Source organism: Carnobacterium sp. GW821-FHT04C06 (assembly GCF_059420345.1).
In genome coordinates, this window is record NZ_JBWKTN010000005.1 from 56,346 (window position 1) to 287,031 (window position 230,686).

Annotated in this window: 215 protein-coding genes, 1 tRNA gene, 1 pseudogene, 1 riboswitch and 1 other annotated feature (2 of these 219 only partly in view); of the genes and pseudogenes, 46 read left to right on the plus strand and 171 right to left on the minus strand. The window is 34.7% G+C overall.

Going from position 1 to position 230,686, the window contains the following annotated elements; genetic code table 11:
* The 13 genes from rnpM to rpsB all read right to left on the minus strand — a co-directional run.
* Positions 1-280, minus strand: the 5' portion of a protein-coding gene (gene rnpM / locus AC07SW_RS09735) for an RNase P modulator RnpM (protein ID WP_034569995.1). The gene continues 5 nt to the left of window position 1, outside the view; 280 of the gene's 285 nt are visible here — the first part of the coding sequence; the start codon lies at positions 278-280; its stop codon lies off the left edge, out of view.
* Positions 281-294: 14 nt separating this feature from the next.
* The gene (gene nusA, locus AC07SW_RS09740; RefSeq protein WP_034569997.1) at positions 295-1,572 is read right to left on the minus strand and encodes a transcription termination factor NusA; all 1,278 of its coding nucleotides are present in this window, start codon (positions 1,570-1,572) and stop codon (positions 295-297) included.
* A 39-nt stretch (positions 1,573-1,611) separates the two neighbouring features.
* Complete coding sequence (gene rimP, locus AC07SW_RS09745) at positions 1,612-2,085, minus strand: ribosome maturation factor RimP (protein ID WP_034570000.1); 474 nt, start codon at positions 2,083-2,085, stop codon at positions 1,612-1,614.
* Between the two features lie 181 nt (positions 2,086-2,266).
* Positions 2,267-6,610 (minus strand): PolC-type DNA polymerase III, encoded by a 4,344-nt coding sequence (locus AC07SW_RS09750; RefSeq protein ID WP_494632786.1) that lies wholly within the window; start codon positions 6,608-6,610, stop codon positions 2,267-2,269.
* Positions 6,611-6,778: 168 nt separating this feature from the next.
* Entirely contained in the window at positions 6,779-8,485 is a 1,707-nt protein-coding gene (locus AC07SW_RS09755) for a proline--tRNA ligase (protein ID WP_135023195.1), read from the minus strand.
* Positions 8,486-8,549: 64 nt separating this feature from the next.
* Entirely contained in the window at positions 8,550-9,827 is a 1,278-nt protein-coding gene (gene rseP, locus AC07SW_RS09760; RefSeq protein ID WP_119907962.1) for an RIP metalloprotease RseP, read from the minus strand.
* Between the two features lie 14 nt (positions 9,828-9,841).
* Positions 9,842-10,987 (minus strand): 1-deoxy-D-xylulose-5-phosphate reductoisomerase, encoded by a 1,146-nt coding sequence (locus AC07SW_RS09765; protein ID WP_135023403.1) that lies wholly within the window; start codon positions 10,985-10,987, stop codon positions 9,842-9,844.
* A 55-nt stretch (positions 10,988-11,042) separates the two neighbouring features.
* The gene (locus AC07SW_RS09770) at positions 11,043-11,828 is read right to left on the minus strand and encodes a phosphatidate cytidylyltransferase (protein WP_034570015.1); all 786 of its coding nucleotides are present in this window, start codon (positions 11,826-11,828) and stop codon (positions 11,043-11,045) included.
* 18 nt (positions 11,829-11,846) lie between these two features.
* Positions 11,847-12,548 carry an undecaprenyl pyrophosphate synthase gene (gene uppS / locus AC07SW_RS09775; protein ID WP_236707211.1) on the minus strand — a complete coding sequence of 234 codons (702 nt, stop codon included), beginning with the start codon at positions 12,546-12,548 and terminating at the stop codon, positions 11,847-11,849.
* Positions 12,549-12,887: 339 nt separating this feature from the next.
* On the minus strand, positions 12,888-13,445 hold the full coding sequence (gene frr / locus AC07SW_RS09780) for a ribosome recycling factor (protein ID WP_034570018.1): 558 nt from the start codon (positions 13,443-13,445) through the stop codon (positions 12,888-12,890).
* Between the two features lie 3 nt (positions 13,446-13,448).
* On the minus strand, positions 13,449-14,171 hold the full coding sequence (gene pyrH / locus AC07SW_RS09785) for a UMP kinase (protein WP_034570020.1): 723 nt from the start codon (positions 14,169-14,171) through the stop codon (positions 13,449-13,451).
* A 113-nt stretch (positions 14,172-14,284) separates the two neighbouring features.
* Complete coding sequence (gene tsf, locus AC07SW_RS09790; RefSeq protein ID WP_034570022.1) at positions 14,285-15,166, minus strand: translation elongation factor Ts; 882 nt, start codon at positions 15,164-15,166, stop codon at positions 14,285-14,287.
* 169 nt (positions 15,167-15,335) lie between these two features.
* The gene (gene rpsB, locus AC07SW_RS09795) at positions 15,336-16,127 is read right to left on the minus strand and encodes a 30S ribosomal protein S2 (RefSeq protein ID WP_034570024.1); all 792 of its coding nucleotides are present in this window, start codon (positions 16,125-16,127) and stop codon (positions 15,336-15,338) included.
* A 356-nt stretch (positions 16,128-16,483) separates the two neighbouring features.
* Between rpsB and AC07SW_RS09800 the strand changes: the two genes are divergently transcribed.
* Positions 16,484-17,200, plus strand: coding sequence for an HAD family hydrolase (locus AC07SW_RS09800; protein WP_119907960.1), 717 nt, complete (start codon positions 16,484-16,486; stop codon positions 17,198-17,200).
* 89 nt (positions 17,201-17,289) lie between these two features.
* On the opposite strand, the gene AC07SW_RS09805 is transcribed toward AC07SW_RS09800, so the two are convergent.
* From AC07SW_RS09805 to AC07SW_RS09840, 8 genes are all read right to left on the minus strand, one after another.
* Complete coding sequence (locus tag AC07SW_RS09805) at positions 17,290-20,523, minus strand: DEAD/DEAH box helicase (RefSeq protein WP_135023197.1); 3,234 nt, start codon at positions 20,521-20,523, stop codon at positions 17,290-17,292.
* A gap of 210 nt (positions 20,524-20,733) precedes the next feature.
* Positions 20,734-21,456: a class B sortase gene (gene srtB / locus AC07SW_RS09810; protein ID WP_494632791.1), complete on the minus strand. Its 723-nt coding sequence runs from the start codon at positions 21,454-21,456 to the stop codon at positions 20,734-20,736.
* Between the two features lie 14 nt (positions 21,457-21,470).
* Entirely contained in the window at positions 21,471-22,232 is a 762-nt protein-coding gene (locus AC07SW_RS09815) for an ABC transporter ATP-binding protein (RefSeq protein WP_494632793.1), read from the minus strand.
* Complete coding sequence (locus AC07SW_RS09820; protein ID WP_135018463.1) at positions 22,219-23,193, minus strand: FecCD family ABC transporter permease; 975 nt, start codon at positions 23,191-23,193, stop codon at positions 22,219-22,221. Before AC07SW_RS09820 ends, AC07SW_RS09815 begins: the two co-directional genes overlap by 14 nt.
* Positions 23,183-24,061 carry a heme ABC transporter substrate-binding protein IsdE gene (isdE, locus tag AC07SW_RS09825; protein WP_494632795.1) on the minus strand — a complete coding sequence of 293 codons (879 nt, stop codon included), beginning with the start codon at positions 24,059-24,061 and terminating at the stop codon, positions 23,183-23,185. Before isdE ends, AC07SW_RS09820 begins: the two co-directional genes overlap by 11 nt.
* A gap of 58 nt (positions 24,062-24,119) precedes the next feature.
* Positions 24,120-26,270, minus strand: coding sequence for an NEAT domain-containing protein (locus tag AC07SW_RS09830; protein WP_494632796.1), 2,151 nt, complete (start codon positions 26,268-26,270; stop codon positions 24,120-24,122).
* 10 nt (positions 26,271-26,280) lie between these two features.
* Positions 26,281-26,946 (minus strand): heme uptake protein IsdC, encoded by a 666-nt coding sequence (gene isdC, locus AC07SW_RS09835; protein WP_119907954.1) that lies wholly within the window; start codon positions 26,944-26,946, stop codon positions 26,281-26,283.
* Positions 26,947-27,183: 237 nt separating this feature from the next.
* Positions 27,184-27,999, minus strand: coding sequence for a hypothetical protein (locus AC07SW_RS09840; RefSeq protein WP_135018460.1), 816 nt, complete (start codon positions 27,997-27,999; stop codon positions 27,184-27,186).
* Positions 28,000-28,339: 340 nt separating this feature from the next.
* Between AC07SW_RS09840 and AC07SW_RS09845 the strand changes: the two genes are divergently transcribed.
* The gene (locus tag AC07SW_RS09845; protein WP_494632798.1) at positions 28,340-29,959 is read left to right on the plus strand and encodes a leucine-rich repeat domain-containing protein; all 1,620 of its coding nucleotides are present in this window, start codon (positions 28,340-28,342) and stop codon (positions 29,957-29,959) included.
* A 58-nt stretch (positions 29,960-30,017) separates the two neighbouring features.
* Here AC07SW_RS09845 and AC07SW_RS09850 read toward each other — a convergent pair whose 3' ends face one another.
* Both AC07SW_RS09850 and AC07SW_RS09855 read right to left on the minus strand, forming a co-directional pair.
* Complete coding sequence (locus tag AC07SW_RS09850; protein WP_494632799.1) at positions 30,018-33,152, minus strand: AAA family ATPase; 3,135 nt, start codon at positions 33,150-33,152, stop codon at positions 30,018-30,020.
* Complete coding sequence (locus AC07SW_RS09855; protein ID WP_311907300.1) at positions 33,149-34,300, minus strand: exonuclease SbcCD subunit D; 1,152 nt, start codon at positions 34,298-34,300, stop codon at positions 33,149-33,151. The genes AC07SW_RS09850 and AC07SW_RS09855 overlap by 4 nt, the downstream gene beginning before the upstream one ends.
* 222 nt (positions 34,301-34,522) lie before the next feature.
* Here AC07SW_RS09855 and AC07SW_RS09860 point away from each other — a divergent pair, with 222 nt between their 5' ends.
* Positions 34,523-35,143: a lysophospholipid acyltransferase family protein gene (locus AC07SW_RS09860; RefSeq protein WP_494632801.1), complete on the plus strand. Its 621-nt coding sequence runs from the start codon at positions 34,523-34,525 to the stop codon at positions 35,141-35,143.
* Positions 35,144-35,193: 50 nt separating this feature from the next.
* Here AC07SW_RS09860 and AC07SW_RS09865 read toward each other — a convergent pair whose 3' ends face one another.
* Positions 35,194-35,982: a YdcF family protein gene (locus AC07SW_RS09865; protein WP_034570060.1), complete on the minus strand. Its 789-nt coding sequence runs from the start codon at positions 35,980-35,982 to the stop codon at positions 35,194-35,196.
* A 247-nt stretch (positions 35,983-36,229) separates the two neighbouring features.
* Between AC07SW_RS09865 and AC07SW_RS09870 the strand changes: the two genes are divergently transcribed.
* Entirely contained in the window at positions 36,230-37,057 is an 828-nt protein-coding gene (locus AC07SW_RS09870; RefSeq protein WP_119907947.1) for a hypothetical protein, read from the plus strand.
* Positions 37,058-37,224: 167 nt separating this feature from the next.
* Here AC07SW_RS09870 and AC07SW_RS09875 read toward each other — a convergent pair whose 3' ends face one another.
* The 6 genes from AC07SW_RS09875 to AC07SW_RS09900 form a co-directional block, all read right to left on the minus strand.
* On the minus strand, positions 37,225-39,003 hold the full coding sequence (locus AC07SW_RS09875) for an ABC transporter ATP-binding protein (RefSeq protein ID WP_135023207.1): 1,779 nt from the start codon (positions 39,001-39,003) through the stop codon (positions 37,225-37,227).
* Entirely contained in the window at positions 39,003-40,754 is a 1,752-nt protein-coding gene (locus AC07SW_RS09880) for an ABC transporter ATP-binding protein (RefSeq protein WP_119907946.1), read from the minus strand. Before AC07SW_RS09880 ends, AC07SW_RS09875 begins: the two co-directional genes overlap by 1 nt.
* A gap of 184 nt (positions 40,755-40,938) precedes the next feature.
* Positions 40,939-41,175 (minus strand): YneF family protein, encoded by a 237-nt coding sequence (locus AC07SW_RS09885; protein ID WP_034570069.1) that lies wholly within the window; start codon positions 41,173-41,175, stop codon positions 40,939-40,941.
* A gap of 168 nt (positions 41,176-41,343) precedes the next feature.
* Positions 41,344-41,703 (minus strand): hypothetical protein, encoded by a 360-nt coding sequence (locus AC07SW_RS09890; RefSeq protein ID WP_202874186.1) that lies wholly within the window; start codon positions 41,701-41,703, stop codon positions 41,344-41,346.
* Positions 41,704-42,005: 302 nt separating this feature from the next.
* Positions 42,006-43,997, minus strand: a complete 1,992-nt coding sequence (gene tkt / locus AC07SW_RS09895; RefSeq protein WP_135023208.1) for a transketolase — start codon at positions 43,995-43,997, stop codon at positions 42,006-42,008.
* A gap of 159 nt (positions 43,998-44,156) precedes the next feature.
* Complete coding sequence (locus AC07SW_RS09900; protein ID WP_034570081.1) at positions 44,157-44,396, minus strand: DUF896 family protein; 240 nt, start codon at positions 44,394-44,396, stop codon at positions 44,157-44,159.
* A gap of 216 nt (positions 44,397-44,612) precedes the next feature.
* Between AC07SW_RS09900 and lexA the strand changes: the two genes are divergently transcribed.
* Both lexA and AC07SW_RS09910 read left to right on the plus strand, forming a co-directional pair.
* Entirely contained in the window at positions 44,613-45,236 is a 624-nt protein-coding gene (gene lexA, locus AC07SW_RS09905) for a transcriptional repressor LexA (RefSeq protein ID WP_034570084.1), read from the plus strand.
* A gap of 123 nt (positions 45,237-45,359) precedes the next feature.
* Entirely contained in the window at positions 45,360-45,659 is a 300-nt protein-coding gene (locus tag AC07SW_RS09910) for a hypothetical protein (protein ID WP_034570087.1), read from the plus strand.
* A gap of 51 nt (positions 45,660-45,710) precedes the next feature.
* On the opposite strand, the gene AC07SW_RS09915 is transcribed toward AC07SW_RS09910, so the two are convergent.
* The gene (locus tag AC07SW_RS09915) at positions 45,711-46,223 is read right to left on the minus strand and encodes an adenine phosphoribosyltransferase (protein WP_034570089.1); all 513 of its coding nucleotides are present in this window, start codon (positions 46,221-46,223) and stop codon (positions 45,711-45,713) included.
* A gap of 22 nt (positions 46,224-46,245) precedes the next feature.
* Positions 46,246-48,579 carry a single-stranded-DNA-specific exonuclease RecJ gene (recJ, locus tag AC07SW_RS09920; RefSeq protein ID WP_135023209.1) on the minus strand — a complete coding sequence of 778 codons (2,334 nt, stop codon included), beginning with the start codon at positions 48,577-48,579 and terminating at the stop codon, positions 46,246-46,248.
* A gap of 168 nt (positions 48,580-48,747) precedes the next feature.
* On the opposite strand from recJ, the gene AC07SW_RS09925 reads away from it, so the two are divergent.
* Complete coding sequence (locus AC07SW_RS09925; RefSeq protein WP_494632804.1) at positions 48,748-49,182, plus strand: GNAT family N-acetyltransferase; 435 nt, start codon at positions 48,748-48,750, stop codon at positions 49,180-49,182.
* Positions 49,183-49,236: 54 nt separating this feature from the next.
* On the opposite strand, the gene AC07SW_RS09930 is transcribed toward AC07SW_RS09925, so the two are convergent.
* The 10 genes from AC07SW_RS09930 to AC07SW_RS09975 form a co-directional block, all read right to left on the minus strand.
* Complete coding sequence (locus tag AC07SW_RS09930) at positions 49,237-49,851, minus strand: acetate uptake transporter (protein ID WP_074402887.1); 615 nt, start codon at positions 49,849-49,851, stop codon at positions 49,237-49,239.
* A 166-nt stretch (positions 49,852-50,017) separates the two neighbouring features.
* Complete coding sequence (locus AC07SW_RS09935) at positions 50,018-50,329, minus strand: hypothetical protein (protein WP_135023211.1); 312 nt, start codon at positions 50,327-50,329, stop codon at positions 50,018-50,020.
* Between the two features lie 20 nt (positions 50,330-50,349).
* The gene (locus AC07SW_RS09940) at positions 50,350-50,754 is read right to left on the minus strand and encodes a LapA family protein (protein ID WP_034570102.1); all 405 of its coding nucleotides are present in this window, start codon (positions 50,752-50,754) and stop codon (positions 50,350-50,352) included.
* A gap of 85 nt (positions 50,755-50,839) precedes the next feature.
* Positions 50,840-51,508 (minus strand): GyrI-like domain-containing protein, encoded by a 669-nt coding sequence (locus AC07SW_RS09945; protein WP_135023212.1) that lies wholly within the window; start codon positions 51,506-51,508, stop codon positions 50,840-50,842.
* A gap of 112 nt (positions 51,509-51,620) precedes the next feature.
* Positions 51,621-52,424, minus strand: a complete 804-nt coding sequence (locus AC07SW_RS09950; RefSeq protein WP_034570109.1) for an SDR family NAD(P)-dependent oxidoreductase — start codon at positions 52,422-52,424, stop codon at positions 51,621-51,623.
* Positions 52,425-52,443: 19 nt separating this feature from the next.
* Positions 52,444-53,382: a ribonuclease Z gene (gene rnz / locus AC07SW_RS09955; protein ID WP_135018446.1), complete on the minus strand. Its 939-nt coding sequence runs from the start codon at positions 53,380-53,382 to the stop codon at positions 52,444-52,446.
* Positions 53,383-53,423: 41 nt separating this feature from the next.
* Positions 53,424-55,301: an acyltransferase family protein gene (locus AC07SW_RS09960; RefSeq protein WP_494632807.1), complete on the minus strand. Its 1,878-nt coding sequence runs from the start codon at positions 55,299-55,301 to the stop codon at positions 53,424-53,426.
* 253 nt (positions 55,302-55,554) lie between these two features.
* Positions 55,555-55,983: a GNAT family N-acetyltransferase gene (locus AC07SW_RS09965; protein ID WP_034570118.1), complete on the minus strand. Its 429-nt coding sequence runs from the start codon at positions 55,981-55,983 to the stop codon at positions 55,555-55,557.
* A gap of 71 nt (positions 55,984-56,054) precedes the next feature.
* Positions 56,055-57,368, minus strand: coding sequence for a GTPase ObgE (gene obgE, locus AC07SW_RS09970; RefSeq protein ID WP_034570120.1), 1,314 nt, complete (start codon positions 57,366-57,368; stop codon positions 56,055-56,057).
* A gap of 320 nt (positions 57,369-57,688) precedes the next feature.
* A complete protein-coding gene (locus AC07SW_RS09975; protein WP_034570122.1) occupies positions 57,689-58,780 on the minus strand; it encodes a DUF871 domain-containing protein in 1,092 nt (363 codons plus the stop codon).
* A gap of 329 nt (positions 58,781-59,109) precedes the next feature.
* Here AC07SW_RS09975 and AC07SW_RS09980 point away from each other — a divergent pair, with 329 nt between their 5' ends.
* On the plus strand, positions 59,110-59,889 hold the full coding sequence (locus tag AC07SW_RS09980) for a peptidylprolyl isomerase (protein ID WP_311907292.1): 780 nt from the start codon (positions 59,110-59,112) through the stop codon (positions 59,887-59,889).
* 69 nt (positions 59,890-59,958) lie between these two features.
* On the opposite strand, the gene AC07SW_RS09985 is transcribed toward AC07SW_RS09980, so the two are convergent.
* From AC07SW_RS09985 to AC07SW_RS10005, 5 genes are read right to left on the minus strand one after another with little or no spacing between them, the layout of a single operon-like run.
* Positions 59,959-60,723 carry an ABC transporter permease gene (locus AC07SW_RS09985; protein ID WP_494632808.1) on the minus strand — a complete coding sequence of 255 codons (765 nt, stop codon included), beginning with the start codon at positions 60,721-60,723 and terminating at the stop codon, positions 59,959-59,961.
* On the minus strand, positions 60,720-61,649 hold the full coding sequence (locus AC07SW_RS09990) for an ABC transporter ATP-binding protein (RefSeq protein ID WP_135018441.1): 930 nt from the start codon (positions 61,647-61,649) through the stop codon (positions 60,720-60,722). Before AC07SW_RS09990 ends, AC07SW_RS09985 begins: the two co-directional genes overlap by 4 nt.
* Positions 61,646-61,840: a PLDc N-terminal domain-containing protein gene (locus tag AC07SW_RS09995; RefSeq protein WP_135018440.1), complete on the minus strand. Its 195-nt coding sequence runs from the start codon at positions 61,838-61,840 to the stop codon at positions 61,646-61,648. Before AC07SW_RS09995 ends, AC07SW_RS09990 begins: the two co-directional genes overlap by 4 nt.
* Positions 61,841-61,866: 26 nt before the next feature.
* Positions 61,867-62,997 carry a DUF1648 domain-containing protein gene (locus tag AC07SW_RS10000; protein WP_494632810.1) on the minus strand — a complete coding sequence of 377 codons (1,131 nt, stop codon included), beginning with the start codon at positions 62,995-62,997 and terminating at the stop codon, positions 61,867-61,869.
* The gene (locus AC07SW_RS10005; RefSeq protein ID WP_034570131.1) at positions 62,978-63,376 is read right to left on the minus strand and encodes a GntR family transcriptional regulator; all 399 of its coding nucleotides are present in this window, start codon (positions 63,374-63,376) and stop codon (positions 62,978-62,980) included. The genes AC07SW_RS10000 and AC07SW_RS10005 overlap by 20 nt, the downstream gene beginning before the upstream one ends.
* Positions 63,377-63,547: 171 nt before the next feature.
* Between AC07SW_RS10005 and AC07SW_RS10010 the strand changes: the two genes are divergently transcribed.
* From AC07SW_RS10010 to AC07SW_RS10025, 4 genes are all read left to right on the plus strand, one after another.
* Positions 63,548-64,060: an Rrf2 family transcriptional regulator gene (locus AC07SW_RS10010; RefSeq protein ID WP_119907934.1), complete on the plus strand. Its 513-nt coding sequence runs from the start codon at positions 63,548-63,550 to the stop codon at positions 64,058-64,060.
* 136 nt (positions 64,061-64,196) lie between these two features.
* A complete protein-coding gene (locus AC07SW_RS10015) occupies positions 64,197-64,949 on the plus strand; it encodes a DeoR/GlpR family DNA-binding transcription regulator (protein WP_074402900.1) in 753 nt (250 codons plus the stop codon).
* Positions 64,946-65,860, plus strand: a complete 915-nt coding sequence (gene pfkB, locus AC07SW_RS10020; RefSeq protein ID WP_119907933.1) for a 1-phosphofructokinase — start codon at positions 64,946-64,948, stop codon at positions 65,858-65,860. Before AC07SW_RS10015 ends, pfkB begins: the two co-directional genes overlap by 4 nt.
* Before the next feature lie 23 nt (positions 65,861-65,883).
* On the plus strand, positions 65,884-67,770 hold the full coding sequence (locus AC07SW_RS10025) for a PTS fructose transporter subunit IIABC (RefSeq protein ID WP_311780318.1): 1,887 nt from the start codon (positions 65,884-65,886) through the stop codon (positions 67,768-67,770).
* Between the two features lie 41 nt (positions 67,771-67,811).
* Here AC07SW_RS10025 and AC07SW_RS10030 read toward each other — a convergent pair whose 3' ends face one another.
* Together AC07SW_RS10030 and AC07SW_RS10035 are read right to left on the minus strand one after the other, a co-directional pair.
* The gene (locus tag AC07SW_RS10030) at positions 67,812-68,627 is read right to left on the minus strand and encodes a DUF2705 family protein (RefSeq protein ID WP_119907931.1); all 816 of its coding nucleotides are present in this window, start codon (positions 68,625-68,627) and stop codon (positions 67,812-67,814) included.
* On the minus strand, positions 68,624-69,511 hold the full coding sequence (locus tag AC07SW_RS10035) for an ABC transporter ATP-binding protein (RefSeq protein ID WP_119907930.1): 888 nt from the start codon (positions 69,509-69,511) through the stop codon (positions 68,624-68,626). Before AC07SW_RS10035 ends, AC07SW_RS10030 begins: the two co-directional genes overlap by 4 nt.
* A gap of 147 nt (positions 69,512-69,658) precedes the next feature.
* Here AC07SW_RS10035 and AC07SW_RS10040 point away from each other — a divergent pair, with 147 nt between their 5' ends.
* The 3 genes from AC07SW_RS10040 to AC07SW_RS10050 all read left to right on the plus strand — a co-directional run bounded on the left by AC07SW_RS10040 (position 69,659) and on the right by AC07SW_RS10050 (position 72,324).
* On the plus strand, positions 69,659-69,985 hold the full coding sequence (locus AC07SW_RS10040; protein WP_034570149.1) for a hypothetical protein: 327 nt from the start codon (positions 69,659-69,661) through the stop codon (positions 69,983-69,985).
* A 79-nt stretch (positions 69,986-70,064) separates the two neighbouring features.
* On the plus strand, positions 70,065-71,183 hold the full coding sequence (locus AC07SW_RS10045; protein ID WP_494632811.1) for an aminotransferase: 1,119 nt from the start codon (positions 70,065-70,067) through the stop codon (positions 71,181-71,183).
* Between the two features lie 253 nt (positions 71,184-71,436).
* Entirely contained in the window at positions 71,437-72,324 is an 888-nt protein-coding gene (locus AC07SW_RS10050) for a cation diffusion facilitator family transporter (protein WP_119908680.1), read from the plus strand.
* A gap of 48 nt (positions 72,325-72,372) precedes the next feature.
* Here AC07SW_RS10050 and AC07SW_RS10055 read toward each other — a convergent pair whose 3' ends face one another.
* From AC07SW_RS10055 to AC07SW_RS10070, 4 genes are all read right to left on the minus strand, one after another.
* Positions 72,373-73,098, minus strand: coding sequence for an amino acid ABC transporter ATP-binding protein (locus AC07SW_RS10055; protein WP_119907928.1), 726 nt, complete (start codon positions 73,096-73,098; stop codon positions 72,373-72,375).
* Positions 73,091-74,566, minus strand: coding sequence for an ABC transporter substrate-binding protein/permease (locus tag AC07SW_RS10060; protein WP_135023221.1), 1,476 nt, complete (start codon positions 74,564-74,566; stop codon positions 73,091-73,093). Before AC07SW_RS10060 ends, AC07SW_RS10055 begins: the two co-directional genes overlap by 8 nt.
* A 191-nt stretch (positions 74,567-74,757) precedes the next feature.
* The gene (locus AC07SW_RS10065) at positions 74,758-74,973 is read right to left on the minus strand and encodes a cation transporter (protein ID WP_463684974.1); all 216 of its coding nucleotides are present in this window, start codon (positions 74,971-74,973) and stop codon (positions 74,758-74,760) included.
* Positions 74,974-74,993: 20 nt separating this feature from the next.
* Positions 74,994-75,434 carry a CopY/TcrY family copper transport repressor gene (locus AC07SW_RS10070; RefSeq protein WP_034570161.1) on the minus strand — a complete coding sequence of 147 codons (441 nt, stop codon included), beginning with the start codon at positions 75,432-75,434 and terminating at the stop codon, positions 74,994-74,996.
* Positions 75,435-75,591: 157 nt separating this feature from the next.
* Here AC07SW_RS10070 and AC07SW_RS10075 point away from each other — a divergent pair, with 157 nt between their 5' ends.
* Positions 75,592-75,726, plus strand: coding sequence for an SPJ_0845 family protein (locus tag AC07SW_RS10075; protein ID WP_252850148.1), 135 nt, complete (start codon positions 75,592-75,594; stop codon positions 75,724-75,726).
* Positions 75,727-75,778: 52 nt separating this feature from the next.
* On the opposite strand, the gene AC07SW_RS10080 is transcribed toward AC07SW_RS10075, so the two are convergent.
* From AC07SW_RS10080 to AC07SW_RS10165, 18 genes are all read right to left on the minus strand, one after another.
* The gene (locus tag AC07SW_RS10080) at positions 75,779-76,099 is read right to left on the minus strand and encodes a nucleoside triphosphate pyrophosphohydrolase family protein (protein WP_034570164.1); all 321 of its coding nucleotides are present in this window, start codon (positions 76,097-76,099) and stop codon (positions 75,779-75,781) included.
* 24 nt (positions 76,100-76,123) lie between these two features.
* Positions 76,124-77,419 (minus strand): glutamate-1-semialdehyde 2,1-aminomutase, encoded by a 1,296-nt coding sequence (hemL, locus tag AC07SW_RS10085; protein WP_494632812.1) that lies wholly within the window; start codon positions 77,417-77,419, stop codon positions 76,124-76,126.
* Positions 77,416-78,801 carry a glutamyl-tRNA reductase gene (gene hemA / locus AC07SW_RS10090; RefSeq protein WP_487527879.1) on the minus strand — a complete coding sequence of 462 codons (1,386 nt, stop codon included), beginning with the start codon at positions 78,799-78,801 and terminating at the stop codon, positions 77,416-77,418. The genes hemL and hemA overlap by 4 nt, the downstream gene beginning before the upstream one ends.
* A gap of 110 nt (positions 78,802-78,911) precedes the next feature.
* Positions 78,912-79,499 carry a ribosome biogenesis GTP-binding protein YihA/YsxC gene (gene yihA / locus AC07SW_RS10095; protein WP_034570168.1) on the minus strand — a complete coding sequence of 196 codons (588 nt, stop codon included), beginning with the start codon at positions 79,497-79,499 and terminating at the stop codon, positions 78,912-78,914.
* A 156-nt stretch (positions 79,500-79,655) separates the two neighbouring features.
* Positions 79,656-80,441, minus strand: a complete 786-nt coding sequence (locus AC07SW_RS10100; RefSeq protein WP_167736706.1) for a glucosaminidase domain-containing protein — start codon at positions 80,439-80,441, stop codon at positions 79,656-79,658.
* Positions 80,434-80,835, minus strand: coding sequence for a phage holin family protein (locus tag AC07SW_RS10105; RefSeq protein WP_135023225.1), 402 nt, complete (start codon positions 80,833-80,835; stop codon positions 80,434-80,436). Before AC07SW_RS10105 ends, AC07SW_RS10100 begins: the two co-directional genes overlap by 8 nt.
* A 54-nt stretch (positions 80,836-80,889) precedes the next feature.
* Positions 80,890-81,906 carry a hypothetical protein gene (locus tag AC07SW_RS10110; RefSeq protein WP_494632814.1) on the minus strand — a complete coding sequence of 339 codons (1,017 nt, stop codon included), beginning with the start codon at positions 81,904-81,906 and terminating at the stop codon, positions 80,890-80,892.
* A gap of 8 nt (positions 81,907-81,914) precedes the next feature.
* Positions 81,915-83,018 (minus strand): siphovirus ReqiPepy6 Gp37-like family protein, encoded by a 1,104-nt coding sequence (locus AC07SW_RS10115; RefSeq protein WP_494632816.1) that lies wholly within the window; start codon positions 83,016-83,018, stop codon positions 81,915-81,917.
* Positions 83,019-83,023: 5 nt separating this feature from the next.
* Positions 83,024-83,968 (minus strand): phage tail domain-containing protein, encoded by a 945-nt coding sequence (locus tag AC07SW_RS10120; RefSeq protein ID WP_119907923.1) that lies wholly within the window; start codon positions 83,966-83,968, stop codon positions 83,024-83,026.
* Complete coding sequence (locus AC07SW_RS10125; RefSeq protein ID WP_311780704.1) at positions 83,968-85,557, minus strand: phage tail protein; 1,590 nt, start codon at positions 85,555-85,557, stop codon at positions 83,968-83,970. Before AC07SW_RS10125 ends, AC07SW_RS10120 begins: the two co-directional genes overlap by 1 nt.
* A 14-nt stretch (positions 85,558-85,571) precedes the next feature.
* Positions 85,572-85,859: a hypothetical protein gene (locus tag AC07SW_RS10130; RefSeq protein WP_236707189.1), complete on the minus strand. Its 288-nt coding sequence runs from the start codon at positions 85,857-85,859 to the stop codon at positions 85,572-85,574.
* A 38-nt stretch (positions 85,860-85,897) separates the two neighbouring features.
* Entirely contained in the window at positions 85,898-86,332 is a 435-nt protein-coding gene (locus tag AC07SW_RS10135) for a tail assembly chaperone (RefSeq protein ID WP_034570182.1), read from the minus strand.
* A gap of 77 nt (positions 86,333-86,409) precedes the next feature.
* Positions 86,410-86,931 (minus strand): phage major tail protein, TP901-1 family, encoded by a 522-nt coding sequence (locus AC07SW_RS10140; protein ID WP_135023231.1) that lies wholly within the window; start codon positions 86,929-86,931, stop codon positions 86,410-86,412.
* Positions 86,932-87,182: 251 nt separating this feature from the next.
* The gene (locus AC07SW_RS10145) at positions 87,183-87,527 is read right to left on the minus strand and encodes an ArpU family phage packaging/lysis transcriptional regulator (RefSeq protein WP_119907919.1); all 345 of its coding nucleotides are present in this window, start codon (positions 87,525-87,527) and stop codon (positions 87,183-87,185) included.
* Between the two features lie 203 nt (positions 87,528-87,730).
* On the minus strand, positions 87,731-88,978 hold the full coding sequence (gene clpX, locus AC07SW_RS10150) for an ATP-dependent Clp protease ATP-binding subunit ClpX (RefSeq protein ID WP_034570191.1): 1,248 nt from the start codon (positions 88,976-88,978) through the stop codon (positions 87,731-87,733).
* Positions 88,979-89,327: 349 nt separating this feature from the next.
* Positions 89,328-90,446 (minus strand): RNA polymerase sigma factor RpoD, encoded by a 1,119-nt coding sequence (gene rpoD, locus AC07SW_RS10155; protein WP_051915646.1) that lies wholly within the window; start codon positions 90,444-90,446, stop codon positions 89,328-89,330.
* 201 nt (positions 90,447-90,647) lie between these two features.
* Positions 90,648-91,928 (minus strand): trigger factor, encoded by a 1,281-nt coding sequence (gene tig / locus AC07SW_RS10160; protein ID WP_074402926.1) that lies wholly within the window; start codon positions 91,926-91,928, stop codon positions 90,648-90,650.
* Between the two features lie 204 nt (positions 91,929-92,132).
* Entirely contained in the window at positions 92,133-93,089 is a 957-nt protein-coding gene (locus AC07SW_RS10165) for a tetratricopeptide repeat protein (RefSeq protein WP_135023233.1), read from the minus strand.
* Positions 93,090-93,293: 204 nt separating this feature from the next.
* Between AC07SW_RS10165 and AC07SW_RS10170 the strand changes: the two genes are divergently transcribed.
* The 4 genes from AC07SW_RS10170 to AC07SW_RS10185 all read left to right on the plus strand — a co-directional run bounded on the left by AC07SW_RS10170 (position 93,294) and on the right by AC07SW_RS10185 (position 96,110).
* On the plus strand, positions 93,294-93,524 hold the full coding sequence (locus tag AC07SW_RS10170) for a FeoA family protein (protein WP_135023234.1): 231 nt from the start codon (positions 93,294-93,296) through the stop codon (positions 93,522-93,524).
* A complete protein-coding gene (feoB, locus tag AC07SW_RS10175; protein WP_494632818.1) occupies positions 93,521-95,506 on the plus strand; it encodes a ferrous iron transport protein B in 1,986 nt (661 codons plus the stop codon). The genes AC07SW_RS10170 and feoB overlap by 4 nt, the downstream gene beginning before the upstream one ends.
* Before the next feature lie 17 nt (positions 95,507-95,523).
* A complete protein-coding gene (locus AC07SW_RS10180; protein ID WP_119907916.1) occupies positions 95,524-95,697 on the plus strand; it encodes a FeoB-associated Cys-rich membrane protein in 174 nt (57 codons plus the stop codon).
* Positions 95,698-95,822: 125 nt separating this feature from the next.
* Positions 95,823-96,110 (plus strand): hypothetical protein, encoded by a 288-nt coding sequence (locus tag AC07SW_RS10185; protein ID WP_034570205.1) that lies wholly within the window; start codon positions 95,823-95,825, stop codon positions 96,108-96,110.
* A gap of 34 nt (positions 96,111-96,144) precedes the next feature.
* Here the strand turns inward: AC07SW_RS10185 and AC07SW_RS10190 are convergent, their stop codons facing one another.
* The 13 genes from AC07SW_RS10190 to AC07SW_RS10250 form a co-directional block, all read right to left on the minus strand.
* Entirely contained in the window at positions 96,145-96,927 is a 783-nt protein-coding gene (locus AC07SW_RS10190; protein WP_115588668.1) for an acetyl-CoA carboxylase carboxyl transferase subunit alpha, read from the minus strand.
* Positions 96,924-97,802: an acetyl-CoA carboxylase, carboxyltransferase subunit beta gene (accD, locus tag AC07SW_RS10195; RefSeq protein ID WP_494632820.1), complete on the minus strand. Its 879-nt coding sequence runs from the start codon at positions 97,800-97,802 to the stop codon at positions 96,924-96,926. The genes AC07SW_RS10190 and accD overlap by 4 nt, the downstream gene beginning before the upstream one ends.
* Positions 97,803-97,834: 32 nt before the next feature.
* Positions 97,835-99,205: an acetyl-CoA carboxylase biotin carboxylase subunit gene (locus AC07SW_RS10200; protein ID WP_034570215.1), complete on the minus strand. Its 1,371-nt coding sequence runs from the start codon at positions 99,203-99,205 to the stop codon at positions 97,835-97,837.
* Positions 99,206-99,209: 4 nt separating this feature from the next.
* Positions 99,210-99,641 carry a 3-hydroxyacyl-ACP dehydratase FabZ gene (gene fabZ / locus AC07SW_RS10205; protein ID WP_034570218.1) on the minus strand — a complete coding sequence of 144 codons (432 nt, stop codon included), beginning with the start codon at positions 99,639-99,641 and terminating at the stop codon, positions 99,210-99,212.
* A gap of 22 nt (positions 99,642-99,663) precedes the next feature.
* Positions 99,664-100,140: an acetyl-CoA carboxylase biotin carboxyl carrier protein gene (accB, locus tag AC07SW_RS10210; RefSeq protein ID WP_034570221.1), complete on the minus strand. Its 477-nt coding sequence runs from the start codon at positions 100,138-100,140 to the stop codon at positions 99,664-99,666.
* On the minus strand, positions 100,141-101,382 hold the full coding sequence (gene fabF, locus AC07SW_RS10215) for a beta-ketoacyl-ACP synthase II (RefSeq protein ID WP_034570223.1): 1,242 nt from the start codon (positions 101,380-101,382) through the stop codon (positions 100,141-100,143).
* Between the two features lie 19 nt (positions 101,383-101,401).
* Positions 101,402-102,139 carry a 3-oxoacyl-[acyl-carrier-protein] reductase gene (gene fabG / locus AC07SW_RS10220; RefSeq protein WP_119907913.1) on the minus strand — a complete coding sequence of 246 codons (738 nt, stop codon included), beginning with the start codon at positions 102,137-102,139 and terminating at the stop codon, positions 101,402-101,404.
* Positions 102,136-103,074: an ACP S-malonyltransferase gene (fabD, locus tag AC07SW_RS10225; protein ID WP_034570228.1), complete on the minus strand. Its 939-nt coding sequence runs from the start codon at positions 103,072-103,074 to the stop codon at positions 102,136-102,138. The genes fabG and fabD overlap by 4 nt, the downstream gene beginning before the upstream one ends.
* A gap of 116 nt (positions 103,075-103,190) precedes the next feature.
* Complete coding sequence (fabK, locus tag AC07SW_RS10230; RefSeq protein ID WP_034570230.1) at positions 103,191-104,147, minus strand: enoyl-[acyl-carrier-protein] reductase FabK; 957 nt, start codon at positions 104,145-104,147, stop codon at positions 103,191-103,193.
* 28 nt (positions 104,148-104,175) lie between these two features.
* Positions 104,176-104,406 (minus strand): acyl carrier protein, encoded by a 231-nt coding sequence (locus AC07SW_RS10235; RefSeq protein ID WP_034570233.1) that lies wholly within the window; start codon positions 104,404-104,406, stop codon positions 104,176-104,178.
* A gap of 54 nt (positions 104,407-104,460) precedes the next feature.
* On the minus strand, positions 104,461-105,444 hold the full coding sequence (locus tag AC07SW_RS10240) for a beta-ketoacyl-ACP synthase III (RefSeq protein WP_034570236.1): 984 nt from the start codon (positions 105,442-105,444) through the stop codon (positions 104,461-104,463).
* 5 nt (positions 105,445-105,449) lie between these two features.
* The gene (gene fabT / locus AC07SW_RS10245; protein ID WP_034570239.1) at positions 105,450-105,911 is read right to left on the minus strand and encodes a fatty acid biosynthesis transcriptional regulator FabT; all 462 of its coding nucleotides are present in this window, start codon (positions 105,909-105,911) and stop codon (positions 105,450-105,452) included.
* 307 nt (positions 105,912-106,218) lie between these two features.
* Positions 106,219-106,566 (minus strand): hypothetical protein, encoded by a 348-nt coding sequence (locus AC07SW_RS10250; RefSeq protein WP_034570242.1) that lies wholly within the window; start codon positions 106,564-106,566, stop codon positions 106,219-106,221.
* A 253-nt stretch (positions 106,567-106,819) separates the two neighbouring features.
* On the opposite strand from AC07SW_RS10250, the gene AC07SW_RS10255 reads away from it, so the two are divergent.
* Together AC07SW_RS10255 and AC07SW_RS10260 are read left to right on the plus strand one after the other, a co-directional pair.
* Positions 106,820-107,491: a response regulator transcription factor gene (locus AC07SW_RS10255; protein WP_034570244.1), complete on the plus strand. Its 672-nt coding sequence runs from the start codon at positions 106,820-106,822 to the stop codon at positions 107,489-107,491.
* Positions 107,488-108,864, plus strand: coding sequence for a sensor histidine kinase (locus tag AC07SW_RS10260; protein ID WP_135018304.1), 1,377 nt, complete (start codon positions 107,488-107,490; stop codon positions 108,862-108,864). The genes AC07SW_RS10255 and AC07SW_RS10260 overlap by 4 nt, the downstream gene beginning before the upstream one ends.
* Positions 108,865-108,953: 89 nt before the next feature.
* Here the strand turns inward: AC07SW_RS10260 and AC07SW_RS10265 are convergent, their stop codons facing one another.
* Both AC07SW_RS10265 and AC07SW_RS10270 read right to left on the minus strand, forming a co-directional pair.
* On the minus strand, positions 108,954-110,273 hold the full coding sequence (locus tag AC07SW_RS10265; protein ID WP_494632822.1) for a glycoside hydrolase family protein: 1,320 nt from the start codon (positions 110,271-110,273) through the stop codon (positions 108,954-108,956).
* Positions 110,274-110,391: 118 nt separating this feature from the next.
* Positions 110,392-111,669 carry a CHAP domain-containing protein gene (locus AC07SW_RS10270; RefSeq protein WP_494632823.1) on the minus strand — a complete coding sequence of 426 codons (1,278 nt, stop codon included), beginning with the start codon at positions 111,667-111,669 and terminating at the stop codon, positions 110,392-110,394.
* A 256-nt stretch (positions 111,670-111,925) separates the two neighbouring features.
* Here AC07SW_RS10270 and AC07SW_RS10275 point away from each other — a divergent pair, with 256 nt between their 5' ends.
* Together AC07SW_RS10275 and AC07SW_RS10280 are read left to right on the plus strand one after the other, a co-directional pair.
* The gene (locus AC07SW_RS10275) at positions 111,926-113,014 is read left to right on the plus strand and encodes an ABC transporter permease (protein ID WP_152876917.1); all 1,089 of its coding nucleotides are present in this window, start codon (positions 111,926-111,928) and stop codon (positions 113,012-113,014) included.
* Positions 113,014-113,688 carry an ABC transporter ATP-binding protein gene (locus tag AC07SW_RS10280; RefSeq protein WP_119907908.1) on the plus strand — a complete coding sequence of 225 codons (675 nt, stop codon included), beginning with the start codon at positions 113,014-113,016 and terminating at the stop codon, positions 113,686-113,688. The genes AC07SW_RS10275 and AC07SW_RS10280 overlap by 1 nt, the downstream gene beginning before the upstream one ends.
* A 48-nt stretch (positions 113,689-113,736) precedes the next feature.
* On the opposite strand, the gene AC07SW_RS10285 is transcribed toward AC07SW_RS10280, so the two are convergent.
* Together AC07SW_RS10285 and AC07SW_RS10290 are read right to left on the minus strand one after the other, a co-directional pair.
* Complete coding sequence (locus AC07SW_RS10285; protein ID WP_311907268.1) at positions 113,737-114,600, minus strand: aldo/keto reductase; 864 nt, start codon at positions 114,598-114,600, stop codon at positions 113,737-113,739.
* Positions 114,601-114,621: 21 nt separating this feature from the next.
* Positions 114,622-115,416 carry an SDR family NAD(P)-dependent oxidoreductase gene (locus AC07SW_RS10290; RefSeq protein ID WP_494632825.1) on the minus strand — a complete coding sequence of 265 codons (795 nt, stop codon included), beginning with the start codon at positions 115,414-115,416 and terminating at the stop codon, positions 114,622-114,624.
* A 151-nt stretch (positions 115,417-115,567) separates the two neighbouring features.
* Here AC07SW_RS10290 and AC07SW_RS10295 point away from each other — a divergent pair, with 151 nt between their 5' ends.
* Positions 115,568-115,945: a winged helix-turn-helix transcriptional regulator gene (locus AC07SW_RS10295; RefSeq protein WP_034570262.1), complete on the plus strand. Its 378-nt coding sequence runs from the start codon at positions 115,568-115,570 to the stop codon at positions 115,943-115,945.
* Between the two features lie 48 nt (positions 115,946-115,993).
* Here AC07SW_RS10295 and AC07SW_RS10300 read toward each other — a convergent pair whose 3' ends face one another.
* On the minus strand, positions 115,994-117,895 hold the full coding sequence (locus AC07SW_RS10300) for an endonuclease MutS2 (RefSeq protein WP_494632826.1): 1,902 nt from the start codon (positions 117,893-117,895) through the stop codon (positions 115,994-115,996).
* 460 nt (positions 117,896-118,355) lie between these two features.
* A riboswitch (Lysine riboswitch) is annotated at positions 118,356-118,528 on the plus strand.
* Between the two features lie 75 nt (positions 118,529-118,603).
* On the opposite strand from AC07SW_RS10300, the gene AC07SW_RS10305 reads away from it, so the two are divergent.
* Entirely contained in the window at positions 118,604-120,079 is a 1,476-nt protein-coding gene (locus AC07SW_RS10305; protein ID WP_051915647.1) for an amino acid permease, read from the plus strand.
* Positions 120,080-120,199: 120 nt separating this feature from the next.
* Positions 120,200-121,315 (plus strand): low temperature requirement protein A, encoded by a 1,116-nt coding sequence (locus AC07SW_RS10310; RefSeq protein WP_463684958.1) that lies wholly within the window; start codon positions 120,200-120,202, stop codon positions 121,313-121,315.
* A 74-nt stretch (positions 121,316-121,389) separates the two neighbouring features.
* Here AC07SW_RS10310 and AC07SW_RS10315 read toward each other — a convergent pair.
* The 7 genes from AC07SW_RS10315 to AC07SW_RS10345 form a co-directional block, all read right to left on the minus strand.
* Positions 121,390-121,463 (minus strand) — tRNA-Arg (locus tag AC07SW_RS10315).
* Positions 121,464-121,599: 136 nt separating this feature from the next.
* On the minus strand, positions 121,600-122,934 hold the full coding sequence (gene glnA / locus AC07SW_RS10320) for a type I glutamate--ammonia ligase (protein WP_119907903.1): 1,335 nt from the start codon (positions 122,932-122,934) through the stop codon (positions 121,600-121,602).
* A gap of 88 nt (positions 122,935-123,022) precedes the next feature.
* Positions 123,023-123,415 (minus strand): MerR family transcriptional regulator, encoded by a 393-nt coding sequence (locus AC07SW_RS10325; protein WP_034570273.1) that lies wholly within the window; start codon positions 123,413-123,415, stop codon positions 123,023-123,025.
* A 205-nt stretch (positions 123,416-123,620) separates the two neighbouring features.
* Positions 123,621-124,871, minus strand: a complete 1,251-nt coding sequence (locus tag AC07SW_RS10330; RefSeq protein ID WP_119907902.1) for a methionine gamma-lyase family protein — start codon at positions 124,869-124,871, stop codon at positions 123,621-123,623.
* The gene (hflX, locus tag AC07SW_RS10335; protein ID WP_494632828.1) at positions 124,868-126,115 is read right to left on the minus strand and encodes a GTPase HflX; all 1,248 of its coding nucleotides are present in this window, start codon (positions 126,113-126,115) and stop codon (positions 124,868-124,870) included. The genes AC07SW_RS10330 and hflX overlap by 4 nt, the downstream gene beginning before the upstream one ends.
* A 27-nt stretch (positions 126,116-126,142) precedes the next feature.
* Complete coding sequence (gene miaA, locus AC07SW_RS10340; RefSeq protein WP_240308995.1) at positions 126,143-127,063, minus strand: tRNA (adenosine(37)-N6)-dimethylallyltransferase MiaA; 921 nt, start codon at positions 127,061-127,063, stop codon at positions 126,143-126,145.
* Between the two features lie 32 nt (positions 127,064-127,095).
* The gene (locus AC07SW_RS10345) at positions 127,096-127,827 is read right to left on the minus strand and encodes a glycerophosphodiester phosphodiesterase (RefSeq protein ID WP_119907900.1); all 732 of its coding nucleotides are present in this window, start codon (positions 127,825-127,827) and stop codon (positions 127,096-127,098) included.
* 153 nt (positions 127,828-127,980) lie between these two features.
* Here AC07SW_RS10345 and AC07SW_RS10350 point away from each other — a divergent pair, with 153 nt between their 5' ends.
* Positions 127,981-128,211 carry a helix-turn-helix domain-containing protein gene (locus tag AC07SW_RS10350; RefSeq protein ID WP_034570286.1) on the plus strand — a complete coding sequence of 77 codons (231 nt, stop codon included), beginning with the start codon at positions 127,981-127,983 and terminating at the stop codon, positions 128,209-128,211.
* A gap of 41 nt (positions 128,212-128,252) precedes the next feature.
* On the opposite strand, the gene AC07SW_RS10355 is transcribed toward AC07SW_RS10350, so the two are convergent.
* From AC07SW_RS10355 to AC07SW_RS10375, 5 genes are all read right to left on the minus strand, one after another.
* On the minus strand, positions 128,253-128,813 hold the full coding sequence (locus AC07SW_RS10355) for a hypothetical protein (protein ID WP_494632830.1): 561 nt from the start codon (positions 128,811-128,813) through the stop codon (positions 128,253-128,255).
* Positions 128,814-128,906: 93 nt separating this feature from the next.
* Positions 128,907-129,428 carry a transcription repressor NadR gene (locus AC07SW_RS10360; RefSeq protein WP_119907897.1) on the minus strand — a complete coding sequence of 174 codons (522 nt, stop codon included), beginning with the start codon at positions 129,426-129,428 and terminating at the stop codon, positions 128,907-128,909.
* 77 nt (positions 129,429-129,505) lie between these two features.
* Positions 129,506-130,696 carry an aspartate kinase gene (dapG, locus tag AC07SW_RS10365; protein WP_119907896.1) on the minus strand — a complete coding sequence of 397 codons (1,191 nt, stop codon included), beginning with the start codon at positions 130,694-130,696 and terminating at the stop codon, positions 129,506-129,508.
* Positions 130,697-130,798: 102 nt separating this feature from the next.
* The gene (gene asnB, locus AC07SW_RS10370) at positions 130,799-132,676 is read right to left on the minus strand and encodes an asparagine synthase (glutamine-hydrolyzing) (RefSeq protein WP_494632833.1); all 1,878 of its coding nucleotides are present in this window, start codon (positions 132,674-132,676) and stop codon (positions 130,799-130,801) included.
* Positions 132,677-132,819: 143 nt separating this feature from the next.
* The gene (locus tag AC07SW_RS10375) at positions 132,820-133,395 is read right to left on the minus strand and encodes a DUF3267 domain-containing protein (protein ID WP_494632834.1); all 576 of its coding nucleotides are present in this window, start codon (positions 133,393-133,395) and stop codon (positions 132,820-132,822) included.
* Between the two features lie 139 nt (positions 133,396-133,534).
* Here AC07SW_RS10375 and AC07SW_RS10380 point away from each other — a divergent pair, with 139 nt between their 5' ends.
* Complete coding sequence (locus AC07SW_RS10380) at positions 133,535-134,176, plus strand: copper homeostasis protein CutC (protein ID WP_494632835.1); 642 nt, start codon at positions 133,535-133,537, stop codon at positions 134,174-134,176.
* 53 nt (positions 134,177-134,229) lie between these two features.
* Here AC07SW_RS10380 and AC07SW_RS10385 read toward each other — a convergent pair whose 3' ends face one another.
* The 5 genes from AC07SW_RS10385 to AC07SW_RS10405 all read right to left on the minus strand — a co-directional run bounded on the left by AC07SW_RS10385 (position 134,230) and on the right by AC07SW_RS10405 (position 140,115).
* Positions 134,230-136,296: an LTA synthase family protein gene (locus tag AC07SW_RS10385; protein ID WP_494632836.1), complete on the minus strand. Its 2,067-nt coding sequence runs from the start codon at positions 136,294-136,296 to the stop codon at positions 134,230-134,232.
* A 175-nt stretch (positions 136,297-136,471) separates the two neighbouring features.
* Positions 136,472-137,338 carry a homoserine kinase gene (thrB, locus tag AC07SW_RS10390; protein WP_494632893.1) on the minus strand — a complete coding sequence of 289 codons (867 nt, stop codon included), beginning with the start codon at positions 137,336-137,338 and terminating at the stop codon, positions 136,472-136,474.
* On the minus strand, positions 137,338-138,396 hold the full coding sequence (gene thrC, locus AC07SW_RS10395) for a threonine synthase (RefSeq protein WP_034570309.1): 1,059 nt from the start codon (positions 138,394-138,396) through the stop codon (positions 137,338-137,340). The genes thrB and thrC overlap by 1 nt, the downstream gene beginning before the upstream one ends.
* A 4-nt stretch (positions 138,397-138,400) precedes the next feature.
* A complete protein-coding gene (locus tag AC07SW_RS10400) occupies positions 138,401-139,687 on the minus strand; it encodes a homoserine dehydrogenase (protein WP_494632838.1) in 1,287 nt (428 codons plus the stop codon).
* A gap of 194 nt (positions 139,688-139,881) precedes the next feature.
* Entirely contained in the window at positions 139,882-140,115 is a 234-nt protein-coding gene (locus tag AC07SW_RS10405) for a YkuJ family protein (RefSeq protein WP_034570313.1), read from the minus strand.
* A 334-nt stretch (positions 140,116-140,449) separates the two neighbouring features.
* Between AC07SW_RS10405 and AC07SW_RS10410 the strand changes: the two genes are divergently transcribed.
* On the plus strand, positions 140,450-141,628 hold the full coding sequence (locus tag AC07SW_RS10410) for a pyridoxal phosphate-dependent aminotransferase (RefSeq protein ID WP_119907890.1): 1,179 nt from the start codon (positions 140,450-140,452) through the stop codon (positions 141,626-141,628).
* Between the two features lie 34 nt (positions 141,629-141,662).
* On the opposite strand, the gene AC07SW_RS10415 is transcribed toward AC07SW_RS10410, so the two are convergent.
* The 8 genes from AC07SW_RS10415 to AC07SW_RS10450 all read right to left on the minus strand — a co-directional run bounded on the left by AC07SW_RS10415 (position 141,663) and on the right by AC07SW_RS10450 (position 149,234).
* Positions 141,663-142,553 (minus strand): NAD(P)-dependent oxidoreductase, encoded by an 891-nt coding sequence (locus AC07SW_RS10415; protein ID WP_193553693.1) that lies wholly within the window; start codon positions 142,551-142,553, stop codon positions 141,663-141,665.
* A 17-nt stretch (positions 142,554-142,570) separates the two neighbouring features.
* Positions 142,571-143,596 carry a lysylphosphatidylglycerol synthase transmembrane domain-containing protein gene (locus tag AC07SW_RS10420; protein ID WP_119907889.1) on the minus strand — a complete coding sequence of 342 codons (1,026 nt, stop codon included), beginning with the start codon at positions 143,594-143,596 and terminating at the stop codon, positions 142,571-142,573.
* Positions 143,569-144,621, minus strand: coding sequence for a glycosyltransferase family 4 protein (locus AC07SW_RS10425; protein ID WP_494632840.1), 1,053 nt, complete (start codon positions 144,619-144,621; stop codon positions 143,569-143,571). The genes AC07SW_RS10420 and AC07SW_RS10425 overlap by 28 nt, the downstream gene beginning before the upstream one ends.
* A 24-nt stretch (positions 144,622-144,645) precedes the next feature.
* The gene (locus tag AC07SW_RS10430; protein ID WP_135081607.1) at positions 144,646-145,815 is read right to left on the minus strand and encodes a glycosyltransferase family 4 protein; all 1,170 of its coding nucleotides are present in this window, start codon (positions 145,813-145,815) and stop codon (positions 144,646-144,648) included.
* A gap of 269 nt (positions 145,816-146,084) precedes the next feature.
* Positions 146,085-147,806 (minus strand): phosphoenolpyruvate--protein phosphotransferase, encoded by a 1,722-nt coding sequence (gene ptsP, locus AC07SW_RS10435; RefSeq protein ID WP_119907887.1) that lies wholly within the window; start codon positions 147,804-147,806, stop codon positions 146,085-146,087.
* Complete coding sequence (locus AC07SW_RS10440) at positions 147,806-148,072, minus strand: phosphocarrier protein HPr (protein WP_034570333.1); 267 nt, start codon at positions 148,070-148,072, stop codon at positions 147,806-147,808. The genes ptsP and AC07SW_RS10440 overlap by 1 nt, the downstream gene beginning before the upstream one ends.
* A gap of 155 nt (positions 148,073-148,227) precedes the next feature.
* The gene (gene ykzS, locus AC07SW_RS10445; RefSeq protein ID WP_034570336.1) at positions 148,228-148,410 is read right to left on the minus strand and encodes a protein YkzS; all 183 of its coding nucleotides are present in this window, start codon (positions 148,408-148,410) and stop codon (positions 148,228-148,230) included.
* 26 nt (positions 148,411-148,436) lie between these two features.
* The gene (locus AC07SW_RS10450) at positions 148,437-149,234 is read right to left on the minus strand and encodes a carotenoid biosynthesis protein (RefSeq protein WP_135025283.1); all 798 of its coding nucleotides are present in this window, start codon (positions 149,232-149,234) and stop codon (positions 148,437-148,439) included.
* A gap of 188 nt (positions 149,235-149,422) precedes the next feature.
* Between AC07SW_RS10450 and AC07SW_RS10455 the strand changes: the two genes are divergently transcribed.
* Entirely contained in the window at positions 149,423-151,654 is a 2,232-nt protein-coding gene (locus AC07SW_RS10455; RefSeq protein WP_463684950.1) for an ATP-dependent Clp protease ATP-binding subunit, read from the plus strand.
* Between the two features lie 42 nt (positions 151,655-151,696).
* Here the strand turns inward: AC07SW_RS10455 and AC07SW_RS10460 are convergent, their stop codons facing one another.
* A complete protein-coding gene (locus AC07SW_RS10460; protein WP_119907884.1) occupies positions 151,697-153,067 on the minus strand; it encodes a TrkH family potassium uptake protein in 1,371 nt (456 codons plus the stop codon).
* 205 nt (positions 153,068-153,272) lie between these two features.
* On the opposite strand from AC07SW_RS10460, the gene AC07SW_RS10465 reads away from it, so the two are divergent.
* Positions 153,273-153,551, plus strand: a complete 279-nt coding sequence (locus tag AC07SW_RS10465; RefSeq protein WP_034570346.1) for a DUF1827 family protein — start codon at positions 153,273-153,275, stop codon at positions 153,549-153,551.
* A gap of 158 nt (positions 153,552-153,709) precedes the next feature.
* Positions 153,710-153,985: a hypothetical protein gene (locus tag AC07SW_RS10470; RefSeq protein ID WP_494632842.1), complete on the plus strand. Its 276-nt coding sequence runs from the start codon at positions 153,710-153,712 to the stop codon at positions 153,983-153,985.
* A 192-nt stretch (positions 153,986-154,177) separates the two neighbouring features.
* Here AC07SW_RS10470 and AC07SW_RS10475 read toward each other — a convergent pair whose 3' ends face one another.
* The gene (locus AC07SW_RS10475; protein WP_034570351.1) at positions 154,178-155,755 is read right to left on the minus strand and encodes a peptide chain release factor 3; all 1,578 of its coding nucleotides are present in this window, start codon (positions 155,753-155,755) and stop codon (positions 154,178-154,180) included.
* A 339-nt stretch (positions 155,756-156,094) separates the two neighbouring features.
* Between AC07SW_RS10475 and AC07SW_RS10480 the strand changes: the two genes are divergently transcribed.
* The gene (locus AC07SW_RS10480; protein ID WP_034570353.1) at positions 156,095-156,565 is read left to right on the plus strand and encodes a hypothetical protein; all 471 of its coding nucleotides are present in this window, start codon (positions 156,095-156,097) and stop codon (positions 156,563-156,565) included.
* A gap of 50 nt (positions 156,566-156,615) precedes the next feature.
* Here AC07SW_RS10480 and AC07SW_RS10485 read toward each other — a convergent pair whose 3' ends face one another.
* The 5 genes from AC07SW_RS10485 to AC07SW_RS10505 all read right to left on the minus strand — a co-directional run bounded on the left by AC07SW_RS10485 (position 156,616) and on the right by AC07SW_RS10505 (position 162,500).
* The gene (locus AC07SW_RS10485; RefSeq protein ID WP_119907882.1) at positions 156,616-157,926 is read right to left on the minus strand and encodes a hemolysin family protein; all 1,311 of its coding nucleotides are present in this window, start codon (positions 157,924-157,926) and stop codon (positions 156,616-156,618) included.
* Positions 157,927-158,016: 90 nt separating this feature from the next.
* Positions 158,017-158,592 carry a thermonuclease family protein gene (locus AC07SW_RS10490; RefSeq protein ID WP_494632844.1) on the minus strand — a complete coding sequence of 192 codons (576 nt, stop codon included), beginning with the start codon at positions 158,590-158,592 and terminating at the stop codon, positions 158,017-158,019.
* Positions 158,593-158,724: 132 nt separating this feature from the next.
* Positions 158,725-160,080, minus strand: coding sequence for an FAD-dependent oxidoreductase (locus tag AC07SW_RS10495; protein WP_119907880.1), 1,356 nt, complete (start codon positions 160,078-160,080; stop codon positions 158,725-158,727).
* A 253-nt stretch (positions 160,081-160,333) separates the two neighbouring features.
* On the minus strand, positions 160,334-161,446 hold the full coding sequence (locus tag AC07SW_RS10500; protein ID WP_119907879.1) for an AI-2E family transporter: 1,113 nt from the start codon (positions 161,444-161,446) through the stop codon (positions 160,334-160,336).
* A gap of 19 nt (positions 161,447-161,465) precedes the next feature.
* The gene (locus tag AC07SW_RS10505) at positions 161,466-162,500 is read right to left on the minus strand and encodes a M42 family metallopeptidase (protein WP_485442055.1); all 1,035 of its coding nucleotides are present in this window, start codon (positions 162,498-162,500) and stop codon (positions 161,466-161,468) included.
* Between the two features lie 199 nt (positions 162,501-162,699).
* Between AC07SW_RS10505 and AC07SW_RS10510 the strand changes: the two genes are divergently transcribed.
* Both AC07SW_RS10510 and AC07SW_RS10515 read left to right on the plus strand, forming a co-directional pair.
* Positions 162,700-163,134, plus strand: a complete 435-nt coding sequence (locus AC07SW_RS10510) for a GNAT family N-acetyltransferase (RefSeq protein ID WP_494632846.1) — start codon at positions 162,700-162,702, stop codon at positions 163,132-163,134.
* Between the two features lie 75 nt (positions 163,135-163,209).
* Positions 163,210-164,612, plus strand: a pseudogene (locus tag AC07SW_RS10515) (IS3 family transposase).
* 75 nt (positions 164,613-164,687) lie between these two features.
* On the opposite strand, the gene AC07SW_RS10520 reads toward AC07SW_RS10515, so the two are convergent.
* The 6 genes from AC07SW_RS10520 to yjbM form a co-directional block, all read right to left on the minus strand.
* A complete protein-coding gene (locus tag AC07SW_RS10520; RefSeq protein ID WP_119907878.1) occupies positions 164,688-164,939 on the minus strand; it encodes a DUF3006 family protein in 252 nt (83 codons plus the stop codon).
* Positions 164,940-164,963: 24 nt separating this feature from the next.
* A complete protein-coding gene (locus AC07SW_RS10525) occupies positions 164,964-165,986 on the minus strand; it encodes a ComEC/Rec2 family competence protein (RefSeq protein ID WP_238328678.1) in 1,023 nt (340 codons plus the stop codon).
* A gap of 73 nt (positions 165,987-166,059) precedes the next feature.
* Entirely contained in the window at positions 166,060-167,430 is a 1,371-nt protein-coding gene (gene mgtE, locus AC07SW_RS10530) for a magnesium transporter (protein ID WP_034570375.1), read from the minus strand.
* 15 nt (positions 167,431-167,445) lie between these two features.
* Positions 167,446-168,354: an RluA family pseudouridine synthase gene (locus AC07SW_RS10535; protein WP_034570376.1), complete on the minus strand. Its 909-nt coding sequence runs from the start codon at positions 168,352-168,354 to the stop codon at positions 167,446-167,448.
* A complete protein-coding gene (locus AC07SW_RS10540) occupies positions 168,344-169,156 on the minus strand; it encodes an NAD kinase (protein WP_034570378.1) in 813 nt (270 codons plus the stop codon). The genes AC07SW_RS10535 and AC07SW_RS10540 overlap by 11 nt, the downstream gene beginning before the upstream one ends.
* Positions 169,157-169,174: 18 nt before the next feature.
* On the minus strand, positions 169,175-169,819 hold the full coding sequence (yjbM, locus tag AC07SW_RS10545) for a GTP diphosphokinase (RefSeq protein WP_135018332.1): 645 nt from the start codon (positions 169,817-169,819) through the stop codon (positions 169,175-169,177).
* A gap of 167 nt (positions 169,820-169,986) precedes the next feature.
* On the opposite strand from yjbM, the gene AC07SW_RS10550 reads away from it, so the two are divergent.
* Together AC07SW_RS10550 and AC07SW_RS10555 are read left to right on the plus strand one after the other, a co-directional pair.
* Positions 169,987-170,568 carry a CYTH domain-containing protein gene (locus tag AC07SW_RS10550; protein ID WP_034570383.1) on the plus strand — a complete coding sequence of 194 codons (582 nt, stop codon included), beginning with the start codon at positions 169,987-169,989 and terminating at the stop codon, positions 170,566-170,568.
* Between the two features lie 183 nt (positions 170,569-170,751).
* Entirely contained in the window at positions 170,752-171,459 is a 708-nt protein-coding gene (locus AC07SW_RS10555) for a DsbA family protein (RefSeq protein ID WP_034570385.1), read from the plus strand.
* A 38-nt stretch (positions 171,460-171,497) separates the two neighbouring features.
* Here AC07SW_RS10555 and pepF read toward each other — a convergent pair whose 3' ends face one another.
* The 8 genes from pepF to opp3b all read right to left on the minus strand — a co-directional run bounded on the left by pepF (position 171,498) and on the right by opp3b (position 180,299).
* The gene (gene pepF, locus AC07SW_RS10560; protein WP_034570388.1) at positions 171,498-173,312 is read right to left on the minus strand and encodes an oligoendopeptidase F; all 1,815 of its coding nucleotides are present in this window, start codon (positions 173,310-173,312) and stop codon (positions 171,498-171,500) included.
* Between the two features lie 85 nt (positions 173,313-173,397).
* Complete coding sequence (locus tag AC07SW_RS10565) at positions 173,398-174,552, minus strand: competence protein CoiA (protein ID WP_119907876.1); 1,155 nt, start codon at positions 174,550-174,552, stop codon at positions 173,398-173,400.
* Positions 174,553-174,650: 98 nt separating this feature from the next.
* Complete coding sequence (locus AC07SW_RS10570) at positions 174,651-175,319, minus strand: adaptor protein MecA (RefSeq protein WP_034570390.1); 669 nt, start codon at positions 175,317-175,319, stop codon at positions 174,651-174,653.
* A 189-nt stretch (positions 175,320-175,508) separates the two neighbouring features.
* Positions 175,509-175,907, minus strand: a complete 399-nt coding sequence (gene spxA, locus AC07SW_RS10575) for a transcriptional regulator SpxA (RefSeq protein ID WP_034570394.1) — start codon at positions 175,905-175,907, stop codon at positions 175,509-175,511.
* A 325-nt stretch (positions 175,908-176,232) separates the two neighbouring features.
* On the minus strand, positions 176,233-177,174 hold the full coding sequence (locus tag AC07SW_RS10580) for an ABC transporter ATP-binding protein (protein WP_034570396.1): 942 nt from the start codon (positions 177,172-177,174) through the stop codon (positions 176,233-176,235).
* Entirely contained in the window at positions 177,167-178,294 is a 1,128-nt protein-coding gene (locus AC07SW_RS10585) for an ABC transporter ATP-binding protein (RefSeq protein ID WP_119907875.1), read from the minus strand. The genes AC07SW_RS10580 and AC07SW_RS10585 overlap by 8 nt, the downstream gene beginning before the upstream one ends.
* Before the next feature lie 14 nt (positions 178,295-178,308).
* A complete protein-coding gene (opp3C, locus tag AC07SW_RS10590; RefSeq protein ID WP_034570402.1) occupies positions 178,309-179,355 on the minus strand; it encodes an oligopeptide ABC transporter permease in 1,047 nt (348 codons plus the stop codon).
* On the minus strand, positions 179,355-180,299 hold the full coding sequence (gene opp3b, locus AC07SW_RS10595) for an oligopeptide ABC transporter permease (protein WP_034570404.1): 945 nt from the start codon (positions 180,297-180,299) through the stop codon (positions 179,355-179,357). The genes opp3C and opp3b overlap by 1 nt, the downstream gene beginning before the upstream one ends.
* Positions 180,300-180,567: 268 nt before the next feature.
* Between opp3b and AC07SW_RS10600 the strand changes: the two genes are divergently transcribed.
* The gene (locus AC07SW_RS10600) at positions 180,568-180,921 is read left to right on the plus strand and encodes a DUF3899 domain-containing protein (RefSeq protein ID WP_236707190.1); all 354 of its coding nucleotides are present in this window, start codon (positions 180,568-180,570) and stop codon (positions 180,919-180,921) included.
* A 96-nt stretch (positions 180,922-181,017) separates the two neighbouring features.
* A complete protein-coding gene (trpS, locus tag AC07SW_RS10605; protein WP_034570407.1) occupies positions 181,018-182,022 on the plus strand; it encodes a tryptophan--tRNA ligase in 1,005 nt (334 codons plus the stop codon).
* Between the two features lie 28 nt (positions 182,023-182,050).
* On the opposite strand, the gene lplA is transcribed toward trpS, so the two are convergent.
* From lplA to hemG, 3 genes are all read right to left on the minus strand, one after another.
* A complete protein-coding gene (gene lplA, locus AC07SW_RS10610; RefSeq protein ID WP_119907874.1) occupies positions 182,051-183,058 on the minus strand; it encodes a lipoate--protein ligase in 1,008 nt (335 codons plus the stop codon).
* Between the two features lie 20 nt (positions 183,059-183,078).
* Complete coding sequence (locus AC07SW_RS10615; RefSeq protein WP_119907873.1) at positions 183,079-183,825, minus strand: MBL fold metallo-hydrolase; 747 nt, start codon at positions 183,823-183,825, stop codon at positions 183,079-183,081.
* Between the two features lie 126 nt (positions 183,826-183,951).
* Entirely contained in the window at positions 183,952-185,355 is a 1,404-nt protein-coding gene (hemG, locus tag AC07SW_RS10620) for a protoporphyrinogen oxidase (RefSeq protein ID WP_494632849.1), read from the minus strand.
* A 226-nt stretch (positions 185,356-185,581) separates the two neighbouring features.
* On the opposite strand from hemG, the gene AC07SW_RS10625 reads away from it, so the two are divergent.
* Positions 185,582-186,079 carry a hypothetical protein gene (locus AC07SW_RS10625; RefSeq protein WP_034570416.1) on the plus strand — a complete coding sequence of 166 codons (498 nt, stop codon included), beginning with the start codon at positions 185,582-185,584 and terminating at the stop codon, positions 186,077-186,079.
* 73 nt (positions 186,080-186,152) lie between these two features.
* On the opposite strand, the gene AC07SW_RS10630 is transcribed toward AC07SW_RS10625, so the two are convergent.
* The 6 genes from AC07SW_RS10630 to AC07SW_RS10655 all read right to left on the minus strand — a co-directional run bounded on the left by AC07SW_RS10630 (position 186,153) and on the right by AC07SW_RS10655 (position 194,919).
* Positions 186,153-186,914 (minus strand): DUF975 family protein, encoded by a 762-nt coding sequence (locus AC07SW_RS10630; RefSeq protein ID WP_034570419.1) that lies wholly within the window; start codon positions 186,912-186,914, stop codon positions 186,153-186,155.
* Between the two features lie 18 nt (positions 186,915-186,932).
* Positions 186,933-188,018, minus strand: coding sequence for a M42 family metallopeptidase (locus tag AC07SW_RS10635; RefSeq protein WP_119907870.1), 1,086 nt, complete (start codon positions 188,016-188,018; stop codon positions 186,933-186,935).
* A gap of 141 nt (positions 188,019-188,159) precedes the next feature.
* The gene (locus AC07SW_RS10640) at positions 188,160-189,839 is read right to left on the minus strand and encodes a peptide ABC transporter substrate-binding protein (RefSeq protein WP_034570424.1); all 1,680 of its coding nucleotides are present in this window, start codon (positions 189,837-189,839) and stop codon (positions 188,160-188,162) included.
* Positions 189,840-190,058: 219 nt separating this feature from the next.
* The gene (locus AC07SW_RS10645) at positions 190,059-191,747 is read right to left on the minus strand and encodes a peptide ABC transporter substrate-binding protein (RefSeq protein WP_119907868.1); all 1,689 of its coding nucleotides are present in this window, start codon (positions 191,745-191,747) and stop codon (positions 190,059-190,061) included.
* Between the two features lie 411 nt (positions 191,748-192,158).
* Positions 192,159-194,165: an FtsX-like permease family protein gene (locus tag AC07SW_RS10650; protein WP_311907242.1), complete on the minus strand. Its 2,007-nt coding sequence runs from the start codon at positions 194,163-194,165 to the stop codon at positions 192,159-192,161.
* Positions 194,152-194,919 (minus strand): ABC transporter ATP-binding protein, encoded by a 768-nt coding sequence (locus AC07SW_RS10655; protein WP_034570432.1) that lies wholly within the window; start codon positions 194,917-194,919, stop codon positions 194,152-194,154. Before AC07SW_RS10655 ends, AC07SW_RS10650 begins: the two co-directional genes overlap by 14 nt.
* A gap of 216 nt (positions 194,920-195,135) precedes the next feature.
* On the opposite strand from AC07SW_RS10655, the gene AC07SW_RS10660 reads away from it, so the two are divergent.
* Together AC07SW_RS10660 and AC07SW_RS10665 are read left to right on the plus strand one after the other, a co-directional pair.
* On the plus strand, positions 195,136-195,810 hold the full coding sequence (locus tag AC07SW_RS10660; protein ID WP_034570435.1) for a response regulator transcription factor: 675 nt from the start codon (positions 195,136-195,138) through the stop codon (positions 195,808-195,810).
* Positions 195,811-195,822: 12 nt separating this feature from the next.
* Positions 195,823-196,872 (plus strand): sensor histidine kinase, encoded by a 1,050-nt coding sequence (locus AC07SW_RS10665; RefSeq protein WP_135023266.1) that lies wholly within the window; start codon positions 195,823-195,825, stop codon positions 196,870-196,872.
* A gap of 55 nt (positions 196,873-196,927) precedes the next feature.
* Here AC07SW_RS10665 and nrdG read toward each other — a convergent pair whose 3' ends face one another.
* The 4 genes from nrdG to AC07SW_RS10685 form a co-directional block, all read right to left on the minus strand.
* On the minus strand, positions 196,928-197,491 hold the full coding sequence (gene nrdG / locus AC07SW_RS10670; protein WP_494632851.1) for an anaerobic ribonucleoside-triphosphate reductase activating protein: 564 nt from the start codon (positions 197,489-197,491) through the stop codon (positions 196,928-196,930).
* Positions 197,492-197,551: 60 nt separating this feature from the next.
* On the minus strand, positions 197,552-199,744 hold the full coding sequence (nrdD, locus tag AC07SW_RS10675) for an anaerobic ribonucleoside-triphosphate reductase (RefSeq protein WP_135023269.1): 2,193 nt from the start codon (positions 199,742-199,744) through the stop codon (positions 197,552-197,554).
* A 329-nt stretch (positions 199,745-200,073) separates the two neighbouring features.
* Positions 200,074-201,852 (minus strand): ABC transporter ATP-binding protein, encoded by a 1,779-nt coding sequence (locus AC07SW_RS10680; RefSeq protein WP_463684938.1) that lies wholly within the window; start codon positions 201,850-201,852, stop codon positions 200,074-200,076.
* Positions 201,842-203,584, minus strand: coding sequence for an ABC transporter ATP-binding protein (locus AC07SW_RS10685; protein WP_135023271.1), 1,743 nt, complete (start codon positions 203,582-203,584; stop codon positions 201,842-201,844). The genes AC07SW_RS10680 and AC07SW_RS10685 overlap by 11 nt, the downstream gene beginning before the upstream one ends.
* A gap of 103 nt (positions 203,585-203,687) precedes the next feature.
* On the opposite strand from AC07SW_RS10685, the gene AC07SW_RS10690 reads away from it, so the two are divergent.
* Positions 203,688-204,431 carry a MerR family transcriptional regulator gene (locus tag AC07SW_RS10690; RefSeq protein ID WP_494632852.1) on the plus strand — a complete coding sequence of 248 codons (744 nt, stop codon included), beginning with the start codon at positions 203,688-203,690 and terminating at the stop codon, positions 204,429-204,431.
* Here the strand turns inward: AC07SW_RS10690 and AC07SW_RS10695 are convergent.
* The 21 genes from AC07SW_RS10695 to pepA form a co-directional block, all read right to left on the minus strand.
* On the minus strand, positions 204,333-205,568 hold the full coding sequence (locus AC07SW_RS10695; protein WP_167736708.1) for an alpha/beta hydrolase family protein: 1,236 nt from the start codon (positions 205,566-205,568) through the stop codon (positions 204,333-204,335). The two genes, AC07SW_RS10690 and AC07SW_RS10695, sit on opposite strands and share 99 nt — an antisense overlap.
* A 65-nt stretch (positions 205,569-205,633) precedes the next feature.
* Positions 205,634-206,203, minus strand: coding sequence for a GNAT family N-acetyltransferase (locus AC07SW_RS10700; RefSeq protein WP_494632853.1), 570 nt, complete (start codon positions 206,201-206,203; stop codon positions 205,634-205,636).
* Positions 206,200-206,922: a MerR family transcriptional regulator gene (locus AC07SW_RS10705; RefSeq protein WP_494632854.1), complete on the minus strand. Its 723-nt coding sequence runs from the start codon at positions 206,920-206,922 to the stop codon at positions 206,200-206,202. Before AC07SW_RS10705 ends, AC07SW_RS10700 begins: the two co-directional genes overlap by 4 nt.
* Before the next feature lie 265 nt (positions 206,923-207,187).
* A complete protein-coding gene (gene rplT, locus AC07SW_RS10710) occupies positions 207,188-207,547 on the minus strand; it encodes a 50S ribosomal protein L20 (RefSeq protein WP_034570489.1) in 360 nt (119 codons plus the stop codon).
* A 118-nt stretch (positions 207,548-207,665) separates the two neighbouring features.
* The gene (gene rpmI, locus AC07SW_RS10715) at positions 207,666-207,866 is read right to left on the minus strand and encodes a 50S ribosomal protein L35 (RefSeq protein WP_034570492.1); all 201 of its coding nucleotides are present in this window, start codon (positions 207,864-207,866) and stop codon (positions 207,666-207,668) included.
* Positions 207,867-207,896: 30 nt separating this feature from the next.
* Complete coding sequence (infC, locus tag AC07SW_RS10720) at positions 207,897-208,418, minus strand: translation initiation factor IF-3 (protein ID WP_034570495.1); 522 nt, start codon at positions 208,416-208,418, stop codon at positions 207,897-207,899.
* A 28-nt stretch (positions 208,419-208,446) separates the two neighbouring features.
* Positions 208,447-208,583 (minus strand) — a sequence feature (ribosomal protein L20 leader region).
* A 54-nt stretch (positions 208,584-208,637) separates the two neighbouring features.
* Complete coding sequence (locus tag AC07SW_RS10725; protein WP_494632855.1) at positions 208,638-209,990, minus strand: polysaccharide deacetylase family protein; 1,353 nt, start codon at positions 209,988-209,990, stop codon at positions 208,638-208,640.
* A gap of 115 nt (positions 209,991-210,105) precedes the next feature.
* Positions 210,106-212,043 carry a threonine--tRNA ligase gene (thrS, locus tag AC07SW_RS10730; RefSeq protein ID WP_494632856.1) on the minus strand — a complete coding sequence of 646 codons (1,938 nt, stop codon included), beginning with the start codon at positions 212,041-212,043 and terminating at the stop codon, positions 210,106-210,108.
* 383 nt (positions 212,044-212,426) lie between these two features.
* Positions 212,427-213,353, minus strand: coding sequence for a primosomal protein DnaI (gene dnaI, locus AC07SW_RS10735; RefSeq protein WP_034570503.1), 927 nt, complete (start codon positions 213,351-213,353; stop codon positions 212,427-212,429).
* A gap of 18 nt (positions 213,354-213,371) precedes the next feature.
* Positions 213,372-214,808: a replication initiation and membrane attachment family protein gene (locus AC07SW_RS10740; protein WP_494632857.1), complete on the minus strand. Its 1,437-nt coding sequence runs from the start codon at positions 214,806-214,808 to the stop codon at positions 213,372-213,374.
* Positions 214,809-214,832: 24 nt separating this feature from the next.
* Positions 214,833-215,291 (minus strand): transcriptional regulator NrdR, encoded by a 459-nt coding sequence (gene nrdR, locus AC07SW_RS10745; protein WP_034570509.1) that lies wholly within the window; start codon positions 215,289-215,291, stop codon positions 214,833-214,835.
* A 146-nt stretch (positions 215,292-215,437) separates the two neighbouring features.
* The gene (coaE, locus tag AC07SW_RS10750; RefSeq protein WP_034570512.1) at positions 215,438-216,049 is read right to left on the minus strand and encodes a dephospho-CoA kinase; all 612 of its coding nucleotides are present in this window, start codon (positions 216,047-216,049) and stop codon (positions 215,438-215,440) included.
* A 15-nt stretch (positions 216,050-216,064) separates the two neighbouring features.
* The gene (gene mutM, locus AC07SW_RS10755) at positions 216,065-216,925 is read right to left on the minus strand and encodes a DNA-formamidopyrimidine glycosylase (RefSeq protein ID WP_494632858.1); all 861 of its coding nucleotides are present in this window, start codon (positions 216,923-216,925) and stop codon (positions 216,065-216,067) included.
* Between the two features lie 71 nt (positions 216,926-216,996).
* Positions 216,997-219,657 (minus strand): DNA polymerase I, encoded by a 2,661-nt coding sequence (polA, locus tag AC07SW_RS10760; protein WP_119907843.1) that lies wholly within the window; start codon positions 219,655-219,657, stop codon positions 216,997-216,999.
* Positions 219,658-219,815: 158 nt separating this feature from the next.
* Positions 219,816-220,277: a MaoC/PaaZ C-terminal domain-containing protein gene (locus AC07SW_RS10765; protein WP_074403021.1), complete on the minus strand. Its 462-nt coding sequence runs from the start codon at positions 220,275-220,277 to the stop codon at positions 219,816-219,818.
* Positions 220,278-220,415: 138 nt separating this feature from the next.
* Positions 220,416-221,747, minus strand: coding sequence for a UDP-N-acetylmuramate--L-alanine ligase (gene murC / locus AC07SW_RS10770; protein ID WP_135023289.1), 1,332 nt, complete (start codon positions 221,745-221,747; stop codon positions 220,416-220,418).
* Positions 221,748-221,979: 232 nt separating this feature from the next.
* Positions 221,980-224,718, minus strand: coding sequence for a DNA translocase FtsK (locus AC07SW_RS10775; protein WP_494632860.1), 2,739 nt, complete (start codon positions 224,716-224,718; stop codon positions 221,980-221,982).
* 166 nt (positions 224,719-224,884) lie between these two features.
* Entirely contained in the window at positions 224,885-225,499 is a 615-nt protein-coding gene (ytpR, locus tag AC07SW_RS10780; protein ID WP_119908671.1) for a YtpR family tRNA-binding protein, read from the minus strand.
* Between the two features lie 19 nt (positions 225,500-225,518).
* Positions 225,519-225,983 carry a universal stress protein gene (locus tag AC07SW_RS10785; protein WP_034570530.1) on the minus strand — a complete coding sequence of 155 codons (465 nt, stop codon included), beginning with the start codon at positions 225,981-225,983 and terminating at the stop codon, positions 225,519-225,521.
* A gap of 99 nt (positions 225,984-226,082) precedes the next feature.
* Complete coding sequence (locus AC07SW_RS10790; protein ID WP_119907839.1) at positions 226,083-226,394, minus strand: thioredoxin family protein; 312 nt, start codon at positions 226,392-226,394, stop codon at positions 226,083-226,085.
* Between the two features lie 22 nt (positions 226,395-226,416).
* Positions 226,417-227,496 (minus strand): glutamyl aminopeptidase, encoded by a 1,080-nt coding sequence (pepA, locus tag AC07SW_RS10795; protein ID WP_119907838.1) that lies wholly within the window; start codon positions 227,494-227,496, stop codon positions 226,417-226,419.
* Between the two features lie 237 nt (positions 227,497-227,733).
* Between pepA and AC07SW_RS10800 the strand changes: the two genes are divergently transcribed.
* Positions 227,734-228,069 carry a PepSY domain-containing protein gene (locus AC07SW_RS10800; protein WP_034570539.1) on the plus strand — a complete coding sequence of 112 codons (336 nt, stop codon included), beginning with the start codon at positions 227,734-227,736 and terminating at the stop codon, positions 228,067-228,069.
* A gap of 48 nt (positions 228,070-228,117) precedes the next feature.
* Here the strand turns inward: AC07SW_RS10800 and AC07SW_RS10805 are convergent, their stop codons facing one another.
* On the minus strand, positions 228,118-229,416 hold the full coding sequence (locus tag AC07SW_RS10805) for a sensor histidine kinase (RefSeq protein ID WP_494632861.1): 1,299 nt from the start codon (positions 229,414-229,416) through the stop codon (positions 228,118-228,120).
* Entirely contained in the window at positions 229,409-230,128 is a 720-nt protein-coding gene (locus AC07SW_RS10810; RefSeq protein ID WP_135081619.1) for a LytR/AlgR family response regulator transcription factor, read from the minus strand. The genes AC07SW_RS10805 and AC07SW_RS10810 overlap by 8 nt, the downstream gene beginning before the upstream one ends.
* A gap of 135 nt (positions 230,129-230,263) precedes the next feature.
* Between AC07SW_RS10810 and rodA the strand changes: the two genes are divergently transcribed.
* Positions 230,264-230,686, plus strand: partial view of a rod shape-determining protein RodA gene (gene rodA / locus AC07SW_RS10815; RefSeq protein WP_494632863.1) — the 5' portion only. 735 nt of this gene lie beyond the right edge of the window; the window shows 423 of its 1,158 coding nt (coding positions 1-423); it begins with the start codon at positions 230,264-230,266; the stop codon falls past the right edge of the window.

Consider the following 230,686-nt stretch of genomic DNA (forward strand, 5'->3'; position numbering starts at 1 on the left):
GGCTCATCCGTGCTTTCTGATGAGTAACATAATCAAGTAATTCTTGATAGAACTCATCTGTAATCGTTGCATTGATTTGTCGATCTAACACTCGTTTATCCCAAGCCTTTTGAACAACAGTTGGCTCAATAGAAACATAAGCACCACGGCCAGGCAGTTTCCCAGTTGGATCAATGGAAACTAGTCCTTCTTTGTTTCTAACAATCCGAATCATTTCTTTCTTAGGTTTCATTTCGTTTGTTACAACACATTTGCGCATTGGAATTTTTCGCTTTTGCATCTAATCACCTCTTTTTATTCTTCGTGTCCAGCTCGCTCTTCACCCAATTCAATCATGCTTTCAGCATCTTCTGGATTTAAAATATTTTCTTCCACTTCTGAATCTAATTCAGAGATTTCTTCGATTCCATCTAAATCTTCGATATTTTCAATCACTTCTTCAACATCCACAGCTTCCATATCTTGGTCAACTGCTTCAACTGCTTCTGCATAATCTGCGGCTTCTTCTAATCCAGCTTCTTCTTTTGCAAGTTCTAAAGCTTTCATATCTGATTCTGATTTGATATCAATTTTAAAGCCTGTCAATTTAGCTGCTAAACGAGCATTTTGCCCACGCTTACCAATAGCTAACGACAATTGATAGTCAGGAACTACAACAACGCAACTACCTGCTGCTTCATTGAAAGTTACACTAACGACTTGTGCTGGGTTCAACGCATTCGCGATATAAACCGCTGGATCTTCATTGTATTCAACGATATCCATATTTTCGCCTTTTAATTCATTTACGATTGCTTGGACACGTTGTCCTTTAGGACCTACACAGGTACCTACTGGGTCAATGTTTTCTTCACGAGACATCACGGCAACTTTTGCACGGTCGCCAGCTTCTCTTGCAATTGAAACAATTTCAACAGTTCCATCGTAAATTTCAGGTACTTCTTGTTCAAACAAGCGTTTTAATAAATCTGGGTGGCTACGACTTACAAAAATTTGAGGTCCTTTTGAAGTATTTTCTACTTTGGTCACATAAACTTTAATGCGATCATGCGGTTTGTAAACTTCATTTGGGATTTGCTCTTGTTTTGAAAGAACCGCTTCGATTTTGCCAAGATTCACGTAAATGTAACGATTATCTTGACGTTCTACGATTCCTTGCATAATATCATTTTCGTAAGCAACAAATTCATTATAGATAATGCTTCTTTCTGCTTCTCGAACGCGTTGCATAATTACTTGCTTCGCAGTTTGAGCTGCAATACGACCGAAGTCTTTAGGGGTTACTTCAAAGCGAATATGGTCGCCAACTTCATAAGCCGCATTTACTTCCATTGCGTCTTGAATACTCACTTCTAAGCGAGAGTCAAAAACGACATCAACTACTTCTTTTACAGCATATACGTGAATGTTTCCTTTTTTCATATCAAATTCAACTTCCACATTTTGGGCTTGACCATAATTACGTTTATATGCAGAAACTAAAGCAGCTTCTAGTGCGTCAATGACGATTTCTTTAGCAATTCCTTTTTCGGTCTCTAAAGCATCAAGAGCATTTAACATTTCTTTGCTCATTTGTGATTTCTCTCCTATCTTCTCTCATTATCAATAAGTTTAGAACTTAATTGCTAATCGAGCTTTTGCAATTTTTTTACGATCAAATTCTATTTCTTTTTCTCTTGTTTTGATACGAATGGTCAATGTTAATGTTCCTTCTGTTAAGTCTTTTAACGTGCCTTCATATACTTTTTGACCTTCAACTGGTTCATATAATGAAATATTGATATAAGAGCCAATTGCATTTTGATAGTCTGCTTCTTTCTTTAATGGTCGTTCCGCTCCAGGACTTGATACTTCAAGGAAGTATGCTTGTGGGATTGGATCTGGATCAATTTGATCCATTCGTTCACTAATTTTTTCGCTAACTAATGCACATTCTTCGATATCAATGCCACCTGGCTTATCGATATAGGTTCTTAAAAACCAATTTTTACCTTCTTTTACAAACTCTACGTCAACTAATTCAAACTGAAATTCGTCAACGATTGGTTGAACAATATTCTTAACCGTATCAACCACATTACTCAAATCCATCGCCTCCTTTAGACACTTTTCACCTGACTGCCGAAAAAGAGTGAGCGTCGCCGCTCACTCTCAACAGGATATCTAAATACAGTACTATAGTAACATGAATTCGCGTCAAATGCAACTATAGGACTAGTTAAAACCGCTTTTTTATAACGTAATTTTTCAAATTGGACTATCTATTTTAAAGCATGTCAAACAATGATAATTGATTTTCATCTGGTAAATCTTTTAAAACTTTATTCTCAGTCATATATTCAATCAGAGTTTTTGAAACTTTTCCTCTTGTTGCTAAGTCTTCTTTAGAAAGAAATTTCTTTTCTTCTCTTGCAATACAAATTTGTTTCGCCACATTAGCTCCCAAACTCGGAACGGCTCTAAACGGTGCTATTAAAGAGTTTCCATCAATAACAAAATCATTTGCATCAGACTTATACAAATCAATCATTTTAAATTCAAAACCTCGTTCAACCATCTCATTACATAATTCTAAAACCGTTAACAGGTTTTTTTCTTTTGTTGATGCATCTAATCCTTTATCCATAATTTCTTTCATTTTTGCTTTGATTGCATCTTTTCCTTGGCTCATTGCCACTAAATCAAAATCATCTGCTCGGACAGAAAAGTATGCTGCATAGTAAAGAATTGGAAAATGGACTTTATAATAAGCTACGCGCAGTGCCATTAAAACATAGGCCGCAGCATGGGCTTTAGGGAACATATACTTGATTTTCAAACAGGAATCAATATACCATTCAGGTATTTTTTCATCACGCATTGATTTTTGCCAATCATCTGGGATACCTTTTCCTTTACGAACGCTTTCCATAATTTTAAAGGCCAATCCATCATCTAATCCATTGTGAATAAGGTAAACCATGATATCATCCCGACAACCAATTACTTGTGAAAGCGGAATATTTTGGGTTCGAATCAACTCTTCAGCATTTCCTAACCACACATCGGTTCCATGAGATAAACCTGAAATTTGTAATAACTCTGTAAACGTTGTTGGTTTGGTTTGTTCCAACATTCCTCGGACAAAGCGTGTTCCAAATTCTGGAATTCCTAGCGTTCCTGTATTGGATTCAATTTGTTCACTAGTCACGCCAAGTATTTCAGGTCCGCCAAATATTTTCATTACTTCAGGGTCATCTGTCGGGATGGTCTTTGGATCAATTCCAGATAAATCTTGCAGCATTCTAATGACGGTAGGATCATCATGCCCTAGTATATCTAATTTTAAAACATTATCATGAATAGAATGGAAATCAAAGTGTGTCGTTTTCCATTCAGAATCTTGGGCATCCGCTGGAAATTGAATTGGAGTAAAGTCATAAACATCCATATAATCTGGAATAACGATAATTCCTCCCGGATGTTGTCCAGTTGTTCTTTTCACTCCAGTAGACCCTTTGGCTAATCGGTCAATTTCTGCTGCTCTAAAATTCAAATTCATATCCCGTTCGTAGCCTTTTACAAAACCATAGGCGGTACGATCTGCTACCGTACCAATTGTTCCTGCTCGAAAAACATATTCATCTCCAAAAAGAACTTTAGTATAGTTATGTGCTTGAGGTTGGTAATCTCCAGAAAAGTTCAAATCAATATCAGGTACTTTATCCCCATGAAATCCTAAGAAGGTTTCAAATGGAATATCATGTCCGTCTTTAAACAATCTTGCCCCACATTTTGGGCAAGGTTTTTCTGGTAAGTCAAAACCAGAACCGACTGAACCATCATCAAAGAATTCAGAATATTGACAATCTGGGCAACGATAGTGTGGAGGCATCGGGTTAACCTCGGTAATTCCTGTCATGGTTGCAACAAAACTTGAACCAACAGAGCCACGTGAACCAACTAAATAACCGTCGTTTAAACTTTTATGCACTAGTTTTTGAGAAATTAAATAGATAACCGAGAAACCATTCCCAATAATACTATTTAATTCTTTTTCAATTCTTTTTTCAACAATTTCAGGAAGAGGATCTCCGTAAAGTCTTTTCGCTTCATCATAACTCAGTTTTCGAATTTCTTCTTCTGACCCTTCAATCTTAGGAGTATATAAGTCGGTTTTAACTGGTGTCATTTCTTCTACCATGCCTGCTATTTTTTGAGTATTTTCCACAACGATTCGATGAGCAGTTTCTTTTCCTAAAAAGCTAAATTCATGAAGCATCTCATTCGTTGTTCTAAAATGAACTTCTGGTAAAATACTGCGATTTAAAGGATTGGCCCCGCCTTGAGAATGAATCAAAATTTTACGGTAAATTGCGTCCTCTTCATTCAGATAGTGAACATTTCCAGTTGCAACAACGGGTTTATCTAGCTCCTCTCCCATTTGCACCATATTACGCAAAATCTCTTCTAAATCAGATTCACTTTTAACTAATTCTTGCGCTAATAAATGCGCATAAACTGGTTTTGGCATCACTTCAAGGTAATCATAAAATTTGGCTTTATTTTTGGCTTCGTCATAGCCTTTTTGCATCATGGCTTCAAAAACTTCGCCTTGACTACATGCCGATCCGATGATTAAACCTTCTCGTAACTCATTTAATTTTGACCTTGGAATTCGTGGCACACGGTAAAAATAATCCACCATTGACATAGAAACCAGTTTAAATAAATTCTTCAACCCTGCTTGGGTGGTCGCGATAATTGTCGCGTGGAAAGGTCTTGCTCGTTTATAAGAATCCCCTTCACCAATATGCAGATTTAATTCATCGTGATAGTGCATATTATGTTCTTCTTTTGCTTCTTTTAGAAAAATCCAACATAGCTGCCCAGTTGACTCAGAATCATAAATAGCGCGATGGTGGTGTTCCAAATTAACACCATATTTTTTTGATAAAGTATTCAAACGATGGCTCTTTAATTGTGGATGTAAAAATCGGGATAATTCCAATGTATCAATCACTGGATTAGTAGCTTCTGGAATATCATACTTCCCATAACTTGTATTTAAGAAACCCATATCAAAACTGGCATTATGGGCCACTAAAATATGATTTTCAGAAAATTCTTTAAAGAGTTTTAACACGTCTTCTTCCGACTTAGAGCCTTTCACCATATCATCGGTAATCCCCGTCAAGTTAATGGTTGTTTGAGATAGTGGATGACCTGGATCGATAAATTGCTCAAACGTTTCTATCACGTTTCCTTTATACATTTTAACTGCAGCTAATTCAATAATGGTATCGTAAACGGCTGACAATCCAGTTGTTTCCACATCGAAAACGACATAGGTTGCATCGGCTAACTCAATGTGATCTGGATTATAGGCAATCGGAACACCGTCATCAACGATGTTGGCTTCAATTCCATATAAAATTTTCACACCGTGTTTTTGACCTGCATGAAAAGCATCTGGGAAAGATTGTGCGCCTCCATGATCGGTAATTGCTATAGCAGGTTGCCCCCATTTAGCAGCTTGTGCAACTAAATCAGTAATGTTGTTTGTTGCATCCATTTGACTCATATTGGAGTGTAGATGTAATTCAACCCGTTTATCGCCTTCAGCAGCTGTATCCTTACGAGCCTCATGCTTCCATTCCGTTACATCACGAGCACTCATCACTAAATCGCGCATAAAGCTATCTTCCTGAACGCTTCCTCTTGCTCGGACCCACATGCCTTTTTGCAATGCAGCAAAAGCTGCTTCATCCTCTGGTGAATTGGAAAACATTTTAACTGAAAAAGAAGAAGTATAATCTGTAATTTTTAAAATCATAATTTGTCGTTCAGAACGTAGTACACGAATTTCTTTATCAAATACATACCCTTCAATCGTTACTCGACGTTCTTCTTCAATAATTTCACTCATTTGTTTGACTTCTTCTTTAGCATTAATTTGGCGCCCTAAAACGATCGGTCCTTTTGGCAAATTCACCAGTTTTTGATCTTTATTGCGTTTCTTCTCTTCTTCAGCTTTTTGCAAATTTTCAGAAGCACGCATTGCTAATAATGCATCTGCTTCTTCTTTTTTTGCTTGGAATTGAGCTAATTTTTCAGCATTGGCAACTTCATCAATAATCGGTTCAATTTTGAAGCGAGGAAACCCTAGTCTTTGGTATTCTGCTTCTACTGGAGGCAAATACTCATTTAGTAGATGACTTTTAACGACTTCATTTTCAACAAAAAGTTGAACTTTTTTTAAATTCATGATAGGTAATTGTTGCGCAAATAAGTTATTGATTAGAGGTGAAGATACGCCACTTTTTTTAACAGCTTCTGGCCAATAATGTTCTAATTTTTCAATCGTTAACTGTGGATTTTCTGCCTCTATTGAAAATGTAACATCTGCAATAGTTCGAAATGAAATTTGCAAGCGCTCTGATAAATTTTGATACACTTCAAATGGCAATATGTCTTTAAATAAAAAGTCAAAATGCCATATTTTAGATTGCTTATGGACAGTCACTTTCTTGATACTTCCATTTTCAAAATAAGGGCGGTAGCCTGCTTCATGATGTAGGTCTACTTGTTCCAGTAATTTTTGAAACAATTCTTGTTGATTTAAACTCATGGGATACCCCTTCCTATATATATACATGCAAACACTGACTTGTATCTGTTTGCCATCTTTGATAGCTACGTTTATCATTGTACCAAATTTCGAGGCGAAACGATATTTCATTTTAATAAAATTAAAAATAAAAGCAAAATGAAGAGTCTTCATTTTGCTTTTATTTGTTTAAATGGTGTTTAAAAGAATATTCAATGTATCGGTTAATTCTTCTTTTTTAACTTCAATTGTTTCGCCTGTTTTACGTAATTTAATTTCTACGATGCCTTCGCTCGCTTTTTTACCCACTGTGATTCGAACTGGAATTCCAATTAAATCAGAATCAGCAAATTTCACACCGACGCGTTCATTACGATCATCCATTAAAACAGATAAACCAGCATTTTCTAGACTTGTGTAAAGTTCTGCACTTAAGTTAACTTGTTCTTCTGCCTTCATATTAACAGGAACCAAATGAACTTCGTATGGCGCAATATTACGTGGCCAATTGATTCCTTTTTCATCTGCTTGTTGTTCAACAATAGCTGAAAGTAGACGGCTCACTCCAATTCCGTAACAACCCATGATTACTGGAACTGAACGTCCATTTTCATCTAAAATAGTTGCATTCATTGATTCACTATAACGAGTGCCTAGTTTAAAGATATGGCCAATTTCAATTCCTTTTGTAAACTGAATAACACCTTGTCCGTCTGGCGAAAGTTCACCTTCCATAACGAAGCGCAAGTCCTCATAACTTTCAATTTTGAGATCACGTTCTGGATTTACATTTACAAAGTGGAAGCCTGTCTCGTTAGCACCACAAACTGCATTTGCTAAGTCTTGGACATAACGATCAGCAATCACACGAATCTCTTCATTGATATTAATTGGACCAACTGAACCAAAGTCTGCTCCAATCCATTTGATGGCTTCTTCATCCGTCGCTAAATCTAAGAAATCTGCTCCAAGAAAGTTTTTTAATTTCACGTCATTGACTTCGTGATCACCACGAATCACCACTAAAATAGGTTTTTCATCCGCAATAAACAATAGGCTCTTTATCACACGACTTGTTTCAACTTCTAATAATGTTGCTACTTCTTCGACAGAACCCGCATTTGGTGTTGCTACTTTTTCTAATTCTTTTTCGATTTCATGAGATTTTTTGCGCATATAGAAATTAGTGGCCATTTCTAAGTTCGCCGCATAATCACTAGCATCTGAATAACAAATCGTATCTTCACCAATATCAGAAATCGCCATGAATTCTTTTGAATCTTTTCCACCCATCGCGCCACCATCACCAATGATGCTACGGAACTCTAAACCACAGCGTTCAAATATACGGTTGTAGGCTTGTTCAAATTGACGGTACCCTGTGTCTAGGCTTTCGTCACTATCGTGGAATGAATAGGCATCATTCATGATAAATTCACGGCCTCTTAATAAACCAAAACGAGGACGTTTTTCATCTCTAAATTTTGTTTGAATTTGATATAGTGATAATGGCAAACGTTTATATGAATTAATTTCATCACGAATCAAGGCTGTAAAAGCTTCTTCATGAGTAGGACCTAATAAGAAATCACGCTGACTACGATCTTTTAATTTCATTAGATTTGGACCATAGGTTTCATAACGTCCGGACTCTTCCCAAAGTTCACGAGGTAATAGGGATGGCATTAGCATCTCTACCGCATCAATTTTTTCAAATTCTTCGCGAATGATGGTTTTTAATTTTTCTAACACTAGATTTGCTAGTGGTAAATAACTATACACCCCACTTGATACTTGTCTGATGTAACCAGCTCGCAATAGCATTTGATGGCTGATTACCTCAGCATCGTTTGGAACTTCTCTTAATGTAGGTACGAATAGTTTTGACTGTTTCATTATTTTTCTCCTTTTATAAAAATGAAAAATCAATGATTTTTCATTTGAAATTTACTTTGTCATTTTAATTAAAAAAGTAGCGCTGAATATCATTCCAAGTCACTAAGACCATTAATAACATTAATAAACCAAAGCCAACCATTGTAATAATTCCTTCTTTTTCAGGATCCAGTGGTTTACGTCTAATGCCTTCAATAATATTTAATAGTAATTTTCCACCATCTAACGCTGGAATTGGTAATAAGTTGACGATTCCTAAATTGACACTTAGGAAAGCTAACCAATTGAAAACACCGTAAAATCCTGTTTGGACAACTTGTTGCGTTGTTGCGTAAATTCCAACGGGACCAGAAAACATATTAATTGAAAATCCTTTAGTAAACATAGATCCTAAAATTGTTAAAATTTGGACAATTACAAACCATGTTTGCGTAAATCCGTAGCTAATTTTAGCTGTAAAAGAAGTATCCATCGCCGCTTTTATTCCAATCATGCCGACTTTTTTGCCGTCTTTTGTATCTTGCTTTTCTGGCGTTAAGGAAATGACTTTTGTTTCTCCTTTTTCAGATTCTACTTTTAAGTTAATTTTTTTTGCTGGATATTTTTGGATTTCTTGCGCTATTTCAACCCAAGTTGTCGTTTTCTTACCTGCAACCTCTAAAACTTTATCGCCTTCTTTTAACCCAGCTTTAGCTGCTATACTGTTTGGCATAATTTCTCCTAATTGATTTTCATGAGAAACAACCCCACCTTGCATAAAAGCCATAATCGTAAAGGCAATAATTGCTAGAATAAAATTATTCATTGGTCCGGCAAAATTTGTCATCATACGTTTTGGAAGACTCGCTGATTGAAATTGAACATCGATTGGTGCAATTTGTACTTCAGTACCATCTTCTTCAATCACTGTTGCTTCGCGTAATACTGAATAACGAACTAACTCGTCTTCATTCCCCGCTAAGTATCCTTCAATAAACAATTCTTTTTCTAAATCCAATGCAACAACTTCCATTGGGACAGCATTTAATAAGTGCGTTTTTTTAGATGTATTGATTGTTGTAACGATATTGTCAGAATTAATAACTAGTCCTACTGGCATTCCTGGCTTAATTTCAGTTTCTTCTTCTCCAAATCCTGCCATTCGAACATATCCACCTATTGGTAATATACGTAACGTATAGGTTGTTCCATTTTTTCGGTATGAAAAAATTTTAGGACCAAAACCAATCGCAAATTCTCGAACTAAAATCCCAGATTTCTTAGCAAAGTAGTAATGTCCAAATTCATGGACAACAACTAAAATACTGAAGACAATAATAAACGTGATAATGGTTGTAATCATTTGACACTCTCCTTCTATGTTAGCCAACTTGCGACTAGTTTTCTTGTTTCTTTATCCACTTCCATTAAAGTAGTTAAATCTGGCTGTTTGATATAATGCTTTTCTTGAATGGCTTTTTCAACAAGCTCTTCAATGGCTAAAAATGAAATTTTCTTTTCAAGAAAGGCAGCAACAGCAACTTCATTAGCTGCATTCATCATCGTCGGTGCTGTTCCTCCCATTTCTCCAACGTTATAAGCTAATTGCAATAACGGGAAACGTTTGAAATCCATTTTCTCAAAATGTAAAGCGCCAATTTCTGCTAAATGAAATGGCTTTGGTTTCTTCATTTCAATTCGATTCGGATAAGAAAGAGCATATTGAATTGGCTCTCGCATATCACTTGCTCCTAGTTGAGCCATCACTGCACCATCAACAAAGCTAACCATCGAATGAACGACACTTTCTTTGTGTAAAACAACTTTTATTTTATCATAATCTAGTCCAAATAACCAATGGGCTTCAATTACTTCTAAACCTTTGTTCATCATTGTTGCTGAATCAATTGTAATTTTTTGACCCATTGACCAATTGGGATGATTTAGCGCATCTTCTAGTGTTACACTGACTAGTTCTTGGCGTGTTTTATTTCTGAAACTGCCTCCTGATGCTGTGATTAACAAATGATCTACTTCAACTATTTTTTCACCATTTAAACATTGAAAAATCGCTGAATGTTCACTATCAACTGGAAGCAGCTGAACTCCATATTGTGTAGCTAAATCTGTTACGAGCTGGCCTGCCATTACTAGCGTTTCTTTATTGGCAATCGCAACCTGTTTTCTCTCCTTAATAGCAGTCAATGTCGGCAGTAAACCTACACTACCTGACACCGCGGTTAATACGAGATCAATTGCTTCTACTGCAACAATTTCAGAAAGTCCTTCTACTCCATAAGTAAAGGTTACAAAAGGAAATTCTATTTTTAATTGAGCTGCCATGTCCTTTGTTCCTACAGCAACCATTTTAGGTTTTAAAAGCTGAATCAACTGACGCCCTCGCTGGATATTATTAAAAAAAGAAAAAGTATGAATCGTAAATTTTTCAGGATGAGCCAAGACGACATTGACTGTATTTTCACCTACAGAGCCTGTTGCTCCAAGCAAACAAATATTTTTCATATAGAACAAAAGTAGTCATCACAATCGATAACTACTTGTACACTTCCCTTCAACATTAGATTAAAGTTACCAGATGAACGATTGGCAATACAAATAACAAACTGTCAAAGCGATCTAAAATACCACCATGTCCTGGTAAAATCGTTCCTGAGTCTTTCACGTCGTAATGACGTTTAAAAGCTGATTCTACTAAATCTCCTAACTGTCCAGCAATCGAGAATAAGACAGTTAAAGCTAACATTATACCCATTGAAAAAGCTTGTGGGAAAAAGTATAAATAAATTGCTGCTACAACGATGGCAGAAACCATTCCACCAATTGATCCTTCAATTGTTTTGTTTGGACTAATAGCTGGTGCTAACTTTGTTTTCCCAATTTTACGGCCAAACATATATGCTCCTATGTCCGTTGCCCAAACAACAAAAAGAACGAACATCAGCAATGGCAACCCTGCAGCTCTTGTTTCAATAAAGTAATGGAATCCTGTTCCAATATATAAGGCACCTAACGTAGCAACGCCTGCATCATCGATTGTAAATGAATTTTTCGAAAAAACTGTACAAACTAACAATAAAATACCACATATATAGAATAAAAAAAGTGTTGAAAGAGATAGGGGAATGAAAGATAAATACTGTTTTGGAACCAAGATTAACATCATCCCGATTGAAGCGATTATTCCCTCAATCGAAAAAATAGAAATGCCCTTCATTTTTAATAATTCATACATCCCAACTAATCCCATTAAAACGGCAACGATTTCTAATACCCAAGAACCAATATATAAAACTGGGATAAAGAAAATCAACGCCACAATTGCTGTAATTACACGTTGCTTCACAAAAATTTCCTCCTCAAATTACAAACCACCAAAACGTCGATTACGTTTTTGATAAATTCCAATCGCATTTTCTAAAACTTCTTCACTAAAATCAGGCCATAGTATTCTAGTAAAATAAAATTCACTATAAGCAATTTGCCATAGTAAAAAATTACTGATTCGCTCTTCCCCACTAGTTCGAACTAATAAATCGGGTTCTTGAAATTCACCTAAAGACGCGGTCATTAATTCTTTTTCAAATGTTTCTTCATCAATTTCTTCAAGAGTTAATTCGTTTTGTTGTACTTTTTTCGCCATTTTTTTTGTCGCTTCTAAAAGCTCACTACGGCTACCATAATTTAATGCAAAATTTAAAATCATACCTGTATTGTCTTTTGTATCTCGAATGGCATTTTCAACTGCTTTTTTTGTATGTGGTGGCAATTCATCAATAAAACCCATCACATTTACTTGCACATTTTCTTCGATTAAATCAGGAACAAATGTATCAAAAAAATCAACTGGAAGTTGCATTAAAAAATTCACTTCATCATTTGGTCTTTTCCAATTTTCAGTAGAAAAAGCATAAAGCGTTAATACTTTTACTCCTAATTTACTAGCATGTTTTGTTATTTTTTTTACAGTATTCATTCCTTCACGGTGTCCTGCAACTCGCGGTAAGAATTTTTTTTGAGCCCAACGTCCATTCCCATCCATAATAATTGCAATATGATTTGGGATTGCTTCATTTGGTTGAAAAGGAGCTTCATTTGTTGGAGAATCTTTTCTTCCTTTTCTATTAAATAAACTTCTCAAGCAGTTCCCTCCAATTTCTTTCTTTAGCTCTATCTATTGTAGCAAAAAGTTGGGAACTTTCCTATTAATTTTGCGAAAAATAAAGATTTTCTTTGCATATTTATGATAATAAATCGGTTTTTATCCCACTTATTCTTTAATTGCTACTTTTTTTAACAATAAAATCATGCCCAAAAAAAGTTATTTAGCAGCATAACTATTTATCTGTTTTTTAATAAAAAAAAACAGAAAGAAATGATTTCTCTCTGTTTTTTCTATATTTAATTAACCTTCTAAAATTTCTTTTTCTTTTTCAGCAGCGATTGCATCAATATTTTTAACGCTTTCGTCTGTTAATTTTTGTACTTTAGTTTCGTAATTACGTAAATCATCTTCAGTCATTTCTTTGTTTTTTTCAGCTTTTTTCAAGTCTTCAATTGCATCACGACGAATGTTACGAGTGATTACTTTTGCACCTTCAGCTTCTTTTTTAACGCGTTTTGCTAATTCTTTGCGACGTTCTTCTGTTAGCATTGGAATAACTAAACGAATCACATTTCCGTCATTTGCTGGGCTAATTCCAATATCGCTTTGCATCAACGATTTTTCAATATCTTGAATAATTGTTTTATCAAAAGGTGTAATCATTAATACACGAGCTTCTGGAATCGTGATAGAAGCCATTTGGTTTAATGGCGTTGGAGCACCATAATAATCAACTTGAATACGGTCTAAGATACTAGCATTCGCACGACCTGCACGAATAGTACCTAATTCACGTTGTAATGATTGTTCAGTTTTTGTCATTTTTTCTTTTGTCGCTTGTAAAATTGCTTCACTCATGTTTTACTTCCCCCTTACTGTAGTTCCAATGCATTCGCCTAGTGCAACACGTTTAATATTGCCTGCTTCATTTAAATTGAAGACAACTAAAGGAATGTCATTGTCCATGCTTAACGAACTTGCCGTTGTATCCATTACTTGCAAGCCTTTGTTGATAATTTCTAAATGTGTTAATTCTTCAAATTTGACAGCAGTTGTATCCAATTTTGGATCAGCAGAGTACACGCCGTCTACATTGTTTTTCGCCATTAAAATAACGTCTGCATCAATTTCAGCCGCTCGTAATGCTGCAGTTGTATCGGTAGAAAAATATGGATTCCCCGTTCCACCAGCAAAAATGACAACACGCCCTTTTTCTAAATGACGAACTGCCTTTCTTCTGATGTATGGTTCAGCAATTTGACGCATTTCAATAGATGTTTGAACTCTTGTCGGAACACCAACATTTTCAAGATTGTCTTGTAACGCTAATGCATTCATCACTGTGGCAAGCATACCCATGTAATCTGCTTGTGCACGTTCCATTCCCATTTGAGAACCAACTTGTCCACGCCAAATGTTTCCCCCACCTACAACGATTGCAATTTCAACACCTAAGTCATGTACTTCTTTGATTTCTTTTGCAATCTCTTTGATGGTTGGAGGTTTTATTCCAAAACCTTCTTCGCCAGCAAGTGCTTCTCCACTAACTTTTAATACTACGCGCTTATATTTTGGTTGATCCATATTTTAATTCCCTCCATTAACTTTACTACTCTAAACTCATTTTACCATAACTGCAAGAAAAAAGGGAGCGCTCATTAACTGATGCGTTCCCTTTTACATAATGTGTCTAAGGTTTATTTATTCACTTGACTCATAACTTCATCAACAAAGTTATCTTCACGTTTTTCAATACCTTCTCCAACTTCAAAACGTACAAATGATTTCACTGTAGCGCCTTTTGAAGCTACAAATTCACCAACAGTTTGATCTGGATTTTTAACAAATGATTGATCTACTAAGCTGATTTCAGCAAGATATTTGTTTAAACGACCTTGAATCATTTTTTCAACAATGTTAGCTGGTTTGCCTTCGTTAAGTGCTTGTTCAGTTAAAACTTTTGTTTCATGAGCAATTTCTTCTTGAGAAACTTGATCACGAGAAACATACTTAGGATTGATTGCAGCGATATGCATAGCAACGTCACGAGCAACTTCTTCGTCTGTTGTTCCATCTAAAAGAACTAAAACAGCAATACGTCCACCCATGTGTAAATAAGCGCCAAATGCAGCATTATCTTCTTTGGTTACACGTTCAAAACGACGGAAGCTGATTTTTTCACCGATAACAGTGTTTGCTTCCATGATTTCTGAACCAATTGTTCCGTTAGCAGTTTTGATTTCTAACGCTTCTTCCATGTTAGCTGGGTTTGCTTCAACTACTTGGCGAGTTACTTCTGCTACTAGTGTTTGGAATTGTTCATTTTTTGAAACGAAATCTGTTTCTGAGTTAATTTCAACGATTGCTGCATTGTTTCCTTCAACATAAACGCTAGCTAAACCTTCAGCTGCAACGCGGTCTGCTTTTTTAGCAGCTTTCGCCATTCCATTTTCTCTTAAGTGATCAACCGCTTTATCGATGTCACCTTCTACAGCTACTAAAGCTTTTTTAGCATCCATCATACCAACGCCGGTCATATCACGTAATTTTTTTACTAATTGTGCAGTTACTTGTGTCATTTTATTTTCCTCCTAGGTTTAGGTGTAGTTGTCTTTAGTTTTTCAGTAGGTTTTATCCTATACAGAAAAAATAGGCCGCCTCTTGAAAAGGAAATGACGCCGCTTCGTAAAAAGTCGCTACTCACTTCTCTTTTACTGGAGACAGCCTAAAGATTTTTATATTGGTTGATTATTCAGCGTTGTCGCCTTCAACTACTTCAACGATTTCTTCGATTGATGCAGTTTCAGTGCTAGCTTCTTTTGTTTCAGCAACAAAAGTTTCTTCAACGATTTCATCTTCACCTTGACGTCCTTCGATCATTGCGTCAGCCATTTTAGCTGTCAATAATTTAACGGCACGGATTGCGTCATCATTCGCTGGAATTACAACATCAATCTCATCAGGATCACAGTTTGTATCAACAATACCTACGATAGGAATGTTTAATTTGTGAGCTTCTTGAACAGCAATACGTTCTTTACGAGGATCAACAATAAACATTACATCTGGAATTCTTGGCATATCTTGGATACCGCCTAAGAATTTTTCTAAACGTTCCCGTTGTTTGTTTAAGATTCCAACTTCTTTTTTAGGAAGGACTTCAAAAGTTCCGTCTGCTTCCATTTTGTTGATTTCTTTCAAACGTTTGATACGTTTTTGGATTGTATCCCAGTTAGTTAATGTTCCACCTAACCAACGGTGGTTTACAAAGTATTGACCTGAACGAATTGCTTCGTCTTTAACAGCTTCTTGAGCTTGTTTTTTAGTTCCTACGAATAAAGCGATTCCGCCGTCTTCAGCAACATTTTTCATGTAGTTGTAAGCTTCGTCTACTAATTTAACAGTTTTTTGTAAATCAATAATGTAGATTCCGTTTCTTTCTGTGAAAATGTAGCGTTTCATTTTTGGGTTCCAACGACGTGTTTGGTGACCAAAATGTACACCGGCTTCAAGCAATTGTTTCATTGAGATTACTGCCATGATAAATTTCCTCCAATATGGTTTTTTATTTTCCTCCCTCAAATTCAACTGTAAGGAGACTTGAGATACTCAAGCACCATTCCTTTACATCCTTTAAGGTGTGAAATTAATTGGTGTTTTACACCGTCTATAATTGTACTATATCAATGGATTTGTTGCAAGAGTTTTTAATTTTTTTCTAACAAGTAACTTATTATTTTTATGAATAACTGAAAAACTAATACGTTTCTCAGTTAGTTTTAATTAAAATCGTTTCCAATTCCACTTTATACAAAATACCGTGTTTTTATACGATTTATTTTGCTATACTAATAATCGTGTGAAAAAAGTAACTTGATGGAAGGATTTGTCTAATTTTGATTAATGCAATTGTTTTTGATGTTGATGATACACTATATGATCAACAAGCCCCTTTTAATAACGCTTTAAAAATTTGTTTTCCGGAGTCTACCAAAAAAATCGATTTACACCATGCGTATATTCGCTTCCGTTTTTACAGCGATGAGACCTTCTGTAAGTATATTGCTGGAGAATGGACTTTATCTTTTATGCGTTTTAATCGGATTGCTCAAGTCTTAAAAGAAAATGGTTTTACCATTACAGAAGAAGAAGGTTTATCCTTTCAGGAAGTTTACGAGATCGAATTGGATCGCATTCAACTTTTACCAGAAGCTGAAGCTGTTTTAACTAGGCTAGCTGGAAATAAAGAAGTAGACTTAGGAATTATTACGAATGGTCCTACTGATCATCAATTACGAAAAATTAAACAGTTGCAACTTGAAAAATGGATTCCAATCGAAAATATGATTATTTCAGAAAGTTCTGGGTATGCTAAACCAGACCCACAGATTTTTCATCTTGCAACAAAAGAATTTCATTTTGATGCTGCAAAGACACTGTATGTTGGTGATAATTTTGACAATGACGTGAATGGTGCAAAAGCTGCTGGTTGGAATGCACTTTGGTTCAATCATCGGAAACGTCTAAAACCTATCAGTAGATGGGATTGTGATTATGAAATCACTTGCTTCACTGAACTTTCTAACCTAATTGATGAACTTATTGAATCTTAATCAACAAAAAAGATAGCAATTAATGTACTACTCCAAAAATCATTTTTTGAGAGTTCATACATAATTGCTATCTTTTTTTATTTTATCATCTAAAAATTTTCACCAATGCTTAAAATTTCTCGGATATCCGATTCTGTTAATTGGTTTAATTGTTGATCTGGTGATCCGTCTGCTGTAATGACTTGATCAAACAACGCTTTCTTTTCTTGTTGTAACGAATTGATTTTTTCTTCAATTGTACCTTCTGCAATCAAGCGCCAAACTTGAACAACCTTTTTTTGACCAAGGCGATGCGCTCGACCGGTAGCTTGTTCTTCGACAGCTGGATTCCACCATAAATCATATAAAATAACCGTATCCGCACCTGTTAGGTTAAGACCAGTTCCACCGGCTTTTAATGAAATCAAGAAGACTTCTTTTTCTCCTTCATTAAAACGATTCACCATTTCTAAGCGTTCTTTTGGTTTTGTTTGGCCATTTAAATAGAATGTTTCAAATCCTGACTCAGCTAGTTCTTTTTCAATAATTGAAAGCATGGACGTAAATTGTGAAAATAGTAGCACTCGTTGTCCATTTTCTTTTGCAGTTTGCAACATTTCTTTTAACTGCTCTAATTTTCCCGATTGACCTTCGTAATTATCAATAAATAAGCGGGGGTCACAGCAAATTTGTCGTAATCTAGTTAATCCTGCTAATATTTCAATACGGTTTCGCTTAAATTCATCTTGACTCATTCCTGAAATGCTATCTTGAATTCGCTGTAAATAAGCTAAATAAACGGTTTTTTGCTCTTTCGTCAAGGTACTGTATAAGTCCGTTTCAATTTTATCTGGTAAGTCTTTTAACACATCTTTTTTAATCCTTCTTAGCACAAATGGTTGGATCATTTTAGCAACTTGCGGGTACGGTAAGGTTTTAAATTGTTTGATCCCTGGGAAAAATCCAGGCATAATCAATTGAAAAATCCCCCAAAGCTCTTCAATTTTATTTTCAATTGGCGTTCCACTTAAAGCAAAGCGTTTTTTTGTAGTTAATTCTCTTAAAGCTTGGGCTGTTTTTGTGTGGTAATTTTTCACCATTTGAGATTCATCTAACACTAAGGTGCCAAAGGTTTGTTTTTTATAGTGCTCAACGTCTTGTCTAAAACTTGGATAAGAAGTAATCAAAACTTGATTGGGTTGTGCATTTCCAATCAGTTCTTTACGCTCTTCTGCTGACCCCACAACAACGACGCTTTCAATTGAAGGAGCAAATTTTTTAAGTTCGTGTTGCCAATTGTAACTTAATGAAGCTGGCGCAACGATTAAAAAGGGATCATTGGTTTTATTTTCTTCAATTTCTGAAAGGATAAAAGTGATTACTTGGATGGTTTTCCCCAACCCCATATCATCTGCTAGAATCCCACCAAATCCATATTTCGACAGCATTTTAAGCCATTTGAAACCTGTTATCTGATAAGGTCTTAAACTGGCATTCAAAGTCTTAGGTACGGCCACTTCAAATAAATCAGGATGGTTCAAATCTTCCACAAGGGTTCTGAATTTTCTTGACAACTTACGACGATTCGCATCTTCTAATCCTAGTTTTTCTTGAATTTCAAGACCTCTGTAACTTGGCAATTCGACTTTTCCTTGTTGGAAATTTTTAGTAATTCGTAATTCGTTTAAAATCTCACTCACTTGTTTAAATCCTTCTGTTTCTAAGGAAAGGATCATTCCGTTGTCTAACTTATGAAATGATTTTTTTTCAACTAAACTACGTAAAACTTGATCAATTTCAGTTGGAGTAATGCCTTTAATATCAAATTTAACATCAAGAAGTGAACCATCATTTTGTACATCAATGGATGTTTCTGGATCAATTTGATCTAGAAATAGTTGATCTAAGACATCATCAACAAAAACCTCTGCATCCATTTCAAGGGTTGGAATCTCTTTAGTAAATAATGTATAAAAGTCATCGTCCCTCACCAATCGTTTTGAATAGCTCGTTTCAAGCCGATGATAATCAAATTCCTTTAGCACATTTAAAATACGCATCTCCGTTTGACTGTCCCTAATTACTTGGGTGTTATCTTTTGCTAATCGATTATGGGAAGGATCTGTAGAAAGCGTTAAATGATCATAATTAAAATCAACAACCGCTTGAACATTGTCTTTTTGGTATGAAAAATAAATAGCTGTTTTTAACGGCTCTTGAATAAAGGATTCTTTTAAATCATCATCAATCGAAACCTCGCCAATTTTAGCTAGTAAGGGCATTACATAGCTTGTAAAGTCAGGCATATCGATTGAATCGATTTTAACTTCTTTTCCATCATAACGTTGTAGAAAATTTTGTAATGGCTGAAAAGCACGTAATTGTTCCTTAGAAGGTTGAAAAATAACCTGTTTTGCTACAAACCATTGGTAATTTTTTAGTTGAGCATCAATTTGGTTATCAATGTATAGTGTAATATTTTTTTCATGTTGGAATAATTCAAAAGAAAATGGCAATTGTCCTTCGACAAAAAGAACTTCTTTATATTTATGGTCATTTACATAAAATTGAAGTTTTCCAGCTTCTTGAATCAACCTAATCGTGTCTTCTGCCAAAACTGGGGATAGTACCAGATAACGATGATTTGTATAGATAGATTTTGGTTCTTTACTTCCCACCCCCATCATTTGGTTTGATACGGCTTGTTTGTATAAATACATTAATATTAATTGATCCCCACTTGTAAGATTTACTTGCTTAAAGTCAAGAGCCATACCACTTTTCAGCTCAATTCTCCCTTGATTAACAGCACTTTCTAAAAATTGATTGACGTCTTTTACAATATAAAGTTTATCAACACCTGCTCGGATACTTAATACTAAAACTTCTTCATTGTTACGAATAATTGTTGCCTGTTTAGACTTTATTTCAATTTTATATTCAATAGATAATTCTGATTTGACTGATTTTGCAGTCATGGTTTCTCGATTTTCATTTAAAAAAACTCGGGAAAACGATTCCGTTAGTTCATGGCCCGGCTCTGGCAACTCACTAGCAACAGCCTTTGCACTTTCTGCTGTTATAATGCGACTGACTCCTTGTTCTTTTAATGCCAATTCAACAGCAACCGTATGCTTGCAATACCCATGATCCTTCCAATAAGGACATTCACAAAAATCTTCTTCTCTAGTAGTTCCATCTAATTCCACATGATAGATTTCACTCCCCATCACATCTGCAGTCCACATCTTCTTTTCTAAAAAAGGAGTGATGGAAAGTATGCGTTTTTCATTTACATACACTCTGCCTTGTTCAATGATTCGTTCAGGTATGCTCCACTTCATTTGAAATTCTCCTACTTTCTTCTATCAATAGTCAGCTTTTTAAGTTCAACTTCGCTTTTTTCTATCTCTTCATTGTACGCTATTTAACTGGAAAAATACACAAGTTTCTTTGTTTTTTGTTGCGTTTGTATTATGTAATTATACTAAAAATCAAGTTTAATAAAAAATTCTCTTTGCTTAATCATTATTTTGATAGCAAAAAGAATTTGTTTACTTTTCAATTAACTTCCCTTGAATAACAAATCGCCCTTTTTCATAATCAAAACCTGTATCACAGGTGGACAAGGTTATTATCTGATCTTGATCCGTAACGGTGACATTGGTTTGAAATTTTGACTGTTGCTTGATTGTTGTTAAATAATTTGAATAAGCTTGAGGCTGACTAAAATCTGTCTCAATGTAATAAAAATCAGTTGTCGTTTCATAGGCAGCAAAAACCTCTACTTGATAGCTTTTGGTTTCCGTTTCGTAATCAAACGTTGGATGTTTATTGAAAAAATCTTCATCTAAATAGTTTTGTAAATCAGCAAACATCGAGCCATCCTTCATATTGTGACCATATAAAATCGTATTGAATTCAGACTCGGACTGATTGCGAAAATCTTTAAAAACGCTGCCCACTCTGGCTATTTCTTTTTGATAATTGTGCTTTAAATAAAAATCATTATCTGAAGATTGTAAAATAGGATAGTCAATGGCTGTATCAGGAATTGAAATCCAGCCTTTAATATCTGGATTGATTTTTTTTAATTCGACAAATGCTGGTTTTGTACTCGTTACTGACCTTGTTTGTTGAGCTTGTTTTTGATAAACCTTTTGAACATCTGCTAATATTCGCTGATTGTGCTGGTTTTCTGTTAAAATCGTAAGAATTTTCCAACCTGAAAAAAGCAATACAATCAGCATCACGCCACTGAGTAGTTTTCGTTTCATTTGTTTCACTCCTTCTAGTAAGGCAAAATATAAGGTCTTCCTGAAGGATGTTGAATAAGCTCCCCCGAAATACCATAAACATCTTGAAGCATCCTTGGCGTAATAACCTCATTGGGCGTTCCTTTAGCGCTAATTTCACCATGATGCATGATGATAATTTCGTCGCTATATTGACTGGCTTGGTTAAGATCGTGTAACACCATAATAATCGTTAGCTTTTGAGTTTGATTTAATGTTTGAATTAATTTAAGCAACTCAATTTGATAGGTTAAATCCAAATAGGTTGTTGGTTCATCTAAAATTAAATACTCTGTTTCTTGAGCGAGTGCCATCGCGAGCCATGCTCTTTGTCGTTCTCCTCCAGATAATTCAGCCAATAGACTCTCTTGTTTTTCTACTAATTTCATTTGTTGCAATGCCTGCTGAACAATTTTTTCATCTTTAGTAGTCTTTCTTAAAAAATGCTGGTGAGGCAGACGTCCATACATCACCAATTGTTTAACTGTATAGTCACCTGGTGCTATATTTTCTTGTTGTAAAGAGGCTAATTTCCTTGCAAAATCTTGCTTACTAAACTGATGTAGCTCTTGTTTATCAAGAATAACCGTTCCTTTTTTTGCTTGTAAATGACGCGTTAAAATACTCAGTAATGTTGATTTCCCACTACCATTTGGTCCGATAATTGTTGTGATTTTCCCTGCCTCAATAGTTAAATTAATCCGATTTAGAACAGGCGCTTGTTTTGGATATGCGTATCTCAAGTTATTGATTTCCATCCATCTTTCCTCCTTTCCAAAGTAAGAAAATTAGACAAGGTCCGCCAATCAGCATCATTACTGTTGCTGCTGGAATTTCCATCATTTGGAATATACTTCTTCCTAGCGTATCCGCAACTAGTAGTATTAAAGCACCAAGTAAACTAGAAAAAGGAATCAGCAAACGATAATCACTAGTTTTCAGCAGTCCTCTAGCAATGTGAGGCACAAGTAAACCGATAAATGCAATAACGCCGACAATCGCTGTCGTAATCGCTGTTAGTAATACTGCTATCCCAGCAATAATGATGCGCGTTTTATTTAAAGATAAACCTAAACTTGTTAGATTTTTATCCGATAAGGCTAGTAAATTGCACCATCTAGCCGAAAACAATGCCAATGCTAATCCAATTGCAACGTAAACAAATAAGAAACGAACATCTCCCCACGATTTCATGCCAAAGCCGATGGATTTACCCACTATTTGACTAGAAACTTGTGTGATTTGATTGGCGAAAATTTCATTTAATCCACTAAAAATAGCATTGATGGCTACTCCAGTAACAATCAATTGCAACGGTTTTAACCCCGATGAATAACTAAAACTGAATACTAGTAAACAGGCAATGCTCCCACCAATAAAGGCAAAAAGCGGAGTCCAAAAATAAAATTTTGGGAAAAATAATAAAATAGCTAATGAAAAAAATTGCGCACCCGCTGAGATTCCAATAATTCCTGCATCCGCCAATGGATTTCTTAAAACTGCTTGAAATAACAATCCAGCTACTGATAAGGCTGCACCTGCTAATATAGCTAACACAATTCGCGGTAAACGAAGATCTTTCACAATGGTTGCTTTTTCACTCGTTCCTTGAATCAATTCGCTAAACGAAAGTTGTAAGCTTCCAGACTGAATCGCCCAAAAACAAGTTCCAATAAGTAATAGGCTAAAAATAATAAAAAGAAGAAGTTTATTTTTCATATAGAATCTCCGCTAACTGAGCCAGTGCTTCTGGTGCATTTAATGACGCAGTCATACCAAATAAATTTTCATCTAAATCATAAACTCGTTTATTTTTTACTGCATTAAAATGTTGCCAAATATCATTTTTTTTAAATTCAGCATCAAACATTTCAACAACTTCCTTTGGCATTCCGTGAGCGGCACGAATGATAATATCAGGATTTGCTTGTTGTAAAAATTCAGTATTCGAAGCTAAATATTCTTGTTTTTGACCTTCTATGATATTTTTTCCTCCCGCTCTTTTAACTAAATCACCTAAATAAGCATTTTCAGTGACGACTAAATAACTTCCAGGAATACCCATTAAAATTAAAACGGTTGGTTGTTCTTTGCCCTCATATTTTTTTTGAACGTCTTTAATTTGTTTTTCTATCGATTGATTTAATGTTGTCGCTTGCTGTTTACGATCAAATTCATTCCCTAAAGCTGAAATTTCTTGTTCCATTTTAGCAATACTGCGAAAATCTAAGAATTTAGTTTTAAGATTTGCATTTGTCAGCCCTTCTGCTAAATCGGCTTCTAGCGTTTTCGTCGATAAAATTAAATCTGGCTGTAGCGTACGCATCAATTCTAAATCAGGTCCCATTGGCGAGCCAACAGCTTCAACTTTTTGATAACGACTTGGTAGTTTTTTAGTTGTTGTCGGAACACCAATAAGTGGTAAATCAAGCTGATCCATAATTTCGGTGCTAGCAACAGTCGTTGCTATAATTTTAGGTGTATGTGTTTTTTTTGCTGCATCATCAGGGGGTTCCGTTGCCGCATATCTACAACCTCCAACTAGTAACAACATAAGTATCAGAAACATTGTTGTTATTTTCTTCATTTTAATCCTCCCTTATTTATGAAAATTGAGCCTTAGCAATTGCTAAGGCTCGTTTTCTTTATTTTTTTGCTGCTTGGTAACGACGTAAAAAATAAAATGTCGCTATTGTAAACAATGTTCCGTATAAGCCGATTGATGCCGTATCCATTGTTTTTGGATTTTGTGTTTGATTTTCTTGTTTTTTAGCCAGCGTTTTCACTGTTCCATCTGTGCTAAAATCAGGTTTTCCTAATTTAGCTGCTGTTTGATTTGCAAGAGCTGAATCTACTAAGCTTGCATTAGGAATAGCTGGAGTTGGCGTTATTTGTGTCGGTATAATTTCTTGTCCCGTTACATCTTGTAAGGTACTTTGATCTAATTTTACAGAAACTAAATAGTCATGATCGTATTCAAAGCCTTGCACATTCTCTATTTTCACATGTGTTTTAACTTGCGTTTCTGCTGTTTCATCTGAAATTTTGTATTTAACTGTTCGTGTATTCGCTACACTATCTGTTTTTACTAGTTCAGCAGCTTGCCACACACCATTTTCTAAATGGTCAAATGTTTTGATCCAATCACTGTCTTTCATTGTTAAATAAAGGTACGGCTGGTTGTTTTCTACCTTGATGATTCCTGGTTTTAACAAATAGCCATCCATCATTGATTTTTCCGATGAATTTTCTTGATTCACTTGAAATTGAATGCTGTATTGGTGTCCATTTATTAATTTTTTTGTTTCCACTGGTTTTTCTGGTGTTGGGTCAGGGATTGGATCTGGAGTTGGCGTTGGATCTGGTTTTTCTATTGGTTTTTCAGCTGTTGGGTATTCTGTAGCTGATTTTGCCGCCGCGGTTTCAAAAATAAAACGAAAATCCGCTTTTCCTTGATAAATCGTTCCATTTCCCATTGGTGCTTGATACGTTACGTGAGATGCTAGCTCTTGATTTAAATCCGTTACTTCAAATTGTACGATGCGACTATTGGTTTTTTCATCCGTTGAAAGTACGGTAGCATTCGTTAAACCAGTGCCTAAAGTTGTTTGTAAGCTTGTCACCGTTTCTGATTTATTGATTCGAACAGCTACAAAATTGTGGCCGTTTTCAACTTTTAACCAAGCTGGATTATCAAAATAGCCCTGCATACTGCTAGCTTTATCTTGAGTAGCATGTTTAGCTGTGAACGGAATAGTATATAAGCCATCTGTCAGTTTCTTCGGAGTTGCTGTTGGATATTCCGAAGTTGGTATTGCTTTTGTTCCATCAAAGATAAAACGAAAGTCCGCTTTTCCTTGATAAATTGTCCCATTTCCCATCGGTGCTTGATACGTCACGTGAGATAATAATTCTTGATTTAAGTCGCTCACTTCAAACTGTACGATTCGACTGTTTGAACCTTCATCTGTTGATAGCACTGTAGCATCCGTTAAAGAAGACCCTAAAGTTGTTTGCAAACTTGTTACTGTTTCTGATTTATTGATTCGAAGGGCAACAAAGTTATGACCATTTTCAACTTTTAACCAAGCTGGATTATCAAAATAGCCTTGCATGCTACTCGCTTTATCTTGAGTTGCATGTTTAGCTGAGAATGGGATTGTATAAAGTCCATCTGCTAAAGGTGTTACTGTAACCGGATCAGTTGGTTCTGTTGGATTTGTCGGTTCTGTCGTCACTGGAGTTTCTGGTTCCACTGGTTTACTAGGCTCTGACACTACAGTTAATGAACTTGGATTCATTGTTAAGTCCACTTGGTACCAGTTATCATAGTCAAAACCTGGAATTCCTTCAACTTTAATATGCATATAGGAATAAACCACATTGTCTATAGAATTGATTTTGATTTTTGCAACTCGCTCTCCATTATTAGGCGTGCTGTATTCGACATCTTGATACGTACCTTGATAATTTTCTACAGGACTAGGCGCTACTGGATGTTCGCCACTTTTACTTGTTGCAAAATTTTTCCACCAATTGCTGTTCTTAAGCGTTACATATAGATAGGGTTGACCACTTTCAACTTTAATGGTCGCTTCTTGCTGAATATAACCATTGGCTGCAGAAGATTCTTTTGTACGATTGCCAGTATTGTCTTTAAAAAAGTTGACTTGAATTTTATATTCGCCACCATCTTTTAACACACTGTCGGCTTTGACAATCGTTGTTGGGAATAAATTAATAAATAGCAATCCAATCAATAAGAGACTGCTGATTTTTTTTATTTTAGTTGTCATTTGCTTCCTCCTAGTTCGCTTTTTTTGTTTTTTTAATCGTAAATAATCCGATTAATGCTATGATAAATAGTCCAATATATAATGTGATGGAAGCTGTATCACCTGATTTTGGATTCGCTACTTTAGCAGTCGTTGCTTGCTCATTTACAGGAGTCTTGCTTTTATTAGCATCAGCTGTTGCTTCTGATGTAGCTGAAGCATCCACTTTAGAGCCGCCAGATATCAAAGCCGCACTATCCATTGCAAATTGCAACGTAATTTTATACTCGTGATGATAGTTCAAACTTTCGTTATCAATATCGACTTTTATTTTTGCATTCACCGGTGAAGCTAAGTCATTCACAGCAAATCGGGCCTTTCTTGAATCACTTGCTGCATCTGTTTGAATCACTTGTTCGGTTTGCAATCCACTTCCTGAATTTACCCATAATCCAGTAATCCAAGTGCTATGATTGACGGTCAGCTCAATTGATTGTTTCCCTCCAGAAACGATCAATGTTGCTGGTTTATCGAAATAGTCATTGGCCATTGAAACGGAATCACTGTCTCCTTGTAGTACCGTATAGTTAACGGAATAAGTTCCGTCTGCTAAAGCTGCTTGAGCTTTTTTAGGTGCTGAAAATGAGATGAACGTGAAAAACATCACAGAAACCAATACTAAAAATCTCTTGTTCATTGTACTCCTCCTTTTTGTTGAGAATCATTCTCACTAGATAAGTAAAAAAAAATCTCTAACCTTTTATTTGCATCTTAATGATAGCCATTTCATTATATTGAGAATGATTCTCATTGTCAATTGTTTTCTAAGCTCTTTTTTGTTTTTTAATAACAACAATTAATGGATTAGTAAACATTACTTACTACACAAAACTAAAAAAGAACCACTGAATTAACAGCGGTTCTACTTTTTGTTCTATGCCTCAATCTTCGTCCATTCATCAATACTTTTTCCATCACTATCCAATAATTCAAGCCAACTATTTGTACCAGCAAAATACAATAATAACCCTACTTCATTCACACTTTTTAACACAATGTCTTTTGTTGTTACAAAATCCTTTATTTTATCTTGATAATCTAACCGTAGTTTTTCTCCCATTTTTGCAGAAAAACCCACTGATCCATCTTTATTTAGTGGCGCTATGGGCATTAATTTAGCACCTGCTTTTAAAAGCATTTCATTTCTTTTTTGCCACAAAACAGTCGCTTTGCTTTCTCTGGTATCGACAAAGAACTCGATTTGACTGATTTCTTTCGTCCATTTATGTCTCGTTTTTGCAGACTTTGTTTTAGCTGGTTTTTCTGAATCTGCACTTGGTTGTAAATTGTAGCCAAATCGCTCGAGTACTATTAATAGTTCATCTTTGTAGTTTGTTGTATTTTTTTTATGACTTGTAGGAATCGTAAGTTGTTCTGTTTCCGTATTTTCTAACTTCAAGCCATTTTTAATTGCTTCTGTAATCAAATTTTTTTCTAAATAGGCAAGCTCAATTTCCCAAGGAGGTGTTAATAAAATCAATTTGTTGATCGTACTATTTTCAATAGTAATGACTTGTTCTGCTTTTCCGATTGAAAGAACGGTTCTATCTTTCAATAAAAAATAGATAACAGGCTGAGCAACAGTTACTTCTTTCTCCTTGACGTCTTGGATCTCAATTACAGATTGGTTATTGCTGAATTGAATCGTAGTAGCGTTTTTTGTGATCGCAACATTTAGTTTAATCTCGATGGTCTTTTCCCCCTACTTTTCTATTGATTTATTTTTTTCTATTAATTTTCAATTTTTTCTATGACTGAAATTTATTATATCAAAAAAAGATTACAGAGCCTACACTAATATGAGAAATAATCTTAAAAATCGCTTAAACTCATTTTTTATATTAAATTATTTTTATTAATTTGAATGAAGATAAACAAATAATCTTTTATTATTTCACACAAGGCATTCCAAATGTTATAAAAACGAATAAGAAATTTTAATTGACGATTAAGATAAAACGGTTGAATAACAAAAATTATACTTGTAACCTTATGAACGTATTAAAAAATAAAATAAAGGTGGATGTAAAATGCAAACAAAAAAGCTAGTATTTATGGGAATTTGTTTATTTGGTAGTTTAGGACTTGGCGGGGAGTATCAAGCAGCAACTTCAACAGACAATGAAGGAACTTCTTCTATTACTGCACAACTAGATTCAACATTCCAAGAGGAACAAGTTGATTCTATCAAAAAAGCTAAATTGTTTACCAATGAGGGCGAAGAAACTGATATCACATTTAAAGACTCTACTTTAGAAAATGAAGTAAAAAAAGAATTGAATTTAACTGAAAATGAACATGTAACAACAGTTAATATTCTGAATTTACGAAAACTAGTTTCGAGTGGATCAGGAATTACCGACTTAACAGGATTAGAGTATGCAAAAAATTTAATGCTGATTACATTTAATGACAACCAAATTGACTCATTAAAACCTTTAGAAAAACTAGAATTATTATCCAGCGTGGGACTTGAAAACAATCCAAAATTGACGCTAGATGACGTTTTGGCGTTACCAAATTTAACTGAACTTAATCTATCGAACAATCCAAATATGAAAGATTTTTCAAAACTTTCTGTTTATTCTGAAATGAGAAATCTTTGGTTAAATAACTCTAATTTATCCAACATTGATTTTGTTGAAACGATGCATGTCTTAAAAGAAATTCATTTAGACAATAATCATTTGACAACTATTGACAAACTAGATAGTGATTTTTTAACTAAATTATTTGTAAACAATAATAAAATTACCTCTCTAGATCATGTTAAAAATATCTCTCAAATTCAAAGTATTCTCATTGACAATAACGAATTAACCTCAATCATCAATCGACCAACATTGAAAGGCTTGAGTGCAAATTCAAATAAAATCACTACCTTAAATGATTTAAACGCTCCATTATTACAGCAAGCTAATTTAGATAACAATCAAATCGATTCAGTTCATATCATCTCAGCTCCGTACTTATCTAACTTGTCGTTACGTTCTAATAAATTAATAACATTAGATGGTTTAGAAAAAGCAACAAATTTAACTCAACTTAACTTACTCTCTAATCAATTGAAAGATATTTCAGCAGTTAAATCCTTACCAAATTTATTACGTCTCGTGATACAAGAAAATCCAACTATTATAGATTTTTCTCCAATATCATCTGCTAACAAATTGATTCAATTATTGGCAACCGACACAAACGTAACTCCAGCTAAACTCGCGCAATTAGGAAGCTTGAACCAGTTACAACTACTAGCTGTTTCAAATATTAAAAACTTGGCTGATGATTCAAAAATATCTTCTTTAGATTTTTTAACTGATTTCCCTGCGCTAACGTTATTAGCAATAGATGGTCACTCCGTTTCTGATATTTCAAAAATTGGACAAACTAAAATTGAAACTTACAGTGCAAAAAATCAACAAATTAGACTTCCTCAAGTTGCTTTAGGGCAAAAAACGATTCTAAATCTTTTAGATAAAGATAATAATTTCCCTTCAACTATCAATTTTAATACACCTGGAGAAATTTCAACTAGTTATCCATTAAAGACAAACTATGTCCAATGGCATCAAGTTGGTGAAAATTCTTTAGAATTTTCAAGTTCTGACGATACTTTCTCGGGTTCAGTTAATCAACTCGTTATAAAATAACATCAAAAAGAGCCAAAATAAGTTTATTTTGGCTCTTTTTTTATCTAAAAATTATAAATTAATTTATATGAATATTCTTAATCTGACTTTTTCCTGTTCCAGACGAGATTACTTGTAACTGATCTGGTATACGATCTTTTAGTTCTTTGACATGACTGATAATCCCTACTAAACGGCCACTGCCTTCGATATTCATAAGTGCATCCATCGCTTCTTCTAAAGCATCTTCATCTAATGAACCAAATCCTTCATCGATAAACATCGTTTCGATTTGGATGCCTCCTGCGTGTTGTTGAACAACTTCTGATAAAGAAAGCGATAAGGATAGCGCCGCAATAAAACTTTCTCCACCAGATAACGTTCGAACATTTCGAATTCCGCCCGCATTATCATCATAGATATTAATTTCTAAACCGGTATCCGTTTTACGACTACCTTCTTCCCGATTCAAATCAAATAAATACCGATTATTCGTTAATTGCTGCAAACGTTCATTGGCTACTATCAAGACTTCTTCCAAGAAATAAGTCAGTACATAACGTTCAAATCCCATTTTACTCTGATCTCCATCACCACTGGCAACGGCTGAAAGGTTCGTGATTTCTGTCAATAACTGCCACTTTTCAGCAGTGCTTGCTATTATTTTTTGTGCGGATTCAATAATGGACTGATTGGCTTTTTTCATTTGTTCTTGCACTATTTTATGATGCTCTTGTTTTTCAAGTTGTTCTTCTAGTTCATCTAAAACTTTTTCAATTAACTCTAATTCAGGTTTTTCTTGGTTTTTTAATTGCTCTTGAACTTCTTGTAAGCTTTTTGAAATACGGTAATGTTCTTTTTCAAAATCTTGAATTTCTTTTTCTAATTGATCGCTATCAATTGACTCGCTTAAAAGCTCTTTGACGTCGTTTAACTGAATAAAAATAGATTCATTTAGTTGCTTTTGAATTTGTTCAGATAATTCATTAATACGAATTTCATTTTGTTTCACAGCTTCGTTAAGATGCTTTTCTTCATATGTTAATTTTTGGAACAATTGCTCCGTTTCGGCTTTTTGTCGCATTTTTTCTTGATAGGTCGTATCCCAATTTTTAACTTCTGTAGTGAGTTTTATAAGGGCTGTTTCGATATCTACAACCGTTTGATAATCTGTTGAAATTGATTTTCTTAAACTCTTTTCTTCACCGATTAATTGTTGAAGATTTAATTTCGAAGATTGGGTTGTTTGGAGCAATGTTTCTTTTTTTGTCTGAGTCGTTAGTAGGGTATCCGTAAGTGTTGTTAACTGTTTTTCTATTTGTTGATGCTCTTTTAAAACATCCTTTTTAGTTTCCAGTTTGTCGTTAATTGCTAATAATTGCTGTTGAATCAAAGCTAGTTCCCTGTTTATTTCCTGTGGTGGCTCAGCTGAAAAATAACTATCTGTTGCTTTCTGTGAGGCATCTTTTATTTTTATTATTTGACTGTTTTGTAATTTCAAAGTGGCCTCAATCGCTATTTTTTCTTCAGTTCGTTGGGCAACTTTTGCTTCAGCAATTTCTAGCTCTTGGGTTAATTCTTGACTTGATTTTTGAGGAAGCGTTCCTAAATTTTCGATAGGATGTTCCTTAGAACCACATACCGGGCAAGGTTCACCATCAATTAAACTTTCACTTAATTGTAAAATTTGTATTTTTGCCCAATCACTTTTAATTTGTTTTAGCTTTTCATTGTCTTGGAACAACCGTTCATTTAACTCTTTTAATTGGTTGATTCCTCTTTTTACAAGCAACTCGCTTTCAGCTTGTTGCTTTTCTAGTGATCTAAGCTCCAATAACTTGCTCATCTTTGCATCTAATTGATAGCGTATTTTTTCTAACTCATTAAATGATTGAAGCTTTTTTTCAAGGGCTGTTAGCTTTACACTCTTTTTATTTTTTTCTGTTTCAAATTCCATGATTTTTTGTTTAATTGAAGCAAGCTCTTTTTCTTCTGCTTCGATTTCTTTTGTTGTTTTATTTATTAACTGCATCAATTCATCGAGTTGTTCTATGGTAATTTTTTGCTGTTCTAATTGATTGATCTCGATTTTCTTAGTTGCTTGTTCCGGTTCCATTCGTTGAACATTTTCTAAGTCTAGCATTGCTATTTTTAACTGTTGTTCTTTTTCTAATTTTTCTGAGGTTATGGCTCCTAATTTTTTTTTCAACTCATCTTTTCCAACAATTAATTCTTCTTGTTTTAACAAGTTAAACTCTATTTTTTTTGCTTCTTTATATTCTAGCAATTGCTCTTTTTTTTGTTTTATTTCAGGTTCCTTATTTTTTAATTGTTCACCTTCATTTGTTAATCGTTCTTTTTCAGTAAATAATTGCACTATCCGTTGACTCATTTGCCATTTTTCAGTCACTCTCGCTTCTTCTTTTTTTAGCTGTTGAATGTCTTTTTCTGTAATTAAAATGGCTTGTTTCAATTGATTTTGCTGCTGAATCAACGCTTCATATTCTTTTTGGGTTTTAGCTTGTCCCGTTTCAAAATCGATTGTAGGCTTAACCAGCCACTGTGCTTGATTTAAAATTAACGTAAACTCTTTTTCTTGATCTTTGATTTCTAAGCTAATTTCCTTTTTTTGTTCTTTCAATTTTTCACTAAATAAACGATAAGGCTCTGTTCCAAAAAGTTTGCGAAGTATCTTCTCTTTCTCGTTGCTATTCGCATTTAAAAAACGTCTGAAATCACCTTGTGGCAACATAATGATTTGTCTAAATTGTTCATCTTCTAGTTGCACGACTTCTTGAATTACTTGGTTTACTTCTGTTGTTTTTGAAAAATGATTTAGCTCAACTCCCATTTCATCATATATGGTAATCGTCGCTTTTGCTTTCACTTCTCGTGTGCCTTCTCCACGTTTCTTTGCTAATGTTTGTTCTGGAACTCTTTCAATTTGATACGATTTATTTTGAGCTGTAAAAACAAACGTTACTTTTGTTTCTTGAGTAGGCTTTGCAAAGGTTGAACGCATTTCTTTTGGCTCACGGTTCAAACCATTTGTTCTTCCAAATAACGCATAACTCATACCATCAAAAATCGTCGTCTTTCCAGCACCCGTTTTCCCTGATATCAAGAAAATATGGTTTTGATAAAATGAAGTGAAATCGATGGTTTCATTTAAATAAGGACCAAAGGCTTCCAAGGTTAATTTAATTGGTTTCATTGCGTCTGATCCTCCTCTTCAATTTTTAATTGAGCAAAAATAGTCGTTAGTAAGTCTGTTTGTTGCTTACTTAAAGAATCTCCTGTTACTTCTTGGTAATATTTTTCAAACAGTGCCCTCGGGGAACTTTGCTGAATTTTCTCTTTATTCAACTGACCCATTTTGCTAAGTAACCCTGTTTTGTCTAACCGTTCCATTCCTAAGACATTTGGGTAAATTTCTCTTAACCGATTCATTGCATCAGGAATAATTTGAGTATCTTTTAGTTGAATAAATAAATAATCGTCTTTTTTTTGTGTTTCATAATAATCTCTTGCTGTCAGGTCATCAAAAAAACCTGTTAAAACTCGCAATGATTTTGTTGACTCAACGGGATAGAAAGTGTTTTTTAGGGTCCCCTCATCTGTCAACTCAATTAGTTTAAATCCTTTTGCTTGATTTGCTTCTGAGACTGAAAATTTTAATAATGTTCCTGAATATTGAATCCGTTCATGGCGGCTTGCATTTGGATTATGCAAATGCCCTAATGCAACATAGTCAAAATCTTTAAATACACTTGCTGAAACTTGATCCAATCCCCCAACGGTTACTTCTGTTTCAGAATCTGTTCTTAAACTCCCTGCAACAAATAAATGAGCAACTAGCACCTGATGATAATTTGGGTCAAAAGATTTTTTCATTTCTTCAACAACGCGTTTTGCTGCTAATTCATGTGTTGTAAGACTGGAGTCACCAAAATAAAGCCTCGCATCAATCGGTTCAAAATACGGCAGTAAAAAGAACTGCGTATTGCCGAGAACAATCGGTTTTAAACTATCTTCAATTTTTGTAACTAAGTGAAAATTCAGAAACTCATACCACGGTCCTCCTGTTGCTAAACGTGTACTGCTGTCATGATTTCCTGATACAACAAGCAAGGGGATTTTTTGAACAATATTTAATTCCATTAACATTTTATTTAATAGTAAAACTGCTTCTGCTGGGGGAACAGCACGGTCATATAAATCTCCAGCAATCACGATTGCATCTACTTTTTCTTTAACGGCAACTTCTACTAATTGTCGATAAACTTCTTCTTGTTCTTTTAACAATTGAAAGCCGTGGATTTTTTTTCCAATATGCCAATCAGCTGTGTGAATAAATTTCATCATTTTTAACTCCTGTCTTTATCCTATTTAGTATACCAAAATTCCCTTTAATCGGAGAGTTTATTTTCCTTTGAAAATGACTATCTTTCAAATTAAACACTTGCTATCTGTTTGATTTTCTTGCATACTATTAACTATAAAACGACTTTTTAAAAGGTCGCTTTTTTAAAATTACTATTGCTTAAATAATGATTTTATTTAATTATGAAAGGTTGAGTGCAATTGTTCTATCGTTTTGTTCGCCAAGTGGCTCGTTTTGTAGTATTTGTTTTAAATGGAAACTCTCGTTATCAACACAAAGAACGAATTCCAACTGAAGGTTCTTATATTTTAGTAGGGCCTCATCGAACCTGGTTTGACCCTATTTATTTTGCTCTGGCAGGTAGTCCAAAGTGTTTTTCATTTATGGCTAAAGAAGAGTTATTTAAAAATCCGATTCTACGTTGGATTATGGTTCATGCTAACGCCTTTCCAGTAAATCGTGAAAATCCAGGACCTAGCGTCATTAAAAAACCAGTGAAAATTTTAAAAGAAGGAAAGTTAAGTCTTATTATGTTCCCTAGTGGTACCAGACACTCTTCTGAATTAAAAGGAGGCGCTGCTACAATTGCTAAATTAAGTGGTGTTTCATTAGTTCCAGCAGTCTTCCAAGGTCCTTTAACCATTAAAGGGTTGCTTTCTCGCAAGCCAGTAACGGTTAATTTTGGAGAACCGATTTACATTGATCGCAAAATGAAGTTAGATAAAGAAAGCTTAAAATTGATTGAAGATCAAATGCAAGCTGCTTTTGATCAATTAGATTATGAAGTTGATCCATCATTTAAATACGAACCTAAAAAATAACATCTTAAAAACGTTAAATCTAGCTTAGTTAGCTAAATTTAACGCTTTTTTTATTTTCTTCCCAAAGATGGATATCGCTCTTTTATCCGTCTATAGGCAGTTTCAACAGAATCAGGTATCGTCACATAAGCATGAAAATTTTGTCCATTTGGACCATAGCCCTCTCGTGTATCTGCTAGTCTTGGAAATTCTCCCATAACCAATGATATAAATCTTGAAATATCCCATTGATTGCTTACTACATTTTTTTTAAAAACCAAATTTGCTCCTCTCATTTCTACTAGAGGAATAAATGGAGCATAATTGATGACTTTAGTCTTTGTTTTAGCAAAATGTTTTCTAAAACAGGCATCTGCTCTTCTTTGCATTGTAGGATCTTGAACTAAAAGAATTTCTTTTGGAACTTCCATAACATTTTTTATTAACCTCAGCGCTTCTATCGCATTTTCACCACCATTAGTTGATCTTGTTTCAATAAAAATATCATCAGCTGGAATTGATTCATAATGAATAAGCATTTCTTGAAATAATTCCGCTTCTGATTTATTTGCTGAGTCAATCCTTTGATAAGTGGGATGTTGTCCCATTAATTCTCGAAGTAAATCCGTTGTGTGACCTATTCCGCCTGTTAAAATTATGTTTTCTACTAATCCTTTATGATAACTATTAGCTACTACTTTACTTGTGTAAGGCAACCCATTCCCAGCTAAAACAAGTGTTTTAATTTGTTTTTTTCCACATTCTTTTTCTAGACTTTCTTTTGATAATTCATCAATGTTTCGATAAGCTAAAAAAAGTATTAGTTCATTCAAATCTGTCACTAATTGATTCATCGTCATTGTGCAAACTCCCTTAATTAATATGTATTACCCTTTTTTATCAGTATACACAACACGCCTATAAAATCATAGTGCTACTATCGTGATGTCTTATAAGACATAAAACTTTATTTATCCTTGAAACCTTGATATTATGAAATTCTTAAAATACTTTTAATTTTTCCAAACTAATAAAATACAGAAAAATACCTTTAGTGTTACAGTTTGTTAAATATATGCTATAATCAAATAAAAAAGGAGTATCGCGATGTTAAGTAAAGAACTGATTTCCACCATAAAAAAAGAATTATCAGACCTAGTTACAAACCTAGATGAATCGAATGTACATAGCACATGTAGATCATTGGGACACTATATAGGATTTTTAGAAAACGGCCACGCTCTCCACTTAGATGTTACTTTAGAAGCCGTTCAAACGATGCCTCATGAACAAATTATTGAACTGAAAAATACCCCATATGAGAAAGCAACTGACTTAAGTTTCTCTTGGTTAGCTAATAACGACGATGAAGTGAATTCCTTTTCTTCAAAACATTCAATTAATCCTAAAAGTATTATTCAAGAAAAAAATTCACCCCGAAAAAAACAAGGGCGTACTTATATAGGCAAACTTAATCGTCAACTAAAAGGTGGTTTTCTAGCTCCCCATAACAACGTCTATGTACCTGAATCCGTTATCCGCAGTCAAGGCTTAAATCACAACGACTCTATTGAAGCTACATTACTTTTTAAAACACCTGAAACTAAGCGGAATAAATATGATTACAGAGTGATTGAACGAGCAAATAATCATGATGGAGAGAAACGATTACAATTAAATCATTGTATTGTAAAATATGATCCTACCATCAATCGTTTTTATTTCGATTCAACTTTGGAGGACACTACAATTAGTCATCAAAATAAGACGATGAAATTTTTGCTAAATGATTGGGATACTGAACCTTTTTTCATTAAAGAAGGCGATATTATTGATTATGCTTTTTTTGAAAATGATTGTCAAAAAGGACGTATTTGTTGGAAACATGGTAACCCTGAAACAATAAAAGATGGCAACCATTCATTTATCCACTAATAAAAAAACTTTTTCAAACAGAAGGCATGGGAGTGCTCTTGTTTGAAGAAGTTTTTTTCTAATTCCCATGATTTGATATCACTAAAATAATGTAAATTTAATTAACTATTAAGCTTATAAAAAAAGAAAGCTATTAGCTAAAAAACCAATAACCTCCTTATTTTTTATTAACTTTCTTCACTATTTTGTAGACGATACATATCGTAATAAATACCACCAAGGTCAATCAATTCATCATGGCTCCCTCGCTCGACTATTTCACCATGATCTAATACCAGGATTAAGTTTGCATCTCGAATCGTTGAAAGACGATGTGCAATCGCAATCGTAGTACGACCCTTACGCATTTTTTTTAATCCCTCTTGAATCAAAGTTTCTGTTTCCGTGTCAATATTGGCAGTTGCTTCATCAAGCACTAGAATTTTAGGATCAGTCACGATTGTTCTAGCAAATGAAATTAGTTGCTTTTGTCCGCTAGAATAGCTTGCCCCTCGTTCAATAACTTTTGATTCGTAATCATTTGGCAGTTGATTAATAAATGTATCTGCTTGAACAAAACGAGCAGCATCTTCAATCGCCGCATCACTAATTAATGGATTCATTAAACGAATATTATTTTTAATGTTGCCATAAAATAAGAAAGAATCCTGTAGCACTAATCCCATTTTTTGACGAAGTTCTGTAATAGGATAATTTTTGATTGATTTTCCATCAATTAAAATATCTCCTTCATAAAATTCATAAAAACGCATCATTACATTGATAATTGAACTTTTCCCGCTTCCAGTATGTCCGACTAAAGCTACTGTCTCACCAGGATTTGCAGTAAAACTAATATGGTGCAATACATTGTGTTCTCCATCATAAGAAAAACTTACATCTTTAAATTCAATTTTAGCATCTTGAATGGTTTCAGCTGCCTGTTCGCTTTGAGTTGGACTCAATTCTTGATTGTCCATTATTCTTAAAACACGTCCACTAGAAACCATTCCGTCTTGAAAAATACTCAAATTATCCATCATATTTGTCATTGGGTTAAAGAAACTTTGAACATAAGAAATAAACGCGTAAATCACTCCGACACTAACGGGTTCTTTTAAGGCATCATAACCAAAAAATCCTAATACAACCGCTAACGAAAAAGTATACAATAAATTAATGATTGGACCTAATAACAGCGCATTTGTTTTAACCATTGCGACTCTTGATCTATAATACGATTCATTAGTTTCATTGAATTCTTTCTGCAATCGTTTTTCTTGTCTAAATTGTTGAATAATACTCATACCAGAAATCGATTCATTTAATTTAGTATTTAGTTGGCTCAATTTTTCTCGCATACCGCGATAAACTTTTGAACTGAAGCGTTGATAATACCATACGATAACTAGTAAAACTGGTAAAAACAATAAACACCATAACGCAATAGTCCGATTTAGTAAAAACATCGCTGTAAAAGCTGAAACAATTGCGAACAACCCTTGTAAGACAGTTAAATAGACACCCCAAAAGTCTTTAATTGTTTCGGTATCGTTCGTCACTCTTGAAACAATTGATCCTGCTGGTGTTTGGTCGAAGTAACGCATTCCTAGCGTATGCAATTTTTCAAACAATTGATTTCGGATGTTTTGAACAGTTTTTTCCGTCGCCATTTGGTAAAGGTACATTTGCAAGAACCAAACAACAATTTTAACTAGAGTAACTCCAAAATAAAGAGCTGCAAAGGTTAAAATCACTTGAGATGTCGCCGTTTTTGTAGTCAAGTAATCATCCATAAATACTTGTAAAATTTTAGGTAACATGACATTGATAACTGCTAAACAAGCACCCCAAAAAATCGCAATAAAAAATTGTTTTTTGTACGGCTTCGCATAATAAAACATTCGTTTAACAATTTGAAATTGTTCTTTAAGTGGAATGGATTTGGACCAATCTGATTTTTCCATTAGTTCGTCCCTCCTTCCAGTTTTGCTTCTAATTGTTGTTTTTCATACATTTCTTTGTACCAACCATTTAATTGTATCAATTCACTATGATTGCCTCGTTCGACAATCTCTCCATCATCAATTACAATCACTTCCTCTGCATGCATCACACTACTAATTCGGTGAGCTGCAATAATAGTCGTTTGATCGCTTCGTTCTTTTTTTAGAGCTGACAAAATCGCTTCTTCTGTTTTAGCATCTACTGCGGATAAAGCATCATCTAAAATTAAGAGTTCAGGATTTGTAATAAGCGCTCTTGCAATTGAAATACGTTGCTTTTGTCCACCAGATAATGAAACCCCACGTTCACCTACTAGAGTATCGTATCCTTCTGGCATTGCTAAAATATCTTCATGAATCGCTGTTAATTTCGCTGCCTTCACAACTTCCTCATCACTTAGCGTTGGATCAGCAAAACGAATATTTTCTTTTATTGTAGTTGAAAACAAAAATTGATCTTGTGGTACATAGCCAATCCCATGTAACAAAGCATTTAATGAATACTCACGAATATCGGCATTCCCAAACTGAATTCTACCATTATATCCATCGTATTCTCTTAACAACAACTTAAAAATTGTTGTTTTACCTGCACCAGTTTTCCCAACAAGTCCAAGAGTGTTGCCTTTATCAATTTCAAAATGGAGATGATTCAAAGCTACTGAATCGTCATCTGGATAGTTGAATTTATCCACTTGATACTCAATTTTCCCATTGACTGGTGTCGTGATTGCATCAGGATTTTCAATAATCTCAGAAGTTTCATTTAATAACTCCTGAACGCGGTCATAACTAGCGCTTCCTCGTTCTAAGATATTAAATAAGCGACCAATTGCAAACATCGGCCAAATCAGCATCGCAATGTAGCTGATGAAAGAAATTAATTGACCAATTGAGATCGTGCCACTCATTACAAAATTACCACCTAGAACAATGGTTAGTACATAAGATATGCCCATAATAAATGTAATTGCTGGGTCAAATAACGAGTCGACTAAATAAACTTTTTTATTCTTGCTAACTACATTATCTGTCTGCTTTTTAAAATCGGCAACATCTTCTTGTTCTTGACCAAATGTTTTAATCACTTTAATGCCACTAATACTTTCCTGCGTCTTATCATTCATACTAGAAAACGCCGCCTGAGCACTTCTAAAACGAACATGTAGCTTTTGTCCTAAGATACGTGAAGCTACGGCTAGGAGTGGTAAAGGAATCAATGCAATCAGTGTTAAGCGCCAATCAACAAATAATGCCATTGCAACAATTGTAGCGCCTCCTGTAATCATTGAATCGGCCAATGTTAAAATCCCACCACCAGCTACCATTTGAATCGCAGATAAGTCATTCGTCGCATGTGCCATTAAATCTCCAGTACGATATTTTTGAAAAAAAACATGATCCATCTGTGTAAAATGTTTAAACAAATTCGTTCGTAAGGTTCGTTCTAATTTTGCGGCAGTTCCCCAAATGTTCACTCGCCAAATATACCGGAAAATATATTGTGCAATTGCTGCTGCTACTAAAATAATCAACCATTTTGTTAATGATTGAGCTGTCATTTTTCCAGCTGCGATTTCGTCAACAACCACCCCAATAATCCGAGGGGGAACCAATTGAACGATTGCCACTAAAATTAAAAAGAAAATCCCAATCATATATGATTTCTTTTCTTGTTTAAAAAACCAACCTAACTTTTTAAAGATTCCCATTCGTTTCTTTCACCTACCTATTTCTTTTATTTCAAATTTAACTTAGAGAAGTGCTTACTCATTATAATACTATCTGCACTTTTTAGCTAAACACATTTAATTTGTGGTTTATTGCAATAAAAAAACGAACAGAAAACCTCTGCCCGTTTGAAAGAATCCATAGACTCCAAAAAAAATTTAGAGTTTATTTTTTCTTATTCGCTTTTTCTTGTTGAACTTGCATAGAGGCCATCATCTGCTTAATTTTCTTTTCAGACGGTTTTTGACCCATTTGCATCATCAACATACGTAGCATATCCTCATTAACGGGAGGATTCTTTTTAAAGTAATCCATCATATAGTTTCTTGCGATAAAATACCCACCAACTAAACCTGCAATTAAAGCAAGTACAATTAATAAAATAGCGATTCCGATTGACATTTCCATTCACTCCTTTCGAGACTTCTCATTTATCAATTGTACTAGATTATTTGGTAAAAATAAATAGATACTGACTATTATTTCAAAAAAATGTGATTTTATGCAACATTAAGGCTACGAAAACATTGATTGAGAACTTAAAACAGGATTTCATACATTAAATAATGTTTATTCAAAAAAGTAACTAATAATTGTAACTATTGGAAAAATCAATAAAATTATTGTCCATGTAGAATTTTTGATAAAGAAAAATTTACTATATGTATCAAGTTTATATTGAACACCTTCCTCATCTGTTACTATTTTTATCCCCTCATCTTTTAAAAATTTCTTTGAAAAAAAATAATTTATTAATGCAGGTAAAAACATAGTGATTAATCCTACAAAACCGATTATTCGTAACAGTAAATTTCCTCTTTCTATTTCCAAATCCATAGTGACTCCTGCTAATATAAGTATAGGCGAATAACCTAAAAAAATTGCTAATGGAACTAATAAACCTCTTCTTTTCCAAATAAATATCATCATATTCATCCTCTCTAAAATTTTATTCACTTTTTTAATAATATTATTACGCCTAAGTATTCCCCTACATGAGAACATTTTATTCAAAACTAATTGCTATTAAAGTTCATTTCCTTTCATCACATACAGAATAACTACCCAATAAAAACCGATCGTTCTTTAATAATTAAACCATAAAAGTCTAAAAAATAAAATAGTAAAAATAAGTATTTTAAATCTTCGAGTATAACTACCTAAATGCCTATGAAAAAACATCATCTATTGAACTCACTATCTACTCGAGTCCAATAAATGATGTTTTATGTTTATAACTGGTTAAATGTATTTACGACGTTTTCAACTGTAAATCCATATTGTTCGATAACTGTATTTCCAGGTGCACTTGCACCATATTTATCAATGCCCAGCATTACGCCATCAAGTCCAACGTAACGTTCCCAACCAAAGGTTGCGCCCATTTCAATTGACATACGTTTTCTAACTGCTTTTGGCAAGACACTCTCTTTGTATGCTGCATCTTGTTTTTCAAATAAATCAAAACTTGGTAACGATACTACTGAAACATCTTTGCCTTGTTTTTTCAATTCTTTTTGTGCTTCGATTGCTAAGGCAACTTCAGAACCTGTTGCTATTAGAATTCCAGTTGGTTGATCACCATCTTGTGGAGAAATTACGTAACCGCCTTTAGCAACGTTTTTACGTGCATTTTCTTTTGTTCCAGGCAAGACAGGTAAGTTTTGACGAGTCAAGACTAATACTGTTGGGTGGTCAGTTGAGGTAATTGCTTGTTCCCAAGCAGCAACCACTTCATTTCCATCAGCTGGACGAATTACAGACAAGTTTGGCATACCGCGTAAGCTAGATAGTTGCTCTACTGGTTCATGAGTCGGACCATCTTCTCCTACAGCGATTGAATCATGTGTAAACACATACGTTACAGGTGCTTTTGAAATAGCCGCTAAACGAATTGCTGCACGTAAATAATCTGTAAATACAAAGAATGTTCCGCCATAAGTTTTTGAACCACCGTGTAATGAAATTCCGTTCATTGCAGCTGACATTCCAAATTCACGAACACCGTACCAAATGTTGCGTCCTTCATATTGACCTGGTTCAAAATCTTTTTCACTAGCAACCATTGTATTGTTTGAAGCAGATAAATCTGCAGATCCACCCCAGAAAAATGGAATAGCTTTTGACAATGCTTGAATGGTTTCACTACCTGTCACACGAGAAGCAGCACTTTCGCCTTCTTCGTAAACTGGTAATTCTTTATCCCAATCAGTTGGTAAGTTCCCAGACATTGCTAATTCAAATTGAGCAGCTAATTCTGGATATTCAGCTTTATATGAAGCGAACAATTCATTCCATTCACTTTCTGATTTAGCTCCTTGATCAATCATTGTTTCTTTAAAACGTGTAGCTACTTCATTTGGAACAGTGAACGCTGGATAATCCCAACCGTAAGCTTTTTTAGTCGCTTCGATTCCATCCATTCCAAGTGGTGCACCGTGAACTTTAGATGTTCCTTCATTTGGAGCACCAAAGCCAATCACTGTTTTTACTTCAATTAAAGTTGGTTTTTTAGTTTCTGCTTTTGCTGCTTCAATCGCTTTTTCGATTTCAGCTAGATCATTTCCATCTTTAACTAAAATATGTTGCCAATTATACGCTTCAAAACGTTTGCCTACATTTTCAGTAAAAGCTTTTGAAGTAGGACCATCTAATGAAATATCATTTGAATCATATAATACCACAAGTTTGCCTAGCTCTAAATGACCTGCTAAACTTGCTGCTTCAGCTGATACGCCTTCCATTAAATCTCCATCACCACATAAAGCATAGGTATAATGATCAACGATTTGATGATTTTCTTTATTATACGTTGCCGCTAGATGGGCTTCTGCCATTGCCATTCCGACACTATTTGCAATTCCTTGTCCAAGAGGACCTGTTGTTGCTTCAACACCATCTGTATGATGTACTTCTGGATGACCAGGGGTTAAGCTATCCCATTGACGGAAATTTTTCAAATCCTCCATTGATAGTTTGTAACCTGATAAATGTAACAAACTATATAATAGCATTGAACCATGTCCTGCTGAAAGTACAAAGCGATCGCGATTTACCCATGATGAGTTGCTTGGGTTTACGTTTAAATGTTTTGTCCATAGCGTGTACGCCATTGGAGCAGCCCCCATTGGTAAACCTGGGTGTCCTGAGTTTGCTTTTTGAATCGCATCCATACTTAGTGTTCTAATCGTGTTTACTGCAAGTTGGTCAGTTGTATCGAACAATTAAATCATCCTTTCAGTTTTAATATCTCTATTTTACTGTTTTAAATCGTTTTACGCAACGCTTTCATAGAATTATTGTATTTATTTTAACGATTAAACGCCAAATTTTAACAATTGATAAAGCGTTTTCTACTTATATGTCTCATTTCCTTCTTATTTTTAGCGGTCGTGTAATCCTTTTTCTTTTTGAATTTGCTTTAACTTTTCAGGAGTAACGTCTGTCCCATCATTGTCGACAACTTTCATTCCTTCGATATGATTTCTCATTCCACCGCGGAAAGCTTGTAAATATTCTTCTCTTAATTCTTTTTGTTCTTGTTGCTCTGATAAGCTGAGGGTTTCGCTCTTAGACTTATTGGCTAGCTCGTTAATTCGGGCTATTTTTTCTTTAGATAGCATTTAATTCACTCCATCTCGTTTCATTTGACCTCTTAACTATATCAAAAATTAAGCTGAAAATATATCCATTTGCCTAAAAATTAGTTTATTCTTACAAAGCTTTCAAGACACTAGGAATAGAAATTTAATTTTCACCGAACATCTGTTTGAATTCTGTGATTATTTATGGTATTCTATAGTTAAGAAAATTGATAAAGAAACGAGGTGCATTTAATCATGCGTAAAACTCCAGAATCTAGACAAATTGAAGTATTACAGTACATACATGAACAAGTTCAACTAAAAGGGTATCCCCCAACTGTTCGTGAGATTGGTACTGCTGTATCTCTTTCTTCAACGTCAACGGTACATGGCCACTTATCACGTTTAGAAAAAAACGGCTTTATTCAACGAGATCCTAGTAAACCTCGTGCTATTGAGTTAACTGCACTTGGATTGTCTAAACTTGGTGTCCCAATGGATAAGATTCCCCTTCTAGGAACCGTTACAGCTGGTGAACCGATATTAGCAGTTGAAGAAGCCACTGATTATTTCCCACTACCTCCTCATCTGCAATATGCAAATGAAGCGTTGTTCATGCTAACTATTCGTGGTGAAAGTATGATCAATTGTGGAATTTTAGATGGCGATGCTGTAATTGTTCGCAAACAATCAAATGCTGATAATGGCGATATCGTGATTGCTATGACAAGTGAAGATGAAGCAACTTGTAAACGATTCTTCAAAGAAAAAGATCATTACCGCTTGCAACCTGAAAACGATGGAATGGATCCGATTATTCTTAGTGAAGTAACCATTCTTGGAAAAGTTGTTGGATTATACCGGAGTCACATTTTTTAAGACTTTCAGAGTTTCCTTTATTAGGAAGCTCTTTTTTAATGCTTTTTAGTTGTCTCTACAAATAATTGTGCTAAACTTTGTATATAAGGCTTTTTTTATTCTCACATAAGGAGGTTAAGTGAAATGGTTGCATTATTGTTTTATTGGTTTAGCTTATTGATTCAAGTTGCTTGGATTCTTTTAAGTGTTGGTCTTTCCGTTATGTACTTACGCAATAAAGAAAATGGAAATTTATGGGCATTTGCTGTTTTGAATATTCTTTCAATTATTTATAGTGGCATTGTCATCTGGATTTATAACACTTGGGATTTCGGCATTCAAACATCTAATTGGTTTGCAATTATCGTTGGTATTTTAGTTGTTTTAACGATTATCGAGTTTGTCCTAGGACGCTCTCCTAAAAATCCAAAATCAATCGCATAAAAAGAATCCCCTTCAGGTTAGAATCAATCTAACTTGAGGGGGATTTTTATTTTAGTAGTCCATTAAAGTGAAGATATCGTATCCTTCAATTTGAGCACGACCATTTAAATCTGTTAATTCGATTAAGAAAGCTGTTCCTACAACAATTCCACCTAATTTTTCGATTAATTGAATCGTCGCTGCAATGGTTCCACCGGTTGCTAGTAAATCATCACAAACCATCACTTTTTGACCTGGTTTGATAGCGTCTTTGTGAATTTGCAAAACATCTGATCCATACTCTAAACCATAGCTAACTTCAACTGTTTCTCTTGGCAGTTTGCCTTTTTTACGAGCAGGAGCAAAACCGATTCCTAATTCATAGGCCACTGGGCAACCTACAATAAATCCACGAGCTTCTGGTCCAACGATCATTTCAACGCCTTTGTCTTTTGCGTATTTTGCAATTTCGTTAGTTGCATAACGATAAGCTTCTCCGTCTGCCATTAAGGGTGAAATGTCACGGAAAATAATTCCTTTTTCAGGGAAGTCTTTTACATCTGCAATATATTGTTTTAAATCCATCTATAAATCCTCCATTCAAATTTTACGAGGCTTCATTAATTTGTTGTTTTAACCAGATTTCTAATTCTGCAAAATGGCTGTACAGCAAGATTTTTTCGGCTTCTATTTGATTTAGTCGTTTTTGGTAATTTTCTGCATCAGACAACTCTTTTTTTGGAGCATCTTTGACATAGTTCATTACGCCATTGTCTATTGTAACAAATCCTAGTTCAAAAAACACGTTAATCATGAAAATTAATAAGTTATCTTTGATTTTTAGATAATTTGCTAAAATAGACAGCTTATGTCGAATATCAACATCTTTGTGTGTGGCTACGAATTTAAATAATTCTCCAAATTGTGTTCGGCTTGGCATCCCATTTAGGTAACTTTCTGATTCACTAAAAAAGGCAGTAACTAACTTTTCTGGTGTATTTCCCCGAATCGTTGACGAAATCCATTCTAATTCGTTTGGACAATCGATAAATACAAAGGTTGAATGTTGCGTTTTAAAAGCTTCAGCATCTTCTTTGGACTCAATCAAAACACTTTCACTGCCCATTGGAACTTTATCATTATGAGTTTGGTAGCTTTTCTTATTATAAAATAGATAACAAGCTGCGCCTTGTACCCAAAGACCTGCTGCTAAATTGCTCCCTCTCAAATCAACAACTTGAAGTCCGTCCATTGCAATATCTTCAAGCATCAACTGAGGCTTACGGTTGCCATTCCATTCATTTATAGAAAGCTTCCCTACCAATGACACTTCCGAATGGTTATTAATTTCATCAGCAACTGTGCCTAATTGAAATCCAATCACGTCTAAATTCACATTGTTTTTTGTTGCTTTGAGTTTTAAATGGGCATTGTTGCCACCAATTTTACGTATATCTTCTGCCTGAACATGTTCAAGTAAGAAAACAGGCTTTGGATTGTCTGTACCAAATGGCGCTAAACTAGCCAATTCTTCAATCGTTGCAACGGTGATATCTGTTAATTCAATCGTTTCATCAATTACTAGTTCTTCATTCAAGTTTCCGACTAAATCATGCGTTAACGCATACTGATTTAGTTGTGTTTGTAAGGTCTCAATATGTTCAATTGGCAGTGTTAGACCTGCTGCCATATGATGTCCACCAAAATGGGTGGTTAAATCTCGGACTTCATTAATTGCATCATACAAGTTATACGCGCTAATGCTCCGTCCAGAACCTTTAGCGATTCCATTTTCAGTGTCAATATTCAACACAAGTGCGGGTTTTCCTGTGGCACCAACAATTTTACTTGCAACAATTCCAAGTACACCTTCGTGCCAATCGGACTTCGCTAATAAATACACAGGCGGTGTTTCTTTCATTTCTGCAATCATTTGGAAGGCTTCTTCTGTAATTTTTGCCACAAAGGCTTGACGCTCTTCATTTTTTGTATTAATAAAGGTTGCAAGCTCGATTGCTTCTTCTTCATCAAAGGTCGTTAATAAAGCAACTGCTGGCCCTGCTTCACCTAAACGACCGACAGCATTTAGACGAGGCGCGATGGTAAAGCCAATCGTTTCTTCTGTAATGGTCTCTTTTTCTATTCCTGCAACTTTTGCTAATGCTAAAAAACCTAATCGTTCAGAAACTTTTAACATTTCTAGCCCTAAAATCACTAACGCTCGGTTCTCATCCGTCAATGAAACTAGATCAGCAATAGTTCCAATCGCTACTAGATCTACTAGTTCAGTTGGAAATTCGCCTAATAATGCGGTTGCTAGTTTGAAGGCAACACCTACTCCAGCTAATTCACCAAAAGGATACGCTCCTTGTGGATGTTTTGGATGAACAATTGCATATGCCTCTGGCAAAATCTCTGGCATTTCATGGTGATCCGTTACAATCACATCAATTCCTAATTCCTTAGCTTTAGCAATTGCTTCGTGACCTGAAACCCCATTGTCACACGTCACAATCAATTCCGCTCCCTCTTCAATCAATCTTTCAAAAGCTTGGACATTCGGTCCATAACCATCTGTAAATCGATTTGGAATATAGAAATCTACTTCACCACCAAGCATTTCAATCGTTTCTTTTAAAACAGCCGTACTTGTTACGCCATCAGCATCATAATCGCCATAAACGACTATTTTTTGACCATGTTCAATTGCTTGCGTAATTCGTTCAACGGTTTTTTCCATATCATACATTAAAAATGGATCATGAATCCAAGTTTCATCTGGTTTCAAAAAATGCTGTGCTTTGTCTTTTGTGTCCAAACCACGATTAACTAGTAAAGTCGATACTAACGGAGAAGTCGAAAGTTCTTCGCTTAAAGCTGTAATCGCTGCTTCATTCGTTTGTGGTTGATTTAATTTCCAGTTCATTCGAGATTTTAACAATCTAATCACTCCCAACTTATTTAGTATACCAAATTTTTAGAAAATAAAGTAGTTGAACTCTTGATTTTTTCGCTTTTTAATTCTTAGCCGTTTATTTCTAATTGCAAATCATTTCGTTTAATTTTATACTATGATTAACTAATAAAATCAACTAAAGGGGCTAATGTGATGACGTGGAAAATAAAAAGATTTAATGAATTAACAACGACTGAACTTTTTCAAATCTATCAAGCTCGAGTGAACGTTTTTATTGTCGAGCAAGAATGTTTTTATCCAGATGTAGACGATAAGGATTTAATCAGCATCCATGTGTTTAATGAACAAAATGGCCAGATACAGGCTTATGGACGCATCATTCCAAGTCAAGAAAAATTAATGTTTGGCCGTATTTTAACAGTGAAAGAACAACGTGGGACTGGCTTAGGCAAAGAGTTATTAACGATTATTTTAAAAACAATTGATGATAAATTTCCAAATCAAGCCGTTGAAATTCAAGCACAAGCTTATTTACAAAAGTTCTATAGTCAATTTGGCTTTGAACCAATCAATGGCGAGATTTATTTAGAAGACGAGATTCCTCATATTGATATGATTAAAAAATAAAAAAACCTTCAGTTAAGCAATTTGTTCGTTGCTTAACTGAAGGTTTTACTTTAATTATTTTTTGATAATCCCAAAAGGCTTGCCGATTGGTAGGAACGTAAAGCCAAAGTGTCCATTCAAAACAGCTGCTGCTGCGCCATAGAATGATAAAATTGAAATTAAAAATTCCGCAACTGCTGCCATCATGTGGAAGAAGTCTGTTGCAATTCCAAAAGTTGACATAAACAATCCTAGGAATAAAAAGTCAATTAAAAAGAAAATAAAGAATAAGACCTTGTTTGTTTCTAAAGCTCCCACGGTCATAAAGACTGTGAAAATAAAGTAGCCAAGGAAAGCAAAACCTAATTCATTTGGATCGAAAGAAGATTGTAGTACTTCTCCAAACAAACCATTTTGAATCATCCAGCTCATTCCTGTTCCTAACCAAAATAATCCATAACCAGCAAAAGCTGTTGCGCCAAATACGTTATTATGTTTTGCATCATAGTTAGAAGCAATCAACTGAGCAATTCCGCCTAAGAAAATTGCCCATGGCAACACGCCACTTACGTTTTCTGTCCAGCCTAATTTTTGAGATGAGGCTACTAAAGTAACCATTGCTAAACCAAACAATCCAATCGCTGTCGGATCAATTATAACTTGTTTTACGTGATGTTGCTCGTTTTTCATTAATGATATTCCCCTTTATTTAAAATTGCCAACCTGTATAAAATACCATCTAAGCTACTAAGAGTCAATTCTTTTTTTTACCCTTCAAAACCCCGATGAAATAACTAATCTTTCCATCATTTTTAACTAAAAAAAGCAACTTACATTTAATGTAAGTTGCTTTTGTTTAAAAGGTTTTATTTAGAACTTCAAAAACTTCAACTGAAAGTTCTTTATGCTTATTAGTTGGATTAAACCAAATGTCATTCCATGCATCCAGACTGCGTTCATAGATAGTCCGCTCATCATAGTCACTAAGCGATTCATAATAAATATCAAGAACGACAACCGTTTGATCTCCTTTACTTCGTTTAAATTGATTGATTCCTAGATTATTCACAATTCCATTAAACTCAGAACTTGCAGATTGTTGAAACTTCTCCATTAATTCTGGTAAATCAGATGTTTTTGTTTGATACGTAAACACCACTTTAATCATAGTTGAATTCCTTCTTTCAATTAAAGCGTATTTTCAGTTGGCGGTGTTGTTAGTTTTGTAACTAATTCTTGCTCTAAACTATCAATTTTTTTCTTGTTTTCTGCTAATGCGATTTCTTTTTCTGCAAGCTTGTTTTCATACTCCGCTTTTAAACTTTCAGTACGCTCAGCTACTTTTTGATCAAATGTCGTCAATTCTTTTCCTTGTTGCTTCACTTGTTTTTTTAATTGTATACTTGATCCCGTTGAAACTAAAACTGCTGCAATCGCACCAACAAATAATGAACCTAAAATCACCATGATTAATGGCCACTCAACTTTTGTAAAGCCAAAATTCACAGGTACTTCTGAAACATTTAAAATAGCAAATAACGCAACGATTAGTACTAAAATAATACCAACAACTAGTCTCCATTGATTTTTCATCAGCTACACCTCTTTTACTAAATTTAAAGAAAAATTCTTCTATTTAAGAATAACTTTATTTGAGCAATTTGTCTAATAGTATTCATTAAGAACTTAAAAACCCATTTAAATAAACGGGATTTTCTATAATTATTATTTGATGGATTGGGAATCGCAAGACTGTTTTTAACTTTTCAGGTGCCACTCTTTTAGGGTCAGACACATAAATTTCTTTATGCTGATGACCGACTTTTTTTAAATTCATTTCTTTACAGTAGTCATCCATTTTATTAAAAGAATGAATCTCATCTGCGTAGCTACCAACATGCATCATTTGAAGATTTCGCCCTTCCTTTATCGTTTCAAATTGAATTCTGTCCACTAATTCAGTAGCTAGGGAAGCTAATCGTGTGCTTTTAATTTCAGAAACCAATTCAGTAGTTACAAAATCAGGCTGGCGAATCATTATCTTATAAATCAACTGATCCAAGTTTAATGGTTGCTCTGCTGTAACAGGGACTTTAGAATCCCAAAATCCTTCTAATGGAAAAACCGTATAATCATAGTATCCATCAGGAATTATCCCTTTTTTTGGCAACATTTTTATGGTATATGAAACCTTATAAAGAGCTGCTACTGCGTTGGAAAAAGAGGCCATATTTGGATTCCCTTCTCCTTTAATTGTTAAATAACTCAATTCAGGAACTTCCACTATCGTCGGGCTCTCTTTTGGTAAATAGAGACTTTTTTCTTTTTTTCGCCATTCATACTTCATAAATAGTCATCCTCTTTTCTTTATTTTATGTTAGTATAAACCTTCTCATTGTGGCAGAGTCAACCAAAAAAATCTCCTGATTCAATTGAATCCAGAAGATTTTTAGTCTTTTTTATTTATTGTTAAAAAGAGTCCCTGCTAGATAATCCCCTACATGTGGAAATAGGGTATACATTTTCCCAGCAAATTCCATTAATTTAGGCATATTCAATTCACGACGAGGTACATTTATAATCCCAACAATTCGTTTAGCTACAATCGTTGGATCTAAAACTAATAAATCAACTTTCTTTAAGTATTCGCCAGTTTCATCCGCAATATCAAAGAAATTCGTTTCAATAGGTCCTGGATTAACCGTCGTTACGTAGACACCCAGTGGTTTCAATTCTAAGCGCAATGCATTTGAATAACCTAAAACCGCAAATTTTGTTGCCGAATAAATTGAAGATTTTTGGGTAGCCATTTTAGCTGCTTGAGAGGCAATATTAATGATATGCCCTGCACCACGATCGGCCATTTCGATGGCAACTAATTGCGTCATGTACATTAAACCTAATACATTCACTCTAAACATTTTCTCAGCAAGATCCATATCAAAAGTCAGGGCTTCTTCAAAATGACCAAAACCTGCATTATTAACTAACACATCAATTGCTCCAACTTCATCGTGAATTCGTTCTACTACTTCTTTAATGTTTTCAGGATTCGCTACATCTAATTGAAAAGCAAAGGCCGGTGCACCGGATAAATCCTCACAATTATGGCGTACTTTACCTAATAAGTTAATTCTTCTAGCACAAACGACGACGGTTGCATTTTGTCTAGCAGCCGCATAAGCGATTTGCTCCCCTAAGCCACCCGATCCACCTGTAATGACAACAACTTTTCCTGTTAAATCGTTTCTATTTGTTCCCATGCTTCGTTCATCTCCTTTATTATTTATCCGTTCTTGTTAACGGAATGATAATTTCATCAAAATCTTTCACCACATAGCTGTTATCAAAAATCGTCTTCGCTTCTTTTTGAAGTTCTACTACGTCTTTTCCTAGATAGCGAGCGCTAATATGAGTTAGTAATAAACGTTTAGCATTCGCTTCTTTAGCAATTTCTGCAGCGTCAAAAGTTGTTGAATGAAAATAATTGCGTGCCATTTTTCTGTCTTCCCCATCAAAGGTACTTTCATGTACTAGCACATCGGCATCTTTTGCTAAAATAGCACTATTTGGATGTTTTCTAGTATCTCCTAAAATGGCAACAATTCTTCCTTTTTGATCTTTACCGACATACTTTTTCCCATCAATGACTTGACCGTTCTCTAAAGTAATTGTTTCCCCTTTTTTTAATCTACCATATAATGGTCCAAAAGGCACACCGATTGCTTTTAGTTCCTCTACTTGGAGCATTCCTTTGTGATCCGCTTCTTCAAAACGGTAACCAAATGATTGGATACCATGATCCAATTCTAAACAACTTACTTTAAATTGCTGGTCTTCAAAAAGAACCCCTTCTTCGTAGATTTCGTGAAAATTTAAAGTATATTTCAAATGAGTTCCTGAAATTTTTAAACTAGTCAAAATATAATCTTTGATTCCTTTTGGTCCATATACGGTTAATGGACTTTCGCCACCTTGAAACGAGCGACTGCTCAATAAACCTGGCAATCCAAAAATGTGATCGCCATGTAAATGAGTGATAAAAATTTTATCGATTTTTCGTGGTTTTAAAGTAGTATTTAATATTTGCTGTTGCGTGCCTTCGCCGCAATCAACTAACCAAACTTGATTGCGTTCTTCTAATAATTTTAAGGCAATGCTTGTAACATTGCGATGCTTTGCTGGTACACCTGCGCCAGTACCTAAAAATAATAATTCCATAGTCATTATCCTATCTGTTAATAAATCAACGTTTAATCTGTTTATTTTGTGGGTGCTTTTTTTACTTCTTCAGTTAAAACTGTTTTGGCAATCAATTGAGCATAATGTTTCGCGCCCTCTTCATTTGGATGGACGCCATCGTTATAAAACCAATCCGTTCTGTCTTTACTATATTGATTCCAGTCAATCAAATGAACATTTTTAAATCGTTTACTAGCTGAAACTAACCCAGCATTTACACTGTTTTTCCAATTTTTAGGAACTTGCGTATTAACCAAATAAATCGGCGTATTGTTATCGATTGTGTTTAATAGTTCGTCCATTTGGCTATCTGTAAAAGCACCATTTGTCCCTAATTCTAATATCACTGGACTTCCTAATTTTCTTTCTGCTTTTAACCGTTCGATAACTGGGGCTGTATTATACAATTGGCGCCCAACCTCTCCATCAATTGTTCCTTTTGGAAAAATCACTTGTAACGGCTCGACAACACTTAGCATGACAGAATCGCCAATAAATGTAGCATTCATTTGACTAGCTGTTTCCATTTCTGCTGGAGTTATCCCCTCTACAAGCGGAACAGTTTCTTTCGGTTTAGTTGCTGTTGATTTTTGTTCCTCAAGTTTCGCTTTATTGGTAGCTATTTTTTCTGCTAGCTGTGTGGATGATTTATTTTCACCTGTGGGCGCCATTATAAAGCCTACTGTAGAAATTAGTAACGTGAAACAAATAAATGCAACACTTCCTTTTTCAAGCCATTCCCTGAGACCTGATCCATTCAATAAAGAATGCCATTTTTCAACAATCACTTGCCAATTCAAAATGGTTTTGACATTTAATTTTTTAAAAGGCATTTCAATTAAACTATATGAAGCTTCTGTCATTAGCACAATCAAAAATAACTGAATTAGTAAATGCCTCATTGGATGGATACTTGTATCTCCAATCTTCACTTCGTACAAAACCATCACTGGATATTGCCATAAATACAACCCATAGCTCCTTTGACCAAGCCATTTGAAAGGTTGCATACCTAAAAAACGAGACAGATAGGTAGCAGGATGGGCAACAATTCCAATTAAAATACCACTGACTAAACTAAACAAAAACATCCCACCATAATAAGCAAATGTATTAGTTGCCATTACCGTCGTCATCATAAAAATCAATACTGCCAATGCTACAAGTCCAACAGATTCTAAAATCAGTTTCGCCTTCAATGGAACGTCCGCTTTTAATTTGGTACTTGGCCATACAAAAGAAATGGCTGACCCAATCAAAAGTGAAAAGGCTCTGGTATCTGTTCCATAATAAACTCGACTTGGGTCCCCATTTGGCACAAATAAAATAGCCATTAAAAGAGCAGAAATAATAGACAATCCCATAAACAAGTAAAATATATGACTATTCTTCTTAATCGTAATCGTTGCTAAAACAACAATTACTGGCCAAACTAAGTAAAATTGACCTTCCAAGGCAAGAGACCAAAGGTGAACAAAGGGGGAGGGTGTTGCAAAGCGATCAAAATAAGACTCTCCTTGAATAATTTGCCACCAATTGTTTAAATACAACAAGCTGCTAATAATGGCACCTCTAATATTTAACAGAAGCTCCCGTTGAAATAACGTAATCCAACCTGTCACTAAAATTAACATAGCTAACAACGCTGGATAAAGCCTATTCAACCGTCTCTTCCAAAACTGTTTTAAACTGATCTTTTTATTTTGTTGAAATTCTTGAATAAGTAAGTCTGTAATCAGGTAGCCCGATAACACAAAAAAAATGGGAACTCCTAAAAAACCTCCCGGCAAGATATGCGGCGTTAGGTGATAAAAGATGACACCCAAAACGGCGATTGCACGTAAGCCATCTAAGCCAGGCATGTATCGACTTTTTTTTAATCTTTTATGATTTTCCATTCGTATAATAAACTCCTTTAATACTTTGCACGATGGATTTTTATAAATAAAGTCATCCAACAACTTCCCTTATTTGTAAGTGTGCGTCATCTATTATTTTATCAAATATTCAAGCAATAAGCGACCTTCAAAAGGCTATGAATGAACGAAAATTTTAATAAGGATGGCAAATGCCTTATTTATCAGTAACTTCAGAGTTCTTAAATAAAAATTAAATTAATTAAAGTCTTTAGTTCACTTGCCCTTCCCCTATTTAAGCTAACTTTAAATGGAGAATTGGATAAGCTCTGCCTTCACTGTCAACAGCATCTCGGCCAACTTGAATAAACCCATTTTTTAAGTAGAATTTTTTTGCATTGTGATTTTGTTCATTGACGTCTACTTTTTTTATTGAAAAGTCTTTAATTAGTTGGTTTAAAATTTGTTTTCCATAGCCTTTACCGATAGAATGTCCATCTAAGAAAAGCATCTCTAAATAGTCTTCTTGAAGCGCTGAAAAACCAACAACTGCATGATTTACAAACCAAATTTGAATGGCTAAATGTGGGAAATAATTTGGGATTTCTAATTTAATCGCTTCGCGATCTTTAATTGATAAAAAAGGATGGGTCGCTATTACAGATTGCTCCCATATTTTTAAAATCAACGGATAATCTTCTTTTGTGGCTTTTCTATAGTCCATTTTTCAGTCCCCTTCTAAATAAAAAGCTGAACTCTATAAATTACATAGAGTTCAGCTTTTAGCATGCTATTTTATTCCACAAACTCAAATTCATATTTCATAATGCGGACAAGATCGCCATCTTTGGCGCCCATTTCACGCATTTCTTCATCGATTCCCATCGCACGTAATTGTCTTGCAAAACGCATCACACTTTCATCGGTTTCAAAGTTCGTCATCTTGAATAATTTCTCAAGTTTTTCGCCACTAAGAACCCAAGCTGCGTCACTATCACGAGAAATTTCATAGCCTTTTTCTTCTGGCGTATGTTTGTACATAACCGTTTCGTCCTCATCCACCAATTCATAAAGTGGAAACTCAGGCGTTACTTCAAGAACATCTGCTGTCGCACTTAGTAGGTTGTTTGTTCCTTTGTGACTAATTGCTGAAATTGGGAAAACAGGAATATCATCTTCAAACTCATCTTTTTTAAGAGCTTTTAGTTGTTCCTTGAATTTCTTCAAGTTTTCTTCAGATTCTGGCATGTCCATTTTATTGGCTACAATTAATTGTGGGCGTTCCATCAAACGTAAGTTGTACGTTTCTAATTCTTTATTGATGGCAACGTAATCTTCATACGGATCACGTCCCTCGCTCCCGCTCATATCGATAACATGTAAAATGACACGAGTACGTTCAATATGACGTAAGAATTGTGTTCCTAAACCAATTCCTTGCGAAGCTCCTTCAATCAATCCTGGTAAATCGGCCATAACAAAGCTACGTCCATCTTCTGCTTGCACCATTCCTAAGTTAGGAACTAATGTTGTAAAATGATACGCACCGATTTTTGGGCGCGCTTTTGAAACGATTGATAAAATAGTTGATTTTCCAACAGATGGGAATCCAACAAGTCCAACGTCAGCTAATACTTTTAATTCAAGCTCAATATGACGTTCTTGTCCTGGTTCACCATTTTCAGCGATTTCTGGAGCAGGGTTTCTAGCAGAAGCAAAACGAATATTGCCACGTCCACCACGTCCACCTTTTGCCACAACTAATTCTTGACCATCAAGAACTAAGTCACCTAGTACTAAACCAGAATCCATATCCTTCACTGTCGTACCTTGTGGAACTTTAATATACGTATCCCCAGCGCCACGACCGTGCATTCCTTTGCTCATTCCTTTTTCGCCATCTTCCGCTTTAAAACGACGTGTAAAACGGAAGTCCATTAACGTTCTCAAACCTTCATCGACTACAAAAATAATGTTTCCACCATTTCCGCCATCTCCACCGGCTGGTCCACCATCTGGTACATATTTTTCGCGACGGAAAGCAACCATCCCATTTCCACCTGCACCTGCTTTAACACTAATTGTCACTTGATCTAAAAACATTGACATCATTTATTTCCTCCTCATTTTATGAGTTTGTGAGATTTTCATCTAATTATATATAAATTCATGCTTATCATTGGACTTTTGTGAATAATCTAAGTGTTACATTTGTTCCAAGATGTAATTTAAGATGCGATTTTATCATCACGAATCCTCTAAAAATGAGATATTGTTCAGTATATCCCACATTCGTCCATGTTCTATTGTACTTGTGAATAGAAGCTTTGTCTATAAAGATTCCTTAGATTTATCATTTTTTTATAAAAACATTTGTTCATTTAAAAATATAAAGAGCTCATTCATCGCTTTGATGAATGAGCTACCTGTTATTTATTTTCGATTAATTTAAAGTTTGACCATGGTTTCAAGAAGTCTAATAAAAATAATTCATCCTCGCTAATTCGGCCTACAACGTTCACACGTCCAGTATTTTTCATTTCTTTCAAAGCGATTTGACACTCACCTTTGTATTGTCCAAAATCAACATTATCAACTAATAAGTCTCCTTTAATCATATCACGAGTATCATGTGGTGGAAAAGCTTCGTCTTTATATTTGATACGAGTCATTGTTGAACGTAAAATATATGCCGAACGATCGCCTCGATAACTATGAAGTTCATCAAGAATCACCTTACGTTCCACTTCACTGATGGTCGCATCTAAATCAACCTTAACAGATGGATAAGGGGCATTGAACGCTTCTGCCATTGCTTTTAATTCAGCTTCAGAAGCATAAGCATTTCCGATAATGATGTCATCAATCAAATCAGTTAATACATAATGTTTAACTTGTGTAGCAATCTCTAAATCACGATGATCTTCTAATGTACAAAGACCGTCTTGGGTTGGCCAAGGACCAAAAGTAGCCTCATGAGAATTTACAAAGGCTGCAGTGTTAAGATTGTGGTTTCGGTATTGATTTGAACAAAATACAAAATGATTGTATTCCAAACCAGAATAGCGATGTGGATAAAAATTATGGGACCCTAATAAGTTTTCTCGATTTGGCGAGTAACTCATAATGCTTTCAATATAATTGGTTCCAGAGCTCATGTTTACTTCAATTTTGATGCCATAAGGATTACGCGTCATACGTGCTTCTTCTTGACCAGTAAAACCTAGATCTAAACGAATGCCGTATGCTCCCATTTCATGAAAAAACGATAAATCATCGTAGGATATTTTTAATTGTTCAAAAAGAGCGGGATTAATATCCACCATAACTTCCATATCCAAACTGTTTGCGTAAGCTATCACTTTTTTAAAGCCATTTAAAACGGCATCGCCATCACCATCGACTTCTAATAAACTTGTAAAAACACGTTTGTAGCCATACTGATGTGCTAAATCTAAATATTTTTTATCTTGTTCAAAAGTTGAACGTTCTGGATAGATTGAAACTCCTAATTTTCCCATATGATTGAGACCCTCCATACTTCAAATAGATGATTTTTTAAAACCACCCTCATTCATTTACTCTTTTAGTATAGCAAAAGAAAACACTTTCATCTAGCGACTTTTTAAAAGTTTTTGCTTTTATGATAGCGCTTTTCAATTGGTATGATAGCCACTACAAGAAGTGCTTAAACTGAATTGTTTCGCTTTAAAAAAATTGGTATAGACCTAATCTTTTTTTTACCAAAAACAAAAAAATGAAAAAAACGGCCAGCTATTTCCAAATCAGACAAACTAATGTAAAATAGAGGTTGTTCTAAAAATAATCAAAGGATGTGTTTTTAACCAAAATGAAAAACAAAAAATTAATTTTAGGCGTGATTTTGTTAATTGTTGCTCTTGTTATGATTGTCTTTGGCATAAAATATATGAGCGATCAAAATAAAGATGAAACAGCCTCAACAAACGATGAAAGCTCATTAACTTCTGATAGTGCTGAGACCAGTGAAAGTAAAGAAGAAAAAGTTGATTTTTCAAAATTAACACTTCCTCAACTTTCAAATGAAGTAGCGGAGAATGAAACAGAGTTAGAAATCGTGACTTCAATGGGTTCAATTAAAGTGAAATTATTCCCAGAACTAGCACCAAAAGCCGTAGAAAACTTTGTGAAACACAGTAAAGACGGTTATTACAACGGCACTCCTTTCCACCGTGTCATCAATGAATTTATGATTCAAGGGGGCGATCCGCAAGGCAATGGAACTGGTGGGGAAAGTATTTGGGGCAAACCTTTTGGTGTTGAAAAAACTCCTGAACTTTACCATATTCGTGGCGCTTTAGCGATGGCTAAAACGAATGACCCAATTTCAATTGGAAGTCAATTTTACATTGTTCAAAACGACCAAGATCAAAGCAGCCAAGTCAGCGCTGACGATATGCCAGAAAAAATAGTAGAAGCCTACAAAAAAGGTGGTACGCCGTTCCTAGATGGTCAATATACTGTTTTTGGTCAAGTAATTGAGGGAATGGACATTGTTGATAAAATTGCTGCGCTTCCTGTTGGAGCAAATGATAAACCAAATGAAGAAGTAACTGTTCAACAAATCAATGTTATTAAAGAGGCAAACTAATTTTAGTAGTTAAAGAAACCCGCCAAACCCAAATAAATTATTTGGAAGTTTGGCGGGTTCTTTTTATTATTAAATACTCTTCTTATTGAAAAATATAATCGAAAAAACAATGGAACAAAAACTGTGCGCAACAGACAGTCCAATTAAAAAGGCATAATCTGAAACTACCTGCGTTCCCTCAAGTAATGCAGAGCTATTTGAGATTAACGCTAAAAAATTAAAATAACGTTGATTTGGTAGTATATTCATAATTAAACATACCCCAATAAATCCTCCCACAAATAATAATCCCCCGTAAGCCGATGACATTATGGTACTTCCTAAAATAACTACTCCAAGCAAAACTACTCCAAACAGCCAAAGTAAAAATAATGCTGCTCCAACTGTCAAAACAGCTTCTCCCTTCCATAAGGAGATAGTATATACATAGTTTACGCTAAAACTTCCCACCAAAGACAGTGTCCAAATTAAAATTAGCATCGACATTTTAGCTAAAATCACACTTTGGCGTGGTAAGCCTTTTGTTAAAAAGTTAACTAATGTCTTTTTTAAAACTTCATTAGAAACTGTTCCACAAAAAACAATTACCATCACTGATAAGCCTAATTGTGGAACATTTTTAAAAAATTCTCGCCAAGAATCAATCGCTTTTGAAACGGGTAATCTTAAAGACAAGTTATTTGGATAAAAAGACTCCAAAAGCTGAGGAGTCATCTTTGCCATTAGAGGACTCAGACATCCAATAAAAAGGAATACTATAAAAATAATTAACCACTTCTTCGTACGAAGAAGTTCTAAAAATTCTTTTCGTATAAACGCATTGTAATAATTCATGATACACCTTCTTTAACTTGTTTTTTAAACAATTGATCTAAAGTTTGACTTTTTTCTTCTATCTTTAATGGGAAAATTGTTGTCTCTAAGAACACACTAAATAAATATTGAAGTAACTCTTGATTTTTAGAGCTTTCAATTGTGAGATTTAAATGTTCAATATCTAATTTATAACTATTATCAAACTGCATCATCTTTCTTTTTACTTCCTCTAAATCTTCTATTTTACTAAAGGTAATACGAATAGGCTTTGGTGCTGTTTGTTTTTTAAATTCAGTAATTTCACTTGAAAATTGAATTTCACCATCACGAAGAAGAATAACTTGATCACAAATCGAATCTACATCAGATAAAATATGCGTGGAAAAAACAACAGATGTGTGGCTTTTTATTTTTATAAAAAGCTCAAGAATATCCTTTCTACCGATTGGATCAAGTGCAGATGTTGGTTCATCACAAATTAAAAGTTTAGGCTCATTGATTAATGCTTGAGCAACTCCTAATCGTTGCTTCATTCCTCGCGAAAAACCATTGATTTTTGTCTGATTTTTTTTTAATCCGACTAAAGTTAGCAATTCAGCCACTTTTCTTTGACAGTCTTGATTTGTTAAACCTGAAATCCTACCGCAAAACATTAAATACTCATAACTAGTCATATAACCATAAAACTCCGGTACATCTGGTAGATATCCAATTAAACGATTTGTGTCATTTTGTCCATAACAAACTGGTTCACCACAAACAAAAATTTTGCCAGAATCTACTTTTAAGAGACCTAAAATCAATTTCATCGTCGTTGTTTTCCCAGCCCCATTTTCTCCAATAAAGCCCAAAATTGTATTTTCTGGTACTTCAAAAGATACTTTGTTAAGAACTTGTTTGTTCCCTAATTTTTTTGATAACTGTTCAATTTTTAAAATAGTCATTCATTATCCTCCTTTCCAAGAACAAAATATACAATTGATCCAATCAACTGAAATAACAAAACGATCGTTAGCCAAATTCCTTTATTTCCAAAACGATATTGATCATGGGTCAGTACATGAATAAGAGCAGTCACTGTCACCCCTAATTCGATTACAATAAGTGGTAAAAATAGTATCCAATTATCTCCCATTTTTTTCTCCCCCTTAGACTAACAAATTATGAAAATAGAAAAATCACGGCAATTGGAAGCACGATCACTCCAACCATCATCCCCCATGCCTGCCATCTTGCAAAATTCATACTTGTTCCAATACCAAATCGTTTTTCAACCCAAATCGCTGAATCATTTGGATTAAAATAAAAAATACCCAATTTCCAATGACTGTCATCATCATAGTTAGAAACAACTTGATTTTCAGATTGAGAGGGCTCCAATTTACGGTATCGCTCTCCTCCTTGTCCATATTTTACAGTTAAGAAAAGACTGCCACCAATTAAAATCCCAACAAATCCAATCATGATGATTTGAAAATTCATTGTATCCATCAAATCAAAAATACTGATAAATTGAACCAACATTATGAAACATTGAATCATTATTGACACTAGCAACATATATACCGACCAGGCAAACCGAAAAGCTCGATTTTGGTTAATTGAAACACTCACTTTACTCGCGTCAATTTGTTGTTTTGCTTTTTGGAAGGAGTAATTACTAAGATACATCACTAACATTAAAATAACTTGGAGCGCAGGCAACGCCAATAAACTTTTAACCGATTTTTCAGCAAAGCCATCGGCTACATTTCCAATCGTCCAATGGGTCGTAATAATGGCTGGAATTTTATCAAAATTTGCAAATGTGATTCCTACGGTAATGATAATTAAGAAAAGATTCGTAATTAAAATAACTGAACCAGGAATAACTAAACGTTGGTTATGATAAGTCGTATCCACTACAATTTCTTCCTCAACTTCTGCTGTTTTTGGGATTCTTTTTTTATATTCTTTTATTTGGCCACGAATCCTTAAAAAAAGAAATCCGCTGATTAAAAAATAAATAAGCATACTTAGCATTAAATAAACAGCGCTCCATTTGGCCATCGTTTCACTTGAAGCAGAATTTCCTAACCATAGAAATGGTAGTGCTAAAATGACTACCGCCACAATATTTAAACTTAAAAATCGGAATTTTAGTGTTCTAATTTTCCCACTGTTTTGAAAACCATTTGGTAACGAGATACCAAATTGACTCGTTTTTCTTCCATAAAAAGGCGTCATTCCATTAATCACTCCAATTAAAACCAATAACCCTGCCATAAACCAACTAAACAACATCATCTTCATCACTCTCTTTCAATATTTTCATTATTTCTGTTTTCAAATCCATTAGCACTTCATCAGATACATTAAAAATCCTGGCATCAATTATTAGTTCTTCTAATTTTTCTCGAAATGCTTTGAATTGGTCTTCCTTCATCATTAAATTGACGGAAGGATTCACCATAAAGCCCTTCTTTTGTTGAACTAGAACTCCTTCTTCTACAAGTAATTTGTATGCTTTGTTTACTGTATGAAGATTAATACCTATGTCACTTGCTAAACTTCTAACACTTGGCAGCGACTCACCTGGCATCAGTTCTTTTTTTATAATCCCTTTTTTAATTTGATAAATCAGCTGTGTATAAATTGGAATTTCACTTGTTGGCTGAATTCTTAAATACATTTTACCCTCCCCCTCTCCAATTCGTTATACACATACTATAACGATAATCGTTATATGTCAACTATAACAAAAAAACACTCTCGCCTTTTAAATTGCTTATGGTATACTAAAAAGTAAGGAAATTTAGCGAGTGAAGTATACGAAATATATCATAGAAAGAAGCGAAAATAGATGAAATTAACCAAAAGCCTCGAACAAGCCATCTGTATTATTACACTATTGGCTACACAAAATAATCAAATCCCAGTCACTTCAACTGTAATCAATCATCGGTTAAATGGATCGCCAACATACATCAAAAAATTAATGCGAAAATTGGTGGTTCATCAGCTTGTCACTTCAGTTTCAGGCAATAACGGTGGATTCACTTTAGTGAAACCTCCAAACGAGATTTCAATTTTAGAAATTATTGAAGCCGTTGAAGGCGAAATTAATACGTATCCAAATTCTGGACTAATCGATGTTGTCTTTCAGGATATGCAAGTTGAAGCCCATCAAGGCGATCAAGTTTTAAGTGCTGTTTTTCATCAAGCAGATACGTTATGGAAAGATTATTTAGCAAAACAGACGGTGGCCGATTTATTATTCCAAACTCTCGGTCGTGAAGCAACACCAATTCTGAACTGGAATGATTTAAGCCAACCTCACGAACGTTTATTTAAAAAAATATTGAAATCAAAATAACACAACACTTAAAAAACAATGTAATGAAGTCCATTACGTTGTTTTTTTTATTCTTACTAAAAAAAAGAAAACGTTGACATTTAATGATTGATTTTGACCGTTTTTGATGTTAAACTACTTTTGAAGGAGGGATACAATGTTAACAGAAGAAAGACATGCTCTAATTTTAAAGCGCTTAGTTGATCATGGCGTCATCAAATCTCAAGATTTAATGACTGAACTAAACTGTTCGGAGTCAACGATTCGACGTGACTTAGCTTTATTAGAAGAAACTGGAGAACTCATTCGTATCCACGGTGGCGCTAAACGAAATTTTCATTTAGATGAAGAACAAGACATGAACGAAAAAACGTTCAAAAACGTTCAAGAGAAAAATTTAATTGCTCAATTAGCGGCGAGTCTTGTCAAAGAAAAAGACACCATCTACATTGATGCTGGTTCCACTACTTTAGCCATGATTCCCTTTTTAACACAAAAAGGAATTACTGTTGTTACAAATGGTGTTCAACATGCCTCCCTTCTTGCCGATCATAAAATCAACACTATTCTAATTGGCGGAAATCTAAAAAACTCCACTAAAGCGATTGTCGGTTCAACAAGCTTAGCAGAAATTGAACGCTATCAATTTAGTAAAACATTCTTAGGAATGAATGGAGTTCATCCAGATTTTGGCTTTACTACTCCTGATCCAGAGGAAGCTGCGTTGAAAGCAGCAGCATTAAAAAAAGGGTTTGATATTTATGTATTACTTGATGAAACCAAATTTGATAAAGTCAATTTTACAAAGGTTGCTGAGATTGATCAAGCAACTATCGTGACGCAAAAACTGGATCATCAGAAATACCCAACTTATTTTGAAAAAACAACTATTTTAGAGGTGAGAATATGATTTATACAGTAACACTTAATCCATCCATCGATTACATCGTTCACTTAAAAAATATTCAGTTAGGTGAACTGAACCGAATGGACAGTGATTTAAAATTACCCGGTGGAAAAGGTATCAATGTTAGTCGTGTTTTAAAACAGTTAGACTATCCTTCTACGACGCTAGGATTTTTAGGCGGTTTTACAGGAAATTTTATTAGCGAATGGTTAAACAAAGAAGGCGTTATGACTGATTTTACAAATGTAAATGATGATACTCGTATTAATATTAAATTAAAATCCGTTTCAGAAACTGAAGTAAATGGTTTAGGTCCAGCAATCACAACTTCAGAAGCAGAAGAATTATTAACAAAATTGCAGGCTTTAACATCTGATGATGTTGTTATTTTATCAGGAAGCAAACCACCAAGTTTGCCTCATGATTATTATCAAACAATGATTGATTTGATTACTAAATCAGGCGCCGAATTTGTTATTGACACGACTGGTTCTGATTTAATGGATGCACTTAAGCATCGTCCACTACTAGTCAAACCAAATCATCATGAATTAGCCGATTTATTCGATGTTTCCTTTGATTCAATCGAAGCAATGTTGCCTTACGGACAAAAATTATTAGACATGGGTGCAAAACATGCGTTAATTTCAATGGCTGGTGATGGTGCTCTTTTCTTTACTGGCGATCACATTTACACAAGTAATGTCCCTGTTGGAACGGTTAAAAATTCAGTTGGTGCTGGTGACTCCATGATTGCAGGCTTCATCGGAACCTACCAAGCAACAAAAGACCCTCTTTTAGCTTTCCAAATGGGTGTTGCTACTGGAAGTGCAACGGCGTTTTCAGATGACTTAGCAACCAAAGAAGCAATTCTTGCTTTAGTTGATGATGTTCACGTTAAACAAACAAAATAAAACATAAAAATGGAGGAAATAGTATGAAAATCAACGACTTATTAGTCAAAGATGTCATGATTATGGATTTAAAAGCAACAACAAAAGAAGCTGCAATTGATGAAATGATCCAAAGTTTAAGCGAACATGGGCGAATTAATGATTCTGTAGTCTTTAAAGAAGGCATTATGAAGCGTGAAGCGCAAACGTCCACTGGTCTTGGAGATGGCATCGCTATGCCACACGCAAAAAATAAAGCCGTAAATGAAGCAACGGTACTTTTTGCAAAAAGTACTACCGGAGTTGACTATGCCTCACTAGACGGACAACCGGCTTTCCTATTCTTTATGATCGCTGCTCCTGAAGGCGCAAATGATACTCACTTACAAGCACTTGCTGGTCTTTCACGTTTATTAATTAATCCTGATTTTGTCGCTTCTTTAAAACAAGCAACCACTCCAGAGGAAGTTCAACAACTCTTTGCTGCTGCTGAAAAAGAACATGAAGATGCTGAAGCTAAAGAGGAAGCTGCACGTAATGAAGCGCCTGTTCAAAGTGACAAGCCTTTCGTCGTAGCAGTAACTGCTTGTCCTACAGGTATTGCTCACACTTATATGGCAGAAGACGCATTAAAGAAAAAGGCAGCTGAAATGGGTGTTGACATTCGCGTTGAAACTAATGGCTCTGAAGGCGTTAAAAATCGCTTAACTGATGAAGAAATCGCACGTGCAAGTGGCGTTATTGTCGCTGCGGATAAAAATGTCGAAATGAATCGTTTTGATGGCAAGCATGTGTTGGAGCGTCCTGTTAGCGATGGAATTCGTAAAACAGAAGAATTGATTACGAAAGCCATTCACAGCGAAGCGCCAATTTTCCATGCAAGTGGTGAAAAATCTGATGCTTCAGAAAATGAAAAATCAGGTTCGGTTTGGAGCAAAATCTATAAAGACTTAATGAATGGTGTTTCTCACATGTTGCCATTCGTGGTTGGTGGCGGAATTCTAATGGCCATCTCCTTCTTAGTTGAAAATACAATGGGCGATAAAAGTGAAGCTTTCTTATTCTTAAATTCAATTGGTGGAAATGCTTTTAACTTCTTGATTCCAATCTTAGCCGGATTTATTGCTATGAGTATTGGGGATCGACCTGGATTAATGCCTGGTATGGTCGGTGGTTTAATGGCAGTCAATAGTGGCGCTGGTTTCCTAGGCGGTTTAGCAGCTGGTTTTATCGCAGGTTATATTATTGTTGGTTTGAAAAAATTATTCAGTAAATTGCCTAAAACGCTTGAAGGAATTAAACCCATTTTACTTTATCCAGTGATTGGTTTACTTTTAATCGGAATCGTAATGTACTTTATTATTGACCCAATTTTTGGTTCAATTAACAAAGCAATGCTTGATTTCTTAGAAAATTTAGGTACTGGTAACGCTGTTTTACTTGGTGCTTTACTTGGTGGTATGATGGCATTTGATATGGGTGGTCCCTTTAACAAAGCTGCCTATACCTTCTCAATCGGTGTCTTCACTGATACAGGAGATGGAAAATTAATGGCGGCTGTTATGGCTGGTGGGATGGTTCCTCCTCTTGCAATCGCTCTTGCTTCAACTATTTTCAAAAATAAATTTACTGCAGATGAAAGAAAATCTGGTTTAACCAATTATATTTTAGGGTTATCCTTTATCACAGAAGGTGCGATTCCATTTGCTGCTGCAGATCCATTACGTGTCATTGGTTCTTCTGTTGTCGGCGCTGTGATTGCCGGTGGATTAACGCAATTCTGGGGTATTAGCATTCCTGCTCCTCATGGTGGTATTTTCGTCATCACCTTAGCAAATCATGCTCTACTCTTCTTATTCGCTCTTGCAATAGGAACTGTCATTTCAGCAATGATTTTAGGGGTTTGGAGAAAACCTGTTATCGAAAAATAAAAAAAAGGGCCAACAAGAATTTAATCTTGTTGGCTCTTTTTTTATCCTTTAAAATCTTTTTTTTCATAAAAGAAATAACTTAAACCACTAAATGCAATAATCCCTATCACACAAATGAGCAGATGAATGCCCTTCATATTTTCATTTAAGGTTGTTGAGGGGACGGCATAGTGAAGTGGCGATACATCCTTCAGCCACTCTACTTTGCTATTAATTTCAGAAAGGACCCCTAAGATATAGGTACCAAAAACAAATCCTAAAGCCACTCCAGTTGTTTGTTTACTAGACTTTAAGATTGGTGAAAAACAGAAACCAATTGCTAATAAAAGAAGCAACACTAGGCCTTCATTTAAAAAAACGCGATTGATTTGTGAAAAAATCGTTGACCAATTGGATCCTTTTTCTTTAAAAACATAAATGATTCCAAATGAAAAAAGCCAGGTAAGCAGCCAAAATAATGCCAACAACAACGTATTTGCAAGTTGCTTATAAAAAACGATGTCTCTTCTCGAGAGAGGTTGTGCGTATAAAAAATCAATCGTGCCATCTGTTTCTTCTTTGACTAACGCAGTTGCCCCTAATAGAACTGCATATATTCCTGCTGCCAAAAAGAGATATTGGAAAACATAGGCAAAGTAACCTGTCACTTCTAATAAACTTGTTCCACCTTGTAAATTAAACATCTTCAAAAGTTCACTAGGCATCGCGTCTAACTTCGTATTGACAATATCCTTCATCCCAGAACTTTGCATAGTTGGAAAGACTGCCATAAATAGTCCTAAAATCACCATCACCGCAGCTGACCATAAGATTAAGCTCTTTATTCCATTACGCCATTCAATTTTAATTAAGGTCATTGCAATGCCCCCTTTTCGTACATTGTCATAAATTTATCTTCCAGTTCTTGATTTTTAATTAAAACATCTTTAATTTCAGAATTCATCAATAATGGCAAAAGTATTTGCATGTCGCCGTTGTAAAAGAATTTCAACTGTCTATCAGACTGCTGGATTAACTTCGCTCCAATTGCAATGAATTTTTCTTTTGGCAAATTATTCCCAACTAACTCCACCACTTTTCCAGCTATTCGATCAGCTGTAATGTCTTCAATCGATATGATTTTCCCCTCTTTAATAAATGCAGCCTTCGAACAATAACGCTGTACTTCAGTTAAATCATGACTAGATAAAAAAAGGGTCATTCCTTTTTGATTTTTTTCTTTTAGTACCTCAAATAAACGATGCTGCATTAAGGGATCAAGACCATTTGTTGGTTCATCCAAAATCATCATTCGAGGATTGGCGATTAATCCTGAAACAACCGCCACTTTCTTTTTATTTCCAAGAGACATCTCTCCTAACTTTTTCTTTGGATCAATTTCAAAATAATCAAAATAATGGTTAATAATGGGTTTAGCATTTTTCAGATTGTGAAAATCAGCGACATATTTCATAATTTGCATGGCATTCATTGCTGGGTAAAAGCGGACGTCACTGGATACATAACTCACTTGTTTCTTAATGGATTGTGACTCTTTGACGCAATCCAATCCTAAGATTGAAGCTGAACCACTTGTTGGATAAATAAAGTTCAATAGCGTTTTAATTGTTGTCGACTTCCCCGCTCCATTGGGGCCAATAAAACCATAAATCTCCCCTTCTTCAACAATTAAGTCAATGTGATCAACTGCTGCTTTTTTATGATACATTTTGGTTAATCCCAGTGCTTCAATCGCTTTCATAGTGATTCCCCCTTTTTCTTTAATCAAATGTAGCGTACTCTTTCAACTAATGAATTGTCAACTTTAATGAACCTAATTTTAAAGCTTGACCTGATACGCGTTTCATAAATTATACTAATTCTATCAAACTGTGAAAGGATGATTTTTATGTATGGCATCATCTCCGTAACTGATTTATTAGGCTTAGAATATCACTATGTTAAGGTTACCTTTAAAGAAAATCAATTGATTTTTGAAAGACATTTTTTACTAAATCAACCCACGCTCACTTCTATACCCGTTAACGAATTTAACAATCTTTCTTTTAAAAAAAATAAAGAAGGTTTAAAAATTTTGTTTAGCTATCAAAACCACCACTATCAAATCAAAGAAAATGCTTCTTTGAATATTAAAACTATTGCTGCCTTCATTCAAACAGCTACTTTTGCTTATTATGGAAACTATATTGAATTGCCAATTTTTTTTAACAATTAAGCCTAATTGTACTACCTTTAATGGGTTTTTTCAGTTAAACTAATAAGGGAGAATAAACCTTTAGAAGTGAGGGAATAAAATGAATATTGCGCCTTTTGGTGTAGAAGAATGGTTAAATGAATGGGAAAAAGAAGCGGTTTATGATATTGCGGGAAGTTCCATCGCCTCGCTTACCTTAGAAGAATTAATTGGTCTTGATGGATCTACAATCGAAACTTTTTTCCAAGAACAGTCAAAAACAACGTTAAATTATGGGTGGATTGAAGGGTCCCCTGAATTTAAAAAAGAAGTTAGTCAGCTATATACCACCGTATCACCCGAAGCTGTTCTTCAAACAAATGGTGCTACTGGGGCTAATCTATTAGCTTTGTATGCACTGGTTGAAGCTGGTGACCATGTAATTGCACTACACCCAAGCTACCAACAATTATACGATATCCCAAAATCATTAGGTGCCACTGTTGACTATTGGTCCATCTATGAATCAAATCAATGGTTGCCAAGAATAGAAGAATTAAAAGAACTTATCCAACCAAACACAAAGCTTATTTGTCTAAACAATGCGAACAATCCAACTGGAACCTTATTAGATGAATCTCTTTTAAATGAAATTGTAGCCTTAGCTAGGAAAGTAGACGCGTACATTCTCGTTGATGAGGTGTATCAATCCTTGGATCCTGCTCAAAAAATTCCTTCTATTGTTGCTTTATATGAAAAAGGGATTTCTACTAACAGTTTATCAAAAACATATTCTTTACCCGGTCTAAGAGTTGGATGGACAGCTTCATCAAATGAAATTGCTGCTTTGTTTAGAAAATATCGAGATTATACGATGATTTGTGCTGGAGTTCTTGACGATGCTTTAGCAGTTCATGCCTTGAAAAATAAAGCGTTGATTTTAGAACGCAATCGAACTATTGTTGCAACAAATTTGGCTATTTTAAACGATTGGGTTCAAAAAGAACCTCGTGTATCTCTTATTTTACCTAAATCCGTTTCAACCTCATTTATAAAACTAGATATCCCAATCGATGTAGAGGAATTTTGTTTGCGTTTATTGAAAGAAAAAGGGGTCTTACTTGTTCCCGGCAATCGTTTTGAAACACCTCTTCATGCGCGTTTAGGTTTTTGCGCACCAACAGATACTTTAGTTGCTGGCTTAAGAGAGTTGTCATTATTTTTAAAAAACTTTGATTGATATTGATTATGTAGCCTACTAAGTCTTTATTACTTAGTAGGTTCTTTATTTTACTCTAAGCTCAGCTGAAACAAAAATCGATATTTCTAGACTTAATTTTTAGGCATCCTTGATTCTTGTTTTAGCACTGATTTAACTATGAAATTCAGATAATTTTTTAAGCCAATTTGATTGAATTTGTTTGATTTTACTTCTAAAATTGAGTAAACTATTTCTATTGTTGTAAAAATTGGGAGTGGATAAAATGGGACTTATGATGGAGGAACGTTATCAAGAATTAAAGATTGCGGAACGTGGGGCAATCGTTAGTATTGTAGCTTATTTAGCTCTTTCAGTTGCTAAATTATTTATTGGAAACTTAGCCGGTTCTGCTGCGTTACGAGCAGATGGTTTAAATAATACGACAGATATCATTGCTTCAATTGCTGTTTTAATTGGACTTCGACTTGCTCGTCGCCCAGCTGATGATGACCACCCTTATGGTCATTGGAAAGCTGAAACTGTTGCAAGTATGGTTACTTCCTTTATTATGTTAGCAGTGGGGCTTGAAGTGCTGTATTCTGCTATTACGAAGTTAATCGAAGGCGAAAGTGTTGCTCCTGATCCCATTGCTGGTTATACTGCGATTGCCAGCACATTTGTTATGGTTGCTGTTTACATTTACAATCGAAATTTGGCTAAAAAAATAAAAAGTGGTGCGTTGATGGCTGCTGCTAAAGATAATTTAAGCGATGCTTGGACGAGTATCGGAGCGGCGATTGCAATTTTTGGTTCGGCTTTTGGAATGCCTTGGTTAGATGGCTTAACTGCTGTCATTGTTGCTCTTTTGATTTTAAAAACAGCAATTGAGATTTTTCGAGAAAGTGCTTTTTCTTTATCTGACGGATTTAATGAAGAGAAACTAGAGGAATACAAACAAGCGGTTCTAGCAATCAAAGGTATTGAAAGTGTTCGAACAATTAAAGCACGAAATTATGGTGCAAATACTTTTGTGGATGTGGTCATTTGGACTGCTCCTGAAATGACGGTTAAACACAGTCATGAAATTACAGAAGAAGTTGAAGAAATGTTGTTAGAAAATTTCAATGTTTTTGATACAAAAGTTCACGTTGAACCCAGTGATATTATTCTACCTGAATAAAATTAAAAATGGCTTAGTATTGGAGTAAACCGATACTAAGCCATTTTTTTATAATACTTTTGCTAAAAAATCTTGTGCACGTTCTGTTTGAGGATTTTCAAATAATTCTATCGGCGTTCCATCCTCTACGATATAGCCACCGTCCATAAATAAAACACGATCCGCGACTTCTTTGGCAAAGCCCATTTCATGGGTCACGACCACCATCGTCATCCCTGATTCAGCTAGGTCCTTCATTACCTTTAATACTTCCCCTACCATCTCAGGGTCAAGCGCAGACGTTGGTTCATCAAAGAGCATTACATCTGGATCCATCGCTAGCGCACGAGCAATCGCAACCCGTTGTTGTTGTCCTCCTGATAAACTAGCCGGATAAACAGCTGCTTTATCTTCTAAGCCAACTTTTTTTAATAAATCTAACCCTTTATCTGTCGCTTCTTTTTCAGATAATCCTTTGACTTTCATTGGAGCAATTTTTAAATTTTCAAGAACCGTCATATGTGGAAATAAATTGAAATTTTGAAAAACCATTCCCATTTTTTCTCGTAATTGGTTTAATTTTTTTTGATCTACCTTTGTAATCGTTGTTTCTTCAAAAATAATATCGCCTGCAGTTGGTTCTTCTAAGAGATTCAAACAGCGTAGAAATGTGCTTTTACCGGAACCCGATGGTCCAATAATCACGACTACCTCTCCTTTGCTTATTTCTTCATTGATATCTTTTAAAACGACATTCTCGCCGTATGTTTTTTTTAAGTGCTGAACATTAATCATGATTCATCTTCCCTTCATAGTAGTTTAGCAATTTAGTTAAACTATAAGTTAAAATAAAGTAAATCACCATTGTAATCGCTAATGGTGCTACAGCACGGTATGTTACAGCCGTTACAACGTTGGTTTGATAAATCAAATCGCCAACGCCAATAATGGATACAATTGAACTTTCCTTAATTACTGTAATAAATTCATTGCCTAACGCAGGCCAAATATTTTTCAAAGCTTGCGGGAAAATAATGTAACGCATCGCGTCTCTTTTGCCTAATCCTAAACTTCTTGCTGCTTCCATTTGGCCTTTTGAAACAGAGTTTAAACCCGAACGAATAATTTCACAAATATAAGCACCGCTGTTTAATGACACCGCAATAATTCCTGCTAATAATGCGGGTATATTTACAATGACGCCTAAAGCAAAGTAGATAAACATCACTTGAATCATCATCGGTGTACCCCGAACAAATTCGACATAAGCTGTTGCAATAATACGAATCAATTTATTTTGCGATAATCTCATTAAAGCTAATGAAGCGCCAATGATAATTCCTAAAATCACACTAATAAAGGCAATAAAAACAGTATAACCCGTTCCTTTGGCAAAATATTCCCAAAAAGAAAAAATAGATTTTTTCCCACCGTCTTCGTTTCCACCCTGTCCTTCAACAAGTTGTTTTCCAGCTATTTTAATGTATGAAGGAATTTTATCCTGTTCTTTGATTTCAGAAATCGACCCATTTACAGCATTTACTAAACTGGTTGAGCCTTTTTTAAAGGCAATTGCTGAGCCCTGTTGATTTTCCTCAAGTTCAAATTTGCCGTCGATATAAGCTAAACTATCATCATTTGAAACATATGCTAACGCACTTGGCTCTTCTAAAACAATTCCATCAATTTTTTTTGTTTTTAAATCTAAGATCAAGTTAGGGATCTTAGCTAAACCTGTTACTTTAACATTTTTAATTTGATTTTTGGTTACATCTTCTTGCATCGTGCCTTTTTGAACGCCTAATTTAGTCCCTTCAAAATCACTTCTTTGTTTGAATTTATCCTTATCCTCTTTACGAATAATAATAAATTGACCACCTTGATAGTAAATATCCGAAAAATCAACGCTTTGACGTCTTTCGTCAGTTGGGTTCATCCCCGCAATAATCATATCCGCTTTGCCAGCTTCTAAAGCTGAAAGCAATCCATCATAGTTTAAATCACGAATTTCAAGTTTAACGCCTAAATCTTTGGCAATTTTATCTGCAATTTGAATATCCATGCCTACTATTTGATCTTTTCCATCTAATTTTGCATGAAATTCATAGGGAGGGTAATCTGCACTTGTTCCAATCACCAATGTTCCTTTTTCTTTGATATCGGTTAACGAGGTATCTTCTGCTTGTGCAGTTGAACTGATAAGCAACGTGCTAGTAAGCATTGTCAGTAAAAATATTATTGGAATTAATTTCTTTTTAATCATCGCGTTTCTCCTCTTATCCTTTTTTATCTATCTTTTTTCATTTAGTAACTTGTTTTAAAGTGTAACAGAAAACGGATTTTTATACAATAAAAATTCGTTATTTCGTCTTTTTTTATTATTTATATACATAATTAACGTTTTCATACATTTAAAATTGCATAAAAAAAAAGCAAACCATTTGTCTGCTCTTTTTATTTAAGGACACTTGACTCATAACCTGCTAAAGTAACAATGTCCCTTAATTTTTCAGAAGTTTGCAATAAGTGATCAAAAATTACTTTAGCTTCGCCTTTTTTTAAATGAACTTTTACTTTTTCAACACCATCTTGTTCAGATAAACAATCTGTAACGGTTTTTACGCAATGCTCACAGGACATGCCCTTTATTTTTAAAATCGTTTTTGCCATAATGCTATTCCTCTTTTCATTTAATGTTCTTGACACTCGCATTGACCTGGAATGCAATTGCATTCAATTGATTCCACACCTTCTGCTTTCTTTTTTTGAATTAACGCTTCTAGCAGTGCGATATCGTCGAATGTTAAGGTTGCTTCTGAAATAAGCGTTCCAATTGTGCTCCCTATTTTTTTGCTACAAACATGCGCAAACAAATTCTCTGTTGCACTAATCATGCTATCTGCTTCACTGACACTTGGAAAATAAATATAACGATTTCCTTCTGCTTTCGTTAACAGCAATCCTTTTTTCACCAATCTTCCTATCAGCGTTTTGATTGTTGCTGGTTTCCAATCCATTTTATCTTTTAAAACAGCGACAATTTCTTGGCTGTTGACTTCTTTTTTTGACCATGCCACACGCATTACTTCCCATTCAGCATCGCTGATTTTTGGTTGCTCTACTTGCTTCACCCTAATCCCTCCATTCCATTTACAATTGTAATCAATATCTACATCTAGTTTACGACTGTAATCGTTAATTGTCAATTGAATTTATCCGGATAACTGGATTTTTTTATGTAAATCCGCTAAAATAAAGATACGAAGTTTAGTAAAGGAGGTCTTTTCTATGGGACTTACACATAAAACAGAAACAAGTTTAGATGATTTATTCAGCAAATTTGCCGTTGAACCTAAAGAAAAAAAACGTGAAGAAGATGATGATGAAAAAGAAAAAGACGACAAAGATAAAAAAGAAGAGTAATAAATAGAGTAAAAAGAAGCCCAGTTAACTGGACTTCTTTTTTTGTAGCGAATTAGGATTCTTCACGATTTAAACTAGCCTCTTTTGAAAAACCATCTGGATATCGACGTTGCAATTTTTCAATATTTTGTTTGGCAACCTCTTCAAAAGGAATATCGGCCCATTCAGCAATTTGAGAAAGATACCACAAAACATCTCCCATTTCTTTTACCAGCTCTTCTTTATTTAAATCATGACCGTGAAAGGTGTACTTTTTAATCGAGTCAATTAATTCCCCTGTTTCCCCTGCTAAACCTAAGGCACAATTTGTTAAAACTTGTTCGTTTCCATATAATGTACGATTTGCAAGCTTTTGGTAATCATTAAAATCCATTGAATTATCTCCTTTTAAGCACTCTTATGCTTCATTTTTTAACGCTTGAAAACTGGACTCCATTGCATCTAATGTTTGTTCAATATCTGCTAAAGAATGCGCTGTTGATAAAAAGATGCCTTCGAATTGAGATGGCGGTAAAAAAATACCACGATTTGCCATTTCTCGGTAATAATTAGAGAAAAAGACCGTATCACTCGCTTTACTTTGTTGGTAGTTTGTCACTGGACCTTCATTAAAAAACATTCCAATCATACTTCCTGCCCGATTAACAGTAATCGGAATATTATGTGATTTACTTAAAGAACGAATCCCTTTTTCTAATGTATCCCCTAACGATTCAAAATGAAGATAGGCTTCTTTTGTTAAGTTAGAGAGTGTGGCAAAACCTGCAGCCATTGCGATTGGATTACCTGATAACGTGCCTGCTTGATACACGCTACCACTTGGCGCCATCATTTCCATAATTTCTCGCTTCCCTCCGTATGCACCAACAGGGACGCCTCCACCAATTACTTTTCCAAGACAAGTTAAATCTGGAATAACATTATAATAGCCTTGCGCACTATGATAACCGACACGAAAACCTGACATAACTTCATCAAAAATTAATAAGGCGCCATCTTGTTGAGTCACTGCTCGTAGACCTTCTAAAAAGCCTTTTACTGGTGGAATAACACCCATATTTCCAGCTACCGGTTCAACAATTACGGCTGCAATTTCGCCAGCGTATTGGTTAAAAATTTCAATCACTGCATTTAAATCATTGTAGGGTGCGACCAATGTATTTTCTGTTGTCTTTTTAGGGACACCTGGTGAATCTGGTAACCCTAAAGTTGCAACACCTGATCCTACTTTTACTAATAACGCATCGTCATGACCATGGTAACTTCCTTCTAACTTTAAAATTTTATCCCGTTTTGTGTATCCTCTAGCAAGTCGTAACGCACTCATGGTCGCTTCGGTTCCTGAATTGACAAACCGTATCATTTCAATTGAAGGGACGCGTTCAATTACTAACTCGGCTAACTTATTTTCCATTAAAGTGGGTGTGCCAAAACTTGTACCAGAAACGGCTGCCTGTTGAATAGCCTCCACAACACGAGGTTCTGCATGTCCTAAAATAAGTGGCCCCCATGATAAAACATAATCAATGTACTCATTTCCATCAATATCAACAATATGACTTCCTTGCCCTTTTTTCATAAAAATTGGGGGAACATCAACTGATTTAAACGCACGAACCGGGCTGTTTACCCCTCCTGGCATTAAGTTAACTGCTTCTTTAAAAGCCTTTTCTGAAAGTTCTGTTTTTCTCATAAGTCTCCCTCACTTTCCATGATTTTTACGCCTTCAACTGGTACAACAATTTTTTCCTCTTCTTTTAACAGTCCCAAACTTCGCACAAAGCTTTCTAATCCATCATTCGCATCAATGTTGGGGTTGGTTTTGGCTAGCTCTTTCATCGACTGAATAGGCGCTTTAGATAATTGATTCATCACACTTTGAAAATGCTTGTCAATCATTCGTAATTCTCGTTCATTCAATTCAGGTAATTTTTGATGCAAGCTTTTCATCGTACGTTCTCTTAATTCAATTGTTTTAGTCCGTAATTGATACATATAAGGAACAGCACGTCTTTCTTGGTACCAGCTATTAAAGCGAAGCACGGCTTCATCTAATTGGAAATGAATATTTTTTATGATTTTTTCTCGCTCAATTTTAAAATCATCAATCTTCGTTCCTATTTGATCCATATCATAAACATGAATTCCTTCTACTAATTGAATTTCTGGATCAACGTTACGTGGTACGGCTAAATCAACTAATGTTAGCTCTTTTTTTCCTCGACGAATCTGTTGCATTTGTTGAATCACTAATGAGTGAATGATATATTCAGAAGACTTAGTTGCAACAATTACGCCATCCGTACTTGCTAGCGCCATTGCTAAATTGGCGTAATTTCCTGAATAAAAATAACGCTTCAACTGGTGGGGATGTTTCATGGATTGGACCCACTCGTTTAATTCATCGGCCAGTACTTCTGCCTTGTCATCATGGCGATTTAGGATGGTGATGTGAGTAGCACCATGTTGAATCAATGATTTCGCTGCTAATCGAATCATTTTTCCAGCCCCAACTAATAAAAATCGTTTTTCTTCTATTGTTGTCCATTCTTCTTTAAAAAACTTAACTGCAGCGGTACTTGGATTGAAAGATAGTTGATCCAGTAAGGTTTCTGTATGGGCTTTTTTAGAAAAGGAAACAGCTTTATTAAATAACGAACTCAAGATAGGACCTGCAGTATGAGCATCTTGTGCGATTTTTAAAGCCCCTTTTACTTGGCTTAAAATTTGTGTTTCTCCCACCATTAAAGAGTCCAAACCAGTTGCTACTGAAAAAAGATGAGTCGCTACGTCACTATTGGATTTTCCATAACTTGTTGAGATGACATCTGAAACGTCAAACCCTGTATGCTCTCCAATATAACGCAACATTTCGCCATGCATAAATTCGGTCTGATCAATGTACAAATAGTATTCAGTACGATTACAGGTCGTTAAAATAACAGCTTCTTCGACTCCAGTAAACTCTTTTATTTTTGATAAATGGTGAGGAACATCTGCTTCTTCGATTGTGTATCGCTCTCTTATCTCAATCGGCGTCGTCTGATGGCTAACACCGTATAATAGTATTTTCAACTAAATCCGTCCTTTTTTATACTAACTTAAATCATGTAGTCTATTTTAATTCATTTAAAAAAACAACTAAGAAAAATCTTAATTGTTTCAGGTTTTAAACTAACAAGTGCTTACAAATCTAAATATTTTTCAATGACGTTCCAGGCTTCTTCTTTGCCTTCTCCGGTTTCTGATGAGAACATAATAAATTCATCATTTTCGTCAAAATTCAATGTATCTTTTACAATTTTGATATGTTTGTTCCATTTGCCACGAGGGATTTTATCGGCTTTCGTTGCTACCACGATTACTGGCAATTCATAATATTTTAAAAACTCATACATTTGAACGTCTTCACTACTTGGTGCGTGACGCAAGTCAACAACTGACAAAACGGCTTTTAAAGTATCTCGTTGTGTCAAATAAGTTTCAAGCATTTGACCCCATTTAGCACGTTCTGTTTTTGAGACCTTTGCGTAACCATAGCCAGGTACATCAACAAAGTAAAATTGTTCTTCAATAATATAAAAGTTTAGCGTTTGTGTTTTTCCTGGTTTGCCAGAAGTTCTAGCTAACCCTTTACGATTAATCATCCGATTAATAAAAGATGATTTCCCAACATTTGAACGCCCCGCTAAAGCAATTTCAGGCAGTCCTGTGCTTGGGTATTGGGCAGGTGAAACTGCACTTATGACGATATCTGCTTTATGCACATCCATTTTTTCAATCTCCATCTCTTTTTAAATTCTTTCATTATTTTAACATAGATACGCGAGATATGATATTCTTTCTAAGGATTTTGTTAAATTCGTTAGAGGTTTCTTGACTTATGTATAAACTAGAAGGACTCTTTTTAAAGAATCCTTCCGTTGTTTCTAGTCATAATTTAACACTTGTCCTGCATAGATTAAATCTGGATTAGCAATATTGTTTTTTTGAATTAAATGCTCCATTGAAATACCTAATTTTATAGCAATTAATGACAAGGCATCGCCTGATTGAACAGTGTATGTTTTATTTATAGTAGAATTTAATTGAAGAACTTGTCCTGGATAAATCAAATTAGGGTTTGAAATATGATTAATTCTTACTAACTCCTCTGTTGTTGTTTGAAATTTTTTTGCAATCAAACTTAAATTGTCACCTAATTGAACGGTATAACTTGTTTCCTTTTCTTCAATCGTTTCTGCTTGACCTGATAAAGCTAGTCGATCCCAACTCGTTAACCCATTGGCTTCAATCGTTGCAATTAATTTGTCTGCGTATAGTGGATCCGTCGCATAACCAGCTGCTTTAATTCCTCTAGCTTGAGCCACAAAATCAGTTAGGCCAATAATACCTGAATAACGTGAATTTTCGTGAAAAAAGGAACCGTGATCTTCAACAGAAGCTGACCAGCTTGGATATTTTCTAAAGGTTGCATTTACAGTCACATTTTGTCCATTGATGACTTCCCATGTTGGGAATTGAACTGATTGCCCTTGGTAACTTCCTTTAATACCAAATAAATTGTGATTTGGAGCTAGCGATAATTGGCTTGTTCCCCAAGCACTTTCTAGTGCAGCTTGTGCCGCTGTGACACTTGGTAAAATACCATATTTGTGCCAGCCAGCAATTGAACCTACTTTGATTTCATTTAAAAAAAATTTGACTTTACTCATCTTTTTCCTCCTCATCCGATTCGACCTGATCTTGTAAAACTCCTAAATATTTTTTTAAAAATCCAACGTTGACGCCCATTTCACTGATGTTTTCCAAAATGCTGCCTAATTCATAGAGTGTGATAATAATGGTCCACCAAAAAGCGATATTGATTGGAATGCTAATGTTCATTAATGGAGCTAAATCATCGATAATTCCTGCTGAAATAATCGTAAAGAATGTGACGAACTTAATCAATAAACCTTCTACATTAATAGCTGATCGCCAATTGTGCTGTTTTAATGCTTTTAGATAGCCTGTAATTAAATCGATGGCCAGGGCAGACATGTATAGAGATAATACTGGACTGCCTCCACCGAATAGTGATTCTAATAGATGGTTAATTAGCTGCATAGGTTCCCTCCTTTCTATTTTTTTAACAATTCTGATTTATAACTTTATTTATTTTTATAGAGATGCGTCAAAAGATAAAAAATCTAAACAACAGTCTCCTACTGTATTTTTAAACCACGCATGAAAATCTCTTTTTGAAGCTTGAATATAGCCAGTGATACAGCTAACTGTAAAATTAGGTGCGTTCATTTCACCTTCAGGTAAAATAAAGGCTTTAATTCTACTCTCGTTTCCAATATCAAATAGCGGGGGATAATTAAAAACAGTAGCATTTATTATACCTACACCTGCTCCACTTTGAATATATCCTCTGTGTCGGATGATTGTTCCTTCCTGTTTAACCCAAACTTCCCCTTTCCATCCGTTGATTAATTCCATCCTAACCCAACCAGTATTCTTTACGGTATTCTGTTTTTTTTCTAATTCTTCATTTACATAGTTTCTAAGTTCATTTTTGTCGCTAATCATCTTACTTTTTATATCGTTTATGGACAATGCCAAATTAGCCGCCGCATCATCTCCAACGGTACCTTTAATTTCAGTCAACCATTCATTCCAATCAGCCTCAAACTGAGTCCACAAAGTGGTTGGATCGATATCAATTAATGAGCTCACAAAACCACAAACATTCCCGTCTCCTCTGGTATCTTGAATCATTCCTTGCGTAATTGGTTTGCCATTACCTGGAATTAAAATACGTGCGAGCATCAATTCATAGACAGTGGCATTTCGGGTTAAGTCATCCGTCCCCTTCGCTTCAACAGTCATCTTACGCTCCGTTAAATCCATTCGCAATACAACAGAACCTTTTTTAGCCGTTCCAGAAACATCCGCAATGTTAAATACCACCGTCTTTGGCTCTGATAATTGGTACAGGTAACCATTGATATTTCCGTAACCCGCTTCAACGATTAATGACAATCCATTTGTTGCTGAAGCAATAACTTGTAAGTTTTTGCTGTTATTACTAAAAACTCCATTTGAAAATAGTTTTGAAAAATAACCAGTAAAATCACTTGCTTTGTATTTACGATCCCCATTTTTTGAAGGGAAAAATAATCCTTGTTCCATTTAGTTCATCACTTGCCTTTCCTCTTAATTTTATCCACTAATGTTGGAATTTTATTTCCAAAGGTCAATCGTACTTCAAGTCCACTTTCTTCATAAACTTCTTCTACACATTCAATTCGTGTTTCTAATTTGAAATCTAATTCATTGACAAAAACTGTAATTTTATCTCCTAAATCAAAATCTTGTTGATAACGTAAATTACCATTTGTTACCACATCTGCTTCCATTGATTGAATAAAGCTATATTGTAAAAGCGTTTCATTACCTTTTTGTTTCACAAGCGCTTGTTGTTCTTCAATAGAAATTGGATTTTCAGCTGAAGGCTTGCCTATTGTTTTTGCGTCAACGTAGATTTCTCTTCTTGAAATATCTGACGTTCCATCAGTGACCTCTAACATATAGTTTTTTTCTTCCCGCTCATATTCCAAAATCGCTGTCGTTTTTGCATCTATCCCATTTAGTACAATCGTTTGTTGTAATATATTCTCAAAAGATTGAGAAAAAATGGCCGGGCTATTCGTTTGTTGTTCACTTCCGCGATCTTTTCCAGTATAGGATATAAAAATTAGTTCACGATTGATTAAATCTAATTGAACCTCAAATCCCAATTGAAATTCTTTGCAAACTAGGCTGATTAATTCCAGTAAATTTTGGTAATTCGTTTCAATGTTTATAGAATTATTTGTTTCTGGTATCGAACCTATTTTAAATTGTTTCATTTTACGTACAGGATCTACTGGATTAATAATTGATTCATCTAACCATTTTCTGATTAAATTTTGTGGTGTATCTTTGTAATGTTGATTTCCTAATAAGATTCTTCGTTCTAAATAAGCCCGTAAATCACGACCCTTAATGACAATTTCACTAGCTTCTCGTTGGAAATTGGGACTGATTTCTTCAATTAAATAACCCGTTTTTTCACCCGATTTCACTAAAATATTCCCTAAAATAAGCTCATTATTTTGGATCAATTTTAAGTGTTCCTTTGTCATTGGCAAATGCAATTCAAACTCGCTCACTTCTGAGTAGCGTTTTGTAATCACTAGACTGTTAAAATTTTCAATTGCGTTAATGCGATTAAGTTGTTGGTCTATTAACCATAAAATCATTTTAATCAGACCCCCACATAACGAAGTCGATAATGAACTTTAATTTCTAATTGATCCGCATGACTTTCCGTTTGATAACGCAGATAATTTTCTCCAATGTCCAATTGGATAAACTGACTATCTAATGAAAGTGTATTAAAAATATTTTCCCAAAATTGTTGGGTGTCATTCCACTTTTCAATGCGTTTGTTTCCAACAGATGTTGTAATGCGAATGAGGTCTCCTGCGTGTATAGTTGTGAGTAATTTCATTTTTTGAGTCATCGTACCATCTGCCATCACTCGAATAATTTCAGGATTTTTAACATCTCCACTGGCTGTTAGATAAAGTTCCATTCCTGTGGCTTCATCGCCATCATTGACCAAGGTCACCAGCTGATCACCATTAAAGCGTTCCAATTCAATTCCTAACTCACTCGCTCCCGTCATCGGAAATTCTAACTCCCATTCCAGATTTGGTTCCCAATTTGATAAATAATGAATCTCATCTTCAACAGCATACCAAAATGGATCTGAGGCAATTAAATCAAGCGTGACACGTTGTGCTTTTTTACTTAAATAACCATCTGTTGTAAAAGTAGGCACGTGTGCACTTTGAACATCAATTCGATAGCTTCGTTCGTCTTCTTTGTAACGAAGTTCTAATGTTCCTGATTTTGGATTTAGCATTTTACTCATTTCCCGACGCAGCTCTTCCATTGATTTAAACTCGTCGGCAATCATAATCAATTCAATTTGGATATCACGTTCTGCTAGTGTACTTTCAATAAAAATCGTTCCATCTCGATTTGAATCCATCGTATGACGATCAGCTTCCACTTCACCAAGTCCATCCAATTTGATAAAAAAGTAATTTCCCTTCGGCTGTCCTTCTGTTTGATACATTTCCGTAACGTAATCGTTAATCATTAATTTTGATTGCATTGCTTTATTGTATATTTCGCACTCCATTACATGCTCCACCCCATTTCTTGATTCGCTTGACGCATTTTGCGTAGCACCTCTGAAGGTCTTGCAATCGGTTGATTGAATTGAATCGTTTGATTGTTTGAAATTGATCCAGCAGAATTAGTTGCTTCCATTCTATTGGGATCAATCATATTTGAAAATGAAAATGGTGTTGAAATACTCCGCATATCGGATAAGCTAGCTTTTAAATCATCTGGATCGATTTTTGCTGCATTCGCTAGGTGATCCGTTGCCCGTTTCACTTTGTCCGTTTCGCTTTCAATCCCTTTAGCAAGACCAATAGACATATAAGCACCTAAGCTTTTCATTACACGAGAAGGCGATTTTATTTTAAATAAGCCTTTGATTCCTCCTAAAATACTGTTCCCAATTTCCTTCACTTTTTCAACAACCGCATCTTTCATTTTAGCAATTCCGTCAATTAAACCTTGAATAATATTTTGACCAATTGTTAACATATCTGCTATTTTACCTGTTAGACCTTCTTTAACTTTGTCTAACATTTCAGAGCCTTTACTTTTTAATTGTCCTATCAACTCTCCAATTCCAGAAATAATATTTCGAATAAAATCAGCTCCAATTACAATTAATTTTGCAATAACTGTCACAATTCCTCCAATCAAAGCCATTAAAATTGAGACTCCTGCTGAAATCAATTGAGGCAATGCGGACAATATTGCTGCAATAAAAGAGACCATTAGTGTAATTATTGTGGCTAATACAGTCGGGATAATCGTCATTAATCCATTAATAAAATTTATTAGTAACGTTACTCCTGCACTAAGCAACCCAGGTACTGCTGCTAAAATTGTGCCAATAAAACTAACAAGCATATTTAATCCTGTTGCGATAACCTCGGGTATTTTCTCAGCAATCCCTTGAATAAACGAAACAATTAAATTTTTCCCATTTTCAATAATTTGCGGGATGGCTTCAACAATACCTGATACAAAGCCAAATAATTTATCTTTTAAAGTTACAAAAAATTCTCCCAAACTCATGTCACCACTAAATACTTTACTAATATCGGAGAAAATTCCTAGATGATTCATTAATAAGGCGATACCTGCAACAACTGCGATGATTGGTAAGGCGATTGCTAAAAATGGTGAAATTAACGCCCACACACTCGTCGCTGCTCCCATCACAGCTGTTCCCAATGCAGAAAACAGCGGCATTATTGCTGAAAAATTAGGCGTGGGAATGCTCTTTAATTTCGATCCAAGGTCCATAAAGTCTGAACCCGTTACTCCTGCCATGTCTTTCAATCCAACAAGATTATCTTTCATTGTTAAAAATCCATCCGCAGATTGTCCAATATTTTGGGCACTAGTTGAAATACCATCGATTGCTTGAGATAACCCATCAACAATTCCCACATTTCCACTGAAAATATCACCAATGGAACTAGCAGATCCTGCAACTTCTCCTAAAGCTGTTTTCACTTGAGAAAAAGGGGTTACAATTTCTGTTGCAACACTTGCCATGGATGAAAAATCATTCGTTAGTAATTTAGTATTTTGTAAAATTTCTGTTAAATTTCCTGATAATTCGTTTAAATTTAAAGTCATATCCTTCCTCCTTTCTATACTTTATTTTCCTCATCTTCAACCGTAAATTTCACTTGATAATCACTTAAAGCTTTATTCGCTTGCTGTAACATCTGTTTATTCGGTGTTTTTTGATTTCCATGATGATTCAAACTTCTTAAAGCTTTGTTTTTATCAAAAATTTTTCGCTCATTTGCATGTTTTGCATGGTGGGCATAGCGATTGGCCATCGCTGATTTTGCCATAAACTCATATTGATCAATGGTCCTTAACTGCATCCCTCGTAACGCGGCTTCGTACTCGACTAGCGTTAATTCCAACATTGGTTCAATATCTGTAATACCTTGCTGAAAACAGGCTTCTATGATTGGGAGAGTAGAGAAATGGCCTTCTTGCGTTTTTGTTCCATTTGCTTGGCTAATTCCTTGTTGTTGGGATCGTTTTTCAAGTTTTCCATCAGCATTTTTTTCATTTTTGCGAAAAAACCGCTTGTTTCAAGTACCCCGATTGCTTTTAAGAATAAGTTTTCTAGTGCGTCTTCATCTTTTGCTAGCATTTCATCTAAAGAGTCTTCAATAATATCCATGCTTGGTCGCTCGCTTGCCTTAATTCCGTAATAAAGAAAATTTAGTAGCGCGTTGATTGAGTCGCTTTGCAACCCCATGTAAAGCAACGCCATCCCATTTAATTGGTTGATTCCGTCTTGTTGTGTTGATAAATTTGTTTCAATATCGCGAGCAAAACGTAAACTTCCCTTCACTTCATAAGATTTCTTTTTTAAATCGATTGTAAACATATCTTTTCCTCTTTTCTCTTTTTATGAAATGTACGAATTGAAATGTAGATGCTCTATTTAAAGAGCATCTGATAGATTTATTCTGGTTGCGTAGCTCCTAGTTCACCTGTTTTTTCACCTGGTTTTTCAAAGCCATATAAAGCTAAATTTAATAGTTCTTCCGGAATATCTGCTAGCGTACCTGGTTGCGTTTTGCCAATTACTGGTAAGGTAACCGTTAATTCTGCAAAGCTATCCGCATCTGAAATGGCGACACTTTGAATAATGGAATAGCCAAAGCGAGCTGGATAAGAACCATCTGAATTCTCAGATAATTCGACACGCCATACTTTAACTTGCCCTTCGTTGTCATAAGCATCTGTGATTACTTCTTGACCATCATCACCTGGTGCAGAATATAAGGTCAATTCAAAGGTTTCTGTTTTAGCTCCATACCCTAAAATACGACCTGATTTTGTTTGTTCGTCTAGTGCTTCATGCTCACGAGTCCAAGTTCCTTCTGTTTGAAATCCTGGTAATAATGCTTTAGTTCCTTTTGCTGCATTTGTTGCTTGTACTAAATAGACGACTTTTTTTCCTTCAATTGGTTGAACTGTCATAATTTATTCCTTCTTTCGTTTATAGTTAGTTGTTCGTCTCGAGAACGATATTGTTAGGCTTCATTTCTCCTGCCCTTCAACAACCTAAGTATAGACTGAAAACGAACGTTTGTTCTGTCGTGTTTCTTTTTCTTTTCTGTTGGTTTTCTTTTTTTCTCTTTCACAATTCTTTTAACTACAAAAAAAATAAAAAGAAAGCTGATTCTGGTCCAGAGAATCAACTTTCTTTTTATATCCTTTATTTCATTTAATTATAATCCCCATAAAAATGCTAGTATCTCAAATGCTTCTTTCTTCATACGGTAATAATAAGATTCACTCATATTTAAATCCATGTAAACTTGAATATCCGTTTCGTAATTATTTTGAATCAAATAGCGTTTGGTAATAATTTCTTTTTGATCCTCATCAGGAATGGAAGCAATAACTGCTTTGATACTATCAAGCTCGTCTTTTGCACTTTGTAACCGGCTGTTTAATAGCGCATCTCCTGATATTTGTTCGGCTAGCCTTGCCATGGCTGTTAGCTTTGGTATTTTTTTTAATAGTTGATCCACTCGCTTTCTCGTTTCTTTGTCTACAATGATTTCTCCCATTTTATCACCACTTAGTATTATTGAGGGTATGTTGTCGAACCGCGTTTCCATTTCTATTGTACCGAACGTTTGTTCTTTTCGCAACTAAAATATCATCAAATTTGAAATTTTTTATTTTCGATAGACTTATTTTTTTATATTCATATATTATTTATTTAATCAAAAAAAAGAAGAAGTCGACGATTGTCAACTTCTTCTTTGGTTTACGAACCTACAACGACACCTTCAACATTATAAAGTTCAGGTTTTCCTGAACCAGAAACGGTATCTTCAGTGATAACGCATTTGTTGATTTCAGGACGACTTGGTAAATCGAACATGATTTCAAGCATAATGCTTTCAATGATAGAACGTAGACCACGAGCACCTGTATTGCGTTCAATTGCTTTTTTAGCAATGGCTTTTAAAGCTTCAGGTTTAAATTCCAATTCAACTTCATCTAATGCAAATAATTTCTTATATTGCTTCACTAGTGAATTTTTAGGTTCCGTTAAAATGTGAACTAAATCGTCTTCCGTTAATTTTTCAAGAGCTGCCATAACTGGCAATCTTCCGATAAATTCTGGGATTAAGCCAAATTTTTGTAAATCTTCGGGAACAATTTGTTGCATCACGCTTTGAGTTTCGTCTAATTTTTTAGAACTTGAACCAAAACCAATGACTTTTTCTCCCATACGATTTTTAACGATTTCTTCGATTCCGTCAAATGCGCCACCTACAATAAATAAAATATTGCTTGTGTCTAATTGGACAAATTCTTGATGAGGATGCTTACGCCCACCTTGAGGAGGAACATTTGCAACCGTACCTTCTAAGATTTTTAACAAGGCTTGTTGAACACCTTCACCACTTACATCTCTGGTAATCGATACATTTTCACTTTTACGAGCAATTTTATCGATTTCATCAATGTATATAATGCCTTTTTCAGCTCGTTCTACATCGTAATCTGCCGCTTGCATTAGTTTCAATAGGATATTTTCAACATCTTCTCCTACGTAACCTGCTTCGGTTAAACTCGTTGCATCTGCAATGGCAAATGGCACATTTAAAATACGTGCTAAACTTTGTGCTAAAAAGGTTTTACCTGAACCTGTTGGTCCAATTAGTGAGATATTGCTTTTTTGCAGTTCAACATCGCTATCTTCTGTATTCAATTGGTTGACACGTTTATAATGATTGTACACCGCCACAGATAAAGCTTTCTTAGCTTGATCTTGACCAATAACATAATCATTTAAAATCGCTCTAATTTCTTGTGGTTTAGGTACATCTAAAAATTCGCCTAAACTTGTTTCATTGAATTCTTCATCAATGATTTCTTTGCATAATTCAATACACTCATTACATATAAATACTCCTGGACCAGCAACAATTTTCTTGACTTGATCTTGTGATTTCCCACAAAAAGAACAATTGACTGGGCCTTTTGTTTCTTCATCGTTAAACATCGCTTCATCCACCTCAATTCTCATTTACATCTATTTAATAGTAACAGACTTTTTTGCTATTAATCCAATGAGATTCTTTAAATATCCTCTATCTTAGCACAAAGCTTTAAAAATGAGAACTATTTTTGTTTGGTTTTTTAACTTTAGTCAGAATTCATCAATTTTTAATAACTTATCTAATTAAACTACTTTTGTTTGAAACTATCAAACTTGCTTTAACCTTAATTTTACATTATTATCAGTGAGTTTGCTATGCTTTTTTCGTTTATTTTTACTAGTTTGGATGGTAATTAAGAAAAAAATGACTTTCTGGAAAGCGAACTATTCCAAAAGGTCATTCTTCTTATTTTTATAAATAATCTTTTAATTGTTTTGAACGACTTGGGTGACGTAATTTACGAAGTGCTTTTGATTCGATTTGGCGAATACGTTCTCTCGTCACACCAAATACTTTACCAACTTCTTCTAGTGTACGAATGCGGCCATCTTCTAAACCAAAACGAAGACGTAACACATTTTCCTCACGATCTGTCAATGTATCAAGTGCTTCTTCAATTTGAGTTTTTAATAATTCATAGGAAGCTTGCTCTTCTGGACTTGCAGCCCCTTGATCTTCAATAAAATCACCTAATTGAGAATCATCTTCTTCACCGATTGGCGTATCTAAAGAAACAGGTTCTTGAGAAATTTTCAAAATTTCATGCACTTTTTCAACAGTTAAATCCATTTCAGCCCCAAGTTCTTCTGGCGTTGCTTCACGACCTAAGTCTTGTAATAACTGTCTTTGAATACGAATCAATTTGTTGATTGTTTCAATCATATGAACAGGAATACGAATCGTTCTAGCTTGGTCAGCGATTGCGCGGGTAATGGCTTGACGAATCCACCAAGTTGCATAGGTTGAAAATTTAAAGCCTTTTGTATAATCAAATTTTTCAACAGCTTTCATTAAACCGATATTACCTTCTTGAATTAAGTCAAGAAATTGCATTCCACGTCCTACATAACGTTTTGCAATACTTACAACTAAACGTAAGTTTGCTTCCGCTAAAGCTTGTTTTGCTTCAGGATCGCCATCTTGGATTCGTTTTGCTAATGAAACTTCTTCATCTGCTGTCAGTAGTTTTACGCGTCCAATTTCTTTTAAATACATACGAACGGGATCATCAACATTGACACCAATCGGTGCAGCTAATTCTTCTTCTTTTTCTTTATCTTTTTTGCGTTTCTTTTCAGTTGCAAGGATTTGACGATCTGTTGGGCCGCCATCGTCTCCAACAACACTTACACCAGCATCCTCTACTTTTTGAATCAAATTATCGATTTCTTCAGCATCTAAAGTAAATGGGATTGCCACTTCATTTGTTAAAATATCAATGTGCACCATTGCTTTTAGTTTGTTTTCTTTAATAATCTTTTGTGTTGCCGTTTCGATTAATTTTTTTGTCTCTTTATCTGTTTTAGCCAACGAAAAGCCCCCTTCGATTATTCATTCATTTTATAGTTACTTATTGCACCTTAAAACGAATTTCAAATGACTACATCTATATAGTATACGTCATTCTCTCAGCAACGCAACAATTTTAACTAGAAAATTATAAATAATTTAAAATTCACCTAAAAAAGCCCTGCTACTAACAAGTAGTAGCAAGGGCAACGAACAGTCAGCTTATTTTTCTACTGCTGTTTCAGTAATAGTGTCAATTGCTTTTTTCATTGAGATATCATGTTTTAACATGTCAACACTTAGAGCAGCACGGACAGCTTTTTCTTCCATGTTGTATTGTTCAGCTAATTCTTTGATTTCTTTTTCAACTTCTTCTTCAGTTGGTTCGAAACCTTCAGCTGCAACAATCGCTTCAAGAACTAGGTTTGTACGAGTTCTAATATCAGCATCTGCTTCCATTTGTTTGTGTAAGTCTTCTTCTGTTGTACCTGTTAATTGGTAGTACATTTCTGGAGATACACCTTGACGTTGCATATCATTTAAGAATTGGTCCATTTGACGGTGAACTTCATCATGCACCATTACATGTGGTAATTCAACGATTTCAGCATTGTCAACTGCTTGACGGATAGCTGCTTCTTGAACGGCTTCTTCAGCTGCGTTTAATTTAGCATCTGTTAATTCTTTTTTGATTTTTTCTTTTAATTCAGCTAATGTTTCAACTTCTTCGTCGATGTCTTTAGCAAATTCATCATCTAATTCTGGTAATTCTTTTGCTTTAACTTCATGAACTTTAACATTGAAGACTGCTTCAGCGCCTTTAAGGTCTTCTGAATGATATTCTTCAGGGAAAGTTACTTTAACTTCAACTTCGTCGCCAGCTTTTGCGCCAATTAATTGTTCTTCAAAGCCTGGGATGAATGAGTTTGAACCTAATTCTAGAGAAGTATTTTCTCCTTTTCCACCGTCAAACGCAACACCGTCTTTAAAGCCTTCAAAGTCAATGACAACTGTGTCGCCGTTTACTGCAGCTTCTTCTTTTAAAACAAGTTCAGCTTGTGCTGCTTGTTTTTGTTTGATGTTTTCTTCAACGTCAGCATCTGTCACTTCACGGTCTTGTTTTTCAACTGTTAAGTTTTTGTATTCGCCTAATTTAACTTCAGGTTTTACAGTAACATCAGCAGTGATTACCCATGCTTGACCTTTTTCCATGCTTAATACATCGATTTTTGGTTGGTCAACAGGATCAATACCTGATTCTTCTAAAGCGGCAGCATAAGCTTCTGGTAATACAACGTTCAATGCATCTTCATAAAGAGCTTCTTCGCCGTACATTTTGTTAAATACTTGACGTGATACTTTCCCTTTACGGAAACCTGGAACATCAAGATTTTTTTTCACTTTGTTGAAGGCTTTCTCGATTCCTTCTTTAATTTTTTCTTCTGTAATTTCAAATGTTAAGACACCATCGTTAGCGCCTTTTTTTTCCCATTTTGCAGTCATGTATATTCCCTCCGAAACACTATAGTTTTCATATTTTTTTAGCTATTGCATACTCATTAATAGTACACTATCAGCAAAACTTTGTAAATACATTGATAGCAATCCATCAAAATAAATTTCCAATTGTAAGTTATTTTATCAAATATAGGGATCTGAAATAAATTCAATTGCTTTCCTATTATAAATCCATTAGCCTTTTACTTTTTAAAATAGTTCTGATAATTGCTGATTTAATCGATTCATCCATTCAACCATTTTTTTTTGTTCGACTGATTCTTCTATTATAATAGTCTTTTCCATATCATATTTTTGTTGATAGAGTTTCACCCAAATTGAAGGGATTGTAATGACTTCTTCTATAAATGGATACAATAAAATAACGTGCAAATTAACTTCTTCATTTATTAGTAGAAAAAGCGATGGATTGTGAATCGCTACTTGTTCTTCTATTATTTTCTTGACTGTTTCGACTGTTTGATTTTCTTCTAAAGGTTTTAAATGAGTTGGGATAATCTGACGCTCTTCATCGAACCAAGTGATTTTAATTATTTCCGAACACTCTTTAGCGATTAAACCTTCAATTAAAGTGGCTTTAATAAGTCCATTCACAAAGGGATTTGACAACATTATTTTAGCAGCTTGTATATAGATATCTTTTGGAACCAACTTTAACTCCTGCATTAGGGCTGCTTGTTCTGAATATGCTTTGTCTCCAATCGAAAAAGATTGTTTTAAAATAAGTTTATGTTTTTTTTCTTCTTGTAAACGTTTATTTTCTGCTTCTTCTAGACAGTTCTTTGCCAGTGTTTCCCAAACCTCAAGATTTTTAGGTTTTCCGATTTTATGTTGCTCTTTTGTAATGATATTAGTAGCTTCTTCAAAATAGTGTGCTTTGATTAAAATGGAGGTATAAAAGGCATACAGTTTCTCTTCAGTTTGATAAAAGGTTAATTTTTCTTCTGCAATTTCTTTTGCTTCTTGATAAGAACCAATTTGATAAAGGGCTGTTGTATAAAAAGTATTAATTTTATCTTCTTTTTTTAGCTGATAGGCTTTAGCAAAGTATGGAATCGCTTCTTCCATATTGCCAATTTTAAAATAGCTCATCGCTTTTTTTAAATACAAATCATAATTCTTTGGGAAATCAATTTTTTCTCCCATCTTATTCACAACCATTCTTATTAAAATTCAACTTGTTCTATCTTACCTTAACATACGCATTTTTTAAAGGAATACTTGTTTTTTTGTTTCACAGTTATTTACAAATTTTGAATTTGTGATATGATGAGCTAAATGGTAATGAGAATCACTATCAATTAATTAGTGTATTTGCCACTTAAAATTTAGATAAATGAGGTTTTAACTATGAATGTTCATTCAATTCAATTAAACCAACCGATTCCAATTTATGATTTATCAAAATTAGATGCCTTAACGAAACGACGCCTAAAAGAAGTTGGAATTTATGAAGGTTCAGTGATTTTCGTTAAACGACGCTATCCATTTCATGGCCCTTGTACGATTGAAAGTGATGGTCAACATGTTGGCATTCGCAGACGCACCTTAGAACTGCTCTTAGGAGATGGCAATCAATGAAAATTGCCCTTTTCGGAAATCCAAATACTGGCAAAACCACAGTTTTTAATCATTTAACTGACTCCTACGCTTATGTGGGCAACTGGAGCGGGGTTACGGTTGAAAAAAAAATTGGGAAAATCAATCATTCTTTCGTGTCGATTATTGACTTACCTGGTGTTTATTCTTTAAATCCTTTAACGAAAGACGAAGCAGTTGCTACTCATTTTTTATTATATGAATCTTTTGATCAAACGCTGAATATTTTAAATGCAGCACAGTTAAAACGCAACCTCTTGCTCACTATCGAACTTTTAGAATATGGAAAACCAACGGTACTTGTTTTAAACATGATGGATATTGTTAAAAAACAAGATATGGAATTAAATCCAACCGTTTTAGCTAATGAACTACATGCTACTATTTTTCAAACCGATGCTCGAACAAATAAAGGGATGGCTGAATTAAAATCATTTCTTATTGGTGAACCTTCATCTACTACTTCTCCATCATTTTATTTAGATTATGGAGAACCTGTTGAAGCAATCATTCGTAAAGGTCAAGATTTATTAACTACTATTTATCAACATGAAGCGATTTTTGCACGATGGATGATGATTCAATTCCTAGCTGGCAATAATATGATTGAAAAATTTATTGCTACGAATCACTACGAAGGTTTATTGTCTTTGAAAAAAGATCCTCAGGCGTTGGAAGATGCTGTCTACGCTGTTCGTTTAGAATTCATAGAAGAATTACTAAAAAAAGCAACTTTAAAAGAGGCAAATCAAAAAACAACTTCGTTGACTAAAAAAATCGATCACCTAACTACCCATCCAATTTGGGGAATGCCGTTATTTTTAATGATTTTTTATTTCATGTTTAAGTTAACCTTTGATTGGATTGGTGGTCCGCTTTCTGACTTATTCGATGCTTTTTTAAGTGGCCCATTTTCTTCAAATGTTAGTCTTTTTCTAACATGGATTGGAGCAAATGAGTTAATCCATTCTTTAATAATTGATGGATTAATTGCAGGAGTTGGTGGTGTTTTAGTCTTTATGCCTCAAATATTTGTTTTATTTGCTTGCATTTCCTTTTTAGAAGATTCTGGTTATATGGCTAGAGCTGCTTTAGTAATGGATCGTTTGATGGAATCTGTGGGACTAAATGGAAAAGCTTTTATCCCTTTATTGATTGGTTTTGGCTGTAATGTTCCTGGAATTATGGCCGCTCGAACAATTGAACAACCTAAAGAACGTTTAATCACAACTTTGATTTCTCCTTTTATGAGCTGTTCGGCTCGATTGCCTATTTATAGTTTATTTATTGCAGCATTTTTTGAAAAAAATCAGGCTTTAATTGTTTTATCGCTCTATGTATTAGGTATACTAGTTGCAATTATTTTAGCAAAATTCTATTCCCTAATTTTTAAGACCACTGATTCGTCAATTTTCATTGTCGATTTACCAGAATACAATTTGCCAAAGTTATCAATTCTATGGCGTGGGACTTGGGATAAAGGAAAAGGCTTTGTAAAAAAAGCCGGAACCGTTATTTTTGGTGGAACTGTTTTAATTTGGTCCCTTAGTTACTTTAACTTCAGTGGAGTAGCTTCTTCTATCGAAACTAGCTTTATGGCAGCGATAGGCTCCTTTTTAGCTCCCTTCTTTGCTCCACTCGGTTTTTACAGTTGGCAAGCTGTCAGCGCAATTATTACCGGTATTTTAGCAAAAGAAGTAGTTGGCTCGACAATGTTGATTCTCTTTCATGTTGGTGGCGAAACTGCTTTAATCGGTCAACTTTCAAGTGTTTTTACACCTCTTCAAGCCTATAGCTTTTTGGTTTTTGTCTTACTTTACATCCCTTGTTTTGCTGTATTAGGGGCTATTAGGGCTGAAACAGGTTCTTGGTTTTGGTCATTTTACTCTGCACTATCAAGCTTTATAATTGCCTATGGTGTTTCTTTTATGATTTACCAAACAGGAATGCTCTTCCATTTTTAAATAAAGGAGTGAACCTCATGACTATTTATTCATTTTTATTAAATTGGACGATTGGTATTCTTATTTTTGGTTGGGCTATCTATCAACTTACTAAACTCTTTAAGAATTCTAAAAAGGGAAAATGTGGTGGCTGTGATTCTAGCTGTGAAGCAAAAGCATTAATGGAAGCCGCTAAAAAAAGAAATGGTTAATTTATTCCATTTTTCGGGTTTTTTTTAACAAAATAGATTTTTTTATCTACTATCATTCCGCTATCTTTGATGGTAAAATTAATAAGCTACGTCTTATTTTATTAAGTTGCTTTAGGGGGATAAGGATGAATCAAGGAAATGTGAATGAATTAACTGAAGCTGAAGAAAAAGAACTACAAAGTATCTCAAATTTAATTTTTGTAGAAACCATTGCTTGTGGATTTTATGAGTTGAAAAAAATTGAGATTACCTTACCTCATGATATTCCAAGAGGACGAATTTATACAAGAGAAAAAATTGGAGAATTGCTTTTAAGTAAAAATAGATTCTCGATCTTAATTGAAACCAATGATGGAAAATACTTATACCAATCTTCTACGGTTGTAATTCCAGAAGTTACACCTCATCACTAAAAAAAGTTGTCGCAATGAATTGCGACAACTTTTTTTAGTATTTTCTAAAGCGTTTGTAGCGATCTTCAACTAATTCTTCTGGCGTAAGTTTTCCTAATTGTTGGAGAGCAAGTATTAATTCATTTTTCAGATTTTGCATAATGGTTTCTTGAGCTAATAGAACTTTTTGATCTGTTTCTTCAATCATTTTATCAATCACATCAAGTCCTAATAAATCACGAGCTGTTAGTTTCATCAGTTCTGCTGCTTCCTTAGAACGTGAGGCATCTTTCCACAAAATGGATGAAAAACCTTCTGGAGATAAAATGGAATACATGGTATGTTCCATCATCCAAACCTGATTTCCCATTGCAAGTGCTAATGCGCCACCACTACCACCTTCACCAATAATAATGGCAATAATAGGGACCTTTAATTGGCTCATTTCCATCAAGTTTCGTGCGATGGCTTCACCTTGACCGCGCTCTTCTGCTTCAACGCCGCAATAAGCACCAGCTGTATTAATAAAGGTTACCACCGGGCGACCAAATTTTTCAGCTTGTTTCATTAAGCGTAATGCTTTTCGGTACCCTTCTGGATGAGGGGAACCAAAATTACGCATCATATTTTCTTCTAAATTATGCCCTTTTTGAATTCCAATAACTGTAATTGGTTGATTTTGCAAGGTAGCAATTCCACCAACAACTGCTTTATCGTCTCGATAAGAACGATCACCATGGAATTCAATAAAGTCATTAAACAAGAAATTCATGTATTCTAACGCTGTTAAACGCGTTGTTTTTCTAGCTAAGGCTACGATTTCGCTTGCAGTCATCAATTGTTTCCACCTGCCTTCGCGAGTTTTGGGGCATGAAGAGTTAAAATCAATCCTAGCGTCGTCTTTAATTCAGGACGTGGCACAATTTTATCAATAAAGCCATGTTCTAATAATGACTCTGCTCGTTGGAAATCTTCTGGCAACTCTTCGTTAATGGTTTGTTCAATGACTCTTCTTCCAGCAAATCCAATCAATGCTTGTGGCTCAGCTAAGATAATATCTCCTTGCATGGCAAAACTTGCTGAAACTCCTCCTGTTGTAGGATCTGTTAGTACTGCGACGTACAACAAGCCTGCTTCACTATGTTTTGCAACTGCTGCACTAATTTTCGCCATTTGCATTAAGGAGAGAATCCCTTCTTGCATTCTAGCACCGCCTGAAGCAGTGAAAATAACTACTGGCAATTGAAGTTCTGTTGCTTTTTCAAAAGCACGAGTGATTTTTTCGCCAACAACTGTTCCCATACTGCCCATAATAAACCGAGCGTCCATTACAGCCAATACACATGCTTGCTTGTTGATAGTAGCTCTTCCAGTGACAACAGCTTCATCTAAACCTGTTTCTTCCTGTAAACGTTCAATTTTTTCTGAATAGGCTGGAAATTCCATTGGATTGGTGTTCGCTAATCCTTTGTCCCACTCTTCAAAACTATTTTCGTCCACAATCAATCCAATGCGCTCAAAAGCATCAATTCTAAAATTATAACCGCAATTTGGGCAAATTTGTTCTTTCCCTAAATCTTTGTTATAAATGGCTTTTTTACAGCTTGGACATTGTGCCCACATTCCATCTGGCACCATCGGTTCATCCAACTGAGTTTGTTTTTGAGGTTTGATATCGATTGGAATAAAAGGTCTTTTTTTAAACAGTTTCATTTTTTCACCTCTTTAGATTCCAGTACATAGAATTAATTCGTTTGTTGCTGCTCCCACTCATCAAGAAAAATGTCTTGTAGGAAACTTGTATCATACGCGCCTTCAACGAATCGTTGATCCGCTAGTAAATCTTCTTGGAAATATTGATTCGTAATAATGCCATCAATCACTAATTCGCCTAATGCACGTTTCATTTTCGCAATTGCTTCTGCTCGATTTTCACCTTTTGTAATAATTTTAGCAATCATTGCATCGTAATAAGGTGGAATTTCGTAACCAGCAAAAACAGCACTGTCTACACGTAAACCTAGTCCACCACTTGGTAAAAATAAATAATCAATTTTCCCTGGAGATGGTGCAAAATGAAAGGCTGGATTTTCAGCATTGATTCGGCATTCAATCGTGTGTCCAGTTATTGTGACTTCCTCTTGTTGAATTTCTAGAGGTAAACCACTGGCAATTTTTAATTGTTCTTTAACAATATCAATTCCGGTTGCCATTTCAGTAACAGGATGCTCTACTTGAATTCGTGTATTCATTTCCATAAAATAGAATTTTCCATCTTGATCCAGTAGAAATTCAATAGTCCCAGCATTTTGGTAATTTACGTATTTTGCAGCTCTTACAGCTGTTTCTCCAAGTAATTGTCGCTGTTCTTCACTGATTGCAACAGATGGAGATTCTTCGATTACTTTTTGATTGTTACGCTGCAAAGAACAATCACGTTCACCAAGGTGAATCACATGACCAAAATGATCGCCAAGAATTTGAACCTCGATGTGTCTGGCATGTTCGATAATTTTTTCAAGATACATTCGATCATCACCAAATGCGGCTTTCGCTTCACTGCTTGCACTGTTAAATGCAGGTGAAAGCTCATCAGCATTTGCCACTTTTCGAATCCCTTTTCCGCCTCCGCCAGCTGCAGCCTTTAACATAACTGGATAACCTAACTTTTCAGCCAATTCTTCAGCATCTTTGGCATCTGTGATAAAACCATCACTACCTGGAATTACTGGAACATTCGCTGCTTGCATTAAGGTTCTTGCATTGGCTTTATTTCCCATTTGATCAATGGTCTCGGCTTTTGGACCGATAAAGGTAATGTTGCATTCTTGACACATAGTAGCGAAAATACTATTTTCTGACAAAAAGCCAAACCCAGGATGAATTGCCTGGGCTTTTGTAACAACAGCAGCACTTAATATACTTTGCATATTTAAATAAGAGTCTGTTGCTTTAGCGGGACCGATACAAATGGCTTCATCCGCTAGTTGCATATGAAGGGCATCTTTATCTGCTTCTGAGTAAACCGCAACGGTTGCAATACCTAATTCTCGGCAGGCGCGAATGATACGTACCGCAATCTCGCCACGATTTGCTACTAAAATTTTATTAAACATAGGCTTATCTACCAATGATAAAGGTTAATTCAGCTTCACAAACTTTTTTACCGTCTACATATGCGACTGCTTTTCCAATACCTGCGTATTCTTTTAATTTAATGATGTCTACATGTAATTTTAAAACGTCACCAGGAACCACTTTTTTACGGAATTTTACTTTGTTCATTCCACCTAAGTAGGCTGTTTCTCCCTTAAAACGATCTAGTTTCAATAATGGAATTGAACCTGCTTGTGCTAATGCTTCTAAAATTAAAACACCTGGCATTGTTGGGTTTCCAGGGAAGTGTCCTTGGAAAAATTCTTCGTTGATTGTAACGTTTTTAGTTGCAACAACGTGCTCTCCTGGGATTAACTCATCCACATAGTCGATAAAATAAATTGGGTAACGGTTTGGGATTAACTCCATAATTTCAGTTGCGTTTAAAATGCTCATTTAATTGCCTCCTAAGATTTTCTTATACGATTCTAAATAAGGGTTGGTTGTATTCAACGACTTGTTCGTTTTCAATTAGAACTTCTGCAATGGTACCTGCAGTATCGCTGGTAATTTCATTCATTAGTTTCATTGCTTCTACAATACATAAGGTTTCTCCAACAGCTACCGTATCCCCAACTTTTTTAAAGGCTGGTTGATCAGGTGAAGGTGTCAAATAAACAACGCCAACAATTGGTGAAGGAATCAGTGTTCCACCTAGTTCTACTGCTTCTGGTTTGGATTCAATCGTTGTTGTATTAGACTGTGTCGCTTCTTTAGCTATTTCATTAATTTTTGCTTCTACAACAGGACTCGCTGTTAATGATTCAACATGGTTTGGTTTTGGCGTATCGTTTTTACTCATATGCAAAACGGTATTATCAATTTGCAAATCAAATTCCGTTAAATCTGATTCGTTGACAAGAGCCAATAGTTCTTTTACTTCAGAAATATTCATTTAAGCTTCCTCCCACTTTTTAAAGCAGACAACAGCGTTATGTCCGCCAAAACCTAGCGAGTTGCTTAACGCATATTTAGCTGACTCCACCTTGCGTCCTACATTTGGAATGTAGTCTAAGTCGCAGGCTTCATCCGCTTCTTTAAAGCCAATTGTTGGCGGTAAAAAGTCATTTTCCAATGCTTTCACACAGGCAATTCCTTCAACAGCTCCTGCTGCACCCAACAAATGTCCAATCATACTTTTCGTACTTGAAATTGGAACGTTGTGGGCTTCTTCACCCATTGCGTATTTGATGGCTGTTGTTTCAGCGCTGTCATTTGCTGGCGTACTTGTACCATGAGCATTGATGTAATCCACGTCTTTTGGTTCAATTCCAGCTTCTTTCATCGCTTGAATCATTGCTTTACCAGCTCCGCTTCCATCAACAGATGGGCTTGTCATATGACCAGCGTCACATGTTGATCCATAGCCGACGACTTCGCCATAAATTTTTGCTCCACGATCTAACGCATGTTGTAATTCTTCTAATACAAGAACGCCCGCGCCTTCTCCCATTACAAAACCGTTACGCTCTTTATCGAATGGAATCGAACCGCGTTCAGGATCTGTTGATTTACTTAAAGCTGTTAAAGCGCCAAATCCAGCAATTCCAATTTCACAAATCGTCGCTTCTGTTCCGCCGGCTAAAATCACATCAGAATATCCGTGTTTAATTGAACGAAAAGCTTCGCCAATTGAATTGGTTCCTGATGCACAAGCTGTTACGATTGAGGTACAAAGACCTTTTGCTCCAACACGTATTGCAATATTTCCTGCTGCCATATTTCCAATCACCATTGGGACAAAGAACGGAGCAACACGTTGTGGACCACGATCGTGCATTTTGATCACTTGTTCTTGAATGGTATTCATCCCACCAATTCCTGAGCTAACAATAACACCAAAGCGATCGACATCTATTTTTTCTGTATCTAAGCCACTATTTTCCATTGCTTGGACTGCTGCTGCTATTCCGTATTGTGAAAATAGATCTGTACGTTTAGTTTCTTTTTTTGGCATATAAACCGTCGCATCAAAATCTTTTAATTCTGCTGCTAACGTTACGCCAGTTTCTGAAGCATCAAATCTCGTAATTTCGGTAACACCGTTTTTTCCAGCTTTTAAACTTTCCCAAAATGCATCCACTGAATTTCCAATAGGCGTGACTGCACCCATTCCTGTAATCACTACACGATTCATCTTCTTTATGCCCCTTTCATTAACCGTTCATCACCATGCCACCATCGATATTGATGACTTGTCCTGTGATATATTTATTTTCACTTAGGAAAACGGCTGCTTTTGCAACATCTTCAACAGTTCCAAAACGATTTAATGGAATTTGTTGTTTTGATAATTCTTTTACTTTATCGGATAGTTCATCTGTCATATCCGTTTCAATAAAACCTGGAGCAATCGCATTGACTGTAATTCCTCTAGCCGCTAATTCTCTGGCAGCTGATTTTGTTAAACCAATAACACCAGCTTTACTTGCTGCATAATTGGCTTGACCTGCGTTTCCAATTTGACCAATGACACTTGATAGGTTAATAATTGTTCCGCTTCGTTGTTTTAGCATCACGCTTGAAGCATGACGAATTGTATTAAACGTTCCTTTTAAATTGACGTTTAAAATTGAATCAAAATCATCTTCTGACATCCGCATTAATAATTTATCATTTGTAATTCCTGCATTATTGACCAGAATATCTACACTGCCAAAAACTTCCTTCGTTTCATCAATCAATTGTTTAGCAGAATCAAAATCACTAACATCTCCGATGAAGCAATGACATTTCACACCTTCTGCTTCAATTTCTTGAACTACTGTGTCAGCAATTGGTTTGCGTCCATTTAATACAATATTGCAGCCTTTTTTTGCAAATTCAAGTGCAATTGCTTTTCCAATTCCTCTTGAACTTCCTGTTACAATCACTGCTTTGTCTTTTAAAGTCATGTACTCATTCCTTTCAATGTTTCAATCGTTTTGTCTAACGTTTTTTGATTTTCAACATTTAAAATTGTTACATTTCGATTAATTTTTTTAATAAAGCTGCTTAAGGCTTTTCCAGGTCCAACTTCGATAAAAGTGTCCACGCCCATGTCAATCATTGTATTAACGCTATCTTCCCATAAAACTGGCGACATCACTTGTCTTGTCAGGAGTGGTTTTACATCTGCTTTATCAGTAATTATTTTTGCTGTCGTATTGCTGATAACCGGTAAGTTTAATTCATGAAATTCAATTGCTTCCAGTTCATTTGCTAATTCCATCGCTGCTGGTTTTAATAGAGCTGTATGAAATGGTCCACTTACTTGCAGAGGGATGATTCGTTTCGCTCCTTTTTCTTCTAGCAATAGAGTCGCTTTAGCGACAGCTTCTTTTAATCCTGCAATGACGATTTGGCCAGGCATATTGTAATTCGCTGGAGAGACGACACCGATATCACTGGCTGCTATACATGCTTCTTCTATGGTGTTTCGATCTAATCCCATTACAGCACTCATAGCTCCATCTCCTGCTGGAACGGCTTCAGTCATAAATTGTCCACGCTTTTTCACTAATTGAACAGCTGTTGTAAAATCTAAAACACCTGCTTTTACTAAAGCGCTGTACTCTCCTAAGCTCAAACCAGCCACTACTTCAGGTACTACGCCATGCTCTTTAAGAAGGGCATCAATTGCCATGCTCACTGTTAAAATAGCAGGTTGTGTATAAGTTGTTTGATTTAATTGTTCATTTTCATCAAAACACAGAGAAGTCATATCCATTTTTAGCGCATCACTTGCATGCTGAAAAACATCTCTTACAACTTGATTATTTTCATAGAGTTCTTGGCCCATCCCTTGATACTGTGCTCCTTGACCACTATATACAAAAGCGATTTTCATGTTGTTTGACTCCTTTTATCTAGTGCCGTTATTTTTTCTTAAAAGTTGTCCCTATTAGTAAAACAAGCCTTTAAATAAAGGCTCATTTTAAGAATAATTGATTCACTAAAATGAATTTAAATAAAGGCTTTTTTTTGTTGTTCGATCACTGTTTGAGATTCAGACATTAGTTCTTGAATGATTTCTTCACAGCTTTGTTCAGTTTTTACAAGTCCAGCAATTTGACCTGACATCATTGACCCCGCATCCATATCTCCATCGATAACAGCACGTCTTAAGGCACCTTTACCAATCGCTTCTAAACGCTCAAAATCGGGTTGATCTTTACTGGTCTCTTCTTTTTCAGCTTTATCATATAGACGCGTTAGTTTATTACGGATTGTACGGACAGGATGTCCAGTAATTTGACCCGTAACCGTGGTGTCGATATCTCTAGCTTTTAAAACGGCATTTTTAAAGTTTTGGTGGATCGTGCATTCATGGGCAACGAGGAATCTTGTTCCAAGCTGAACAGCTGAGGCTCCTAACATAAAGGCTGCTGCCATTCCACGACCATCTCCGATTCCACCTGCTGCAATCACAGGAATTGAAACAGCATCCACTACTTGAGGAACCATGACCATCGTTGTTAATTTTCCAATATGTCCACCGGCTTCCATTCCCTCAACAATAATTGCATCCGCACCGTCTTTTTCCATTCGTCTAGCTAATGCTACCGAAGCAACGACAGGAATAACAATAATGCCATGTTCACGGAACTTTTTCATGTATTTCCCTGGACTTCCAGCGCCTGTGGTAACCACTTTAACGCCTTCCTCACAGACAGCATTCACCACTGCCTCCACATGTGGAGAAAGCAACATAATATTTACTCCAAAAGGTTGATCTGTTTTTTCTTTCGCCTGCCTGATCTGTTCACGAACCACTTCTTCAGGTGCATGTCCTGAGGCAATAATCCCCAATCCACCAGCGTTAGAAACAGCACTTGCAAGTTCTGCATTTGCTACCCACGCCATTGCTCCTTGAATGATTGGATACTTGATTCCAAGTTTTTCGCATAATTCTGATTGCATGCAGGTTTCCTACTTTCTATTCTCTAGTTTATTTATTTTTTAATTCAGCTTCTACAAAGTTAACGATATCTTGAACTGTGTTTAAGCCTTCTTCTGATTCGATTTTGATGTCAAATTCGTCTTCGATGTCGTTGATGATTTGGAATAAGTCTAAACTATCTGCTTCTAAATCTTCACGGAAGTTTGTTGTTAATTGTACCTCTTCTTCTTCTTTACCTAATTGGTCTACAATAATTGCTTGAATTTTTTCGAATGTCATAATAATTTCCTCCAGTATGTTTGGTTTAATTTTTTGTACTTATTTTTTATTTCTTTATAACTCGATTAAGATCGAAGCCCATGTCAAGCCTCCGCCAAAACCGGTCAATACAATTTTTTGTCCACTGCCTAATTTCAATTCTCCTGCTGAAACAACTTCATCTAATAGAATTGGAATACTGGCAGCAGAGGTGTTTCCGTAGCGTTGCATATTCGTTTTGAATTTGCTCATCGGAAGTTTTAGTTTTTTTGCAATTGCTTCAACGATTCGATAGTTTGCTTGATGAAGTAAATAATAATCCACTTCCGCAAGCTGAGTCTCTCCAATTTCAGCAAGTTGACGAATACTAGCCGGTACATTTCGGATTGAAAAATCAAAAATTGCTCGCCCATCCATTTTTAAATAATCACTTTGCTGTATCTCGTCTGTTGTTTTTGAAAAAGGATCTTGCGTCGTTAAATGCCTTGCTGTTAATGAAAGTCCGCGACTACCATCAGCATGAATATCTTCAGCGAGAAATGATTTTTTTTCATTTACTCCTTTTAATAACACGCCTCCTGCGCCATCTCCAAAAAGAACCGCTGTACTTCTATCTTCCCAATCAATTACTTTCGACATCACTTCTCCGCCTAGAACAAGTGCATAACGAAAATTTCCACTTTGCACCATTTTCTCAGCAATTGAAAGCGCGTAGACAAAACCTGAACACGCTGCATTGATATCAAAGGCCATTACTTGCCTAGCACCAATATATTCTTGAACTAAACAAGCTGTTGAGGGGGTCTGATAATCTGGGGTCATGGTTGCCACAATAATTAAATCGACTTCTAAAGCGGATACGTTTGCTTTATCCAGCATTTTGATTGCTGCTTTTCCACAAAGTACTGAGGTATTTTCAGTTTCGCTTAAGTGCCTCGCTTCAATTCCTGTTCTGGATTTTATCCATTCATCATTGGTATCCATTAGCGTTTCTAATTGTTGATTAGGAACTCTAGTTGATGGGAGGTAACTTCCAGTGCTAATTATTTTTGCTTCCATTCATTTCAGCCCTGTTCTTTCAATTTATTTTGGGTTTTATCTAAGAAACCATGTAAATTCCCTAAACCTTTGATTAGAATTTCAATCTCTTCTTGGTTCATTCCTTCTACGGTTTCTTTTACCATCTCTTTATGGAATTTGTCATGAAGACGATACAATAATCGTCCTCTCTTAGTAAGTCCAAGCTTTACTACTCGTCGATCATTTTCACTTCTAATTCGCTCAACATAGCCTTTTTTCACTAAATTGTTGACCGCAACAGTTAAAGTTCCAACAGTGATCGATAATTTTCTAGCGACTTCAGAAGTTGTTCGTTTACGATACATACCAATAGCTTCAACGGTATGCATTTCCTTGATTGATACATCTTGGAAACTGCTATTTTGCAATGCTGTCTCTTCAATAATCAATATTTCGTTAAACACTTCAACTAAGTAATCATTAATCAGTTCAAATGAGTCTGCCACATCAACTCCTCCATTTCTTATATTTCGTCATTCATTGTAATCAATTGCTTTGATGTTCAAATTGTTTGACTATCAAACTATATTATTTTTTACTAAAAGTGTCAAGTTTATTTTAAAAAATTTTTTTATACAAACAAAAAAAAACCTTTATATAGGCATTTCAAGTACTTAATTTTATTTTGAATATCAAACTATTTATCCTAGAATTTGTCTTTTTATATACGAAAATACAAAAAAAAACGAACCTTATTTTCGATAAGTTTCGCTTCAATAGGTTGTTTATTTTATTAAATGTTTAAACTGCTAGTTATGAAGTAGCCTCTGCATTTGTAATTTCAATTATGTCTTTAAAGTTCACAATCGTTTTTGTTTCACAAATATCTTTCATTGTTGGAGACGATTGTTCCCAAAAAATTTCAACGACAGCACTGTTGGTTAATAGTTTTTTAATAACGCCAGCCATCTTTTCATCTCTAAAAGTAAATTTAATCTCATCACCTAGATCTGGTCTAAATGATTCTTTAACTGCATCAATAATTGCATTTGCTTCTTCATAGGGTACGCCCAAAAGCGTTGCAATTCTTGACTTACTCGCACCTTTACGAAGCTCGGTTTCAACAACTGATTGAATTTCGTTAGTGATTTTATTTCCCATGTAAATCCCTCATTTCTTTATTTCGTGATTACATAAACAAAATATCATAACACTTAATATCTCATTATACCACATTTTCACTTCTATTTGTTAGAATTTGTTCATTATTTATTAATTTATCTCGATACCAAATCTTTTTTACCTTCTTTTCTAGAAAACAAAAGACAATTATAGTCTACATTTCTTTAAAAGTTTGTTAAACTAGATTCACCTAGGTTATAGGAAAAATTTTACGATTAAAGGACGTATGATCATGAAAACAATTTTAATTGCCGATGATGATTCAAATATTAATAAAATGGTTCAGCGTTTTCTTGAATCATTGTCTTATCGGGTAGTAACTGCAACAGATGGAGCTGAGGCTATTGATGCTATCGAAACCCATTCGATTGATTTAGCGATTTTAGATATTATGATGCCTCTAAAGAACGGATATGAAGTTTGTCAGGAAATTCGACAACAGTACAGCATTCCGATTATTTTATTGACTGCAAAAGGAGAAATTGTAGATAAAGAAAAAGGGTTCCAAGCAGGGACTGATGATTACATGACCAAACCTTTTGAATTAAAAGAACTTGAATTTAGAATGAATGCACTGTTTAGACGGTATCAAATTCCGAACAACCCGTTAATTACCATTGGAAAACTAACGATTGATCAAAAGAATTATCTTGTGACCCTAGGAAGTAAAGAGCTTTTTCTTCCATTAAAGGAATTTGAATTGCTAACGAAACTTGCCAGCTATCCTAAAAAAATTTTTACTCGTGATGAATTGATTGAATCTATTTGGGGTATGGATTACGAAGGAAATGACAGAACTGTAGACGTTCATATCAAACGATTACGAGAGCATCTGACCAAGGATTCTGGTGTTGCGATTACTACTATTCGCGGGCTTGGCTATCGATTGGAGGAACAGGTATGAAGACGCTCTATCAACGGATCGTAGCCATTACCTTTTTAGTGATGATTGTAAGTATTGGCGTGGCTTTTTTGATTTCAAATGTGTATTATCAATACCACCTAAAGCCTATCAACGATCAAAAATTAACTTATGTAGCAAAGGATATTCAACAATTTTATAACGAAAATCCGACCTTAAATCAAGAAAGCTACTTCAACCACATTAGTCAGCTTGGCTATGAAATTTATCAATTCAAACCCGATGGCACCGATATCGAATACGGTGATTCGTTCAGAAAGAAAACGTTAGAAAAAGAAGTCATTCAGTCTGTTTTAGACGGAACCATTTATCATGGGATTGCGAATTTTCCAAAGAGCATTTTTATTACAGGTTTTTTTGACAATGATTTACGAAATACTATTGGATTTCCGATAGAAAACAGCGAACAAACTAGTGCTGTTTTTATTCGATCAGACCCTACCAAGCAATTTGGTGAGCTGCGAATTTTCTTAGTGATGTTGCTTGTATTTAGTGTTTTAATTGGCTTTATTCTTATTTTTTTAAGTAGCTATTTTATTGTTTCTCCTATTAAAAGGTTAACAACTGTTACAAAAGAAATTACAGACGGCCAATCCGTTGAAATCCATCCCACTAAAAGAAAAGATGAAATTGGTCAATTAACCAATTCCTTTGCAACAATGACAACAGAATTGAATAAATCCGAAAAGGCGCGACAAGAGTTCGTTGCCAATGTCTCTCATGAAATTCAGACTCCTTTGACTTCTATTCAAGGTTTTACTTCGATTTTAAAAGATGAGAAACTATCTTTAGAACAACGAGAAAATTATTTAACAATAATCGAAACGGAAACTTCACGACTTTCTAGCTTGACGAAACAACTTTTGACACTAGCTTATTTAGACAATGAAAATCAATTAATACAAAAGCAGTCAGTTGCCATTCACCAACAAATCAAACATTATTTAAAACTCATGCAATGGAAGTGGCAAGAAAAGGATCTTTACATCGTAACAGAATTGCCCCCTACCTTCGTATTAGGAAATGAGAATTTTTTATATCAAATCTGGCAAAATTTAATAACAAATGCCATTCGTTATGCTCCACAAGGCGGCGAAATCACTATTACACTTTCAGATGAAGCTGACCAAACACTTCTAACTATCTACAATAATGGACCAGGAATTGATCCAGAAAAGTTACCTTATTTATTTGACCGTTTTTACCGCGTAGATGAAAATCGCAGCAACGCTGATGGTGGTAGTGGTCTGGGGTTGGCTATTACAAAAAAAATCATTCAGTTGCATGGTGGTACCATTTCAGTTTCTAGTTCCGAAAAAACTGGAACAACCTTTACGATTACTTTTCCAAAATAATAATAGGAGGTAGAATCTATTCTGATTCTACCTCCTATTATTATTATCTAATATTTCTAATTCTAAAGAAAAATTAACTTATTGTTTTATTACTTTGCTATAAGCTTAATCTTTATTGCTTGAATAGCTAATTTCTGTCCAGTTGTTCCTGCTACAGCTCCATTTTCCACCCATGCCATCCAACCCTTTTCTGCTACATGAACTTGATATGAAATATTGTATTGTTTCTCTAATCCATTTTTTAAAGAAATTTTTACCGCTTGTAATGATAATTGTTTTCCAACTGTTCCTCCAACGTTTTCAATCCAACCTTTTTCAGCTACATGGGCATCAATTTTAACATTTTCTTTTTTACCATTCACATATACTTCGATACACTGCCCTTCAATACTTAAACCCGTTGTACCCGCCATTTGATTGTTTGTAACATATCCTAACCACCCTTCTTTAGCTAAATGCATCCGATAAGCTAGACCTTTTGCTACAGGTTTAGCTGTTCCTTGAACAATTGGCTTACGAACTAACTTCATTTTAATTGCTTGAAGACTTTTTTTCTGACCTGTTGTCCCTGCTGTTTGCCCATCTTTCACCCAGCTTAACCATCCATTTTCAGCTACATGGGCTTGATATTCTAAGTTATAATAATTTACCGCATCTCCTGTTAATCTAGCTTGAATGGCTTCTACTGCCTTAGATTGTCCCGTCGTTCCTGCTACCTGACCACTCTTAACCCAAGGCATCCAACCGATGGTTGAAACATGAGCTCGATATTCTACTGATCCATTACTAAGTCTCCCAATAATTCTAATTGCTTCTACTGGTAATTTGTACCCTGTTGATCCTGAAAGCGCACCGTCTTTTACATTGTTCATCCATCCCACTTTACTCACGTGTGTTTCATAATTAATTCCTTTTGAAATAGCTTGAGCTGGATTTTTTGGTGGTAATTTTGGCTTAGGAGGCACATAGGCTTCTAAAAACAATGCTGCTTCTGCCGCTCTACGTCTTACTAAACCTGGTAAAATTTGACCACCACCAAGTCTATAAAGTTTCATTTCATTTGCTACATTCTGCCATTGTTGACTATTAAGATACACACATAAATCCGTTCCATTTAAAATTTCAGCGCCTAGATTAAAATGAAAACTCGCCAGTGCATCAAATTGATTTTGATTCAATTGCACTGTAACATATTTAAAAATCCCCGTAATATGGTGGCGTATATCTTCCTCTAAAAATGAATTAGCTTGCGCTTCCGTAATTGACATCCCAGAATATACTCCTTTTGTATGACCATAACCAATCGTCCAAACACCTACAGGATCTACATAAGCATTCAAACGTAACCCTTCAAATTCTTTTACTAAATTTAAACCTCTTTGTGATACTTTCATTCCTTCATTTACCATTCGCTTTCCTCCATATAAATTTATTTTGATAAGAGAAGATCGCATAGTTAACGATCTTCCATTTTTTCTTAGACAATTTCAAATAATCTGTTTATTCTCAATTAATTGTTCTTACTATTTACTTCACTGTAAGCTTAATCTTTATTGCTTGAATAGCTAATTTCTGTCCAGTTGTTCCTGCTACAGCTCCATTTTCCACCCATGCCATCCAACCTTTTTCTGCTACATGAACTTGATATGAAATATTGTATTGTTTCTCTAATCCATTTTTTAAAGAAATTTTTACCGCTTGTAATGATAATTGTTTTCCAACTGTTCCTCCAACGTTTTCAATCCAACCTTTTTCAGCTACATGGGCATCAATTTTAACATTTTCTTTTTTACCATCCACATATACTTCGATACACTGCCCTTCAATACTTAAGCCCGTTGTACCCGCCATTTGATTGTTTGTAACATATCCTAACCATCCTTCTTTAGCTAAATGCATCCGATAAGCTAGACCTTTTGCTACAGGTTTAGCTGTTCCTTGAACAATTGGCTTACGAACTAACTTCATTTTAATTGCTTGAAGACTTTTTTTCTGACCTGTTGTCCCTGCTGTTTGCCCATCTTTCACCCAGCTTAACCATCCATTTTCAGCAACATGGGCTTGATATTCTAAGTTATAATAATTTACCGCATCTCCTGTTAATCTAGCTTGAATGGCTTCTACTGCCTTAGATTGTCCTGTTGTTCCTGCTACCTGACCACTCTTAACCCAAGGCATCCAACCGATGGTTGAAACATGAGCTCGATATTCTACTAATCCATTACTAAGTCTCCCAATAATTCTAATTGCTTCTACTGGCAATTTGTACCCTGTTGATCCTGAAAGCGCACCGTCTTTTACATTGTTCATCCATCCCACTTTACTCACGTGTGTTTCATAATTAATTCCTTTTGAAATAGCTTGAGCTGGATTTTTTGGCGGTAATTTTGGCGCTTCTGGTACATTTGGTAAATCTTTAAAGTGAATGTATCCATCAACAGCACCTGCATTGATCCATCTGTTATTATAATTTCCTGAATAGGCTGGGTTATTATACTCTTCAATTAAAACCGATCCATTTTTCACATCCGCTACCCACGCAACGTGAAAACCAGCATTCCACCATGCAACTGAACCAATTGTTGGATTTTTATCTACTTGATATCCTAAATTTTGTGCATTTTGTCCCCATACATTTGCATTCCAATTACTAGGTGGTCTAGTAATATTAAATTTATTTACTACACTCAAACGATTTGCAACAAATGATGTACACTCCCTTGTATACATCCCCCAAGAATCTACTGCTGCATCCAGGGGTAAATTTTTCCACTTCACCGGGTAATCATCACCAATTAATACCATAAAAAAACCTTCTCTCTTCTTTTTTCCTAATAATTATTAATGAGATCTCAATTTAAAATAATTTTTTATTAGGTACAATTATTGTATTACATAAAAATAACATCTATCTTTTTATATCCAGTCAAAATCCAGTCACGATTCTTTCAAAAATCTTTACCAAAGAAAGTGTTAGTTGTTTCTTTTGTAATTTCCCGTTCATCTCCAGTTCATATAGCTAGGCTATGATAGAACTATCAACAAGAAGGAGTGAGGAAAAATGTTTTTAGCATGGCGTGAAATAAAACATACAAAATTAAGATATAGCTTAATCGCTTTGATTATGATCATGATTATCTGGTTAGTACTATTCGTAACAGGTTTAGCTAATGGATTAGCAAGTGACAACGCTTCAGCGATTAAGGAAAGTGCAGCTTCTTATTTTTTAATTGAAAAAGATTCAGATAATCGTTTCGCACGTTCGACTGTTACTGAAAAACAAGTGAGTGACGTTGAAAAAGATCTTGGAAAAAAAGCTACTGGACTTCGTGTTCAAATGAGTACCGTTAGTACGAAAAAAGATACAAATAAGACGGACGTCTCTTATTTTTCATTTGATTCAACTAGTTTCTTAAAGCCTGAATTAACAGACGGTCATTTTGGAAAAAGTGGAAGTAACGAAGTCGTTGCAGATCAAAAATTGAAAAATCAAGGCTACTCTCTTGGATCTACGATTAAAGACGCGGCAACAAATCAGACCTTTAAAATTACAGGATTTACTAAAAAACAAACTTACAGTCATACTGGTGTAGTTTTCCTAACTCCTGTTCAATGGAAAGAAGTTCAAGTACCTCAAAAAGCAGCTGACAACACGTATAATGCAATTGCATTAGATATCACTGAGGATAAAGCAACGACTTTAAATTATTCGGATTTAGTCACAGCCAGTAAAAACGACATCGTAACGAATATTCCTGGTTATTCAGAGGAACAAGGTTCGTTAACCATGATGATCACTTTCTTATATATCATTGCAGCCTTTGTCCTAACTGTTTTCTTCTATGTTATTACAATTCAAAAAGTTGATCAATTTGGAATGTTGAAAGCCATTGGTGCTAAAACAAGTTACTTGGCTAAAAGTTTGCTCTCACAAATTGCTACGCTTTCCGTTATAAGCCTTTTAATTGGAAATCTTTTAACTTATGGTGTTGCCGCGTTACTACCTGAAAGTATGCCTTTTAATTTAACACCTATTACAGCACTGGCTTCTTCATTACTATTTTTAGCAGTCGCATTAATTGGCTCGTTATTGTCACTGTACCGCGTTGCTAAAGTAGATGCCATTGAAGCGATTGGAGGGAATAACTAATGACAGATAAATTAGTCTTAAATCAAATTTCAAAATATTATCAAGATGGTTCAGAACAAATTGAAGTGTTAAAAAACCTTTCGTTAACGGTAAAAGAAGGAGAATTTGTCGCGATTGTCGGTCCTAGTGGCGCTGGTAAAAGTACGTTCCTTTCTATTGCTGGAGCATTACTATCTCCTAGTGAAGGAGAAGTAAGAATCGGCAATGTTTCCTTGAATAGTTTAAACCAAAAACAATGGACCAACTTACGTCTTAATTCAATCGGCTTTATTTTTCAAGGTGGCAATTTGATTCCATATTTAACCGTTTTGGATCAATTATTATTGCTTCCAAAATTAAGTGGATCAAAGGATGAACATAAGCAACGTGCACTCGATTTATTAACCGATTTAGGTCTGAAACATCGTTTAAATCAATATCCAGATAAACTATCTGGTGGTGAAAAACAACGTGTAGCAATTGCTCGCGCTTTAATGAATGATCCAGATATTATTTTAGCAGATGAACCAACTGCAAGTTTAGACTCTCAAAGAGGCTATCAAGTAGTGGAAATGATTGCTAAAGAGGTTCATAAAAATAATAAAGCCGCTGTGATGGTGACCCATGATGAACGTGTTTTAGAATTAGTCGATCGCGTTCTGCGCATTGAAGATGGACAACTGTATCCTGTTTAAACGAAGTAAAAAAAGCAAGCTCTATAAAAGAGCTTGCTTTTTTTCATGTTATTCACTCAGTGACATTTTTGTCGTTTCTGCTAACCAAGCATCATCGGTTGGATCTGCTCCACCACGTTGATTTTTATCAATCGATGCCATTTTTACAAGATCCTCCTTTGATAAATGAAAATCAAAAATTTCACGATTTTCTTGGATGCGCGTTTCATGAATTGATTTAGGAATTGCAATCACTTGGCGATCCAAATGCCAACGTAAAATAATTTGGGCAGGTGTTTTTTGATATTTTTCAGCCAATTCTTGAATAACGTTATCTTCTAAAACATTTCCTTTCCCTTGACCTAAAGGTCCCCATGCTTCATGTTGAATTCCTTGTTTCACTAAATAATCATGTAGCTCCGTTTGTTGAAAATAGGGATTTGTTTCCACTTGATTGATCATCGGCTTAATTTTTGCCTCTTGCATTAATTGTTCTAAATGATTGATTTCAAAATTTGAAACGCCAATGGCACGAATTTTTCCTTCTTCATACAAAGCTTCTAATGCACGCCATTTTTCAAGGTAACCTTCACTAGGCCAATGGATTAAATATAAATCTAAATAATCGGTTTTTAATTTTTTTAAGGTTGTTTCAAAAGCTGCTATCGTGTCCTCATAAGTGATGGCGTCATTCCAAACTTTTGACGTAAGAAATAATTCACTGCGAGGAATCCCGCTTGTTTGTAGTGCCTCTCCTACTAGTGCTTCATTATGATAGATTGCTGCTGTGTCAATATGACGATAACCGTGTTTAATAGCTGCTAAAACAGACTGTGTTAATTCTTGTTCATCTTCTACAAGAAAAACCCCTAGACCTAATTGTGGGACTTCGATTGTATTTTCTAATTTAAATGAGGGTATTTTTGTATTCATTCTTATTGCTCCTTTTCTTTTTTAAACTATAGTGGGAACCATTCCGCCGTCAATTCTTAGTGCTTCGCCAGAAAAACTACTTGCTAACGGACTGGCAATAAAGGCAATAAACCGACCAATTTCTGAAGGTTCAATTAAACGTTGAATTTGAGACATTGGACGATGTTCCCTCATAAATGCTTGTTGCTGTTCTTCACGAGATAGTGAACTGCCTTTGTACATCTCTTCAATCATTTTTTCAACCCCTTCAGTTAAAGTTGGGCCTGGCATAACGGTATTGATAGTAACCTGACTTCCAATTGTTAATTTTGATAAACTTTTAGCCAGTGACAAATTCATGGTTTTCGTCATACTGTATTGCGGCATCTCACCAGATGGCATAATCGCCTCTTCACTAGCGATAAAAATAATGCGACCAAAATTTTGCTCAAGCATTTTAGGTAAATAAAATTTAGCTAATTCATTTCCAGCTAGAACATTGGTTTTAAAAAAAGTTGTCCAGTCGTTTTCTTCAATCTCAAAATAGTTCATTGGTTGAAAAATACCTAAATTGTTCACTAATACATCGATCTTTGGAAAATTTTCTTTTAACTGTTGAATCCCAAAGTCGGTTGATAAATCATAAGGTGCTTCATAAAATGAGATTGTAGGAAATTCATCTTTTAATGAAGCTACCAATGTGTTAATCCCTTCTTTATCTCGACCATTAATAATCACATCGCTGCCTTCTCTAGCAACTTCCTTAACAATTCCAAGGCCAATTCCCTTTGTTGATCCTGTTACTAATACAAGTTTTCCTCTTAGTTGTATTTCCATATTCATTGCCTCCCTGATCGGTTTATATGCTTATTATAGAGTAGGTATTCTTTTTTACAAGTACGCACTTTTTTGTGTTATAGGTACTTTTTTGTACCTTACTCCCCTTAATATGCTATAATGAAAAATCAATACAGCAGTGGAGGTTTATATGAAAACAACGTATACTTATAATATTGGTGTTGAAGCAACGATGGAAGTAATTGGAGGAAAATGGAAACCAATTATTCTCTGTAACCTACGTCATCAAAAAATGCGTACAAATGAATTAAAAAAAGCCATTCCAGGAATCACTCAAAAAATGCTGACGCAACAATTGCGTGAGTTAGAAAGGGATCAAATAGTAAATCGCATCGTCTACTCACAAGTTCCACCTAAAGTCGAATATGAATTAAGTGCATATGGCCTTACTCTGAGCACTATTCTGGATCAGCTTTGTTCATGGGGAGAAATCAGAGTCCAAAAACTTGCCGAAGAAGGCAATGATGTCACACTATTATCAAAATCTGATTGTCCTGAAATTGACTAAAAATAGCAGAAAACCAGTTGTCCCCCAATAAGCAGGACAACTGGTTTTTTATTGCTGTTTCTTGATTTCTTTATGAATTCTTTTTAACGCTTTTTTTGACCCACGTTGAATGTCATGCTCTTCTTTTCGTTCCTTATAACTAACAAAGAGGCTTGCTAAATCGTAGTCCATTGGGTACAATTCTGTCGCTGGAATTTCTAATTTTAAACGCTTTGAAAGAACTTCTAGCATCTCACCTTCAATATAAACAGTCGCTTTTTCTTGTTTTTCATCATAAGAATAAATAAGCCCAGCTTTTTGTTTTTCGGTTAGTAAAACACGGTCTCCTTTTTTGAAGTCCACGGTTTCCTTTGTAATGATTGTATCTTCTTCCTTGCTCTTTTTATTTATTGAAAATGATTTTTTTTCGACGTTATATGCTTTTGACGTTTGATATAAATGTGCTTGCTCAATAACACTTGGCTTCAATTTCATTTTTTTTGCAATCCACAAGGCGTTACTCTCACCAGATTCCCCAATAATTAACTGATACAAAGGCGTAATCGTATCTTGATTAAAAGCCATAGCTGCATTCATAAAATCAGGATGCTCTTCTGAATAACGTTTAATTTCGCCGTAATGGGTCGTCGCGACAACAATACAGCCTCTTTGGTAAAACTCTTCTAAAATAGCGATTGCCAATGCTGCTCCTTCATTTGGTTCTGTCCCACTACCAATTTCATCAAATAAAAGCAAGCTATTTGGTTTTGCTAATCCCATCATTTCAGCAATACTTTTAATATGGGCTGAAAAGGTACTCAGCGCATTTTCTAAGCTTTGACTGTCACCTATTTCCACAAATATTTGGTCAAATAGGGCAATTTCTGTGCCCGCTTTTGCATCTATCTGTAACCCATATGCTGTCGCAAATGAAAGTAGCCCGACTGTTTTTAAAACCACTGTTTTCCCGCCAGCGTTCGGACCGGTAATAACTAATCCTCGGTACTCTTTTCCTACTTTAAAATTAAGCGGGATAGCTGCTTCACCCAACAGCGGATGCTTGGCATCGATTAAATGGATATACCCTTCTGTGTTGAGCTTTGGCGTGATGCCATTTATTTCACGACTGTATTTCGCTCGAGCAAAAATCAAGTCATATTCTGCAATGAGTTCTAAATTAATGTTGATTGATTGCAGATTTTCTAAAATTAAGCCTGATAAAGTTGCTAAAATTTGATACGTTTCAGTTGCTTCTGCCATTTTTAATTCAAAAATTTCATCATTTAACTTGCTCACACTGGTAGGTTCTATGAAAACCGTCGTACCTTTGCTACTCGTTTCTATGATTGTTCCAGTTACCTGATTTTTATAAGATGCTTTAATTGGAATTGTAAACCGTTCATTTTTTTTGCTAACAAAAAATTCTTGAATATACGGCTGATTCGTTTTATTTTTTAAAAATTTGTTCAATCGTTCGTCAATTTTGCTTTCTCTTTCAGCAATTAAACGGCGAATTTTTTTCAATTCTTTACTTGCTTCTGAATCTATCTGACCATTTTTGATTGAAAAATAAATATCTTCTTCAATCAATAAAAAAGTTTCCATTGATTGGCTGTAAGTTGCTAATAAAGGTGCTAATGAGTCATTTTTCTCCATAAATTGCTTGATTAGACGACAGCTTCTTAAAAAATCAGCGCATTCTATCAATTCTCCAGCATCTAATACAAGGCCTTTTTCTAATTGCGTAACTAGGTGATCAATCATTCCTAAGCCCATAAACGGCATGTGTAACTTTGCATCTAGTAGTGTTCTTCCTTCTGCTGTTTCGTTTAAACGACGCTTGACGACTGTTAAATTAGCCGTTGGCTCCAACGCATCTAATCTTTTTTTACCAAGTGAGCTGACGGTATAGCTTTTTACTTTTTCTAATAGTGTGGTTAATTGGATTTTTTCATTTGTTTGTTGATTCATTTTTTATACTCCTTGTAAGTTTTTTTACAAAGATAACTGACTTTTTTATTTCTTCTGAATGAAACAAAAAGCTTTTTAATAGATAGTAGGTATAAAAAAAAGCTACAGGAAACCCGTAGCTTTAAAAAATTACAATGAGCATCACTAGGATAAAGTGATGTTAGATTGAGTTTTTTATGAAAAGTCAGGTATCTTTTTAGGTAAACTAAATAAACGATTCCCTATAGGAATTTTAATTGTTTAATTAGTTTATTTAATTGGCCTAGTTAGATACAGACTCCACTCACAAAAAGCACCTCTTATTTTTTTATTGTTCATTCAGAATACTTACTAATTGATTTTATTTTACTTGTTAGTTAGTTAAAAGTCAATAAAATCATAGAATACTATTTTTTTCGTTTTGCCCTTGTATTTTTTAGCGATTCAACGTATGATTATTCATGAAGTTAAATTAAAACTTATAAAAAATAGAGGTGCAACAATTATCAGTAATTAGTTGGAGGTTTGACAAAACCTGTGAAGACTAGTGAAAGGAATTTTTGCCGAAACAAAAAACTGTCATCTTTTTGTTGGGTCTTAGGTTGAATAAGCCAAGAACTGTCGCTTATCTTTAAGCGTTGCGCTATCTTACTGCATGGAAGCCTCAGTCTTCCTACCACTAGATGGTAGGGGGACTTTTTTTATGGTTTAAAAAGGAGAATTTTAGTCATGATTGACGCAAGAAAAGAAGAAACAAAAAGCGCTGGGGCGAGTTCAGAGAATACAATGAATCGCGCTTTAAAAACACGCCATCTTTCAATGATTGCGATTGGAGGAAGTATTGGAACTGGTTTATTCGTTGCCAGTGGATCTGCTATTTCAACTGCCGGTCCTGGTGGGGCTTTGCTAGCTTACGCCGCAATTGGATTAATGGTATTTTTCTTAATGACCTCATTAGGTGAAATGGCCACTTTCTTACCCGTTTCTGGTTCGTTCAGTACGTATGCAACTCGTTTTGTTGATCCTGCGATGGGATTTGCGATGGGATGGAATTATTGGTTCAATTGGGCAATTACGCTAGCCGTTGATATCAGTACCTCTGCCTTAATTATGAACTTTTGGTTTCCTGATGTACCAGGTTGGATTTTTAGTTCGGTTTTTATGGTTATTTTATTTTTACTAAACGCTTTATCTGTCAAATCTTTTGGCGAAGCAGAATATTGGTTTTCAATTATTAAAGTCATCACTGTTTTGGTATTTCTAGTGGTTGGTATTTTAACCATTGTTGGCATTATCGGTGGGCATCATGACGGATTAACAAACTTTACAATTGGGGACGCACCTTTTGTTGGCGGGATTCCTTCAATTTTAGCTGTCTTCGTAGTGGCTGGTTTTTCTTTTCAAGGAACGGAATTGATTGGAATTACTGCTGGGGAATCTGAAACTCCGGAAGAAAGTATTCCAAAAGCTATTAAACAAGTCTTCTGGCGTATATTATTATTCTACATTTTAGCCATTTTTGTTATCTCTGCTATTATTCCTTATACAAGTCCTAATTTGTTAGGTAGTGGAGCTGGAGATGTCGCCATTAGTCCTTTCACACTTGTCTTTAAACGTGCTGGCTTAGCTGCTGCTGCTGGTGTGATGAACGCAGTTATTTTAACATCTGTGTTATCAGCTGGAAATTCTGGGATGTATGCTGGAACAAGAATGCTTTGGGCAATGGCTAAAAATGGTCAAGCACCTAAGATTTTTGGATTGATTAATGATCGCGGAATTCCTATTTTCGCTTTGATGTTAACTACTTTTGTTGGTACACTTGCTTTTGCTTCAAGTATTTTTGGAACGCATATTTATCTATTTCTTGTTGCTGCTAGTGGTTTAACTGGGTTTATCGCTTGGATTGGAATTGCTTTAACTCATTATCGCTTCCGTCGTGCCTTCATTAAACAAGGTCATGATTTAAGCGAACTTAAATACAAAGCAAAATGGTTCCCATTTGGTCCCCTACTCGCTTTATTCTTATGTATTTTAGTTATTGTTGGACAAGATATTCAAGCCTTTAAAGATTTTAATTGGCAAGCAATCGGAATTACCTATATGAGTGTTCCACTGTTTATTATTTTGTTTAGTTACTACAAAATTAAATTTAAAACGAAGCTTATCCCCCTTGAAGAAGTTGATTTATCTCGACATAAAGAATAACCAAAAGCCATTAGACTATTCTAATGGCTTTTTCATTACTAAAAACTATTATTTTCCCAAGAAAAGTGTACACTATAAATGAGAAAATAAATAGTAACACGCTTTTTAGGAGGAATTTTTTTGGAAGAACGCAAAGTTAGTTGGTTAGAATTATTTTATGATTTGGTTTTTGTTGTAGCCATTTCTTCAACCAACCATTTATTAACAACTGTTAATAACCAGCCACAAGATTTTTTTACGATTATTGGTGAATACCTATTAATGATTATCCCCATGTGGTGGGCTTGGGCAGGTCAAACAATGTTTTTCAATCGTTACGGTCTTAGATTGAAAAAGCCTCACTATTACATGTTTATGCAAATGTTTTTTGTGATGCTAATGACTGCAAGCTTTAATTTAAACTTTAATGAAACCTATCTCACCTTTTTAATTGGATTTATCGGCATTCGTTTTATGACGATTTTACAGTATCATTCGGTGAAGCGTTGCATTGATAGTAAAGCCGATCAAAAAGTCATTTTATTATTAACGAATTTCTTTACACTTTCACTTATTTTATCCAGTACTTCTTTATTTTTCAATGGATTTACTCGTTATTTCGTCTTGTTCCTAGGAATCTTTTTAGACATCGCTATCCCATTGATAAATCACAAAAAATTAATAGCTGCTCCTGTTGATGTCGGTCATTTAGCTGAACGGTTAGGCTTATTTACATTAATTTGCTTTGGAGAAACGGTGGTTGCTTTGATTGCTATTTTAAATGGACAAACAATGATTGTCTCCACACTATTTTATGTAGGCATTGCTTTTATCGTCATTATCTTGCTTTGGAAATCTTATTATGATCGGTTAGACTTGGTGATTGATAAAGAGCAGACGACGAATGGACAATTATTACTCTATAGCAATTTGTTTATGCTAATTGCCATCACTCTTTTTGCAGGAGCACTCCACTTAGGTGCTCATCAGGTATTGCCTTTGCAATTAATCGATCTTTTACTCGCATTTTCTTTTTTCTTATTCTATAGCGCGAAACATTTTATTTTTATTTATCATCCTAAAAAGAAATTTTCAAGAGCAACTTTCAGAAAAATTATTGGATTAGGTCTTTCAATCTTTCTATTAACTGGATTCCTTTTGTATTTAGTCGTGCCTCCTATTTGGATGCTTATCTTAATTGGGATTTCTTCTTTGATAGACAATTTAATCCAATATGAAGAAGAAACTTCCGTTTAGTTTTTTCTTCATCAAAAAAACCACAGGATTCTCATCATGTGGTTTTTTTAATATTTATGCAGTTTTTTCATTTACGTCTCAAGAGAGATTCGAACTCCCGACCGTCCGCTTAGAAGGCGGATGCTCTATCCAGCTGAGCTATTGAGACAAGTCAATATTCTTTCAACGACAAGATTTATTATATGCAATATTGTATAAAAAGTCAATAGAAAATCCATTAAAAGTTAATTTTTATTTAAAAAAAAGAAATCCTACTCAAAGGATTCCTTTTTTATGCATTTATTTCAGTATAACTCTAAATATTGTTCTCTTTCCCATTCTGAAACTTGTTGACGGAACGCCGCCCACTCTAAACGTTTGGCTTCAACAAAATTATTGTAGATATGAGAACCTAAACCAGCTTTCACAACTTCATCTTGTCGCAAGTATTTAATCGCATTATGGAGCGTTGATGGAAGATCATTAATGCCACGTTCGTGACGTTCTTCTTCGGTCATCACATAAATATTCCGATCAACGGGAGCTGGTGCTACCATTTCATTTCTAATTCCATCTAATCCAGATTTTAATAAAACAGCCATAGCTAAATATGGATTTGCTGTTGGGTCAACACTGCGTAGCTCGATTCTTGTTGATAAGCCACGAGATTCTGGAACACGAATTAACGGTGAACGATTACGTCCACTCCATGCCACATAAACTGGCGCTTCATAGCCAGGTACTAAACGTTTGTATGAATTCACTGTCGGGTTACAAATAGCAGTGTAGGCTCTTGCATGACTTAAAACACCTGCTAAGAACTGACGAGCTGTTTCACTTAATTGCATATCGCCTTCTTCATCATAAAAGGCATTGCCGTCTTCTGTAAATAAAGACATATTGAAATGCATCCCTGATCCATTTACACCAAATAACGGTTTTGGCATAAAGGTTGCGTGAAGTCCATGTTGACGAGCTACTGTTTTGACAACAAGTTTAAAGGTTTGGATATAATCACATGCTTCAATTGCATTTGCATATTTCCAATCGATTTCATGTTGACCTGGCGCTACTTCATGGTGGCTAGCTTCAATTTCAAAGCCCATTTCTTCTAATTGTAAGACAATTTCACGACGACAATTTTCACCTAAGTCTGTTGGTGCAAAGTCGAAATAGCCTCCTTTATCATTTAACTCAAGAGTTGGTTCACCTTTTTCATCTAGTTTGAATAAGAAAAATTCAGGCTCTGGTCCTAAGTTGAAAGAGGTAAAGCCAAATTCTTCCATTTCTTTTAATACTCGTTTTAAATTGCTACGAGGATCGCCAGCAAATGGAGTCCCATCAGGATTGTAGATATCACAGATTAAACGCGCAATTTTGCCTTTTCCAGTTCCCCAAGGAAAAATCAACCAAGAAGTTAAATCTGGGCGTAAATACATATCACTTTCTTCAATTCGTACAAAACCTTCAATTGAAGATCCGTCAAACATCATTTTGTTGTCTAATACTTTTTCCAGCTGACTGATTGGAACTTCAACATTTTTAATAATTCCCATAATATCTGTAAACATTAAACGTAAAAAACGTACATCTTCCTCTTTCGCAATCTTGGTGATTTGTTCTCTTGTAAATTCTGGCATTCTATCTATTCCCCCCGTTATTAGGTTATTTATAGGTGGTCTCTTTTTTTATCATCCTAAAAAAAGCAAACATGGTTAACAAACATTTTTAAATCATACGACTAGGATTCATAGATTGATCTGGACCATTGCCACTAAAACCACTTACTGATAAAAATTCTGCATGTAAAATTCGTCGCACATCATCATCCGTCATTACTTTAGTATGCTCCATCATTTTTTTCTCTTTTTCTACTTCTTTTAATTCATAAATCCGCTTGATACCTGCCATATTGATTCCATCAGATAAATAATCTTTAATTTCTAAGAGAACATCAATGTCATTAAGAGAATACATTCTTCTGTTCCCATCATTTCGTTCAGGGTGAATCAAATCTTGTTCTTCATAGTAACGAATTTGTCTAGCTGTTAAATCCGTCAGTTTCATAACTGTACCAATCGGAAAAACAGACATTGACCTGCGAAGCTCTTTCTCTTTCATTTTAGTCCTCCTTTCAATTACTTTATTAGAATATCAAGGTTTAAATCATTTGTCAACAAAAAACTAATTAAGATGTTAGGTTTCCTTACATTGGATATCGAACATTTCCAATTAATTCTTATAGTACGTTTGTTTAATATTAAATAATAGTAGGTATACCAATAAAAAAAGAGACATACATAAATGTACGTTCTCTCTAAGTTCCTTAATAAAATAATTCTAATACAGCTGAACTCACTGCAAGTTTTACATGTTCATAAGTTAATCCACCTTGCACATAAAGCGTGTATGGCGCTCTGATTGGGCCATCTGCTGTCAATTCAAGGCTAGCTCCTTGGATAAAGGTACCCGCTGCCATAATCACATCATCTTCATATCCAGGCATATAGGCGCCAATTGGCAACACATGAGCATTTACAGGTGAGAATTTTTGAATGGTTTGAGCAAATTTAACCATCTTATCTTGATCGTTTAAAGAAATCATTTGAATCAAATCGGTCCGTTCTGCATCCCACTTTGGAGTGCTTTCAACCCCACATGTGTCCAGTAACGCTGCTGTGTAGATAGCACCTTTAACCGCTTCTCCTACAACATGAGGTGCAAGGAAGAACCCTTGATACATTTCTTGCAAACTATACAATGATGCTCCTGCTTCTCGACCAATCCCAGGACTCGTTAAACGATAGCCACAAGCTTCAATTAAGTGTTGTTTCCCAACAATGTATCCGCCAGTTTTAGCAATTCCACCGCCAGGATTTTTGATGAGTGAACCTGCAATCAAATCTGCCCCAACTTCAAGTGGTTCTTGTTCTTCAACAAATTCTCCATAGCAATTATCGACAAAAACAATGGCATTAGGCGCAATTTTCCTAACAGCTTCAATCATTTCCTTGATTTGAGCAATGGTAAAGGAGGAACGCATGGCATATCCTCGTGAGCGTTGAATTGCAATCATTTTCGTTTTTGGCGTGATTTTTTTTGCAACGGTTTCTAAATCAACTGCTCCACTTTCCAACAAATCCACATGGTCGTAACCAATTTGATATTCTTTTAATGAACCGATTCCGTTACCTGTTGCTCCAACGATTTCAAGCAAAGTGTCGTAAGGAGCGCCGGTAATATAAAGCAACTCATCTCCTGGTCGTAAAACACCAAACAACGCTGTTGAAATCGCATGTGTTCCAGAAATAATCTGCGGACGAACTAAGCCCGCTTCTCCCTTAAAAACGTCTGCGTATACTTGTTCAAGAGTGTCTCGTCCAAAATCATCATACCCGTAACCAGTAGAGGGCGTAAAATGTTGGTCGCTTACTTGATTGTTTCGAAAACTTTGTAATACTTTATTTTGGTTAAAAAGTGCAATTTCATGAACTCGCTGATGATAAGGTTGAATTTTTAATTCAACTTCTTTGATGGTTTCTATTAATTTAGTTGGATAATTTTGGTGCCACATCATTGGATTTCATTTCCTCCAGTCCATTTTGACGCTTTTTTTGCGTATCCTTTTACAAGGTATACATTTAATTCTTCTTGAAATTCTGCAGATTCTAATAATGTTTCTTTTTTTAGTTGAACTAATTTATTGCCTTCATCAGCTGCTACTTCAAATTCATAAGGAAGCATAACTTCTTTCATTTGCTTCATGATTTGATTGCGTAATTTAAGCAAATCTTCTGGATCTTTAGCCGATATCAAGCTATTTGGAAATAAATTAGGTGAAAAATTTCCGTTGAGTAAATCTTTTTTATTGTATACTGTAAAAATTGGAATTTGATCCATGTTTAATTCTTTTAACAGATTGATTACAGTGACTTCATGCCCTGCTACATTTTCAGCCGCTGCATCGACAACGTGTAGCAGCAAATCTACGCCTCTCGTCTCTTCTAACGTCGAATGAAAAGCATCAATTAACTGCGTTGGCAAATCTTGAATAAAACCAACGGTATCCGTTAAGGTCACATTCATGCCACTTGGCAATACCATCTTGCGAGTCAATGGATCTAACGTGGCGAATAATTGATTTTCTTCATAGGTTTTCGCATCTGTCAATCGATTTAACAATGTAGATTTCCCAGCATTTGTATAACCAATCAAGCCAATTTGGAACGTGGTTCCATCATTTCTTTTTTCACGGCTTCTTTGACGATGTGCTTCGGTTTCTTTTAGCGTTTTTTTAATATCATTGATTTGGCTTCGAATATGACGTCGGTCTGTTTCAAGTTTCGTTTCACCTGGTCCTCTGGTTCCAATTCCGCCACCTAGTTTAGATAAGTTTTTTCCTTGTCCAGCTAGACGTGGCAATAGGTATTGTAATTGTGCTAAGGCTACTTGTAATTTCCCTTCTTTACTTTGTGCACGCATCGCAAAAATGTCTAGAATCAATTGAATTCGATCGATTACTTTTACATCTATTTCAACTTGAATATTTCTTGTTTGACTTGGTGTTAAAGCATGATTAAAAATAACAACGTCTACTTCAGTCTCTTCTACTAAATGAACCAATTCTTGAATCTTTCCTTTACCTAGATAGGTTTTACTGTCCATACGGTCTCTTTTTTGAGTTAACTCAGCCACTACCTGACCGTGAGCAGTTTCTGTTAATTGACCTAATTCTTCTAGTGAATAACGGAAATTTGTATCTAATTCATTTGTTTGAACACCTACAATAACCACGCGCTCATAATCTAATTTTTCTTCCATTGTGCCACCTACATTTCTTTTAAACACTTATTTTTGTAAAAATGTTGTTACTTCTTCAAACAATTGCTCTTCCGTTTCGGGATGTTGGACTAAATCATACCAGCGAATAAATTCCATTCGATTACGGAACCATGTCAACTGCCTTTTTGCATATCTTCTGGAATTTTGTTTGATTTGATTCGTGGCAGCCTCTAAAGAAAGTTCCCCGTCCAAATAGGGAAATAATTCTTTATAGCCAATCCCTAAAGTAGCTTGTCCGTTACTTGCTACTTGTTCCTTTAGCCATTGCGCCTCTTCTAACAAACCTGCTCTTATCATTAAATCAACGCGTTGATTGATTCTTTGGTAAAGGATGTCACGATCTGTCGTCAAGCCAATAACCAATGCGTCATAGTAAGCTTCTCTTTTAGGTTGTTCTTGTTGCTTTGAAAAAGGGATTCCGGTTAGATGAAAAACTTCCAACGCTCGAATTACACGTTTTAAATTATTTTCATGAATCGCTTTTGCAGCAGTCGGATCAATTTCATTTAATTGGCTCCATACAGCGTGATTGCCGAGTTTTGACGCTTGCTCTTCCATCTCTTGACGAAATAATGGATCAGCTTCTTTTTCCTGATTTCCTCCGAGATGCAAATCGTAAAGTAACGCCTCGATGTAAAGCCCCGTTCCACCTACAACTAGTGGAATTTTTCCTTTTTCTGTAATCCCAGCGATTGTTTCCCGCGCCATTTTTTGAAAATCTGACACAGAGTAGCTTTCATCTATGGTTACAATATCAATCAAATGATGAGGAACACCTGCTGCTTCTGTTTCTGATACTTTAGCTGTTCCAATGTCTAAACCTCGGTAAATTTGCATAGAGTCACCACTAATAATTTCACCATTGAATTTCTTTGCCATTTTAATGCTTAAATCGGTTTTGCCAACTGCTGTCGGACCAACAAGCATAATAATTTTTGTTTTTTTCACGAGTATCTCCTTTATTGCCAACGGTTTCGAATGGCAAGGGCTTCTTTTGGAAAATCTGTCATAATTGCAGAAATTTTCTTTTGAAAACAATACTGCATGTAACGATGACTATTCACTGTCCAAACTCTGATGGGCATCTTTTCAACATTAAAAACTTGTTTTTGTTTTACCCAATCAAATTTTGCATGCCACGCAGATATTTCATATTTTTTATTCAGCAACCTCACGTTGTTTCCGTTTTGAGCATAGAGCACAGCTACTTCACTTAGCGGATTTAGCTCTTTGATTTTTACTAGAGAAGAATAATTAAAACTAGAATAAACTAATTTAAAATGAATTTTTTTATGTTGAAATAATTGGTTTACCTTTTCTTCTAACCCATCATAAGGATGATGATCGGTTTTTAATTCAATATTTAAGATTCCATGAAATTCTAATTCTTCAAGTAAATCTACTACTTCTAATAAGGTCGGGATTTTTTCATCTTTATATATTGGCGAGAACCAGCTTCCAGCGTCTAGTGCTTTTAATTCAGCCAATGACAACTTGCAAACTTCACCAATTCCATTCGTTGTTCGATCCACCGTTTCATCATGGATGACTATCATTTCACCATCTTTACTTAAATGGATATCTAACTCAATTCCATCACTTCCAACAAGGATTGCTTCACGAAATGCAGCTAGTGTATTTTCTGGGTGTGTTCCTTTACTGCCTCGGTGGGCAAACACTTCAGTTTTCAACTAACATCTCCTCCATTCATGCACTCTATTGTACCATGAATTCCCTATTTTCAATACTTAATCCCTCGATTTCTAGAATTGTTTTCAGTCTGCCATTTCTTTTGTTAAAGAAATATTGTAAAATAAGAATAAGAACTAAAGGAGGACACTTCGATGTATTTAACAGTTGCTGAAACAGCTGACTATCTAAATGTCTCGACTGCTGATATTCACCGCTTGATTCGAGAAAAACAAATTCGTACTGTCAGCGATGGCGAAAATATTTTAATCTACAAAGAACAGTTCAACCTTTTTATTAAAGAGTTAGAGAAATACAAAAAAGAATTGCAAGATTACTTAAATGAACCTATTCCAGAAGATATTGATATCAAAGATGAGGATTAACAAAAAGACAGTCGACTAATGAATTTAGTCGGCTGTCTTTTTTAGTTGATACTATTAGATGACATTCGTTTACGTGCAACTAACCCTCGCCAAATAATATAAGATAATTGAAAATCAATCATACTGTGTATCACAGAACCAATTCCTACCAATCCTATAATCGACTGTAAAAAGCCTTGAGAATAATAAGCCCCTTGCATTCCTCCAGCAAAATAGAAAAACATCACCACCACAACTTCACATGCTGCATGCAAAAGACCAATTAAAAAAGAAAAAAGAATTGTATTTTTGGTTGACGATAAAATTTTTGGCCGCTTCTCTAAAATCCAAGCGCCAATTCCTGCAAAAATCACATGAGTTGCTGCACGCAACACAACAATAATTGGAAAACCGCCAATAAAAAAACCAAAAGTAGTCCCAACTGCAACCGAAATCGCTACAACTGGTGAAATAAACATTCCGATAAAAATAGCTACATGACTTCCTAATGTAAAGGAGGCTGGTTCTAACACAAGCTTAATGGGAGAAAATAAGGGAATCAAAATTCCTACTGCTATTAATAATGCCGAAATTGTTAAACGTCGTACTTTGCTAACCTTCAAGAGAACATCTCCTCATATAATCATTTTCACAAACGTGTCTTGACACCTGTAAATACAATTATACCTTTTCTCTTAAACTTGTCAAGACACCTTTTAATTTTGATAGCAGAATCCAGCATCTGCCAAGGATTGTTTAATTTGCTGAAAAGTGACTTCATCTTTACAAGCGATTGTATGCAAATGGACTCCAGCTGTCAAAGAAGACAACAATTCAACACGAGACTCCGTCACTTTTTTTATAAATTCATCTACATCATAACGAGAAGTTAAATTTAGTCTTCCCAATAACTCGCCATAAATTGGGTGTTCAATAATCACATCAACAATCTCTCCACCATGATCTACAATTAAATAAAGTTCTTTAGTGGTATCTGCTGGAGCATGTTGGCACGCAATTTTTCCGATAAATCGTGTATCATTACTTGTATTTTCATTTAATAAATAGCCTTTCGGCGTCGCATTGATTTCATAACCAGCTGCTCTTAAAAGAGCTACATCCCCCACAATAATTTGTCTACTTACTTTTAATTGATTTGCAATTGTCGTCGCGCTAATGGGGGTATGTGTGTTTGTTAGTATTTGAATAATCGTTTTTCTACGATCTGTTGCCTTCATAGCCGCTCTCCTTTCCATCATTTCAATGATACTAAAAAGCCAGTTGCCTATTTCAAAACAACTGACTGATTATTGCATTATAAAAAAACATCATGTAAAGCACAAACCGCATGCTTCAATTCACTACCAGCTACTAAAATCCAAATGGTTGTATAGCTATCTGCAGATTGTAAAATATCAATATTTTCCATCGATAAGGTAGTAACGATTCGTGAAGTTACACCTGGCACACCCGTAATTCCAGCACCTACAACTGCTACTTTTGCACAATCTTCAAGCGTAACAACCTCAATTTGTTGCTCTTTAAAAATCGCTTTTGCTAAAGCCGCTTCGTGACTTGCCAATGTGAAGACCACTTGGGTTGGAAAAATATTAATAAAATCGACACTGATACCTGCAGCAGCCATTAGCCCAAAAATTTCTTTTTGTTCAACATGCTCGGTTGAAATGGTAAATTGCACTAAATTGGACACATGTGCAATTCCCGTAACTAACCGATAATGACCAACTTGGTTGGCTGAATGAGTTACTAGCGTTCCCACATCGGTTACTTCTTGATAAGTCGAACGAATTCTTAATGGAATTCCAGCTTGCATTGCTAGTTCAACTGCTCGAGGATGAATAACTTTTGCACCTTCATGAGCCATATTGCTGACTTCTTGATAGCTCACAACGTCTAAAAATTTAGCTTGCTCCACTAATCTTGGGTCTGCTGTCATCATTCCAGAAACATCGGTAAAGATATCAATTCGTTCAGCAGCAAAAGCTTTTCCTAAAATAGCCGCCGTTGTATCACTTCCACCACGACCAATCGTAGTCAAATGACCATTCTCGCTGATTCCTTGAAAACCCGTCACAACGACAACATCCTGCACTTCAAACAGTTCCAAAATAGGTGCTGTATTGACGCGTTGAACTTTTGCATTGCTAAATTCGTCATTGGTTACAATCCCAGCATCTTGTCCTGTTAAGCCAGCTGCTAATACGCCGTTTTTCTTTAACAAATTTGTAAATACTGCCATTGAGATTGTTTCTCCTACCGAAAGTAAGGTATCTTTCTCTCTTAAATCAAGAAATGACTCATCTGCATCAACTAGACTAAGTAAAGAATCCGTTGCATAAGGATCACCCAGACGCCCAATCGCTGAAACAACCACGATAACCTTATACCCATCTTCTACTGCTTGGACAATATGTTTTTTTGCGGCTAGGCGGCTTTCTTCGTCTTTAACAGATGTACCACCAAATTTTTGTACTAAAATTTTCATGAACAACCGTCCCTTTTTAAAACTAAATTTTTAATTCATTGCTCTACGATAAAAGAAGAGCCTTGGCTAAACCAAAGCATCTTCCATTTTTACACAACACGCTTACTTAGGAGTCATTAGAAATTGTTGATTGGTTTCAATGTAAACTTTATACCAAACCATAAAGGTCAACACTGTCCAAATTTTTCTTGAATTGTCTGCTTTTCCAGCACAATGATCTTCTAGTAATTGAAGTACGTATTGTTTATTAATCAAATGATCTGTAGCAGATTCACGAATGATGCCTTTTGCCCATTCATTCATCTCATCTTTTAACCAATGACGTATTGGAACTGGGAAACCTAGTTTTTTACGGTATAAAACATTATCAGGCACAAAGCTTTCAGCTGCTTTACGTAAAATATATTTTGTTGTTCCATTTGCAATTCGGATATCAGAAGGGAGCGTACGCGCTACTTTAAAGACTTCTTTATCTAAGAAAGGCGTTCTAAGTTCTAATGAATGCGCCATTGTTGTACGGTCAGCATTCAGTAATAAATCACCATTTAACCACGTATGAATATCAATAAATTGCATGCGATCAATTGGATCATAGCCTTTTGAGGCATCATAAAACGGACGAGTAACATCTTGATAAGGATGTCCAGCTAAATAATTTTTCAATAATTTTTGCTTTTCAGCCTCTTCAAAAATTTTCGCATTCCCAACGTAACGCTCTTCCATCGGAGTTGTTCCGCGTTCTAAGAAGCTCTTACCACGCATTCCTTCTGGCATCATTTTAGCTAAATGATTCAACCCTTTTTTTAGACCATTTGGTAAATTCGTTAACGTTTTAAGTGAGTTTGGTTCATTGTAAATGGTATACCCACCAAACATTTCATCTGCACCTTCGCCAGATAAAGCTACCTTCACATGACGTCTAGCAACTTCTGATAAGAAGAATTGTGGAACAGCTGCAGGATCTGCCAAAGGATCATCCATATGCCAAACAAAACGCGGGAATTCATCCATAAATTCTTGTGGGGTAATAATAGAACTAATATTTTCAACATTCAAGCGATCTGCAGTTTCTTTAGCTACGTCAATTTCACTGTAACCTTCACGTTCAAATCCAACTGAAATCGTTTTGATTTTTGGATTAAACTCACGAGCAATCGCAACAATAATTGAAGAATCTACTCCACCGGAAAGAAAAGAACCAACTGTAACATCACTTCTCATATGTTTTTCAACAGAGTCATACAAAGCATCTTTAATTTCTTTAGCAAAGGTCTCTTCTGATTTTTGAACAGGAGCAAACGTTGCTTCCCAATATCTCGTAATTTCCATTGGTCTATCTAATTTTTTAGTGAAATAATGACCTGGTGCTAAACGGTGAATGCCTTTTGTCATGGTATCTGGATCTGGAACAAATTGGAACGTTAAATAATTTTGCAAGGAAACTTCATCTAATTCTTTCTTTTTAAGGATTTGGTAGATTGATTTCTTTTCAGAGGCAAAATAAATAACACCATCCTCTTCTGCATAGTGAAACGGTTTGATTCCAAAATGATCACGTGCTCCGTATACCGATTTTTCTTGTTTATCCCAAATTACAAAGCCAAACATTCCGCGTAAACGTTCCGCTGTTTTTTCTTTATATTTTGCATAAGTCGCAATGATTACTTCAGTATCACTGTCTGTTTCAAATGTATAGCCATCTTTAAGTAATTCATCACGTAATTCAATATAATTATAAACCTCACCGTTAAAAATAATCCAGTAACGTTCATTTTCATATGAAAGAGGCTGATGACCTTTTTCAACATCAATAATACTTAGTCTTCTAAAACCAAAACTAATATGATCGTCAAAAAAGAACCCTTCATCATCTGGTCCACGATGAACAATCAATTTATTCATCTCTCTGATTGTTTTTTCATAATCTACTAGGTCATGGTTTTGGTTATCGCCATGAATACACCCTACAAATCCACACATGTTTGGTTCCCCTTTTCCTTGTTTCTAAACAGCACTATTATTGCTGCACACTTGTCTTATTATAACTAACTAAGCCCAATGGTTCAACCAATTCGAGTGGATTCTTTATATTAAACTTTCCTTAAGTTAAACTTATCAAATCATCATCTGAACTTAGGATCTCTGTTTTCATTCTTTCGATAAATAGACATTCCTGTTTCAGTATCTTTGACAAAAATACCTTTGCTTTTTTTAAATAGTACATACAGGTAATAAAAATCACCTACGCAACCTGCAGTATGCATACTAAATAGAAGGCTAGCAATTATTGGATGGGTCTTTCCCAACATGAAATAAAGGCTGCTTAGAACAATAAACGGAGCTCCCGCAATTACGCTATATTGAAATCGTGTATAAAATGAATTGAAAGATGCCGCGTAGAATATTCCAGCTTTAAATCCATAAGTGACTTTTTTTCCACCAAAGCATTTAAAAAAGAAGCCGTGAATTCCTTCATGAATCACTAAAGATAAGACAAACAAACCACACACTAAAAAGAAATCCAAAATGAATTTCAGCGTATTTGTTTCAACGTAAAGTAAATGGTTTCTTTTTAATATAAATCCAAGAATTACCATAGAGCTAAGAGCTAGTCCGGCACTCCAAGCAGTCAATTTTGATAACAATGAGGTATTTTCAATTAAATTGATTTTTTCTTCTAAGATAAAGTCTTTTTTCATTGCTCAGTAGACACTCCTCTGCTTCATTTCTTTTTATTGTACCACAATCAAACGAGACACCTGTTTTCTTTTTATTACTGAAGTTAAGAAAAAAATTTATGGTATACTAAGTTTATCTAAAAATATTGGAGTGATTTTTTTGCTTTTAAAAGAAGTGTGTATCGAAAATTTTACAGCTATCCCTGAAGCCATTAAACGTGGTGCAAATCGATTTGAATTATGTGACAACTTAGCTATTGGTGGAACCACCGTCAGCACCGGTGTAATGGAGGAAAGCATTCATTACTGTCAAGAGAAACACATTCCCATTATGGCAATCATACGACCTCGTGGTGGTAATTTTGTTTTTAATGATACAGAATTAAAAATAATGGCAACTGATTTGATTGAAGCAAAAAAATTAGGCATTGATGGTGTTGTGCTTGGTTGTTTAACTGAAGATGGTTGGATTGATGAAGAAGCGATGGAGTTATTATTAGATGAAGCAACAGGATTACAAGTCACTTTCCACATGGCATTTGATGCAATTCCAAAAAAACAACAATTTGAAGCAATTGATTGGCTAGTTGAAGCTGGCGTAGAACGTATTTTAACTCACGGAGGTTCAGCAAATCAAACAATTGATGCTTGTCTTCCGCATTTAAAGGACCTCGTTGATTATGCAAATGGACGCATCATTATTTTACCAGGTGGCGGTGTACATCAAGATAATTGCGAAATGATCGCAACTAAACTAGGTGTAAATGAAGTTCACGGAACAAAAATTTTAGGATCTCTATAAACAAAAAACTGTTTCATCAAGAGTAAAATTACTCACAGATGAAACAGTTTTCTTTATTTCAATTCAGGTGCGTTAGTTTGGTAACTATCCACCGTTGAATTGCCATTATTTTTATCAATCAATCGGTTTTTTTGAGCTTCATTAGCCAATTGTTTGATTCCTTTATTGTATTTGTAGTTGTACTGGGTTTTATCAACTGGTTTAAAACCATCAGGTGTATAGAATCGCAATAAATCACCTGTGATTACTTTATCCGATAACGCTAATTGGGTATCTACATAGTCCTTTTCTTTTTTCAACTCAGCTGTCTGTTCAGGTGTTAAATTCGTCAACAATTCTCCTGTTGCCGTATCATAAACATCCCCAGATAATTTGGTGAACTGTTTTGAAACAAAATTCCCATTTCTAAACGCAACTACTTGTTTATTTTCATCTGACAATAAATCAGATCCAAACTGAATATAGTCCTTTGTATCTACTCCCAATAAATGTAACAATGTTGGCAATACATCAATCTCGCCACCATAGGTATGATTCACCCCACCTGCTAAGCCCGGTGCATGAATCATAAAGGGTACTTTTTGGAACATCGCATCATCAAAATCCGTATACTCTTCTGTTCCTAACAATTGAGAAACAGCTTTTCCATGATTACTTGAAATTCCATAATGATCGCCGTACATTAAAATCACACTATTATCATACAAACCTGTCGTTTTTAAATACGTTAAAAATTCATTGATTGCTTCATCTAAATAACGTGCTGTTTGAACATAGCCATCCACTGTTGAATCTCCTGTCGTTGTCTTAGGAATCGTGGCATTAGCTTCATCCAATGGATATGGATAGTGATTTGTCACGGTTATCATTTTTGCATAAAATGGTTGAGGCAATTGTTCAAGATATTGCGCAGAATCTTTTAAGAAGATTTTATCCTTTAAGCCATATCCAACATTAAAGTTCTCGCCTTTTGAATCATAGGTAGAATCAAAGAAATAATTATAACCCCATGATTTATAAGCGTTATCACGGTTCCAAAAACTCGCTACATCGCCATGAAAAGCGGCTGTTGTATAGCCTTTTTGATTTAAAATTGCCGGCGCTGCTTGGAACGTGTTTTCAGTTCCATTAGTTACCATCGCTGAACCTTGAGACAATCCGTATAATGAATTCTCCAACATCATTTCAGCATCACTTGTTTTCCCTTGACCAACTTGATGGAAGAAATTATCAAAGCTTACAGTATTGCTGTCATGATAAAATTGATTTAATGTCGGCGTTACTTCTTCACCATTTGATTGATAGTCAATCAGAAATTGTTGGAAACTTTCTAAATGGATTACAAAAACATTCTTTCCTTCAGCTTTACCAAAATAATTCACATTCGCAGGAACTTGATTTTTTTTCATATAAGCTAACACTTCGTCCATATCACTGCTATCAGCATTTGCTTTTGTTGAATTAGCTTGTGCAGTTTTGACGCCATCATAGACAGTAAACGCATTTAACCCTAAATATTTAATAATATAGTTACGGTCAAATGTACGGCTTAGTAATTGTGGACGATCCATCTCAGCTAAACTTAAATTCCCTGCAAAAATTGCAACAGCTAGTGCTGTAACCGTAAATGCAATTCGTTTTTTTAAGACACGAGTATCCATTTTGACAATTTTGAAAGCTAATAGTGTAATCAAAACAATAATGTCAAGATACACGAACAAATCTGAGACATGAATCAAGCTTTTTAAACTTGTATCCATATTACTAGAAACAGCAGATGCTCCTTTAATAATATTAATCGTCATAAAATCAGAAAATTCTCGGTAATACACAATATTAGCAAACAGCCAAGTAGACATTAGAAAATCAATAACCAATAAAATAATGTACGACTTTTTTCCTTTTGAAAAAAGAGAAATGCCAAATAATAGCAGTGTGAAACTAATGGGATTAATAAACAGTAAAAATTGTTGGACACTGCCACTAACACCTAGTGAAAATTTGGTTTGATAGGCTACATAGGTTTTTAACCAAAATAAAATAACTGCAAATAAGAAAAATCCCATTCTTGTACTTAATAGAGATCTTGTTTTACTCATAAATTGTTTGTTTTCTTTCATCATTCGTTCTCCTTTATAACGTTTTTTGAAAAACATTATGTTTACTTCAACTATAGAGATTACTCTCTTTTGTGCCAACTTACAATTAAAATTCACTAAAAATCGCTGATTTACGAAAACTTTAACTTTTTAAATCAAAATAACCCTTCAATCAACATTCGATTGAAGGGTTATTTTAATGGATTACTTCCACACCATTTCGTTCAATTTCCAACTCTTTGATCATGGCTTGTGGATAGTTACGTTCTAGTTTTGATTGTAATTTCTTTAATTTAGCTAATGGTACAAGCGTTAAAACAGTTGGACCTGCCCCACTTAAAAAAGTTCCATAAGCGCCAAATTGATTCGCAGTTTCTCGAATATCTGATAAATGAGGGATTAAGTTCTTTCGATAATATTCATGAAATAAATCTTGTTCCATCATTTTTCCAGCTAATGACAAATCATTTGCTAAAATAGCAGAAATCATAACATTTGCAATACTACTGGCAGTAACAGCTGTGGAATAAGTTAATGTTTGAGGCAACACATCACGACTTTCCGAAGTTAACAATTCACCATTAGGAATACACACTAAAATACCCGTTTCTGGAAAGGAATGTTTAACGGCATAGACTTCTTGCTCAATCTTAGTCGCTACAACGAAATCACCGAGAATTGCTGGTGCTACATTGTCTGGATGACCTTCCATTAAAGTAGCATACGTTACTTTTTCTTGTTGGCTTAACATTAAGTTTCCAAGTTGATTGGCTAGTTCAATTCCAGCGACAATCGCCGCAGAACTACTTCCTAATCCTCTAGTTGAAGGAACTTCTGAAGTCATCCATAATTTTCGAGGCTCTAAGTCAGGACAGAGTTTGCAAGCAGTTGTGACAATGACATTAGTTTGATCCATTGGAATGCCTTCTCCTAATGAATGAATCACTTCCCATTTATCTTGAACTTCACCTACTGTAAGGGTTAGATAAAGGTTTAATGCAAGTCCACAAGAATCAAATCCCGGTCCTAAATTAGCCGTTGTTCCTGGAACTCTAATTTGCATCATAACCGGTTCATTCCTTCACGTAAATGCACCCGCATTTCTTCAAGGTCGTCCATCCTAGCAATTGGAATTTCAGTGACGTTCATTGCCGTATCAGGATCTTTCAATCCATTTCCAGTAAAGACACAAACAACGGTCTCGCCTGTTTTAATCTCTCCACTTGCACGATGTTTGATTACGCCTGCAAGGGATGCAGCTGAACCTGGTTCAATAAAGACACCGTCCATCGCAGCTACTTTTTTATAAGCTTCAATAATTTCAGCATCTGTTACAGAATCGATTGCTCCTTTTGACTCGTCGCGAGCTGCTTCTGCTAATGACCAACTTGCAGGATTTCCAATGCGAATCGCAGTCGCAATCGTTTCAGGATTTTCAATTGGAGCGCCTTGAACGATAGCTGCTGCGCCTTCTGCTTCAAAACCATGCATCCGAGGTAATCCTGTTTGATGCAACTCATTCCACTCTTTAAACCCTTTCCAGTATGCTGAAATATTCCCAGCATTGCCGACTGGAATTGCCAGAACATCAGGTGCTTTTGTTAAATCTTCACAAATTTCAAAAGCCGCTGTTTTTTGCCCTTCTAAACGATAAGGATTTACAGAATTTACCAGTGTAACAGCTTCCGTCTCTGCTAATTTACGAACAGCCTTTAAAGCTTCATCAAAGTTGCCTTGAATTGAAATAATATCCGCTCCATACATTACCGCTTGAGCCAATTTTCCTAGTGCAATTTTCCCATCTGGAATCACAATGTAAGCTTTCAAGCCTGCTCTTGTTGCGTAAGCTGCTGCTGCTGCACTTGTATTTCCAGTTGATGCACAGATAATTGCTTTTGCGCCTTCTTCTTTCGCTTTAGCTACTGCCATTACCATGCCCCGGTCTTTAAATGAACCCGTTGGATTTAGACCTTCATATTTTCCATATAAAGTAATCCCTAATTCTTTTGACAAATTGTGTAACGGAATTAAGGGAGTATTGCCTTCTGCTAAAGAAATCATAGGTGTTTTTTCAGTAACAGGTAAGTTTTCTTGATAACGATCTAATAGTCCTTTATACATTTAGTTACCCCTCCATCACTTTGAGATGAATCAATAAATTCATATCGTCGGCTTTTTTTAATTTAGCTAAAATTTCTTTTTCTTGTTTACGATTCATTAAATGTGTGATGATTACTACTTTTGCCATCCCACCTTCAATGGGCTCTTGGATAATTTTATCAAATCCTACATCAGACGCTGCAAAGATTTTCGTTAACTCTAAAAATAAACCTGTGCGATCGTTCATTTCAATCGACAAATAATATTTAGATAAAATTTCTTCGTCTGTCATTAATTTCGTTTCGTGTTGGTAAGAATTAAAAACATTTCCAGTAGTACCTAATCGAATGTTTTTTGCAACTATAATTAAATCGCTAACCACACTCGTTGCAGTTGGTAATTCACCTGCACCTGGTCCATAAAACATGGTTTCCCCAACGGCAGCCCCCACTACAAAAACAGCGTTATTTTCATTTTGAACACTTGCTAAGGGATGAGCTTCTGGCACTAATATTGGGCCAACGCTAACAGATACCCCTCCATTATTTTCTTCTGCAGTACCAATTAATTTAATGCGGTATCCCAATTTTTTAGCAGTTTCAATATCTATCGACTTTAAGTTGCGGATTCCTTTCGTTTCAATCTGGTCTAGTTCCACATTCATTCCAAATGCAAGTCTTGTTAAGATGACCATTTTTCTAGCTGCATCTATGCCATCCACATCATTAGTGGGGTCGCTTTCAGCAAAACCTAATTCCTGAGCTTCTTTTAAAGCCTCTTCATAAGATTGATGCTCATTTGTCATTTTTGTTAACATAAAATTAGTCGTACCGTTCACAATCCCCATCACTTGCTGAATATTATCTGACGCTAAACTATCCACAATCGTTCTAAGAATCGGAATTCCTCCAGCTACACTGGCTTCATAGTACAAATCACACTGATTTTCTTTTGCTAAAGCAACTAATTCATTTCCATGTAAAGCAATCAGGTCTTTATTGGCTGTTACAACATGTTTACCTGCCTTTAAAGCCTTAGTAATATACATTTTTGCACTGTCAATGCTTCCCATCACTTCTAAGATAACATCAATTTCAGGATCAGCTAAAACTTCATCTTCATTCGTCGTTAACTGGATCCCCTCAGAAATTTTTCCACGATTTTTTTCAATATCTCGAACTAAAACTTTTTTTACAGAAATCTCCTCGCCAGTTACTTGACGAATTTTAGCATTATGGTCTTTTAAAATTCGAATAACACCACTTCCAACAGTCCCAAATCCTAAAATCCCAACTTGAATTTGCTTGTTCATTTTTTAACCTCCTCCTTTGTTTTTATAAATCAGCCACATTGTTTTATCATCGTTTTTTAATTTTATCTTATTTTACTAGTATACAAAATTTTCAATATGAACTCTACCCTTTATTCAAAAAAACATTTATTTGACACTATTATAATTTTAATGTAAAAAAAAAAGACTAACGTAAGCGTTAGCCTTCTCATTGTTTAGTCTTGGAGTAATTCATAAATTTCAATTGCAATTAAGTCAATATCATCAAACTGATAAACAGAATGATCGCCAACGTCTTCCATTTCATATGTGCCAGCTTTTGAATCATAACTTACTAGACAGCGCTCGTGACCTTCTTTTTCAAATCGACGAACTTGAACTTCACTATCTGTACTTTCTTGCATTGCTTCTAATCGACGAATAATCGCCACTAACTGTGAAGATTTCATTGTTTCGTGCCCCTTTCAATCTTAGCTCAGTTTTATTCTAACAGATTTTTTACTAAAACGCATTAATCTAACTCTTTTCTCATTAAAAATATAGTTTTCCTAAAAATAAAGAAATTAAAAAAAGCAAAAGCTTAGTAACAATCAATTACTTATTATAATCTTTGATAACTATTGAAACAAGTTATTTTTTTAATTTCTTGATTTTTTTTCATTTCTCAAACAAAATCATTCAGTAAATAAGTTTAATAACTCACTAATTGTTAAAATAATTTCTATTTTTTTACTTTTTTATGGTAAAATGACTTAATTAATAAAAAAGGAGCGATAACTATTGATGAATCCATTAACTAAAAACTTCAATCAGCAAACGTACCAAATTGAGGTTTCTGATATTCGAAAATTCGATGAACGTGTCTCTCAAATCGACGATATGTTAAAATTAACATTAGGAGAACCTGATTTTAATACTCCTGAACACGTTAAACAGGCTGGCATCCAAGCTATCGAAGATAACGACTCACACTATACAGGTATGGCTGGTGATTTAAGTCTAAGGATTGCTGCAGCCAATTTTATGAAAACAAAATACAAAGTTCATTATACGCCAAGTTCAGAAGTTTTAGTAACTGTAGGAGCTACTGAAGCTCTCTCAGCTAGCTTATTAGCTATTTTAAACCCTGGTGATAAAATCTTAGTACCCACTCCTATTTATCCAGGTTATGAACCTTTGATTACTTTAGCTCGTGCCACACCTGTTTACATTGATACAACTTCTAATGATTTTGTATTAACTCCTGAAATGATTGAAACCGCAATGAAAGAACATGGTACAGCCGTTAAGGCTATTATCTTAAACTATCCAAGTAATCCAACAGGTGTCACATATAATCGCAAAGAAGTAGCTGCAATCGCTTCTGCTGTTCGAGCTCATAATATTTTTGTTATTAGTGATGAAATTTATAGTGAATTAACTTATGGAGAAAAGCATGTTTCTATCGCTGAATATGCTCGTGATCAGACTATTTTAATCAATGGGTTATCAAAATCACATGCCATGACTGGCTGGCGTATTGGCTTTATTTTTGCACCGATAGAACTAGTAGAACAATTGATGAAAGTCCATCAATATTTAGTTACAAGCGCTACTACGATGGCACAAAAAGCAGCAACTGCAGCTTTGACAGCTGGAATTGATGATGCGTTGCCAATGAAGGTCGAATATTTAAAGCGTCGTGATTTTCTTTACGAAAAAATGAAGGCTATGGGTTTTGAAATTGCACGACCTAATGGAGCTTTCTACATTTTTGCTAAAATTCCAACGGGATTCATTCAAAATAGCATGGATTTTTGTGTGGATTTGGCAGAAAAAAATAAACTAGCCATTATCCCAGGTTCTGCTTTTGGTAGCGCTGGTGAAGGGTACGTTCGTCTTAGCTACGCAGCGAGTATGGAAAAATTAGAAATCGCCATGGAACGTTTAGAAGATTATATTTTTACTCAAAGAGAAGCATAAAAAAGCAGCCGATTTAACATCGGCTGCTTTTAGTTTAATCATTTTTAGGAATTGCTTTTCCTTCAGGCCACCATAGTTTAATCAAGGCTTGAGTACCATCATCTCCGTCACCTTGCTCTTCTAATTTTTCATATAGCTTTTCAGCCAGTGACGTACCTGGCAATTGAATCTCCATCTTTTTAGCTTCATCTAACGCAATTTTCAAATCTTTAACAAAATGCTTCACAAAAAAACCCGCTGTAAAATCTTCTTTTAAAATTCGTGGCGCATAATTTGTCAATGACCAATTTTGAGCGCTTCCCCCACCAACAGTGTCTAAGACACTTTCCAAGTTTAAACCAGCCGCATTTGCATAAATTAAAAGTTCAGTCATTCCAGTCATTGTTCCTGCAATCATAATCTGGTTAGCCATCTTCGTATGCTGACCACTTCCTGCAAGCCCTTGTAATTTTACTTTTCCTGAAAAAACCTCAAAAATAGGTTCAACTTGTCGATAAGCTTCTTCATTTCCACCTACCATAATCGTTAAAGTTCCATTTTTGGCACCTAAATCGCCACCAGAAACAGGGGCATCTAACACTTGAATATTTAATTTTTGACCTTTATTAAATAATTTTTTCGCTAATGTTGGCGTACTAGTAGTCATATCTACTAAAATTTTATCTGGTGTGGCTTCTTGTAGAATACCATTTTTGCCAAGATAAACTTCTTCCACATCTTTTGGATACCCGACAATTGTAAATACAACATCACTTTCCTTTGTAACAGATGCAGGAGTCTCATGCCAAGTTGCACCTTTTGCAATTAACTCATCAGTCTTGCTCTTTGTTCGATTATAGACAGCAACTGGATAGCCTGCTTTCAATAGATGTTTAACGATGGAAGCTCCCATTACTCCTGTACCAATAAATCCAATTTTTTTCATTTTTATCCTTCCTTCCATTACGCATTATCTTTTACGTTCTTAGAATCACCCGTAACTCCTAAAGCCACTGCCCCTAATAAAATACCCAAATAATAAGTAATCAGTCTCCATAATAATAACGCAATCGCTAATTTTTCCGGTGATAAAATAAAGCTACCAAAAAGAAGCGTAAAACTGTATTCAGCTCCTCCAGAACCACCAGGAATCGGAAATAGCGATACAATCATGACAATAAACGCATGCATACAAATAATGGTAATAATATCCATATCTTTAATTCCTAAACTTAATAAGATGAAATATGGAACAATAAAATAACCCGCTAATTGAACCGCTGTTAACAGTGCCGTTTTCAACAACAACAGTGTTTGCCCTCTTATATAAAGACTTTCATGATAAAAAGAATCTACTTTTAATACGATGTCTTCTTCAAGTAAACGCGCTTTTTCCTTATTCATAAAGATGGAAACAATTATCATTAACCAATGAACAATTTTTTTGGTTAGATTGACTTTAAAGGTAATCAAAAGTAAAACAGCAATCACAAGAATATGTGTGACTAGTCCTAAAATAACAAAGAATGCTAATCTAGAAATTTCTGTTACTAAAACATGATACCGCAACAACACACATAATCCAAAGTAAACCACAATCATTCCTTGATAAACGACAAACTTCATTAATAAGACCGAGCTTCCAATTCCAATGTCTACTCCCGTTTGCTTTAACGCTACCAACTGAGCCGGTTGTCCGCCGCTAGCAAATGGTGTAATCGAATTGAATAAATGTTGAATCAGTGGAATTCGATAAGATTTTTTAAAAGAATAACTAAAATTCTCCCTTTCCAACAATCCTTGAACAATCTTGGCTTCTACTGCCCATTGAAACAGCATACAAGCAATTGCAACAATAATCCAACTCCATTGAATTTGACGAAACTCTACCATTATCTCATGTAACGTTAAAGATCTGAATTCCCAGAAAAAAACACTTGCTCCAATAAGCAGAATGATGGCTAATGCCCATTTATTTCTTCTTTCCATAAAGAGTCTCCTTCTTGTTGTTGGTAAAAATCACACCAAATTTTCGTTAATCGCTCTTCTGAATAAGCAAGATTCCCTTGAATTGCAGCATCTTTTAATGACTCATATTCTTTTTTATTTTGTTGCAACTCACGTAAAATTTTATTCATTTCAGCACGGTCCGCAGCTGGCTTGTAATAACCATCAATCACCGGACGATATAACGGTAAATCTCTTAATAAGACTGGCGTTTCAGAAGAAAATGCTTCTAAAATACACATTGGAAACAATTCATTATACGAAGGCAATAAAAAAATATCCGCTAAATTATAGTAATCTAACATTTCTGTACGGTCAATAATTCCGACAAACTTTAGATTGCTAGGAGGTTGCTCCATTAATTTTTTGTATTTTTCATACCCATCCGTCATTTTCCCAAATGAAAAGCCACCTGCCCAAATAAACTGAACATCTGGTAACTCTTCCGCCAACTTGGCAAAGTCAAACACACCTTTTCGTTCTTGAACTTGTCCTGCACCAAAAACAATAAATTTTTCTTCTTCAATTTGATGGGTTTTTTTTAACGTTCTAATTTGCTCTTTTGTATACGGATAAAAATCCTTTTTTGCAACAAAATTAGGGATATAAGTAATTTTTTCTTTAGAAATGCCTAATTTTTCTAACTCTGGAATAAAACATGGATTTACCACTACTAAATGATCCATCCGACGATAAAAAGCAATGACATACCAATACAATATTTTCTCGATAAATTTAGGTAAATGAAGGCTTCCTTTTAAAGTATCTGGTACAAAATGAACGTAACCAATTCTTCTACCGAATCTCTTTCTAAAAAAAGTAGTAATAAAATAGTGTGGATCAATTGTATGATAATGGCTAATTGTTGTAGGTTTAAAACGGTTAATTTTAATATCTAAACGATCACTTGCTCTTGTTTTTAATAATTGCATTAACTCTAGATAGGCACTTCCAACTCCTTGCCCTTTCACTTTATCCGCAGAAGAAAACATTGTTATTTTTATCATTTATCTCACCATCATTTTCCAATATTATTTAGCTAGTTTAATTTGATTCTTTTTTTCACATTGATACAACTCATCAGATTCACTATAAAAATCTGCCACTCGCTTGCCAAATGCTGTAGCTGAAATATCATACAACAATTCATCTCGTTCAGCTTGTTCGGTTGTAAATGTCGTATTTAAAGTATTAATAATGGCGTCTGCCAAATCTTCATCTTTTTGAAAAACAACACCAAATTGGCCAGAACGAACCAAACTTCTCGTATATTCATTGTCTTTTACCACAATCTCAGTTCCTGATGCGATAGCTTCGATATACGTTAGACCTTGCGATTCTGATTCTGACGCACTTACAAATAAATTCGCCATTTGATAATACGCTCCGACTTCATCACTTTGTTTTTCTCCTAAAAATAGGACAGATTTATCAATAGTTAATTTAGCCGAAAGTTCTTCCAATGTTTGGCGGTAAGGTCCGTCTCCAACAATTACTAATTTTACATTTGGTTTTTCTAAAAGAACTGCTGGCATTGCCTTGATAATTGCTTCCGTATTTTTTTCTTTTGAAAGGCGGCTCAAGGATAGAATAATCGTTTCATCTTCTTCTAATCCCAGTTCTTGACGTATATTAACTGGATGTGTGGGATCAAATTTTTCTAAACTTACTCCTGTTGGAATAATTTCGATGTTACGCAAGACACCGTAGTGACGTAATTGGTCTAACACCCGCTTACTTGGTGCAATTACTCCTACTGTTCGATTGCAAAAATAACGAGACACCACTTTCACATGCGTTGGCCTTACCACTTTTCCATTTGCAATATAATGTAAATAATCCTCATACATCGTGTGGTACGTATGCACATGAGGTATATCTAAGCTGTGAGCGATATACTTACCCGTCAATCCCAAACTAAATTCCGTGTGGGTATGAATAATATCTAATTCTAATGCTTTCGCTTTTCTTAGAGCTAAATAAGCACCTCTGATTGCAATCCGTCGATCTTTAAATGAAAAGAATGGAATACTTGATAGACGAATAATATTTTTTTCATTATCTGGCGCACTAGGATCTGTTGTGGTGAAGATAGTGACCTGATGGCCTAATTTTTCTAGTTCTTCTTTTAACGTTCTAATTGATGTTGCGACTCCACTAACTTGTGGAAAATAAGTATCCGTAAAGATTCCAATATTCATCACAATTCCCTCCTTTAGAGTTATTTATGAATTGAAACATTAACTCTTTAACATTGAATTTAATTGTATAATTTATTGCGAGTTATTTAACTCGCCTAAGTGTTGATTTTTTATAAATAATGGCTACCTTATTTTTTTCGTACGTCAAAATCACATGATAAGTAAAATTATACACTTAATTGAAAGATATTGAAAGATTTTAACGTTTTTTCAAATTAAAAAAAGCTTTCTAACGAAGGAAAATCCTTCATTAAAAAGCTTCGTTAAATTTATTTAGTATATGACTCAACCAATGCAACAACTTCTTCAGCAGTATCACAATCATTGATTGCTTTATCAGCTAATTCAGCCATTTTAGTTGTATCTAGACGTTTCATCAAGCTACGAGTTTTCAAGATACTTGAAGCACTCATAGAAAATTCATCTAAACCAAGACCCATTAATAATGGTACAGCTGTTTGATCTCCAGCCATTTCGCCACACATACCCGTCCATTTTCCTTCTTTGTGAGAAGCATCAATTACGTTTTTAATTAAGCGTAAAATTGATGGGTTATAAGGTTGGTACAAGTACGAAACGCGTTCGTTCATACGGTCTGCTGCCATTGTGTATTGAATCAAGTCATTTGTTCCAATACTGAAAAAGTCAACTTCTTTAGCAAATTTATCAGCAATAACTGCAGCAGCTGGGATTTCAATCATGATACCTACTTGAATGTCATCTGCAACTGAAACACCTTCAGAAACTAATTTTGCTTTTTCTTCCATCAACATTGCTTTTGCTTGACGGAACTCGCCAAGTGTTGCAATCATTGGGAACATAATGCGTAATTTACCAAATACAGAAGCACGTAATAATGCACGTAACTGTGTACGGAACATATCAGGTTGTGCTAAACAAATACGAATCGCACGATATCCTAAGAAAGGATTCATTTCGTGTGGCAATGTTAAGTAAGGAAGTTCTTTATCCCCACCAATATCCATTGTACGAACTACGACAGCTTTGCCTTCCATACCTTCAAGAACGGCTTTATAAGCAATGAATTGATCTTCTTCTGATGGGAAATCAGGTGAATCCATATAAAGGAATTCAGTTCTGTATAATCCAACAGCTTCTCCACCGTTATCTTTAACACCAACTAAATCTTTTGGTGTTCCAATATTAGCAGCTAATTCAATGTGTTTGCCATCTAAAGTAACGGTTGCTTCATTTTTTAATTTGTTCCATTCAGCTTTTTGATCTGCGAATGCTTTTGCTTTTGCTTCATACGTTTTAACATCGCTATCTGCTGGGTGTACAAGTACATCCCCTTCAAGTCCGTCAATCACGATCATATCGCCATCTTTAACTTTAGCTGTAATTTCTTTTGTTCCAACGATTGCTGGAATCTCAAGAGAACGAGCCATAATTGCAGAGTGAGACGTACGTCCGCCGATATCAGTTACAAAAGCTTTTACAAATTTACGATCAAGCTGTGCTGTATCACTTGGAGTTAAATCATGTGCTACAACGATAACTTCTTCGTTAATCATTGATGGACTTGGTAATTTAACACCTAATAAATGACTTAGAACACGTTTTGTTACATCTTTGATATCTGCTGCACGTTCTTGCATGTAAGGATTATCTTCCATACCTTCAAACATACCGATAAACATATCCGTAACTTCTTTTAATCCGCTTTCAGCATTCACTTTATTATCTTTGATATTGCTTTCAATACTCCCGATTAATTCTGGATCAGACAGAACCATTAAGTGAGCATCAAAAACTTGAGCTTCTTCTTCTCCTAAGCTTTCAACAGCTTTTTGACGAATCATTTCAAGTTCTTCTTTTGCTTTATCTAATGCTTTTGCAAGACGTTCAACTTCTGAGTCAGAATCCTCAACTGTAATTTTGTTGAATGATAAATCGGGTTCAATTAGCATATATGCTTTAGCAATAGCAACGCCATCACTTGCAGCAATCCCTTTTAACATTTCAACCATTATTCAGCTAAGCCTTCTTTCTTCATTGTGTCTGCAATTGCATTGATTGCGTCTGCTTCATCAGCGCCCTCAGCAGTGATTACAACGTCAGCACCTTGACCAACACCAAGAGACATAACGCCCATGATTGATTTAAGATTAACTGATTTACCTTTGTATTCTAAGTTGATATCTGAGTTAAATTTACTTGCTGATTGCACCAAAAGTGTAGCTGGGCGTGCATGGATCCCTGTATCTGCTACCACATGAAATTCGCGTTTTTCCATTATAAGAAGTCTCCTTTAAAAAAAATTATTTTATTTAGAGTTAGCCCTGTTTGAATAAACAACACAGAAAATAACCCTTTCATCTTTAAAGATTACCATTTTTTTTGATAATCTACAACCATTTTCTTCGTTTCTTTAGTTACTTTATTCTTTTTTTAAGAAACATAACGGTAGACCACTTCTCCCAAAAGTTTAGCTTCCCCAATAATCCGATCTTTTTCAGGATGTTTAAGCCAACAATTTCGGAAGGTAATGAAGTCTTCTTTCTTAATTAGTAGCTCTGAAATTTCTTTGTTTACCAACTGTTCTAACTGCTGATTCATCTCTTCATTTGTCAAATGAACACCTACTTTCTGCTTTTTTATTAATCCTTTTTCTGTTTCTTTTTCGACAAATAATAGACAAGTGTAAAAAGCCCATTAAATACTATAAAGATAAAGGAAGCCAGATACATCTTAGCAAATAGTCCTAACCCTAATGCATATAAGGAAAAAACTAAATCGAGTAATAATAACTGATGCCTTGATTTCCACTCAAGACGCCTATGCCAATTATCCGATAATACCACAAATATTAAAATAAACGTATGCAATAACAAAATAACAATTGCCCAGGTAATGTAAACGGTGTAAGAAACAACACCGTAAATAAAGTCTCCTCCTTGCAACCATTCATATCTTTTAATATTTAAAATCATCGGAGCTAAGAGTAATTCCAAACTTAGAGACGCCATTGTCGCTCCAACTACATAACAAATCCCTCGACGAAACCGGTGATGAATTGATTTTGTAAGTTGTTTCCATAAAACATGAGACATTGCAATCATCATGACCCAGATAAAGCCTATTCCCAATGGGATTAATTGATGAAAATAATCATTCATTTCAATTGCTTGCTGACTTAAAAAGCTCGTATTATCTGTAACCATACTAATCCACTCAATACTAAAAGTCACGCCAATAATGACACAAACAATCATTAATCCTACCCAAACTGGGTATTCACTAATTAAATAAAGCACAACGTATCCAAAACCCAGACTTAAAAAAACAATAAAAAAGACTAACAATGTACGAACATCAGCTTGAATGAAAACAAACGGACCACTGATTCCACAAATTACAAATCCGAAAAACAAAAGCGTTCTGATTAATTCTTTCAAGCACTCACTCCTTTAAAAACTCGCTCTTCTATATTTTAGTAGATTTTTGCTCAAAAGTAAAAGACAAATTACTTGAAAGTCAGTAAAGGTCAGTGTATACTATCATCTAGAAGGTCAACATTGGTCAACTATTTAATTTGCCCTTCTAAAGCTAAAAATCAACTATGAACTGAAAGGTTGTGACACTTATGTTATGTCAAAATTGTAACCAAACTGAATCAACAATTCACCTATATACAAATATGAATGGACAACGTGGACAAATTGACTTATGTCAAAATTGCTATCAACTATTAAAAGATGCAAAGGAACGTGGTGAACTTAAAATGAACCGACAAACACCAGATCCATTTGGAATGGGTGGGCTAGATGAATTTTTCAAAGCCTTCCAAAACCAAGCACTTTCAAATCAATCTGCCACTCCTCCTACTCAAAGCGGCGGTCGTGGAGGAAGTAACATACCTCCTCAAGGCAAACAAAATGGATTACTAGGAGAATACGGGACAAACTTAACTGATTTAGCTCGTAAAGGCGAAATTGACCCTGTAATTGGACGTGACATCGAAATTGAACGCGTCATTGAAATTTTAAATCGTCGGACTAAAAATAACCCTGTCTTGATTGGTGAACCAGGTGTAGGTAAGACTGCTGTAGTTGAAGGATTGGCGCAAAAAATCGTTAACGGCGAAGTCCCTCAAAAATTAACCAATAAAGAAGTCATTCGCTTAGATGTAGCTAGTCTTGTTCAAGGAACAGGAATTCGAGGACAATTTGAAGAAAGAATGCAACAATTGATGGATGAATTAAAGAAAAATCCACACATCATTCTATTTATTGATGAAGTTCACGAAATAGTAGGTGCTGGTAGCGCTGAAGGTAGTATGGATGCCGGCAATATGTTAAAACCTGCTTTAGCACGTGGTGAACTACAAATGGTAGGAGCTACTACCTTAAAAGAGTATCGTACGATTGAAAAAGATGCAGCCCTAGAAAGAAGAATGCAACCAGTCCGTGTGAATGAACCAACAGTTGATGAAGCCATCACAATTTTAAAAGGGATTCAAAAAAAATACGAAGACTATCATCAAGTTCATTACACAGATGACGCAATAAAAAATGCCGTTACACTTTCTCACCGTTATATTCAGGATCGCTTCTTACCCGATAAAGCCATTGATTTATTAGATGAGTCAGGTTCTAAAAAGAATTTGACGATTCAAACGGTTGATCCTCAAATTATTGAAGATAAAATTGCTGATGCTGCTCGTCAAAAACAAGTCGCTTTGCAAGCCGAAGATTATGAAAAAGCAGCTTTCTACCGAGATCAAGCAGCTAAATTCTCTGCCATGCGAGATCAACAACAACCAGAATCAGATAAACCCATTGTTACTGAAAAAGACATGGAGCAAATCATTGAAATGAAAACAAATATTCCAGTTGGCGATATCAAAGAAAAAGAACAAACTCAATTGCGCAACTTAGCGATTGACTTAAAATCTCACGTTATTGGACAAGACGAAGCAATTGATAAAGTTTCAAAAGCGATTCGCCGCAGCAGAATCGGTTTAAATAAAAAAGACCGGCCAATTGGCTCTTTCCTATTTGTTGGACCAACAGGTGTTGGGAAAACAGAATTAGCCAAACAACTGTCATCTGAGTTATTTGGTACTAAAGATTCACTGATTCGCTTTGATATGAGTGAATATATGGAAAAACACAGTGTCGCAAAACTGATTGGTTCTCCTCCTGGTTATGTTGGTTATGATGAAGCGGGTCAATTAACTGAAAAAGTGCGTAGAAACCCCTATAGCATTATTTTGTTAGATGAGATCGAAAAAGCACATCCAGATGTCTTGCACATGTTTCTACAAATTCTGGATGATGGACGTCTAACGGATGCTCAAGGACGCACCATAAGTTTTAAAGACACGATTATTATCATGACAAGTAATGCAGGTACAGGTGTAGTTGAAGCAAGTGTAGGATTTGGAGCCACATCAAGTGGAAACCAACATTCTGTCTTAAATCATTTAACCGATTTCTTTAAACCAGAATTTATCAATCGTTTTGATGCGATTGTTGAATTCAATCAGTTAGATAAAACGCATCTTATTCAAATTGTAGATTTAATGTTACAAGACGTTAATACTATGCTTAACGATCAAGGAATTTCAATTGATGCTGATGAAGCTGTAAAAGATAAGTTAACCACTCTTGGCTACGACCCAAAAATGGGTGCAAGACCCCTACGTCGTGTTATCCAAGAACAAATTGAAGATAAGATTGCCGATTTTTATTTAGATCATCCGACAATCAAAGAGCTTTCTGCTCATTTAAACGATCAATCTGAAATTGTTGTTGCTCAAAAGGAAAAACTTCCTGCAACATCCACAGAAAAAATCATTAGAATAGAAGACTAGAAAAAAGACACGCCATTTAATGATGAGCGTGTCTTTTCTATTTTATCCAATAATGATCTTCTCTGTCGGATACAAATAATTTAAATCTTCTTTCTCTTTTGGAACAAGCAACATCAGCATGTATAACATCCCTACTCGACCAATAAACATTAACAAAATAATTACTAATTGACCAAATATACTTAAACTAGATGTGATTCCCATAGATAAACCCGTTGTTCCAAAAGCAGAAGATACCTCAACAATAATTGAAATCAAACTATGCTTTTCCGTAACACTTAAAACCAATACACTAAAAAAACAAAGCGCAATCGATAAATTTAAAACAACGATTGACTTTTTCACATCATCGTTATGAATTCTACGACCAAAAATATTAATATTTTCACGACTTCTAATAAACGAAAACAAATAAAGCACCACAATTGCTAATGTAGTTGTCCTTACTCCTCCGCCAACAGAACTTGGACTCGCACCGATAAACATCAAAACAGAAAACAATAACAACGTCCCATCGCTAAAGTTGCTAATTGGTGTCGTTACTAATCCAGCGTTCCTTGTACTCACAGAATAAAACATCGAGTAAAATGCACTTTCTGTAAAATTCATTCCTTTAAAGAACGCACTCGATTCCAACAACCAAATCAAAACGGTTCCTAAAATAAATAAAACGAGAAATGAATAAACTGATAATTTAGTAAACAACGAAAAACGAAAAGGCAAATCATGAGGTTTTTTGCGGTATTTAAAAAAAGCCTTAATCTCAATCAAAACAGGAAATCCAATTCCACCAACAACAATTAAAAACATCACAATGAATTGCACAAAGTAATCAGTTGAAAAATCCATTAAAGAATTCCCAGTAATATCAGCTCCTGAATTAGTAACAGCCGAGACAGCCGTATAAAAACCATAAAAAAGAGCATCTTTGATTGAGTCGTAGTACCCCAGAAAATGTAGGCTAAGAATAATTCCTCCAACTAGCTGAAAACCGATGATAATAACCAACGCATTGCGAATCAACCGCACAATTCCACTTAAATTGGGTTGGTTCATATCTGTCATAATCAACTGACGCTGTTTCAATGAAATTCTTTTTTTAGATAAAATAAAAAAAGACGTAGAAACCATCATAATCCCTAAACTTCCAAGCTGAAATAAAACACCTAACAAAGCAATACCACCGCGGTTATACGTTTCACCTAAATCAATAGTACTCAATCCGGTTACACTAATCGTACTTACTGCAGTAAATAAAATATCAATTAATGAAAGGTGAACACCTGGCTTTTGAAAAATTGGCAAGCTTAATAAAATAGCCGCAACCAAAACAGCCATAAAATAAAATGACACAATAATTTGAATAGATGAAAAACGGCTAAATAAATAAGGAACTATTTTTTTACGTTGCAACTTCTTACCACCCTCCTTGCAATCCTTAGCGTACAAATTTGTAACTCACACTTAAGAAAATAAATCACTTAATTCCTATCATATCATATTTTAATTAAAATATGAGAATCCTAGTAAAACTACCAAGCGATTATCTTTGAAATCATTGTTAAAAAGTTATATAATAATTGAAAGTAAGCGATTTTATAAAATGAGGTGACGAGAGATGAAATTAATTGATGTGACAAATAACCACTCTTCATTAGTAGCTGAACAATTAGGAAATACCGATGCAACTTTTATCAAAGTATATTCATTAGGACCAACCACGGTTATTTTTTCTGGAGCAGACACACATAAAGACGTTGTGTTAACCAATAAAGAACGCCAAATAAAAAATAATGAAATTAGCTATGCAATTTCAGAAATACTTAATTCGACACCCGAGCAAGTTGATATTTTACAATCTCCTAATTTAGTGGAGGTTTCACTTGCAACAGCTTAAAAACGGTTATCTTCTAATAAAATTAGAAGATAACCGTTTTTTTAGGACATAGAATAAAAAGTTTTTTTAATAATCAGATTGAGTATCCTTATTTTAAGTAATCCATTAGATAATAGCATGCACTATATAGTATAATTACCTAAAAAGGAGAAGTGATGATGAATACATTTAACTTAGCGTACGGATGGACACTTAACACCCAAAAATCTCTTACAGTACTAACAAATGAATTTGGCCAAGTTGGCATTATTTATTCTGAAAAAAATTTTGGTGATACCCAGACTCTCCTACTTCAGCTTTCTGAAGATATGCTCTCTATGAATTCAATTCCACACCACATTGAAAAGGTTGATGTTTCACTAAAAAAAGTGATTACCGTTTCATTAGCTCATTATATAATAGAATGGGAAAAAGATAATAAAGTTCCTAAATAAACTAAATCATTCTCAACTTTCAAAAAAAATTTGTAGCCATTCATAAAAATGAGTGGCTTTTTAAGCTTATTTAGTTAGCTATGTCCCAATAGACTTTTGACTAATTTTGAAAAATTAATCAAAAAGAGTCCCATTTTATCAAAGTTTGACAAAATGGAACTCTGATGAAAATAATTTCTATTACCGTTTATTTTACAGTAAAGAAGTTAATTCAATATCCGGATATTTATCCGCAAACCAACGCATTGCAAATTGATTTTCAAATAGGAATAATGGTTGGTCGTGACGATCCTTAACAAGCAAGTTACGACTTGATGACATATTCTCATCCAAATCTTCTGGCTTAATCCAGCGAGCAATTTTTGAACCCATTGGTGTCATTACAACTTCCGCATTGTACTCATGTAACATACGATATTGGAACACTTCAAATTGCAACTGACCGACCGCTCCAAGAATATAATCTTCCGTGTGGAACGTACGGTACAACTGAATCGCACCTTCTTGAACTAATTGATTTACGCCTTTATGGAATGATTTTTGTTTCATCACATTTTTAGCGTTTACTTTCATAAACATTTCTGGTGTAAATTGTGGCAATTTTTCATACTGAACATTCATTTTCCCAGCATATAAAGTATCGCCAATTTGGAAATTACCTGTATCGTATAACCCAATAATATCTCCTGCTACGGCCTTTTGAACCGTTTCTCGACTTTCAGCCATAAACTGAGTTGAATTACCTAATTTAATTTTTTTATTTGTCCGCGCTAGCGTTACATCCATACCACGATCAAATTCACCTGAGCAAATTCGAACAAAGGCAATACGGTCACGGTGAGCTGGATTCATATTCGCTTGAATTTTGAAAATAAAACCAGAAAATTCATCGCTGTAAGGACTAATTGCCTCGCCATCTTCATCGCGATGAGCAGTTGGACTTGGAGCAAAGTCTAAATAGGTATTCAAGAAGGTTTCGACACCAAAGTTTGTCAACGCTGAACCGAAAAAGACTGGAGTTAACTCACCGTTGGCTACTCGTTCTTCAGAAAAGCTATTGCCAGCTTCATTTAAAAGAGCCACATCTTCTAACGCTTGATCGTATAAGGTAGACATTTTAATTGGATGATCGCCTTCAATTTCGCCATCTTCATTTAAATCGATAAATCGCTCTCCACCATTTTCTTCAGGACGGTGAATCTCGATTTTTTTGTGGTAATTGTCATATAAACCAAGTAAACCTTTTCCCATACCGATTGGCCAATTCATTGGGTATGAATCAATCTCCAATACTTCTTCAAGTTCTGCTAATAAATCCAATGGCTCTTGTCCATCACGATCCAACTTATTGATAAAAGTAAAAATAGGAATCCCACGCATACGACAAACTTTAAATAGTTTTTTTGTTTGTGGTTCAATCCCTTTAGCACTATCGATAACCATCACAGCACTATCTACTGCCATTAACGTACGATACGTATCCTCAGAAAAATCCTCATGTCCTGGTGTGTCTAAAATATTGATACGTTTTCCATCGTAATCAAATTGCATCACGGAACTTGTTACTGAGATTCCACGTTGTTTTTCAATCTCCATCCAATCGGATTTTGCAAACTTACCTGATTTTTTTCCTTTAACTGTTCCTGCTTGGCGAATCGCACCACCAAACAATAGTAATTGTTCTGTAATAGTTGTTTTACCCGCATCTGGATGGGAAATAATCGCAAATGTCTTCCGTGATTGTACTTCTTCTTTTAACTTTTGATCCATAGATAATCCCTCATTTAATTGTTTTTTTATTCTATTCTTTATTGTTAATTTACAACTCGTTATTGTTCTTATTTATAGTAATCAGCTACATTAGACTGTTCCTCATTTTATTAGTTATTTTATGAAGCAGATATTTCATTCCGTTGATTTTTATTTAAAAATTTAAAAAAATCGCATTAACTCAACTATTATAACATTTTCTCACCCTTTTTGAATACCAATTTTTGAAGTTTCTTATTTTCAACCAACATTTATGTCTATTTTTCACTTTTTCATTAGAAAGAATAGACTTATGATTATCATTTAGTTAAACTATTTATTATAGTGGGAGGAGATTTGATGATAGAGTCAACATACCAAGTTATTGCAAATTTTATTGAACCTCATAAAAATGAAATCATTGAAGGTTGGTATCAGAAAGAGTATATTCTGACAAAAGAATATCAACTACGCTCAAGATATACTGAATTTGGAAAAAATATCAAAGATCAAGTACATTATATGTTTCAACAAGCGATTGAAACTAATTTTAATGCTGCTTCGTTACAAAAACTACACTATCAATTTGGAGAAGATCGCGCTGCGCTGTCCACTTCTCTTGAAGATATGCGGAAAATGATTTTTTCATATGAAGAATACTTGCTTCGCTATTTACAACAGGCTAAAGAAATTAATCTATTAACGATCAGCTATCAGAAACTTTTTGATTTTTCGATTGCTATTCATAGTTTTTTCACATTGAGCTTCGAAGCTATTTTATCTGGCTATATGAATTTTTTCATCAGCAATATAAGGGATGCTTTTTGCTAAATACTTAAATAAAAAACCCCATAAACAAAAAATGTTTACGGGGTTTTTGGTTAAATAGATAACGGTTTGACAAGAATACTAACTAATCGTGAATTTTCTACTTCTTGAGTTGTCAATTCAATTGATTCCGTTACTAATGTTAAATGTTCGCCTTGTTCTGGAATCGTCCCCAGTTCTGTCAGCATATAGCCTGCAATCGTATCTACATCTTTTCCTTCAATTTCAACTTCAAACAAATCATTGAATTTCTCGATTGGCATTCGGCCTTGTACAAGATAACTACCATCATCGATTTTTGCGTATAAATCTGAAATTTCATCATACTCATCTTCAATTTCACCAACGATTTCTTCTACTAAATCTTCAAGAGTTACAATCCCAACAACTCCGCCATATTCATCTAAAAGAATGGCCATTTGATTTTGAGTTTTCTTTAATTCAAATAATAAATCATCTGTAAAAATCGTTTCAGGAACAAATAAAGCTTCATTAATTGTATCTTTAATGACTAGTTTTTCAAATCCAACTCTTCGAGCTTCTTTCAAGATATTTTTTAAATGAATTACGCCAATAATCTTATCTTTGTCTTCTTCATAAACAGGAACTCTTGAATATTTACAATCTAATAATAAGTCAATATTCATATCGTCACTGTCATTGATATCAATCATAAATGTGTCAGTTCTTGGAACCATAATTTCTCTTGCCATTTTAGTATCTAACGAAAAGACACCTTTTAACATGTGAAATTCAGAAGCTTCTAACACACCGTCTTTTTGACCGCTTTCAATTATAAAACGCATTTCTTCTCTTGTTAATTTATCTTCGTTAAGATCGATTTCCATCGGTGTCAGTTTCACCAAGATGTTTGTCGAAAAGGAAAGAAAGGCAACAAAAGGCTTCATTAGTTTTTCAATCAGTGAAATAATGCCAACACTCATTTTGGAAACTTCTTCTGCTTTTTGCATCGCAATTCTTTTTGGATACAATTCTCCAAAAACCAATGTAACATAAGATAAAACAACCGTAACAATAATAATAGAAACCTCTTTAGCCCAAGGTTCGTAATTAAAAACAGGCTCCAATCTAGTGGCAATACTCGTTGCTGCTGATGCACTGGAAAAGAATCCTGCCAATGTAATTCCTACTTGGATTGTTGCTAAAAAACTATTTGGGTTTTCAAGCAGCTTTACTAACTTTTGCGCTTTGCGATCACCCTCATTTGCTTGGTTTTCCATTTTATTCTTATTAAGAGAAACTAACGCTATTTCTGCTGAAGCAAAAAAAGCATTTAAAAACGTTAAAGCTAAAATTAAAATCAACTGTCCTACAATCGACTGACTACCAGGGTCAGGGGTCATTCAAACATCCACTCCTCTTTCTATTTTCGATATTTTTAGTGAATTCAATCATAGCACATCTAACGAAGTTTGACAATCTTTGACCTGATATTAATAACTAGTGTAACTTTCTTTTTTAATTTCATTGAATCCTTTTTTTCCAACATAATCTTTAATCGACCAAATATTCTTTCGATCCGCTTTTGCCTCTTTTTCTGCCTGGTTGATAATGTCATAATATAGTTCTTTACCATTAAAATAGCCAACTCGTGCTAATCCTTCTCTTACAAGAACTTCTTCGACTAATTCATCATCTGCATACAAATAAGCTAAGACCCGATTATATTGATCAACTGCATCATGGTTAGGATCATAAACGATCGATAGTTCTTTACCTTTCAAATACTCCGTTAAAAATTCTTTGGCTTCTTTACCAAAAGGCTGTGCTTTACCAGTTTTTTGAGTGTTGCTTTCTGGAGTATCCACCAGCAGCAAACGCATTCGTTTACGTTCGCCTTCTTCTCTCATAATAATCGTGTCTCCGTCAACGACTCTTTCTAGTTCAACTGCTGTTCGTTTTGTATCTTCACTTGGACCTTTTGTTTGATCATCAGTAACAAAAAAAGTGCCTATTCCAATAAATATAATGGCTATAATAGAAGCAAAAACTTGATTTCTTCTTTTCATATTTCCACTCCTTTTTTTAAAAGCTGTTTTTACTTTATCATAATTTGTGTCAAAATTGAAATTAAAAAAATATCATAAAAAAAGCTAAAGATTCAGAGAACTGAATCTTTAGCTTCCTATATATAGTCCATTTTATTTTGCTAGTTTACGCTCTTGCTCAACAGCTGCTTGCGCTAAAATATTTAAATAGTTCCAAGGACGATCAAAGTGAGGTTGGAAGAAGAAATCTACATAAGCCAAATCCTCAATCGTCATTTTATTTTGAACACATAAAGATAACGTATTGGCAGATTGTGTCACATCATATTTTGACATGATTTGACCTCCAACAATCCGATTCGTTCCTACTTCATAAACTAATTTCATCGTTACTTTCTCTGTTGTCGGCATAAACTCTGGACGATAATTATCTTCTACAACTACTGAACGAACCTCTACGCCAAAATGAGGAGCGCTATTTTCAGTCAATCCGGTTGAACCTATATTAAAACCAAATAAATATAAACCAGAAGTTGCTTGCGTGCCACGATATTTAACTGTTGGAGAAACAATATTTTTTCCAACTAAAGCTCCCATTCTAACTGCATTTGTAGCTAACGGAATATACGCAGAGCCTCCAGTTGGGTTATAATGAACCGCGCAACTATCGCCAGCAGCAAAAATCGCTTCATCGCTTGTTCTCATATATTCATCCACTACGATGGCACCATTTGGCAACATCTCTACTTTATCCTTCAACAAATCAGTATTTGGTTTAAATCCAACACATAAAATAACTAAATCAGCCTCATATTCTCCAACTGGTGTTTTCACAGCTGTCACAGCACCTGATTCATTGGCAACAAATTTCTCGACTGTTTGGTTTAAAGCTAGCGTAACGCCTCTTTCTTGTAAATCATGCTCTAAAACAGAAGTGAATTCAGCATCTAAATATTTGTTTAAAATACGATCTAATCCATCAACTAGCGTTACTTGCTTGCCAGATTCTGCAAATGCCTCAACTAATTCAATTCCAATATAGCCACCACCAACAATGACAATCTTTTTAGCATTTTTTGATTCTTTAATAATTTCATTTGCTTGGTTATAGTTTTTACACAAAAGAATATTTTCACTATTGATTCCATCAATTGGAGGAATAATTGGCCATGATCCGGTTGTCATTACCAATTTATCATAGTTTTCTTCAAATGTTTCTCCTGTTTTTAAATTCTCAATTAAAACAACCTTATTCTCATTATCGATATTTTTCACATTGTGTTCCATGTTAATTTCCGCGCCCATCGAAGCAAGTTCTTCAGGACTTGAATAAAATAAACCTGCAGGATCTTTCACAACTCCACCAACATACAACGCAATCCCACAAGATAGAAATGAGACATTGTCATTACGCTCATATACTGATACTGATGCATCTGGATGTTCATTTAAAATCGTCTTAACTGCTGCTGTTCCTGCATGTGTACAGCCTACTACTACTACTTTCATAAGGTGAATTCCTCCTTGTATTTGATATCAATTAGCTTTATCTAATTGATAATAATAATCATTATTACAAAGTAACTATATCACAAAGAGTTTCAGAAATCTATTATTTAACCTATCGTTTCGATAATTTTTTACTTCTAGTTAAAATAACAGTTTGTTAGATAATTAGCAACAGCGCTTACAATAGTGATTCTATGCACAATCTATTCAATAAAAAAAAAGAGAACTATTCGTTTAAATAGTTCTCTTTTTTTTATTTTTCTATTTTAGTTTCAGTAACTCGATGTTCTTTTCGAAGTTTTAATATATCGTATACATATAAAATAACAGTTTTTGTTACTGCATAAAATGGTACTCCTAAAATCATACCAATAATTCCAGCGATGTTTCCAGCAACTAGTAAAATAATAATAATCGTTAAAGGATGGATCGCTAATGTTTTCCCAATAACATTAGGTGAAATTAGATTGCTATCAATTTGTTGGACAATCAATACAACTACGCATACTAGAATTGCTTTAAACGGTGAATCAATAAAACCAATAATTAATGCCGGCGCAATTCCGATATATGGACCAATAAAGGGAATAATATTCGTAATTCCTGCAATAAAGCCTAATAAGAAGCCATAAGGTAAATCAATTATCAAATAACCTATGAAGGTAAAGGTTCCAACAAATAAACAAACTAGCGCTTGTCCACTAATATAAGAAGCAATTGTATTGCTCATTTGTGACAATAACTCACTTACTTTATCTCGATAATCAGAGGGAACAAATTTTGTGACAGACGGTCCAAATTTATCGCCATCCTTAAACATATAGAATAATACAATTGGGACTGTCAATACGACAATTGTCATGTTTGTTACCGCCCCAACGATAGAGCCTACGCTAGTTGTGACACCACTAAAAACATTTTTTGCAATTTTTTCAATTGAAAAGTCAGAACTTTGTAATTTTTCTTCAAGTTTTAAATCTTTTAACCAGCCTTGATTGATTAAATCATTAGAACTGGATTCTAAATCTTTTAAATACTTTGGAACATTGTTAACCAGTTGTCCGATTTGACTCACTAAGTTAGGAATTACTGCCATTGCTAAAAAGACTAGTCCGCCAATTAATAACAAGAAAATAATGGCAATTCCATACCCTCGCTTTATTTTCATTTTTTCTAATAAATGGATCAATGGATTCAACATATAATATAAAAATCCAGCAATCACGATTGGAGCAAATAATGTTGAAATGAATGTTCCAACAGGTGCAAAGAGAAAGTCAATCTTTGTACAAATAAAAATTAACACGGCAATAATAAGTAACCAGATACTCCAAAACATTAAACTTGATTTTTTAAATAACTCCATATAATTTTTACTACCCCTTTTAAATTATTTTAGTAAATAAATACGCTTCAACTAACTGTTCAGTTGCAACAATTGATTCTTCATGTGTTCGTTCATAAGCATGACTTGAATCAATGCCTGCACCAATCAAAGCATGTTTCACATCGGCTCCAGCCCGCATTGCAGCAGATGCATCACTGCCATAATAAGGATAAATATCCAATTGATAAGGAATTTGATTCGCTTCACATAACTCAGTTAATTGCTTTCTCAATTCATAATGATACGGTCCGCTACCATCTTTAACACAAATTGAGACTGAGTATTCATCGGTTTGCTGATCGTCTCCCATCGCTCCCATATCAACAGCTAGATACTCTACTACCTTATCGTTAATATTTGAATTTCCACCATACCCAATTTCTTCGTTATTTGAAATAAAGAAGTGGGTTGTATGTGGCAGACTAAGTTGTTCTTTTTTTAATTTTGTTAACAATTGAAGTAAAATAGCCACACTAACCTTATCGTCTAAATGACGTGATTTAATAAAACCTGCTTTTGTAATTTCTGTTCGTGGATCAAAACTAACAAAATCTCCTACTTGAATCCCTAGTTCTTCTGTTTCTTCTTTAGAGCGAACTTTTTCATCTATTCGTACTTCCATATTTTCTTGATTGCGTTCCGCAGTGCCTGCATCTTTATACACATGAACGCTCGTTTGGTGCATTAAAATTGTTCCACTATATGTTTTTCCATGCGTTGTTTGAATTTGGCAGTATTCCCCTTCGATTGCATTGTATTTAAACCCACCAACTAAATCTAGTTTTAAGCGACCGTCAGGCTTAATCCCTCTTACCATTGCACCTAATGTGTCAACGTGAGCCGTCACAAAACGATGTTGTTCATGATTAGTGCCCTTAACAGTGACAATTAAACTCCCTTTATGATTGACTTTTGTTTCATATCCAAGTGTTTCAAGATACTTCTTAATATAGTTGATAATTTCATAAGTATTTCCAGTAGGTGAAGGGATAGTTGTTAACGTTTCCACCCATTTGATTGTTGTTTTTTCCATTTTCCAAACCCCTATCTAAAATTTCATACACTTATTACAGTATACATTAATTTATTCATAAATAAACCGCCTAAAGTCTGATAAATCATCTATTTATAAAATAATTGGCAGAGCACTTATTTTATGCTACTCTAGTATGAAAACCATCAACTTTAAATTGATGTGTTCGTTTTTATATTATAACATAGGAGTGATAAATTTGAACTTTATATGGACAACCGATTTACAATCAACTACGTATCAAGATGCTTTGACAATTCGCAAAAAAGTTTTTGTTGAAGAACAGCAAGTAGACTTATCAATTGAAATAGATGATTTAGAAGATCAAACATTTCATGTAACAGGATACCTCAATGAAAAAGCTGTTGCTACTGCACGCTTATACCCTGTTACAGCCACAGAATTTAAAGTTCAGCGAGTTGCGGTTTCCAACACCTACCGTGGACAGCAATTAGGACAACAATTAATGAAAGAAATTGAACGTTTTGCCAAAGAAAATCAAAAGAACACTTTAATTTTAGGCGCGCAAGATCAAGCTATTGGTTTTTATGAAAAATTAGGCTATCACACATACGGAGAAGGTTTTTTAGACGCTGGAATTCCTCATCATATGATGAAAAAAGAACTTATATAAAAAAAAGATTTCAGCAACATTGAGCCGACCCCCAAAAGTTAGACCCAAAAATCTAACTTTTGGAGGTCTTTTTGTATGGCAAAATATAGTTTAGAATTCAAATTAAAAATTGTTCAAGAGCATCTTGAAGAAAAAAGAGGAATAAATTGCTTAGCAAAAAAATATGGATTTAATTGTAACACTCAAATAAGAAAGTGGATCCATGCGTATAATGAATTGGGTGAAGAAGGACTACTTCGTAGTCGGAAATGTAGGAATTACTCTGTTCAATTTAAGTTAGATGCGATAGAGTTGTATTTAACTACAGAGTTGTCCTATCAAGAAGTAGCCAATCTTCTCAAAATGAACAATCCACCATTGATTGCGAATTGGCTTAAAACCTATCGTAAGCTTGGTATAGATGGACTCTCTAAACAGAAAGGACGTCCACCTACAATGTCTAAGAAAAAACGAAATGAAATCCAGCCATTACCAAGTGAACAATCTCAATTAGATAAACTAGAAAAAGAAAATAGAATGTTAAAAATTGAGAACGCCTATTTAAAAGAATTGAGGAGGCTGCGTTTAGAGGACGAACAAAAAATGAACGAATCGCGCGAATCATTCACAGCCTCCGAGGATACTTTCGATTAAAAGATATTCTGGAAACCCTAAGGTTTCCAAAATCCACTTACATGTACTGGCAAAAAAGCCTCGACAGAACAACTTCAACACAAATGATTGAAGAAGAAATTCAAGCGATTCGTAAAGAACATCAACATTATGGCTATAGAAGAATGACACAAGAATTAAAACGACGTGGATACCAAGTAAATAAAAAGAAAGTACAGCGATTAATTCAAAAGCTACAGTTACAAGTCAAAGCATTCACCAAGAAATCTAGGAAATATAATTCATATAAGGGAACCGTTGGGAAAGTAGCTAAAAACTTGATTCATCGAAGATTCAACACTTCGGTCTCTCATCAAAAAATCACGACGGATACAACTGAATTTAAATACTATGAAGCAGATGACGCGGGCATTCTTCGACAGAAAAAACTATATTTAGATCCGTTTATGGATATGTATAACAGTGAAATTCTAAGCTACAGCCTTTCTACTCAACCAAACGGTGAAACAGTTACGGCAGGGTTAGCAGAAGCAATTTCTCAAACAAATGATTGTCCCTATCGCCGCACCTTCCACTCTGATCAAGGCTGGGCTTATCAAATGAACACCTATGTACAAACATTAAAGGACAACCGTATCTTTCAAAGTATGTCTCGGAAAGGAACCTGTTTAGATAATTCTCCTATGGAGAATTTCTTCAGTATTCTAAAGCAAGAATTGTATTATGGCAAAATCTATCGGAGTCAAAATGAGTTAAGACGAGCAATTGAAAACTATATTTATTATTATAATAATCATCGAATCAAAGAAAAACTTAACTGGAAAAGTCCAGTAGAGTTTCGACAGTTCAATCAAAAAACTGCATAAAAAATAGAGTGGAAAAATCCACTCTATAAAAAGTCTAACTTTTTGGGGTCACTACAACATTGCTGAAATCTTTTTTTATTTTTTTGTTCGATTTAATAAAGCTTCTCTTTTTTCTTTCATTTTCTTTAAACGTCCTTCTTTTTCATTCTCTAAACGTTGAATACTTTTAATAAGTTTCCCATCAATTCGCTGGTAGGTTAACTCTAAAACGTCCCCTACTTGCACTTCTTTAGGAAGTTCATTTTCCAATACATACATTGGACTTTGTCCATTGTCTGGAATTAAGCGAGCAATTGAGTTTTCAATTTCTTCTAGGACTACTTTCATTTCATTAACCTCCAAGTCATTGCCTTATTTTTTTGTTGGCTCTACTGTATAACTTCCATCTTTGGCAACTGAAACCGTAATCGTTCCATTGATATCCGTTCCGTATACCGGAATACCTAATGCATTGATTCGCTCCATTGCTTCTATATTAGGATGATGATAGGTATTGTTAAGTCCCGCTGAGTAGATTGCAACTTTTGGATTAACAGCAGCTAACCAATCGGTACTACTGCTTTCTTTTGACCCATGATGGCCAATATGAAGCAGGGTTGAACTTAGTGATTTCCCATTCGCCAACAATTGCTTTTCAACGCGCTTAGCAGCATCTCCTGGAAACATTCCACTAAATTCTCCTATCGTTACTCTAGTGATGATTGAATCATCATTTTGATTGCTTTTAGCTTCATCTGTTGGATTAAACACTTCTAATTCAAATGGACCGATAGCTTTTGTTAATCCTGCTTTTGGTTCAAAATAAGCCGTATCCTTTTCAGCGATTGCATCCAGTAATTTTTCGTATACCTTTGTCGTTGCGTCGTGGCCATTCATCCAAACTTCTTTTACATCAAAATATTTCAATACCAAATCGCCATTTCCGATATGATCTGAATCATTATGAGTAAAAATCAATAAATCAATTTTACCACCTGTTCCAACATATTGATTTAAATAATCTATGATTCGTTTTTCTTTATCGTCGTATCGCCCTGTATCCATTAAGATTGTCGTACCATCTGAAGCTTGAATTAACGTAGCATCTCCTTGTCCAATATCTAAAAACCTAAAAATAGCATTTTCATTACTACTTGTAGATTCTTTTTTAGGAACTTCTACTGGCTGATACTCAGTTTCTTTTAGAATCATTTCTTTTAGCTCATTAGGTAACTGAACAACTTTATCGACTAAAGACGCATTAGAATCTGTATTTCGTCCAATAACAACTCCAATCATGATACAAAGAATCATTGCTAATAAAACAAAAGATGCTTTTAACTGAAATCGTTGTTTTTTTGTTAATTTTTTATTTTTTTTTCGTTTGGTTGCCACATTTATCCCTCATTCAACTAAATTCTATAAAAAACAACTCACTTCACCTAGAAGAAAGTTGTTTTGCTTTTGATTATTGACCTACAAAATAAGACATAAATAATGCCGCAATATTAAAATAAATCAACACACTTGTTAAATCACTTAATGTTGTTATAAAGGGGCCGCTAGCTACTGCAGGATCAAAACCTAATCGATCCATTAAAATTGGAATCAAGCTTCCTGCTAAATTCGCCACTGTAATTGCACAAAGCATCGCCATACCGATGACAAAACCTAAAATAAAGTTGTGCTTCCAAATCCCAACAACCACAAAGATTGTGATTCCAGTTACGAGTCCAGTTACGAGTCCTGTCATAATCTCACTGAAAATCATTTTCCCAAAATTTGTATTGCTGTCATCTTGTGTTGCTAGCTTACGAACTGCAACGGCTAAGGATTGCGTCCCTGCATTTCCAGCTGTCCCAGTAATCAACGAAATAAATACTGCTAAAATGCTTGCATCACTTACCATCACTTCATAGCGACTAATGAGTGACGCTGTGCTCATTCCTAAAAATAATAGCGTAATTAACCATGGCAATCGTTTAGATGCCGCAATAAATGGATTTTCAGTTGTCTCCTCAACATCGACCCCAGCCAAACCAGAATAATCACTGGTCGCTTCGTCATCAATAACATCGATAATATCATCAACGGTAATAATCCCTAACAGGTGATCAACTTCGTCAACAACGGGTACTGCTAAGAAATCATAATCTCGAATCGTTTTTGCAACATCATTTTGATCATCCGTTACTTTAACTGCCACTGGATGTTCACTCATTAAGTCAGCAATCAATTGATCGTCTTCATTAATAATTAAATCTCTTAATGAAATAACCCCAACTAAAACCTCTTCACTGTCAACGACATAAATATAGTAAATTGTCTCTGCTTCTGGTGCTTTACTTTTTAAAATGGCCATTGCTGAACGAACGGTTTGATTCGCAACGATTGAAACAAATTCCGTCGTCATAATAGAGCCAGCCGTCTCATCTTCGTAGTGAAGCAATTCTTTAATTTCACTCGCATTTTCTTCCGGCATTAAATCTAAATAGACTTTAACTTGATGTTTATTTAATTGTTTTAAAATATCAACAGCATTATCAGCATACATTGCGCCTAGCATATCCGCAGCATAATTAGGATTCATTTCTCTTAGATATTCTTCAACTGATTCCTCATCTTCTTCAATTACTTCAAACATATCACCTAACTCATTAGGAGATAGATAGTGATACGTTTTTTGACGTTCTTCTTTTGTTAAACCTAGATAGACCTGACCCTGTTCATAGGAATGAAGTGCTAAAAACTCATCTCTGAAATCGGGCATATTTTCAGCATTTAATAACTCTTTCATTCTTTCCAAACGTTCTTCTATTTCTAACTGAGCTTCATTCAAAAAAACTTCTCCTCTCTAATGATTCATTTTGGTAATAGACATATTTTCTGTCCATTGCTGCATATCTATTGGATAAGGAGCTGTTACAAGCGTTTTTTCCATTGTAAAGGGATGAATAAATTGCAACTCATGGCAATGGAGTGCTTGACGGCTTAGCCATTGATCATGGACACCACCATATAGATCATCGCCTACTAAAGGATGACCTATATGGGCAAAATGAACCCTAATTTGATGAGTTCTGCCAGTATGCAATTGAATATCTACCAAAGTTGCTTCTTGATAACGCTCCTTTACCCAATATTCTGTTAAAGCCGTTCTTCCATTCGGTGTCACTATTCTTTTGATAATAGAATCTGTAGGTCTTCCAATAGGAGCCTCTATCTTCCCATGATCGTTTGCTACATTTCCTGTTACTAAAGCTGAATAGTGTTTTAAAAGCGTTCGCTCTCTTAAAGCATTATCCATTAATGCGTGGGCATAACCATGTTTTGCAAATAACATCAACCCCGTCGTATCACGATCTAAACGCGTGACAATATGAACCACTTGGTCTTTATAATTTTGTCGGCAATAATACCCTTTAACGCGATTTGCCATACTTCCTTCAGGATGAACTTGAGAAGGAATCGATACGACGCCGTATGGTTTATTAACAATCAAATAGTGTTCATCTTCATAAACAATGTCAATAGGATGCTCTGCTGGAAAGGTCGTTTCGTAGCCCTCTTCGTCTGGCACTGTCATTTCTACTAAATCATTTTCTTTTAAATAAAAAATAGCATTTACTTCTTGGTGATTGACAGTAATTTTTCCACCTTGAAATTTCACTTTGGCTAATAAACCTCTTGAAACACCTTTCGTACGTAAAAATGTTTTCACTTGATAAGACTCTTTTAACGGGTAAATCCAACTAAATTTCATGACTATGTTTCGCTCCAATAAATGCATCTTCTACTCTACTCCAGAAATGAGTATGACGATAACGAGCAAAATGAATTCGTTCTTTCGCAATTCGGTAGTTAATAGCAATAATATTTTTTTCTGATGAGGTTAATTGATCAATGGTTAAAATAAAACCATCTTCTGAAGCAGGTCTTAATTGAATCCATTCATTTGGTGCGACAATCATCGGTGAACTGAGTGTACGGAAAACTCGGTTGTTAATTGAAGCAATTTCCGTTAATTGAATAGCTTCTAAGCGGGGATGAATAACTGCTCCACCAACAGATTTATTATAGGCCGTTGATCCTGTTGGCGTTGAAACACACATTCCGTCTCCTCTAAAACGCTCAAACCACTCATCTTTAATATAAACATCGCACACCATTGTACCATCGATACGTTTCAAAGTTGATTCATTTAAAGCAAAAAAATGCGCCTCTTCCACCTGATCTTGATAAGAAACTTTAACGTCTAATAACGGATAACTTACGCTTTCTCCTTGATCTTTCACTAAACTTTCAACAAGCTCTTCTAATTCAAAATCTCGCCAGTCCGTATAAAAACCTAAATGTCCTGTGTGAACTCCAACAAATCGAACTTGATCTAATAAGTGAGCATAGCGATGAAAAGCTGACAACAATGTGCCATCTCCACCAACCGTAATGACTAAATCAGGATTTTTTTCTTCTAATGTTAAACGATTCTTCAAACAGAGCGCTCTTAACTCCTGAGCAACAGCAACTGATTTTTTATTATGATTGTGAATAATTGCAATTCGCACAGTTGCCACCTCCGTCGTTTATTTTTTGTCATTTTCTTCTTGATACCCTTTATTGTGTGAGAATAAACGCTGTGCTTCTTGAATTTCTACTCGTATTTGGGACATTTCTTCATCTAATTGAAAAGCAGCTTCTGCGGCTCTTTGTAATCGTACATTGATGTCTTCTGGAAATTCACCTTGATATTTATAGTTTAAGGAATGTTCAATTGTTGCCCAGAAATTCATTGATAAAGTTCTAATTTGAATTTCAACTAAAATTTTCTTTTCACCAGCAATCAATTGTACGGGATACTCTAACACAACATGATAAGATCGATATCCACTTTCCTTATTATTCGTAATATAATCTCGTTCTTCAATAATATGAATATCATGGCGATTGCGAAGTAATCGCACAACTTCATGAATATCATCCACAAACTGGCACATAATTCTTAGCCCAGCGATGTCTTGCATATCCGTTTCTAAACGATCGATTGAAATGTTTCGTAATCTCGCTTTTGCTAAAATGCTATCTTTAGGTTTCACTCGACCCGTTACAAATTCGATTGGTGTGTGTAAACTTTCCTGCCTGAATTGTTTTCGAATTCCTTTTAATTTTACTTTTAATTCGTCAACAGCTTGTTGATATGGCGCAAAAAACTCATCCCAATTTTCTATCATAAATCATACCTTCTTTATCTTTCAATTAAAATTCTTCAGCATTCTAACTTAATTTAAGCATACAACCCATTTTAACATATGTAAGATAGAATTTGGGTATTGAAAGCACAATCTCATTCAAAAAATATGATAAAATAGGATGAACAAACTTTTAGGAGGCCGATTAAATGAGTGAACAAGTCGAAATTGAATTTAAAAATATGATCACATTATCCGAATACAAAAAATTACTTCAATTATTTCATGCAAAAGAGGAGGATTTTTTTTATCAATCTAATAGCTACTTTGATACTCCAGATTGGCAATTAAAATTGAAACATGCTGGGTTAAGAATTAGATTATTACCTGAATATGCTGAACTAACCTTAAAAACCCCCTTTGAAAACGATCTACTAGAAACAACAGATTCGTTTACATTAGAAGAAGGTAAAAAAATGATTCAACAAGGCAAGATTAAATCTTCTGGCTTTGTTTATACTAAATTAATTTCTCTAGGAATTAATCCGGATGAATTACGCTTGCTAGGAAATTTAGCAACTACTCGTTACGAACATAAAACAAAAGAAGGCTTGTTTGTTTTAGATCACAGTGTTTATTGCAATCAAGAAGATTACGAATTAGAATTTGAAACTGCTCATCATGAAGAAGGTAAAAAAATCTTCCAACAATTTTTAATCGATCAAGCTATTCCTACTCGTCCGTCAAAACATAAAATTGCTCGGATGATTGAAGCCAATCACCAACTATAATGCCTGATATTTCGCAATAAAATTTGAATTGTGGCGATTTTGTTACAACTAAACTCTTTCCAATTCAAAAGTCAAGGTTTTTTATTACTTTTTTTTATTTTTTTTTGGTAAAGTATATTTGTTGAAAGAAACCGTCCCGTAAGTGACCCATACAAAAATATAAAAATGGTAAGGTGAAAAATTATGCGAACACAACCCCAAAACTCAAAAGCAAATACTCCTGACTTTAAACAAATAATTGAAATCTATTTATTTATTAATCCGTTAGGTTCTAAATGTTATCAAGCCGAAAAAGAGTTATTAACTTTTATAGAATCAAAAACTGATAAAAAGGTCCATTTTAGGTTTATTCCGTTTCACAATCTTCAAACAGTTTCGAATTACATGAGATTTCATCAGCTACCTGAAAAAAACTTAGACTTGAGAAATGAAATTTGTAATAATACGTATGGTGCGTGTCTAGCATACAAAGCTGCATTGATGCAAGGGAAGAAAAAAGGACGCACTTTTTTAATGAATTTGCAAAAAGCGATTGTTGAAGATAAATGCGTGTTTAACGAAACCTTACTAAAAACAATTGCACAACAAAGTCAATTAGATGTTGAAATGTTTTTAGAGGACAAGCAATCAGACTTCGCTAAACGAGACTATGAAAAAGACCAACAAATCGCAAGAGAGATGACTATTCAATGTACACCATCTTTAGTTCTATTTGATAATCAAACAGATGATTACGGATTACTTCTTGATAATGAATGTATTTCGTTAGATTTAGTAAACAAACTGTGTGATTCATCCAGCTCAATTCGCGATAATCATAAAAAAATAATGTCTCAAGATACTTTGGTTACTACGATTACAGAAAATCATTTACGTGTATTAGGTTCTTAAAAAGACGATTATCAAGGTTACTTGATAATCGTCTTTTTTTATTTTTTATTTTTTATTAAAGATTCAAATTCATTCAATCGACTTTCAAACACAGCCATTGCTTCTTCAATATATGTTTTATTCGTCATGTCCACACCCGCTTTTTTCATCACTTCGATTGGGAAATCACTACTTCCTGATTTTAAATAATTAAGATATTTTTCAAGAGCATGCTCTTCTTTATTTAAAATTTTCGCTGATAAAGCAGAGGCTGCTGAAAATCCGGTTGCATATTGATAGACATAATAATTGTAATAAAAATGTGGAATTCTCGCCCATTCTACTGCAATCTCTGGATCTTTTTCAACTGCTTCTCCGTAATAACGTGCATTTAATTTGGCATAATAATCTGACATAAATTCACTTGTCAATGGAATCCCCTTAGCTGCTTGTTCGTGAATAAAATGTTCAAATTCAGCAAATTGTGTCTGACGGAAAATAGTTCCTTTGAATCCATCTAGATAATGATTTAATACATAAGCACGAATTTTGGGATCAGTCTGAGTTTCCAATAAATACTCAGTTAAAATATTTTCGTTTGTTGTGGACGCAATTTCTGCTAAGAAAATAGAATAATCTCCATAAACATAAGGTTGATTCTTCCTTGTATAATAGCTATGAACACTATGCCCCATTTCATGAACTAATGTAAATAATTGATCTAATGTGTCGTGCCAATTCATTAAAATATAAGGGTTTGTTTCATAGGCTCCTGATGAATAGGCACCACTACGTTTCCCTTCATTCTCAACAACATCAATCCAGCGGTTAGTAAAGGCTTCTTCGACAATTTTCAAATAGTCCTCTCCTAAAGGAGCTAAAGCTTCCAAGGTCATCTTTTTTGCTTCATCATATGAAAATTTAATTGTTGCTTCACCTGTGATAGGTGTGTACATATCATACATATGCAGAGTATCAACATCTAATACATCTTTACGCAATGCTACATAACGGTGCAGCAAAGGTAAATTTTCATCAACCACTGCTAATAAAGTATCGTAAACAGCTTCTGGGATGTCGTTTGCAGCTAATGCTTTAGCTCTTGCTGAATCATAATGATGCACCTTAGCATTGTAATTGTGGTATTTCACATGAGAAGATAACGTACTTGCAAATGTATTTTTCAAGCCTGCATAGGTTTTAGACAAATTTTGAAAAGCAGACTGACGAACTTCACGATTTGTACTTTCCATTAATTGACCATAAACGCCATGAGATAGTTGGACATTTTCTCCGTTCTCATCTTTTATAATTGGAAACTTGATATCTGCATTATTCAATACATTAAACGTCCGACTGGAAGCCGTAAAAATTTCCCCTGCTCCTGCCAGTAAAGCCTCTTCATTTGAAGATAAGACATGGGATCTAGCGCTAGTCATCTGATTGATAAAATGTTGGTACGGTTTTAATTCTGTATTTTCTTTAAAAAAGCTTTCTAATTTTTCAGGAGGAATTTCCAATACTTCAGGCTCAAACCAAGATAAACTTTCGCTAACTTTCGTTGCAAGTGCTGATGCACGTTCATAAATCCCTTGATACGTATCATTATTTGTATCTTGATCATTTTTTAAATGCGCATAAACATATAACGTCTCTAAATCATTAGATACATCTAGCAAAAAGTTAATTCCTTGTAAAAACAAATCAGAATTCATTCCAATTTTACCTTTTACTTGATCAACTTTTTTTAACTTTTCTTCCAAAAGTAAATAATTTTGATTGAACTCTTCATCTGATTTAAAGATAACGTCTAAATCCCACGTTAAATTTTCAGGAACTTCATTGCGAAGTGGTAGTTTTTTTGTCTCTGTCATGATGTGTCCTCCTCAAGAATTTATCTAACTGTAATTTTACCATAACTTAAAGACAATTTGCTGGATTCTTGACCTATTTTTAACTTTAATCAGTATTTTTAGTTAATTCCATTAATTTTTCTTCTTCAGAATTAAAAAACACAAGCTTCTTTAAAACTATCCATTGATGGTGTGCTATTTGATGAATAATTTGTTGTGTTTCTAAAAAATAAAGATAACGAATCAATTCCTTTTGTTGAATTTTTTTTGTTATTAAGGGCGTAGGATAAAATAATAGCTGAATCATCATATTTTGCACATACTCTCTACTTGTAAACACCTGGTTCTCTCCTTTTTTACTTAGCCATCTCACCACTTGATACTTCCATTGACAATTTTGCATTTGAATAATGACTGATTGCTCGATAGGTAAGTGTAACTCAATTGGAAGAAACAACAAGTGATGGTGCGCTTGATATAAAACACGTTGAAAATCTATTAATTTAGATTGAGAATTGCGTAGAGCTCTCATTAAAAATTGGTGATTTTTGAGTAATTCTTTAGTTTGCGCTACCTCCGATTCAACGTATGGTTGATAGGTTAGTGTTTCAAAATGATTGATTATTGTTTTTAACGTTATTTTTTTATTCGTTAACGATACTTGATAGTTACGACTTTTTAATAGCTCATTCCTTTCAAATTGAATTAAATGGTAAAAAATGTGTAGCTTTTGATGATTGGTGTCTAAGAAGAAAAGATGATAGTTAAAATTCTTATGATAATATAAAAATAACCGTTGTTGAGCCGTTAATTTCCGTTTTAATTTGAAACGTTTCCCTAAAATCCAAATAACCTTATAACCTGCTTTTTGATAACTTTGAGTGCGCTTGATCATGTTTGCTTCACTAATGAAGCTGCATTGAAATTCAATCGCCACTGGTATTTTTTGATCCAACCAAATTAGTAAATCGGGTCTTTGTTTTAATTTTGGCAAATATGCTTCCAACATGCATGGAATTTCTTGCTGAGTAAACCATTGAGATAACATTTGCTTTCCAGCCAAATGCTCTAAGGTTTCTCCTTCTGAAAATAGAAAACAATCAGATGCCTGATAATGTGAAAAATGTGGAATCTTAATTTTACCTCTTTTTAAATAAACTGGTTGTCGACATCCTGGACAGAACAAAGAACCTTTTATATTTTTTTCTTTGATTAAATCAGCTTGTACATAATGATTTTGACTATCTAAAGCAATTAACATCGTTATCCCTCACTTTTTTATCTTTTAATATACTATTCGTAAAAATCAGATAAATACGCGAAAAAAAAACCTCAAGCTATTACGCTTAAGGTTTTTTACTATTTAAAATAGTATCTCGTTAATTCTAATGCTGTTTGTTCCATAATCAATTTTCCATATTCGCCTAAAACATCCACTGTGACTGATGTTTCTTCTGAAAATTCAAGTGCAACTGCAATTTCATCATCGACGCTCGTTTCTGTCATCTCTTCCACAAAGAATAGCAAATGTAGGAAGTAGCTACCGTTATAAAAATATAAATTAGAAACTGCGTTATCTAAATACATCATTTTTGATAAGGCAATCATATCTTCAAATTCATTCATTCTTAGAACAATTTCGGTTGTTAAAGCATCTGGATTTCTTAAATAAGCTTCTATTTCATCCGCTTCCGCTTCTTCAGTTAAAACTTGTTTTCTGACAAATTCAGTAAAATCTTCTGGAGTTGAATTTTCAGGTAAGGCTGAAAGATCCAGTTGATCACTTAAAGCGCCACCTTTACTAATAAATAATTCTAACCCATTTCCATTTGGTAAAACCTGAAACGTAATTGCATCAGATTCATGGAATTGTTCATCCACATCAACTTCTTCTAAAATGCTGTAAAAGAAATTTTCAATTTGCTTATGGTTGCCCAATAAATCCAGAAAAGTAATTCCTCTTTCTTCCAAATCAGCATTTTCAATTAAGACACGAATCGTGTTTTCATTAATATGCTCCATTTCCATGATCTTACACCTCATTTCAATAATTCTAGTAATCCTAGAATCTTCTATAACAACCATTTTAAAGCAAATACAATAAATGTAAAGCTAAATGCAACAATTAAATAAAAAGTTTAGCATTTTTTTGTCATTTTTATTTTAACAAGTAAAAAACCTATCGCCAACTAGGCCATAGGTTTAAAAATTTTAAGTTTAGTAACTAACCAATAATTGTGCTTGTTGTAATTCCAAAGCACGAACTTCTCTAGGCAAGAAACGACGAATTTCATCTTCATTATATCCAACTTGCAATCTTTTTTCGTCTAGCATAATTGGACGACGTAATAAGCCTGGATTTTTCTGTACAAGATCGAAAAGTTGTTGTAAAGGCATATCATCTAAATCAACATCAAGTTCTTGAAATACTTTTGAACGAGTTGAAATAATTTCTTCAGTTCCATCTTCAGTCATTCTTAAAATGGCTTTGATTTCTGGAATGTTTAAAGGTTCAGAGAATATATTTCTCTCAGTATATGCAATGTGATGTTCCTCTAACCAAGCACGCGCTTTTCTACATGAAGTACAACTAGGTGATGTATATAATGTGACCATAATTTATTCTCTCCTTTTCACTCGGTTATTTCCGAGAAGAAATTTTCTATTGATTAAGTAACTGTCTACAAGAACTATTATAAATCATTTAATTTTAAATATCTACCTTTTTCGACATATTTTCGTCACTTTTTTGACATTTTTTGTTAATTTTCTTATCCTATATCTTTTTCGTTCACATTTCGATCATTTTCATCCTTGATATAACAACGATTTGAATTATAATTGAACGTTTATAATAATTACAATTAAATAATTAATATTAACTATAAAATTTCCTTAAAAAAAGAGTCAAAAATTAGCAATCAATTTTTGACTCTTTTTATTAACTTTTATAGCTTGCAGCTTTTGCTTGTAAAGCAGGGATGTCTGCTTCTGTACAGTATACAAAATGACCTGGTGTAATTTCGCGTAATTTTTCTTCTGCTCCTGTTGGTGCTTTTGGAGTGTATGGAATACGAATACGATTACGTTCATAATTTGGGTCAGGAAGAGGTACAGCTGATAGTAAGCTTTCAGTATAAGGATGCAAAGGTGCATTGTATACTTGCTCAGCAGGAGCTAATTCCACTAATTTCCCATAATACATGACACCAATACGATCGCTAATATATTTTACCATTGAAAGATCATGGGCAATAAATAAATACGTTAACCCTTTTTCTTTTTGTAACTTCATTAATAAATTCACAACTTGCGCTTGAATCGAAACATCTAGCGCAGAAATGGGTTCATCACAAATGATAAATTCTGGTTGAACAGCTAATGCGCGAGCAATTCCTATACGTTGTCTCTGTCCGCCTGAGAACTCATGAGGATAACGAGTGGAATGATCTGGATTCAATCCAACAGTTTTTAACAGCTCATCTACTTGATTATTACGATCAGCTGTTGATGCTGCTAAACCATGAATATCAATTCCTTCAGCGATAATGTCACGAACTTTCATTTTAGGATTCAAAGAAGCATATGGATCTTGATAAATCATTTGCATTTCTCGTCTAAATTGAAGCATATCTTTTTTGCCTTTGATATCATGAACTTCAGTATCTTGGAAAATAATTTCACCAGCAGTAGGCTCATATAAGCGAATAATCGCACGTCCTGTTGTTGATTTTCCACAACCAGATTCTCCTACTAAACCAAATGTTTCACCTTTAAAAACATCAAAAGAAATGTCGTTAACAGCTTGAACTTCATTTTGTTGACCTTCATTAAAATATTGTTTTAAACCTTTTACCTGTAAAATCTTTTCTTGATTAGTCATTTAGGTCAACCCCCTTGCCAGCATCAGCATCATCAATTGGTTCAAATGTTGCTTCCGTTGTTACTTTCATCTCAGCTGATGTTACGTGTTGCTCATTTTTGTAGATTTCTTGACGTGCTCTTATTTCAGCAGGAGGCGTTACCGCCGGTGCATCTGGATGTAACAACCAAGTTGCTGCATAATGAGTATCCGATACTTTAAAGAAAGGTGGTTCCAATTCTGTATCGATTTTCATTGCAAATTCATTACGAGGTGCAAATGCGTCCCCTGTCGGCGGATCTAATAAATCAGGCGGTGTACCTGGAATAGCATACAGATTTCCGCCACCTTCTGTTTCAAGAGTCGGCATCGAGCTGATTAATCCCCATGTATAAGGATGTTGCGGATTGTAGAAAATCTCATCAACTGTTCCTACTTCAACAATTTTACCTGCATACATAACCGCTACACGATCTGCAACGTTAGCAACTACACCTAAATCATGGGTTATAAAAATAATCGATGTCGCAATTTTTTGTTGCAATTGCTTCATTAAATCTAAAATTTGCGCTTGAATTGTAACATCAAGAGCTGTTGTTGGTTCATCAGCAATCAGTACTTCTGGATTACATGCTAAAGCAATCGCAATCACGATTCTTTGACGTTGCCCACCTGAAAATTGATGTGGATACTGTTTCATTCTTTTTTCTGGTTCAGGTAATCCTACTAATTTTAATAATTCTAAAGCACGCTCTAACGCTTCTTTTTTGCTTAATTTTTGATGCTTAATAATAGGTTCAGCTATTTGTTTGCCAATTGACATCGTTGGATTTAAAGACGTCATTGGATCTTGGAAAATCATTGCAATTTCTTTCCCACGAATTCCTTGCATTTCTTTTTCAGAAGTTTTCACAAGGTCTTTACCATTAAATAAAATCTCGCCTTTTTCAATGTTCGCATTTTTAGCAAGCAAACGCATGATACTTCTACTCGTTACTGATTTACCAGAACCAGATTCACCAACGATTGCTAATGTTTCGCCTTTTTTAAGATCGAAACTGACACCACGAATTGCTTGTACTGTACCAGCAAAGGTGTCGAATGTGATATTCAAATCTTTTACTTCTAATATATTACTCATCCGTATCTACCCCGCTAATCTTTCATTTTTGGATCAAATGCATCACGTAAACCATCAGCTAATAAGTTAAATGAAATCATTAAGATACAGATAACGGCTGCTGGATACCACATTAAATGTGGTAAGAAACGGAATGTCTTATATCCATCACTTAAAAGTGTACCTAATGATGCTTGTGGTGCTGGAATTCCTATTCCGATAAAGCTTAAGAATGCTTCAAAGAAAATAGCCGCTGGAATGGTAAACATTGTTTGAATAATGATTACCCCAGATAAGTTTGGAATTAAGTGTTTTATAGCTATCTTAAAAGAAGATTCTCCTAAAGTACGGGCAGCTAAAATGTATTCTTGGTTCTTTAATTTTAATGTTTGAGCACGTACAACACGAGCCATTGAAATCCACCCTGTGATTGCCAATGCTAAAACAATTGACATAATTCCTGGTTCTAAAATCAATAACATTAAAATAACTACTACTAAATTAGGGATTCCAGAAAGGATCTCTAAGAAACGTTGCATCACATTATCGACACGTCCGCCCTTCATACCCGAAATCAGTCCATAAGTTACCCCAATAGTTAAATCAAACAAGGCTGCAATAAAGGCAATCAATAAAGAAACGCTTGTCCCTGCTAAAATACGTGAGAACAAATCACGACCTAAGCCATCTGTACCAAAGAAGTAATTAACATCTTTAGGAACATTTCTTTGTGCATATTTATCCACACGTTTATCGCCAACTTTTGCCGTTCCATTTAATCCATTGATGTTAATCCCTGGAATTCTTGGTGGCAAGTTTGAATAAGCAACTGTTTGTTTATTTGGATCATGTGGTGAAATCAGTTTTGCAGACGCACATGCTGCGATAATAAATAATAAGATAAACAAACAGACAACCGCTGCTTTATTTTTTTTCAATCGTCTCCATGAATCTTGAAAGAAATTCAGTGATGGAGCTGCAATCTTTTCTTTATCTGCTAAACCAGAATCTAATGCTGGTTGAAAGCTGTCAGGGGTTAGGTTGTTCAATTCTTGTTTTAATTCATTTTGTTGACTAGTCATTAATTATCCCCTCCTGCAGTTACACGAATACGTGGATCAATAATTCCATATAAAATATCTACGAGTAAGATTACTCCTACTAACATTGCAGAAAATAGAATTGTTACCCCCATAATCGTTGGGTAATCATTTGTCATAATTGATTTTACGAATTGTTCCCCAATACCAGGGATTGAGAAAATATTTTCAACAACTAATGAACCAGTCATTAGTCCAACTGCTAATGGTCCTAATAGTGTAACTAATGGGATCAATGCATTACGAACACCGTGTTTGAAGGCTACTGTCCAACGACTCAACCCTTTTGCACGTGCTAATTCAATATAATCACTACTTAAAACATCAACCATTTCAGTTCTAATAAAACGAGCTGAATCAGCTAATGGAGAAATTGCTAAGGCTATAGTTGGAAGGACTGATGAAGCAAAGCCATCTTTCCACATCGCAATTGGGAACCACTTTAAGTATACCCCAAACACTAATTGTAGCAATACTGCAAACACGAAGTTTGGAATCGATCGACCTAAAATCGCCATAAAGGTAGCGGATGTATCAATCCATGTATTTTGGTTCATTGCCCCGATTACTCCTAGAATAATTCCGAGTAGTGTCCCGAGGATAATCGCCTGGAACCCTAACTGTAAGGACGGTCCCACACGAGAAGATAGTAACGTTGTTACTGGTGTATTATTAAATTGGAATGATACGCCCAAATTTCCTCTTAATAATCCGGTAATATAAATCCAATATTGTTCTGCCATTGGTTTATTCAAGCCATACTTTTCATTCATAATATAAATTTGTTCTTCTGATAGTTTCTCCTGGTTACTGTATGGTGTACCTGGTAAAAGCTTCATCAAAAAGAATGTAATCGATGCGATTAGGAATAATGTCAAAAACATGTAGAATATTCTAGTTCCTAAAAATTTTGCGTAGTTTTTCATCGATTCAAGCACCTCCAACTCATAATTTTAATCGTATTCTTAAAAAAAGAATATACTATATAGAATAGCTTGTCAAAGGGAATATTGCAAAAGTTTTTTGCTATTTTTCCTTTTTTTTTTTCACTTTATTAAAAAACAGTGACAAAAAGCTTTATTTTCATGTGTTTTTACTAATATATATTTTTTTTGAAGTCATTATATTGTTTTAAAAGAAATTTTAGGGTAAATTAAATAAAGTAGATTTTCCTATTAGGAGGAAATAAAAAACATGAATATGAAAAATAAATCCTTAATTTTAATCATTTTGTCATTGATTGCAAGTATTGTTTGGCAACTTGTTACTAGGCAATCACTCAGTCTCTTAGAAACGTCAAACAGTCTCTTTTTTATTGCTGGTATTTTATTGATTTTTGCTTTACTTTGGTTGACTCTTTCTTCTGGCGTTTTCGATTTTTTTAATTATAGCATGAAAAAAAGTCTTCATATTGTCAAAAGAAAAGAAGAAAAATTAGAAGTAACACCTCTTTCTAAATCAGTAGGAACTGGTTTTAAGACCTTTTTAATCTCAGGAGCTGCCTTATTAGTCATCAGCTTATTCGCACTTTTAGGTTACTATTTATGAAATATAGCGTATAATCAGAGTAACGCTTATATGAGCAACAAAATTTAATTTGTGAACTTATTACAAGCATATTTTTATTCAAAGGAGTTTTTATTTATGGAAACAATTTTTTCTGGTATTCAACCAAGTGGTGTTCCTACTATCGGAAACTATATTGGAGCGATGAAACAATTTATTCAGTTACAGGATAACTATAACTGTTACTATTGTATCGTTGATGAACACGCGATTACCGTTCCACAAGACCGTTTAAAATTACGTGAACAAACAAAAGGATTAGCAGCATTATATTTAGCAATTGGACTTGATCCAACTAAATCAACTATCTTTATTCAATCTGAAGTACCTGCTCATACACAGGCAGCATGGATTGTCCAATGCAATACAACCGTCGGTGAGTTAGAACGAATGACTCAGTTTAAAGATAAATCGGCTAAAAATAATCGTGTAGGTGTTAGTGCAGGTCTCCTTACTTACCCACCTTTAATGGTAGCTGATATTGTTTTATATCAATCAAATTTAGTTCCTGTTGGAGAAGACCAGAAACAACACTTAGAACTAACTCGCGACTTTGTAGAACGTTTTAATAATCGTTACAGCAATGGTGCACCTATTTTAACACTACCTGACGCTTTGATTCCAAAAGCTGGTGGACGAATCATGAGTTTGCAAGAACCCACTAACAAAATGAGTAAATCAGATGATAATCAAAAGGGATTTATCTCAATGTTAGATGAACCGGCAGCTATTCGAAAAAAATTAAAAAGTGCAGTAACGGATTCAAGTGGCGTGATTGAGTTTGATGTTGCAAATAAACCAGGTATTTCGAATTTATTAACAATCTATTCTTCTTTTTCTGGGGAATCGATTGACGAGCTTGTTGCTCGTTATCAAGGTGTTGGCTACGGTACATTTAAAGATGAATTAGCGGATGCTGTGATTAATGTTATGGAGCCTATCCAAGTTCGTTATCGTGAACTGCTTCATTCAGATGAGTTGGACCAAATTTTAGACACTGGTGCTATTGAAGCTAATAAAGTTGCAAATAAGACTCTTACTAAGATGATAAATAGTGTTGGCTTAGGAAGAAAAAAACGTTAAAAAAAAGAGAAGCTAAAGCTTCTCTTTTTTAATAGATTAAATTTAATAAATCTTCTTTTTCAATATTCCCAAAGTAACGTTTAATATCTACTTTATCTAACACATCATTGATTGCGCTTCGTTCATATTTTACATTTTCTAGCATTTTTTCGACATCCGAGATTTCACCTAGACCAAAAAAATCACCAAAGATTCTTACTTCTTTTAAAAATCCATTTTCAACATTCATCTTAAACTCAACTGACCCAATTGGAAAACGTTGGCGACGATTTAATTCAAATTTAGGCGATTTCCCATAATTCCAATCCCAGTTCCCATAATAGTCGTTTGAAATTTCATGGATTCGATTCCAGTCCGCTTCCGTTAGATGATATTCTTTTACTTGGCTACGCTCTGTTACGTCAAAAATACTCAACAACAACTGATTTCTAAATTCTTTTGTTGAAATGTATTGATATTCATCACTTAAAAAAGGTTTGATATTCGTAACACGACTTCTGATTGATTTGATTCCCTTTGATTCAATTTTATCTTTTCGTACTTTTAAAGCACCTACAACAGCTTCAATATCACTGTCAAACATAATTGTTCCATGCGCAAACATTCTACCACTTGTCGCATACATCGCATTTCCTGAAAATTTCTTGTCATCAATCACTAAATCATTACGACCTTTTAATTCAGCCCCCTCAACACCCATTTGATGCAAGGAAGCAATCACTGGCTTTGTAAATTTCCCAAAGTCTCGGAAAGAATTGCCATCATCCGGCATAATAAAACTAAAGGATAGATTGCCAAAATCGTGATAAACAGCTCCACCACCTGATAAACGACGCACAACATGAATGTTATTTTCTTCAACATACTGTGTGTTGATTTCTTCAATTGTATTTTGATTACGCCCAATAATAATCGATGGCTCATTAATGTAAAAAAGTAAAATAGGTTCATCTAACTTCATTTCTTTTAATAAAAATGTTTCAATTGCTAAATTAATTCGCGGATCTGTAACCTCATTGTTGTCTACAAAATACATAAATAAATTGCTCCTTTTTCTTATAATTCTATTATTAAATCTTTTTTTGCCAATAAAACTTCTGTATTCCCTGCGTGGTTGATTGCTTCTGCTTTTAACAATTCTAAATCTCCCGTTTGAGGCAAATGTGTCAAGACTAGTTTAGAGACTTTTGCTTCTTTAGCAATACGAGCCACTTCGACTGAAGTCATATGCACTCGGTGATTTTCCATTCCTTCAAAGAAATTCGTATCCGCCAATAATACATCTGCTCCCTTAGAAAAAGGAATAAAATCTGCTAAATAACCTGAATCTGCTGTATAAACCAAAACTTTTCCAGTCTTCACTTCTTCAATTCGCATTGCAAAACAAGGAACCGGGTGCAGAGTTCTCATAAAGGTAATCTCAAATGGCCCAACATACGTTTTATGATGTTCTTCATAGGCAATGCCTTCTGAAACTCGCTCTAAAGTTAAGGCACTAAATCCTTGAGCATTTTCAGTATGTGCATAAATCGGTAAAATAGGTGCTCGATCTTCTCCATGATTTTTACGTTTCAGTTGTCTTAAAAATTGCAATACACCGATATCTGCAATATGGTCATGATGATAATGAGATAAAATCACCGCATCTAATTCCAAAGGATCAATATGCTGTTCCAAGGCAATCAAAGAGGCACTTCCAGCATCTACTAATAAATGATACCCCTCAGACTCAACTAGATAAGCACTTGTTCCTTCGTTTTTGAAGGGATAGCCGCCCCAAAATCCTAAAACTGTTACTTTCATATTTATTATCTCCTTTCAAACTCTTCATAATTACCATACACCACACCTCTTAAAAGATAAATGAAAATGACTTTTTTTATTAAAAAGAACGATCTTTCTTTTCATATTTAAATTAAAAATTCCAAATTAAATACAATTTTGTTTTTTCATAAATGCAATCACGCTCTCACTTATCCCATTCGCTTGCTCAACACATTGATTAATACCAAAGCCACCAAAACCATTACCCCCAATGTAGATACCAGGAAAATCCTTTTCCAATAATTGGATGACTTTGGCTTTCCTTTCATCATGTTGTGTCGTGTATTGAGGAATCGCATTCGGCCATCTAGAAACCACATGATAATTTGGTGGGGTCTCAATTCCAAGTATTTTCTGTAAATCTTCTAAAATATATTTTTCGACTTCTTGATTGCTTAGTGAAACCAGTGAGTCTTCCCCGCGTCGTCCAAAATTAACACCCACAAGCGTTTCTTCTGTTGTATTTAGCACTGGCCATTTTTTATCCAATAAGACCGCTGACGTTATGTGAGAGGCATCTCTGCGTGGGGTAACAAAACCAAAACCAGAGGGTTGATTTTTAATAGCTGCCTTTGGAAAACTCAATAAAATAAATCCAATTGATGCTGTCACAATCTCATTGAAAAATTCTGTTAGCTCCGTATTTTTAAAAAGGTGGCGGTATTCAGTTGCAGGAGTTGCTACAATAATCGCCCCAACCCGCATCTGTTCTTTTCTATTAATGTCTAAAATATATGTTCCACCAACACTTTTTTTAATTTCAAATACTTTTTTACTAAATTGAATGTGACATTTTAATCGTTCTTCAAGATTTTCTGTTAACACTGACAATCCATTGTCAAATGTTGCATAATTGCCATCACCATCTAAAAGTTCAGGATGCTTAGCCAGTCCTTTTGATAAACTACGGTATTTTTGGTGAATTTTATAGATGGATTCATTTGAACTAATAATTCCCATTTCATCTAAATCACCTGCATAAATTTTAGAAAAAAAGGGTTCTACAACATGTTCAACTTGCTCTTCTCCTAATCTTTTTCTTAAAAATGTACTAACTGAAACATCTTGTTCTAATGTTATTTTGGGTTGAAAAAAGTCCTTGTAACTTGCAACCTTTCCATGAAACGTTAAAATATGGTTTTTCCAAATATCTTGTCTTCTAATTGGAATGCCTTTATAAGTTGGGTAGTCTAAGCAATGTAACTGATTGTAAAAATAGACATCTGGCTTATTTCCTTGACTAAAAATCAACCGATTTTCAATCCCCAACTCTTTAATTAAATTCAGTGCATCAGGGTACCGAACATCAATGGATTCTGCTCCCGTATCGATGTAACGGTCTTTTACTTTAATAGTATGTATTTTTCCGCCGATTCTTGTTGAACCTTCTAATAAAATCAGTTCAAATGGTAAGTTGTATTTTTGAATTTCTTGTTCAATTCGGTATGCTGCTGTTAACCCTGTGATTCCCCCACCGATAATTGCAATTCTTTTTTTAGCTCTCTCCATTTTCGCCCAACCTCCATTATGCTTCCAAAGTACCTTTATTTTACTTGTTTTCAGTGAAAAAGGAAACCATCTTTAAGTACTTTTTTACATATAATTAAAGTGCTTATTTTTATAATTTTTATTAATATTATTTCTCTTGCATTTCTAGCAGATTTCAATACACTTCTTTCACAAAGCAGTGTATACTTAGAGATGTAATCACAACTGACTATTATGGAGGTAAATTATGAGTATGTATGTTTATACCACAACCGGTACACATCCCTATCTAAGAACGTATCTACACGACCATCCTGAACGTACGATGACACTAATGCAACGTGCAGATTCTTCAGGTACTTATTTACTAATGGATGAAAGTAATGGCAATTCTATCTTTAATGCACCTTTTGGTTATATTAATCGCTATCAATATCAAGAAAAGCCCCCAATTGGAATGGCTGTCCTACAGCATATTGGGTTATTACCAGAAGATGAAAAAAGCTTTTTGTTGCAATTTGATAAATTAAAAGCCACTTTAACTAACCACCCAGAATTAGATTGTTTGTATTTATTAAAATCAGAGCGTAAAATGGCGTATTTGATTATGACTTTTTGGCAATCTACTGATGATTTTCATAAGTTTGAAAAATCGATTGATTTTCAACCGTTGCTTCCTTATGTAGCCGATCATCAAAGTCAATCTTCTGAAATAACCTATGCAGATGTATTTTACATTAGATAATTTAGTTTAAAATCGACACGCAATTATTTATAAAAAGCCTTAAGCAAAAATAATGCTTAAGGCTTCTTTTTATCTACTTGTTTAACTCACTTTTTGCTACAACATAAAATTCTGTAATTGCTACTTGATTATATGGGAATACCCAAAGTAATGGAATAAATAATCCTACCATACTAATCAAATACCATCCGATAAATGATAATTGTAAAACAAACAACGACCAAATTTTACCTTTAAGCAACTGATTTACATATTTGAATAAATCACCAAAACCTAATTGCGGAAAATCGTAACGAGCTTGGACTGCTATTTGGAAATACGCTCCAATAATTAGTGAGAAACCTAAAGCAATCAGCGTCAAAATAGTAGTTAATCCAAGTAAAGCTCCAATACCACCTGTAGCTACAGCATCTTGTGACATTGAAACGCCTGTTCCACTAGTAAATACCAAGGCAATCACTGCACCAATCCCTACAACGCTAATTGCTGGAATAAAGATAATAAAACTAATAATAAAACTAACTACTTTAGAAACGATATTAATCAATAGCATCGGTACATAACGACCTTCGCTAAAAACATTGAATAACATGGATACTTCTGCTTTTTCTCCTCGAACTGTTCTTAGGGCTGCAATATATAACCCATAAGAAAATGCAAAGGTTAGGAATATTCCAGATAACCAAATAATGGTTGAATTGTCATGGAAAAGAGCTCCTAAAATGGCTGTAATAAAATAATTGATTAAACCTGATAACAATGTTAAAAGAGCAAAGGTACCCCATTGACCTTTAAGCGTTGTTCTTGCTGCTTTTCGAAAATCAGCACTTGTCATTTTCATCATCCTTTCTTTTTAAGAACCAAATTTAATTTTCTTAACTGTTTCACTGTCCAAGCGTTTAATGACTTCTGTCATTAGTTTCACTGTATTTAAATAATCGTCTTCATGAATAACTGAAGTATGAGAATGTAAATAGCGTGTTGCCACTGTAATCGCTAAGGCTGGAATCCCATTTTTACTCACATGTTGACTTCCTGCATCTGTTCCCCCACCAGCAATCACTGTATATTGGAAAGGAATTTCTAATTCTTCAGCTACACCTACGACAAAATCACGTAAACCTTTATGAGCGACCATTGACGCATCGTAAATAATGATTTGTGGCCCTTTACCTAATTTAGAATCCGCTTCTTTAGGTGTCATTCCAGGAGTGTCTCCTGCTGTTCCAGTATCTAATGCAAAAGCAATATCTGGATCAACCATATGAGTAGCTGTTTTCGCACCACGCAAACCAACTTCTTCTTGAACATTTCCTGCTCCAAAAGCAATATTTGGATGTGATGATGCTTTTAAGTTTTCTAAAATTCTTAGTGTCACTGCTAAACCAATTCGATTATCCCAAGCTTTTGCTAATAAAAACTTAGAGTCATTCAAACGTTTAAATTCGATGTAAGGTGTGACCATGTCTCCTGGTTTAACTCCCCAGTTCAGAACTTCTTCTTTACTTGTTGCACCGATATCAATAAACATATCGGCAATCTCATAAGCTTTATTGCGTACTTCAGCAGTTAGCACATGGGGTGGTTTACAACCAATTACGCCATGTATTGTTTTATTTTTGCCAGTTGTAATTTCAACTTGTTGCGCTAACATTACTTGTGACCACCAACCACCTAAGGTTTGAAACTTAAGGAAGCCTTCTTCAGTTATTCCTGTAACCATAAAACCAACTTCATCTAGGTGACCTGCAAATAGTATTTTCGGGCCAGATGCATCTCCGACTTTTTTAGCAATCACACTACCTAAACCGTCAAAGTTAATTTTATCAGCATATTTTTCAGCATAATTAACGAAAACATTACGAACGGCTCCTTCATTTCCTGGAACCCCTTTTGCATCTGTTAAATCTTTTAATAATTGCAATTCCTTTTCTTCCATTTTAAAAGACCTCCTTTCAATTCTAAGCTTTATTATATCACTTTTTATGAAAAAACTAAAACCATTCCTTTTTATAACAACATGAATTTTATAGCTAAAAAAAACTTGTACCCGTTAACGAGTACAAGTTTTTCCTCACAATTAATGGCTTGTTACATAAGCCCATTTGTATGAATATTCAGGACCTACTAATTGCATTCCCACATCTTTAACAAATGGTTTTTCTAAAACTGCATTGTAACGTTGATAAATAGGCCCAATTCCGGCTGTTTTCAACAGTTCTTTTTCAGCTTCGCGCATTTCATCCCAACGTTTTTCTGGGTCAGAAAGGCTCGTTGTTTTAACATTTTCCAACAATTCGTCGTACTTCGCATTTGAGAAATTTGAACGGTTATTGCTGTTATCTGTTGTAAATAAATCTAAGAAGCTAACAGGATCAGAGAAATCAGCACTCCAACCAGCTACTTGAATATCATAGTCCATTTTATTATTTAAATCGATACGAACTTTAAATGGAACATTTTTCAATTTCACTGTTAAGCCTGGTAAGTTTTCTTCTAATTGACCTTGCATAAACTCTAATGAACGTTTTGCATTTTCAGTATCGTCAGAAAGTAATTCTAACTCAACCTTATCAACTCCAAGTTCTTTCAAGCCTTTTTTCCATGCAGCGGCTGCTTCTTTTTTATTGTATTTCAATATGTTGCCATTTTCTTTACGGAAGTCTTTACCGTTTTTAGGATCTTTTGCTAAACCTTCTGGAACAAAACCATCAGCTGGAATTGAACCATTTTTTAAGATAGTATCTGAATAAGATTGTTTATCAAATGCCATTGAAATAGCTTTACGGATATTTTCATTGGCTAATGGAGTATCACTACCATTACGTTTTTGATTGTATTTAAAGTAGAACACAGATGAAGTTGGAATGTTTTTCAAATCAGGATCGCCTTCTTTAGTTTGAACATACTCCCCTGTTAATTTCATCATATCGATATCATCTGAATCATATAAATTCAACGCAGTTGACATTTCTTTTACGACGTCTACTTTGATCGTATCTAGTTTCACTTCTTTTTTATCCCAATAAGTGTCGTTCTTTTTGTAAACCCAGCTTAAACCAGTTCCGTCCCATTCGGTTAATTGGAAAGGCCCATTATAAACTAATTTTTCACTGTTTTTAGCAAATGAATCGCCTTGCTCAGTCACATATTTCTCATTTTGTGGCATAAACATGGTTAAACATAATAAATCTTTAAAGTAAGGAACTTCTGCTGCTAATTTTACTTCAAAGGTTTTATCATCAAGCGCTTTGACACCTAAATCTGTTGCTGGTTTTTCACCTTTTGTAATTTCAGTAGCATTTTCAACAATTCCTGACATCATGTAAGAAAATTGTGCTGCTGTATTAGGATCTACCACACGTCTCCATGCAAACACAAAATCATTTGCTGTTACAGGATCGCCATTTGACCAATTTGCATCGTCTCTGATTTTAAAGGTATAGGTTAAACCATCTTCGCTAATTTGTGGTTCTTCTTTTGCCATTCCTAAAACAATGTTATTTTTCAAATCTTTACGATAAAGTCCTTCAAACACATTGTTCATAACGGTTGAACCTACCGCATCTGTGTTCATTACAGAATCCATTGTTGGAATTTCTGCTGTTTCAATTAAATTTAATTCTTGTTTTTTTGCCATCTTGCCGCTATCGTTTGATGCGTTATCACTTTTATCAGAACTTCCTCCACCACATGCTGCCAAAATGACAGTTGAAGCTAGAGCAACTCCTAAAATCCCCATTACTTTACCTTTTTTCATTTCTAGACCTCCAATTTCAACCTTATTAAGTTAAGATTAAATTTTTATAAGCTAACAAAACCGATTTTATCATCTTATTATAAGGCTAGCAATTGTTACATGCTTGTTTCTAATTAAGCTCTCATCCCTGTTAATCAAACCTTAATTAATGAAGAATGTAATGTTTGAAAATCAAAAAAAAGCAAGTGAGATTGAATTCTCACTTGCTTCTTAGATTTCTTAATGACTTTCAACGTATGCCCATTTGTAAGTGTAATCAGCTCCAACTAAGTGAACTCCGATATCTTTAACATATGGTTTTTGTAATACTGAATTGTAACGTTGATAAATTGGTGCAATACCTGCAGTATCCATCAAGATTTTTTCAGCTTTTAACATTTCATCCCAACGTTTTTCTGGGTCAGAAAGACTTGTTGTTTGGATTTTTTCAAGTAATGCATCGTATTCTGCATTTGAGAAACCTGATTTGTTATTTCCGTTTTCTGTTTGGAATAACTCAAGGAAGTTGATTGGATCGGCGAAATCTGCACCCCAACCTGCTACTTGGATGTCATAGTCTTGTTTGTCATTTAAGTCAAGACGAACCTTAAATGGAACATTTTTTAATTTGATTTTTAGGTTAGGAAGGTTGGCTTCCATTTGACCTTGCATAAACTCTGAGGATTTTTTCGCATTTTCAGTATCATCTGAAAGAATTTCAAGCTCTAATTTGTCTACGCCAAGTTCTTTCAAACCTTTTGCCCAATACTCTTTTGCTTGTTTTTTATTGTATTCTAGCAAGTTGCCATTTTCTTTACGGAAATCTTTGTCATTCTTAGGATCTTTTGCAAGTCCTTCTGGAACCATTCCGTTAGCTGGAACTGAACCATTTTGTAAAACAGTATCCGCATATGCTTTCTTGTCATAAGACATTGCAATCGCTTTACGGATGTTTTCATTTGCTAAAGGTGTTTCTTTATCCGAACGTTTTTGGTTGAATTTAAACCAGAACACAGATGAAGTTGGAAGTTTCTTTAAATCTGCATCATCTTGTCTTTGTTGTGCGTAATCGCCAGACAGAAGCATTCTATCAATAGAATCATTGTCATATAAATTCAATGCAGTTGACGTTTCTTTTACAACGTCGACATTGATTGAATCTAGCTTAACAGCTTTTTTGTCCCAATAAGTGTCATTCTTTTTGTATACCCAGTTTAAACCAGTTCCATCCCATTTTGTTAATGTAAATGGACCATTATAAACAAGATTGTCACTATTTTTAGCATAAGATTCGCCTTTTTCTTTAGCAAACTTCTCGTTTTGTGGGTAATACATTGATAATCCTAACAAGCCTTTGAAGTATGGTACTTCTGAAGCTAGTTTTACTTCTAATGTTTTATCGTCAATTGCCTTAACGCCTAAATCAGTTGCTGGTTTTTCACCTGCAATAATCTCTGTTGCATTTGCAATTACGCCATCCATCATGTAGCTATATGGTGCTGCTGTTGCAGGATCAACAAGACGTTGCCACGCATAAACGAAGTCACCTGAAGTTACAGGATCACCGTTTGACCAGTTTGCATCTTCTCTAATTTTAAAGGTATAAGTTAGGCCGTCTTCACTCACTTTAGGCTCTTCTGCAGCCATTGCTAACTCATTATTATTTTTAAGATCTTGGCGATACAGTCCTTCAAAAACGTTGTTCATTACAACAGAACCAACCGCATCTGTATTCATTACTGTATCCATTGTAGGAATTTCAGCACTTTCAATTAAATTCAAAGTTTGTTTATCAGCCACTTTTGATGACCCTTTATCAGAGGAAGATTTGCTTCCACTATCTGAACTACTTCCACCGCCACAGGCTGCTAAAACTAATGTTGATGTTAAAGCAATTCCTAATAGACCTACTACATTTCTTTTTTTCATATTCATTCCTCCGATTTGTAATACTTTAAATAACAAATTAACTTCTTGTCACTATATTATCATCTTAATTTAATATTATCAACATTTAAATTTAAATTATCTGAATTTTTCGATTCAATGTATGCGTTCACTTCAAGCTTAAAGCTTATAAATGACTTAATTAATAGCGTTTTTCACTTTATTTTATTTTTTTAACTAAATTAATTTAACCTAACATTTAAAAAAATGAGAATTTGAAGTGACAATTATAACTGAATCAAACTAGAGCCTTTCTTCCTTTTTTAAAGCTTTAACACTGAAACTAACTACTTTTCATTTGATTTATTTAATAACAAAAATATTATGTCTTTTTATTCTTTTTTACATAAAAAAAGAGGATAGAATTGAAATTTCTACCCTCCTTTTCTATCTTTATAGTTTAGCGGTCATTCGTCTATTAACAATTCGATTGTAAGCTCTGGCAGTGAATAGATAAAAAATAAAGTAAATAAAGATAAAACTCCCACAAATTAGCAGTGTATATATCCAGTTGTTATTTAAGATAATTGACATCATTTTAATTGCAAAATAGGTGTGAATACTCGCAATTACAATTGGTAATAAAAATACAAATGCTGTTTGTTTGTAAATCGATTGTTTAATTTCTTGATACGTAACACCAATTTTTTTCAAAATCAGGTAGTTTTCTATTTCTTCTTCCGCCTCTGCTAATTGCTTTAACATAATGATGCTTCCTGTAGCAATCATAAAAACAAGGCCTAAAAACACGGAAATATACATCATAAAGCCCATTGAAGCGTTTAAGTCCTGTTCTACCCAATATTTGGAACTATATAAAGTCCTTGGTTGTTGATAAATATTATTATCTTTTACTGGTAAAAAGACCATTTTTTCATCATTTAATTTTTTATCCATTTCAGTTGCTAATTTGCCACTCTCTTTATAGTTCTCAATGTTGATACCTGTTTTTTGATAAGTAGTAATCGGTTCTATTACTTGTTTGAAAACGTCATCTTTGATTACTAAAATATCACCACTTGTTGCAAATTGATTGTAAGGAATGTTCCCTCTAATTTCTTGAACTTCTAGTGATTTTCCGAGTTGCTTAATGGCAATCTCGGTTCCTATTGGATCGTTAAACAGTGCTGGAAAATAATCTCTTATTAAATAAACAACACTTTGATTGTTCTTTAATTCGATTGGTTTTCCATAGTTTGATTTTTTTACAGTTTGATTATAATCAGATTCTTTCATTAAATTAAAATATTCTGTCACTTTTTTATGATTTATAAAATGAATATAAGTTCCTTCTATTACCTTATAAGTTGAAGTAACAGAATCTTTAATTGGAAATTCAGGGTATTTCTTTAATGTTTCTTTGAAGGTTTGGTTGATTTTAGTATCGCTACTTTCATAATTAAAATCAAAACTAGCCGTTGCTGCAATTTGTCTGATAGAAAATGTATAGACTGCACCCGCTCCACCAACGGCGCTTAAAGTTACTGCACTTAAAATCGCAATGGTTGATAAACTAATCGCATTCTTTTTAAAACGGAAAAGAAGCTCACTTGTTGTAATTAAATTCATTCCTTTATAGTAAGTTCCACGATTTTTTTTGCGTAATCGAATCAAAAAGGCCAAAAAGCTATTAAAAAAAAGATAGGTTCCTAAAATTTCAAAAAACAAAATAATTAATAATAAAGCTAATAACCATTGAACACTCGAATTCTCAGCTAAACCGATAAAATCCCCAATGTTTAAGGCAATGTAATATCCTGCACCCATTAAAAGAATTCCTAATAATCCTAAAAAACTTGAGGAAACAGAATTTTTTGGCAAACGATTGCCTGAACCAGTAGCTTTAAATAAATCAACTAATTTATAGCGGTAAACAAGGGAAGCATTTTGTACGGATAGAAATAGAAAAATGAATAAAAAAACAAGCACTGTTTGATTGACTGCATGGAGCGATAACCTAAAATGTGCTACACCTTGAATGCGCATCGCACTTAAAAGAATCATTGCAAAGAGTTTTGAAAGCAACTGCCCTAGTAAAATTCCAATAAACAAAGCAATCATACCTAAAATTAAATTTTCTAAGAAAAAAAGAATGCCTAGCTCACTTTTTTTCATGCCTAAAATATTGTATAAGCCTATCTCTTTTTTTCTTTTTCGAATAAAAAAAGCATTTGCATAAAACATAAATAGCACAACAAAAGCAAGAATCAAAATACTGGTAGCTTGTAAAGTTGCTGAGATTTTCACACTTTCCTTGGTAATTTTAACCACATCGTCACTAAATGATAGAGAAATAAAGGTAAAATAAACCATAATTGAAAAGGACATAGACAGCATGTACACATAATAATCTCTAAACTGTGTTTTGACATTTTTCATTGCCAGTTTAATATAAGTCATGACTCACTCCTCCACCAATGGTTGCTTGCATGTCTATAATTTTTTGAAAAAATTCTTTTCTTGTTCCATTGCGAATAATTTCTGCAAATAAAACGCCATCTTTGATAAATAAAATTCGGTTGCAATAACTCGCTGAAAAGGCATCGTGGGTGACCATTAAAATTGTCGCATCCTCTTTCAAGTTAATTTCAGCCAAATATTGCAGCAATTCAGTAGCAGATTTTGAGTCTAGCGCTCCTGTTGGTTCGTCGGCAAAGATTAACTGAGGGTTCGTAATCATCGCCCTACCTGCTGAAATTCGTTGCTTTTGTCCAATCGAAATTTCGGAAGGGTATTTTTCCAGAATATCTGAAATCCCTAAAATATTGGCCACTCGAGCCAGTCGCTCTTCCATAAAATCAATTTTTTTGCGATCTAAAGCAAGTGGCAAAAGAATATTTTCCCCTGCATTTAATGAATTCAATAAGTTGAAATCCTGAAAAATAAAGCCTAATTCATGCCTTCTAAAATGACTTAGCTCGTTATCTTTCATTGACGTAATCTCTTTGCCTCCAATCTTTACTTGTCCATTGGTTGGCTTATCTATCGTTGACAAAATATTTAAAAGAGTCGTTTTGCCTGCACCACTTGGACCCATAATTCCAACAAACTCTCCTTTTTCAATTTCGAAGCTTATATTTTCAAGTGCTGTATATAATGTTCCTTTTTTTCCATATGTTTTTTTTAATTGATTCACTTCTAAAATTGGTCTCATCTAAACCACCCTCTTTTCTTCTATTCATCTATCAGTGTAGCAATTAAACTTTAGAATTTAAAGAGATTTTCCTTCTATATATACGAACAGTTTTGTCACGTGATTTTTAGCTTCTTAATATTTTACGAAGTTTCGGTAAAGATAGTTGCATGAATTGGGGAATTTGTTTAACATAAGTAATGATGGAATCCAATTATAGAAAAGAGGAATTGCCTAATGTTTAAAATTATGATTGTTGAAGATGACGAAACAATTCGTGACACGATTTCCGACACGTTACAAAAATGGAATTTCGAGACATTTACGACGACTGATTTTACTGAGACACTAAATAACTTTATTGCTGAAAAACCTCATTTAGTATTGCTTGATATCAACTTACCTGTCTACGACGGTTTTTATTGGTGTCAAAAAATTAGAGAGATTTCAAAAGCACCTATTTTATTTATTTCAAGTCGCAATACAAATATGGATATGGTCATGGCGATGAATATGGGAGGGGATGATTTTGTCAACAAACCTTTTTCTATTGAAGTGTTAACTGCAAAAATCAATGCAATTTTGCGAAGAACTTATAACTATGCAGATCAGGCCATTGATGCTATTCAACACAATAATGTGATTTTAAATTTAAAAGATGGATCTGCAACTGTTGGCGAACAGCATATCGACTTAAGTAAAAATGAATACAAATTGCTTCATCTATTAATGAAAAATCATGGGAAAATTATTAGTCGTGAAAAACTCTTACGTGGCCTTTGGGATGATGAACGTTATGTCGATGACAATACCCTGACGGTAAATATTAATCGTTTAAGGAAAAAAATCGAACAAGCTGGTGCTGTTGGCTATATTGAAACAAAAGTTGGTCAAGGTTATATTATTCCCTAAAGGAGCTTATCTATGAATGGTTTAAAATTTATTAAAGATCAGTGGATTTTGATTGGCTTTTGGATTGTGTGTTTGATTATTTTGAATCTTATTCTATTTCTTGATCCCAACCAAACCTTTGATCTTGGCAATGTTGTTTATGTTACGTTGCTCTTAACGGTTTTCTTTCTATTTTTATTGCTTGGGCTCTACATTTACCATTCAAAATGGTACCAAGAAATCGAAGAACGCCAAGATGCAGGAGAAGATGGCCTCTTAACTCCACTTGATGCTGCTTTAAACGAAGAACAGCGTTTTATCCAAAGTTATATCAATGATCTTTTGATTTTACATCAAAAGCAATTAGGAACGCTTGCTCAAAATCAACAAGAGCAAAAAGATTTTATTGACAGCTGGGTTCATGAAATCAAAGTCCCTTTAGCTGGAACAAAATTGATTATTGAATCGCTAGAAGATCAACTTCCTGAAAAAAAATTCTATCAATTAGAAGATGAACTGAAAAAAATGAACCACTATGTGGAACAAGTTTTATATTATTCACGCTTAGATTCATTTTCACGAGACTATTTGATTCAAGAATATTCCCTAAGGACTATTGTTAATGGCATTATTAAAAACAATGCTCCTTACTTTATCCAAAAACAGCTCACTTTTGATTTTACTGGTGAGGATCAAAAAATTCTAACGGATGAAAAATGGCTGAGCTTTATTTTGGAGCAATTGCTTTCAAATGCGTTAAAGTATACTTTACCTGGTGGGAAAATTACTTTTGCTATTCGTAAAAACCATTTAGGCGTGTGGCTTGATTTAACAGATACAGGGATTGGGATTCCCTTAGAAGATCAGCGACGTATTTTTGATAAGGGTTTTACTGGTCATAATGGGCGAAATGATAAAAACCACCATTCAACAGGGCTAGGCTTGTATTTAGCGAAAAACCTTGGGGAAAAACTTGGCCACCAAATTATCGTTGAATCTAAAGTGAACGAAGGCACTACTTTTAAAATTTTATTTCCTTTTTTAACTTACTTTAATGAAGATAAGGATAAAGTTTTTTTGTGAAACATAAACAAATAAAAACAGCTAATCTTAAGATTAGCTGTTTTTATTTGTTGTTTTATAAATCAATTCCTTTTTCCCATAACACCACTTGGCCTTTAGTAAGAGAACTAGGTACATCGATGATTCGCTGATTGGAACTTCCTCTAAACTGGAGGCTTAGGTCTTTTTTGCTTAATTCAAAACGTCCATCTACCACAATATCTATCAAACTTAGCAATTCTAATTTGTCCGCAGTTTCCATCATTAGTTCGTCCCATGTATAGCCAGTCCACGACCAAATGTCTTTTGTTGAACCAAATTCTGCTCGAATTCGTTTGGCTAGTTGAATTGTAACACCAGTATTTAAAAAAGGTTCTCCACCAAGTAGCGTTAACCCTTGAACGTAAGGTTTTGCTAAGTCCTCGATAATACGATTTTCTAATTCTTTTGTGTAAGGAGTTCCATATTGAAAGGATTGAGAGACTTTGTTATAACAGCCTTCACAAGCAAATAAACAGCCGCTTACATATAGGCTACAACGTACGCCTTCCCCGTCTACAAAATTAAAAGGCTTGTAATCGGCAATATGGTGTTTTGTCAATTGCGTCGATTGCCATTCTTGCGGTTTAGGATTTTTCATTTGTCTCACCATTCTTTCGAAAAAAACTGCCAAAAATTTTTTTGGCAGCACTTTATTTAGTTACTTCATATGTTTAACACGAGAGGAAATTTCTTTGTGACGACCATGTACCATCGGACGCGCCTGAGGATTACCTAGATAACCACAAGTTCTTTTCACTACATCACACGTCTTAGGATCATGATTGCCGCATTGTGGACATTCAAATCCTCGCTCAGTTGGCTCGAAGTCTCCTTCAAAATCACATTCATAACAGTGGTCAATCGGAGTATTGGTGCCTAAATAACCGATTTTATCGTAGGCGAAATCCCATACTGCCTCTAATGCTTTTGGATTTTGTCGCATATTAGGATATTCACAATAATGGATAAAACCACCACTTGCATATTTTGGATAGTCTTTTTCAAATTCAAGCTTTTCAAAAGGAGTTGGATTTTTACGCACATCATAATGGTAACTGTTTGTGTAGTATTCTTTGTCTGTAATATTCTCAACTTGTCCAAATTTTTCAGTATCTAAACGACAGAAGCGATCTGTCAAACTTTCACTTGGTGTACCATAGACACTAAAGTGATAATCGTATTCATCTGACCAAGCATCCGTATGTTTTTTCAAGGTTTTTAGAACGTCTAACGTAAATTGTTTTGCTGCTGGGTCTTTTTCCCATTCTCCTCCAAAAAAGGCTGTCGCTGCTTCATACAAGCCAATATAGCCTAGCGATACTGTTGCACGACGATTTTTAAATAATTCGTCTACTGATTGATCTTTTGTTAAGCGATTGCCAAATGCTCCATGCATGTATAAAATAGGCGCATTGCTTGGTGTTGCTTCCTTCACTCGTTCGACGCGGTAAACCAATCCGTCTTTACAAATGGCTAGACGTTCTTCTAAAATTGACCAGAATTTTTCTTGATTGCCGTCTGCTTCCATGGCAATTCGTGGGATGTTTAACGTCAGCACGCCTAAGTTCATCCGTCCAGAACTCACGTCGTTGCCTTCTTCATCTTTCCAGCCTTGTAAAAAGGAGCGACAACCCATTGGCGTTTTGAAGCTACCGGTTAATTCTACTAATTTATCGTACATTAAGACATCTGGGTACATCCGTTTTGTTGCACATTCTAAGGCGATTTGTTTCATATCATAGTTTGGATCTTGTTCTTCTAAGTTTACGCCACGTTTTAAGGTGAAAATTAATTTAGGGAAAATCGCTGTACGTTGTTCTTTGCCTATTCCTTTAATTCGTACTTTTAAAATTGCTTGTTGAATTTCTCGTTCAATCCAGTTTGTACCTAAACCAAAACCTAATGAGGTGAAGGGCGTTTGTCCTTGTGAAGAATACAATGTATTGATTTCATATTCTAAGCTTTGCATCGCATCATAAATGTCTTTTTCTGTTTTTTCTTTTGCAAAGGCAAGTTGTTTTTCTTCTCCTTCAATCCATTCTTTAGCAGTTGCTAAGTGCTTGTCGTAGTTTAATTGTGCAAAGGGAGCTAGCACTTCATCAATTCGGTCAGCACTACACCCGCCGTATTGGCTAGAGGCAACATTTGCGATAATTTGTGCCATTTGTGCCGCAGCTGTTTGAATGGACTTAGGACTTTCAACTTCCGCATTTCCAATTTTAAAGCCTTCTGTTAGCATGCCTTTAAAGTCGATCAAGCAACAGTTTGTCATCGGAGAATATGGTTGGTAATCTAAGTCATGGTAATGAATATCTCCTTTTTGATGTGCGTTTGCTACGTGTGGTGGCAACATTTTTAATCCCATTGATTTCCCGACAATTCCTGCTGTTAAATCCCGTTGTGTGTTAAAAACTTCACTATCTTTATTAGCATTTTCATTCACAACAGAGCGATCTTTATTGATTAATTTTTCAATCGTAAAGTTGATATCCGTTGCTTTTGTTCGTTCAAAATCTCGATTTGCTCGGTAATTGATATAATGTTCTGCTAAGGCTACTTTTTTTTCTGCGATTAAAATATGCTCGACAATATTTTGAATTTCATAAATTTTAATATCCTTTTGGAAACGATCTGTGATTTCTTGATCAATTTTATAGACAATTTCTTGAATCTCAGACTTTACTTCTGGTGTTATTTTTCCATTTAACTGTGCTTCTGCCTTCATTAAGGCATCGTAAATTTTTTGGTCGTCAAATGGTACTAACCGACTATCTCTTTTAATCACAAAGACGTTTAGTTTTTTACTTTTAAAGTTAGCTGTACTATCTTCAGCCTGTTCAACATTTATCATTTACACGTCACTCCTTTTGTTCTCTACCTCATTTATTCTATCTCATTCTAATTTATTTTACAATCAATATCTTGTGTATTAGAAAATTATTTTATCCATTGACACTATATGTAGTATGTGTTAGTTTCCATTAAAAATTCATTTAAAGCATAAAATTCGTGTTCATCATCTTTTCACTAAAATAGAGAAAAAAGCTTACTGATTAAAGAACGGCTGTAAACCGTCAAATTCAGCTATTTATTTATTTCACAATCTTTTTGAAGTTTTTTCTGTTTTTTCTTTTATAAACAAAAAAGAGAATGAATTAAAATTCTCTTTTTTGACGAGTATTATGAAAATTGACTGTTATACAAATCTGAATAGAAAGAATCTTGATTAAGCAATTCTAAATGAGTACCTTGTTCAATAATTGTTCCTTCTTTCATTACTAAGATCAAATCTGCGGATTGAATCGTCGACAAGCGATGAGCAATGACAAAGCTTGTTCTCCCCTTCATTACGTGATTCATTGCTTTTTGAATTTCAATTTCTGTTCGGGTATCAACACTTGAGGTTGCTTCATCTAATATCACAATTGCTGGATTGGCTAAAATAATGCGAGCAATCGTTAATAACTGTTGTTGACCTTGGGAAATCATGTTTTCTTCACTGGAAATAATGGTGTCGTAGCCATCTGGTAAGGTTTGGATAAAATGATGACACTGCGCAATTTTAGCCGCTTCTATTATTTCATTACGAGTCGCATCTCTTTTTCCATAAGCCAAATTTTCAGCAATTGTCCCTTCAAATAACCAGGTGTCTTGTAAGACCATTCCAAACATACTTCTTAAATGGCTTCTTGATAAGTTGGTGATGGGTTCACCATCGAAGGTAATCTCACCTCCATTTAGTTCATAAAAACGTAATAGCAAATTGACCAAAGTGGTTTTTCCAGCTCCTGTTGGCCCCACAATAGCAACCGTCCCATGAGCTTTTGCTACAAAATCAACATCCTCCATGAGCATTTTCTTAGAATCATAGCCAAACTGAACATGGTTGAAGGCTATCTCTCCTTGTGGATTTTTTAATTCAACGACGGTTTTAGCCTCTTCCATTTCTTCTTTTGCATCCAGTATTTCAAAAATACGCTCCATTGAAGCCATCGCGCTTTGGATTGAATTTATAACATAAGAAGATTGTGTTAGTGGCTCCGATATTTGATTGACGTATTGTAGATAGGCTTGAATCGTTCCTAAGCTCATAGCTCCTGATAACACTAATTTCGCTCCAAAAATTGCACTTACAACAAAAGCTAGCTGGTTTAAAAAACGAATCAGGGGATAGATACCAAAATTAACAAATTGAGCTTTCTTAAAGGCTTTAGTTTGTTTTAGATTGATTTCGTTGAAAGTTTGAATTGCCGCTTTTTGTTGATTAAACGATTTCACAATCATAGTACCAGTATAGGACTCTTCTGCAAAATTCGTTAAGTGTCCTAATTCACTATAGCTTTTTTCAGCAAACTCTTTATTTTTTGCTGCAATCCACTTCGTTACAAAAAAGTTCATTCCCATGATTCCCAAGACGGCAACAGTTAATGCTGGACTGATATAAAATAACATCAATACACCAAAGAAAATAGTTGCAATTGAGGACATCATTTGATTAATACCCGTTAATAAAACATTGGCAACTTTGTTTAAATCTGTTGTGGAACGGCTTAGGATATCCCCTACTTGATGAGTATCAAAGAATTCCATCGGCAATTTTGTGTATTTTGTTGTTAACTGTTTCCTTAAATTTAATGTTATTTTTTCACTTGCTTTTGCCATTGTTTTTTCCTGAGTGTATGAAAAGAAAAAGGTGATCAGTTCAAAACTGATCATCATTAAAATCAATGGGCTTAGTATTTCATGAGTCTGGCGAATTGTCACACCACGCAGTCCTACTTCTTGAATCATATGAAGCAAGCGATCAATTCCGATTCCCATAATAAAGGGAATACTAGTCATTAATAAATTAGAAATTAAACTGGAAAAAGCCATTAAAATAAAAGCTTTTTTTTCAGTCATTAAAATCTTAAAGAAACGCCAAAAACTTCTATCTAGATAAACCTTTTTATTCATCATCTTGTGTCTCCTTACTTGCACTTTGTGAGGCAACGAATTCTTGGTAAATCAGATTGGTTTCAAGGAGTTCTGTATGAGTGCCTTTTCCAACCATCACCCCTTCATCTAACACAAGAATTTGATCTGCGTCTTTGATTGTACTAATCCGTTGCGCTACAATGATTACTGCTTTATTTTTTAGTTCCTCTTTCAATGCTTGTCTTAGTCTGCTATCTGTTTTAAAATCGAGGGCACTAAAGCTATCGTCAAAAACATAAACATCTGCTTGCTTAGCTAATGCACGAGCAATGGCCAAACGTTGCTTTTGTCCACCTGAAAAATTACTCCCACCTTGTGCAACTTTTGATTGTATTCCTTTTTCCAGTGAATGGATAAAGGAGTCAGATTGAGCAATTTTAATAATATGCTCCAATTCGTCTGAACTAATTGTTTGATTGCCTGTTTTTAAATTTTCTTCAATTGTTCCACTAAATAAATATGCTTTTTGTGGAACATAACTAATTTTTTTGCGTAAATCAAATTGAGAAAGGTCATTAATTGCCAGTCCATTTAACAGAATTTCTCCTGAGGTTATTTCGCTAAAGCGTAATAATACTTTAGCAATCGTACTTTTTCCAGAACCCGTCCCACCAACGATAGCGGTCACTTCTCCTCGCTTAGCAACAAAACTAATATTTTGTAATACTGGTTCTGCTGCATGTTGATAAGAAAAGGTGACATTCTTAAAGGCTACAACTTCTTTTTGATTCTTTTGACTGTCTGCATTTACAATTGCGACGTCTTTAACTTCTGGTTCTTTAGTTAATAATTCTTGAATTCGGTAAACCGACGCCATCCCTTTTGGAATCGTTACTATCACCATGGCTGCCATTACAAGGTAAGCTAAGGTAATAATAGTATACTCGGCGACTGCTGTAATACTGCCAATTTGGAGTTTTCCAAGTGCAACTTCATTTCCTCCAATCCATAAAATTCCTGCTAGAGAAGATCCCATCAAAAAAAGAACAGTTGGAGTCAACCAAGCAAAGACTTGGTTTAACTTAATGGTATTGTCTGCATATTCCTTGAAAGTTTGGTCGGTCCGTTTTTTTTCATATTCTTGATTGCCAAAGGCACGAATAACACTGATACCCATAAAAAACTCTCTGAAAACTCGGGTTACTTGATCCATTTTCATTTGAACACTTCTTGAATAAGGGTTGCTTTTTTTCATTAAAATAAAAACAACCATTAAGAAAATAAGCATTGAAAGAATTGGAACAATCGTTAATTTTGGTGAAAGCGAATATGTCATATAAATTGCGACGATAGAAATGATTGGGCCTGGCAAAATCATTTGTAAGAATAAAATCATCACCTGTTGGATATTGTCCACATCATTACTCGTTCGGTTGACCAGTGACGCAACACCAAATTCTTCTGTATCTTTTAAGGACAGTTTTTGTACTTTTCTAAAAAAAAGATTTCTAATTTGATAACCAAATGAAGCTGCCATTTGAGCCGATAAATAGCTTCCTATGATTGCTGATATAGCGGCAAAAAAAGCCACACCTACCATTTGCAACCCGATTTCATAGACTAGTGTAGGATCACCACTAGCAATACCTTCATCAATTAATTTAGCAACTAAAAGTGGAACTCCTAGTGTTCCTAAAATTTGAAACAAAAGTGCAACAACTGTTGCACTACTTAATCTTTTATTTTTTTTGAAAAAATCAATCACTAATTTCATAACTTTACCAACTTTCTGTTATTTCTACTTAGCTTAGTATAAAGGTTAAAGTAACTTTAATGTCAATGGAGTTTCTATTATAATTGAAAAAAGAGGTGTGGAAATGGAAGAACATTATTCAATTAAAGAAATATCAGATTTATTTAATATTCCAAAATCTACTTTGCGTTATTGGGATGCAGAAAATTTGATTCAGATTGAACGCAATCCAGAAAATGGGTATCGCATTTATACGGAAACACAATTAATTGAACTAACCGATATTCAATTTTATCGAAGTTTAAATGTTCCCATTCAACAATTAAAAAAAATAACTACTTTTGATGCGGCTTCATTATCCGATGTTCTTATAGAAACTGAGTTGAGCGTAACAAATGAAATTGAACGGTTAAAGAATGTTCAATTAGGCATTCGTACTCGTCATAAAAAGATAGAGTTGGTTAAGTATTTGCAAAAGCAACTTTATCAGGATAGTCAGCCAGATTTTGATTTTATGATTCATCTAGATATTACAGATAAGGAAAGTGTGACTACGTACTTAGCAGACCCCTCAAGCTTTCTTTTAAAAATAAATTCATCTTCAAGCAGTGAAATTGAATATGGTTTAGCCTCTACCAATCAAAAAAATCAAGAAGTTCTGTGGCAGAATTCTAAAGAAAACAAATGCTTTAAAGAATGCCTGTTAAAGGTTTCAATTGAGGAACCAGCTATTCACAACCTACAAGAGCATCTTGACGCATTAACAAGCTTAGGCTACAAGACAGGACTTACTGTAGCAAGGTATCTTGTTAGCTTTGCTGAGGAGGAACGGTTTGATTATTATCATGCTTGGATTGAAGTTCGTTGATTTATATATAAAAAAAGAGAATCTTTTAAGATTCTCTTTTTTTATGATTATTTGTTTAAAGCGTCTTTTGCTAGGCCCGTTTACATTTAACCTATCATTATTAGTAGTATGATTTAAAAATCTTGTATTAAACAGCACTGGAATTATATTTTTTTTCGATGCTATCTCTTTGAGTGCTTTAAAGTAATCTGGTGCAAAAATTTTTCTAGGATTAAAAATGGTTTCCACAACTGTCATCCTACTATCTTTTTGATGTCTTGGTTTTAACATTCTATGTGTCGCATTTGAAATTGGATAGACTGTTAAATACTCTTTGTTTATGTGATCTCTATAAATTTTTTCTGTTTCTTTCGTATCAACATTAAGATCATGGTCACCTATTACTAAATAATAAGGTTTACTAATTTGTTCAAGCTCTGAAGTATTATCTAAGTCCATATTTTTACGAATAAAATCCCATCTGTCTTTTTCTAAAACATCTTTTTCTAAATTACTATCCAGGTACCCTTGATAATCATTTTCTTTTAAATAGTCATTTACTTTAGTTTCTATCAATAATTTTTCATCAATTTTCTTTTTAGAATAACCTTCATATTCCATATCACTAATTGTATTAAACTTCCCCTGTCTCATCCAATTTACCGCTGGGGCAACGCCAATTGCAAATTTCACATCTTTATTTTCATTTAATAGTTTTGTTATAACCCAACCTCCTTGACTGGCTCCCCAAACACCAACTTTCCTTAAATCAAGATCAAATTTTTCAAGTGCCCACTTCAATATTTTTTCCGCTTCTTGTTTTCGATCAACCATATCCTGTTCCATCCAATTTCCCGTGGAACCCCCAACGCCTGCTTTATCCCAACTAATGGATATATAATTTTCTTTTGCAAGAGTTTCCCATGCTGGATAATACCCTTCATCACCATTCTTATTAGTTGGTCCATCGCCATGTATAAATAAAATTAAACCGGGTTTTTCTCTCTTCTTTTTTGGCTGAGCATATTCAACTGCTATACTTTCTTTTCCGATATTAACGGTTTCATCTTTAACAATCATATCAAATTCATTATTATAAACGATAATACTTATTAAACTAATAAGTATTGCAATCACTGAAACCGTCGCTTTCTTCATTTTATTCATACCTCATTTATTATTAATTTTTTCTAAAAATAAAGATGCCTACCTCAAAAACTTCTTCAACTCAACACTTTCTTCATTTTATACCATTTTCGTTCACCAATAAAATATTCTGTAAAGAACGAATGTAATTGGCTATCAATTTTAAATCCTTGATGTTCATATAGCTTTATAGCTCTACTATTTTCAGTTGAAACAAACAATGTAATGCAATTCATTTTATTTAAATTCAATGTGAATTTTTCAATATAGTGTAAACACATTTTCCCAATCCCTTTACCTTGAAAATTATCATCAATCACAAGAAATGATAGATAACACTCCTTTTTTGCAACTTTAACACTTAGTAATTTTAGCCCGATATGCCAACGCCAGTCAGAAAAATTCCGAATTCTAATAAGCTTCCTTTTCTTTTTGGAAAACTCTCCATTAATAGCAAAAATACCTGCTAAATGCTCATTATAAATAACTCGATAACAGACTTCTGTTAGACTAGTGCTGTTATATAATCTAATAAATTCTTCAAAAGAATAGACCTTTAGCAACCTCTGCCATTTCGATTTAAATCCTTTGAATAAAAGAGTTAAATCTTGTTCAGTCAAACTGTTTATTTTTTCTATCACTATCATTTTTTCTCTCCCAAGACTTTGATAGTGATTCGATTTCCATTTGTTAAAAAACGTTCGCTATCTTCAATCGCAATTAGAGGGAACCCGTGATTTAATAGTGCATGTTCTATTTCTTTATCTACTTCTTTTTCACTGCCTATTTCAATTAATTGAAAATAATACTTTCCTGAACTAATACTAAAGTGTGTTCCTTTGGCTTCTTCAATGCATATATCATAAAAGGTTTCATGGATAATGTAATATATTTTTTCCATAAAAAGTCCCGAACTCAATTTGATTTCAGCTAAGTCAGAGATGCCAAAACTTTCTGATAGTGGCATACGCTTGAGTAAAGTCAACTTAATGGCGTAACTAATTGAGTACATTTCTTCTTTCGCTTTTGAACTAATTTCAATTTGTTCATCAACCATCTTACTTATCTTCTCTAAACGTAGTTTTTCTTCTTTAATTTTTTCTTTTTTTTCTAACAGTACATTTGTATAATCCCTTCTTGATCCCTCTTCAATAAGTAGTTTAATACTCGCCAAACTTAATCCTAATTCTCTTAAAAATAATATAAAAGATAGCTGATACGCTTCCGATAACCCATATTTTCTATACCCATTTTCACTTATTTCAGATGGTTGCAATAGACCTTTTTCTTCATAGTGTCGAATCGTGTGCTGATTTATTTTAAATACTTTTGCCAACTCTGAAATCGTCATTAATTTCTCTGACATTCCCTCACCTCATCCCTATTATAAACCTTAGGGTAACCCAAAGGTCAAGGATTTCTTTTTTTCAAAAGAACAATCATCATCAGCACCACTTCTATTGATTGATAAGCAAAAATATAGCATATTCAAAGCTATATTAGATTATTTTTATACTTAAGTACCAGAGGAAATAGATATAGAAAATGCAAAGACCTTTGGAACTTTCATGAAGAAAATCAATCGTCATAGTAAAAAAAAAGCCCCACTCAAATGAGCGGGACTAACTATATTATTTGTTTAAAGCGTCTTTTGCTTGGTCAGCAAGAGCAGTAAATGCTGCTGCATCATGAACAGCGATATCAGCTAACATTTTACGGTTAATGTCGATACCAGCAACTTTTAAACCGTGCATCAATACACTGTAGCTCATGTTGTTCATGCGAGCTGCTGCGTTGATACGAGCGATCCATAATTTACGGAAATCACGTTTCTTTTGACGACGATCTCTGTATGCATATTGATAAGATTTCATCACTTGTTGATTTGCTACTTTAAATAATTTGCTTTTTGCTCCGTAATAACCTTTTGATAATTTTAAAATCTTTTTACGGCGTTTACGGGTAACTGTCCCACCTTTAACACGTGGCATAGTAATTTCCTCCTTATAAGAAATTTTCTATTATTTAGAAAATTCTTTTCACTAATTTTTTAATCGTTGTGTTTTTCATCTAAGTACGGATTACGCAATGCAATCGTCTAGTTGAAAATTATTTCATTTGTGATAATTGTTGACGAATGCGTTTGTAATCACCAGCTGAAACCATTGAAGCTTTACGTAATTTACGTTTTTGCTTTTGTGATTTGTTAGCAAACATATGGCTTGTAAAAGCGCTATGACGTTTTAGTCCGCCATTACCTGTTCTTTTGAAACGTTTAGCAGAACCGCGGTGTGTTTTTTGTTTTGGCATTAGTGTTTCCTCCTTAAAAATACATCGATCTTACTTATCATTCTTTGGTGCTAAGACCAAGAACATACTACGTCCATCCATTTTTGCTTTTGATTCTACTGTTGAAATATCAGCAGTTTCTTCAGCTAAACGGTTTAAAACTTTTTGGCCAATCTCTTTATGAGTAATGGCACGGCCTTTAAATCGGATCGAAGCTTTCACTTTGTCACCTTTTTCAAGGAATTTGCGAGCATTACGTAATTTAGTGTTAAAGTCATTGACATCAATTGTCGGACTTAAACGCACTTCTTTTACGTTAATGATTTTTTGGTTTTTACGGGCTTCACGTTCTTTCTTTTGTTGTTCAAAACGGAATTTACCGTAATCCATGACACGAGCAACTGGCGGTTTTGCCGTTGGTGCTACTAATACTAGGTCAAGATTAGCTTGTTCAGCAAGTTTAAGAGCTTCGCTTTTTGTTTTAACACCAAGCTGTTCTCCATCGTCGCCTATTAAGCGTAACTCACGAGCACGAATGCCGTCATTTACCATCATATCTTTTGCTATGGTCATTCACCTCCATCAAATTCGCGAGAATGTACAGCAGAAAAATAGACGAGTTCTATATGAACCCGCCTATAAATATCCGAACTTGCATTACGCAAGATATCATCTTTTATATCTAGCCCAGCGACATTTGTCTACTAAGGCGAGAAGCGGGTGCTTCTGCTTTGTTTTCTCAACTTTTATAGTATACCTTTTTTTTAGAAATATGTCAACTCTTTTTAGGAATCAATCGTTGTAATAAGCTTTCCCAGGTATCATTGGCGTTCCAAATAATTCACTAATGGTAACAAATTGATAGCCTTGCTCTTTTAACTCTTTTAAAATTTGCTCCAGTCCATCAGCCGTTGTCGGATGAATATCATGCATTAACACGATTGAACCGTTTTTTACATGGCTCATTACTTCTTTGTGTACGGCTACCCCATTTTTGGTTTTCCAGTCTAGCGAATCTACTGACCATTGAATGACTGGCATACCAATGATTGGGCTCAATTCTTTCGTAATGGCTCCATACGGTGGTCGGACTAACTGAACATCGTAACCAGATGCTTGTTTAACGGCTTGATTGGTTTGCTGAATTTGACTAAGTGCACCGTCTTTTTTTAATTTCGTTAAGTCAGCATGATTCCAACTATGGTTGCCAATTTCATTGCCATTTCCAATTTCCTGCTGGATTAAGCCTGGATTGGCTATGGCATTTTTCCCTAATACAAAGAAAGTCGCTTTAGCATTGTATTTTTTCAAGAGTTCTAATACACGTGGCGTTACTGATGGGCTTGGTCCATCGTCAAAAGTTAATGCAACTACTTTCCCACTGACTTTTGCAATCGGATTTTTTGCTTGGTGGCGCCTTACTTCTTCTTGAATCCGTTTTTGTTCTGCTATTTTTTCTTGCTGAATTTCATCTGCCACTTGTTGATTTAATTGTAAGGATAAGTAATCTGGTTTAATGACTCTTTTTAACTCTGCTTTTGGAACTTGAATAGTCGTATCTTTTAGCTCAAATTCAAATAGGTCATCTGACATACTATAATGATTTAATGTGGGCTTAATTTGATCGGTTACTTGTTGGATTATCTCTTGTTTTTGCTCTGTTGAATAGACTTGCATCTCGTTTATTTTTTTTATTATGTCTTGTTTTAAGGACTCTACTCCATCGTTAGCATCCGTAAAAATTGATTGTAGTTCCAACTCTGTTCCTTCTTTAGTAGTGATGGTATTCATTTCTGTTCTTTTTTTAAAAGCTACTGAATACGGATTTAAAGTTGGCTCAATTTCCGTAATACGATAGGATAAACTTGCAGTTCCTTGTTGAATTTTTTTAATATTTAAAAAATAACTACAGGGTTCTCTTAAGTAATCTTTTAAATGAGGAATTTTTTTTTGTTCCTCAACTTTTCTATCCATGTACTTATTTAATTGTTGTTGTTCTAGTTGATTTACATTTTTTGTTTCAAAAAAGCGCATGCCTTCATTGGGATAATCAATTTTTTGACTCGCATTTCCAATCAAAGAAAATCCATATAGACCACTTGCTACGATTAAACCAACACCTACTAGTTTCTCATAAATTCCCATTTTTCCCACTCCAAATCAAAAATTCCTATACAATCATTAATTTTATCATACAAAAAAATTATTTTATACAAAAAAGGGGTTATAAAATTCTTAAGAATTTTATAACCCCTTTTTATTATTTACTATAGTTCGTTACTTCTGCAACCATAACATCTACAAACATATTTAGTGCCATATCTGTTGTTTCTTTTTCACCATACTTACGAACAGCAACTGTTGCTTCTTTTACTTCATTATCCCCAACAACTAATTGATACGGAACTTTTTGAGTTTGTGAAGCACGAATTTTATAGCCCATTTTTTCGTTGCGATCATCCACTTCAACACGCATACCTGCAGCTGTCAAGCGTTCTTTGATTTCGAAAGCATAATCTGAGTGCATATCCATATTAACTGGAATAATTGTAGCTTGAACAGGTGCTAACCAAGTTGGAAAGGCGCCTTTGTATACTTCAGTCAAGTAGGCAACAAAACGTTCCATTGTAGACACGATACCACGATGAATAACAACAGGACGGTGATTATTTTCGCCATCGTCTCCAACATAAGTTAAATCAAAACGCTCTGGTAATAGGAAATCTAATTGAATTGTTGACAATGTTTCTTCAATTCCCATTGCTGTTTTCACTTGAACGTCTAGTTTAGGACCATAAAAGGCTGCTTCTCCTTCTGCTTCAAAGTATTCTAATTCCATTTCATCCATGGCAGCTTTTAACATGATTTGAGCTTTTTCCCACATTGCATCGTCATCAAAGTATTTGTCTGTATTTTTTGGATCACGATAGCTTAAACGGAAACGGTAATCTGTAATATCAAAGTCTTCATATACTGCCACCATTAACTCTAATGTGCGTTTAAATTCGTCTTTGATTTGATCTGGACGAACAAATGTATGGCCATCATTAAGAGTCATCTCACGAACACGTTGTAGCCCTGATAATGCGCCACTCTTTTCATAACGGTGCATCATGCCTAATTCTGCGATACGGATTGGCAATTCACGGTAACTATGAACATCATTTTTATAAACCATCATATGATGAGGACAGTTCATTGGACGTAACACTAGCATTTCGCCGTCTCCCATATCCATTGGTGGGAACATGTCTTCATGGTAATGATCCCAGTGACCAGATGTTTTATAAAGGTCAACATTTGCCATAATTGGAGTGTAAACGTGTTGGTAGCCTAAACTGATTTCTTTATCAGTGATGTAACGTTCGATAGTGCGACGAATTGTCGCTCCTTTTGGCAACCAGAATGGCAATCCTGATCCAACTTCTGGAGAAATCATAAATAGATCTAGTTCTTTACCTAGTTTACGATGGTCGCGTTCTTTTGCTTCTTCACGCATTTTGATAAATTCTTTTAATTCTTTTTTATCAAAAAAGGCTGTTCCATAAATACGTTGCATCATCTTGTTGTTTGAATCACCTCTCCAGTATGCTCCTGCAAGAGATAATAATTTAAATACTTGAATACGGCCTGTTGAAGGAACGTGGACCCCACGACATAAATCAACAAAATCGCCTTGATCGTAGACCGTAATTGTTTCATCTGCTGGCAATGCTGTAATCAATTCTACTTTATAAGGATCTTCCCTAAATAAGTCTAGCGCTTCTTCACGAGTCACTTCTTTGCGAACAATCGGATTATTTTCTTTCACGATTTTCATCATTTCAGCTTCGATTTTTGGTAAATCTTCTTCTGTGATAGGTGTTTCAGTATCAGTATCGTAATAAAATCCACTTTCAATTGCTGGACCTACACCAAAATGAATATCTGGATATAAACGACGCAACGCATTTGCCATTAAATGAGCAGAAGAATGACGAATGATTTGTAAGGCATCTTCGTGATCGGGTGTAATAATTTCTAAGCTTCCATCTACTTCAAGTGGACGAACTAAATCGACTAATTCTCCGTTGAATTTTCCGGCTAAAGCTTTTTTTGCTAAACTATTGCTGATACTTTTCGCAATATCTAACGTTGACGAACCTGCTGCAACTTCTTTAATTGCGCCATCTGGTAATGTAATCTTGATTTCTGACATATTGCTTCCTCCAATGTAGTTAATTTTTAAATCAATCTTTTGCTAAATAAAAAAAGCCCCTTTTACAACAAATAGCAATACTCGTTGTAAAAGGGACGATCTAGTCGTGGTTCCACCCAATTTTAGAGTCCTAAAATAGACTCTTTCTCTTAGGCTTGATAACGTTAGCGAAACGGCCAAACTGCTAGTTCATAAATGGTTCACAGTGGCACTTGAAAGTGGTCAAAACAAGTTCTTGTTTAGAAAGTTCTCAGCAAATACTTTCCTCTCTGATAAATAGGTTTCTTGTCTTGGTGTCTTTCTCATTGATTTAATCTATTGACCTAATTAAAACACTTTTTCTCTGAGTTTTCAAGTAACAATCGTTAAATAACAAAAACAAATTATCCATTACGTCTATTTTTCCCTGTCATTTTGATTTCTTTTGACAAATAACGGATTCGTTCCATAATTCGTTTTGCTTTTAAAGGTTCTTCTTCTCCGCGTTGACTAGTTCTTAAATGTTCGTTTTCTAATTGCTTCATATCAAAGTTTGATGAAAAGAAGGTTGGCAATTGCTCTTGCATTCTGTATTGCAAAATAACACCTAAAACATCATCACGAATCCAACTAGACATTGAATCTGCTCCAATATCATCTAACATTAAGATGGCTGATTTTTTGACCATATCCAATTTTTCACTCATATCATTTTTGCCAATGGATTGTTTCATTTCAACAGCAAAAGATGGAAAGTGCATTAATGTACTAGCATAGCCATTTTTCGCCAATTCATGAGCAAGAGCTCCTAATAAATAGGTTTTTCCCACTCCAAAAGATCCTTGTAAATATAACGATTTATGAAAACCTTTTGGATCACTTAAATAAGAATCAATAAAATCAAGTGCTTCCGAAACTGCTTCTCGTCGCTCATCAGTTAATTCAAATTTAGCTAGCGTTGCATTACGAACATCTTTTGGCATATCCATTGAATGAATTCGTTCACGAATCTCATTTTCTTTTTGTTTCGCTATCAATTCAGTTGTCGGAACATACGTAACGTCGATAACGTGAAAATTCATAAATAACTTTGGCATATAGCCTGGTGCCATCATGCCATCTTTACGCTGAAATTTCTTTTTTTCTTGAACGTATTCGTAAAGTTTTGCATAGCTTCGTACGATTCGTTCATCTGTCAATTTTTCACGATTTTCTTCAATGAAGCTTATGACATCCTCGTCTCTTAAGACTTCTTTCATCAAAGAATCGTACTGACTTTCTAAGTTTCGTTCTTTAATTAATTTGGATAAACCTTTGCCCATATCTTCCATTCTATTCACCATCCTTTCCTAATTTTGTTTTTCTAACCGCTTGATTCGTTGCATAAAGGCTTCTTGCTCTTCTTTGCTCATCGGCTTTTCTTCGGTTTCTTGATAATCATCTTTTGCCCATTCTGGTAAGGTTTCTTTTCTTGTACTGGTTTGATTGTTGCGATAAGTAGCAGGTTTTGATTTTGAGTAGCTTTTTTGTTGTTCTTCTCGTTTTTGTTTTTTAGCTGCATTTTCTTGATAAAGTTCTTTTACTTTTTGAATCGCTCGTTCTGGAGAAGTGACGTTGTCTTGACTCCAATCATTGGCAATACTGTCAGCTAAATTTTGAGTAAAGGTTGGATTTCCTCGGACTACTAACACATAATGGATCAAAATATTGACTACGGATGACGGTAAATTGGCTCTTTTAAGCAAATTTTCTAACGTCCACTCTTCTGTTTTGGCAACAAATCCACCTTTTTGTTCTTTGATGGATGTCATAAAATCATATGGTGTCATGCTTTCGCTCACTTCAATTACAGCAATATCCTCATTAGTAAAGCCTTGATGCTTCAATTCATTTTTTCTAAATTGACGCTTCGTTTTTGAAGTAGCAATCACTTCTTCCATAACATCTTTTACATGCACAGCTTGTTGATTGGTTTGATGATACTGATCGTATATCAATTGCTTTAGCTTACGGTCATCTACTTTGCCTGTATCAATATCAGATGCTTCTAAAACAGCTTTTTGCATTTTTAATTCATCGACCCCATACATTGTGTTCAACACAATAATCGTCTTTTCAATTTCTTTTGTAATGGAGGAACGATTGATATATTGAGTAGATAAGCCATCATAGAAAAATTTAAAATCAAACTGCTTAGAATCCAATTGAGGTGCCGTACTTTCTGTAGCACCTACCAGTTCGACTGGCTCGGTCAATAGATTTTTTTCTTGATTAAATAGTTGACTATCAAAATGATAGACATCTAGGAATGATTTTGTAATCTCTTCAAATTCCTTTGGATTAACTGAATTCGATGTGAAGCGTTGGCGTAGCTTTCTGAATTTCCGTTCGCCTACTTTTTCAAATAATAACAAACTTAACAAATCGTCTTTAAAAAAAACATGGACTGGTTGTGGAGATAGAAGTTCATAAACAAAGTTTTTTCCTTGTTCTGAACTGACATAAGTTTTAAGTAAGCCAATGGCTTCAAGTTTAATTCTTGCTTGATACAATTCTGGAATTCCAATGTTTAATAGTGCCAGTAATTCTGAATGAAGAATACCGTCACTCCAATACTTATCATCTTCAACTTCTGTCCATAAAGTCATATAAAGACTGTAGGCTGTTGCACCAATCAGAGGCTGATATAAAAAAGTGAGAATTTTTTGATCCATATCTGAAAGCAAGCCATTTTGACGGACTTTAAAGCCATCTTTTGGACTAAGATTTTTCCATGGATAATTCATATAAGATTCACACCTTTCGCTTGCTTATTTTTCTTTTTCTTGCATTTCTTGTAGTTCTTTCAAAAAGACACTCATATCTTTAAATTCACGGTAGACACTTGCAAAACGAATATAGGCAACTTCGTCTACTTGAGCTAAGCGCTCCATGATGTATTCGCCAATCAAAGTAGTTGATACTTCATTTTCACCTAAACCTCGAACTTTGTTTTCGACTTCATCGACAATTTTTTCAACTTGCTCCATTGCTACTGGGCGTTTTTCACAGGAGCGAATAAGGCCACGCAAGATTTTTTCACGGTTAAATTCTTCTCTTGTTCCATTTTTTTTGACAACAAGTAAAGGCGCCTGTTCCGTTCTTTCAAAGGTTGTAAAACGAAAGCTGCATGCTTCACATTCACGTCTTCGTCTAATTGCTCGTCCTTCATCTGCTGGACGACTGTCGACAACTCTAGAACCATTATTTTGACAGCGTGGACATTGCACTTTTCATCATCCTCTATGTTTAATTTATTATGATTAATAAAATAATTCGTATTATAATTAGGTGTTTACACGTCATTATAACATAGCTTGAACCTTTGTGAAAAGACTTATGAAAAAAGGTGTTGATTATAAAAATAGAGTTCTTTCTATCCTTTGATAGAAAGAAACCCCATTTGACCTAGCCACTTTTCGACTTGCTGTTTTGTTGATTCTTTTGAACCATTATTATCGATCACAATATCCGCAAGTTGCTCTTTTTCAACAATTGATTTTTGTGAGTGAATTCGCAATAAGGCTTCTTCTTTTGATAATTGATTGCGTTTTTGTAGTCGCTCCAGTTGAATGGCAGGAGAAACGGCTACTACCATCACCTTATCAACAACTTTGTCATACTCTGCTTCATATAAAAGTGGAATATCCAACACAACCAATGACACGCCTTTTGCAACTTGTTTTTGAGTCTCATCCATAATCCATTTTCGAATATAGGGTTTTAAAAGTTCATTTAACTGCTTTCGTTTCTCCCCGTCTTCAAAGACAATCTTTCCAAGTTTTTGGCGATTCAAACTGCCATCTGAATGGATGATTTCATCGCCAAAATATGTTTTGATTTCTCTAAGACCTGCTGTTCCTTTTTCGACTACGGCTCTTGCCCCAAGATCAGCATCTACTACTGGAAAGCCAAAATCTTTGAAGAGTTGGCTGACGGTTGATTTTCCGGTGGCAATACTCCCTGTTAACCCTAAGATAACTGTCATCTTTATCACTCTTTTCTATAATTGGTTGAATGACTTTGTATTTGTAGTTGTCAATTTTTGACATTGAGGACAAAAGTGGGTTCCTCGTTGTGCTACCTTAATTTTCTCAATAAGGTGTCCACAGCGAATACAAGGCTCGCCTGTTTTACCGTAAACTGCAAGTTCTACTTGGAATGTTCCCGCTTCTCCTAACGCATTCTGATAGGTTCGAATCGTCGTTCCACCTGCTTCAACTGCTCGTCCTAAAACATCAATAATCGCTTGATAAAGGGCTTTAACTTCACTTTTTTTCAGTGAATTCGCTGGGCGTAAAGGATGGATTTTCGCTTCAAAAAGAGCTTCGTCAACATAAATATTGCCTAGACCTGTAACAATCTTTTGTTCTAGTAATAATGGCTTGATGGCTCTGTTTTTTATACTTAAAGCTTTTGAAAATTCTGGCAACTTAAAGAACTCTGGAATAGGTTCTGGTCCTAAGTCACGTAGTCCAGTCACATTAAATTGTTCTCCCAAAGGAACTAATGTCATACGACCAAATTTTCGAACGTCTAAGTACCTTAAATCTCGGCCATCTGTTAAATGAAAGACCACATGAGTATGTTTTTTCAAAGGTGTTTCCTTTTCTTCAACTTCATACTTGCCTTCCATTCGCAAATGGGAAATCATTGCCCAGTGATCTAAAATAAAAATCAAGTATTTTCCACGACGGTCAATACGTTGAATGGTTTCTCCTATTAATTGGTGACCAAACTCTTCACCAGAAAATGGTTTTGTGATAATGCGATCCCAATAAACTGCTACGTCTTTAATCGTGGCACCTTTAACAAGGTTGGTTAGTCCTTTTCGGACCGTTTCAACTTCTGGTAATTCTGGCATAAAAAGCTCCTTTCTTCTTAAAAAACTTGCATCCATTTTTTATTTTATCAAATGGATGCAAGGCTATTCTTTTATTTAGCGTCATACCAACTGTCGCCATAATTGCTGTCTACTTTTAATGGAACTTGTAATTTCACTGCATGTTCCATCACTTCTGGAACTAATTTTTCAAGGATTGGAATTTCTTCCATTGGCGCTTCAAAAATCAGTTCATCGTGTACTTGTAACAACATTGTCGCTTTTAAATTTTCTGCTTTTAAACGTTTGTCCATTTCAATCATCGCTACTTTAATAATATCAGCCGCACTTCCTTGGATTGGCGTATTCATAGCTGTTCTTTCAGCAAATGATCGTAGGTTAAAGTTCCTTGAATTAATGTCTTTCAAGTAACGGCGACGGTGAAATAAGGTTTCAACATAGCCCTTGTCTTTTGCTTCTCGTACGATGTCTTCCATATATTGTTTAACGCCTGGATATTTATCAAAATACGTATCAATAAATTGTTGTGCTTCTTTTCTGGTTATTCCTAAGTTTTGCGATAGTCCGTAGTCACTAATACCATAAACGATTCCAAAGTTGACCGCTTTTGCTTGGCGACGCATATTTCCAGTCACATCTTCTGCTTTTTCAATTCCAAAGACACGCATTGCCGTACTTGAATGGATGTCTTGCCCTTCAAGAAAGGCTTCTTTTAAATGGGTGTCATTTGAAATATCTGCCAGCACACGTAATTCAATTTGTGAATAATCGGAAGCAAACATTTTCCAGCCTTCATGGCTTGGTACAAAGGCTTGTCTAATTTTACGCCCTTCTTCTAAGCGAATCGGAATATTTTGTAAGTTAGGATCAACGGAACTAAGGCGACCTGTTTGGGTTAAGGTTTGAACGTATCTAGTGTGTACTTTTCCAGTCGCATTATGAACGACTTTTAGTAAGCCCTCCACATAGGTTGATTGAATTTTAGCAATTTGACGGTATTGTAAAATATCATCTACGATTGGCGCTTGTTCTCTTAATTGCTCTAAAACATCAACTGCTGTTGAATAACCAGTTTTAGTTTTTTTAATTGCAGGTAAACCCATTTTTTCAAATAAAATCACACCTAATTGTTTTGGTGAATTGATATTAAAAGTTTCTCCAGCTTCTTCATAGATACGCGCTTCAATTTCAGTTAAGCGAGTAGCAAATTCTGATTTCATTTCTAGTAAGCGATTGGCATTGACTTTTACACCTGTCATTTCCATTTTTGCTAATACCATTGAAAGAGGCAATTCCATTGAAAAGAAAAGATCACTTTGTTCACTTTTTTCTAAATCTGTTTTCAAATGCTTGCTTAAAACTTCAATGGCTTTTGCTTTTCTCGCTAAATGTTGATAAAGTACCGCTGGGTCTTCTGGAATGGCAATTTTAGCTCCTTTTCCATAAACACTTTCATCTGAATCGACTTCATAGTAATCATGCTCCATTGCTACTTCAGATAAGTCTTTACTGTTGTCATTTGTATTTAAAATATAAGAGGCCAGTAAAACGTCAAACTGGATGCCATTCACTTCGTTGCCGTAGCGTTTCATTGCTACGACTGTTCGTTTTGCATCAAAGACGTGTTTAACTATTGATTCGTCTTTTAACCATTCTGCAAATAGCGGCTCCGCTAAAATAAAATCAGGATCTGCCATATAAATTTTTTCACCATTTGTCCAAGTGACTCCTACAATATCTGCTGTATGGTAATTATCACTTAACATTTCAACGTATAAAGCACCTTCTTTACCGAACATTTCAGGTTTTACTTCGGTTACCACTTCAAAAAGAATTTCAGCTTTTTCAATTTGATTTTCTTCATCATAAGCTTTAGTATCTAATTTGCTTAAAAATGATTTGAAATCCATTTCTTTATAAAAATCAATTAATTTTCCAACGTCTTTTCCTTTGTACACTAAATCATCCACTGTCACTTCTAGAGGAGCCTCAACATCGATTGTTGCCAAGCGTTTACTTAGGAAAGCCTGTTCTTTGTCATTGATTAGGTTTTCTTTTCGTTTGCTTTTTTTCATATCTTCAATGTTTTCATACACGCCTTCAACAGAACCGAATTCATGTAACAGTTTTAAAGCTGTTTTTTCACCAATATTGGTCACTCCTGGGATGTTATCAGAAGAGTCTCCTGCTAATCCCTTCATGTCAATAATTTGATTTGGCGTTAAACCGTATTTTTCCATTAGATAAGCAGGGGTATTTTCTTCGATTTCACTAACCCCTTTTATGGTAATGTCCACACGAACATTTTCTTTAGCAAGTTGTGTTAAATCTCGGTCGCCTGAAACGACTACAACGTCATATTCATTTGGGTCTACTTGCGTTGCTAGGGTTCCAATAATATCATCCGCTTCATAATTATCCAATTCGTAATGTGGAATCCCAAATCCGACTAACAAATCACGTAAATAAGGCATTTGCTCTTTAAATTCCCCTGGTGTTTTAGAACGTCCATCTTTATATTCTTTATAAAATTCATGTCTAAATGTCGTTTTCCCTGCATCAAATGCAACTAATACATGTGTCGGTTCTTCTTTACTCATTTCATTTTCTAACATTCGGTGAAAGCTAAAAAGGGCATTTGTGTGAAGCCCGTTTTTATTAACAAATCGATCTAATGATCCGGGAATTGCATAAAATGCTCTGAACGCAATACTGCTTCCATCAATCAATAATAATTTATTTTTTTTCGTCATAAGAAAACTCCTTTTTTATGGAAACCTTAAGTAAGTGGTGTTCACTTATCGCTTGGTGCCAATTTCATCTCTTCTATTCTACCAAAAAAAAGAACAGATAGCGAAAAAGAAATTCGTTCCGTTCAAAAGAAAAAAATCAGAGTTTACGCACTCTGATTTTAATGTAATGCTTCTTCAATTTGGGGAATTAATCGTGGCGGCTCAACAATAAAGCTGGCATCAATTACTCGCTCACCTTCCATATTTTTAGCTTCTACTGAAATCGTCACTACTTCTTTCATTAAATCCACTCGAATTACTTCGAATTCAAAGGTAATCGTTTCATAGTGGTAGACGGGATTTACGCAGTTTACTGAAACATTCACCACATTTGACCCTGGTCCTGGTAAATGTTTTGAAATCGTACTTGTCATAATGCCAATCAGCATAATAACCGGCACTAATGGCTTTTCGTATTCCGTTTGATTGGTATAATCATGTTGAATAAATAAGGGATTTGCATCATTTGTCAATCCTAAGTACAACAAGATATCTTTATCTTCAATTGATTCCGTCACACTTAATTGATCGCCTTCTTGGATTTCCGTAATCAATTTCCCCATTTTTCTTGGTTTCATCATTTTTTCATTTTCTCCTTCATTGTCTTTGTCTTTATTTTACCAAATGTTCTGGAAAATGTAATGAATAAAGTTTTTTAATTTCACTTTCTATAAAAATAAAAAACCTAAACAAATAATTTTGTTTAGGCATAAATCGATTTAATTGTTTTGTAAAGTAGTTCTACTTAATAGTGTTTCATAAGAGCTTTCAAATTTTTGAACATCTCCTGCACCCATAAAGATAACAACTGCATCATGATGATTCAATAATGGAGACATATTTTCTTCTTTTAAAACAGTGGCACCATTTTTAATTTTTTCAGCCAAATCTTGGATTGTTACGCTTCCTTGATCTTCTCTTGCTGATCCAAAGATATCACATAGATAAACAGAGTCTGCTAGATTTAGCGCTTCAGCAAATTCGCTCAACAACGCAACCGTTCTTGTGAAGGTATGAGGTTGGAAAACCGCAATAATTTCTTTATCTGGATACTTTTGACGAGCAGCATCTAAAGTAGCACGGATTTCAGAAGGATGATGTGCGTAATCATCAATGATAACCATGTCTCCCATTTGTTTTTCACTAAAACGACGTTTAACGCCTTGGAAAGTTAAAAGGTTTTCAGCAATTTTTTCTTTTGAAATGCCTTCAAGTTGACAAAGGGCAATAACTGCAAGTGCGTTCAGTACATTATGAGCGCCATATGTTGGAATTTCAAAGTGATTATAAAATTCATCTGAAATATACACGTCAAAACTTGAACCTTTTGTTGACCGAGTAATATTACGTGCTTGGAAGTCATTTTCAGCTCCAAATCCATAATAAAGTACTGGTACATTTGCTTTAATTTTTTGCAACTCTTCATCTTCACCACAGGCAATAATCGCTTTTTGAACTTGGTTTGCCATTGATTGGAAGGCATCAAATACATCTTCAATACCTGTAAAGTAATCAGGATGATCAAAATCAATATTTGTCATAATGGCATAATCGGGACGGTAGGCTAAGAAATGACGACGATATTCGCAAGCTTCTAAGACAAAGAAGTCAGCATCTGGTACACCGTGCCCAGTTCCATCTCCAATGATATAGCTTGTTGGTTCAATTGAACTTAACACATGTGCTAATAATCCAGTTGTACTTGTTTTACCATGAGAACCTGTAATGGCAACACTTGTATATTGCTTTAAAAACTCACCGATAAATTTATGGTAGCGAATAACTGGAATCCCTAAATCTAAAGCTGCTTGAATCTCTTCATGAGTATCTGGGAACGCATTCCCTGCGATAACCGTCAATCCTTCACGAATATTTTCTTTCGCAAATGGGAAGATTGGAATTCCTGCATCTTCAATCCCTTTTTGAGTAAAGAAGTATTTTTCAACGTCGGATCCTTGTACGTTAAAACCTTTATCATTCAATACTAATGCTAGTGCGCTCATTCCAGAACCTTTAATGCCGACAAAGTGATATAGTGTATTTGTATTCATTTTCCTGCCTCCAAATGATGTAATTCGTAGTTCCCTATTTTGTCTATCTACTTGTATTTTTATTAAACAATAAGTTGTTCATTATCTTAACATCAATTTATTCTATAAATTTTTACTGATCTAAAAATTATAACGATATTAGTATACCACGATTTTTTTCATTAGCATACTGCTTTCACCTAGAATACTTTTGTATTAGGATATCTTAAAAACTGGCAATTAACTTTTTAAGCTACTCATTTTTTTGATAATTTGCTTCGTAAGTTGCTTTAGTCAGAAATACATCTCTTGGTTTAGAACCTTTATTTCCAGAAATTAACTGTTGCTCTTCCAATGCTTCAATTAAGTTAGAGGCACGATTAAATCCAATTTTAAATTTTCGTTGCAATAAAGAAACAGAAACGGTATCTTCTTCTGAAATAAAGGCTAAAATTTCATCAAATAGCTCATCTTGACTTTCAACTAGTTCTAATTTAGCAAGTAATGTTTCGGGTTCAAACAAATAATTAGCCGCTCGTTGATCTTTCACATGTTGCACAATCGTGTCAATTTCATTTTCAACATAGGTTCCTTGTACTCGAATAGGTTGCCCTATGCCATTTTCTAAGAACAGCATATCCCCTTTTCCAAGTAATTTTTCTGCTCCACCTGTATCCATAATGGTTCTTGAATCCACTTGACTAGAAACCATAAAGGCTACTCGTGTCGGAATATTATTTTTGATGGTTCCTGTTACCACATCCACACTCGGCCTTTGTGTTGCAACTAGTAAATGAATCCCTGCTGCTCTCGCCTTTTGTGTAATACGAGCGATGTAGTCTTGAACTTCGCTACTCGCCACCATCATTAAATCGGCTAATTCATCAATAATAATCACGATATAAGGAATTTTCAATCCGTGATCTCCATGGAGAGCTGCTTTTTCATTGAATTTTTCAATGTTTCGAACACCAGCTGCTGCCAGTTTTTGGTAACGCTCTTCCATTTCTTCAACTGCCCATTTTAAAGCTTCTGCTGCAGCTTTTGGTTCTGAAATAACTGGTGATAATAAATGAGGAATGTCGTTATATGGCGCAAGCTCCACCGCTTTTGGATCAATTAAAATCAATTTCACTTCACTCGGATTTGCTTTGTATAATAAGCTGATTAAAATTGAATTGATAAAGACACTCTTACCTGAACCTGTTGCCCCTGCAATTAAACCATGAGGCATTTTATCGATAGTTGAAACCACTGCTTTCCCAGATAAATTCACTCCAATCGCGACTGTTAATGGCGATTTATTTTCTTTAAATTCTGGACTTTCCATCACTTCGGATAGCATGACAGGTCTTGAAAATTGATTTGGAATCTCAACTCCGACAGAACTTCTACCGGGAATAGGCGCTTCTATCCGAATGTCTTTAGCTGCTAACGCAAGCTTTAAATCATCTGATAAATTAGTTATTTTATTCACTTTGACACCACGACCCAGCTGCAATTCAAACTGGGTTACTGCCGGTCCAATCGTCCAGCCAATTACTTGGGCATCAACACCAAAGGCATCTAAAGCTTCATTTAACATTTCAGCCTGTTCAATAACCCAATCATCCACGGCACTATTTGTAAATTGAACAGGTGGCTCTAGTAAGTCTAATGGGGGAAATTGATACGCAGCTAGATTTTCATCTTCATTTTCAATTAAATTTGAAACGGGGACTAGCGCTTTTCCTTCAGAAGTAAAATTGTCACTTTTTGCTTCTGGTGTAGTTATTTTTTCTTCAACAAATTGAGGCACTTCCTCTACAATGAATTCTTCTGGTTCTTCCATTGTAGGTTCTTCAACAATCTGTGGTTGTTCTTCTTCTACAATCAATTCTTCTAGTTCTTCCTTTGCAGATTCTGCTGTCTTTTCTTCGACAAAAGACGGCACTTCTTCAGAAATCGATTCTTCCATAACAGACTCTTCTATCTTTTCTTCAACTACTGGCGTTAATGTTTGAGACAAATAATTAAAACGACTTAACGCAGCTTTTAATTCCAAATCAGATTCTTCTTGATTAAATGTACCTGTTTCAGTAGTTTCTTCTAAAAGTGGTTCAACAGATGATTCATCTTTAGTGATGATTTCAGTCTCAACTGAATCTTGAATAAGACCTCTGTCCTCTTCTTCATGAAGCTCTCCAAAATAACGTGCAACATTCGTCCCACGATTTATCGTAATGTCTTGTTCTTCTTCAATCATTCCTGCAAGCGATCTTGAAAGACCTCTTTTTTTATCGTGGTGTGTTTCTTCGATTTGAGGAATCACCAACTCTTCTTCCTCTTCTAAGCACTCGGCTTTTTCTTGTATTTGACTAGTAGTTTCTAATTCACTCGCTGGAAGAACCTCTTCAAATGTAATCAATTCTATATCTGGTGCGCCATCTTCTACTTCAAGTTCAACTGAATCTTCATTTTCTGTTATCAAGATAAACGAGTCTAGCTCTTTTTTTAAACGCGAAGCTAAAAGATCGTAGTCAATTTCATCAATTGTTTTTTTTACATCATCTCTTTGGAACCCATAAATAGGTGACGGAATTTTTTGAACTTTAAATGGCGTTGAACTTCTTGTTTCATGATAGGCAGTTGGCTGCTTTTCAATGGATTGCTTAGCCGCTTGTTTCGTTTCAACTTTTTTTTCAGTCTTGGTTTTTCGAGTATGAAAATCTTGTATCTCTTTTTTTACAACTGCATTCGTTTCTTTTCTTGTATACTCTTCTGTACGATGTAAAAATTCTGAAAAAACAGCATCTGGTGCTGGATGACGACCTGATTTTGGTAATTTTACTGGTCTTTTCGTTTCATTATTTTGTGTTTCGTAAGGTTGTTTTTTAAAGGGTTGTTTTTTTTCATTCTGTCGTACTTGTTCAGTATCAGAATAGAAAGGAAACTTAAATTTTTTAGGGTGATTTTGCCCACCTTGGTAGCTTGGTCCATCATAATTTGACATGATGATGCTCCTTTCCTCTCTGTTGTCTTTGTTTAGTTTAACATAATCCCCCTCTTTATTGAATCATAATTGAGAAAGCTTAAAATCTTCTTAGACAACGATAAAAAAACAATCTACTCGACACATGATGTGAAAAGTAGATTGCTTCTATTTTTAAATTAAGCGCCTATTCGCCTATTTCAAAAGCTTCTCCAACAGTTGAATCTGCTGGCAATACTAAAATACCTTTTTGAGCAGGTGCATCCGCTAAGTTTAATTCTTTAGCTGAACAAATCATTCCGTGACTCGCTTCGCCACGTAATTCACCGTCCCAAATAATTAACCCATTCGGCATCATCGCGCCTACTTTTGCAACCACTACTTTTTGATCCACCGCAATGTTTGGAGCGCCACAAACGATTTGAACCGTTTCGTCATTTCCAACTTCAACTTGCGTAATGGATAAATGGTCTGAATCTGGATGTGGCACGCATTCTTTAACAAATCCAACAACGAATTTAGGTTCATTGTCGACTTCTAAGATATAATCAAATCCAGCTTTTTGAATAAGCTCATTTAAAACAGCCACTTGATCTTCAGTTAAATAGATTTGACCATTTCCTGACACTGTTAAGTGGTTTGAGATATGAAAGAAGTTAAAACCAACAGTTTCATTTGTTTCTGATTTAAAAATTCTAACAACGTCTCCGTTTTCTTCAAATCCTTGTTCTGAAAAATTACTGTTTTCAGTCATAATTAAAAGAGTATCGCCTATTCCATTTTTATTGTAACAACTAATCATCAATTTATTTTTCTCCAATCTATTTTTCCTTCGCTTGATTTCGAACAATCAATACATCACATGGTGCTTCTCGAATAATGTATTGACTAACGCTTCCCATCATTAAACGTTCAATTCCACTTAATCCGCTTTGACCACATAAAATCAAATCGATGTTATGTTCTTTTGGCAATGATTTTGCTAGTAATTCTTTTGGTGAGCCTGTTACTAATTCAGTTGAAACTTTTTTTACACCACGATTAATTGCAAATTGACGGTATTCACCAAGAATTTCTTTCATCGTACGCGTCTCTTCTTCACTGGCTTCAATATCAAAGCTCGCAACACCCATCGTGTATGAACGATTGTCAATTACGTGGACAATCAATAAATCACCATTATTTCGCTTCGCTGTTTCAATTGCATTTTCTAAAGCTGCACTTGCTTCGTCGCTTCCGTCTACTGCAACCATGATGTGTTGATATTCTTGATTTTGTTCAACCATAATCTCATCCCCTTTTGAAAAACTTAGCATTTAACTGCTTTCTTTTATTATAACTCTTTCATTCCTATAACAAAAGGCTAAACGCTTCATCTTGAATCATTAGAGCGTATTGATAAATTGAGTAACTTCTTCTTTTGTTTTGCGGTCTTTATTCACAAAACGTCCAGTTTCGATTCCGTTTTCAAAAGCCACAAAACTTGGAATCCCAAAAATAGCCAACTCTCCACATAAATCGATAAATTCATCGCGATCCACCTGCACAAATGTAAAATCTGCATGTTCATTTTCGATTTCAGGCATCAAAGGTTTAATGAACACACAATCACCACACCAATCTGCTGTGAAAAAGAAAATTGTTTTTCCGCTATTCTTCAATGTTTCAAATTCTGCAAGTGATTTTAATTCTCTCATATTGTCACCTCTTTTTTATAAACTAGTTATTTTTCATGATCGTTTCATAGGTACTGCGATCCATTGTACGAGCAATTTGTAATACCATTTCTTTAGCTGCTGCGTAATCATCAATGTGGAACATTGTTTGATGTGTGTGAATATAACGCGCGCACACGCCAATAACAGCACTTGGAACACCATTATTTGAAATATGAGCTGCACCTGCATCCGTACCACCTTTTGATACAAAATACTGGTAAGGAATATTATTGGTTTCAGCTGTATCTAATAAAAACTCACGCATCCCTTTTAAGGTAATCATACCTGGGTCAAAGATTCTCAATAAGAAACCTTCACCAAGATGACCATATTTAGATTTATCTCCAGTTAAATCATCTGCTGCTGAACAATCCACTGCAAAGAATAGATCTGGTTTAAATTGGTGAACAGCACCTTTTGTTCCACGTAAGCCAACTTCTTCTTGAACATTTGCTCCTGCAATCAATGTATTTGGTAAATCTTCGCCTTGTAACTCTTTTAAGGCTTCAATCACAACTGTACAGCCATAACGGTTATCCCAAGCTTTGCTTAGAATTTTTTTCCCATTTGCCATTTTAACCGTTTCTGTTAATGGAACGATTGCATCTCCTGGACGCACGCCAAAGCTCATCGCTTCGTCTTTTGAGTCAAAACCAGCATCAAATAAAATATCTGCAACTTCTGGTGCTCCTGCTTTTCCATTTGTACCTCTTAGTAAGTGTGGGGGTACTGAAGAAGAAACGCACGGATAATCTCCCTTAGCAGTTTGTAGTGTAAAGCGTTGCGCTGAAACGACATAAGGATTCCATCCACCTAAAGGAACCACTCTAAATAAACCTTGTTCTGTAATACTAGCAACCATAAACCCAACTTCGTCCATATGAGCAGCTAACATGATTCTTGGAGCTTGTTCGATTTTACTACGACGGATACCAAAAATACCGCCTAAACCATCTTGAACGACTTCATCAACTAAAGGGGTCAACTCTTTTCTCATAACCTCTCTTACATTGTGCTCAAAGCCACTTGTGCCTTGTAATTCAGTCATTTTTTTAACTAACGAAAATGTTTCTTCATTCATGTGTATACTCACAAATAAATAAACTTTCTTTTTATTTGTGATCTACCCTCCTTTAGATATTTGATTTACCTTCTTTATTATATCGCATTTCTATAAAGATTTTAACTGGTTCGGGATTAATTTTATAAAATCATCATAAAAGTGATTTTTATTTGTTTTTTTTGTGGATTCAATTATCTTTTTTTGCGGAAAATGGTATACTAAAAACAGTAATCATTTGATTGGAGGATATATATCATGACTTCTAAAAACTCATTTAATACTTACGCGGTTGTGGGCGGGCTTATTTTTGGAGCTGGTTTGACATGCGGGTATAAAATCGCAAGCTTAATGAAAAAAAATAAAACCATTCACGGGGACGAAATTTTAACGATGGTCAAAAAAGCTTTTCTTGAAGAGGGACCAATTGAAGGATCTTGGATTGAATTAAAAAAAGTGCCTCTTAGAAAATTCGCCTTTAAAACAGATGTTTATTATGGCGGTATTTCTAGGATGGAAGAAGATACTTTAGTCCAATATGAGTTTATTGCAGATGCATACACAGGCTCAATTTTAGATTTGTACCGTGTTTAACTTAATAAGTAAGTTTAAAAGCAATGAAGCTAAATTTCATTGCTTTTTTTAATAATCTTTAAAAATCAAGCGTACGGTAGCTGTCGTATCTTGTCTCTCAAATTTTACCTCTCCATTGTATTTTGTAGTAATTTTTTGCATATTTTTCCAACCAAATCCGTGATTTAATTGATCTTTTTTACTTGTATTAAAAGGGTCAATTTTTTTATTTGAGACACTATTCTTGATTAAAATAATCAGATACCCATTTTTCACTTTAAATTGAACGGTAATTTTTTTTTGATCATTTGCTATTTTATTAACTGCTTCAATCGCATTATCGAAGGCATTTCCTAGACAAATAGCGACATCTTTTTCATTCACATGCTGAAATTCAATGGGGAATACTGATAAATCCAATTGAATACTGTGCTCTTTACAACGTTCTTCCAAATGAAGAATCATGCTATCAATCATCACATTATCTGTAAAAATTGTTTGATAATCATCTATTTTAGTTAATTCTAATTCTGAAAAATAGTGCTCTAGCTGTTGATAATGACCCTTTTTAAGTAAGTGTTGCATAATAATCAACTGATTTTTTAGGTCGTGTTTAATTCCTCTGATTTCATTTTGATTGGCTAGAATTTTTAATTGTATTTGTTTTTGATAATAAAGTTGCTCATTTAATGTATTGTTCTCAAATTCAACTTTATATTGTTTTTCCAACTTCTCTAATAATTGTAAGACAAAATAACTACCAAGTACCATTACTAAAATTGACCCAACTGAAAGCAAACGAAAAATCGGATTATTTTCTAAGTAGACGACAAGCAAAGAATTGTACACTAATATAATCGTAATCATGACTAATAACGTCGTGACGCTGCTATGCAAATACAGAGCCTTATCCTTGTATTTCTTTTTTAGTACAACTAACTGAATAAAATAAAATTGCATGATATCGCTACATAAGTAGAAAAAAACATGTTTAAGCGAGTCAACTTGATCAAAAGTACTTGAAACGACATACAATCCACTTGAAATATGACTAACACTGCTTTCCACTATAATTGTAATTAAGCAATAAAGTAAAATATAAAAAGATTTTCGACTGCCCTTAAAAAAACGGCTACTAATAAATAAACTCGTTGTTAAGGCAATAAAATACGTCATCACAGAAAATTGCTCAAAGTACGTAACCGTTAAGTCTTGACAAAAAAAGAGTGGAAATAACACTAAAAATTTCTTTTTAGGTTTTCCAACTAGTCGACTAAAAAAATAGTAAACTAAAAAAGCTTCAGCTATTGCTTCAAAAACATCTGAATAACCCCAATTTTGAGAAACCCAATCGATAAACTCAACCATAACTATCACCATCCTGTGATAAATAATCAAAGAAAGCGGCTTTAAATGATTTGGCATTTCCTTTACTGACAGGAATCACTGAACCATCCACTAAAATCAAATGATCTTTTTTTAATTCTTTCACAAATTCTAGCTGTACTAAATAGGATTGATGGGGCCTAAAAAAATTTTTCTTCGCTAAGCTAGCGGCAAATTCCCCCATTTTACCATACATTCTATCGACTTCTTGATTGCTATAAAAATAAAGTTTTCGTTGCTTACTTTCAATATACGTAATATCTTTCAATAAGATTTTTTTTTGCCCAAATTTTGTTGAAATTGTAAGAACTTCTTCTTTCCGCTTGCCTGCAATCAGCTCCAACAAATCATTCAGTTGACCCTGTTGTATGGGTTTAAGTAGATACCGCAATGCATTTACTTGATACCCTTCGATAGCGTACTCCATTAAACTTGTTAAAAAAATCAATTCTACTTGTTGATCCATTTCTCGAATTTTTTTTGCAACCTCCATGCCACTTACACCTTCTAATTTAATATCTAAAAAAACGACATCAAAACGATGGCTAGAATATCGGTAAATCTCCATTAATTCTTCGCCACTTTTAAACCATTCAATCATTAATTTTTTGTGACATTGTTCTTGGTAATTGTTTAATTGTTTCAGCAACATTTGTTGATATAACTCTTCATCTTCGCAAATTGCAATATTCATAGAACACACACCCTTCGTACCATTCATTCCAATTATTACATTTGAAGGTCAAATTACAACCATTCGGAACATTTATTAACTTTTTCTTTATAAATTTAACTCACCTTTCAAGGTGTACTATAAAGGAGTGGTTTAATGGACAAAGAAAAAAAAGAACAACACAATTATGCAATTATACTTTTGCTAATGTTACTAGCAGCGATTAGTTTACTAGCGATTTATGCCGCAACAGACACATGGAATTATGTGATTTTACAAACTTTTTGGTACTTTATTAGTATTATTGTCATTTTCATTTTAATGAAGTTTGATGCAGAAGTATTATGGAAAATTGCCCCACTAACTTATTTGTTAGGTATTTTATGTTTAATCGCTGTTTTATTTTTTGGGGTCACAATTGGTGGCGCAAAACGTTGGTTAAATTTTGGAATTATGAATTTTCAGACTTCAGAAGTGATGAAAATTGCCTTTATTTTAATGCTATCAAGGTGTGTGACTCAACACAATTTTAAAAATATCAAAAGAACAATTCAATCAGATTTGCTGTTGCTTTTAAAG

What these genes read in the sequence shown, in the direction of transcription:
- AC07SW_RS10165 (WP_135023233.1), bottom strand. Translation starts at nt 93,089, where the DNA reads ATGGGAGAAAAAATTGATTTCCCAAAGAATTATGATTTGTATTTAAAA.
- accD (WP_494632820.1), bottom strand. Translation starts at nt 97,802, where the DNA reads ATGAAACTGTTTAAAAAAAGACCTTTTATTCCAATCGATATCAAACCT.
- thrC (WP_034570309.1), bottom strand. Translation starts at nt 138,396, where the DNA reads ATGTATAAAGGACTATTAGATCGTTATCAAGAAAACTTACCTGTTACT.
- AC07SW_RS09995 (WP_135018440.1), bottom strand. Translation starts at nt 61,840, where the DNA reads ATGGGAGATAATTGGATACTATTTTTACCACTTATTGTAATCGAATTA.
- AC07SW_RS10725 (WP_494632855.1), bottom strand. Translation starts at nt 209,990, where the DNA reads ATGGGAATTTATGAGAAACTAGTAGGTGTTGGTTTAATCGTAGCAAGT.
- tsf (WP_034570022.1), bottom strand. Translation starts at nt 15,166, where the DNA reads ATGACACAAGTAACTGCACAATTAGTAAAAAAATTACGTGATATGACC.
- nusA (WP_034569997.1), bottom strand. Translation starts at nt 1,572, where the DNA reads ATGAGCAAAGAAATGTTAAATGCTCTTGATGCTTTAGAGACCGAAAAA.
- murC (WP_135023289.1), bottom strand. Translation starts at nt 221,747, where the DNA reads ATGAATACAAATACACTATATCACTTTGTCGGCATTAAAGGTTCTGGA.
- AC07SW_RS10115 (WP_494632816.1), bottom strand. Translation starts at nt 83,018, where the DNA reads ATGATTTTATGGTTAATAGACCAACAACTTAATCGCATTAACGCAATT.
- AC07SW_RS09820 (WP_135018463.1), bottom strand. Translation starts at nt 23,193, where the DNA reads ATGAAAAATAAACTTCTTCTTTTTATTATTTTTAGCCTATTACTTATT.
- pepA (WP_119907838.1), bottom strand. Translation starts at nt 227,496, where the DNA reads ATGAATGAAGAAACATTTTCGTTAGTTAAAAAAATGACTGAATTACAA.
- AC07SW_RS09750 (WP_494632786.1), bottom strand. Translation starts at nt 6,610, where the DNA reads ATGAGTTTAAATCAACAAGAATTGTTTCAAAAATTACTGGAACAAGTA.
- hflX (WP_494632828.1), bottom strand. Translation starts at nt 126,115, where the DNA reads ATGGAAGAAAAATTAGATTATGAGCGCGTGGTTATTGTAGGTGTTCAA.
- AC07SW_RS10060 (WP_135023221.1), bottom strand. Translation starts at nt 74,566, where the DNA reads ATGATTAAAAAGAAATTAATTCCAATAATATTTTTACTGACAATGCTT.
- AC07SW_RS10400 (WP_494632838.1), bottom strand. Translation starts at nt 139,687, where the DNA reads ATGAACAAGCAAATTCAAGTTGGGATTTTAGGATTTGGGACTGTTGGA.
- AC07SW_RS10260 (WP_135018304.1), top strand. Translation starts at nt 107,488, where the DNA reads ATGAAGACGCTCTATCAACGGATCGTAGCCATTACCTTTTTAGTGATG.
- AC07SW_RS10375 (WP_494632834.1), bottom strand. Translation starts at nt 133,395, where the DNA reads ATGAAAAAAGACTTTATCTTAGAAGAAAAAATCAATTTAATTGAAAAT.
- AC07SW_RS10240 (WP_034570236.1), bottom strand. Translation starts at nt 105,444, where the DNA reads ATGGAAGCAAAAATAATTAGCACTGGAAGTTACCTCCCATCAACTAGA.
- AC07SW_RS10635 (WP_119907870.1), bottom strand. Translation starts at nt 188,018, where the DNA reads ATGGAAGAAAAGGAATTGCAATTATTAAAAGATTTAACAGATGCAAAA.
- AC07SW_RS10490 (WP_494632844.1), bottom strand. Translation starts at nt 158,592, where the DNA reads ATGAAAAGAAGAAATCAAGTTTTTGCTTCTATTATAGCCATTATATTT.
- AC07SW_RS10480 (WP_034570353.1), top strand. Translation starts at nt 156,095, where the DNA reads ATGATAGAGTCAACATACCAAGTTATTGCAAATTTTATTGAACCTCAT.
- AC07SW_RS09900 (WP_034570081.1), bottom strand. Translation starts at nt 44,396, where the DNA reads ATGCTATCTAAAGAAAAAATAGCCCGAATTAACGAGCTAGCCAATAAG.
- AC07SW_RS09915 (WP_034570089.1), bottom strand. Translation starts at nt 46,223, where the DNA reads ATGGATTTAAAACAATATATTGCAGATGTAAAAGACTTCCCTGAAAAA.
- fabG (WP_119907913.1), bottom strand. Translation starts at nt 102,139, where the DNA reads ATGACTTTAAAAGACAAAGCAGTGATTGTAACAGGAAGTTCAAGAGGA.
- AC07SW_RS10455 (WP_463684950.1), top strand. Translation starts at nt 149,423, where the DNA reads ATGTTATGTCAAAATTGTAACCAAACTGAATCAACAATTCACCTATAT.
- AC07SW_RS10625 (WP_034570416.1), top strand. Translation starts at nt 185,582, where the DNA reads ATGAGTATGTATGTTTATACCACAACCGGTACACATCCCTATCTAAGA.
- opp3C (WP_034570402.1), bottom strand. Translation starts at nt 179,355, where the DNA reads ATGACTAGTCAACAAAATGAATTAAAACAAGAATTGAACAACCTAACC.
- AC07SW_RS10570 (WP_034570390.1), bottom strand. Translation starts at nt 175,319, where the DNA reads ATGGAAATGGAGCATATTAATGAAAACACGATTCGTGTCTTAATTGAA.
- nrdG (WP_494632851.1), bottom strand. Translation starts at nt 197,491, where the DNA reads ATGAAAAATCCTAAACCGCAAGAATGGCAATCGACGCAATTGACAAAA.
- AC07SW_RS10810 (WP_135081619.1), bottom strand. Translation starts at nt 230,128, where the DNA reads ATGAATATTGCAATTTGCGAAGATGAAGAGTTATATCAACAAATGTTG.
- pfkB (WP_119907933.1), top strand. Translation starts at nt 64,946, where the DNA reads ATGATTTATACAGTAACACTTAATCCATCCATCGATTACATCGTTCAC.
- AC07SW_RS09830 (WP_494632796.1), bottom strand. Translation starts at nt 26,270, where the DNA reads ATGACAACTAAAATAAAAAAAATCAGCAGTCTCTTATTGATTGGATTG.
- lplA (WP_119907874.1), bottom strand. Translation starts at nt 183,058, where the DNA reads ATGTATTTTGTAGACAACAATGAGGTTACAGATCCGCGAATTAATTTA.
- AC07SW_RS09880 (WP_119907946.1), bottom strand. Translation starts at nt 40,754, where the DNA reads ATGGGAATCTTTAAAAAGTTAGGTTGGTTTTTTAAACAAGAAAAGAAA.
- clpX (WP_034570191.1), bottom strand. Translation starts at nt 88,978, where the DNA reads ATGTTTAACGATGAAGAAACAAAAGGCCCAGTCAATTGTTCTTTTTGT.
- AC07SW_RS10585 (WP_119907875.1), bottom strand. Translation starts at nt 178,294, where the DNA reads ATGAGTAATATATTAGAAGTAAAAGATTTGAATATCACATTCGACACC.
- AC07SW_RS10330 (WP_119907902.1), bottom strand. Translation starts at nt 124,871, where the DNA reads ATGATGTGGCACCAAAATTATCCAACTAAATTAATAGAAACCATCAAA.
- AC07SW_RS10110 (WP_494632814.1), bottom strand. Translation starts at nt 81,906, where the DNA reads ATGGAACAAGGATTATTTTTCCCTTCAAAAAATGGGGATCGTAAATAC.
- rplT (WP_034570489.1), bottom strand. Translation starts at nt 207,547, where the DNA reads ATGCCACGTGTTAAAGGTGGGACAGTTACCCGTAAACGCCGTAAAAAG.
- feoB (WP_494632818.1), top strand. Translation starts at nt 93,521, where the DNA reads ATGAAAATTGCCCTTTTCGGAAATCCAAATACTGGCAAAACCACAGTT.
- AC07SW_RS10470 (WP_494632842.1), top strand. Translation starts at nt 153,710, where the DNA reads ATGAATACATTTAACTTAGCGTACGGATGGACACTTAACACCCAAAAA.
- AC07SW_RS10420 (WP_119907889.1), bottom strand. Translation starts at nt 143,596, where the DNA reads ATGGAAAGAAGAAATAAATGGGCATTAGCCATCATTCTGCTTATTGGA.
- AC07SW_RS10170 (WP_135023234.1), top strand. Translation starts at nt 93,294, where the DNA reads ATGAATGTTCATTCAATTCAATTAAACCAACCGATTCCAATTTATGAT.
- AC07SW_RS10290 (WP_494632825.1), bottom strand. Translation starts at nt 115,416, where the DNA reads ATGGAAATACAACTAAGAGGAAAACTTGTATTAGTAACAGGATCAACA.
- spxA (WP_034570394.1), bottom strand. Translation starts at nt 175,907, where the DNA reads ATGGTCACATTATATACATCACCTAGTTGTACTTCATGTAGAAAAGCG.
- frr (WP_034570018.1), bottom strand. Translation starts at nt 13,445, where the DNA reads ATGAGTGAAGCAATTTTACAAGCGACAAAAGAAAAAATGACAAAAACT.
- hemL (WP_494632812.1), bottom strand. Translation starts at nt 77,419, where the DNA reads ATGAGAAAAACAGAACTTTCAGAAAAGGCTTTTAAAGAAGCAGTTAAC.
- AC07SW_RS10325 (WP_034570273.1), bottom strand. Translation starts at nt 123,415, where the DNA reads ATGAAAGAGAAAGAGCTTCGCAGGTCAATGTCTGTTTTTCCGATTGGT.
- AC07SW_RS10295 (WP_034570262.1), top strand. Translation starts at nt 115,568, where the DNA reads ATGAAAACAACGTATACTTATAATATTGGTGTTGAAGCAACGATGGAA.
- AC07SW_RS10600 (WP_236707190.1), top strand. Translation starts at nt 180,568, where the DNA reads ATGAATATGAAAAATAAATCCTTAATTTTAATCATTTTGTCATTGATT.
- AC07SW_RS09965 (WP_034570118.1), bottom strand. Translation starts at nt 55,983, where the DNA reads ATGGACTATAGAAAAGCCACAAAAGAAGATTATCCGTTGATTTTAAAA.
- AC07SW_RS10645 (WP_119907868.1), bottom strand. Translation starts at nt 191,747, where the DNA reads ATGAAAAAAAGAAATGTAGTAGGTCTATTAGGAATTGCTTTAACATCA.
- AC07SW_RS10640 (WP_034570424.1), bottom strand. Translation starts at nt 189,839, where the DNA reads ATGAAAAAAGGTAAAGTAATGGGGATTTTAGGAGTTGCTCTAGCTTCA.
- infC (WP_034570495.1), bottom strand. Translation starts at nt 208,418, where the DNA reads ATGACCATAGCAAAAGATATGATGGTAAATGACGGCATTCGTGCTCGT.
- AC07SW_RS10080 (WP_034570164.1), bottom strand. Translation starts at nt 76,099, where the DNA reads ATGGATTTTAATGATTACCAAAAGCTTGCAAATCGTACATTATATGGA.
- AC07SW_RS10005 (WP_034570131.1), bottom strand. Translation starts at nt 63,376, where the DNA reads ATGTATTTAAGAATTCAGCCAACAAGTGAAATTCCAATTTATACACAG.
- AC07SW_RS10650 (WP_311907242.1), bottom strand. Translation starts at nt 194,165, where the DNA reads ATGACTTATATTAAACTGGCAATGAAAAATGTCAAAACACAGTTTAGA.
- AC07SW_RS10465 (WP_034570346.1), top strand. Translation starts at nt 153,273, where the DNA reads ATGAAATTAATTGATGTGACAAATAACCACTCTTCATTAGTAGCTGAA.
- AC07SW_RS09765 (WP_135023403.1), bottom strand. Translation starts at nt 10,987, where the DNA reads ATGAAAAATATTTGTTTGCTTGGAGCAACAGGCTCTGTAGGTGAAAAT.
- rseP (WP_119907962.1), bottom strand. Translation starts at nt 9,827, where the DNA reads ATGATTACAACCATTATCACGTTTATTATTGTCTTCAGTATTTTAGTT.
- fabF (WP_034570223.1), bottom strand. Translation starts at nt 101,382, where the DNA reads ATGAATCGTGTAGTGATTACAGGAATGGGTGCAGTCACGCCTATTGGA.
- trpS (WP_034570407.1), top strand. Translation starts at nt 181,018, where the DNA reads ATGGAAACAATTTTTTCTGGTATTCAACCAAGTGGTGTTCCTACTATC.
- AC07SW_RS10630 (WP_034570419.1), bottom strand. Translation starts at nt 186,914, where the DNA reads ATGACAAGTGCTGATTTTCGAAAAGCAGCAAGAACAACGCTTAAAGGT.
- AC07SW_RS09890 (WP_202874186.1), bottom strand. Translation starts at nt 41,703, where the DNA reads ATGATGATATTTATTTGGAAAAGAAGAGGTTTATTAGTTCCATTAGCA.
- AC07SW_RS10140 (WP_135023231.1), bottom strand. Translation starts at nt 86,931, where the DNA reads ATGACAGTTCAACCAATTGAAGGAAAAAAAGTCGTCTATTTAGTACAA.
- AC07SW_RS10015 (WP_074402900.1), top strand. Translation starts at nt 64,197, where the DNA reads ATGTTAACAGAAGAAAGACATGCTCTAATTTTAAAGCGCTTAGTTGAT.
- AC07SW_RS10685 (WP_135023271.1), bottom strand. Translation starts at nt 203,584, where the DNA reads ATGAAATTAGTGATTGATTTTTTCAAAAAAAATAAAAGATTAAGTAGT.
- rnz (WP_135018446.1), bottom strand. Translation starts at nt 53,382, where the DNA reads ATGGAATTATTATTTTTAGGTACTGGCGCAGGTGTACCAGCAAAGCAT.
- AC07SW_RS10615 (WP_119907873.1), bottom strand. Translation starts at nt 183,825, where the DNA reads ATGAAAGTAACAGTTTTAGGATTTTGGGGCGGCTATCCCTTCAAAAAC.
- AC07SW_RS10105 (WP_135023225.1), bottom strand. Translation starts at nt 80,835, where the DNA reads ATGCAGCTAATTAACCATCTATTAGAATCACTATTCGGTGGAGGCAGT.
- lexA (WP_034570084.1), top strand. Translation starts at nt 44,613, where the DNA reads ATGCGTAAAACTCCAGAATCTAGACAAATTGAAGTATTACAGTACATA.
- fabZ (WP_034570218.1), bottom strand. Translation starts at nt 99,641, where the DNA reads ATGAGCATTTTAAACGCAACTGAAATTATGGAGTTAATCCCAAACCGT.
- AC07SW_RS09870 (WP_119907947.1), top strand. Translation starts at nt 36,230, where the DNA reads ATGTTAAGTAAAGAACTGATTTCCACCATAAAAAAAGAATTATCAGAC.
- AC07SW_RS10185 (WP_034570205.1), top strand. Translation starts at nt 95,823, where the DNA reads ATGAATCAAGGAAATGTGAATGAATTAACTGAAGCTGAAGAAAAAGAA.
- AC07SW_RS10765 (WP_074403021.1), bottom strand. Translation starts at nt 220,277, where the DNA reads ATGATGAAACCAAGAAAAATGGGGAAATTGATTACGGAAATCCAAGAA.
- AC07SW_RS10100 (WP_167736706.1), bottom strand. Translation starts at nt 80,441, where the DNA reads ATGAGTAAAGTCAAATTTTTTTTAAATGAAATCAAAGTAGGTTCAATT.
- AC07SW_RS10505 (WP_485442055.1), bottom strand. Translation starts at nt 162,500, where the DNA reads ATGGAAAAAACAACAATCAAATGGGTGGAAACGTTAACAACTATCCCT.
- AC07SW_RS10145 (WP_119907919.1), bottom strand. Translation starts at nt 87,527, where the DNA reads ATGGGAGAAATCATTGTAGACAAAGAAACGAGAAAGCGAGTGGATCAA.
- AC07SW_RS10035 (WP_119907930.1), bottom strand. Translation starts at nt 69,511, where the DNA reads ATGAAAGCGATTGAAGCACTGGGATTAACCAAAATGTATCATAAAAAA.
- coaE (WP_034570512.1), bottom strand. Translation starts at nt 216,049, where the DNA reads ATGACAGTTATCTTAGGGTTAACAGGGAGTATTGCCACCGGAAAATCA.
- AC07SW_RS10025 (WP_311780318.1), top strand. Translation starts at nt 65,884, where the DNA reads ATGAAAATCAACGACTTATTAGTCAAAGATGTCATGATTATGGATTTA.
- yihA (WP_034570168.1), bottom strand. Translation starts at nt 79,499, where the DNA reads ATGGATGTGCATAAAGCAGATATCGTCATAAGTGCAGTTTCACCTGCC.
- AC07SW_RS10050 (WP_119908680.1), top strand. Translation starts at nt 71,437, where the DNA reads ATGATGGAGGAACGTTATCAAGAATTAAAGATTGCGGAACGTGGGGCA.
- AC07SW_RS10010 (WP_119907934.1), top strand. Translation starts at nt 63,548, where the DNA reads ATGAAATTAACCAAAAGCCTCGAACAAGCCATCTGTATTATTACACTA.
- AC07SW_RS10520 (WP_119907878.1), bottom strand. Translation starts at nt 164,939, where the DNA reads ATGAAAGTAGTCCTAGAAGAAATTGAAAACTCAATTGCTCGCTTAATT.
- rpsB (WP_034570024.1), bottom strand. Translation starts at nt 16,127, where the DNA reads ATGGCAGTAATCTCAATGAAACAATTGCTTGAAGCCGGTGTACATTTT.
- isdE (WP_494632795.1), bottom strand. Translation starts at nt 24,061, where the DNA reads ATGAAGAAAATAACAACAATGTTTCTGATACTTATGTTGTTACTAGTT.
- AC07SW_RS10265 (WP_494632822.1), bottom strand. Translation starts at nt 110,273, where the DNA reads ATGGTAAATGAAGGAATGAAAGTATCACAAAGAGGTTTAAATTTAGTA.
- AC07SW_RS10440 (WP_034570333.1), bottom strand. Translation starts at nt 148,072, where the DNA reads ATGGAAAAACGCGAATTTCATGTGGTAGCAGATACAGGGATCCATGCA.
- fabK (WP_034570230.1), bottom strand. Translation starts at nt 104,147, where the DNA reads ATGCAATCAGAATTATGCGAAAAACTTGGAATCAAGTATCCAATCATT.
- AC07SW_RS09985 (WP_494632808.1), bottom strand. Translation starts at nt 60,723, where the DNA reads ATGAATTATTACAATGCGTTTATACGAAAAGAATTTTTAGAACTTCTT.
- AC07SW_RS10405 (WP_034570313.1), bottom strand. Translation starts at nt 140,115, where the DNA reads ATGAAATCTTCACAGTTAGTGGCGATTATTCGTCGATTAGAAGCAATG.
- AC07SW_RS10250 (WP_034570242.1), bottom strand. Translation starts at nt 106,566, where the DNA reads ATGGGAAATAAAATCACTAACGAAATTCAATCAGTTGTTGAAACCGAG.
- AC07SW_RS09805 (WP_135023197.1), bottom strand. Translation starts at nt 20,523, where the DNA reads ATGAAGTGGAGCATACCTGAACGAATCATTGAACAAGGCAGAGTGTAT.
- AC07SW_RS10785 (WP_034570530.1), bottom strand. Translation starts at nt 225,983, where the DNA reads ATGGTTGAACAAAATCAAGAATATCAACACATCATGGTTGCAGTAGAC.
- AC07SW_RS10305 (WP_051915647.1), top strand. Translation starts at nt 118,604, where the DNA reads ATGATTGACGCAAGAAAAGAAGAAACAAAAAGCGCTGGGGCGAGTTCA.
- AC07SW_RS09850 (WP_494632799.1), bottom strand. Translation starts at nt 33,152, where the DNA reads ATGAAACCAATTAAATTAACCTTGGAAGCCTTTGGTCCTTATTTAAAT.
- AC07SW_RS09960 (WP_494632807.1), bottom strand. Translation starts at nt 55,301, where the DNA reads ATGGAAAATCATAAAAGATTAAAAAAAAGTCGATACATGCCTGGCTTA.
- AC07SW_RS10280 (WP_119907908.1), top strand. Translation starts at nt 113,014, where the DNA reads ATGACAGATAAATTAGTCTTAAATCAAATTTCAAAATATTATCAAGAT.
- AC07SW_RS10580 (WP_034570396.1), bottom strand. Translation starts at nt 177,174, where the DNA reads ATGACTAATCAAGAAAAGATTTTACAGGTAAAAGGTTTAAAACAATAT.
- fabD (WP_034570228.1), bottom strand. Translation starts at nt 103,074, where the DNA reads ATGAAAATCGCTTTTGTATATAGTGGTCAAGGAGCACAGTATCAAGGG.
- AC07SW_RS10135 (WP_034570182.1), bottom strand. Translation starts at nt 86,332, where the DNA reads ATGTTTACAATCGATTTAAAAAAGAAATCTTATGAAGTGAAGGGAAGT.
- AC07SW_RS09975 (WP_034570122.1), bottom strand. Translation starts at nt 58,780, where the DNA reads ATGGGAAAATTAGGAGTTTCAATCTATCCAGAACGTTCAACTTTTGAA.
- hemG (WP_494632849.1), bottom strand. Translation starts at nt 185,355, where the DNA reads ATGGAGAGAGCTAAAAAAAGAATTGCAATTATCGGTGGGGGAATCACA.
- AC07SW_RS10655 (WP_034570432.1), bottom strand. Translation starts at nt 194,919, where the DNA reads ATGAGACCAATTTTAGAAGTGAATCAATTAAAAAAAACATATGGAAAA.
- AC07SW_RS10660 (WP_034570435.1), top strand. Translation starts at nt 195,136, where the DNA reads ATGTTTAAAATTATGATTGTTGAAGATGACGAAACAATTCGTGACACG.
- pepF (WP_034570388.1), bottom strand. Translation starts at nt 173,312, where the DNA reads ATGACAGAGACAAAAAAACTACCACTTCGCAATGAAGTTCCTGAAAAT.
- AC07SW_RS10665 (WP_135023266.1), top strand. Translation starts at nt 195,823, where the DNA reads ATGAATGGTTTAAAATTTATTAAAGATCAGTGGATTTTGATTGGCTTT.
- AC07SW_RS09855 (WP_311907300.1), bottom strand. Translation starts at nt 34,300, where the DNA reads ATGAAATTTATTCACACAGCTGATTGGCATATTGGAAAAAAAATCCAC.
- AC07SW_RS10790 (WP_119907839.1), bottom strand. Translation starts at nt 226,394, where the DNA reads ATGAGAGAATTAAAATCACTTGCAGAATTTGAAACATTGAAGAATAGC.
- ptsP (WP_119907887.1), bottom strand. Translation starts at nt 147,806, where the DNA reads ATGGTTGAAATGTTAAAAGGGATTGCTGCAAGTGATGGCGTTGCTATT.
- AC07SW_RS10430 (WP_135081607.1), bottom strand. Translation starts at nt 145,815, where the DNA reads ATGAATATTGGAATCTTTACGGATACTTATTTTCCACAAGTTAGTGGA.
- AC07SW_RS09990 (WP_135018441.1), bottom strand. Translation starts at nt 61,649, where the DNA reads ATGACTATTTTAAAAATTGAACAGTTATCAAAAAAATTAGGGAACAAA.
- AC07SW_RS10075 (WP_252850148.1), top strand. Translation starts at nt 75,592, where the DNA reads ATGGGACTTACACATAAAACAGAAACAAGTTTAGATGATTTATTCAGC.
- ytpR (WP_119908671.1), bottom strand. Translation starts at nt 225,499, where the DNA reads ATGATTAGTTGTTACAATAAAAATGGAATAGGCGATACTCTTTTAATT.
- AC07SW_RS10775 (WP_494632860.1), bottom strand. Translation starts at nt 224,718, where the DNA reads ATGTCAAATTATGATGGACCAAGCTACCAAGGTGGGCAAAATCACCCT.
- AC07SW_RS10275 (WP_152876917.1), top strand. Translation starts at nt 111,926, where the DNA reads ATGTTTTTAGCATGGCGTGAAATAAAACATACAAAATTAAGATATAGC.
- AC07SW_RS10385 (WP_494632836.1), bottom strand. Translation starts at nt 136,296, where the DNA reads ATGAAAGAAAACAAACAATTTATGAGTAAAACAAGATCTCTATTAAGT.
- AC07SW_RS09845 (WP_494632798.1), top strand. Translation starts at nt 28,340, where the DNA reads ATGCAAACAAAAAAGCTAGTATTTATGGGAATTTGTTTATTTGGTAGT.
- AC07SW_RS10535 (WP_034570376.1), bottom strand. Translation starts at nt 168,354, where the DNA reads ATGAAATTTAGTTGGATTTACCCGTTAAAAGAGTCTTATCAAGTGAAA.
- AC07SW_RS10700 (WP_494632853.1), bottom strand. Translation starts at nt 206,203, where the DNA reads ATGATAGTGATAGAAAAAATAAACAGTTTGACTGAACAAGATTTAACT.
- AC07SW_RS09885 (WP_034570069.1), bottom strand. Translation starts at nt 41,175, where the DNA reads ATGTCAATCGGAATCGCTATTTTATTAATTGTACTTGCTTTAATTGCA.
- AC07SW_RS10255 (WP_034570244.1), top strand. Translation starts at nt 106,820, where the DNA reads ATGAAAACAATTTTAATTGCCGATGATGATTCAAATATTAATAAAATG.
- dnaI (WP_034570503.1), bottom strand. Translation starts at nt 213,353, where the DNA reads ATGGAAGATATGGGCAAAGGTTTATCCAAATTAATTAAAGAACGAAAC.
- AC07SW_RS09865 (WP_034570060.1), bottom strand. Translation starts at nt 35,982, where the DNA reads ATGACGATGAATCAATTAGTGACAGATTTGAATGAACTAATACTTTTT.
- AC07SW_RS10690 (WP_494632852.1), top strand. Translation starts at nt 203,688, where the DNA reads ATGGAAGAACATTATTCAATTAAAGAAATATCAGATTTATTTAATATT.
- AC07SW_RS10065 (WP_463684974.1), bottom strand. Translation starts at nt 74,973, where the DNA reads ATGGCAAAAACGATTTTAAAAATAAAGGGCATGTCCTGTGAGCATTGC.
- rpmI (WP_034570492.1), bottom strand. Translation starts at nt 207,866, where the DNA reads ATGCCAAAACAAAAAACACACCGCGGTTCTGCTAAACGTTTCAAAAGA.
- AC07SW_RS09930 (WP_074402887.1), bottom strand. Translation starts at nt 49,851, where the DNA reads ATGAAAAACGAGCAACATCACGTAAAACAAGTTATAATTGATCCGACA.
- AC07SW_RS10235 (WP_034570233.1), bottom strand. Translation starts at nt 104,406, where the DNA reads ATGACATTCGAAAAAATTCAAGCAATTATTGTAGACCAATTAGGTAAA.
- AC07SW_RS09945 (WP_135023212.1), bottom strand. Translation starts at nt 51,508, where the DNA reads ATGAAGTATGAATGGCGAAAAAAAGAAAAAAGTCTCTATTTACCAAAA.
- tig (WP_074402926.1), bottom strand. Translation starts at nt 91,928, where the DNA reads ATGACTGCAAAATGGGAAAAAAAAGGCGCTAACGATGGTGTCTTAACA.
- thrB (WP_494632893.1), bottom strand. Translation starts at nt 137,338, where the DNA reads ATGCAAATTAGAGTTCCAGGAACAACGGCTAATTTAGGACCGGGATTT.
- AC07SW_RS10800 (WP_034570539.1), top strand. Translation starts at nt 227,734, where the DNA reads ATGACTTCTAAAAACTCATTTAATACTTACGCGGTTGTGGGCGGGCTT.
- AC07SW_RS10350 (WP_034570286.1), top strand. Translation starts at nt 127,981, where the DNA reads ATGTATTTAACAGTTGCTGAAACAGCTGACTATCTAAATGTCTCGACT.
- dapG (WP_119907896.1), bottom strand. Translation starts at nt 130,696, where the DNA reads ATGAAAATTTTAGTACAAAAATTTGGTGGTACATCTGTTAAAGACGAA.
- yjbM (WP_135018332.1), bottom strand. Translation starts at nt 169,819, where the DNA reads ATGATAGAAAATTGGGATGAGTTTTTTGCGCCATATCAACAAGCTGTT.
- AC07SW_RS10055 (WP_119907928.1), bottom strand. Translation starts at nt 73,098, where the DNA reads ATGATTAATGTTCAGCACTTAAAAAAAACATACGGCGAGAATGTCGTT.
- AC07SW_RS10705 (WP_494632854.1), bottom strand. Translation starts at nt 206,922, where the DNA reads ATGTCAGAGAAATTAATGACGATTTCAGAGTTGGCAAAAGTATTTAAA.
- AC07SW_RS10360 (WP_119907897.1), bottom strand. Translation starts at nt 129,428, where the DNA reads ATGAAGGCAACAGATCGTAGAAAAACGATTATTCAAATACTAACAAAC.
- pyrH (WP_034570020.1), bottom strand. Translation starts at nt 14,171, where the DNA reads ATGGATCAACCAAAATATAAGCGCGTAGTATTAAAAGTTAGTGGAGAA.
- AC07SW_RS09950 (WP_034570109.1), bottom strand. Translation starts at nt 52,424, where the DNA reads ATGGGAACAAATAGAAACGATTTAACAGGAAAAGTTGTTGTCATTACA.
- obgE (WP_034570120.1), bottom strand. Translation starts at nt 57,368, where the DNA reads ATGTCAATGTTTTTAGATCAAGTGACAATTAGTGTTAAAGCAGGTGCA.
- AC07SW_RS09815 (WP_494632793.1), bottom strand. Translation starts at nt 22,232, where the DNA reads ATGGAAATCAATAACTTGAGATACGCATATCCAAAACAAGCGCCTGTT.
- AC07SW_RS10555 (WP_034570385.1), top strand. Translation starts at nt 170,752, where the DNA reads ATGCGAACACAACCCCAAAACTCAAAAGCAAATACTCCTGACTTTAAA.
- AC07SW_RS10475 (WP_034570351.1), bottom strand. Translation starts at nt 155,755, where the DNA reads ATGGATCAAAAGTTAAAAGAAGAAGTACAATCACGGAAGACATTTGCG.
- AC07SW_RS10000 (WP_494632810.1), bottom strand. Translation starts at nt 62,997, where the DNA reads ATGAAGATGATGTTGTTTAGTTGGTTTATGGCAGGGTTATTGGTTTTA.
- AC07SW_RS09875 (WP_135023207.1), bottom strand. Translation starts at nt 39,003, where the DNA reads ATGGAAAAATCAGATTGGTCCAAATCCATTCCACTTAAAGAACAATTT.
- AC07SW_RS10495 (WP_119907880.1), bottom strand. Translation starts at nt 160,080, where the DNA reads ATGAAAGTAGTAGTAGTAGGCTGTACACATGCAGGAACAGCAGCAGTT.
- isdC (WP_119907954.1), bottom strand. Translation starts at nt 26,946, where the DNA reads ATGAACAAGAGATTTTTAGTATTGGTTTCTGTGATGTTTTTCACGTTC.
- accB (WP_034570221.1), bottom strand. Translation starts at nt 100,140, where the DNA reads ATGAATATTTCTGAAGTAAAAGAACTATTGGCTCTTGTCAACGAATCA.
- AC07SW_RS10740 (WP_494632857.1), bottom strand. Translation starts at nt 214,808, where the DNA reads ATGAATTATCCATGGAAAAATCTTAGTCCAAAAGATGGCTTTAAAGTC.
- AC07SW_RS10415 (WP_193553693.1), bottom strand. Translation starts at nt 142,553, where the DNA reads ATGAAAAAAATTGGATTTATTGGTACAGGAGTAATGGGAGCTTCCATC.
- srtB (WP_494632791.1), bottom strand. Translation starts at nt 21,456, where the DNA reads ATGAAACGAAAACTACTCAGTGGCGTGATGCTGATTGTATTGCTTTTT.
- AC07SW_RS09935 (WP_135023211.1), bottom strand. Translation starts at nt 50,329, where the DNA reads ATGATTAAAGTGGTGTTTACGTATCAAACAAAAACATCTGATTTACCA.
- AC07SW_RS10680 (WP_463684938.1), bottom strand. Translation starts at nt 201,852, where the DNA reads ATGATGAATAAAAAGGTTTATCTAGATAGAAGTTTTTGGCGTTTCTTT.
- AC07SW_RS10180 (WP_119907916.1), top strand. Translation starts at nt 95,524, where the DNA reads ATGACTATTTATTCATTTTTATTAAATTGGACGATTGGTATTCTTATT.
- AC07SW_RS10125 (WP_311780704.1), bottom strand. Translation starts at nt 85,557, where the DNA reads ATGACTTTAAATTTAAACGAATTATCAGGAAATTTAACAGAAATTTTA.
- AC07SW_RS10270 (WP_494632823.1), bottom strand. Translation starts at nt 111,669, where the DNA reads ATGGTATTAATTGGTGATGATTACCCGGTGAAGTGGAAAAATTTACCC.
- AC07SW_RS09925 (WP_494632804.1), top strand. Translation starts at nt 48,748, where the DNA reads ATGACGTGGAAAATAAAAAGATTTAATGAATTAACAACGACTGAACTT.
- AC07SW_RS09755 (WP_135023195.1), bottom strand. Translation starts at nt 8,485, where the DNA reads ATGAAACAGTCAAAACTATTCGTACCTACATTAAGAGAAGTTCCAAAC.
- AC07SW_RS10285 (WP_311907268.1), bottom strand. Translation starts at nt 114,600, where the DNA reads ATGAATACAAAAATACCCTCATTTAAATTAGAAAATACAATCGAAGTC.
- miaA (WP_240308995.1), bottom strand. Translation starts at nt 127,063, where the DNA reads ATGCTTGTTGGTCCGACAGCAGTTGGCAAAACCGATTTAAGCATTAAA.
- AC07SW_RS10040 (WP_034570149.1), top strand. Translation starts at nt 69,659, where the DNA reads ATGTATGGCATCATCTCCGTAACTGATTTATTAGGCTTAGAATATCAC.
- asnB (WP_494632833.1), bottom strand. Translation starts at nt 132,676, where the DNA reads ATGTGTGGATTTGTAGGGTGTATTCATGGCGATAACCAAAACCATGAC.
- nrdD (WP_135023269.1), bottom strand. Translation starts at nt 199,744, where the DNA reads ATGATAAATGTTGAACAGGCTGAAGATAGTACAGCTAACTTTAAAAGT.
- AC07SW_RS10565 (WP_119907876.1), bottom strand. Translation starts at nt 174,552, where the DNA reads ATGTTAATTGCTTTAGATAGTCAAAATCATTATGTACAAGCTGATTTA.
- AC07SW_RS10200 (WP_034570215.1), bottom strand. Translation starts at nt 99,205, where the DNA reads ATGTTTAATAAAATTTTAGTAGCAAATCGTGGCGAGATTGCGGTACGT.
- AC07SW_RS10120 (WP_119907923.1), bottom strand. Translation starts at nt 83,968, where the DNA reads ATGGAGTGCGAAATATACAATAAAGCAATGCAATCAAAATTAATGATT.
- AC07SW_RS10485 (WP_119907882.1), bottom strand. Translation starts at nt 157,926, where the DNA reads ATGACCCCTGACCCTGGTAGTCAGTCGATTGTAGGACAGTTGATTTTA.
- AC07SW_RS10130 (WP_236707189.1), bottom strand. Translation starts at nt 85,859, where the DNA reads ATGTTGGAATTAACGCTAGTCGAGTACGAAGCCGCGTTACGAGGGATG.
- thrS (WP_494632856.1), bottom strand. Translation starts at nt 212,043, where the DNA reads ATGTCAGAAATCAAGATTACATTACCAGATGGCGCAATTAAAGAAGTT.
- polA (WP_119907843.1), bottom strand. Translation starts at nt 219,657, where the DNA reads ATGACGAAAAAAAATAAATTATTATTGATTGATGGAAGCAGTATTGCG.
- AC07SW_RS10045 (WP_494632811.1), top strand. Translation starts at nt 70,065, where the DNA reads ATGAATATTGCGCCTTTTGGTGTAGAAGAATGGTTAAATGAATGGGAA.
- AC07SW_RS10410 (WP_119907890.1), top strand. Translation starts at nt 140,450, where the DNA reads ATGAATCCATTAACTAAAAACTTCAATCAGCAAACGTACCAAATTGAG.
- AC07SW_RS09910 (WP_034570087.1), top strand. Translation starts at nt 45,360, where the DNA reads ATGGTTGCATTATTGTTTTATTGGTTTAGCTTATTGATTCAAGTTGCT.
- AC07SW_RS09980 (WP_311907292.1), top strand. Translation starts at nt 59,110, where the DNA reads ATGAAAAACAAAAAATTAATTTTAGGCGTGATTTTGTTAATTGTTGCT.
- AC07SW_RS10300 (WP_494632826.1), bottom strand. Translation starts at nt 117,895, where the DNA reads ATGAATCAACAAACAAATGAAAAAATCCAATTAACCACACTATTAGAA.
- AC07SW_RS10425 (WP_494632840.1), bottom strand. Translation starts at nt 144,621, where the DNA reads ATGATAAAAATAACAATGTTTTCTTCTGCGGATAAAGTGAAAGGGCAA.
- glnA (WP_119907903.1), bottom strand. Translation starts at nt 122,934, where the DNA reads ATGCCAGAATTTACAAGAGAACAAATCACCAAGATTGCGAAAGAGGAA.
- mutM (WP_494632858.1), bottom strand. Translation starts at nt 216,925, where the DNA reads ATGCCAGAATTACCAGAAGTTGAAACGGTCCGAAAAGGACTAACCAAC.
- AC07SW_RS09940 (WP_034570102.1), bottom strand. Translation starts at nt 50,754, where the DNA reads ATGAAAAATCAATGGAGACTAGTTGTTGGTATTATTTTAGTACTAATC.
- AC07SW_RS10695 (WP_167736708.1), bottom strand. Translation starts at nt 205,568, where the DNA reads ATGAAGAAAGCGACGGTTTCAGTGATTGCAATACTTATTAGTTTAATA.
- AC07SW_RS10030 (WP_119907931.1), bottom strand. Translation starts at nt 68,627, where the DNA reads ATGACCTTAATTAAAATTGAATGGCGTAATGGAATAAAGAGCTTAATC.
- AC07SW_RS10550 (WP_034570383.1), top strand. Translation starts at nt 169,987, where the DNA reads ATGAGTGAACAAGTCGAAATTGAATTTAAAAATATGATCACATTATCC.
- opp3b (WP_034570404.1), bottom strand. Translation starts at nt 180,299, where the DNA reads ATGAAAAACTACGCAAAATTTTTAGGAACTAGAATATTCTACATGTTT.
- AC07SW_RS10500 (WP_119907879.1), bottom strand. Translation starts at nt 161,446, where the DNA reads ATGGAGTTATTTAAAAAATCAAGTTTAATGTTTTGGAGTATCTGGTTA.
- AC07SW_RS10805 (WP_494632861.1), bottom strand. Translation starts at nt 229,416, where the DNA reads ATGGTTGAGTTTATCGATTGGGTTTCTCAAAATTGGGGTTATTCAGAT.